This window comes from Paenibacillus sp. 1-8, from assembly GCF_056316205.1.
In genome coordinates this window covers 3,339,583-3,570,268 of record NZ_CM149995.1, presented here as the reverse complement: position 1 = coordinate 3,570,268, position 230,686 = coordinate 3,339,583, and the positions used below count along the sequence as shown (strand labels likewise).

Genomic DNA, 230,686 nt, shown 5'->3' with positions numbered 1-230,686 from the left:
AGCGGTGGCTTTGTCATTAGTGACGATGCCAACGGCGGAGTCAAGCGTCCGGTATCGACCTTGTCCGGCGGCGAGACGTTCCTGACCTCCTTGTCGCTTGCGCTCGCGCTGTCGGCCCAGATTCAATTGCGCGGCCAATACCCGCTGCAATTTTTCTTTCTGGATGAAGGCTTTGGAACGTTGGACCCTGAACTGCTGGACACCGTTATCACCTCGCTGGAAAAGCTGCATCACGATCAACTGTCAGTCGGCGTGATCAGCCATGTACCCGAGCTGCGGGCTCGTCTGCCGCGCAAGCTAGTCGTTCTTCCCGCAGAGCAGGCCGGAGGCGGCTCCCGCGTGGTTATGGAAACATTTTGAAGCAACGTGACACAGATCACAGATACAGTTTCAAAGTATTGTTATAATACAGATAAGCCGACAAGTTATCATACAGCACCCCGGCGGACGTATGCTGTGGAAGGGAACTTCCCGTCATACGTCCGTTCAGAGGGGCTCTACCAAGAGCCTCCGGGGTGCTTCTTTTTTTGTTTGCAAGCCGGAATTCGCCCAATTTGATGTAACACATAGCCCATTTTTGAATAACATACGGTATACATGCAAGAGCCTAGGAGGAAACAACCATGGAAAAAAGCCTGACGAACGTAAAAGGGACAGCACCGGAAAAAACGGATGCCAAAACACTATGTCAACAGCATATGCACCGCTACGTATGCGTATGGGTGAAGGATGGAACGATGTATGACGGAATTGTGGAGCATGTGGATGATGAAAAAATATATTTGGCAGTTCCAATGGGCGAAGCGGAGAACGTAAATCTCCCTTATCCGCCTAACAATTGCGGCTGTGGCTCCCGTGCTTATGGCGGCTTTGCATCCTACCCACCATATCCGTACCCTGCTCCAGTACCAGGCTATGGCTATGGATATGGATATGGATTCCCGTATAGACGTCGGCGCTTTAACCGTCTGATTCTGCCGCTTGCTGCGCTGACCGCGATCAGCCTACTGCCTTATTATTAAACCCCATTTCTTTAATCGTCCTAGTATGTGTCCTCTAAGTCCTCTTCTAACCATCCATAGTCACTTTCTTAGATGTACAGCTACAGCACAAGCGGCTTACTGACGCATTCATACATCATGACATACTTAAGGCTGCTTCTTCCGCCAAGAAGAAACAGCCTCTTTTTTTACCTATGTCATTCCAAATCTAATCTCAACATGCGACCTACCTCATAACATGCTCTCCGCTATCTCGACAATCATTCTTTTCCAGCTCACTTCTCTATGAGCGACTACGTCTTAAGCGTGTCTGCACGAAGCGGTACTGTCTTTTTCCGGCCCAGATAATTGGTTCCGATCACCCCGGCTATAATCAGTAGTGAGCCAATCAGATGATACACTGTTATCTTTTCTCCAATAAACAAAGCCCCGGCTGCGATAGACACGATGGTCGACAGATTGGTAAATACGCTTATTTTTGACGCCTCTATTTTCGACAAAGCATAATTTGCAGTCAGTGAAGTGATAAGCGAGGCCACCACGCCAAGATATATAATGGACAGTACGAAGGTACCGTTGCTGGACAAGGATACAAATGTGCCCAGTGTCCCACTTTGAATATGGTTAGTGAGCGATATGACCAGAAATGTAATAAATCCGATACCCATCATAAAATAACTGAGTTCCGCCGGACTAAATTGCTTCGAAAGAGAGCGTGCCAAAACGCTGTATCCGGCAAACGCTACACACGTCAGGAAGAGCATGGAGAGCCCGCCCAAATTGGACAAGCTAAAGCTGCTTCCTTTCATGATAAAGATGAACACAACGCCGAAAACAGATAAAAAGATCGACAGCTTCTGTAAAAGGGTCGTTGTTTCTTTTAAAAATAGGGAAGCAATGATCATCGTTACAACGGGTGTGAAGGCATACATAATACCTCCCTCGGCGGAAGTTGCGTGCTGTAATCCAAATGCTTGTAGGGTGAAAAATCCCAACGGGTACATTAGAGCCAGCAGCAGTGCTTTAAATATGGGTTTGCCCCGATAAGACAGCTTGATCCACCCCAAGGCCACCGGAATGGACAGGACTATAAAAGAAGCTGCAAACCGATAGGTCAGCGTATCGATGGGATGAGCATACACTAACGCCATTTTAGTAAATAAAAACGAAAATCCAATAATTGCAGCATTCAGCACCGCAAAGAAATAAGCCAGTTTTAATCCTTTAGTTTGGGTGTCCATAAGTTGCCTACCTCTCTTTCATGCTTCGGGACCATGTTTGTGAACGTCCTCTCCGATGAACTAAAGGTACAACAATGGACGAGCCTGTGGGATATCAAATTATCATAACTGTATCGGTACAATTTTATAAAATGGGGCATCCTTATTATCCATAAAGCATGTTAATATCAACCGTATAAAGAAGTAGCAGAAATAGAAAATGAAATAAGCAGGCAGGAGGATCATTGTGAAAAAATATATTTCGATTCTATTGGATATAGAGCTTAAAATCCGTGAAGGGCAATACAGCTCGGGTCAAAAGCTGCCTTCTATCCGGGATGCTTCAGAATTGTACCAGTGCAGCAAAAGCACGATTTTGCGGGCATATGCCGAACTTGAAAAGAAGCACGCCATCTATTCCATTCCGCAAAGCGGATATTATGTGGTGGAGAACTCCGGAGATTTGCGTCATAGCCATAGCCATATTCAGGCCTCGATTGATTTTGCTTCGGCCTCCCCGGATTTAAACGTATTTCCGTATCTGGACTTTCAGCACTGTCTGAATCAGGCTATTGATACGTACAAATATCATTTGTTCACCTACGGAGATTCGCAAGGACTGGAGACATTGCGTCATACGCTCGTTTCTCACTTGGCCGATAATCAGGTATTTGCAAAAATGGAGCGGATTATCGTCACTTCTGGTGTTCAGCAGGCACTGGAAATCCTTGCAAAAATGCCGTTTCCAAACGGCAAAAAGACGGTTTTAGTGGAGCAGCCGAGCTACGATATTTATTTGCGTTTTCTGGAGGGAGAGAGTATACCCGTCAGCACCATCGCCAGAACAGCGGCAGGTATGGATTTGCAGGAATTGGAGAACCAATTTAAGAACGGGAGCATCAAGTTTTTTTATACCATGTCAAGATATCATAATCCACTGGGGACCTCCTACAACACAGAGGAACGCAAGGCTATAGCCGTATTAGCTGCCAAATACGATGTGTTCATCGTGGAGGATGATTACATGGCTGATTTGGGGATCGACCACCTGTTCGATCCTATATATGCGTACGATCAGACAGACCATGTTATTTATTTAAAAAGCTTCTCGAAAATCATTTTCCCAGGCTTGCGCTTAGGCGTGGTGGTTTTGCCTGAAATCCTGTTAAAGACGTTCAGCGCATACAAAAGATACGTCGACACCTCCATTTTATCTCAGGCCGCACTCGATATTTATATTAAAAATGGAATGTATGAACGCCACAAGCACACGATATGCAGCCTGTATGCGGAACGCATTCGCATTTTAAACCAGGCAGTAGATCGATATAATCAGGACGGGGTGATTGAAGTGTCGGCTGTAAGCTCGGGAGTGTATATGCAGTTGAAGCTACCCCGGACGGTGAACATAGAGCGTTTGGTACAGCGTCTTGCCGCGAGGAAGGTGCTGGTGGTATCCGGTAAAGGATTTTACTTATCTAATTATAAGGAACACGAAAAGTTTTTACGCATCAGTATTTCGCGTGCTCAGCCGGATCAAATTGATGAAGGGGTAAAAGCTATTATAGAGGAAGCGGGGAGAGGGAACTGGTATTAAGCCCCTTTTTCCGTTATGATACATATAGAAACATAGGTATAACAAACCATAACTGTATATGTTCAATTCGGTTGTGGGGAAATACATAACTTTGAATGCCGAGAGCATGGGTTCTGCACTTTTGAACCTGATGATCGGCTCACTGCCAAAGGAGGGTTTTGAATGGACGATCTGTTTTTGAAAATTGTGGATGGAACCATCCCCAGCAAAAAAGTGCTGGAAACCGACAATGTGCTCGCATTTCATGACATCCAGCCTGCGGCGCCAGTACACGTGCTCATTATTCCGAAGAAATATATTCCTTCAATGAATGCTGTGACAGAGGAGGATCTGCCTTTGATTGCGGAGATTCATCGTGTTGCGGTTGAGGTGGCGAAAAAACTGGGTATCGCTGAATCCGGTTACCGGTTGATTAACAACTGTGGTCCGGATAGCGGGCAAGCGGTTGGACATCTGCATTATCATCTGCTGGGCGGTGCCCCATTGGGTGCTTTGACAGGTATTTCGGACTCACATTCTTAAAAATGACAGTGCTTGTCTTTCAGTAATACGGCGTGAATGGAGAAATATGTACCCTTTATTTATTCATTTTTTCTTATAGGTTGACACCCGGTTTCCGTTTCACCTATAATAAAATTTGATGAACCGTGTTATTGCTCTTGGACGGTCTGGTCGGAGGGAGGGAAAACTGGTGTCTGAAACTAAAGTTCGCAAAAACGAGACAATTGATGCTGCACTTCGTCGCTTTAAACGTTCCATTGCTAAGGATGGCGTATTGGCTGAGGTGAAGAAACGCAAGCATTATGAAAAGCCAAGCGTAAAGCGCAAGAAAAAGTCCGAGGCTGCTCGTAAGAGAAAGTTCTAGGAGGATCTAAGCAATCATGAATTTGAGCGAACGATTGAACGAAGATATGAAGCAAGCAATGAAGAGTAAGGACAAGTTCAAACTCTCCACCATTCGAATGGTTCGTTCTACGATTAAAAATCTTGAAATAGATTTGAAACGGGATTTGAACGACAACGAAGTGCTTGATATTCTGAGTCGTGAGATCAAACAGCGAAAAGATGCCCTCCATGAATTTGAAAAAGCCGGTCGTGATGAACTTGCGACAAGCACTAAAGCAGAAATAGAGATCATCGCTCAGTACCTTCCCGAACAACTTTCTGAAGAAGAAATTAAAGTTATTGTACAGCAGACCATCCAGGAAACCGGTGCTTCTTCAAAAGCCGAGATGGGGAAAGTAATGGCGGCCTTGATGCCTAAGGTAAAAGGCCGCGCTGACGGTAAGCTCGTGAACCAAGCGGTTCAGCAATTTCTGCAATAAACCTGCGACAAACAGGAAAGCGCAACACCCTCTGTTTACAGAGGGTGTTATTTCTGTATCTGCCGCGTTTGTCCATAGGCTGTTAGTATAAGGAAGCTTTTTTGTAAGCGTTATCTATAACCATTTGAAACGCGATGTCCATCGGGTGCGTAAAGTACATGACAGCCATCAGGAGTAGCAACATACTCAAGAATTTCACAATAAATCCTGAAAACTGTATGGTATACCTGACAAAATTTGATATGCTGTAACATAGAAAGATCGAAAGGGGGGAGAGTAATGCATAGAGAACATCACCACTCCAGCCGCAAAATGATCTTTTGGACCATGTGGATCATGATATCCGTTTTGCTGTTGCCGTTATTCCATTCGGGATCAGCGGCGGCCGCTGTGAAAGGCGGTGCTGTGTTCGTTATACCGGTGGATCAGGAAATTGAACAGGGACTGGGCAGCTTTATGGAACGCGGCTTTACAGAAGCGGCGGAGTCCAAAGCGGGCCTCATTGTGCTGGATATTAATACGCCAGGCGGACGGGTAGACACAGCGGAAAAGCTGGGCAAGCTGATTAAAGACAGCACGATTCCGACGGTTGCCTATGTAAGAGGCGAAGCGGCCTCTGCGGGAAGCTATATTGCGTTAAGTGCAGACAAAATCGTCATGGAGCCGGGCAGCATTATTGGAGCAGCAGCGCTGGTGGATGGCAGTGGGCAGGCTATCACCGACCCGAAAACGGTGGCTTGGTGGAAGAGCAGCATGGCAGCTGCTGCAGAATCCGGCGGACGTAACCCGGATATTGCGAGAGGTATGGTAGACTCCAAAATTTCTGTAGCTATACCGGAGCTGAACTTTAATAAAGAAAAAGGTCAGATCATTTCTTTAACCAGTGAGGAAGCACTTAAGCTGGGTTATGCGGATCACATCGCCTCTTCAGAACAAGAAGTTATCCAGTGGATGGGCTATAGCACGGATGATGTATTTCACGTGGAGCGGACATGGGCTGAAAAAGCAGCCGAGATATTGACCAACCCGATTGTGCAGACCTTGCTTTTATTTATCGGTATCGCGGGGGTTGTCATTGAACTACTCGTACCTGGCTTTGGAGTGCCAGGAATTTTAGGTGTGCTCGGATTTGGTTTGTACTTTTTCGGCAATTATATTGCTGGCTTTGCAGGTTCCGAGACGTGGCTGTTGTTTATCATCGGTCTGGCATTGCTTATACTTGAAATGTTCATTCCAAGCTTTGGTATTCTGGGTATTTTGGGTTCCATCAGTCTTGTCGCCGGAGTTGTTCGCGCGGCCTACAACTTGCAGCATGCCTTTATTTCTTTGGGTATAGCCTTTGCTGCTGCTGTTGCTGTGGTGGCGATCATTGCGGTCATATTCAAGGACCGAGGGATATGGAACCGTTTTATACTTAAAGAAAGCTTGACGGCTGACCAGGGCTTTTCTTCGGTGGTAAACCGGGAAGTGCTATTGGGTCAGCGAGGTGTGAGTCTGACACCGCTTCGTCCAGCAGGAACCGTGCTTATCGCTGACGAACGTGTAGACGTCGTGACGAACGGCGAGTTTATCGCTACGGATATGCCCATTATCGTATCCAAAGTAGAAGGTGGACGCATTGTGGTCAAGCCGGACACCAGCGTCTGAAACGCGAAAACAACGAAGAATTAGATTAATGGAGGATGATGCGAGTGTTCGAATCGGGTATTGTCAGCGTTTTGCTGATTGCCGTTGTAGTGATTATTGTGTTAAGCGTATTTTTTAGTTTTTTCCCGGTGATGCTGTGGATTTCAGCATTGGCGTCAGGGGTGCGGATTAGCATCATTACACTGGTAGCTATGCGGTTACGGCGTGTAACGCCAAGCCGGATTGTGAATCCGTTGATTAAGGCAACCAAGGCTGGTCTGGGCTTAAACATCAACCAGCTGGAAAGTCATTTTCTGGCGGGTGGTAATGTAGACCGAGTGATCAATGCGCTGATTGCTGCGCAGCGTGCCAACATTCCGCTTGAATTTGAACGCGCTGCTGCGATAGACCTTGCGGGTCGGGATGTTCTGCAAGCGGTCCAAATGAGCGTTAATCCGCGTGTCATTGAGACGCCTACTGTCGCTGCGGTAGCCAAGGATGGTATCGAAGTGAAGGTTAAGGCTCGTGTTACAGTACGTGCCAACATTGATCGACTCGTCGGGGGTGCAGGAGAAGAAACGATTATTGCGCGGGTCGGTGAAGGGATCGTTACGACTGTCGGCTCCAGTAATTCGCATAAGGACGTGCTGGAGAACCCGGATTCCATTTCCAGGACGGTGCTGTCCAAAGGTCTGGATGCCGGAACGGCGTTTGAAATCTTGTCCATTGATATTGCGGACGTTGATGTAGGCAAGAATATTGGTGCCTTCCTGCAAACCGAGCAGGCGGAAGCTGATAAACGGATTGCGCAGGCAAAAGCGGAAGAACGCCGTGCAATGGCCGTGGCGCAGGAGCAGGAAATGAAGGCACGTGTCGTAGAGATGAGAGCGCGTGTGGTTGAATCCGAATCCGAAGTGCCTCTGGCGATGGCTGAGGCACTGCGTGGTGGAAAACTCGGCGTTATGGACTATATGAATTTGAAAAACATTGAGGCAGATACGCAAATGCGCGGTTCCTTGGGCAAACCGAATGAAAACTCGGGAAATGACAACAAAAACCGGGATTAACAACGGGATATAGCCGGTGAATTACGGCAGCAAGGCGGTGAGTTATGAACTTTATCAGCTGGATTTTTGAGCATTTGTATATCCTGATTGTGATCGGCTTTGCGTTGGTGTCTTTTTTGGGCAAAAGCATGAAAAGCACAGAGAGAAAAGCGCCGCCGGGAAAGGGTATGCCTACGTTTGGTGGCGACCACGGCTCTCGCGGCCCTTCGTCACCATCCGGACCTTCCTCCATGGAACACAGACAGGAACGGCGCCAGCCGCAAAGGCAGGATACTGCTGGAGAATTGCAGCGTCAGTTTCCTGATGAACGGCGTGTAGTTATGGAAGCTCGTCGCATGGAAGAACAAATGAATGATTGGACGGAAACAGAGCAGCAGACAAATCGGGATTCCCTAGATAACGGTTCGACTCTGGAGGACCGAATCCGGGCCATGGAAGAAGAGCGTAGATCGGTTTTAGCCCGTCTTGATCGCATATCCAATGCAAGAGAGTCGGGAGAGATTACAGATGCCCCTGAGGGAGCTTCGCAGGAGCGTAGTACAGTAACTGCGGCTGACCTGCGCAGAGGTGTGATTTGGGCAGAAATATTGGGTCCTCCGCGTTCCAAGCGTTATATGGGTGGAGGAAGACGTTAAAAAGACAAGAGCTGTTATCGTTTTATTTGAGCAGTTTGCATGAATGGTTTAGTCCGCCCCGGCTTTAGCTGGTGGCGGACTATTTTTTTGCTAATACATAGGCCAGTCCAGAATAGAAATCAGTTTAGCAGAAAATACTATTATGAACTGACATAAGATGTCACAAACCCGGTAGTAGCAATGGTTTCTTACGTCATTTGTAAGTAAAAAATCTGTCATTGTGTCTAGTTTAATACTGAACTTTCGAAAAAAATACAGAGGCAAAATGATCAAATGTAAGAATATGAATGGAACTTTCCGAAAACGGTTTTCCTTTTTTCGTTTTTATATATAATGTTCTCAAAGATAGTGTTTCTGAAAATTTACTCCAAATTTAGAGAAAATAAACGTAATTTCGAGATGAGATGACCCAGATATAAAAGTATATATTACATGTCTAAGGAGATGGGATGGATGAATAATAGCTTGTTCAGAAAAAAGAGCATTGATCAGTTACTTGCTGCAACGCGGGGTGAAAAAGCACTTAAAAAAGAGCTTGGTGCCTTTGATTTAACCATGCTTGGGATTGGAGCCATTATCGGAACAGGGATTTTTGTTTTGACAGGTACAGGAGCGATTACGGCTGGTCCAGGCATGGTTATCTCTTTTGTGATTGCAGGGCTTGCCTGTTTATTCGCAGCATTGGCTTATGCCGAGTTTGCATCCACCGTTCCAGTGTCCGGTTCTGTCTACACTTTTACATATGTCACGATGGGGGAGCTACTGGCCTTTATTATCGGATGGGATTTAATTTTGGAATACATGCTGACTGCCAGTGCGGTTTCCGCAGGCTGGTCGGGGTACTTTGTGTCATTCCTGAATGGACTCGGCATTCATATTCCACTTGAATTAACTGCTGCACCAGGCGCTTTAAAGGACCAGCCCACCTATTTTAATCTTCCAGCTTTTCTGATTTTGATGGGTATTACGTTATTGCTTTATTTTGGAATCCGAAAATCCAAACGAATTAATAATATTATGGTTATTGTAAAAATTATTGTGATTTTATTGTTTATCATCGTTGCTATTAAATATGTGAAGCCAGATCATTGGACACCGTTTTTGCCATTTGGGTTTAGTGGAGTGTTTGGGGCCGCGGCACTTGTGTTTTTTGCCTTTATTGGTTTCGATGCCGTTTCATCTGCCGCAGAAGAAACTAAAAGTCCAGCTCGTGATTTACCGCGGGGTATCATTTTCTCGCTTGTTATTTGTACGCTTTTATATGTCATTGTTAGCGGGATTATGACAGGGATTGTACCGTTTATGGATTTTGAAGGTGTTTCTCATCCGGTGTCACTTGTCTTGCAGGTTGCAGGTCAGAACTGGGTTGCGGGGATTGTGGATGTGGGGGCCATTTTAGGGATGACCACAGTTATGCTGGTCATGCTCTATGGCCAAACCCGTATTATGTTTGCTATGTCGCGTGATGGTCTGGTACCAAAAGTATTGTCCAAGGTTCATCCTAAATACAAAACTCCATATATTAACACATTGTTTTTTGGTACATTATCTGCATTTATGGGCGGGTTGATTCCACTGGATGAATTGGCGAGTATGGTGAACATCGGCACTCTTTCAGCCTTTATACTGATTTCTGTCGCTGTGATTGTGATGCGAAGAACACAGCCGGATCTGCCCAGAGCCTTCCGATGTCCGGGTGTTCCGTATATTCCGATTTTGGCTATTATTTCGTGTGGGGCGCTCATCCTGAATTTACATAGCCAAACGTTTATCCGTTTTCTGATTTGGCTCGTTATAGGTCTGGCCGTTTATTTTCTATATTCCAGAAAAAACTCTCTTTTGAATCATGATTCCGAAAAATAACAGAACGGCTCTATAAAATCAGGAAAAGACAATCTCGTTTCGATGCTTGAATCGGGGTTGTCTTTTTCATTTTTCATTTTGCAAGTATCCAGACTCTTGCTATGCAAAATCAGGGCTACGATGAATTGTTAGTTTCGTTTCATAAATATGGCGGCTGGATCATAAAGTGTACAGTACAGATATCTGTGGCGCCGGTGTAATGACGCCCATATCTAAGCGGCATCGGCATTGGTTAAAAAACATCGTAGCTGCCATGAAAATGACTATGATCCACCGGATGGTAATAACAGGAGACGAAAATCAGCAGCGTAGCTACCATAAAAACAATTATTAGCCGTTGGATGGCATCGACACAAGAGGAAAAATCAGCAGCGTAGCTGCCATAAAAGCAATTATTAGCCATTGGATAACAATTGTTTTTATGACAGGAAAGGAGATTCCCTCGTATGAGCCGGATGAGCCGCAAACTGCGAAAGTGGGCCAGTGAGACGCTGGAACTTCCGCAGGACATTCTATTTGACCTGCCGCGGTTAACTCTCATTGGCAGCCGCCAGCTTTATGTGGAGAATCACCGGGGCGTCGTGGACTTCACGCCGGATCGGCTAGTACTTGCGCTGGCGCAAGGCAGGTTGCGGGTGACGGGGCGTGGGCTTGTCATCACATCTATTATGCCTGATCAGGTCAGTGTGGAAGGACACATTACGGATATCCAATTGGAAGGAACGGAGGAAGGCTCATGAAACATCCTGCTTTAACTAAGCTGCGTGGCACGGTTACCCTTGCCGTCAAGGGCGAGAGCGTGGAAGCGTTCATTAATCTGCTCACGGAGCATCAAATACCTGTTTGGAACGTGCGGCCGATGGGTACAAGACATGCAGAAATGAACCTTCTGCTGCCGCACGTCTTCCTGCTGCGTCCGCTTCTGAGAAGGACAGGCTGTAAAATGCATATTTTAAAACGCCAAGGGATTCCCTTTATCGCTGCGCGGCTGGCCAAACGTAAATTTTTTCTGGTTGGACTGGCTGTATTCTGGGTAGGCCTGTTCCTGATGTCCTCGCTCATCTGGGACGTTGAAGTAAAGGGAAATGACAAGCTCACAACGGAAGCTGTACTCAAAGCTGCCCGTCAGGAGGGGCTGTATCCGTTTCAATGGAACTTCCGTGTTTCCAGTCAGGACAAGCTTTCGCGTGCACTCATGCAGAAGCTCCCTGAGGCATCCTGGATCGGTGTGGAGAAGCAGGGCACCTCAGTAACGATTCAGGTCGTTGAAGCCTCACAGCCTGTCCCTGCGCCGCTCTACAGCCCGCGTCACCTCATCAGCAATGCAGATGCGGTAGTCACTGAAATTTTTGCCGAGCAGGGTCGTCCTGTCGTGCATAAAAATACACGTGTCAAAAAAGGAGCCATACTTATCTCGGGAACGCTCGGGGATGAGGAAAATCAGCAGCAGGTCGTAGCCAAGGGGGAGATTAAGGGCCTCGTGTGGCATGAGTACGAAATTAGCAGTCCGACGGTGCGACGCAGCAGCACATATACTGGAAACAGTCACGACCGCCTGTATCTGGTGCTGGGCAACCACGCGGTGCAGTTATGGGGATATGGAAAAATCCCTTATTCTGCGCATAAAACCACAGTTGAGCATGACCCGCTGACGTGGCGCTCCTTCCGTCTTCCCGTCGGTTGGATGACCGAAAGCGTGAGGGAGACAAAGATACATGAGGATAAGCTTACGGAAACAGAAGCTCAAAATAGAGGAATAGAAGGGGCACGAGCCGATATTTTAGCCAAATACGGCAAAGGAACGAAAATAATGAGCCAAAAAATTTTGCATGAGAAGAGAGAGAATGGTAAAGTTTATATGAAAGTGCTTTTTGAAGTGGAACAGAATATTGCGGAAGAACTTCCGCTAGTTCATAACCAAGGAGAATGAGGCTATTTGGCAGAACAACAACGCAGCATACAAATTGCATTGAACAATGCGGGAGAAGGACAGGCGCTGTTCGGCCCGCAGGATTCCTTTTTAAAATTGATTGAAGCGGCTGTTCCCGCAAAAATGGATTCCCGTGAGGCGGAAATCAATATTTTTGGTAACGTCCATGAGGTGGAAGTGCTCGAACAATTGTTCGATGTACTGCTCCAGTTAATTCGTAATGGGTATATCCTGACCGAAAGAGACGTCCATTATGCGATTGAGTTGGCAAAAGATTTACGCGCCGATCAATTGCTTGATCTGTTCAAGGGAGAGATCACGACCACCTTCCGGGGCAAGCCGATCCGTGTCAAAACGATTGGACAAAAGCACTATGTAACCACGATAAAAAAACGCGATATCGTATTTGGGATTGGCCCGGCGGGTACAGGTAAAACGTATTTGGCTGTGGTGCTGGCGGTAACTGCCCTGAAGGAAGGCTCGGTCAAGCGAATTGTATTGACCCGTCCTGCGGTGGAAGCAGGCGAGAATCTGGGCTTTTTGCCAGGGGATTTGCAGGAAAAGGTTGATCCGTATCTGCGCCCGTTGTATGACGCGTTGTACGATGTTATGGGACCGGAGCAGACAGCAAAGGCACTGGAGCGCGGGTTGATTGAAATTGCGCCGCTGGCCTACATGCGGGGACGGACGCTGGACGATTCGTTCATTATTTTGGATGAAGCGCAAAACACCACGCCGGAGCAAATGAAAATGTTTTTGACCCGACTGGGCTTTGGCTCCAAAATGGTCATCACCGGTGATGTTACGCAAATTGATTTGCCTCGTGGCAAAAAATCCGGTCTGATTGAAGCGAATGCGATTTTACAGGGGATTGAGGAAATAGGCTTCGTGCATTTTGCACAAGAGGATGTTGTCCGTCATTCTCTGGTTCAGAAAATCATCGTGGCTTACGACCAGGTTGCCGAAAATCAGGGATAAGCCTTCATATCACGAATGTGGAGCTATCAGAAGTATGAAAATAAGCAGCGTAGCTGTCTTGAAAAAGATGATGGAGAGGGATTGTTTTAGATGACCTCGAAGGAATTGTCTAAGGGCAAAACGTTCCAGCATAGAATGAGTGGATGGAAGTATAGCGTGGCGACACGCTATCTTCTGTTTTTATTTTTAGTGGTTCTTTTTTACGTAGGTTTTGCATCCAAGCTGCTTCCCGAGCGCTATGACATTCGAGTAAACCAGCCGAGTGAAAAGGAAATTGTGGCTCCTATGCAGCTTCCCAACAGCAAAGCGACGTTAAAGGCTCAGGAAGAGTCTGCCGAACGGGTACAGCCCATGTATACGATTGTACCGATTCGCAACGATAACCTGATTACGGGTATTCTAGACCGAATTGAACGGCTCAATCAGGACGATCAGGTTTCCAGATCCGATAAAATTTCCATTTACAAGGATGAAATTCCTCAGCGTGCGCGGGAATTTGTGCAAAATTTTGTGAACAATAGCCGTAACGCGGATGCTTACCCGGAAAAGCTGTTGGATGAAGTACTGCAAAAAACAAAAGAGCAAACCTATCGGATTCCAGAGGAAACCTTTATCAAAATTCCGCGTCTCACGTCCGAGGATATTGCCGAGATGCGGCCGGTAGCGCGTGAAATCGTGACCGGATTGATGAACGATCAGATTACGGACGCACAAACAGCCCGGGCCAAGGTGGCCGAGCGGGTCAGTACGAGTACGCTTACCAAGCGCACCTCTCGTGAAGTTGTTCAGGAGCTTGCAAGGCTTGTGATTACGGCCAACAAGTTTTATGATGATACAGCTACGAAGGATGCCAGGGTACAGGCTCGTGAAGATACACCAACAGTCTATATCAAACAGGGTGAAGTGCTCGTCAAGAAAGGCGAGATTATTACCCAGGAAATTTATACCTTACTGGATGAGAACGAGCTTCTAAAGGACAAGATCAACTATTGGCCGCAATTTGGCCTGTTGATGCTGTCTGCGATGCTGGCCTTGGGTCTGTTTATGTATATTCGCCAATTCCAATCACGAACGCGACGTTTCAAGTATAACAATGCACAATTGCTTATGCTGGTGTTGATTTTTGTAATCACGGTGGGCGCAATGATGTTAACCGCCATATTGCAGGACAGTGAACGGTCTTATCTCGGCTATCTGGCGCCTATCGCGCTTGGAGCCATGCTCGTAACGCTGTTGCTCGATATGTCGCTGGCGTTCGTTTGTGCCGTTATATTCAGTATATTGGCAAGTGTTATTTTGAATGTCCGACAAGGACAAATTTTTGATTTTAACTTCGGCTTTTTTGCCCTTGTGGTTTGTCTTGCGGCGATTTTTTCAACGCATCGAGCCAGTCAGCGTTCCACGCTGTTCAAGGGAGCGATTATGGTATGCCTGTTCGGCTCTATGTCCGTCTTTACTCTGGCGCTGATCGACCAGGGCAACTGGACTCAGACAACGACGCTCTATGCGGTAGCTTTTGCTTTTGCAGGCGGTTTAATTACAGCGATACTTGTGATTGGGCTTATGCCATTTTTTGAGTCTACCTTTGGCATTTTGTCAACGCTGAAACTGGTTGAGCTGTCTAACCCGAATCATCCGCTACTGCGCAAGCTGCTTACGGAGACACCGGGTACGTATCACCATAGTGTAATGGTAGGTAATCTGTCAGAGGCTGCGGCGGAAGCTATAGGTGCTAACGGCTTGTTGTGCAGGGTTGGTTCGTATTATCATGACATTGGTAAAACAAAGCGCCCTTCGTACTTCATTGAAAATCAGAATGGCATGGACAATCCGCATGATACAATAGAGCCAAAGCTGAGTAAGTCCATCATTATTGCCCATGCCCGTGACGGTGTGGAAATGCAATTGGATTACAAGCTGCCAAAGCTGATTCGTGATATTGCCGAGCAGCATCACGGAACGACATTTTTGCACTATTTTTATCACAAGGCGCTACGTGAGGCGGAGGAGCAGGGCGTAGAGCCGGATTTTACCGAGGATGATTTTCGTTATCCTGGGCCAAAAGCCCAGTCCAAGGAGGCTGCTGTAGTCGGGATTGCCGATAGTGTGGAAGCGGCAGTTCGTTCCCTGCGGAAACCGACGGTGGATCAGGTGGAGTCGATGATTGAAAAAATTATCAAAAGTCGTCTGGATGATCACCAGTTCAACGATTGTGAGCTAACGATGCGGGAGCTTGATATTGTGGCTCAAACTCTTAAAGAAACCGTGATGGGAACTTTCCATTCCCGGATTGAATATCCCGAAGAAAGACCAAAGCCTGAGAATGGGAAAGCATAACATAATAGGCTTGTGTATGAAGTGCGGCTGGAGCATTAGAATTAAAGGAGCGGTTGGCATGAGCCTTCAATTAGCTTGGAATAATGAACAAAACGATATGGTAATCCACGAATCCTTGATTGGTTTGCTGAACACTCTATTGGAGGAAGCAGGCAAGGTGGAAGGGGTGACGGACGGTGAGGTGGCCCTCACCTTCGTGAATGACGAGCAAATCCATGAACTGAACAGGGATTATCGCGGAATCGATCGTCCAACCGATGTGCTGTCATTTGCCATGAAGGAAACACTGGATGAAGAGCTAGAAATTATCTATGAGCTGGATGACGAAGGACCGCTGGACGATGTGCCGGATGTGCTGGGGGATATTATTATTTCCGTGCAGACAGCGCAAGCTCAGAGCGAAGAATACGGACATTCGATTGAGCGTGAAATCGGTTTTTTGTTTGTTCACGGCTTCTTGCATTTACTGGGCTATGATCATCAGGATGAGGCCAGTGAGGCTGAAATGATGGGCAAGCAAGAAGCAGTACTGGCTCAAGTGGGGTTGACACGGTAATGAGACGTCAGCCTTGGAGAATGACCTTTCGTTATGCCGCAGAAGGCGTGATATATGCTCTGCGCACGCAAATAAATATGCGGATACATGTGGTCATGGCGTTTCTCGTCATTGCAGCAGGCTTAAGCCTGCGCATCTCCCGGCTTGACTGGTTATTCGTCTCTATGGCGATTGCCATGGTAATCGTAGCCGAGCTGATCAATACCGCTGTTGAAGCGGCGATAGATTTAATCTCGCCTGATATCCATCCGCTGGCCAAAGCGGCTAAAGACACCGCCGCCGGAGCTGTGCTCCTGGCAGCGGTTTTTGCTGTAATTATTGGTATATTTGTGTTTTACAGGCCGTTGTTGACCTTGATTAGTCAGCTTTTTTAATGGAAAAACCAAAATAAAAATAGGCGCTTAATCGCGCTGGAGGAAACGAAATGGCTAAGAAACACTTTAAATCAGGCTTTGTTGCGATTGTCGGGAGACCCAATGTAGGAAAATCAACTCTGATGAACCATGTCATCGGCCAGAAAATCGCCATCATGTCGGACAAGCCCCAAACTACACGTAATAAAATACATGGGGTATTCACTACAGAGGACACGCAAATTGTATTTTTGGACACACCAGGCATTCATAAGCGCCAGTCTAAACTGGGCGACTACATGAATCAGACAGCCTTTAATACGTTGGGCGAAGTTGAGGCTGTACTTTTCCTTATTGATGCCTCTGAAGGATTAGGCGGAGGCGACCGTTTTATTGCCGAACAGCTTAAACAAGTAAAAACGCCAGTTATCTTGGTGTTGAATAAAATTGATCGCATTGAGCCGGAAGCGTTGTTGCCCCTGATTGAGCAGTATCGCAAGTTGTACGACTTTGCAGAAATCGTGCCGATCTCGGCCAAAATGGGCAACAATGTGAACCGTCTGCTGGAGCAGGTACAGAAATACTTGCCTGAAGGCCCGCAATATTACCCGGATGACCAAATTACCGATCATCCGGAGCAGTTCGTCATTTCCGAGCTGGTACGGGAAAAGATTTTGCATATGACACGTGAGGAAGTACCCCATTCTATTGCAGTTATGATTGAAGACATGAAAGTGCAGGATAATGGTGTAGTGCATATTATGGCAGTCATTTTTGTGGAACGGGATTCTCAGAAGGGTATCATTATCGGTAAGCAGGGAGCTATGCTCAAGGAAGTGGGAAAACAGGCACGTATAGATATCCAAAACCTGCTAGGCTCTAAAATTTTCCTGGAACTGTGGGTAAAGGTCAAAAAAGACTGGCGTAACCAGGATCGTGTACTGCGCGACCTCGGCTTCCACCGCGACGCTTAAAAGCATGTTATATTTCACACTTTAGTTTCCTTAAGGGATCTTAAAATGGAGTTTTAAATTAGTTGAAACCAGGTATGTTTAGTCTTTTAAGCACCAAAAAAGCCGTTCCGACTACCCATTCACTACCACAGGCAGGAAGTAAAGTTTCTTTGTCTTGGGTAATTCTAAGCGTCGCGTCTTTGCAGCGCTTAACTCTTGCTCTTCCCTTACCCTCATTTCCAGCATTGAAAAAATGAATGCTTTAAAAAAGGTTGTGTAACTGTATGCACGCTGTAGCGGAGCGAAGGATTTGAATCTGAAGAAGCGCCAGCGTTCGCCTTTACCCCTGAATTTAACCCTTTTCATGTTTCAAATACAAATAAATTCAGGGGTAACAGCGATCGAAAGATCAAATCATTCGCGGAGCGTCTCAGCACCGCCTACAGCAACACACTTTTTTTAAACGCAATCCATTTATTTCATCGCATACTTCCCCCCTCCTCGCATCATCCTAATTTTGAGATGCAAACGTCATTTCCGAAGAAAGGATGAATACGATTGCGAGATTTTTCGTGGAAGTATTTTGCGAAGACTGGGGATGTCGGTGCGTATCTGTTATACAGGGAGAGCGCCGTGACACGGGAGCAAGACACAGATGAAGGAGAGTCGGACGAGCATGAAGAAGCCCGTGAATAGTGCAAGCCACTGGCTTCTTCGCGAATGTTTGGGGGAAGAGGCATGCTTTACAGGGTGGAAGGAATCGTCATCCGCAGCATGGATTACGGTGAGGGGAACAAAATTATTACGCTTTGCACCGAAAGCGGCGGTAAGACAGGCGTGCTGGTCAGAGGAGCCAAGAAGCCCAAAAGCCGTCATGCCGCTTTAACGCAGCCGTTTACGTATGGTGAATTTGTATTTTTTCGAAATACCGGCTTAGGCACGCTGAATGCTGGTGAAATTATCCAATCCCACCATACACTGCGCGAGGATATTACCAAGGCGGCTTACGCCTCATATGCCTGTGAATTGCTTGACCGGGTACTACATGATGAGGAAACGGGCACCTTTTGGTTTAAGCAGCTTAAAGCATGTCTGGAAGCGCTGGAGAGCGGAAAAGATCCGGTGATCGTCATGAGCATTTATGAATTTAAAATATTGCAGGCGGCCGGATATGCTCCCCAGCTTGATGCCTGTATTTCCAGCGGACAGCAGTTTGCTGATGAAGATATGTTTATCAGTCCGAGGCTGGGCGGGGTCTTGTGTCGAAGTTACAAGCATTTTGATCCTGCTGCATTGAGTGTGACACCGCGTACGTTGAAGCTGTTACGTTTGTTCGCAAGAATGGATCTAAACCGGCTCGGCAACATTGATGTGAAGGACTCGACCAAGCTGGAAATCAAACATGTCATGCGCCAGTTCATGGACATGCAGCTGGAGGTCAAGCTGAAATCCCGTAATTTTCTGGATCAGCTCGACAAATATGATATGTGAAACATCTTGCTCCCTTGACTGTGCTGCTGAAAACGTGTAATATCCTACTATATATCTCCTTCTGGAGCAGAGGCATTGAACGAGAAAGTAGCGGAGTTTATTCTCTAGAGTAAGCGAGTCGGGGACGGTGTGAGCCTGGCGGGAAATCTTCGTGAACAAGGCACTCGGGAGCATCTGAATGGACACGGAAAAGAGGATTACAGTCTGGCTGGTGATGAAGGACTGCAATCAAGTAGGGTGGAACCGCGGGAGTCAGCTCTCGTCCCTACGTCTGTACAGGCGTAGAGGCGGGGGCTTTTTGCTGTCTCTGGCGAGGCTTGTTGGAAGTTGGCAGCCCTGTACATAGAAGCTTTACGAAGAATGATCACCACCATTTGAGGTAATTTGGAAGGGAAGGGTGTACCATGAATTTTCAGCAGATGATTTTCACACTGCAACAATTTTGGGCTGAGCACAACTGTATTATTGTACAGCCGTATGACACGGAAAAAGGGGCAGGCACAATGAACCCGATGACGTATTTACGTTCGATTGGACCTGAGCCGTGGAACGTAGCTTATGTTGAGCCATCCCGCCGTCCCGCAGATGGTCGTTATGGGGAGAACCCGAACCGTCTGTATCAGCATCACCAGTTTCAGGTTGTTTTGAAGCCATCGCCTGATAACATTCAGGAATTGTATCTGGAGAGCCTGAGCCGCCTTGGTATTAATCCTCTGGAACATGATATTCGCTTTGTTGAAGACAACTGGGAAGCGCCAACGCTGGGAGCATGGGGATTAGGTTGGGAAGTATGGCTGGACGGTATGGAAATTACCCAATTCACGTATTTTCAGCAAGTGGGCGGTATCGATGCCAGTCCGGTTGCGGTTGAAATCACGTATGGTATGGAGCGTCTTGCGTCCTACATTCAGGACAAGGAGAACGTATTCGATCTTGAGTGGGTTAATGGCATCACGTATGGAGATGTTTTCCACCAGCCTGAATTTGAGCATTCTAAATATACGTTTGAAGTATCTGATGTCAAAATGCTTTTTACCCTGTTTAATATGTATGAAGAAGAAGCGAATAAAGCCATGGCGCAGCATCTTGTATTTCCAGCCTACGATTATGTATTGAAATGCTCTCATGCGTTCAACTTGTTGGATGCCCGTGGTGCAATCAGTGTAACGGAACGAACCGGATTTATTATGCGTGTACGGAATTTGGCCCGTCAGGTGGCTGCAACTTATCTGGAGGAACGCGAGAAGCTGGGCTTCCCGTTGTTGAAGAAAGGAGGTGCGGCACATGTCTAAGGATTTGCTGTTTGAAATCGGTTTGGAAGAAGTGCCCGCCCGTTTTATTCCTGCTGCGATTCAGCAGTTAAAGGAGCGTATGACGGCATGGTTGGACAGCTCACGTATTGCTCATGGTGATGTAGAAGCTTATGCTACTCCTCGTCGTCTGGCAGTGCTGGTTAAGGAAGTAGCCGAAAAGCAGGAAGATATTAACGAAGAAGTCAAAGGTCCTTCCCGCAAAATCGCACTTGACGAAGCCGGTAATTGGAGCAAGGCTGCTCTCGGCTTTGCCCGTAGCCAAGGTGTTGATCCTGAACAGTTTACGTTCAAGGAGCTTGGAGGCGTGGATTATATTTACGCGACCAAGAGCAGTATAGGTGTACCGACAGCGGAAGTGCTGTCCGAAGGCCTGTTGCACATTTTGCATGCCATGACCTTCCCTAAATTTATGCGTTGGGCCAGCTATGACTTTAAGTTTGTTCGTCCAATTCGCTGGTTGGTCGCCTTGTTTGGGAATGATATTGTTAACCTGGAAATTGCCGGGGTTCAATCCGGGAATGTGACAAGAGGACATCGTTTTCTCGGGCAGGATACTATTGTAGAAAGTCCGGCAGACTATGTTGAGGCGCTTCGTAAACAGCATGTCATTGTGGATATTGCGGAACGCCAGTCCATTATCGTGAAGCAGATTGAAGCGTTGGCAGCCGAAAAAGACTGGACGATCGCGGTTAAGGATGATCTGCTGGAAGAAGTGCTGTATCTGGTCGAAACGCCGACGGTACTGTTCGGAGGTTTTGATCCTTCGTTCCTCAACATTCCGAAGGATGTGCTGATTACTTCCATGCGTGAGCATCAACGCTATTTCCCGGTTCTGGATCGTGTGGGAGAGCTGCTGCCATACTTTGTTACGGTACGTAACGGAGGGAGTCAATCACTGGATGTTATCGCCAAAGGGAACGAAAAAGTATTGCGCGCACGGCTGTCTGATGCCAAATTCTTTTATGAGGAAGATCAGAGATTGGAAATCAAGGATGCGCTCTCCAAGCTGGAAAGTATCGTTTTCCACGAGGAATTGGGTACGGTTGGAGACAAGGTACGGCGGATTCGCCGCATTGCCGATGCTTTAGCTGAAAAGCTGCGGGTTTCCCCGGATACACAGGAGTCGGTTAGCCGGGCGGCGGATATTTGTAAATTCGACCTGGTAACGCAAATGGTATATGAGTTTCCGGAGCTGCAAGGGGTTATGGGTGAGGACTATGCCCGTAAGGCTGGAGAGAAGGAAGAAGTGGCGAGAGCGGTATTTGAGCATTATCAGCCGCGTTTTGCCGGAGAAACGGTTCCTTCTACGAACGCAGGGGCTATTGTCAGCATCGCTGATAAAATGGATACCATCACTGGCTGCTTCTCCATCGGTATTATTCCGACAGGCTCGCAGGACCCTTATGCGCTACGTCGCCAGGCCGCGGGTATTGTGCAGATTTTGCTGGATCGTAATCTTTCAGCAACTTTGTCTGATGTGTTCAATATTGCGCTTGACGTACACGACAACCTTGGAAATATGAAACGTTCTGCCGATGAAATTCGCAAAGAGTTACATGAATTCTTCGGTTTGCGGGTGAAAAAGCTGTTGTCCGAGACGCTTCGTTATGACGTCGTTGACGCTGTGCTTGCCGCTGGATTTGATGATGTTGCTTCTGTCGTTAATCGCGGAGCTGCTCTGATGAATGCGGTACAAACGGGAGATGCCTTTAAAGCAACGGTAGAGTCGTTTAACCGTGTAGGCAATTTGGCTGCAAAAGCTGTTCATGCATCAGTTAATACGGGTGAATTTACGGAACAGGGTGAAAAAGCGCTCTATGAAGCATGGTACGGCGTTTATGAATCTTATCTTACAGCATTGCAGGAAGGCGATGCCACGCGAGCTTTAGCACTTGCCTCGTCCATTACTCCTGCGATCACAGCGTTCTTTGATTCCGTAATGGTTATGGCTGAGGATGATGCGATTCGTAATAATCGTCTGGCATTGCTGGCCGCCATTGATACAGAGCTGAAGCGTTTTGCTGATTTTTCCAAGCTCGTGGGCTAATCGTAGCTGTAATAGTATGAACAACTTGAAAAAATGGGTATAAATATACGGAACGGTGTAAGAGTGATCTTGCAGCCGTTCCGTATTTTACTCGAATCCGGATGGAGATGGGGGATGCTTGTGGGAATATCCGGAGGTTTATCGGATGTGCGGATCGTTGTCGACGGTGACGCTTGTCCTGTCAAAAGCGAAATTGCGGATACAGCTTCCCGTTTTCAAGTTCAGGTTATTATGGTATCTTCGTATGATCATCTTATCCAGGGCAGCGGAGGCGTGACCATCGTAAAAGTAGACCGTAGCGACCAAAGCGCTGATCTCTATATTGCTAATCATATCCGTCGGGGAGACATTGTAACCACCAACGATTACGGTCTTGCGGCACTTGCTTTGGCTAAAGGCTGTGAGGTTATGTCATTTCGCGGAGCGATGTATCGAAACGATTCGATTGATTTTATGCTCGACCGCCGTCACACTTCTGCCAAGGAAAGGAAAAAAGGACGTTATGGAAAAGGTCCTAAACCGTTTACAACAGAGGATCGTGAAGTTTTTCAACATAAACTGACAAAACTTTTACTCTGCTTGCAGGAGAATGAATAACGGTATCGAATTATATTTACGTGCTAAAGAGATGAAGGTGGTTAACTTGAGTGCTGGACAAGGCAACATACCGGACGATATCATTGAGTCGGTTTTACAGCATCATGATATCGTAGATACGGTAAGCAAGTACGTGCATTTGACCAAGCAGGGGAAGTATATGAAAGGGCTCTGTCCTTTTCATTCCGAAAAAACCCCTTCATTCACCGTGACACCGGATCGTCAGATTTTTTACTGCTACGGCTGCGGCGCGGGAGGCAATGCCATCAAATTTATGATGGAAATCGAAGGACTATCCTTTCCCGAAGCTGTCAGAACAATGGCGGAAGAAAGTCATATCCCTCTCGGCGAATGGCAGGGACGTGAGTCAACGCATCAGCATCCTGAGTTGGACAGGTTGTTGCAAGCGTACGAGCTAACATCTAAGATGTACCATTTTCTCCTTAAAAATACGGAGCATGGCAAACCGGCTATGGAGTATTTGCGGTCACGGGGATTTACTGACAAGATCATTGATCAATTTCAAATTGGCTATGCCCCTAACCGATGGGATACGATCGTCCAGTTTCTGGAGAAGCGTTCTTTCGATCCTGTTGAGATGGAAAAGGGCGGGCTTATTTCTCCCCGACATGAGGGGGATGGGTATGTGGATCGGTTCAGGGATCGCATTATGTTTCCCATTTGGAATCGAAATGGCAAAGTAATTGCCTTTGCGGGCCGTATACTGGGTGAAGGACAGCCCAAGTATTTGAATTCACCCGAAACCAAGCTGTTCAACAAGAGTCGGACCCTGTACAATCTCCACCATGCCAAGAATTCGATTCGAAAGCTTCGCCAGAGTGTTCTTTTTGAAGGATACGGTGATGTCATCTCGGCTTGGGAAGCAGGTGTGCAGAACGGGGTGGCCGCTATGGGCACAGCTTTGACGGAGCATCATGCCACAATGCTAAAGGGACTGTGCGACGAGGTCATTATTTGCTATGATGGTGACCGGGCAGGACAAGCTGCTGCGCTCAAAAATTTTCCGTTGCTGGAAAATGCGGGACTTCACGTTAAGGTAGCGCTGGTCAGCGACGGTATGGACCCGGATGATTTTATCCGGCAATACGGCGGGGAAAGGTTTCAGCGCCAAATTATCGAAAGTGCCGTTTCAACGGTGAAATTTAAGCTTATATATCTGAAAAAAAACCATATACTGCAAGAGGAAGAAGGAAGAATCGCGTATTCCCGCGAAGCATTAAATGTCATTGCACCTCTGTCATCCCCGACCGAGCGGGAAGTGTATTTGCGCGAAGTATCAGCCGAAGTCAAGGTGGATTTTGAAACCTTAAAGCAAGAATGCAATTTATTCCGACAGTCCCTGCAAAAAAAACAGGACTTTGGGGATAATAACGAAAATCGGTGGAATAATGGTAGGCATAAAAACGGGCAGATTGCAAAACCAAATGTCATGCCAGCTTATCATGTGGCGGAACGTAGATTACTCCACTGGATGATGCAGGATGCAGAAACTGCAAAATATGTGGAGAAGCATCTGGGGGATGCCTTTAATATTGAGGATCATGCAGCAATTGCTGCTTATCTATACGCCTATTATGCACAAGGTAAATTACCGGATACGAGCCGATTTATTTCTTCTCTTCAAGACGACCGTCTGGAGAAAACCGTAAGCTCGATTATGATGATGGATGCTCCAGATGTATCGCCACACGTATTGGACGATTGTATTCAGCAGGTGTGCAAATTTCCATTGCAGAAGCAACTGGATTTGAAGAGAGAAGAAATGAGAGCCGCGGAGCGTTCTGGTGATGCTTTGCGCGCAGCACAAATTGTAATTGAGATTATAGCCCTAGAGAGACAATGAACACACAGAGGTCGGATGTTTCTAGGGAGGAGGGAGTCGAAAGATGGCGAATGATCAGCATACTGAACTGGAGACGGAACTGACACTGGATCAGGTTAAAGATCAATTGATTGAGTTGGGTAAAAAAAGTTCCTCTCTGAACTACAAAGATATCATGGAAAAACTATCGTCGTTTGATCAGGACCCCGAGCAAATGGATGAGTTTTATGAGCAACTGGGTGACTTGGGGATTGAGGTAGTAAATGACAACGACGAAGAAGTTACCAGATTGCGTCCAAACGACGACCCGGAAAACAACGACGGGGATGACTTTAACTACGATGACGATCTGAGCCTGCCTCCCGGTATTAAAATCAATGATCCGGTCCGGATGTACCTGAAAGAAATCGGCCGTGTACCGCTTCTTTCCGCTGATGATGAGGTGGAGCTGGCGAAACGGATCAACAACGGTGATGAAGAAGCCAAACGTCGACTCGCAGAGGCGAATTTGCGTCTGGTTGTAAGTATTGCCAAGCGTTATGTTGGCCGTGGAATGCTTTTCCTGGATCTGATTCAGGAAGGTAACATGGGTCTGATTAAGGCAGTAGAAAAATTTGATTACGAAAAAGGATTTAAATTCAGCACGTATGCGACCTGGTGGATTCGTCAGGCCATTACGCGTGCCATAGCCGATCAGGCGAGAACGATTCGTATTCCCGTGCATATGGTGGAAACGATCAACAAGTTGATTCGCGTATCGCGTCAACTGTTGCAAGAGCTGGGGCGTGAACCTACGCCGGAAGAAGTGGCTGCGGAGATGGAGCTGAGCGTGGAGAAAGTACGGGAAATTATGAAAATTGCCCAAGAACCGGTTTCATTGGAAACGCCAATTGGTGAAGAAGATGATTCACATTTGGGGGATTTCATTGAGGACCAGGAAGCGCTGGCGCCTGCGGATGCGGCTGCCTATGAACTTCTGAAGGAACAGCTTGAGGATGTGCTGGATACGTTGACCGAACGGGAAGAGAACGTCTTGCGTCTCCGTTTTGGTTTGGACGACGGTAGAACCAGAACCCTTGAGGAAGTGGGTAAAGTATTCGGTGTTACACGCGAACGTATTCGTCAGATTGAGGCTAAAGCGCTGCGTAAGCTGCGCCATCCAAGCCGCAGTAAGCGACTGAAGGATTTCCTCGAATAGAAGCGTAACATTGCGGACCTTCTGCGGCTTGGAGCGCGCAGAAGGTCTTTTTTTATCCCATGGCAGCCTTGGTGGAGGGGAAAAGCTTGGACCAGGAGAAAAAACGGGCAATACTGTTGCATGAAATTGAACATTGGCGGCGAAGTCGGCTGCTCCCTGAGCAATATTGTGATTTTTTGTCTAACCTCTATCGAGAGGACGAAAATCCGTCACAGAGCCAAAGCCACAGTAGCACCGGGCTGCTTACATATCTTAGAACCGGGCATGGAATCGCCTGGCTTCTTGGTTTTGTCATTATTTCCTGCATTTGTTTGATCGGTTTTTATTTTACCGCTTTTCCGTTGGCAATGCAAATATTCTCGGCATGTGCAGTAACCGGGATCTGCTATGGAGTAGCTGCAGTTTGGCGTTCTTCAGAAAAGAGCATGAGCGCTATGCTGAGTATCTTGGGCAGTGTGATTATGCTGGGTTCAGGGGTGTGGATTATTCAGCTCCACCAGGGTGAACCTAAATTTTGGGTTGTGGTTCTTGTCGGTCTGTGCGGGCTGGTATGGTGCCTTGTAGGCTTAACCCTGCGTATCACTTTGCTTCACTACTGTGGCTTTATTGCACTGCTTTTGGTATATGCAGTTCTTATTGGCCGTTACTGGCCTGCGGCTTCTCACGTGATGCTGGAGGGATTTTGGATTTTGCATGTAGCATTGCTGGTATGGTTAAGCTGGTGGGTACATCGCCGCTTTTCACGTCTGGCTTCGGTCTACTTTGCTATCGGAATGACATTGGTTTTCATGCCTGAAGCAGACATGATCGTGCTGCGTCATCAATCATCGGGAGATGTTGTATTGTACGGCTTATTGAAGTTGGCTGTTGTTGTAGGAATTTTATTTTGGACTCGAAAAAAATGGATTACGTGGGTGACGTCATGAAGCTTTCTCAACGATTACAATATATTATGGAACAACTCCCTGTCGGGAGTAGATTAGCGGATATTGGCTCTGACCACGGGCTGCTCCCTGTGGCCGCGGTGCGTAGCGGCCTCGTAACCCAGGCTGTGGCAGGCGAAGTCAATGATGGGCCGTTGCGTGCGGCTCAAAAGCAGGTCGCTGAAGCGGGTCTTACTGATCGCATAACCGTTAGAAAAGGCGACGGCTTGGCCGTAATTACAGCCGATGAGGTTGATGTTATTACGATAGCAGGCATGGGCGGTGCCTTGATTGCTTCCATTTTGGAGCAGGGGAAAGATAAGTTGGATTCAGTAAAGCGGCTTGTTTTACAACCAAACGTAGGCGAGGATATTTTGCGCCGATGGCTGATCGAGCATCAATGGGTATTGACAGGCGAGCATATCATGGAAGAAGATGGGAAAATATATGAAGTTTTGACGGCTATACCCCTGTCGGATAGCTCTGTGAAGCAGGATGAGCTATACCGACCGTTAGCCCTTTCCGGCAGCTCGCTAGTATTGACGCAGGAGTGGCTGGAACAGCTTGGACCGTTGCTGATCAGAGAGCCCAATGAAGTCTTTTTCCGTAAATGGAAGCTGGAAATTCATAAGCTCCAGAACGTGCTTGCACAGTTGGCGCGGTCAGAGCAGGAATCGGCGCAGCAAAAGCAGGAGCAATTACGTAAGCAAATTGAACAGCTAAAGGAGGTACTTGCATGTTTGCCAAAGGACAAACGGTAATTAGCTATATGGAACAGCTGGCTCCAAAATATTTGGCAGTTCCGGACGATAGAATCGGGCTTCAGCTTGGCAGCCTGCAAAAGGAGATCAAAAACATACTGGTAGCTCTGGATGTCAATGATGAGGTTGTGGAAGAGGCGATCCGTGTAAAGGCCGACCTGATTATTGCCCACCATGCTATCATATTCCGTCCACTCAAAGCATTGAATACGGATCAGCCCGCAGGCAGATTGTATGAAAAGCTGATCAAGAACGATATTGCCGTCTACATCAGTCACACGAATCTGGATACGGCAGAGGACGGTATGAATGACTGGATGGCCGAAGCTTTGGGCATTCAAAGTGAAGGTACGCTGGAGGATGTCCACACGGAGCAATTGTTCAAGCTCGTCGTTTTCGTACCGAAAACACATCATCAACGGGTGTTGGATGCCATACTGGGTGCGGGAGCCGGACATATCGGCAATTACAGCCATTGCAGCTTTAACATTGATGGCTATGGAACTTTTGTGCCAGGTGAAGGCACACAGCCGTTTTTGGGTGAGCCGGGTAAAATGGAACGCAGCGAAGAGGTGCGCATAGAGACGGTTGTACCACAGGGTGTGCGCAACAAAGTTGTTCAGGCGATGCTCAAAGCTCATCCTTATGAAGAGGTGGCCTATGACCTGTACCATATGGATTTGCAGGGCCGCACATTTGGCCTGGGACGGGTGGGCAAGCTCAAGGAAGCCCGCACGTTACGCGAGTTTGTCAATGATGTGAAAGAAGGCTTCAACGTAGAGCATGTACGTGTAGTAGGCGATCTGGACCGTACAATCAAAAAAGCAGCCGTACTCGGAGGCTCTGGCAGCCGTTATGTGAACAAGTCGATTTTTAAAGGGGCTGACGTATTAGTAACGGGTGATATCGACTATCACACGGCTCAGGATGCCCTTATGGCTGGCATTGCCATCATTGACCCTGGTCATAACGCAGAGAAGATTATGAAGCCTAAAACCGCAGAATGGATGCGCAAACGGCTGGAAGAAGGCCGATACTCTACGGAAGTACATATATCCCAGGTGAATACCGAGCCTTTTCAATTTTTGTAAAAGCTTAACTTCTATGAGAAGATGAAAGTGTTTTATTACTTTTAGTCATAGGGGAGAGGTTGTATGCTGCTGAGTCTGCAATCCATGCCTATCCGGGGATGGTTGCTGTTGTTACTTCCCGTCATAACAGCAAACTTACCAGGATGATGAACTGTTTCTGAATGAAGGCATGCCTGATTTTAGTAAGCTTGATATTCCGTTATACGTGGGTCGTTCTACTTATTTTGTGGCAGATGATACGTTACAAAAGAAGGTATACCCGTTTTATTTGAACAAATAAAGGAAGCTTTCTAATTTACAATATTTTTAGGGTTGTGTCGAGCGTGCGTTCCCTGTATACTATGTAATGTTGTTCGGAAAGTTTAACAGACAATCGCTGGCGGTGTGAACCGCGAGAGGAAAGTCCGGGCTCCATAGGGCAGGATGCTGGATAACGTCCAGTCAGCGCGAGTTGAAGGATAGTGCCACAGAAATGGACCGCCGATGGCCGCTTGCGGCACAGGCAAGGATGGAACCGAGGTGTAAGAGACCCCGAGGAACGCTGGTGACTTCGTTCCTGGTAAACCCCATCTGGAGCAAGACCTAATGGGACACAGCTTCTTCGCGAAGCGGCCTTAGCCCGAGGCGTGTCTAGGTTGGTCGCTGGAGCCGGATAGCAATATTCGGCCTAGATAGATGATTGTCGCTTGTAGTGGGAGGGTAGTTCCCGTCTGAACCACGAATAGCACAGAACCCGGCTTACGGAAAACTTTCCACACTGCAACACCTTAAAATGTATGATGTTAACCTTTTAAATGACTGTTTGTATGGAAAACTTGGAATCCAAATGTATTTAATGAATTATAAAAAAGGTCAAGCCATATTCCTTTGGGAATCAGGCTTGACCTTTTTTTGTATACCTTATTTTACGCAGCGTATGTGTATGTTTAGGTCTATTTCATTCTGTTTTTTTCTACTCATTCCCTCTACCGTAAAAACGTCCGGGGATGAGGCACGTAGTCAGCGTAGCGGAGCATTTGAATCCGGAGAAGCGCAGCGTTTGCCTGGAAGCCTTCCATAGAAAAGCTCGCATCGTAAGCATAATCTGCCCCCCCGGATTCCGACCTTTGTCGGAACTTATATGATAAGAATCCGAGGGCAACAGCGATCGTAAGATCAAATGATTCCCGAAGCGTTCTCGCGTGGGTGCCTGAAAACCTTCATCAGCGCACGCTTTTTTCCAATCTTTCCTCCGTATACTTCTTCAACGCCCGATCCAACCGGTCAACCGCTTCAGGAAGCAGTGAAGGATCAGTATGCGTAAAGTTGATCCGCATATGGTTGCTGCCGCTCAGATCAGCATAAAATACTTGTCCTGGCACAAATGCGACCCCTTCCTGAATGGCCAGTTCCAGCAAGCGATCGGAACGGAAACCTTCGGGTAAAGTGACCCACATAAACATGCCGCCAAGTGCATCATTCCACGTAATACCTTCCCATTGACGTTCTTTCATCAGTGTTGTGAGGCGTAGCATACGAGAGTGATATTCGCTGGATACGGTACGAATATGCCCATCCAAATCAAAAAAGTCCAAGAGCTCATTTAAAGCACGTTGATCGATACTACTGGAGTGTAGATCAGCAGATTGTTTGGCCTTCGAGACTCTATTGACAATCGCTTGATCAGCAACCAGCCATCCAGAACGAACACCAGGAGCAACGGTTTTGGAGAACGTAGAGGTGTACATGACATGACTGTCTCCACCTTGCTGCTGGTCAATGGATAAAAGGGTAGGGAAGTTAAGGTTTTCATCAAATTTGAGACGTCCGTAAGGATCATCCTCAAAAATCAAAGTTCCGTATTTACGGCATAGCTCAACAACGCCTACTCTGCGTTCCATGCTCCATACACTCCCCGATGGGTTGGAGAAAGTTGGGATGACATACACGAATTTAGGCTGATATTCCTTGAGCTTGGCTTCAAGATCATCTAATTGCATACCGTTGGAGTCTGTATTTACACTTACAATGTTGGCGCCATAGGACTTAAACACCTGAAGAGCTGCCAAATAAGTAGGAGACTCCACTAATACAGTATTCTGCGGATCAATCAGCACACGCGAAACCAGATCGATAGTCTGCTGTGAGCCTGTCGTCATGATGATGTTATCTCTGGTGACGGAGATGCCTTGGGATGCCATCATGGTTGTAAGGCGTTCCCGTAGAGGAATGTATCCATCGGTTAGACCGTATTGAAGCGCGGTAGTACCGCCGAGACGGAATACCCGCTCATAGGCTTTAGCAACAGCTTCAATGGGAAAAAAGGCGTCGGCCGGAAGACCGCCTGCTAGGGATAACACTTCTGTTCCCTGTGTCAGCTTCAAAATGTCCCTAACGATGGACGAGCCCTGAGTACGAGCCATACCCGAAAATTTGTATTCCAATCCAATCATCTCCTGTGTTCTATACTGTACTATGAAATTTATTGTATTATAACAATAATGAAGTATAACAGTAAACGTCTGAATATTACAGTTGATTGGTCTAATGGAAAGCAGAAAAAACCACCCCTCATCCACATGTGCATAAGAATCACCAAAGCAAAGTTACCCACAATTCTACATGAAGCTTTCTTACAAAACCTAACACGTTATCGCATAGACGATAATATGGCTTTGGAAATTCTAGCAGCTATGAAAAAACATAATAAACAAGCTGATCCGCCAAACATCGGACAGCTTTTGAGCACACCAAAAACGTGTCTAGATCGCCCTTCGCAGCGATCCAGACACGTCTCTCTTTTACCCTGATATGCTATAAGTGACTACTATCATGTTTTTTTCAAATAGAGACTGGTTATATTTTAGGATGCATGTTCAAACTGACTGTTGTATAGATCGGCATAGAAGCCGCCTTTAGCCAGCAATTCCTCATGGTTACCCGTTTCCATAATGTCACCGTCCTTCATGACGAGAATCAGATCGGCATTCTTGATCGTCGAGAGGCGGTGGGCAATCACAAAGGAGGTTTTCCCTACAGTCAGCTGGTCCATCGCTTGTTGAATCAGCAATTCCGTACGCGTATCGACCGAGCTTGTGGCCTCATCCAGAATGAGCATGGGTGCATCTTCAATCATGGCTCTTGCAATGGTAATCAATTGCTTTTGGCCAGCAGAGAGACTGGCTTTGTCGTCCAGCACCGTATCATAGCCCTGCGGCAGTGTTTTAAGGAAGCTGTGCAGCCCCACCGCTCTAGATGCAGCTTCCACCTGTTCATCAGTAACATGCTCTTTGGAAAAGACGATATTCTCACGGATCGTTCCTTCAAACAGCCAGGTATCCTGCAGCACCATACAGAATAATTGATGAATATTCTCACGTGTTAATTGGCTGATCGGGGTTCCGTCAATATAGATTTCCCCGCCGCTCAGCTCATAGAACCGCATGAGCAAATTCACGAGCGTCGTCTTACCGGCGCCTGTCGGACCAACAATGGCAATTTTCTGACCGGCTTCAGCTTTCATGGAGAAGTCTTTGATAATCATACGGTCTTCGTTATAACCGAAACGGACATGTTTGAATTCGACATTCCCTTTGGCGTTGTCCAGCTTCTTGGTCTTGTCGCTCTCATCCGCCAATTCTTCTTCACCTAGAAATTCGAATACACGTTCACTGGCGGCAGCCGCCGATTGCAGATTGGTTGCGGCCTGTGCCAGCTGTGACAAGGGTTGTGTAAACAGACGAATATACACCATGAAGGCCACAATGGTTCCGATCGTTATAGCATGTTGGTTCACCAGCAAAGCGCCCACGACACAGACCGCGACATAACCGAAATTCCCGATGAACATCATGACCGGCATCATCAGGCCAGACATGAACTGGGATTTCCATGCATTTGTATATAAGCGGCTGTTAATGCCATGGAACACTTCCTTGGCTGCTTTTTCTCCGTTATATACCTTGACTACGTTATGACCGGCATAGGTTTCTTCGATATGACCGTTGATCTGGCCAAGCTCCGCTTGCTGTGCTACAAAATATTTCTGTGAATGCTTCATAATCACGGTCATCAGGGAAAAACCGATCAGCGTAGCTACAATCCCGGTAACGGTCATAATCCAGTTCGTATACAGCATCATAATCAAGGCGCCTACGAAGGTTGCCAGCGCGCTGACAAGCGTGCCGAGACTGTTGTTTAACGTTTGTCCGATGGTATCGACATCGTTGGTCACACGGCTGAGCACATTACCGTAGCTCGTAGCGTCAAAATACTTCAAAGGCATATGATTGATTTTTCGGGACAGCTCTGTCCGCATCTTCTTTGTAAGACGCTGTGACACGGTCGCCGTAATGAAGCCTTGGAAATAGTTAAAGATAAGGCCAAGACCATACAAAAGCGCCAAAACAAGAACGATTTTCTGGACAGCACTCACATCAACCCCTGTTACGATTCCTTCCTGGATCAGGTTGGCAATATCGCTGAGCTTCCCCGGACCAATCACGTTGAAGGCGGAACCGACCAGGGCCAGCACCATAGAGAGTATAATCATGGGCACATAGGCTTTGCTGTAGGATAAGAGCTGGCTGATGGTCTTTTTAAAATTATTCGCTTTTTCACCAGCACCCATGCCCCCTGCGGGACCACCACCCATGGGACCTCGCTGTTTCATTTTCATGCTCTGGTTGCCTTCGGTGTGTTCATTCTTATCCATGTACGAGTTCCTCCTTTGAAAGCTGCGAATAAGCGATCTCCTGATAGGTGCTGCAGTTCGCCATCAGCTCATCATGTGTGCCGCTCCCTACAATCTCACCCTGTTCCAGTACGATAATTTGGTCAGCGTCCTTAATGGTGCCTATGCGCTGAGCAACAATGAGTGTCGTAGCATGGTCGGTTTCTTTTTTGAGAGCCGAGCGCAGAATTCGGTCTGTTTTGTAGTCCAGTGCTGAAAAGGAATCATCGAAGATATAAATCTCCGGCTGACGGTAGATGGCACGCGCAATGGACAGACGCTGCTTTTGGCCGCCTGATACGTTCGTTCCACCTTGTGAAATCCGTCCCTGATACTGACCGTCCATTTTTTCGACAAATTCCGTGCCTTGGGCAATCCCTACGGCTGCCTGGATGAGTTTCTCCGAAGCCTCTGCTCTTCCGTTATCGCCGTACGAAACGTTGGATGCCACTGTACCGCTGAAAAGCACGGCTTTCTGAGGGACATACCCGATTTTGTTATGAAGTGCATGCTGGTTATAGTTTTTGACATTGACACCATTTACGAGCACTTCTCCCTCGGTCACATCATAGAAACGGGGAATCAGATTGATTACGCTGGTTTTACCGCTGCCAGTCGCGCCGATGAAGGCAACTGTCTCACCCCGTTTCGCCGTAAAGCTAATATCGCGGAGCACGGGCTCCTCGGCGTCCGGATATTTGAAGCTGACATTACGAAATTCCACCTGTCCCATAACGCCTTTTTCTCCAGCCGTCTCATGCCCGTTCATGATGCTGGATTGGGTGTTCAATACCTCCATGATCCGTTTGGCAGAAATCGAAGCGCGAGGCATCAGGAAGAAAATCATACTAACCATCATAAAGGCCATGACCACCTGCATCGCATAAGAGGAGAATACGACCATATTGGAGAACAGCGCAATGCGGTCCGGCACGGCCGCCCCGTTAATCAGGTAAGCGCCGATGCAATAGATAGAGACACTCAGACCCGACATAATAAAGGTCATACCCGGGCCAATCATTGCCATTAACCGGTTCGCAAACAGGTTTGTATTCGTCAATTCGATGTTGGCCTGCTCAAACTTTTCCTCCTGATACTGATCTGCATTATAAGCGCGCACCACCCGAAGTCCAGTCAAATGCTCACGTGTTACCCTGTTCAGATTATCGGTGAGACGCTGGATTCGCTGGAAACTGGGGAGAGCGAAAATAACAATAACACTTAGCATCAGGATCAAAACAGCCACGGCCGCTCCTGTAGAGGCGGTCCACTGCCAGTTTTTATCCGCAATCTTCACAATAGCCCACACGGCCAAAATCGGTGCCTTGACGATCACCTGCAGTCCCAACGCAACGATCGTTTGAATCTGGGTAACATCGTTCGTGGTGCGGGTGATGAGGCTTGCCGTCGAAAAGCTGTTCATCTCTTCCATTGAAAAGGACAAGGTCTTATCAAACACCATTGCACGCAGACGCATGGCCAGCCCTGCCGCCACCTTCGCCGCGAAATAGCCAACAATAATAGATGCAATCATACTGCCGACTGCACACAACAGCATGTAACTGCCGGGAATCAGCAGTTCCAACATAGGCGTTCCTTCCCTTTGCAGCTTGGTCGTAATTTCCGCCATATAATCAGGCAGCTTCAGATCAAGCCAAACCTGCACAACGATGAAAGCCAGGCTGCAAAGCACGAGCATCCATTCATTTTTCTTGAGATATTTGAATATCTTTAGCATTCTGTTGCTCTCCTTTTATCTGAAAATCTTAGGTGTTTGGTGCAATTTGATGCACCCTGCATGCGACCTGCTTAGGAATTCAACTTTTAGAGACAATAAGCTTAATGAGTCGGATAAATTCTTTGGCATCCTGTTCGTCCAGCTTGCGAAGAATGCTCTCGGTCCATGCGATTCCTTCATTATACTTATCAATCATAAATTGCTTGCCTGCATCCGTAATGAATACAATCACCTTACGTTTGTCGGTGACATCGGTATTGCGTACGACCAGACCTTTCTTCTCCAGGCTCTTCAGCGCCGTTGCTACCCTTCCTGTACTGACGGACAAGTATTCGCTCAAGTGGCCCGAGGTAACCCCGCCCTTATTGGAATTCAGACAGATGAGAATCCCCATTTCACCACGTGAGTAGTGTCCTCGCTCCTCTAATGACGGTTTGTGCTTTTTGACAATATACTCGAATAGTTCTGTCGCTGATGTCTTATAATCCAATGGTCACAACACCTTCTAGCTTTTATCTTATACTATAAGATAATAATGATGCCCGGATAAAAAGTCAATTCGAGAAAATATGGAATACAAGAAGCATCCATGACCATCTTCACGGGAATACATTGAATACACAGCTTCAATCATATGCCAGCAATGATGCGACAGAAAATCTGAATGTCTGTCTGGATGCAAAGGTGGATTTTATCATCAAGCGCAACCAGCGTCGCTAGCCGCCCGAAACCTGGCTGTCTATCGCCAAACAAGACGGAATGTGCTGCGAGGAACGCGACGGCAAATACGTTTATCCTCCAAAGATCCCGACCTGAGGATGGTTTTAATGTATGGATAAAGCTTCCGCCTGCTGTTGATATCGCAGAGCTGGGACGATTAGCTGATCGTGAAGGCATATCCTTTTTACCAGGAGGGGTATGTTATGCAGGTGGTATGGAAAGTAATCATATTCGTATTTCCTTTTCATACACGGCCAAGGATACACTCGAAGCAGGATTGCGCAAGTTATGCCGTTTGCTGGGAGAACTGCTTGACCGCTCGGTCATCATGGAACGAAGGCCTATTTTGTAAGGATATTTGCAATAGGGGGTAAACATCCAATCACAGGGAGCCCCTTCGTAATATGCTGTACTAATTCACCGAAAGGAGTTGCACATTATGAGTCATTGCCCTAACGAACCGATCGTGTGCCCGCCGATCCAATTTGTAAATCATCAATTTTATCCGCAAGTTGTTCCCGTTGTTCATCCGATTGAGATTATCAATCAAGCGCATATTATACCTGTACCCCACCATGTATTTCCAGTGGTTGTAAAGGACCCAGGTGACCCTTGCTGTCATACCCGCAGTCATACTCGCAGTAATGGCAAGCGTCAGGTACGAAGCAGTTCTAAGCGCTAAGAGATTACAAAAAAAGCAGCCATGGAGCGTACCATGGCTGCTTTTTGCCCAAACGGAATCTTTTTACGTTTCGAGCATCTTCAAGAGAGATTTTAACTTGTCACCCAAATGCTGTGGATAGAACTGCAAAGGAACATACGGACGTTGAGCTGCTTTCAACGCCTTATATACATCGATTTGGCCATATCCGAAATATTTGTCATGCCCTGGTGTACCCAAATCAATCACGCTGTTTCTCATCAAATCCATGACCTCTTTGTTCGTCAGGTCGGGGTTGATGGAGCGGACGAGGGCCGCGAGCGCTGATACATGCGGACTGGCCATCGAAGTGCCTGAGAGGGCAGCGTATTGGTTCCCCGGATACGTGCTTGCTATGCTTGCGCCGGGGGCCATAACATCAACATAATCTCCGTAGTTGGAAAAGGAGGCACGGTGCATAGACGCGTCTGTGGCAGATACGGCAAATACTTCAGGATAGGCAGCGGGATAGCCGGGCCGTTCCGTATTATCATTTCCCGTGGCCGCGACTAATACAACATCCTTGTCATAGGCATATTTAATCGCATCGTGCAAAAATTCAGCTTGCGCATAATTGCCGAGGCTCAAATTAATGACCTTGGCTCCATGGTCTGCGGCCCATATAATGCCCTCTGCCACGGAATAAGTGGTACCGGACCCGGATTGATCGAGTACCTTGACAGGCATGACCTTGTTATACCATGTCATGCCGGCAACTCCCTCTCCGTTGTTCACGAGCGCGGATATGATGCCGGCAACATGCGTTCCGTGACCAACGTCATCGTAAGGTTTTTCTTTCGGGCTAACTACGTTGTGTCCCGGGAGGATTTGGCCCTTCAAATCAGGATGGTCCATATCCACTCCCGTATCCACGACGGCTACGACGACATTTGTGCTGCCTTTGGATAATGCCCAGCCCCGGTTGGTTTCGGTGGCTGGCAGATTCCACTGATAGCGGGAAAAGAGCAGGTCATTTGGAATAGAGACATCCGACGCTTTTACGGTTTTTTTTTCATTCGTCAGATACATGTAGTGAGGTTCTGCATATACCGGGTTCCACTTCTGCGAGAAATATTGCTTTAGCTCTTTGAAGTTCATGTTATCCGAATGAAACACATACGTATAACCGAGCTTTCGGCCTGGCTCACAGTTCAAATCTGCTGCGATCTCGCGCAATTGCCGTTGATCAGGATTGTGGCGGAAGCGAACGACAATTTCATTTTCAAAATAATGGCTCGCATTTTCATTGTCATGACCCGTCTTGACGGTAATATCATGCAGTGTGTCGGGATGTACCGATTCGATTTTGTAGCTGCCTTCCTTCGGATAGGGGATCAGGCGCAGGTTTTTGCGCTGATGCTTTTCCACGTCACGAAGCACTTGCTGGCTGACCAGCGCGGCAACGCCGTTTGTTCCGTCAGTCGCTGGCTCTGCCATAACAAAATATTTTTGACCCTCGAACTGAAAGGCTGCGGATTCGTAAGATTTGTTTTGCAGGACGGAACGGCGAGCCGCTGCCAGACTGTTTTTGACTTGAGTGTTATTAAGCAGACGGGATTGTGTCTTTCTGCCTGTGTAGGTTGTGCTCTTCCCGTCGCGTGTATTGATCCACTGTAGCGTGTGAAGATGACTGTGAGATTGCTGAAACTTGCGGGCAAAATGTTTTTTCTGATCAATGGTTTTACCATTCAGTTCACGCATTACGTATTCAATATCCTGTCTGGCGTCCATGCGAGTGATGGTGTCTGTAGCGGACAAGTCCAAAGCCAACATTCCTTTTTTGAGCTGCTGTTCCTGATGTGGCACCATTTTTGCCGTATATTCGGGCTGGGGTGTGTGGCGGTGATCTCGGGAAGGCAGCATCAGGGTGATGACAAGCACCCCGGCGGCTGCTCCGATCAGGGGTTTTAACCATTTTTGCCGAGACATGGGACCGTCCTCCTTGGGAGTTTATGAATTTATGGTTATCGTGAGAAGGTTGGCATGTTTTTATACCTTTCAATCCTTATTTGTGGTAGGATAAATACTGAAAATTACAGCTCTTTCGGTTAGAAGGATCTATTTTCGGGTAACCAATTGATGAACAAGCAACAAATAAGGGGGAGCTGCATTGATGTCAGCAGTCAACGTACAAAAATTATGTGAGTCGGCGCAGGAGAAACTGAAGTCTGCCGTGGAACGGGTGGAAGCATTCCTTAATGAGCATGCACTGCCGGAGCTGGCTATGGATCGCAGTGAGGAGTCCGTACTCTTTTACAAAGGCTTTTTGTCAGATCTCCGCCATGTCCTTGTTTTTTCCGAAGTATCTTATGAAAAGCTCGGTGTGGCTTTGCGCCGTGCCAACTTTGACGTCGATTTTGCGGAAAAGGCATTGTATAACGTTTACCATGACTGCGTGAACAGCTTTTTTTATCCCAAAAATGAATCTTACGCAGAGGACGGTCGCTACGCTTATACGGGACAAGATGCTATACGCTTCCGTAAAACGCCAGTGAATCCCGCCCGCGAAGTGATCATGGACATTACGAAAAATTTTGAAGAATTGCGCGATGATCTTGCTTATTATGAAAGTGATTATTTGACCCAGCGCCGGATGCAGACTCGTCGTACACATGCATAAGTATCTAGCCCGTTGATTTTTTTAATTAAAAACAAAAACAAATGAGACAAGCAAGCCGTTTCCTGTTTGCTTCCTGCCAGTGTGGAGGAGGTGCCGGAAACGGCTTTTTTCGTATGTCACCAACTGCCATATACCGTGGGCGCATAGGTGAACGATACCGGGGGGACAATGAATTCGAGGTGATGATCATGAGCCAAGAGGCCAAGCCAATAGTCAAATGCAGCGTAGCCAATTGTCATTATTGGGGAGAAAACAACTTGTGCAAGGCAGATTTGATCATGATAGAAATTGACAGTCATGCCGGGAAAAAATTTGATGAAGAATATGCGGGCGAAAGCTTCAGCTCAGTCGAACGTGACCAGGCTGCAACTTCTGCAGCAACCTGTTGTCACACCTTTAAACCAAAGTCTCTGTAACAATCCATCCCGCGAATCATTACGTAATTGGAGGTGCAGTGTATTATGGAAGATCATGAAACTGATAAGCATCGAGACGAAGAGAATTTTAGCCGCAAGCGTGTGGATTATCCCCGTCGTATTCATGAACGCTCTGCCAAGCGTCGCAACCATCAAGAGGAATATGCGGCTGAGGTAGCTCCCGGCTCACCAGCCGTGACTCGGCATGAGGACAAGGATGAGCAGCATGTCATAAGCAAAAGTGGACGTATCTCAGGCTATATCGGTCTAGCCGCAGGTATTGCCGCACTGTTTATGTGGTCTATTGTGCTGGGGCCTATTGCTGCAGTGTTGGGTTTTTTTGCTTATGTAAATGGGAACAAAACAACAGGTATTTGGTCGATCGGGCTGGGTGCGCTGGCGACATTAAGCTACTTTGCTTTTATTCCGTTTGTACGTTGATTCCATAAAGGCACGAAAAACCGGGTAATCGCTTGCCTGTCCAAGTAGAAATGATTAAAGCGATCTGTCTGCATCAAGTCAGTACCATGAAGCTCCGCTGTCATTTCGACAGATACGGAGCTTTTTTTCGTTAAAAAGTATGGCAGTACATAACAAAACGTTGTATCATAAGCAGTAATGATAGGCTGTTTGGGATATAACAACTAAAGAAAGTTGGGAATACCACATGCAAATAGATCCGCGCGTGTCCAAATCCATAATCGATACGCAGTTGTTGAATAATATAAGTGCTACAGCACAAACGGGAACAACGGATGCTTTTTCCGGATTGCTCGAGCAGGCAGGCCAGTTGGAGACAGATGATGCTGCAGCTCGTGTCAATTCAGGGGACGTTACAAGGGATGAAAATGGTTTGCTCTGGCTCCAATTGGGACCATCGAGAGGGACAGCTTCGCCATTGGCGGTATATCCTGCTTCCAGCACAGCAACCGATGGGCCAACCAAACCTACGGCTTATGATGATCTAATTAACGAGGCCAGCAATAAATACGGGGTTCCGGTGTCGCTGATTAAAGCGGTCATTGATACGGAATCTTCGTTTAACCCGCTGGTCACTTCTTCAGCCGGAGCCAAAGGCCTTATGCAGCTTATGGATGCTACGGCCCAAGGGTTGGGCGTGAGCGATGCGTATGACCCTGCACAAAATATTGATGCCGGAGTTCGTTATTTGTCTTACCAGATCAAACGTTTTAACGGACAGGAAAATATGGCCTTGGCAGCTTATAATGCGGGGCCCGGACGGGTACAGCGACTGGGCGTGAATAGTGACGAGCAGTTGATGGCTGTGCTGGACAAGCTTCCGTTAGAAACGCAAAAGTATATTACCAAAATTCAGAACGCACGTGAAAAATATACGATTTAAGCCCTGTAGCTTATAAAGAAAAACAAAATTTTAATCAGACAGGTCCGCAGGCAGGATCAATATGGGGAAAGGGTGTCACTGTGTAATGCAGTGGCCTTTCCCTGTTTTGGTCTTTTTTTGTTGTAGAGGCTGCAGGGTAGAAAGGGGAGTTCCATGAAATATTTTGATTATGCAGCGACAACTCCGCCTTTTGAAGAGGTGATTACGACGATTGCAGAGGTGATGAGACGCCACTATGGCAACCCGTCCTCAATGCATCGGTACGGGGAAGATGCGGATAAGCTGCTTAAGCGTTCCCGGGAGGTTTGTGCTACAGCTTTGGGCGTACATCCGGCGGAGATTGTGTTCACATCCGGGGCAACGGAAAGCAATAATCTCGCTATTAAGGGAGTGGCCTTGCAGTATCAGGTCAGAGGCAAGCATATCGTTACAGTATCAACGGAGCATCCGTCTGTGTATGAGGCTTGCAAACAGTTGGCAGAAGTGGGCTTTGAGGTCACATTTTTGCCCGTTGATGCGGAAGGGCATGTCAGTGCAGAGCAGGTTTGTGCAGCTATCCGCAAAGACACGATTTTAGTCAGCATTATGCATGTCAATAATGAGACGGGAAGAGTGCAGCCGCTACATGATATCGGAGCCGCGTTGAAGGAACAGTTCCCGCGTGTACTGTTCCATGTTGATGGTGTGCAGGGTTATGGAAAGCTTCCGGTGGATATCCGGGGCTGGAAGGCTGATCTGTACAGCCTGTCCGCACATAAGCTGCGAGGTCCCAAAGGAGCCGGACTGCTTGTGGTTCGGGAAGGTGTGAAGCTTTTCCCACTGCTTAGCGGAGGCTCTCAGGAGCAGGGATTTCGTGCAGGTACGGAAAATGTTCCGCTGCTTATCGGTATGTCCAAGGCGGTCCGACTGGCAGGAGAGCGGCAAGCAGAGGCGGCGCAGCGTATGACTGCGTGGAGAGATCGGGTAGCCACGGAAGTGAAGACGATCCCTCAATTGCGACTGAATAGCGGGGAGGAAGCGCCGCACATTGTCCATTTTTCGTATCTGGGTATGAAGGCTGAGGTGCTGCTGCATACGCTGGAGCAACTGGGCGTAGCGGTATCCACCAAATCGGCTTGTTCCTCCAAATTGGCCGAGCCTAGCCGGGTTTTGCTGGCCATGGGTCGCAATGAGGCGGAGGCGTCCGGTGGCATTCGGATCAGCTTCGGCGATGAACATACAGAACAGGATATTGACGAGCTTATTCTCGCGCTCCGCCAGGCTGTGGCGCAATTGGAATCCCTTGAAAGGTGGAAACGTTAAAATGCACTATGATATGCTGTTGCTTCGCTTTGGCGAATTTACATTGAAAGGGAAAAACCGCGCCCGTTTTGAAAAGGCGGTACTGAATCACGTAAAACTGTTGCTCAAGCCGTTTCCCGGCGCTTCTTTGCGTAAGGAATTTGGACGGATTTATGTAGTTCTCGGAGGAGAGCCTTATGAGCAGATCATTCAGGTGCTACAAAAAGTCTTTGGTATCACCACCATCAGTCCTGTTAAAATGGCTCCTGTTGAGCTTGACACGATTATTGAGACCTCTGTAGCCTTGATGCGTGAGTTGAACCCAACAGAAGGAACGACTTTCAAGGTAAATGCTCGCAGGGTGTGGAAAGGATTTGCTCATTCCTCTCATGAGATGAATCATTTGATTGGTTCGCCGGTACTGCGCGAGTTTCCAGTGTTAAAGGTCGATGTGCGCCAACCGGATATCGAGCTACGGGTGGAAGTCAGAGAGCAGGCGGCTTATATATTTAGCGATATTATTACGGCTGTAGGAGGCTATCCGTTAGGTACAAACGGCAAAGCAATGCTGCTGCTCTCGGGCGGAATCGACAGTCCGGTAGCGGGATGGTCCTCCATGCGCAGAGGATTGGAAATCGAATGCGTTCATTTTTACAGCTATCCATTTACGAGTGAGCGTGCGAAAGAAAAGGTTATTGACCTGGCAAGGGTATTGGCGGGTTACGCGGGACGCATCAAGATTCATCTTGTACCTTTTACGGAGGTGCAGACGGCTTTTACACGTACCGGACAGGATAATCTAATGATCACGCTGATGAGACGGTCTATGCTGCGTATTGCGACGATGCTGGCGGAGCGTGAAGGGGCGCTGGCGCTTGTAACGGGGGACAGTCTCGGCCAAGTAGCCAGCCAAACTTTATCAAGCATGAATGTGATTGGGCGTTCGACGGAATTACCGTTGCTGCGTCCTCTCGTGATGATGGATAAACAGGAAATTACGGAAATAGCCAAGCAAATCGGCACATACGATCTATCTATCCTGCCGTATGAGGATTGCTGCACGTTGTTTGTTCCCAAATCCCCAACGACCAATCCCAATTTATGGGTTGTTCAAAAGATCGAAGCCTCTATTCGGGATTTAAATACGTTGATTGAGCAGGCCGTGGCTACAACGGAGACTGTTGTTCTTGAGGCAGATGGAGCTATAGAGGGACGTAAAGAGGAAGTTGTGCAAGAGGATTGGTTTTAAAATCTTTTAAGATGCTACGTTTAGCGGTATACAAAAAGGCAGATCCATCGACTATTGTCGGGTCTGCCTTTTTTTAGATTAGAGATAAGATATACGAGGTTTTTCTTAGGAATTATTTCAAAACAGCTTTTTTTCGGCTGGATATGGCTCTGCGGTTTTGAAGATAGCCTGTGAGCAAAATACCAACCATCACTGTGGCAATGAACAGGACACGCAGCGCGGGGTGTGCGGTAAAGTATGGCTCCAGTTTGCGTTCCTCGGTAATCATATTGGAGGCGGTATAGCCAAGCACAGCCGAGCCCAGATAGATGATCCAGGGGAATTTGTTAATAAGCTTGATGAAAAGAGTGCTTCCCCATACGACAATCGGCACGCTGATCAGCAGACCGAGTACCACCAGTATCAAATGCTGCTGTGCAGCGCCTGCGACGGCGATTACATTGTCCAGTCCCATGGCTGCATCAGCTATAACGATGGTGCGTATAGCGCCCCATAAACTCGTACCGGCTTTGACTTCGGCGTGCTCCTCCTGATCTACCAGCAGCTTGTATGCAATCCAGATCAGCATTATTCCTCCGACGAGTAGCAGCCATGGCACTTGAAGCAGCCAAAGCACGACAATCGTGGCGGCTATACGAATGAGTAGAGCACCTCCGGTACCGTACAGTATCGCTTTTTTTTGCGTTTCGGGCGGTAGCTTTCGGGCGGCAAGCCCAATGACAATAGCGTTATCTCCTGCAAGCAGAAGGTCAATAAATATCACATTAAGCAGTAGCCAAAAAAACTGAAATCCGGACATGTCAATCGTTCTCATCTCCCTGATTAAACAACCTAAGTTCAGTATGCTCTGTTTATGATTAATACCCGTTTTCCGGAAATACGATTCATTATATTGCTGTTTGCTAATCATTTCAAGGATTATGCTCACCAAATCAGGTGTTGATTTTTAATAAATTATGGATATGTCTAATAAAATTATTAGATTCCTCAGTGTACAAGCATACCCTCGTCCTATTTCGCATACAAGTAGGATGGGGGTGTTTGTACACATGGAGCATATCATTTTGCTATTGAAAATATTAATGATCAATTTGGTGTTAAGCGGTGATAATGCGGTTGTTATAGCCATGGCGAGCAAAAACTTGCCTGCAAGACAGCGGAGCCAAGCAATATGGTGGGGGGCGCTCGGCGCAGTTGCCCTGCGCTGTGTGTTGACTTTTGCAGCTGTTATTTTGCTAGGCATACCCTTCATTCAGGCAGCAGGTGGTCTGCTCTTGTTATGGATTGCGTTTAAGCTGCTTTATGAGAATAACGATAATGTGGGGGTAAGAGCAGAAACGACTATATGGATGGCTATACAAGTGATTCTGGTAGCGGATTTTGTGATGAGTCTGGATAACGTATTGGCTATTGCAGCACTTGCAAATGGGGACATTGCGATCATTGTTATCGGTATTGCGATTAGCATTCCAATTGTGGTGTGGGGAAGCAATGTTATTGCAGTCTGGCTGCACCGTTTCCCTGTACTTGTTCTACTCGGATCTGCAATACTGGCCTTCACGGCAGGTGAAATGCTACTGCGTGATCCCAAACTGGGAGCATGGTTAGCCAGGTCTGGGGAAGTTTTACATTCATGGTTACCGGGATTACTGGCCACCATAGCTGTAATAGCAGGATTATATCAGCAGTTGCGAGCCCGCCGCATTTGAACGTAGTTTTTTTGGAAAACATCGGCTAAACTATACATAGGGTTTTTGCAAATGCCGGGGAATCTACTCGTTTTTTGTAAAAGCACTATAAAATCCAGCAAATAAAGGAGACCACGATGAATTCCGGAAAAGAGCGTATGATCGGATTGGGCATCATTGCCGTAGGACTGATTATTTTGTTGGGAAAACTGGGGGTCTTCTCCTTTTTGGGACAATACTTCTGGCCCTTGCTGATTTTAATACCTGGTATTATATTGCATGCGATGTACATGATGCGTAAGGTTTCTCCCATTATGCTGTTGCCGGCCGGGATTTTGTCGGTGTACGGTTTTTTATTTTTTCTCTGTAATACATGGGGCTGGCATCTGATGGCCTATCTATGGCCTTTGTTACTGCTGGGTGTGGCGGTTGGATTATGGGAATATGCTATTAATGATATAACTCTGCCTCGCACTGTATATACAGGGAGCATGATTTTGGGACTAGTTTCGGTACTTCTACTGATTATTAGCATGTTGAGGACCGGAATTATTTATGTGGTTGCAGTTGTATTGATCGGTGCAGGGATATGGCTGATGGTTAACAATCGTACCAAACGTAAATGGTGAAACGACAAGCAGTGCAAATTTATGGCGGTAAATTACGGAACAGCCAATAATGTCTTGCTTTATGACATATTTCAACTATAATATAATGGATATGATAAGAGCGTCGGAATGTTTTCTGACGCTTATTTTAAGGTTTTCACGCGAATCGGAGAGAGAAGCTGCCTGCACAAAGCCTGAAATATACAGAGGGCTGGCAGGGAGCGGGCCTGAAGAACGATTGTTAGCCTTGGATAAGCATTACTTTCAGGATAGAGACACTATTTTGATATACGGAAAGGATATGGATACAAACCATGCATGCAAGAGAGAACATTCGCAATATTGCTATTATTGCCCACGTCGACCACGGCAAAACGACGCTTGTCGACAAGCTTCTTCAACAGTCCGGAACATTTAGAGACCACGAGGCTGTTCAGGAGCGCGCCATGGACTCCAACGATCTGGAGCGTGAACGCGGTATTACGATTTTGGCTAAAAATACAGCTATTACGTACAAAGATTACCTGATCAACATTGTGGATACACCGGGACACGCCGACTTTGGCGGCGAAGTGGAACGGATTATGAAAATGGTTGACGGTGTTTTGCTCGTCGTTGATGCTTACGAAGGTTGTATGCCGCAGACTAAATTCGTACTGCGTAAAGCGTTGGAGCAAAACCTGACGCCAATCGTTGTTGTTAACAAAATTGACCGTCCGGCAGCTCGTCCGGCCGAAGTTATTGATGAAGTACTTGATCTGTTCATCGAGTTGGGTGCGAATGATGAGCAGTTGGAATTCCCTGTTGTTTATGCTTCAGCGCTGAACGGAACATCCAGTCTGGATGCCGAAAAGCAAGACGATAACATGCAGGCATTGTACGAAACCGTTGTGGATCACATCCCCGCTCCAACGGAGAAAGTAGATGAGCCTCTTCAATTCCTCGTAACACTGATGGACTATAACGAATATCTTGGCCGCATTGCAGTGGGTCGTGTAAACCGTGGTATTATCAAGCAGGGACAAGCGGTTACGGTTATGCTGCGTGACGGCAGCAGCAAATCAGCGCGTATTGAGAAGCTGTTCGGCTTCCAAGGTCTGAAACGGATCGAAACCGATCAAGCGGGCGCTGGTGACATTGTGGCTATTGCAGGGATCAAGGATATTAACATTGGCGAAACGATTGCTGATCCAAATCATCCTGAAGCTTTACCTGTACTGAAGATTGATGAGCCAACGCTGCAAATGACCTTCCTGGTTAATAACAGCCCATTTGCAGGTCGCGAAGGTAAATGGATCACATCCCGTAAACTGCGCGAGCGTCTTCTGAAAGAACTTGAAACGGATGTCAGCTTGCGTGTTGATGAAACCGACAGCCCGGACGCATTTATCGTATCCGGACGTGGTGAGTTGCATCTGGGTATCCTGATTGAAAACATGCGTCGTGAAGGTTATGAGTTGCAAGTGTCCAAACCGGAAGTAATCGTGAAGGAAATTGATGGCAAGAAAATGGAGCCTATCGAACGTCTTCTCATTGATATTCCTGAAGAAAGCATGGGCGCAGTTATGGAAAGTCTGGGCTCCCGTAAAGCTGAAATGGTAAACATGATTAACAACGGCACCGGACAGGTTCGTTTGGAATTCCTGATTCCTGCACGTGGTCTGATTGGTTACACTACGAACTTCCTGACTTTGACTCGTGGTTATGGCGTAATGAACCATGCGTTTGACAGCTATGGTCCATTTGTTGGCGGTCAAGTTGGTGGACGTCATCAAGGCGTACTCATTTCAACGGAAAATGGAAGCACTACATTCTATGGAATGATGGGTGTAGAGGATCGCGGTATTCTGTTCCTGGAGCCGGGTACTGAGATTTATGAAGGTATGGTCGTCGGAGAGCATACACGTGATAACGACATCGTTGTTAACATTTGTAAAGAGAAGCAATTGACGAACGTTCGCTCTGCAACAAAAGACGATACTGTTAAACTTAAAACGCCTCGTATCTTCTCTTTGGAACAGGCGCTCGAATATTTGAATGATGATGAGTATTGTGAAATTACACCTAATGCCATTCGTTTGCGCAAAAAGATTTTGAACAAAAGTGAGCGCGAGCGTGCAGAAAAACAACGTAAAACAGCACAAGCAAATTCGTAATTGATGGATTGGTTTTGGCCACAGCGGCGACGCCCGGCAACGGGATGCGCCGCTGTATCTGTTTTAGGATTGTAAACTTGGAGAAAGCTTTATTTCTCAAAACGCAGGAAAAGGTGTTGAAGCATGAGTAATCTTTCTAACGGATTGCCTCCCCGGACACAAAGCGGGAAAAAATCCGCCAAACCGAAAAAAACGAAAAAGAAAAAAAGCTTTTTCAGATCGTTTATGAAGTTTGTTCTGTTTCTGCTCATTATAGGTTTCTTGGCGGCCGGCGGTTACGCCTACTATCTATACAATCAGGTAGAGGATGTTTTGGATACGGGGATTAATAAAGAGGTGCCAAAAACACAATTGGCCGAGGCCAAGCCTTTGACCATTTTGTTGCTTGGAACGGATTACCGCCCTGATCATCCAACATATTTGTCGGACGTTATTATGGTAGCTACACTGAATCCGAATACCAAGTCATCTACAATCGTGTCGTTGCCGAGGGATACGCGGCTAGAACTGGATGGTTATAAACCTCGTAAGCTGAATGAGTACTATCCGGTGTTCAAGGCCAGAGAGAAAGAGTCTGGTGAAGTCGCTGAAGAGCAAATGAAGAAGATGATCGGCAAATATTTGAACATTGACATCGATTATGTGACGGTTATTAACTTCCAGGGCTTCAGAGATGTTGTGGATAATTTGGGTGGCGTAGATGTGACGGTCGACAAAAATATGTGTTACCGTGACAGTGCAGATGGTACTAACATTAACTTGAAGGCAGGAGCACAACATTTGGACGGTGATCAGGCCCTTGATTTTGTTCGTTACCGTAAATCAAACTGTCGTCCGAGAACAGATGAATCTGATGATTTTGATCGCAACCGTCGACAAAATCAGGTACTTCATTCCTTGATTGACCAAATGCAGTCCTTCAGTGCTCTAAGCAAATTTAGTGCAATTATTAAATCCGTTGATAAGAATATGATGACGGATATTGAGTCTCAGCAAATGAAAAATCTCGTACAGACCTATTGGAATATTTCCAAGCAAAATGTGAATTACAAACCGGTAGCGGGAACGTGGCGCAGTCCTTATGTCTATATTGATGAGCAGCAGCTTGATCTGGCCAAACAAGCGCTGCAAGAGGAATTATCCAAAAAGGCGAGCGACAATAATACTGCCTCTTCTTCCAATTCTTGAGTTTGTATCTTACTTCCCTCTTATGTTATACTCGCAGCGAGTAAAAGCTCTTATATGGCATAAGGGGGTTGAGGTATGTCTGAATGGGTAGCACGCAAAGTATATGGTTTTGACATTCATACCCGTTTGCTGTCTAATATCGTTTGTTTTTTTGGTAATGAAATGAATGGAATAAGTAAGGTCCAGTGAGTAATCACTGGGCCTTTTGTGTCTGATCCTAAGGTGTACAGGCTCTAACGGCTTTAATTACCTACCAATTTTTCGTTGTTTAACGCTGTCTCTGGGGTCTTTTTTCAGGGAATCAGCAAGTATTGGGTACCCGGTGAATAGGTATAGGTATGAAACACGAGATTGTCCACGCCGCTTTGGAGGGGATCTAAATGAAGAAAATTTTTGTGCTGGATACGAATGTGCTACTGCATGATCCGAAAGCCATCTTTACCTTCAAAGAACATGAAGTGGTTATTCCAGCTGTTGTTCTGGAAGAAATCGACTCCAAAAAACGCAACGCGGATGAGATTGGACGGAATGCCCGCAATGTATCGCGATTGCTGGATGGATTGAGGGAAGTAGGGCATCTGCACAGTGGTGTTCCGCTTCCGCAAGGTGGGAGGCTCAAGGTTGAATTAAATCACCGGAGCTTTTTGAAAGTTCAGGAGATGTTCGGGGAGGTTTCGAACGATAACCGAATTTTGGCGGTCGCCTTGAATTATCATTTGGAGGAGAAGGAGCTGCCTGAACCGCGTTCGGTCGTGCTGGTCAGTAAAGATGTGCTGGTGAGAATCAAGGCAGATGTGTTAGGACTGCTGACCGAAGACTATTTATCCGACAGAACCGGTGATCTGAGTGAGCTATATCCCGGGTACTCGGCAATTCAGGTGCATCCGTCCATCATAGATGAGTTTTATTCCAATCGTTTTTTACCTATCAAACCACTGGAGCTGTCTTATACGCTATATCCTCATGAATTTGTTATTCTAAAGGATGAAATGGGAACTGGAAAATCGGCTTTGCTGAAAGTGAACCAGGAGGCAGACCGATTGGAGCCTCTGTATTTAAGCAATGAACCGGTGTGGGGGATCAGTGCGCGTAATGCCCAACAGCGGATGGCGCTGGAGCTTTTGCTTAATGATGATATCCCGTTGGTGACGATTACCGGAAAAGCAGGTACAGGCAAAACGTTGCTGGCGCTCGCTGCGGGTCTGCTCAAGGTAGAGGATGAACATCGCTTCAAGAAGCTGCTGATCGCCCGTCCTGTCGTGCCTATGGGCAAGGATATCGGTTATTTACCGGGAGAAAAGGAAGAAAAGCTTCGCCCGTGGATGCAACCGATCTACGACAATTTGGAATATTTGTTTGATGCCAAAAAATCAGGCGATATCGATAAAATTTTGATGGGCTTGGGCAGCATTCAGGTGGAGGCGCTCACTTATATTCGCGGGCGCTCAATACCGGGACAATTTATTATTGTTGATGAGGCACAGAATTTGTCCCGACATGAGATCAAAACAATCGTATCTCGTGTAGGTGAGGGAAGTAAAATTATTTTGATGGGAGACCCGGAGCAAATTGACCACCCTTACCTGGATGCCGCCAGTAACGGGCTGACGTATGTGGTAGAACGCTTCAAGCAAGAAGGGATTAGCGGACATATTATGCTGGAAAAAGGAGAGCGCTCCAAGCTGGCGCAGTTGGCAGCTGATCTGCTGTAGAAGCTCATATCACTATTTATTATCAGGATATTTATATACTGCACAGTATTTTGTCGCAAATAAGAAGACCTCGGGAACATCCCCGGGGTCTCTTATTTTTGTCCATGTATTATTTATGATAGCTATACAAGGTGAAAAAGGCTTAATTCAGGCTCAGTTCTAGCTTAACCTCAAGTGCCCCCGCTATGGTGCGTACCTCTGTGGCCTTGACATAAGAAATGAGCTGCTGCGGATAGAAGCCCAGATCAAAATCCTTTTCCAGCTTGTTACGGGTCGTATCTGGCAACTCCAGCCCGTTAAAGACGAGCCGATCCACATGGAACAAAATCGCATTTTGCGGTTCTTTCTCAACCGTATAGTGTCCCTCTACCCTCAATTTCATGGTCCCCTGTTGACCTTCTACAACAATACGATCCTGCCCGAAGGAAAAGTTGAAGTGATTAAATAATTCATTTTCTGATTTCAGAAAACGGTTAAAATCTTCCTCGCGTATGCTTATCGTAATGACTTTGCCGTTTGTAATCATGGCTCCTTGCTGTTGTTGAATAAAATGAGGCAAATCCTGCATCGCTTGAGCCAGCGCTTTAAAATGCTTGTTCACCTCGTAGACGCCTACATTCTCCCAATAAGCTGTCATTTCGCTGATCAGCTTTCGTAGCGTATCCGGGTCCTTGCTGGTGCTAACACCGGCATTTACACGCTCCTGAAGCAAAACAATGCGCTTACGTTGTTCCAATAAGTTTGTTTTGACCGTTTTCAAATCCGATGAGGCCCGTGTTACCTGTTCTTCCGTTTTTCGCATATTCCGATAATTGGACTCGTATTCCTGAAGCACATCCTGATCGTGGCTAATCAGCAACAAGTAGTAATCGTACAGGGAGAGAAGCTGTTTAAGACTTTTAGCTCCCAGCACTACACTGAGCAGCTTGTCCCTTTCGCCCATATAATAGGAGCGCAGCACGGAACTCGCACGTTTCCTTTGCCTGGTCATCTGCTCCTGCTGGGTGGCGAGATTGCTCCGCAGTTCCTGTTGACGTTGTAAAAGTATCTGTTGTTCCTGACTGATCCGCTCAATTTCATGGTCAATCTCGACGATTGACAGACTATCCTGCAAAATCCGGTTTGGCTCTTCTGAAGGAGCGGCCAGAACAGGACGTGCAGACATGGTGGTTAGTATCAAAATGATCGTTAGCAGAGTACAACTTATCATTTTTAGAGTGGGTCTGTTCATTGGTTTTCCCCTTTTATGTATTCCCTAAAAAAGTCTAACAGTAATATATATGTTCCTTTCTTATTCTTTAACCATTCATTTATTGTACAGCACCCAGAGGGTGCTTGAAACCCGAAACTATATTTGTCCACGTATGAGTTCTTATAGAAATGGAAATACAATTTAGTATCAAATAGATTCTATGAACTCTACGAGAGGCATAGAAATGAATAAACAGCTTTTATACCCTATTCAAATACCGGTAAGACCGGTTCATGAAGACGGTTATTTTAGGATGTTGTTAGGAGGGCTAGAGGCATGACTGCAATAAGACAAGATGCATGGAGTGTTGAAGATGATTTGATATTGGCGGAGGTGACGTTGCGTCATATCCGGGAAGGTGGAACACAGCTCGCTGCATTTGAAGAGGTTGGGCAAAAAATAGGAAGAACCTCCGCAGCATGCGGCTTCCGCTGGAACAGTTGCGTGCGCAAGCGTTATGATGAAGCCATCAGCATTGCTAAAGCGCAGCGTCAAAAACGCAGTTATATTCGCAAGCAGAGTCCGGTTGGTGTATCTCAGGTGGCGGCTTTTGCCACGCGCGATATGGCTGAAGGGGTATACAGAGCGGATGGAACGAGTGAGGATACGTTGTCCATCGACGCTGTGATCCGCTTTTTGCGTCAATGGAAGGGAACTGTACAGGAAACCAATCGACAGATTAAGATGCTGGAAAAAGATTTACGTGAAAAGGAAGAGGAATTAAATCAACTTCGCTCCATTAATGACCGGCTGTCCAAAGAGGTTAACGAGGTGCAAACCGACTATCGTGTTGTAAATGATGATTACAAAGCCCTGATTCAGATTATGGACCGGGCTCGGCGCTTGGCTTTAATCAACGAGGATGAGGAAGAGCTTAAATCCAGATTCAAAATGGACGCCAATGGGAATCTGGAGCGCATTGAGTAGCAAAATTACAGCAGCATATGCTAAATAGAACGTCAACTCGCGCTTTGCTGTAGTTGGCGTTTTTTGTATTTCTCTAGAGTGCATATGATATAGTAGAAAAAAAGATGGAAGCGAGACGATACATAGGTGATTGATATTATTGGAGCGGGTTCGCTCGGATTGTTGTTCGCTGGAAGGCTGGCGGCCTCAGGTACAAAAGTTAGGTTATGGACACGAACGCTTGAGCAGGCACGGATCATTGCTTGTGAAGGGATTACTGTACTTGAAAAAGAGGGACAGGGTGCTGTTCATGTGACTGGAGGAGACGAATTAAAGGCAGCGCCGTTGGCAGATTGGCAACGCTTGAATTCACAGGTTCCGGCACGGTGGATTTTGATAATGACCAAACAGGGGGCGATTGGGGAAGTGCTGGAGCAGATTAAATCTGCGGCTAATACAGAAAGCCATATCGGAATTATTTGCTTACAGAACGGAATCGGACATATAGAACGAATCAGACAAGCCTGTCCTGAAGCTACGGTATACCCTGCGGTAACGACCGAAGGAGCCAAGAGAATGGGAGTAGCATCCGTCGTACATGCCGGGATGGGGGCTACGGAAATTGGCTGTCCGGATGAACTGGAGGAAGTACAGGCGGGGAGTTTCAAACAATGTGTGCTAAATCGGCTGCTTGCAGCAGGATTTGACGTTTGCTTGTCGAAAGAAATCGAGAACGGTATATACCGCAAGTTGCTGATTAACGCCGTGATTAATCCACTGACAGCAATATGGCGAATCCCCAATGGAGAGCTGCTTTCTGATCCGGGTCGTATACAAATGATGCGCAAGCTATACGAAGAGGGCATTCAAGTGTACGAAGCCAATGGTATTCGGTGGGACAGCGCATGGTGGGATCAGATTATGAAGGTTTGCCGGGCAACGGCAGAGAATCAGTCGTCTATGCTGACCGATGTGCTTGCACATTCCATGACAGAGGTTGCTTCCATTAACGGACAGCTGGTGCAGATGGCAGAGCAAGCGGGGGTTACTGCATCAACCCATGCGGTATTATGGCAATTAATTGAGGGCATGCGGCTAAAAGAGAGGTGATCAGTTGAGTCTCATACAAGGTACCATCATCACATTTAGTATTCTTCCCTTTTTTCCGTTTCTGATCGTGTTTGCGGTTTGCCGCTACCTGCTTAAACTGGGGAAAAAGAAGTCATTGCTTATATCTATGGACATTACCACGGCTTTTCTGATACTATCCGTCGCGGCGCTCTTTAATGTCATTTTTGCATCCGGATTCGGTTTTTATTTGATATTACTGCTGCTACTTTTGGCGCTGGGTTTAATTGGAGGAGCCCAAAATCGAATAAAGGGTAAGGTCGATGGGAAAAGATTATGTAGAGCAGTGTGGAGATTAACTTTTATAGCCATGACATTAGCGTATATTCTATTAACTATTGTTGGCATTTTTAAAAATATATTCAATAACATGTGATATAACATGACATGAAAACCCGAAAAATTATGAATTAAGCATGTTTTTTTGAAAAAAAAGCTCAATTTCAAAAAATGTGATGTAGATTTTTTTGACCGCTGGTTGTATAATCTATAAACATATACCACTTTAGAACTAGGGGGAAAACGCTAGATGAAAAGGAAAAGCTTTTTAGTCCTTTTGACACTCGTTCTTGCAGTTGGCGCACTGCTCGCAGGTTGTGGCTCCAGCAAGAACGATAACAATGGCAAGGGCGCACAAGAAAACACCTCGACTACGCCGGCTCCGGCCGACAAACAGATTTTGCGCATTAATCTGGCATCCGAGCCGCCAACATTCGACCCGGCACAGGCTCAGGATAGTCAAACGAACACGGTTCTGAAAACTTTGTATGAAGGTCTCGTGCGTATGGGTCCTGATGGCAAAGAAATTCCTGGCGCAGCTGAATCTTGGAAAATTTCCGATGACGGCAAAACCTACACATTCAAACTTCGTGATAATGCAAAATGGAGCAATGGAGACCCGGTCAAAGCAAGTGACTTCGTATTTGCTTGGCAACGGGTATTGGATCCTTCCACGGCTCCAGCACCTCCATATGCTTACCAATTGTACTATATCAAAAATGCTGAGGGTTACAACCTGAGCACTTCGAAATCCTTTAAGGGCACTAAAATTACAGACTTCAAAGATGTAGGTGTCAAAGCAGTTGATGACCATACATTGCAAGTAGAGCTGGATCACCCAACTCCTTACTTCCTGGGCTTGACTTCTTTCTATACCTTCTACCCTGTAAACCCTTCTGTTAAGGGCAATGACAAGTGGGCGGTACAGAAAGACAAGATGATCACCAATGGACCTTACACTTTAACAACTTGGGACAGCGGTCAAAAGATCGAAGTGACCAAGAGTGAAAACTATTGGGGTAAAGACCAAATCAAGCTGAACAAAATTACGATGTCCCTTGTAAACAGCGGTGCAACAGAGCTGGCTTCTTACAGAAGTGGACAACTTGATTACGCTGGTTTGCCAAGCGGTGAAATTCCTACCGACCAAATTCCGGCTGTGAAAAAAGAATTGCCGAACGAATTTGAGGCTAAAGGGATTGCAAGTACGTATTACTATATATTTAATGTAACTGAAAAACCATTTAACAATGTTAAAATCCGTAAAGCGTTTGCGATGGCTATTCAACGCCAACCAATCGTTGAAAGAGTAACATTGGGCGGTCAAATTCCTGCATACGGCTTTGTACCTCCAGGTATCAAAGGAGTATCTCAAGAATTCCGTACTGAGCATAAAGATGATTACTTCAAAGAAGATTTCACTGAAGCGAAGAAATTGCTTCAAGAAGGTATGAAGGAAGAAGGCGTAACTACACTTCCTCCGGTAACCTTGCTGTATAACTCCAGTGAAAGTCACCAAAAGATTGCTTTGGCAGTCGCTGATATGTGGAAGAAAAACCTTGGTGTGGACATCAAAACCCAAAACCAAGAGTGGGGCGTATTTATTCAAACACGTAACAAGCTGAATTTCCAAATCGCTCGTGGTGGATGGTCTGCAGACTACAATGATCCAATGACATTCCTGGATATGTGGACAACAGGCAACACTAATAATAATTCTGGCTACGCTAATCCTGCCTACGATGCTTTGATTCAAGCAGCTAAGACAGAAACCGATCCAGCAAAACGCATGGAAGATTTCGCAAAAGCAGAGAAAATTCTGGTTCAAGACGATATGGTTATGCTTCCGATCTACTACTATTCAAATGTTTCTTTAACGAAACCGAATGTAAAAGGCATCGCGCTTGACTTTAGTGGAGCGATTGATTTCACAAGAGCGTATATTACACAGTAACTGAAGCTCAATTCTGAAGTTTGATAGTTACTTCGGGATATATATGTGGATACAACCATATATATCCCGTTTTTTTTTGTGTCATGGTCTTTTCCATTATCATGTAACCATGCAAATAGTAGGTTGGACATTCCAATTCTATTTCGATAAAATCGAATGGTGTCGAAAAAAATTTATGGGGGGTGTAAACGGGCAATGACGCGTTATTTGATCAGTAAATTTTTCTATATGCTGCTTTCTTTGTTCATTCTGATCTCTGCGACGTTTTTTCTCATGAAAGCAATTCCGGGTAACCCCTTCATGAGTGAAAAAGCGACTTCTCCTGAGATTCAAGCCCGGTTAATGGAGCAATATGGGCTGGATAAGCCTGTATATGTCCAATATTTTAAATACTTAGGTGATATTGCTTCAGGTGATTTTGGTATTTCCATGAAAAAGCTGAATCAAAGTGTAACTGACATTATTGGACAAACTTTTTCGGTATCGCTTAAATTGGGCTTTGTCGCCATAATTGTGTCGATTATTGTCGGACTTTTGTTAGGTATGCTAGCAGCTTTGTACCATCGCAGGCTTATTGACAACGTAGCGATGATTTTAGCAATTATGGGGATTGCGGTTCCCAGCTTTGTTTTAGCATCGTTGATTCAGTTCTACTTTGCTCAGGAGCTAGGCTGGTTTAATGTCATGGGCTTTGATGGTCCAATGGACTATGTCCTGCCTGTTGTAGCTTTATCCGCTTCGCCAATTGCGTTTATCGCTCGACTAACGCGCTCCAGCATGCTGGAAGTGCTTCATGCGGATTATATTAAGACTGCCAAGGCTAAAGGTTTGAAGCCTGTTACGGTAATGTTTAAACACGTTGTACGTAACGCCATTTTGCCGGTTGTTACCTATGTTGGGCCTATGACAGCAAATATCATTACCGGTTCCGTCGTTATTGAACGTATTTTCGGGATTGGTGGTATCGGTAAAGTGTTCGTAGACAGTATTACGACCCGTGACTATACCATGATTATGGGAGTTACTATTTTTTACGGCATTTTGCTAATGGTGGCACGTTTTATTACTGATATTGCATACGGTTTTATTGATCCACGGATTAAGCTGACCGGCGGGAAGGAGGGATAACTTTATGTCTGTGAAAGACAATGCTGTGAATTTGGAGAAGCTTCAGGTAAAACCGGAAGACTTTCAGAAAATCGGAGCGGATGAAAAGCAGTCTGAAGTTATTCAGCGCGAAAGCTTGTCCGCTTGGCGTGATGCTTGGGAACGGCTTCGTAAAAATAAACTGGCAATGACAAGCCTGAGCGTTCTGATTTTTATTGTACTTGCTTCGATAGTTGGTCCGATGCTTTCGCCATACGATGACCGCACGAATGATTTGTTGAGCACCAATCTTCCTCCTTCGGCGGAGCATTGGTTCGGAACAGATGATCTGGGGCGTGATATGTTTGTCCGTACATGGATGGGTGCCCGAATTTCCTTGACTATCGGTTTGGCAGCAGCAATGATTGACTTGCTGATTGGTGTAATTTATGGTGGAATTATGGGTTACTTTGGTGGCCGTGTAGATGAAATCATGAATAAATTTTCTGAAATTCTGTATTCCATTCCATATCTGCTTGTTACGATCCTGCTGCTGGTTGTTTTGGAGCCAAGTATCACGACGATTATTATTGCGCTCTGTGTGACCGGGTGGATTAACATGTCGTGGATTGTGCGTGGTGAAATGCTACAGCTGAAAAATCGGGAATTTGTGCTTGCTTCCCGTTCGATGGGCGCTGGTGCAGGCCGTCTGCTGTTCCGTCACCTGTTGCCTAACGCTGTGGGCCCGATTATCGTCACACTGACTTTGACGGTTCCAAGTGCTATTTTTTCCGAGGCTTTTCTGAGCTTCTTGGGATTAGGGGTACAGGCTCCTCAAGCTTCGCTGGGTTCAATGATTGAATCAGCATTGACAGGATGGATGTACTATCCATGGCGTATGCTTTTCCCGGCAGGTTTGATCAGTTTGATTATGCTTGCGTTCAACCTTTTTGGTGATGGATTGCGTGATGCGCTTGATCCGAAGCTGAAGAAATAGGAGGTGAGATCATGGTGAGTAGCAACAATTTAATTGAGGTTGAAGGTCTTAAAAAGTATTTTAATGTTGGCAAAAACCGTGTGCTCAAAGCGGTGGACAACCTGAATTTCTATATTCGCGAGGGTGAAACACTAGGTATGGTTGGTGAATCAGGTTGTGGTAAATCTACAGCGGGCCGTACCATTCTTCGCTTATACGAGCCTACAGCAGGTAGCGTGCGCTTTAACGGTACGGATATCTACAAATTATCACCAGGTAAAATGAAAGCTATGCGCCGTGATATGCAGATGATCTTCCAAGATCCGTATGCATCCTTGAACCCGCGTTTTACAGTTTCTGATATCATCGGTGAGGCATTGGATATTCATAATATGGCGGGTAGCCGTGCAGAACGTAAAAAACGGATTGAAGAGTTGCTGGATCTGGTTGGTTTGAACCCAGACCATGCAACCCGCTATCCGCATGAGTTTTCCGGTGGACAGCGTCAACGGATCGGTATTGCCCGCGCGCTGGCGGTTAATCCTAAATTCATTATTTGTGATGAGCCGATCTCGGCTCTTGACGTTTCTATTCAGGCTCAGGTTGTCAACTTATTAAAAGAGCTTCAAGAGCGTCTTGGTCTGACATACCTGTTCATTGCGCATGATCTCTCGATGGTCAAGCATATCAGTGACCGGGTAGCCGTAATGTATATGGGTAAAATGGTTGAGCTTGCAGAAAGCGCGGAGTTGTATGCAAACCCGATCCATCCTTATACGAAAATGCTTCTATCGGCGATTCCGATTCCCGATCCGGAAGTTGAAGCCAACAAAAAACGGATTATTATGCCCGGTGATCAAGCCGGCCCCATTCATACAAATGATGCGTCCGGCAATAAGTCAGGAGCCTATAACCTGGAAAATGCCAAGCTGATCGAAGTGTCCAAAGGACATTTTGTAGCTGAGCCTTACGCCTGATGTTGTTTTATGCACCAACCGCCGAGTATGCTCGGCGGTTTTTTTTGTGAGAAGCTTTGACGCGGACAAGGGCTTTCGGTACAATCAAGCAGTAAGGTTTTGGTGGAGACAGGAGGCAGACCCATGAGAATAATTCCGGAAGAGCTTCGCGGAGGGTCGGCTTTGGCAGAAGATTACATACAGGGTACAGGACGCGCACGCGATTTGTATGAATATGATGTTCTGCATGCCGATGCTTATGCCCAACGAGCGAAGCGACTGGATGAGACGGAGCATCTGCGATTAAACCGTAAGGATGTCGTAGCATGTCTCCGCATATACAATGAGCAATACAACGCACACGAGGCGGTTTATGCTTCATTGGATCGGCTGGAGCAACCAGACGCTCTGGTGGTAGCTGGCGGGCAGCAAAGCGGACTGTTCACAGGTCCGATGCTGGTCGTTTACAAAGCTACTACGATTATTAAGGCGGCCAGGGAAGCGGAGGAACGGCTGGGGCGTCCGGTTATTCCCGTTTTCTGGATTGCGGGTGAGGACCATGACTGGGATGAAGTCAATCATACCTATGTAATGGCGAATGACCCGCAAGCAGTCAAAATCAAGCTCAATAAGCAGCCGGAACGTCGTTCTTCGGTTAGTGCCATTAAGGTCGATGGCGCAGAGTGGAAGCAAGCCATGGCTGATATAGAGCAAAGCTTGCCCGACTCAGAGTATAAGGCTGATATTTTACGCATGATTGAGCATGGTTTTGATGACTCATACGGACTAAGTGAAAGCTTCGCCAAACTGCTGGGACTTCTTTTCGGTGCCTACGGATTAGTGCTGCTGGATTCTGCTGATCCTTCGTTGCGCAAGCTGGAGGCATCCGTTTTCCGTCGGTTGGTTCAGCACAATGATGAACTGGAGCAAGCTTACCGGGCGACTGCTGCACGGATTGTAGATTACGGCTATCATTTGCAAGCAGATGTACATGAAGGCGGCGCGAATCTCTTTTATATCCATGAAGAAGAACGCTTGCTGCTGTTCAAGCAAAATGGGCTGTTCACGGATCGCCGCGGTCAGGTGGCATTTACAGTCGAAGAACTGCTCGAAGAGACAGACAGGCACCCGGAACGTTTTAGTAACAATGTCCTAACCCGTCCTCTTATGCAGGACTCACTATTTCCGGTGCTGGCCTCTGTGCTGGGACTAGGAGAAATTGCCTACTGGGCGATTACACGGGATGCCTTCGGCGTGCTGGGGATGCAGATGCCATTACTGCTGCCACGGATGTCCTTTACATTGGTAGAGCCAGGTGTGGAAAAGCATATGTTGAAGTATGAATTGAGCTTTGGCGAAGTTAGAGACGGGCTTGAGGAACGGAAAAAGCAATGGATTGTCACCCACGATCAGCTTGGAATGCAGGAGCAGTTTGCCGGGGCCAAGGAAGCTTTTGTCCGTATATACGAACCGCTGATACAGCAGTCAGGCTTGATTGAAAAAGGTTTACTCCGGCTTGGAGAGACTAATCGCGAGAAGATTCTGGAACAGATTTCCTATCTGGAAGCAAAAGTTCAGGAAGCACTGTTCCGGCAAAATGAATCAGCGCTTCGTCAATGGGATCGTATCGAGTGGTCACTTTTTCCGTTCGAACAGCCGCAGGAACGGGTGTATACGATTTATCATTTTCTAAACCGTTACGGCCTTGGCCTGATCGATATGATTATGGATGTACCTACCGATCTGACGGGTACGCATCGTGTCATTTATGTATGATTTAGCATGCTAACAGCAACAACCAATATGAAGGAGGAATAAATATGACTTCCCAATCTTTGCAAAACAGCATCGTTCACGATATTAAATTGGCACCTGAGGGCCATCTGAAAATTGATTGGGTGGAAGCCCATATGCCGGTATTGAACCGTATACGTCAAGAGTTCGAGCAGGAGCAACCTTTTAAGGGTCTGAAGGTAACCATTTGTCTGCATCTGGAGGCCAAAACGGCCTATCTGGCTAAAGTAGTACAGGCGGGCGGGGCTGAGGTCACGATTACGGGTAGTAATCCGTTGTCCACACAGGATGATGTTTGTGCAGCATTGGTTGAAGATGGAGTTACGGTATTGGCTAAATACAATCCGGACCCGGCTGAGTTTAAAAGCTTGCAAATTAAGGCGCTGGAAACGAAGCCGGACCTTATTATTGATGACGGAGGCGACCTGGTTACTCTGTTGCAATCCGAACGACCTGATCTGATTTCTACCATCCGTGGTGGAGCTGAGGAAACGACAACCGGAATTATCCGCTTGAAGGCGCTCGAAAAAGAGGGTCAACTCCACTTCCCGATGGTGGCCGTTAACGATGCTTACTGCAAATATTTGTTCGACAATCGTTATGGTACCGGGCAGTCAGCATTCGACGGCATTATTCGCACAACCAACCTGGTTGTGGCAGGCAGCACGGTCGTCGTGGTGGGTTATGGCTGGTGTGGTAAAGGGGTAGCGATGCGTGCGAAAGGGCTGGGAGCCAAAGTGGTTGTAACCGAAGTTGATCCAATCAAGGCGGTAGAAGCGCATATGGATGGTTTCCATGTGTTGCCAATGGTGGAAGCAGCCAAGCTGGGCGACTTTTTCATTACGGTGACTGGCAACAAAGCCGTAATTACCGGAGAGCACTTTGATGTCATGAAGGACGGGGCTGTGCTGTGTAATGCGGGGCATTTTGATGTGGAGGTTAGTAAGCCTGAGCTTGCCAAACGTTCCGAATCCATTCGGACGGTGCGTCGCAACATTGAGGAGTACCGCTTCAAGGATGGACGTAAAATGTATTTACTGGCAGAAGGACGCCTCGTGAATTTGGCTGCGGCGGATGGTCATCCTGCGGAAATTATGGATACGACATTTGCACTTCAGGCGCTTGGCTTGAAATATGTGAACGATCGTTATAATGAGCTGGGCAAAGCTGTAATTAATGTACCTTATGAAATTGATGAGCAGGTAGCCCGCTTCAAGCTCGATAGCCTGGGAATCAAGATTGATTCTTTAACAGAAGACCAAAAGGTTTATCTGGATAGCTGGAATGCATAACTTGAGCATTGCCGGTCACGTTGGCCGGGTTCAAAGGTTTTAACGTGTAACACAGGTGTTTGTAAAGGTTGGCATGATGAATGAGACTAAGCCCTTTATTTTCATGTTGTTTCGAAACCTGATGAATATTGTCGGGAGTTCGTCTTCATGGAAAAAGGGGCTTTTTGGCGTGTTATGATACGTGGCAACAATAACAGACATCACCGTACAGATTTGTTGTTTATTACTTTTTGGAAATGTAAAGAAGGTCTTTGATTTTTTAAAGCGAATCTATTATGCTTAGGTGGTGGAAAGTGGGCCAAAGTGGGAGAATGGGGTAAGGGGTGACGAAACCAATGTTTATGGGGGAGTTCCAACATAGCATTGATGAGAAGGGTCGGCTTACTGTTCCGGCCAAGTTTCGTGAACTTCTCGGTGCCTCGTTCGTGGTTACCCGCGGGCTGGACCAATGCCTCTTCGTGTATCCCATGGATGAGTGGGCTGTCATGGAGAAAAAACTTAAAGCACTGCCTTTGATGAAGGCCGATGCGCGGGCGTTTACCCGGTTTTTTTTCTCGGGCGCGACTGAATGCGAATTGGACAAACAGGGCAGGGTAAATTTACCGGGGAATTTGTGCGAATACGCCAAGCTTACCAAAGAGTGCGTCGTATTGGGAGTGTCCACTCGGGTAGAGATTTGGAGCAAGCACACTTGGGAGCAATATTTCAGCCAATCAGAAGAAGCATTTAACGACATTGCTGAGAAATTGGTTGATTTCAACTTTGAATTGTAATTTAGGAGGTCAGCCGTTTGTTTCACCACATTACCGTACTCAAGGAAGAAGCAACACAGGCACTAAACATCAGGCAGGACGGGATCTATGTGGACTGCACGTTGGGAGGGGCAGGACACAGTTCCGTCATTGCGTCACAGCTTGGCCCTGAGGGAAGGCTGATTGCCTTTGATCAGGATGACTGGGCATTGAACAATGCACACGAGAAGCTGTCGGCCTACGAAGGAAAGATTTCATTGGTGAAATCCAACTTTCGCCACTTGCAGGACAGGCTGGCTGAACTGGGATTGCCCGAAAAAGACGGCGTCCCGCAGGTCCAGGGTATTTTGTTCGATCTGGGTGTGTCCTCGCCCCAGTTCGATGAGGGGGAACGGGGATTCAGCTACAATCATGATGCGCCGCTTGATATGCGGATGGATCAGAGTAGCTCGCTGACGGCTTACGAGATTGTCAATGAATGGTCGGAGGCAGAGATTGCGCGTATTTTGTTTCACTACGGAGAAGAAAAGTTTTCACGCCGGATCGCGAAGATTATGGTTGAACGCCGAAAAAACAAGCCTATTCACACCACAGGGGAACTTGTTGATATTATCAAAGAAGGAATTCCGGCTGCGGCACGCAGAACCGGGGGACATCCGGCCAAACGCAGCTTTCAGGCTTTGCGAATCGCTGTGAATGATGAGTTGGGTGCACTGGAAGATACTTTGCATCAGGCAGTAAAATGTCTGGCTCCAGGGGGCAGAATTTCGGTTATTACGTTCCATTCTCTGGAGGATCGGATATGCAAGCATATTTTCAAGGAGTATTTGGCGAAAAGCATCTATCCATCTGATTTGCCTGTTTTGGAGGACAAAATGATAGGGGATCTGAAGCTGGTGAATCGTAAGCCGATTGTGGCGTCAGAGCAGGAATTGGAGCTTAATCCACGGTCTCGGTCAGCCAAGCTGAGAGTTGCCGAAAAATTGTAAATTTAATGGAGAAGGAGAGGCGACATGGCTTATACACGCGGTAATTTGGCTGTAAAAGAAAGAGCCCGTCAGGAACAGGTTCAGCAACAACGGTATCGTGAAACCACTAAAGTCGTTACACGCCGTAGAGAGCTGCCGATTCGGGAAAAGCTGCTGTATCTTTTGACACTTGTAACGTGCATTGTCATTGCTGGTATGCTGATTGGCAGGTACGCGCACATTTATCAAATCAATTATTCGATTAATACAGCGAGCAAGGACATTTCCAAATTACAGACCAATATCGCCCAACTGAAGATTCAGAAGGAACGGCTGGAAAATCAGATTGTACCTACGGCAAAGGAACAGGGATATATCGAGCCGACTAGAGAGCCCATTCGTGTGGAAAAGCAGGCTGCCAATTAGTTAGTTAGGGCATAGCATTAAGCTATGCTCTGACGTACATTTTTTTGCAGAGAGGTTGAGCTATGGTCAAAAGAATAAAGCTTCGCACACTGCTGATAGGGGGATGTATTACCCTCTTTTTTCTTGTTCTGTTACTTAAGGTATTTTGGATTCAGGTCGTGAGCGGGGAATACTGGCATAATCAGGTAGTTACGCAGGTGGAAAGAGACCAGGTGATCCAGCCCAAGCGCGGAACGATTACGGATCGTAAAGGAAATGTACTGGCTACAGATGCCCCTGCCTATACGGTAGTGGTCAACCCAAGCATCATTCAGGAATATGATCTGGAAAACGAGGTCGTAGCCAAACTGCATCAGCTGCTCAAAACACCTGAGGACGAACTGAGAAAGCATCTTTCGGCCAAGGACAAAGGCGGTAACTATTTAAAAAACCGCGAGATCCGTAATGGAGGCTGGAAGGTAGATCCTGAGGTCAAGGTACAGGTGGATACGTTCAAAGAATATTTAAAGGATAAGTACAAAGTGATTGGAGCTGTGGACACGGTTCAGGAATCCAAACGCTATTATCCGGAAAATAAGCTGGCTTCTCATGTTCTTGGCTATTACCGGAAAGACGGTACAGCAGGCATGGGATTGGAAGCCTATTATAATAAAGAGCTCTCGGGCACGGCCGGAAAGCTACTTTATCAGCGGGATCTAAAGGGAGTTCCTCTTCAGGGATCGGAGAGCAATTATGAACCTGCACAAAATGGTAAGAATTTAAAGCTGACGATTGATGACACGATTCAGTATTATATAGAAGACGCTATGCAGGAAGCTATTGCAACATACAATCCGAAAACGATGACGGTTGTAGCGGCAGATCCCAAAACGATGGACGTTCTCGGTATGGCGAGTTATCCTAATTTTAATCCCAATACATACGGGAGCACATCGTCATTGGATTTTTTTCGCAATAATGCAACTCAGTCCATTTATGAGCCAGGCTCCACGTTTAAAATTGTAACCTTGGCTGCGGCAGTTCAGGAAAAGGTATTCAACCCAAATGAAACCTATCAGTCTGGTATGATCCGAGTTGGGGGATGGGATATTCGTGACGTGAGTCGAAATTGGGGAACGTTAACCTATCTTCAAGGGGTTAAGCGTTCAAGTAACGTCGGTTTCGTCCATCTGGGGCTGTATAAGCTGGGCGGCGAAAGGCTGAAGAAATATATCAACAACTTCGGATTTGGTGTGAAAACAGGTATTGATCTTCCGAGTGAGTCTAGCGGAGCCATTACGTTCCACACCCAATACAAATCCGAAGTCGCAACGGCTGCATATGGACACGGACGTGTTCAGGTAACGCCAATCCAGCAGGTAGCGGCTATCTCGGCCATTGCTAACGGTGGTAAGCTAATGCAACCTCATCTGGTGAAGGAAATTACGAACCCGGATACAGGGGAAGTACAGACGATTCAACCGAAGGAAGTCCGCCAGGTGATTTCGCAGGAATCGGCAATACAGACCAGCAGCTATCTGGAGCAGGTTGTGTCTGACCAAGAAATTGGAACCGGGCGTCTTGCTTATATTGACGGGTACCGTGTTGCTGGTAAAACAGGTACGGCGACGAAAGTCGTGGGCAAAGTGTATGACCATTCGAAGGATGTCGTGTCCTTTATCGGCTTTGCACCCGTGAATGATCCGAAAATAGCTGTTCTGATTGTTATGGACGAACCTAACAAATCAGTAGGCGGGGGTACGGCAGCAGCCCCTGTGTTCAAGAAAATCGTATCCCAGTCGCTGCAATACATGGGGGTTCCCAAAACGGGAGCCAAAGCGAATAATAAATCAGATAGTGCTGCTGTGAAAACGGTGAATTTGCCGACGGTGCCAAAATTAACCGGTCAGGTGAAGAAGGATGCACAAAACGCATTGCTCGAACAGGGGATTGCCTATGAAACGGTCGGCAAAGGCTCCAAAATTGTCCGTCAGTACCCGGAGGCAGGCGTTAAAATGAAGCCGGGACAACGCATTTATTTGCTGACCGAGGATAGTGCTAACATGACCATTCCCGACTTTACAGGTGTCTCGTTGCGTGACACGCTGCAAGTGTTGACGCTCATGAAGGTGGGCGTTCAGGTAAGCGGCGAAGGTTATGTTGTCTCGCAAAAGGCACAAATGGTGAGTGGCAAGCGAATCGTCAGTGTGACGCTCCAGCCAGCCAAAGAAACCGTGACCGGAGTAAAGCCGGAGGAAACACCGGACTCGACTACCGGCGTAGCAACTAACCAAACAGGCAGTACAGCAAAAACGAATACTGATACAAAAACCGATACCACTGCGAGTACAAGCTCAAACGGGGATACTTCCAAGGGTGGGGTCTCCGCTGTAGTCGATGAAAAAAGCGCGGCTGCGATTAAAGGCGAGGATAACTGATAGCTTGTTCTAACATCCGTTTTTTTGAATATTCATGAGGTAAGACATGTCATGAGTATTTGGAGGAACGGAGGGGAGCGCGTTTGAAGAAATCTAACGTGACCATGCGGCGCAGGCTGGTATGGGGGCTGCTGGGATTGTTTGTACTATTTGCAGCCTTATCGGTCCGGCTCGCCTATGTTCAATTGGGTAAAGGGGGCGAACTCTCGGCCAAGGCCGAGGAATCGTGGCGCCGAAATATACCTTTTGCCGCCAAACGCGGCGAAATTTTGGATCGGCAAGGTACGGCGCTGACCTATAATGTCACTTCGCCGACAGTCATGGCGATACCGGTACAGATCAAGGAGCCGGAAGAAACGGCGCGCAGGCTGGCGCCCTTGCTAGATATGAGCGAGGATAAAGTGCTCAAGCTGATTACCAAACGAACAGCAAGCCAAAAACTTCAGCCCGGCGGACGAAAAATTACGATGGAGAAAGCGCAGCAAATTCGTGATTTGAAGCTGCCGGGTATCGTTGTTGCTGAAGACAACAAACGTTATTATCCTTATGGCGATTTGGCGGCTCATATTCTCGGGTTTACGGGAATTGATAATCAGGGGTTGACGGGGGTAGAGAAAAAGAACAACAGCAAGCTTCGCGGTATTGACGGAAGCATTGCGTATCTATCCGATGCAGGCGGTCGCCTGATGCCCGGCTCTTCTGAGAAGTACGTTGAACCAAAGGATGGTCTGAACTTGCAACTGACCATTGATAAGTCTGTACAGTCTATCATGGAACGGGAGCTTGACCAGGCTATGGTCAAATTCCAGGCTAATTCCGCGCTGGCCATCGCAATGAACCCCAAGAATGGGGAAATATTGGGCATGGCCGGGCGACCAGGCTATGAGCCTGCACTATACAAACAATATACACCTGAAATTTACAATCGAAATCTGCCGATTTGGATGACATATGAGCCAGGCTCTACTTTTAAAATTATTACTTTGGCTGCTGCATTGGAAGAAAAGAAGGTCAATCTCAAAAATGATCGCTTTTTCGATCCGGGGTACATTGAAGTTGGCGGGGCTCGCCTGCGCTGCTGGAAAAAAGGCGGCCACGGCAGCCAGACCTTCCTTCAAGTCGTCGAAAACTCCTGTAATCCAGGCTTTGTGACACTGGGTCAGCGTCTAGGTAAGGAATCGCTGTTCAAGTATATTCGCAATTTTGGGTTCGGCAGCAAAACGGGCATTGACATGATTGGCGAGGGGAATGGTATTTTATTTAAGTTACCTCAGGTAGGACCGGTAGAGCTGGCGACAACTGCCTTTGGTCAGGGGGTATCTGTCACTCCGATTCAGCAGGTGACGGCTGTGTCGGCTGCGATCAATGGCGGCAATCTGTATAAACCTCACATTACCAAAGGCTGGATTCAACCAGAGACAGGCAAGGTGCTGGAAAAAGTAGAGCCTGAACTGGTGCGCAGAGTCGTTTCAGAGGATACCTCCCGGCAGGTGAGGGAAGCGCTGGAGAGCGTCGTTGCCAAAGGCACGGGCCGTCCTGCTTTTATTGAGGGTTACCGGGTGGGAGGCAAAACAGGCACAGCGCAAAAGGTGATCAACGGACGTTATTCATCCTCGGAGCATATTGTATCCTTTATCGGTTTTGCCCCGGCGGATGATCCGCAAATTGTCGTCTATACCGCTGTGGATAACCCGAAGGGCATTCAATTCGGCGGGGTAGTCGCTGCGCCAATCGTGCAAAATATTTTGCGGGATTCGTTGCTTGCTCTGAAAATACCACCTCGTACCGATCAGATTGCCAAGGAATACAAGTACGGGGAAAATCGAATTGATACGGTGCCGGATTTGGTAGGTGCCACTGTAGCTGATTTATACGAAGATATGAATATGAACTTTATGCTCGTAAAATCCGGGTCAGGCAAGACGGTTGTCAGTCAGGCACCGAAGCCAGGCTCCCGGCTGGAGCGGGGATCAACAATCCGTATATATATGGGGGATTGATAGGTTCTTTTTATACCCATACTAAGATTAACGAGAGAGCAATGGAGGAATGAAAGATGCAGCTTCAACAATTGGCTTCACTGCTGGCCGCCTCCCGCATTGTGGGGGACGATACAGTGGACTGCCGAGGAATCGGGGCGGATTCACGCCGGGTACAGCAGGGAGATTTATTTTTGTGTCTACCCGGTTTTACAGTTGACGGACACGATTATGCACAGCAGGCAGTTGCGTCCGGGGCGGCGGCTTTGGTTGTGGAACGGGAATTGAATGTACCTGTACCACAACTTATAGTCAAGGATGCCCGGTACGCAATGGCGGTTTTGGCTGATTATATGTTTGATTCACCGAGCCGTCGTATGCGCATGATTGGCATAACCGGAACGAATGGCAAAACAACTATAACTTATCTAATTGAAAAAATCTTGAACGATGCTGGAATGAACACTGGACTGATCGGAACGATTCAAATGCGTTACGGTGGTCAATCCTACCCTATGTCCGGTACCACACCCGAGGCGGTAGAGCTGCAACGCTATCTTGGAAATATGGCGGAGCAAGGGGTCCAATGCTGTGCGATGGAGGTATCTTCACATGCACTGGAGCAAGGGCGCGTGAAAGGAACTGATTTTCGCACCGCTATTTTTACGAACCTGACGCAGGATCATCTGGACTACCATAACACGATGGAGGAGTACCGTGCAGCCAAAGGATTGTTGTTTTCTCGCTTGGGAAATACCTTCTCGCGGGATGCGTCGGACAGTAAATATGCTGTTCTGAATGCGGATGACCCGGCCTCATCCTATTTTCAGGCCATAACAGCGGCTCAAGTGATTACATACGGCGTGGAAAAGAAGTCGGATGTGCAGGCATCCCATATCGCTGTAGGTGCCAAGGGAACATCCTTCCATGTCTCTACTTTTAAAGGAGATACCGATATTAAGCTGCGCATGGTGGGCAAGTTCAATGTGTATAACGCCTTGGCAGCCATTACAGCCGCTTTATTGGAAGGAGTATCTCTGGCTGATATCAAGCACAGCTTGGAGTCCATAGCAGGCGTAGACGGACGGGTAGAGCCTGTAGACGCAGGTCAGCCATTTGCAGTTATCGTGGACTATGCCCATACACCGGATGGACTGGAGAATGTGCTCCGCACCGTTAAGGAGTTTGCAGTTGGTAAAGTATGGTGTGTATTCGGGTGCGGTGGGGATCGGGATCGTACGAAACGTCCTTTGATGGGAAAAATTGCTGCTCAATACAGCGATCATGCTTTTATTACCTCGGATAATCCGCGGACAGAGGACCCGGAAGCCATTTTGAAAGACATCGAGCAAGGGCTGATTGACGAAGGTATACCCGCAGAACGCTACGAGCTGATCGTAGATCGTAGAGCTGCTATTCATAAAGCTGTTGAAATGGCAAGCCCTGACGATGTAGTATTGATTGCGGGAAAAGGTCATGAGACCTACCAGTTGATCGGAAAAACGGTGCATGAATTCGATGACCGCATCGTAGCCAAAGAAGCGATAAGGGGTTTATCCAAGTGATGAAAAGAACAATCGGTCAAATCGCCTCCATGAGCGGGGGAACGCTTCACATAGAGGCGGACGCCGAACGAATGGTTGAGGGAGTTTTTACAGATTCACGCAAGCCGCAGGCCCAAGGGCTGTTCGTTCCAATCACGGGTGAACGGTTTGACGGGCATGATTATGTGCAGCAGATTGTGAACGGAGAAGGATCGGCTGCTTTTTTATGGCAAAAGGATCACGGTACACCTCCCGCAGGGAATGCGATTGAAGTAGATGATACTTTGGCGGCCCTCCAGCGTCTTGCGGCCGCATATTTGCGGGAGACGGGTGTATCTGTCGTAGGGATTACTGGAAGTAACGGCAAAACGACGACAAAAGACATCATCAACGCGCTGCTGGGTACGACCTTTAAAGTACACAAAACCGAAGGAAATTATAACAACCATATCGGTCTGCCTTTAACCGTACTGTCCATGCCGCAGGATGTGGACATCCTCATTTTGGAGATGGGTATGAGTGGACGCGGGGAAATTCGCCTGCTGACTGATATTGCCGAGCCTGATGTAGCGGTCATTACGAACATTGGCGAATCGCATTTGCTCCAGCTCGGTTCCCGTGCAGAAATTGCACGTGCAAAGCTGGAAATCGTCAGCGGTCTCAAGCCGGGCGGCTTGCTGATTTACAATGGAGATGAACCGCTATTGCAGCAAGTGCTTGCGGAGCCTGAAACGGTTAAGCCTGACGGCTTGAAGCTGTTCACGTTCGGTATGTCTGCGGATAATGATGATTATCCAACTGGAATAACTACGGATGGAGAAGGCAGTTTGTTCACGACGGCCCAATCCGGCAAGGATGCTTTCCGGCTTCCGTTGCTTGGGCAGCACAATGTTGTGAACGGTTTGGCAGCACTGGCGGTAGCGCGTCATTTTGGAGTGGATGCAGACCATGTGCGCGAAGGACTGTCAGCTTTGAAATTGACAGGCATGCGTATTGAGGTTGTGAGCTGCACCAATGGGCTTACCGTGCTGAACGATGCTTATAATGCCAGTCCGGCTTCAATGAAAGCTGCAATTCAGACGTTATCCGGTTACGAAACGAAGGGACGTAAAATCGCCGTGCTTGGCGATATGCTGGAGCTGGGTCCCGAGGAAAAGCAATTCCATGAGGAAATTGGGCTTTTTGCAGCCAAACATGATGTAGACGTGCTATTCACCTACGGTGTGTTGGGCACGTCCATTGCGCATGGGGCGCAAGCGTCCATGCTGTCTGATGACGTACATGCTTATGAAGATAAGCAAAAGCTGACCCAAGACCTACAAGCTTACCTCCGTGCCGATGATATCGTGCTGGTAAAGGCATCCCGAGGGATGCGACTGGAAGAAATTGTGGATGCGCTGAAGAACGTTTCACTACAGAACTGATGTTGACGAGAGGGAGACTCCCATGGATATTCAATTATTACTGCTGACGATCGTCGTATCGTTTATACTGGCGGTCATTGCCGCTCCAATACTCATTCCGCTGCTGCGACGAATGAAATTCGGCCAGCAGGTCCGGGATGACGGGCCACAAAGCCATCTTAAAAAGACGGGGACGCCTACTATGGGTGGAATCGTTATTCTGGTGGCTTTTACGCTGACCTTTCTTAAGTTTTCGGCGATTAAAAATACGGATTTTTACGTCCTGCTGGTTGCTACGCTTGGTTTTGGGCTGATTGGTTTCCTGGACGACTATATCAAAATTGTATTCAAGCGTTCGCTTGGACTGACTGCCCGTCAAAAGCTATTCGGGCAATTGCTGTTCAGTGGGATCATGTGCTGGCTTCTGATTAGTAACGATCACAGCACTGCCATTGGCATTCCGGGAACTTCCTGGTCGTTTGATTGGAGTGGCTGGTTCTATTATCCGTTCATCGTCATTATGATGCTGGCGATCAGCAACGCCGTCAACTTCACAGATGGGCTGGACGGGCTGCTGTCCGGTACCAGTGCGATTGCCTTCGGTGCTTATGCCATCGTAGCTATTCAAGCAACCTCGCTTCCGGCTGCGGTTTGTTCAGCGGCCATGATTGGTGCTGTACTTGGCTTTCTTGTATACAATGCACATCCGGCCAAGGTATTTATGGGCGATACAGGCTCGCTGGGAATCGGAGGCGCTATAGGTGCCATCGCTATCGTCACCAAAAGCGAAATTTTGTTCATTATTATTGGTGGTGTATTTGTAATTGAAATGCTGTCCGTAGTTTTGCAAGTAGCTTCCTTTAAAACACGTGGCAAACGTATTTTCAAAATGAGCCCGATTCATCATCACTTCGAGCTGTCCGGCTGGTCCGAATGGCGCGTAGTTATTACATTCTGGGCTGTAGGACTGCTGCTGGCAGGACTCGGACTTTATCTCAACAAGGGGTTGTAGACAAATGAATCATCCAGACACATACCGAGATCAAGAGGTCGTTATTATAGGCCTGGCCAAAAGTGGCGTGCAAGTCGCCAAGGTACTGCACCAGGCCGGGGCCAAGCTGACAGTCAATGATAAAAAAGACAGGGAACAATGTCCCGAAGCTTCTGAATTAGAGGCTTTGGGAATTTCCGTTTTATGCGGCAGTCACCCGGAAGGGCTAATTCATCCGGGAGTGAAGCTGGTTGTCAAAAATCCGGGTATTCCTTATACGGCCCCGCCAGTGCAGAAAGCTGTCGAACTGGGCATTGAGGTCGTGACTGAGGTCGAGGTCGCTTATCATCTATGCAAAGCGCCGATGATCGGGATTACTGGCTCGAATGGGAAAACGACCACGACTACTTGGGTAGGTAAGCTGTTAGAGGCATCCGGCATGAAGCCGATCGTGGCTGGTAATATCGGTACGCCATTATGTGAGGCCGCTGTGGATGCCAGATCGGACGAGTGGATGGTGGTGGAGCTGAGCAGTTTTCAGTTAAAAGGAACAAAGGATTTCAAACCTGCTGTAGCCTGCTTGCTGAACGTGGCTGAAACCCATCTGGATTATCATGGTGATATGGAGGATTATGTTGCGGCCAAGGCGCGTCTGTTCGCCAATCAAACGGCGGCTGATACTGCGGTATTGAACTGGGATGATCCCGTTTGTCGGGAGCTTGTGCCCTATATCAAAGCGAAGCTGCTCCCGTTCTCGATGACGGAACGTTTGCAGGAAGGGTTGTTCGCTGACCCGCCATACATACCGGATGTGACGGATGACATCGAACGCAGTATCGTATATCGCGATGCGAGTGGTGTGGTGCATCCGATTATAGGCGTGGCTGAGATTGGTCTTCCGGGCCGCTTTAATGTGGAAAATGCCCTCGCTGCATGCGCGATTGCTATTGCCGCAGGATCGGAGCCGTCTAAATTGGCGGAACCGCTAAGCGCTTTTCGTGGAGTGGAGCATCGACTCGAATATGTTGGAGAACATGCCGGGGTAGCTTATTACAACAATTCTAAAGCAACCAATTCCAAAGCGACGATGATGGCGCTGTCTTCCTTCAAGCAACCTATTGTATTGATTGCCGGAGGATTGGACCGTGGTTCGGATTACGCAGAGCTCGTACCGTCCTTGCAGGAGGGCGTAAAGGCTGTTGTGCTGCTGGGTGAGACTCGGCACAAGCTGGCAGACCGGGCACGTCAGGCTGGAATAGAGCGTATCGAGGTCGTCGATAATGGGGAGGACGCCGCCGCTACGCTCGTGGAGGCTGTGAACAAGGCTGCTAAACTTGCTGAGCCGGGAGATGTTGTATTGCTCTCACCCGCATGCGCAAGCTGGGATATGTTCCAGTCCTATGAAGAGCGTGGACGTATTTTTAAAGAGGCGGCGCATAAATTGTAAGTAGGGGGGTTGGATAAGCCCCTACTTTTATGCAAGGGGTGGCCTCCTGATGAAGCAATCTCGTCCAGCGCCGGATATATGGCTTTTCGTCTGTATTTTGAGCTTGTTAGCCATCGGCATGGTTATGGTATACAGTGCGGGAGCCGTCCTCGCTTTTCACGAGTACGGGGACTCCTACTATTTTGTAAAGCGGCAATTGCTGTTCGCCGGGCTAGGTCTTGTGGCGATGTACTTCACTGCCCGAACAGACTATCGGATCTGGCAGAAGTATGCCAAGGTCGTACTGCTGATCTGTCTCGCGCTGCTGGTTGCCGTACTCATTCCCGGCATTGGTGTAGTCAGAGGCGGTGCCCGAAGCTGGCTCGGTATCAGCTCTTTTGGCATTCAGCCATCCGAGTTTATGAAGCTGGGCATGATTCTTTTTCTAGCCCGCTGGCTTAGCCGCCAGGATTATGATATTAACTCCTTTACGCGCGGCCTGTTGCCCCCGCTTGGACTCATGGGACTGGCCTTTGGCCTGATTATGCTCCAGCCCGATTTGGGCACAGGCACGGTGATGATGGGGGCGTCCATGCTGATCGTATTTACGGCAGGCGCACGTATGAAGCATCTGGGCCTGCTGGCATTAACGGGAGCGGCCGGATTTGCGGCCCTGATTGCGGCTGCGCCTTATCGGCTCCAGCGGATCACTGCGTTTCTGGACCCATGGTCCGATCCGCTTGGTGCAGGCTATCAGATTATTCAATCGCTGTACGCCATTGGACCTGGTGGGCTGGCAGGCTTGGGGCTCGGCATGAGCCGCCAGAAATACAGCTATGTTCCCGAGCCGCAGACGGACTTTATTTTTTCGATTTTGGCGGAGGAGCTTGGCTTTATCGGTGGAATGACGGTGCTGGCGCTCTTTCTGGTTCTCGTGTGGAGGGGAATGCGCGTCGCTATTACCATTCCGGATACTTACGGCAGTTTGCTCGCTGTGGGCATTGTGGGAATGGTTGCCCTACAGGTGGTCATTAACATAGGTGTCGTAATCGGCTTAATGCCGGTGACAGGAATAACACTGCCCTTAATCAGCTACGGAGGCTCTTCTCTGACGTTGATGCTAACAGCTCTGGGCATTTTACTGAATTTATCACGTTATGCGAGGTGAACGTTTATGCGCGTCGTGTTGAGCGGCGGCGGTACCGGAGGACACATTTATCCGGCGCTCGCCGTAGCCAGACAGTGCGAAGAGATTGATCCGGACGCTGAATTTTTATACATTGGCGGTCAGCGGGGACTGGAAAGCAAGCTGGTTCCCCAGGAAAAAATTCCGTTCGAGGCTATTGATATTACAGGATTTCGTCGCAGCTTGTCTGTGGAAAATATAAAAACGATTATGCGCTTTTTCAAAGGGGTCCGCAGATCCAAAGCATTATTGAAAAAATTCAAGCCTGATATCGTGATCGGCACGGGGGGTTATGTATGCGGCCCTGTCGTCTATGCAGCTTCCAAGTTGGGGATACCCAGCATTATTCATGAGCAAAACGCAATTCCGGGCCTGACCAATGCGTTTCTGAGCCGTTACGTGGATACGGTGGCCGTCAGCTTTGAGGGCTCGGAAGGAGCTTTCCCCAAAGCCAAAAATGTACTGTACACCGGGAATCCGCGCGCTACAACGGTTCGTCAGGCTAACCGGGACCGGGGCTTTGCTACCATCGGGGTTCCAATGAACAGCTCGGTCGTGCTCGTGGTCGGTGGCAGCAGGGGAGCAAAGGCCATCAATGATGCCATGATTGCAATGGCTCCGCAACTTTCGCAACTAAAGGACGTCCATTTTGTATATGTGACTGGTGAATCTTACTATGAGCAAACGTTGGACAGTATACGGAATCAGATCGGCTCACTACCCAATCATCTGCATGTGCTTCCCTATATTCACAATATGCCGGAGGTGCTAGCTTGTACCTCTTTAATCGTTAATCGCGCTGGCGCGTCCTTTTTGGCTGAAATCACATCGTTGGGTATTCCATCGATTTTGATTCCATCTCCCAATGTGACGAACAACCATCAGGAGGCCAATGCCCGTACACTTGAAAAGGCAGGGGCTTCGGTCATGATTGTGGAGAAGGACCTGAATGGTTCGTCCTTGTTTCAATCCATTGCGGGGATTATGGAGGATGAGGCATTGCGCAGCCGAATGGCTGAATCAGCATCTGCGCTTGGCAAGCCTGATTCAGCTGATATTTTAGTAAAAGAAATGGAGCGTCTTGCCCGTAAAAGTTAGACCGCAGCGCAGACTGGGCGGTTGTCACACACCGGATGGTATTGACATAAGATACCCTATACATTGTGACCATCACTCAGGCTGCCGGTTGTCAGGTGAGAGCCTTATAACCATGTGGGGCAAGCAACAAGGAGGTTTCAGTACAATGCAGCAATGGATGCCATTATTAGCGGAGCATGATATCGGAAAAGTGCTGGAGCATGAGCCGCTTTCCAAATATACGACGTGGAAGATTGGAGGTCCGGCGGATGCTCTTGTCATCCCGGATACCAAGGAGCAGCTAGCAACCTTACTGCGGCTGGCTGGCGAGCACGGAATCCCGTGGATGCAGTTGGGACGGGGCTCGAACATGCTCGTTTCCGATAAAGGAATCCGGGGCCTCGTGATCAAGCTGGGACCGGGATTTGATTATGTCCGTTTTGAAGATGAACGGATCGTCGCCGGTGGAGGCGTTTCACTAGTCAAACTGTGTGTCATGGCCAGCAAGCAGGGGCTATCCGGCCTCGAATTTGCGGGAGGTATCCCGGGATCGGTTGGCGGGGCTGTCTACATGAACGCCGGTGCCCATGGGTCTGATGTGTCACAAATATTCCAGTCCGCTGAGATTGTGCTGGATACAGGGGAATTGGCTGTGTATGATGCCGAACAAATGCATTTCAGCTATCGTCACTCTGTGCTGCACGAGCAGCGTGGAATGGTGACAGAGGCGGTGTTTCGGATGAAGCAGGGCGACCGCGAGGAAATTTCGGCGGCTCTTGCGGCCTTCAAAGATCGTCGCAGGCTGACTCAGCCGTTACAGCTGGCTTGTGCGGGAAGCGTGTTTCGCAATCCGCCAGGAGACTATGCGGCCCGACTTATTGAGGGCGCAGGCCTCAAGGGCTTAAAGGCGGGAGGCGCTGAGGTTTCCGTACAGCATGCCAATTTCATTGTAAATACCGGTCAAGCGACAGCAGAGGACGTGCTTACCCTAATGAAGCATATTCAAAGTACAATATCATCTCAAACCGGCATCAAGCTAGTTCCGGAGGTTTTCGTAGTGGGTGAGCGGTAAACTCGGAGGTGATACATTGAACAAATTGGTGATTGAGGGAGGCCGTCCCTTGTCAGGCACCATACGTATCCATGGGGCAAAAAACGCGGCACTGCCTATTCTTGCGGCAAGCTTGCTTGCTCAAGGTAAGGTAGAAATTCGGAATGTGCCTCATCTATTAGACATTAAGGTCATGCTGCACATCCTTGAGAGACTTGGCTGTACATGCCGACATGAAGAGGAAACGGTACACGTGGATACGTCGTCCGTCCGAACGTTCCAGATTCCGGAAGATTTAATGAAGCAGATGCGCTCGTCTATCTTTCTGATGGGACCGCTGCTCGCCAGATATGGAGAAGTCTCCATTTACCAGCCGGGAGGCTGTGCCATAGGCGAGCGCAAAATTGATCTTCACTTGGAGGGCCTGAAGGCTCTTGGAGCGGAGATCGAGGAAAAAGAAGAACAAATTACGTTCCGGGCCCGCAAGCTGACTGGAACGGATATCCATCTGGATTTCCCGAGCGTGGGAGCCACCGAAAATATTATGATGGCCGCTGCGTTGGCCGAAGGACGAACGACGATTACCAATGCAGCGAGGGAACCTGAGATTCAGGATCTTCAAAACTTCCTGAATGCGATGGGGGCTCATATTATCGGAGCGGGGACGGATACGATTACGATTACAGGAGTCAACTCCTTGAATCCTTGTACGTATGAGGTTATTCCCGACCGCATCGTAGCTGGGACCGTTATGATTGCGGCTGCAGCCACGCGTGGAAGTGTGTCGTTGACGCACTGTAATCCCTCACATTTGTCCGCTTTGATTCACGTCCTCAGGCGGGCTGGTGTTCAAATCGGCATCTTGAATGATATAATGACCGTAAGCTGCATGAGCCGCCCCAAAGCGGTGGAGAGGATTGTTACCTCCCCTTACCCGTCTTTTCCGACGGACTTGCAGTCTCAAGTCATGGTTCTGCTTTCTCTGGCAGATGGCTTCAGTGTGATGAAAGAGACGGTCTTCGAAAGCCGATTCAAACATGTGGATGAATTGAATGTGATGGGTGCTGATATTACGGTTGATGCGAATGCCGCCTTTATTCGGGGAGTTCCCCGTCTGTACGGGGCCACGGTAGAGGCTACCGATCTACGCGCAGGGGCTGCGCTGGTTATAGCGGGTCTGGCAGCTCAAGGACTTACCATTGTCGAGCAGGTACACCATATTGACAGAGGGTATGACCGGATCGATCGTCTTTTCCAGGGACTGGGTGCCCGAATGAGCCGTCAGTCTCCGGTGCCGGAGCAACTGGATTTCGTAAATTAATGCCTGTAATGTCCCTCCGTTAGCGGAGGGACCAAAGGCTTTTGTGGAGAGAAGCTATGCCAAACGCTCAAATACCTATTCTTAAACAGAACAGAATGAAGAAAAGAACAAGTCGGAAGATTGCCATCCTGCTCATTTTGTTGTTTATCGTACTGCTTGCTGTTCTCTTTTTCCGTTCCTCGTTAAGCCGGGTTTCTGAAATCCGTTTTGATGGTAATGTATTTTCGACTCGGGAACAGTTGCTTAATCGAAGTGGTCTGGCTATCGGCGATCAGTATTTCGGAGTCAGTTCTTCGGGTATTTCCAATAAGCTGCGAGAGATTCAGTCGATTCAACAAGTAACAGTGGACAAGCAGTTTCCAGGAGTTATTGCTGTTCATATTAAAGAGTATGCTACGGTTGCTTACGAGTTGCAGAGTGATGGGAGTCTGCGGGCCATTCTTGCGAATGGGACAAGCGTAGGCGTGGGCAACAGCGGAATTGCGGTTGAGAAGCCCATTTTGACCAAATGGAAATCGGATGATCCCTACAAAGCAAAGCTGTGTGATGCGTTATCTCGGATTCCGGGGGAATGGACAGCCGACATTTCGGAAATCATTCCCGCGCCGATCCCTTCTTTTCCGGACCGCATAAAAATGTATACACGCTCTCAATTTGAGGTCATTACGACGGTTTCTCTGCTGAGCTCTAAAATCAGCTATTTGAATCAGGTGCTGGAAACAGAAGAGCCCGGTTTGGTCACCATGCTGGAGGCAGACTCCTACGTTCCGTTCAAACAGGACACGAGCGAAGAGGGCCAAGAAAAAGATACTACTCAGTGATGTGAAAAAATGCTAGAATTGATTTTATGGGTAATAGACTTGCCTCCTTCTTTTTTCTTCAAATTTTTATGTGACTGCAACCATAAATTGGCTTCTAAAAAATTTGTAGAAAAAAGAGGGAAAGCATGGAGTATGTTGAATATGTACAGAGTGTGTTCAAAGAACGAAATTCATTTTGGAGTCAGGAGGTGCCACAGACTTGAGCAACAATGACATCATTGTTAGTTTGGACATCGGTACATCCAAAGTTCGGGCTATTATTGGGGAAATGAACAATGGAACCTTTAATATTATTGGAGTTGGATCTGCCGACTCGGAAGGGATTCGCAAAGGTGCAATTGTAGACATCGATCAAACCGTGCAATCAATCCGTAACGCCGTGGATCACGCAGAGCGCATGGTTGGTATTCAAATAACAGAAGTGTATGTGGGGATTTCAGGCAACCATATTGGCCTGCAAAATAGTCATGGCGTTGTAGCCGTGTCCAACGAGGACCGTGAAATCGGTGAGGAGGACATTGAGCGTGTGCTCAAGGCAGCTGAAGTTATTGCAGTACCACCAGAGAGAGAAATTATAGACGTGGTAGCCAAGCAGTATGTCGTGGATGGCCTTGAAGGTATTCAAGACCCTCGCGGTATGATCGGAGTTCGTCTGGAAGTAGAAGCTACGATTGTTACGGGAGGCAAGACGCCGATACATAATCTGTTGCGCTGTGTTGAGAAAGGCGGCTTGAGGATCAAAGATTTGGTGCTGCTGCCTCTGGGTGCTGGACAATTGTCACTTTCGAAGGATGAGAAGGTGATGGGTTCGGTGCTGGTGGATATTGGTGCAGGCTCTACAAATGTTGCTATTTTCCAGGAAGGAACGATTGTTGCTACATCTACACTTCCCATCGGTGGAGAATTTGTAACCAATGACATTGCCTACGGACTGAGAACCCTTACCGATCAAGCCGAAAAAGTAAAGCTTAAATACGGCTGCGCTTGGTATGATGATGCGGCAGCCGATGTGGTCTTTAAAGTGACCCGTATCGGCAGTAATGTCGATAAGGAATTCAATCAGCAGGACTTGGCTGCCATTATTGAGCCGAGGGTGCAGGAAATTTTTCAACTCATTCAGGCGGAAGTTAAGCGCTTGGGTTACACAGAGCTTCCGGGGGGTTATATACTTACCGGAGGCACCGTCTCCATGCCTGGTGTACTTCAGGTGGCACAAAGCGAACTGGCCGCTTCTGTAAGGATTGCCGTACCAGACTTTATCGGTGTAAGGGATCCGGGTTACACAAGCGGAGTCGGCATCTTGCATAATGCTATTCGCTACTATCGCGGAAGATCGACCAGCGTTAGCAGCAGCAGCGGTGGAAGTTCCAAGAAGCCGACCAACCGAACCAAGAGCAGTCCGGCTGCGGAAGGCGAGCAAAAGCAGGGGTTGATTGAACGCTTAAAAAACATGTTCAGTGAGTTTATATAACGTTCATTGCTAATTATGCCAATCATGGACGGGCCATCCATGCACATTGAGGGGGAGATGGAATAGTATGTTGGAATTTGATTTTGAAATGGAGAGCTTGGCTCAAATTAAAGTGATCGGCGTCGGAGGCGGCGGCAGCAATGCGGTTAACCGAATGATCGAAAATGGTGTTCAGGGTGTGGAGTTTATCACCGTCAACACAGATGCTCAGGCGCTTCATTTAGCGAAGTCTGAGCATAAGCTTCAAATTGGTGATAAGCTGACTCGCGGCTTGGGTGCCGGAGCTAATCCGGATGTGGGTAAAAAAGCGGCTGAGGAGTCGCGTGAACTCATTATGAACACACTCAAAGGTGCGGATATGGTATTCGTGACGGCGGGAATGGGTGGCGGTACAGGTACTGGAGCAGCTCCTGTCATTGCTGAAATTGCCAAGGAATGCGGCGCGCTGACTGTAGGCGTTGTAACACGACCATTCACCTTTGAAGGGCGTAAGCGCTCCAATCAAGCCGAGCTGGGCATTGAGGGATTAAAAGAAAAGGTAGACACCTTGATCGTAATCCCGAATGATCGACTGCTTGAAATTGTGGATAAAAAGACCCCAATGCTGGAAGCATTTCGCGAAGCGGACAATGTTCTTCGTCAGGCGGTACAAGGTATTTCTGATTTGATCGCTGTACCGGGTCTGATCAACCTTGACTTTGCTGACGTAAAAACGATCATGACGGAGCGTGGCTCCGCCTTGATGGGGATTGGCGAAGCAACTGGCGAGAATCGGGCGGCTGAAGCAGCACGCAAGGCTATCATGAGTCCGTTGTTGGAAACATCCATTGAAGGCGCACGGGGTGTGATTATGAACATCACTGGCGGCAACAATCTGTCTTTGTACGAAGTGAATGAAGCAGCTGAAATTGTAACCTCGGCTTCCGATCCGGAGGTCAACATGATTTTCGGTGCCATCATTGACGAAGAGTTGAAAGAAGAGATTAAGGTTACCGTCATTGCCACTGGCTTTGAAGGTAAACCAAGCCAACCGGCACCGGGGCGTAAACCGGCAGCCAACCCGGCGGCTCCTGAATCGGCGGAAAAGGGTTCTCCTAACTTGCGTCCGTTCGGCAACACTCAGAGCAGTGATCAGCTCGATATTCCGACATTTTTGCGTAACCGTTCACGCAATAATAACAACGATAACTAGATTGAAATCAGATAGCCCGTATTCTCCTTGGAGATACGGGCTTCTTTCTATTTTTTGCATCTCATATTCGATTCATTAGCCGATTCCAATGTAAGAACTCCATTTTTAACATTTCCTGTGCTTCTCCCCTTTCCGACAAAATTAGTCGGTCACCGTCCCCATCGTTAGACAGACTTTGAACAGCATGACTACTATACTTAAGCCTATCCTGCAAACGCTGGGCGGGTGAATCTTTGGTTGTTTACATCGACTTAATTTTTTTGGCCAATTTGTTCATTGATGCTGTACTGCTGATGGCTACCGCGTGGATGAGAAAAATTCGTCCGGTGTGGTGGCGACTGCTTGCTTCGGCTGTCATCGGTGCGATGTACGTGGTCATGATGTTTGTGCCGGAGCTGTCCTTTTTATTTACATTCCTGATTAAGCTGGCATTATCGGTCATTATGCTGTTGGTGGCTTTTGGGTTTGGCAGCATGCAAAAGTACCTTCGTACGATGGGTGCTTTTTATATGATCAATTTTGTAGCAGCGGGAGGAATTCTGGGGATGCATTATTTACTCCAGAGTACGGGGGAATTGTTTAATGGCATCTGGTACACGACTTCAGGTGGAATGTCCTTTGAGCTGAAAATTGCATTCTGGTTTATTTTATGCACGTTTGGCGGAGTGATGCTTTTCTTTCGTATTGTGCAATCTTCAAAGCAGCGCGCGGAAAGGATGAGTGGATTTCTGGGTGAGGTGCAGGTATGGATCGGGCAGGATCATATTGAGTGTACAGGCTTGTTGGATACGGGTAACCAACTTCATGATCCTTTGACCCGGACACCCGTGATGGTCATGGAGGCTGCCTTGTGGAAGGCATATTTACCCTCTTCCTGGCTCCAAAAGCTATCTGAGGGAAATGCGGATCAACTGGTGATGGAGTTGGGAGACGAATCGTTCAACTGGCAGGATCGAGTTCGTCTCGTTCCCTATCGTGGCATTAATCGTAACCATTCCTTCATGCTCGCACTCAAGCCAGATCGCGTAGAGGTGGTGATGAATGGGGCTCGCTATGTGCATCATCGGGTGTTGATCGGCTTGGATGGGGGGACGTTGTCGGCAGAGGGAAAATATCGCGCAATCATTCATCCGGATGTGACAGCACACGCGGAGGGGGCTGCTGAGCCGGACCAGAAGCAGGAAGCACGCTTTGAAGCGCAGGACGATGGTCGTGGACACACGATCAGGTCTGAAGGCAATCAGGCTATGGCTGTAACGGACGAAGGGACGCAGCGAGATTTTGCACCATTTTCAGAAGGGGGAGAATGACATGCGGGAACAGATGAAATTTAAGATGAAAATCAGATTGACTTTACAGTTGCAATATTATCGTATTTTATTTTTATTTGGGTTGAAAAGTGAAGAGATTTATTATATTGGCGGCAGCGAGGCGCTCCCCCCGCCGCTGACGAGGGATGAGGAAGAGTATTTGCTTGGAAAGCTCTCTTCCGGAGATGCTGCAGTACGGTCCATGTTGATTGAACGGAATTTGCGGCTGGTGGTATACATTGCGCGTAAGTTTGAGAACACAGGAATCAACATTGAGGATCTCGTATCCATAGGGGCGATAGGACTTATCAAGGCAGTTAACACCTTTGATCCCGAGAAAAAAATCAAGCTCGCTACCTATGCTTCCCGGTGCATCGAAAATGAAATTTTAATGTATTTGCGCCGAAATAGTAAAACGAGAACTGAAGTTTCTTTTGACGAGCCTTTGAATATTGATTGGGACGGGAACGAGTTGCTGCTTTCCGACGTGATGGGAACGGAAAATGATACCATTTACCGCAATATCGAGGAACAGGTTGACCGCAAATTATTGCATAAGGCGCTGGATAAGCTGACGGATCGGGAACGTCTGATTATGGAGCTGCGTTTTGGCTTGCAGGACGGGGAAGAGAAGACACAGAAGGATGTTGCTGACCTGTTAGGTATCTCGCAATCCTATATTTCGCGTCTGGAAAAACGTATTATTAAGCGCTTACGGAAAGAATTTAACAAAATGGTATGACGTTTGGGTATATTAGGAAGCGATGGAAACGGCGAATAAAAAAACACCCTCAGGAGATAATGTACATTAATGTTGCTCCTTGGGAGGTAAGACAAGATGACCCGAAACAAAGTGGAAATTTGCGGTGTGGATACCGCCAAACTGCCAGTGCTAACCAATGCGGAAATGCGCGAGCTGTTCACATCACTTCAGCAAAATAATGAACGATCAGCCAGAGAAAAATTGGTTAACGGCAATTTACGGCTCGTCCTAAGTGTGATTCAACGCTTTAACAATCGGGGAGAGTTTGTTGACGATTTGTTTCAGGTAGGATGCATCGGCCTGATGAAGGCGATTGATAATTTTGACCTTTCGCAAAACGTGAAGTTTTCCACTTATGCGGTGCCGATGATTATCGGTGAGATACGCCGGTATTTGCGGGACAACAATCCGATCCGTGTATCCCGTTCGCTGCGAGATATTGCATATAAGGCGCTTCAGGTGCGGGATAGTCTGACAAATCTAAATTCGCGGGAACCGACGATTTTTGAAATTTCTGAGGCGCTGAACGTGCCTAAGGAAGATGTTGTGTTCGCATTAGATGCGATTCAGGACCCGGTTTCGCTGTTCGAGCCGATATATCACGACGGGGGCGACCCAATCTATGTGATGGATCAGATCAGTGATGACAGAAATAAGGACGTCTCATGGATTGAGGAAATCGCTCTGCGGGAAGCGATGCATCGCCTGGGCCAGCGTGAAAAGATGATATTGTCCATGCGTTTTTATGAAGGAAAGACGCAGATGGAGGTTGCCGACGAAATCGGTATCTCTCAAGCCCAGGTTTCGAGATTAGAGAAGTCGGCCATACAGCAAATGCAAAAGCACGTGAAGTCGTAGTCTTAAGGGAAGAGAAGCTTGGAAGGCATACCGACAAAAACGATCCTGCGTGGATCGTTTTTGCGTTTACAGGACATTTTTTGGGTTCTCCCTCTCATATAGTGAAATAAAGGATGTGATACGTGTGAGTGCACCGGAAACGTCGGTAAGGGCCATGAAAATTTCCGAGTTTCAAACAAAGGATGTCATTAACATTGTAGATGGGCGACGATTGGGTCAAATTAGTGATTTGGAGATTGATGTACGACAGGGCAAAATCGAGGCCATTGTTGTCCCTGGCAGCAGCCGTTTTATGGGCTGGTTTGGAGGGGGAAGCGAACTGGTCATTCCCTGGCGCAATATTGTTAAAATTGGCTCGGATGTGGTACTTGTTCGATTGGAGGGATTGCATGAGTCGCAGGGTGATGGTGAGGAAAAATTATATATTGAGCGTCAGGAACGAAATGATCGACGGGGATTTTGAGCAGTGATTTTGAGCTGTAGGAATATGTGCATTTGACAGCTATGTGAAGACACGGCGGCGGCTTTTTGGTACACTGGGCAGTAGAGGTGAAAACGAATGGAACCGTTTGTAGTGAATACCGGAGCAACGGGTGTCGCGTCAACGACAGATGGCGCGCATCCCTTGCCAGAGTTGTTATATATTCAATCCTGGGAGAAACAGGTTCGTGGATTGACAGCAGGTTTTACCGGACGCCATGGCGGCGTCAGTGAAGTGCCTTACGAAAGTCTGAATTGTGCGTTTCATGTAGGGGATGACCCGGAGAAAGTTATTCGCAATCGGCAGCTTATTGCGGAGCAGCTCGGATTTGTGCCTGAAGCCTGGACCTGTGGAGAGCAGGTACACGGTAATCACGTTGCTGTTGTAAAAGCTGCTGACCGCGGGCGCGGCTTTGTGGATCGTGCATCCGCTTTTCAGGATACAGACGGACTGTTGACCAATGTACCAGGCATTTTACTGACATCCTTTTATGCGGATTGCGTGCCGTTATATTTTTGTGATCCGGTGCGGCGTGTGATTGGGCTAGCACATGCGGGCTGGAAAGGAACGGTTGCCGAGATTGCGCTGAAAATGGTGCAAACGATGCAGACCGAATATGGATCGCAGCCGTCCGATTTGCTTGCAGCCATTGGCCCTTCCATTGGTACAAAGTCATACGAGGTGGATGAGCATGTGATGAGCCAAATTCGGGTTTTGGAGCATGGTTGCCCGGGTAATGATAAATGGGAAGGCACTGTCTATTTCCCGTTAGGCGGCGGAAAAACGCTCCTTGACTTGAAACAATGCAATCGACACATTATGATGAAAGCAGGAATATTGCCGAGCCGTATCGAATGTACTACCTTATGCACGAGTAGCCGCAGCGATTTGTTTTTTTCGTATCGCAAGGAAGGCGGCGTCACAGGGAGAATGGCGAGCTGGATTGGTCTGGAAGAGAGGTGAGTCCTCCCGTGTCTTTGGAGGAACGAATTAAAGAAGTGAACGCCCGTGTGGAAGCGGCATGTGCCCGCAGCGGACGTTCGCGTGAAGAAGTAAATGTGATCGCTGTCACGAAATATGTTTCGGCAGCGGCGATGGCTTTTGTATTGGACAGTGGCTTGGAGCATGTTGGCGAAAATCGCTGGCAGGATGCTGCGGATAAATGGAGCAAGCTGGGTGATCGGGGAACATGGCATTTTATCGGTCATCTGCAAACGAATAAGGTTAAAGATGTCATTGGAAAATTTGAATTTATACATTCGCTTGACCGGCTGTCACTGGCTCAGGAATTGGACAAGAAGGCGGCTGCTCTTGAACTGAGGGTCAAAGCTTTTGTGCAAGTTAACATTTCTGGGGAAACTTCTAAATATGGTCTTTCTCCTGAGGCGGTGGCCCCTTTTTTGAAACAAATTCGTGAGCTTGAGCATGTGGACGTGATTGGCTTGATGACGATGGCTCCCCATGAGGAAGACCCGGAGAATACCCGGCCTGTATTTCGGGGGCTACGTGAATTGCGTGATGCGATAAATGGACAAGCTTTAACAAGAGAACCTATTGTTCACTTATCGATGGGCATGTCTAATGATTTTGAGGTGGCGGTTGAAGAAGGAGCGACCTGGTTACGGCTTGGTTCTGTACTGGTCGGACGAGAGGAGGATTTCCATTGGGCGTAATGAATAAGTTCATGAACTTCCTGGGACTTCAGGAAGAAGAGGAAGTTGTAGAGCGAGAGGTTATGAATACGCCGGAAGATCAAGAAATTGAAACCCCAAGCTTTGATAAACGTAAGAACCAGAAGGGCAATAATGTTGTCAGCATCCATTCACAGAAAAATGTGAAAGTTGTCCTGTATGAGCCGCGTTCTTATGATGAAGCACAGGAAATTGCCGACCATATTCGTTCCCATCGTACCGTCGTGGTCAATTTGCAACGCATCCGCAAGGATCAGGCGCTGCGAATTATTGATTTTTTAAGTGGTACTGTATATGCGTTGGGCGGAGGCATCTCCAAGGTGGGCAATAATATTTTCCTGTGTACACCGGATACGGTTGAAATTCAAGGCTCCATTACGGAAATACTAGCTGACACTGAACAAGAACTTAACAGAATGAGGTGAGCTTTTCTTGATCGAGGTAATCGGTTGGCTATTTCAGATTTATTCTTACATGATCATTGCATATGTCCTGATGTCGTGGCTTCCTAATGCAAGAGAGAGTGTGATCGGTGATTTACTTGCCAAGTTTGTGGAGCCGTATTTGTCTCCTTTTCGCAGATTTATACCGCCAATCTTCGGGATGATTGATATTTCACCCATTGTTGCGCTGATTGCTCTGCGTTTTGCGTCGTATGGTTTGATGTCCTTAATTAGGAATTTCGTCTAGGAGGACTTATGCGAACTGAGATTTATGAGCATTTTCACCCGGATGAACGGGATTATGTAGATCGCGCTTCCGAATGGATCAGTCATGCGGGGGCTTACCATGAGCAAAAGCTGACTGATTTTTTGGACCCGCGTCAACTGTACATATTGGAGACGCTTGCTTCGAAGGAAGACAAGGTCACGATTAGGGTAGATGGCGGTTATGAGGCATCGGAACGAAAGCGGGCGCTAATAGCGCCCGATTATTCGTATGTGGACGGAGAGAATATGGGTATTCAGGTTCTTTCCGTCACGTCCGATGATCATAAAATTAACACGTTGGAGCACGGGGATTATTTGGGTGCAATATTAGGACTTGGAATCAAGCGTGGAAAAATAGGGGATATTCATGTGCTGGACGACGGGTGCCATGTATTGGTGGCTTCTGAGATCAGCGATTTTATTACGATGCATTTACAACAGGTTCATCGTGTTCATGTATGGACAGAGCTGTTGCCTCCAGAAAATCTGAGAACGAAGGACGTTACATTGGAGCCGTTGGACCTGACGGTGGCTTCTTTGCGTCTGGATGGCATTACCAGTGATGTGTACAAGCTCAGCCGGAGCAAGATTTTAACTCCGATCCGCGCCGGACGTTGCCGGGTGAATTGGAAGGTGGAGGAGAATCCATCCACTTTACTCAAGGCAGGGGACGTTATTTCCGTGCAGGGATTTGGGCGTTTCAAAGTGCTGGAAACAGATGGAATGACAAAAAAGGGAAGATTCCGTGTCAAAATTGGCAAGTTTATATAGCTGGAGGCAGGAATCACGAGCTTTCTGTCGAAAGAATTAAGCTATAGCAAAGAACTGGAACGATTTTGCTCTGTACAGTTTTCACAAAACGGGGTATGATGACCGATAGATGATAGTGAGCGTCGTGACGCGGTAAATGTTTTTTTGTCAATCTTATAGGAGGTGGACGGCATGCCATTAACGCCATTGGATATACATAACAAGGAATTTGCCCGCCGGCTTCGCGGTTATGACGAAGATCAGGTCAATGAATTTTTGGATCAGGTGATCAAGGATTACGAGGGCGTTATCCGTGAAAATAAAGAACTGAGTACACAGCTTTTGAATGTTCAGGAAAAGCTCGATCATTTTTCGACCATTGAGGATACGCTGAGCAAGACGATTATCGTGGCGCAAGAAGCGGCTGATGAAGTCCGTAATAACGCCAAGAAAGAATCGCAGCTCATCGTGAGGGAAGCGGAAAAAAATGCGGACCGTATTGTGAATGAAGCGTTGTCCAAATCCCGCAAAATTGCGCTGGAGGTCGAGGAACTGAAGAAGCAGGCTTCGATTTACCGGGCACGTTTTCGTACATTGGTGGAGGCGCAACTTGACTTGCTAAGTCAGGACGGATGGGAAGCGCTTGAAAATCGTGAACGCGAAGTGCTGGAGCGCGAGCGTGAAATGAAAGAGATTTATTAATCGTCATCCCGAACAGCAATTTCTAGTCCTTGTCAGGGTTGACTTTTACCTTTAAACAGGCTATAACTGTAAATACTATACTGAATATCACGTTATCCATTGTGGGTAATGAGTCGTTATTCAGGCAGCGAAGCTGCTGATTTAATATCCCGATGAATTTAACATTTGGAATTCGTTGATGGGAACGAGTACGTCATGATTTTGTCCCTCAGAGAGTTGGCCTTTTTCCGGTGCAAGCCAACGTTCAGAACATGACCGAAGATCCTCCCTGAGAAGTGAGCTGAAGCGCTTGGATTTTATCCGGTGTGTGTAAGCATTCACCGTTCGCCATACGTTATAATGGCGCCCTGCTGTAGTTGAGTAGGGCTCGGAGAGCCGTAACAGAACCAGTCTTTTTGAGATGGTCTGTTTACGGAATCAGGGTGGTAACGCGAGCACAGTCTCGTCCCTTACAGGGACGGGGCTTTTTTGTTGCTTTTTTTCAGAGAATGCTACACCAACCAATGATGATCAGAGAGGGAGTATGACATTATGAACAGAGTGGATGTCAAAGAAAAGGCACGGTCCCGCGACCTGCGCATTCTGACCAAATGGAAGCAGGAGGACACATTCCGTAAAACGATCACACATCGTGAGGATAAGCCAAACTTTGTATTTTATGAAGGCCCGCCAACAGCTAATGGTAAACCGCATATCGGTCACGTGCTGGGCCGTGTAATTAAGGATTTTGTCGGCCGTTACCAGACGATGAAGGGATATCGTGTCGTACGTAAGGCGGGTTGGGATACCCACGGTCTGCCGGTAGAATTGGGTGTACAGAAGCAATTGGGCATTTCCCATAAGTCTGAAATCGAAGAGTATGGTGTGGAAAAGTTCATCAAAAAATGTAAAGCCAGCGTATTTGAGTATGAGCAGCAATGGCGTGATCTGACCGAAGCTATCGGCTATTGGACAGACCTCGATAATCCATACATCACGCTGGATAATAACTATATCGAGAGTGTGTGGAACATTCTGGCGACGATTCACGAAAAGGGTCTGCTGTATCGCGGTCATCGCGTAAGTCCGTATTGTCCGAGTTGTCAAACTACGCTGAGTTCCCATGAAGTGGCACAGGGCTACAAAGACGTAAAAGACCTGAGCGCCACGGCCAAATTTAAGCTGCATAGCAGTGGTGAATATGTGTTGGCCTGGACGACAACACCTTGGACCCTGCCGAGTCACGTGGCACTTGCCGTCAATCCTGATCTAGAATACGCTCGTGTAAAACAGGAAGACGGTGTATACATCGTTGCCAAAAATCTCGTCGAAGACGTGATTAAAGGCGATCATGAAGTGGTTGGCACGCTGCCAGGTTCGGAACTGGTAGGTCAAACGTATACTCCGCCATTTACTTATTTCCAAGTCGAGAAGGGCAATCAGATTCTGGGTGCGAAGTTCGTAACGGACTCCAGCGGTACAGGTATCGTTCATATGGCTCCTGCGCATGGTGAAGATGATTACCGGGTATGTCGTGAAAATGGCGTTGGATTCATCAATGTGGTGGATCTTCAAGGTAACTACGTCGAGGAAATCACTGATTTTGCAGGCCGTTTTGTGAAGGACTGTGATGTGGATATTGTTAAAATGCTGTCGGAAAAAGGCTTGCTTTACAGTAAGGAAAAATACGAGCATAGCTATCCGTTCTGCTGGCGTTGTGACTCCCCGCTATTGTACTACGCCATGGACAGCTGGTTTATCAAAACAACCGCCATCAAGGATCAACTGATTGCCAACAATAACGAAATCGAATGGTATCCGGGTCATATACGCGAAGGACGCTTCGGCAAGTTTTTGGAGGAATTGGTGGACTGGAACATCAGCCGTGATCGCTATTGGGGCACACCGCTGAATATCTGGGTTTGTGAAGAAACCGGAGAGCAGTTCGCTCCGCATAGTATTGCTGAACTGCGGGAACGTGCGATTGGCGACGTACCAGCGGACTTTGAGCTGCATAAACCATATGTAGATGAAATCAAGGTTCGCAGTACATGCGGTAAATACGAAATGACCCGTACACCGGAAGTGATCGACGTATGGTTCGACAGCGGCTCCATGCCTTTTGCCCAACATCATTATCCGTTTGAAAATAATGAAACATTCGAGCAGCAATTCCCGGCAGACATGATCTGTGAAGGTATTGACCAGACTCGTGGCTGGTTCTACAGCTTGCTTGCGATTTCGACCATGCTGACAGGGAAAGCTCCTTATAAAGCAGTTATGGCGACAGGCCACGTACTGGATGAGCAGGGACAGAAAATGTCCAAATCCAAGGGAAATGCTATTAATCCGTGGGAAGTGATTGACGAGTACGGTACAGATGCTTTCCGGTGGGCATTGTTGTCCGATAGTGCACCGTGGAATAGCAAACGTTTTTCCAAAGGTATTGTAGGCGAAGCCAAATCGAAGCTGGTAGATACGCTCGTAAATACACATGCTTTCCTGACCTTGTATGCGGATATCGACGGTTTTGATCCGGCACAGCATCCGTTCAAGCCATCAGCACACAAGCTGGATCGCTGGATTTTGTCCCGCCTCAACAGCTTGATTCTGGTGGTGGACAAAGCGCTGGCTGTGAACGACTTCCTGAACTCCTCCAAAGCGATTGAGTCGTTCGTGGATGAACTGAGCAACTGGTATATCCGCCGTTCGCGCGACCGATTCTGGGGCAATGGCCTTACAGAAGATAAATTGGATGCGTACCGCACACTGACTGAGGTGTTATTGACGACAGCGAAGCTGCTTGCGCCGTTCACACCGATGCTGGCTGAGGATATTTACCTGAACCTGAGCAACGGGGAAAGCGTTCATCTGGATGATTATCCGACTGCCAATGAAGACCTGATTGATCTGGAGCTGGAACGTGACATGGAGACGGCTCGCCGCGTAGTAGAACTGGCGCGCAACGTCCGTAACGAAACGGGACTGAAAACGCGTCAGCCGTTGTCTGAATTGATTTTGTCCATGGATCAGGATTTTGAGCTGAGTGGTTATGAGGAAATCATCAAGGATGAGATCAATGTGAAACATATTCATGTTGAAACGGACGACAGTGGCTTTGTAGACTTCACACTGAAGCTGAATTTGAAGGTAGCGGGCAAGAAATACGGCAAAAATGTCGGCTTCCTGCAAAACTTTTTCAAAGGAATGTCTGCGGAGGACACTCGTTCGGTTGTAGAAAAAGGAGTGCTGAACGTGGCTTCTCCAGAAGGGGAAGAGTTACAGGTTACAGCCGAGGAATTGCTGGTGGAGAAAAAAGCGAAGGAAGGCTTTGCTTCCGCTTCCGGCTACGGTTTAACAGTAGCGTTGAACACGGACATTACGCCTGAGCTGGAGCAAGAGGGTTGGGTACGTGAGGTTGTTCGTGCGGTGCAGGACTACCGTAAAAAGCTGGATCTGCCAATTGAAAAGCATGTCGCACTGACGCTGGATGTAGATAGTGAGTTGCGTCAGGCGATCGAAAACTTCGATTCGGTGTTGCGTGAGAACGTATTGGTAACCACGGTGACATTTGGCCAAGCCGAGCCTGTGGAACGCGTTGAAGTGAACGGTAAAACCATCGGCGTGCATATTGGGGAATAATTACAAGACCCCTGTCCCATAATACAATAACAGGCAGCATATAAAAACGAGCCTAAGCATTGGAAACGGATGGATGATCTCCGTTACTTGCTTCGGCTCGTTTGCTGCTTTTAGGGCAGCGGGGGAAGGGGGATTGTGCATGACAGCACGATCAAGGCGCAGACAGGGGAGAAGCCGCCAAGGCATGAATAGAGGAAGTACGGGGGTTGTAGCAACAGATCAAAGTACAGTAGGTAATCAGGCTGACCAACTAAGCCGTGTGGAAAAGCTGGTGCGTTCCGTGGCACAGCAGTTGGAACGCACCCGCATTGCTGACTATGCCCTGTTGCTTAACAAGCCTTGGCGACTGCTCTGGCTAAACTTAATATCAGGTCTATCCCGGGGGCTTGGCATCGCGCTTGGTTTTACTTTTTTCGCGGCGACCATTATTTATGTGTTGCAAGTGCTGGGAGCCCTGAATTTGCCGATCATCGGTGATTATATTGCTGATATTGTACGGATTGTGCAACGACAACTGGAGCTAAACACCTACTAGGTACTTGTTTACCTGTTAGGATTTCGTTTAACTATTCGTCTTCGTTCGTATCCGGCTCCAGCTCCAGCAGACCTTCGCCCTCGCCATCATCCAGATAACGCTGATAAATGGAGCTGCGGACAACAGATACATTTTTTCCATATATGTCTGTAGCTACAAAGCTTTCGTAGGGCTCCACGAAGCCCATATTATCATCGTTGGCCTCAATTTCCATATCGTCGTAGCGGTGGATTTCGCGACTTTCAGCCATAGCTGGTGTGTTAGATGTTCCCCAGCTTTCAACGATTTGCCAGGCATCTTCACCATCAAAGCCATTTTGATCATCACGCTCATCGAGGCTTGTTCTGCCGAATGCAGGAGCCAGAAATTCTTCTTCGACCGGGCGTCGATTAGATACTTCCGTTTCAGGGCTGTATTCTTTACAGTAAATGGTATAGGGAACAGCCAGCAGACGCTCATAAGGAATCGGTTTGCCGCTAGCTGCACAAATGCCATAGGTTCCCTTATCCATTGCCAGCAAGGCTGATTCGATACGTTCTAATTGAAATTCGTCATGCTCCAACAGGGAAATGTCCTTGGCTCGCTCATACGTTTCGGTAGCCAAATCGCCCGGATGATTATCAATAGGGGAAAGCTCGCCAGTCTGATCGCGTTGGGAATCACTAAGTCCATAATGATCGTTGTCCTGCAAACGATGCTCAATCTCTTTTTTACGTTCCAGCAGTTCGTTACGCAATCCCTGCAATTGTTGCTCCGTCAATGGGGACATGGAATCCTCTCCTTATTCTAGGTTAAACCTGCGCGTGCGCTATGTCGGTTATGCTCCTTGTAGTTTGCACCGGGAAGACCTCTTTTACATAGGAAATTCTGATCAAATGCGCTGGAGTTGATTTCATTCGTAATCCAGTACCGATAGCTCGCGGGATTCGTGGACGATCTGAGAAGGCTTATGCTACAATAAATGGGATCGACAACGGATATAAGCAGATCGGAGTGACGAAGGACTGTGATTTATTTTGGTATTGCGCTAATTATTTTTTTGATTGATCAGGGAGTGAAATATTTGGTGGCTACGCGTATGGAATTGTACGAGCAAATACCAGTCATCGGCAATTTCTTTTTAATCACCTCCCATCGTAATCGTGGAGCCGCTTTTGGGATTTTGGAAGGCCAACGTTGGCTGTTTATCGTGATTACAATTGTAGTGGTGATCGGTATCATATGGTATTTACGGAAGACGGTTAAGGCCAGGCAGAAATTGCTTCCAATTGCATTAAGTTTGGTACTTGGAGGCGCGGTCGGTAACTTTCTGGATCGGGCTATTTCAGGAGAAGTGGTTGATTTTGCTCAATTCAATTTTGGAAGCTATACGTTTCCGATTTTTAATGTGGCAGACTCGGCGATTGTCATCGGTGTAGCACTAATTATTTTGGATACATTGCTGGAATCGCGTCGGAACAAAGATAATGGCAGTGATAGCATTGAAGGGAAGTCATAGCATGAAAGAAGTAAACGAAAACGGCGAAGCAACAGGTCTGTCTTATGAGGACGAACTTGAGGGTGAATCCCTGGAATGGACAGCGGAATCAGGGGATGCCAAAACGCGTATAGACAAATATATCGCCGAAGAAATGAAGGATGTGTCCCGTTCCCAGATTCAACTGTGGATCGGGAACGGTCGGGTGCTGGTGAACGGCACAGCGATCAAGGCGAATTACAAGCTGGCTGAAGGTGATCGAATTTCATTATCCGTACCTGAGCCGGAGAGTGTAGATATTGTACCGGAAAATATTCCGCTGGATGTTGTTTACGAGGATTCGGACGTCATTGTCATTAACAAGCAACGTGGTCTGGTTGTACATCCTGCACCGGGACACTCTTCGGGAACACTAGTCAACGCGCTCATGTATCACTGTCATGATCTTTCCGGCATTAACGGAGAATTGCGTCCTGGTATCGTCCATCGTATTGATAAGGATACATCAGGACTGCTGATGGCGGCCAAAAATGATCAGGCTCACGCCTCGCTCGCAGCGCAACTCAAGGACCACAGTGTCACTCGCAAATATATAGCGCTGGTTCACGGTCATCTAAGTCATGATCAGGGAACGGTAGATGCTCCCATCGGGCGTGATTCGGGGGACCGCAAATTGTTCACTGTGACAGAGCGCAACAGCAAGCATGCAGTTACCCATTTTCTCGTGATTGAGCGTTTGGGGGATTACACCTTGCTGGAACTTCAACTGGAAACAGGGCGCACACATCAAATCCGTGTGCACATGAAATTTATTGGGCACCCGTTGGTCGGTGATCCGATGTATGGACGTAGCAAAGGGGTCCGAATGGACGGTCAGGCACTGCATGCCGCGGTATTGGGCTTTAAGCATCCCACCACTGGAGAGTACATGGAGTTCAGCAGACCGATTCCTCCCGATATGGAAGATGTATTGGCATCCTTACGCAGTCGGTAAACCATCACAAATTGCATTCGTATTCACAAACCTGAATAATGATTAAGCATAACCGCCTAATTGGCGGTTATTTTTGTTATTGGGAAAGGTATATGTAAAAACAACTATGGATAATTATACAACAAAGATGTATAATTATTTAAGTGCTTCCGGTGGCTCCGGTTGAACAGGTGTTGACACGTGATTTTCAATCTGTCATACTTCTTGTAGTTGCGATGAACTTTGTCCAAAAGATGGCTTGCCATCTTTCACTATGAGAAGCTGGATAAAGAAAATCCTGAATAGCACCTTTAAATCAGTCCCGTGAGGCTGGCAAGGTAACGTGAATGGATCACTGATCAGTGCATCCGCTGCGGCGGTATGTCTTCAGTGTATCCGAGAGATCGGAGAACGGTGGAAGACTGTTCATACGAGACTCCTTGCCAAACTTGGGCAAGGAGTCTTTTTTGTATCCGAACACGGGACCAGGTCTGAAGGGAACATAACCTGAGGAGGCTGGAAGCATGAGTAATGAAACGCATGTACTGATGGATGAAATTGCGATTCGCCGGGCTTTGACACGGATTGCACATGAAATTTTGGAGAAAAACAAAGGTATTGACAATTGTGTGCTGGTAGGCATTCGAACGCGAGGGGTTCATCTGGCGCAGCGTCTCGCTGCAAAAATCGCTGAAATTGAGGGCGCTCCAATTCCATGGGGGGAGCTGGATGTCACAGCTTACCGCGATGACCGGGGGAACAATGCCGAAGCCAAGGGAAATGGAAAAGAGCTTTTGATGAATCCCGCTGACGTATCGGTTCATGATAAGAAAGTCATTCTCTTCGACGATGTGCTGTACACAGGCCGTACCATTCGCGCGGCGATGGACGCATTGATGCACTGCGGACGACCGCAAATGATCCAGCTGGCGGTGCTGGCAGATCGCGGACACCGTGAGCTTCCGATTCGTCCGGATTACATCGGCAAGAATATCCCAACCTCCAAATCCGAGGAAATCGTAGTTGCGCTTCAGGAGACGGACGGTAAGGACGAAGTGACGATCAATCAGAACCGGGGGGAACAGGCATGATTACAACAACCAGTCAACTTAGAGAACGCAGCCTGCTCGGATTAAAAGAACTTAGCCGAAATGAAATCGAGTCCATTCTGGATCGCGCTCATTATTGGGAATCACAGCCGCAAAAGCTGGTTCCAGTGATGCAATCACGCTTTGCGGCCAACATGTTTTTTGAAAACAGCACCCGCACCCGCTTTTCTTTTGAAATGGCGGAAAAACGCTTAGGCGCTCAGGTTTTGAACTTTTCCGCTGCGGCCTCCAGTGTAGAAAAAGGGGAATCCATCTACGACACGGTGCGCACGCTTGAATCCATGGGCATCGACGCAGGAGTCATTCGGCTAAAGCCAGCCGGAGTGCTGCAGGAGCTTGCTGAGAAGGTCAGTGTCCCACTGGTAAACGCTGGTGATGGCAACAACGAGCATCCAACGCAGGCGTTGCTGGACCTATACACGATGCGCAAGACTTTCGGCGAGCTAAAAGGCTTGCGAGTATCCATCATTGGAGACATTCTGCACAGCCGTGTGGCTCGCTCGAATCTGTGGGCCTTACAAAAATTTGGAGCCCAGGTTAGCTTCTGCGCGCCGGATAATATGCAGGCATCTGATCTTGCGGCGCACGCGCCTTATGTACCGATGCAAGAGGCATTGCAGGCAGACGTAGTTATGATGCTTCGGGTACAGTTGGAACGACACGCCGAAGGAATGCTGCGCTCAGCGGATGAGTATCGCGAGCAGTACGGCTTGACAGAGCAAAGAGCAGCCAATCTTAAACCCGGAACGATCATTATGCATCCGGCTCCAGTAAACCGGAATGTGGAAATCGACAGTGCAGTCGTGGAAAGCGAACAATCACGGATTTTCCCGCAGATGGCAAACGGGGTTCCAATCCGCATGGCGGTTATGGAACGGGCAATGAAGCTGTAGAAACTGTCAGCAGGATCGCGGAATTAGCATTGGTAACGGTTAAAGCAAAGCATAACAAGCAGCGGCTAAAGTTGCAGAAAACCTGAGCGGAGGAACCTTTTACATGAACCAATTAATTATGAATGCAAACGTATTGAACGAACAGGGCGAAGCTGAACTGAAATCTATTCTGATCGCGGACGGAAAAATCCTAGCAATCGTAAATGCGGACGCTGGAGTTAGTCTACTCGTGGAAGAAGGGGCATCCGAGCAGGAGAGCCAAGTCGAAAAAATCGACGCCCAAGGCAAGCTGGTGATTCCCGGTTTAATCGACATGCATGTGCATCTGAGAGAACCTGGCTTTGAATATAAAGAAACGATTGAAACGGGCAGCCGCGCGGCGGTGAAAGGCGGATTTACGACGATTGCCTGCATGCCGAACACACGCCCGGTGACAGACAATGCGGATACGGTTCAGCTGGTACTGAAAAAGGGCCAGGACGCCGGGCTTGCCAAGGTACTTCCTTACGCAGCCATTACGAAAAACGAGTTGGGCCGCGAGCTGACGGACTTTGAAGCGCTCAAAGCAGCAGGCGCAATCGGCTTTACTGACGATGGTGTCGGGGTGCAAAGCGCGCAAATGATGAAGGACGCCATGGCGCGAGCCAAAGCGCTGGATATGCCGGTTATTGCTCACTGTGAAGATAACACGCTTGTTGAAGGAGCAGCGGTGACAGACGGCGAATTTGCCAAGCGTCACGGACTTAAAGGCATTCCGAACGAATCCGAAGCGATTCACGTCGGACGGGACATTTTACTATCCGAGGCAACCGGGGCACACTATCATGTATGCCATGTCAGCACGGAGCAGTCTGTGCGGTTGATCCGCCACGCGAAATCTTTTGGCATCAAGGTAACGGCTGAGGTATGTCCACACCATCTGGTATTGTCGGATGAAGATATTCCGGGGCTGGATGCGAACTGGAAAATGAATCCTCCGCTGCGCTCCCCGCGTGATGTGCAGGCCTGCATCGAGGGACTGGAGGACGGTACGATCGACATCATCGTGACCGACCATGCGGCACACAGCGAAGAAGAGAAGGCAAAAGGCTTGGAACTAGCACCTTTCGGTATCGTTGGCTTTGAAACAGCTTTCCCGCTACTGTACACGAAATTTGTAGCTACCGGACAATGGACGCTGGACTTTCTGGTACGGCGCATGACGGCTGATCCGGCGCGTGTCTTCCGCCTCGATACAGGGCGCTTGGAAGAAGGAGCACCCGCCGACCTGACGATGATTGATCTGGAGCAGGAGCAGGCCGTTGATCCGCAAACATTCGCCAGCAAAGGACGCAACACTCCTTTTACAGGCTGGAAACTTAAAGGCTGGCCAGTGAAAACTTGGGTAGATGGCAGACTGGTATGGTCTGCTGACGAAGTGAAATAAATACAAACCACTAAAAAATAGAACCTTATAGCAGGAAATCATACAGAGGAGTGAGACGGGATGCAGGCAAGATTGTTGCTTCAGGACGGCACGCTGTTTACAGGCACAGCATTTGGTGCGGACGGTGAAAAAACAGGCGAGGTCGTTTTCAACACAGGGATTACAGGCTACCAGGAGGTACTGACCGATCCCTCTTATTGCGGACAAATCGTAACGATGACTTACCCGCTGATTGGCAATTACGGAATTACTCGTGATGACTTTGAATCAGTACGGCCTTATGTTCACGGCTTTGCTGTTCGACATTACGAGCCTGCGCCAAGCAACTGGCGTGCTCAATACAGCGTGGGCGATTTGCTGAAGGAATATGGCATCATTGGCATTAGCGACATCGACACCCGCATGCTTACCCGGATTATTCGCCATCACGGCACGATGAAGGGCATTTTGACGACAGGCAGTCAGCCTGTGGAAGAACTGAAAGAAATGATGGCTGACCTGACGATTGAAGAACTGCGTAATCAGGTTCCATTGACCTCTACACCTCATCCGTATAGCAGCCCTGGCAACGGGGAGCGGATCGTACTGATTGACTATGGCGCTAAGAGCGGTATCTTGCGCGAGCTGAATAAACGGGATTGTGATGTGGTTGTTGTTCCACATGATACAACGGCAGAGGAAATTCGCCGCTTGGACCCGGACGGAATTCAGTTGTCCAACGGCCCTGGAGATCCCAAAGACGTACCGCATGCCGTACGCACGGTGGCTGAACTGCTAGGGGAATATCCGATCTTCGGAATTTGCCTGGGACACCAGTTGTTTGCCTTAGCTTCGGGAGCGGATACGGAGAAACTGAAATTTGGTCATCGCGGCGGTAACCATCCGGTGAAGGAACTGGAGAGCGGACGCTGCTTCATTACTTCACAAAATCACGGCTACACGGTGAATGAGGGTTCGATCGAAGGAACCGAGCTTGAAGTGACGCATATTAATAACAATGATAAAACGATTGAAGGTCTTAAGCATACCAAGTATCCCGCGTTTTCGGTGCAATATCATCCGGAGGCTGCGCCTGGACCTTACGATAACGGCTACTTGTTTGACCGCTTTCTGGACATGATCCGTGAGCACAAAAGAAATCATCCAAAGCAACCGCGTCAGGCTGCTATCGCCGCCGCAGTGAGAGGAGAGCGCTAATATGCCGAAAAATACAGAACATAAAAAAATACTCGTAATTGGTTCCGGCCCTATCGTGATTGGTCAGGCTGCGGAATTCGACTACGCTGGTACACAAGCTTGTCAAGCGCTCAAAGAAGAAGGCGTCGAGGTAGTGCTGATCAACAGTAACCCGGCAACCATCATGACAGACACGAACATGGCGGACAAAGTATACATCGAGCCGATTACACTTGATTTTGTAACACAAATTATCCGACAAGAGCGTCCGGATGGCCTGCTTCCTACACTGGGAGGACAAACAGGACTGAATATGGCGGTGGAGCTGGCTCGTGCCGGAGTACTGGAGCGTGAAAACGTCAAGCTGCTGGGAACACAGCTGACTTCGATTGAAAAAGCCGAAGACCGTGACTTGTTCCGCGATTTGATGCGTGAGCTGGAACAGCCTGTACCTGAGAGCGTCATTGTTACAACGTTAGAGGAATCGCTGGATTTTGCTAACGAGATCGGTTATCCGATTATCGTCCGTCCGGCTTATACGCTGGGTGGAACAGGCGGCGGGATCTGTGTGAACGAAGAAGAACTGCGTGAGACGGTAAGCTCTGGCTTGCGTTACAGTCCAATTGGACAATGTCTGGTGGAAAAAAGCATCGCAGGCATGAAGGAAGTCGAGTATGAGGTCATGCGTGACGGCAATGATAACTGTATCGTTGTCTGCAACATGGAAAACTTTGATCCGGTCGGCGTACATACTGGCGACAGTATCGTTGTAGCGCCGAGTCAGACGCTGTCAGATCGAGAGTACCAGATGCTGCGCTCCGCTTCCCTGAAAATTATCCGCGCCCTCAATATTGAAGGCGGATGTAATGTGCAGTTTGCGCTTGATCCACACAGCTATCAATACTATGTCATTGAAGTAAATCCGCGGGTGAGTCGTTCCTCAGCGCTGGCTTCCAAGGCGACTGGATATCCGATTGCTAAAATGGCTGCCAAAATTGCACTGGGCTACACGCTGGATGAAATCGTGAACCCGGTAACGGGACAAACGTATGCTTGCTTTGAGCCTACTCTGGATTACATCGTGAGCAAAATACCACGCTGGCCGTTCGATAAATTCATTTCTGCCAACCGCAAGCTGGGCACGCAAATGAAAGCAACTGGCGAAGTGATGGCTATCGGACGCACGTTCGAAGAGTCCATCCACAAAGCGGTACGGTCGCTGGAAATCGGTGTACATCGTCTGCATCTTAAGGGGGCCGATCAACTGTCGGATGAGGTACTCACGGAGCGCCTGATTAAAGCAGATGATGAGCGCTTGTTCCTGGTAGCTGAGGCATTCCGTCGTGGCTGGGAGCAGCAGGAAATTCAGGATTTAACGAAAATTGACTGGTGGTTCCTTGACAAGGTAGAGGGCATCGTCAAGTTCGAGGCTAAAATGGCTGAAGAGTCCGAACTGACCTACGAAACACTCTATCAGGCCAAACGTAATGGCTTTACGGACCGCTCCATCGCCGAGGTTCGCAGTCTGGGCCAACCGGGTGGTAGCATGACAACCGAGCGCGAGGTACGTGAGTTTCGTCTGAGTCACGACCTGCGTCCTGTCTATAAAATGGTAGATACATGCGCAGCCGAGTTTGAAGCCACTACGCCGTACTATTACTCCTCTTATGAGGTGGAGAACGAAGTGATTCCATCTAATAAAGAGAAAGTCATCGTACTCGGCTCCGGGCCGATTCGGATCGGGCAAGGGATTGAATTTGATTATTCCACCGTGCATGCGGTATGGGCCATTCAAAAAGCAGGCTACGAAGCAGTAATTATCAATAACAACCCAGAAACGGTATCTACGGACTTTAACACATCCGACCGTCTCTACTTTGAGCCGCTTTTCTTCGAGGATGTTATGAATGTCATCGAGCAGGAAAAACCGATTGGTGTTATCGTCCAGTTCGGCGGTCAAACGGCCATTAATCTCGCAGCTCCGCTTAGTGCGGCAGGCGTGAAGATTTTGGGTACGAGTCTGGAAAGTATCGACGAAGCGGAAGATCGGAAAAAGTTTGAGCGGCTGCTGTCACGTCTGGCTATTGCACAGCCTAAAGGCAACACGGTCATCTCGGTAGATGAAGCGGTAGGAACTGCGCAGGCGCTGGGCTACCCGGTGCTGGTGCGTCCATCCTATGTCCTCGGCGGACGGGCGATGGAGATTGTATACTCCGATGCGGAATTGCTGCGCTACATGGAAGAAGCCGTTAAAATCAACCCTGAACATCCGGTGCTGATCGACCGTTACATGCTGGGCAAAGAAGTTGAGGTTGACGCTATCTGTGACGGCGATACGGTACTGGTGCCGGGCATTATGGAGCATGTGGAACGGGCTGGGGTTCACTCAGGTGACTCTATCGCGGTGTATCCGCCGCAGCACTTGTCCGACGAACTGAAGCAAAAAATCGTGGAAATCACGATCAGCATCGCCAAGGAATTGAAAACGATCGGTCTGGTGAACATCCAGTTCGTCATTCATCAAGACGAGGTGTATGTGATCGAGGTCAACCCGCGTTCTTCGCGGACGGTTCCTTTCCTGAGTAAAGTCACGAATATCCCGATGGCGAATCTGGCGACACAGGCCATTTTGGGCGGCAAGCTCAAGGATGCGGGCTATACAGAAGGGCTATGGCCTGAGAGTAATCATGTCTCGGTCAAGGTTCCGGTATTCTCTTTTGCCAAGCTGCGCCGTGTAGAGCCGACCCTGGGGCCAGAAATGAAATCGACGGGTGAAGTGATGGGACGCGACATTCAGTACGCCAAAGCGCTGTACAAAGGACTCGTAGGTGCTGGTATGAAAATCCCATCTACCGGAGCGATCATCATCACAGTGGCGGATAAGGACAAAGAAGAAGCAGTCGAGTTGATGCAGGGCTTTTACAGACTGGGCTACAAAATTATTGCAACAGGTGGAACGGCGGCTGCGCTGGAGCAGGCTAACATTCCAGTGAAGACGATCAACAAGCTGAGCGAGGGAACCCCGAACATCCTGGATATGATCCGCACAGGTGAAGCCAACTTCGTCTTCAATACGCTGACCAAGGGGAAAACGCCAGAGCGTGACGGATTCCGCATCCGCCGTGAAGCGGTTGAGAACGGCATCGTCTGCATGACCTCGCTGGATACCGTACGCGCTTTGCTGAGAATGCTGGAGACGATTAACTTTACATCCGAATCCATGCCGGTTCTGAGCCACTAACGCGATACGAATAGAGGATGAAAAATAAGTAGTAACAGGAAAGGACATTCATCAGCTTCGGCTGACGGATGTCCTTTATCACGGGCAAATATACCCGAATTGACGTGAAAAGGGGATGCAGGATGGTGAACGAAGCATTTCAGCAGATGGCAGGACGGTTGATGGTCGCGTTAGATTATCCAGATGCGCAGCAGGCGAAGCGGCTCATTCAACAGTTGGAGGGTATTCCCTGTTATATAAAAGTAGGCATGCAGCTGTTTTATAGTGCAGGGCCAGCTTTTGTAGAGCAGCTAAAGTCGAGAGGATACTCCGTATTTTTGGATTTGAAAATGCATGATATCCCCAACACTGTACGGGGAGGTGCGGAGAGCATCACCCGCCTGGGTGTGGATATGTTTAACGTACACGCTGCCGGAGGGCGAAATATGATGGCAGCCGCCAAGGCTGGGGCCGAAGCCGCTGTTTTGGCAGACAGTTCACTTGCCATGCCGCTCATTATAGCAGTTACACAGTTGACCAGTACGGACCAGACAACCATGAATAAGGAGATAGGCATTCCCGGTACAGTACAGGATGTGGTCGTTCGATACGCACAACTGACTCGTGAGGCGGGATTGGACGGAGTAGTGGCATCCCCATTGGAAGTGCCTGCGATCCGCGCTGTATGCGGGCCGGACTTCAAGACGATTACCCCCGGTATACGTCCGGCAGGCAGCGCTACAGGTGACCAGTCACGTGTAGTGACACCCGGACAAGCCATCGCCCAAGGCAGTAGCTACATCGTCGTTGGACGGCCCATCACGGCCGTAGCAGACCCACGTGCCGCAGCGGAACACATTATTGAGGAGATGATCCAAGTATGACTACATTAAATAATATACCCGAGCAAATTGCATCCCATCTGTTACGTATTCAGGCGGTAGCGCTGCGTCCGCAGCAGCCTTTTACATGGACATCCGGCATTAAATCGCCTATCTACTGTGACAATCGCTTGACCATGTCCTACCCGGAGGTGCGCGAGCTGATTGCTGATTCGTTCGCTGCTGTAATCCGTGAGCAATACCCTGAAACCGAAGTCATTGCAGGCACGGCTACAGCGGGGATTCCTCATGCTGCCTGGGTGGCGCAAAAGCTTAATCTGCCAATGGCATATGTAAGAGACAAAGCCAAAGGACACGGCAAAGAGAACCAAATCGAAGGTCGGATCAGTGAGGGACAAAAGGTTATTGTTATCGAGGATCTCATCTCGACTGGCGGCAGCTCCATCAAAGCAGCACAGGCCGTAGAGCAAGCAGGCGCCCAACCGTTAGCTGTACTCGCTATTTTTAGCTACCAGCTGGATAAAGCGACTCAAGCCTTTGCAGAAGCAGGTGTGAAGCTGCAAAGCTTGTCCAACTACACGGCCCTGATGGACGTTGCCTTGCGTGAAGGAACGATTCAGGAGGAAGAGATGGAGCTGCTGCGTTCCTGGCGTCAGGACCCGGCCTCCTTTGGCAAATAAGGCTTAGCATATTGAGTGCAACGGGGCCATTTATTAAAGCGACGCATACTCGTTGCCAACCGTTGTAGATTGTTATAACTCAGGCTGTGTAAATCGAATTCGATCCGGTTACACTAACTCCTACCATCATGTGAAAAGAGGGAGTTCGGATGTATTGGATTTACTACGGCAGACTGTACACGACCAAATTTCAGGCAGGATGTCTGGCAAAAAGGCTGGAGCACGACGGCTGGATGTACGGCTACAACGATCCCCGCGCAGTGGAGGTGTACCGCTCGCGCAAAGGGCGTTATGGCGTCCGATTTATTCCTTAAATTCATAAAAAAATAGAAGAATTTTCGAAACACTATTGACGAAACACAAGAAAATGTTGTATATTAATTAACGCCGCTGTTTTATGTAAATGTAGCGTGAATATACAGATTTTTTTGAGGGCCCTTAGCTCAGTTGGTTAGAGCGGTCGGCTCATAACCGATTGGTCGGGGGTTCGAGTCCCTCAGGGCCCATTCCCTCAAACAACCCTTGCCTAGCAAGGGTTGTTTTTTGTTTGTAGATATAAAGGGAAATAGTAAAGCAACATTAAGTGCAATGAAGAGTTCCCTATGGAAAAATATAGAGGGCTCTTCAGGGTTTCGTTGTTAAAATTGCCGATATGAGTTCTTTTCTAAATATCAGAAAGAAGCACTGCCCCCTATTATGGCAGTGCTTCTTCTCTATGTTTACGAAACTGCTTAAAGCGCCTAAAAAACTCATCAGCAAGTCATCATTTTCATGCTAATTGTTAACTTCACGTTCCGAAGTCACTCTTATTACATACTTAGGACACCTTAATGGTATATACCATTCTTAATTTACCGGTAGCGCCGTAGATTTCAACTCTTCCACTTGTTGCAGAGTAGGTTTGTAGCAAGCCTGAAGTGGAGACGGTCAGATTTCCACTAACTACTTTATAAATATCTCCTGGGTAATTAGACAACGCATAGGCGTAATTTCTCGGCAACTTAGCAGTTCTGTAGTATACTCCGTTAACTTCTACAATGGGAGTAATTTCAGGAGAAGGACCCACGCTCAGAAGACGGAAGTTGCTGGTTTGAACATGACTATATGTATTACTTTCTGCTGCAGATGCGCTAGGGACGATAATACTACCAATAAGTCCCAATGACAACGCCGTTGTTAATAACATTTTTTTAGCATTCATATAAAACTCCTCCTAATTCATTATTCTAACGCCCAAAATATACCATGTTAATTTATCAATTTCATTACATTCGACAAATGTTGTCAAAATAATACAATCAAATCATGCTAAAGACCTATGAAATTATAAAAAAATTAAAACATATAAAATATGCCAAGAAGAATTCACACAAAGGAAGAGAAAGAGCTAGGTGGGATTTCTTCTGTAGTTACTATGAATTTAACTCTATATAAAAAGTTCCTCCGAGAAAACTCGAAGGAACTTTATCATTAGTTCTTTTGAATTGTAGATACAGTCAACATAATGGCGAGGGTTGTACCGCCGCCCACATTCTGAAAAGAATAAGATAACGAGGGTACTCCTCTTAGAGTAACACGATCACCGTCAAGAATGTCTCCGGTAGATCCCATATATATGCCGATGATGGAGTTTCCATTGTCATCCATAATATGCACATTAGCAATGGTTCCAATGTCTGTTTCCTCTTCTTGTACCTGAACTACCTGTCCACTTACCTTCACCATTTTATTCAAATAAGGTGTAATGTTTTTAAACAGATGGCGTGTTGTAATTTTTGAATCCACAGCAGCTTTAGCGGCATTTTTTGTTGCAGGTGTTACAGCCGGGAACAACTCATGATGCTCGACAATGTATTGATAAGTTTTTTCATCAAGGCTTTCATTTTCAACCAGATTAGGAATGATATTAGACATGGCATCCGCTGTTTTCGTATTTTGTGTTACCGAAGAAGCAGGGGCGTTTGCTTGAGAAACAGCATCTATTTTCAGAGAGTTTACCATCTGATCGACCGTTTCTTTACCAATGCTATAATATGAATCTTTGGAAAGAGACAAGGACACAGTGTAAAGCTTTTGATTCTGTGGAACAATGTATTGTGTCAGCACCACAGCTACTCCAGATTGGGGCTGAGTGTACTCAACCTCCAAAATTCCTGCGGTATTATTAAAATTTGGACTACTTTCATATCCCTTGGTTTTAAAATCTTTCATGTTGGTGGTATCTTGTTTGTAATATGCAACTGCAGAGTCCGCTGCTACTTTGGCCGTTGTAACCCCGTCCTGAACAGTAATGTTGATATTGTCGGCAAACTGAACCTTGGGGGCTGGATCAACAAAAGAAGCTTTAATAGTAGGTTGGTTGTAATTGCTGACATCATATTCGTTCCAGGTTGAAGGATAATCGAATGAAAACCCCTCCCCGTTATAGGTTTTAAATTGAAGAGAGTCGGCTGCTGTAGTTACTACGGGAGTACTCGTTTCCTTTGATTCGGCAGTACTGGTGGTAGCGACATCTGAATTTGAATTTCCTTGACCACACGCAGATAACGCTAATGAAAGTAAAAGAATAGGAAAAATTTTTTTGGACATATGTAGTGTAACCTCTTTGTGTGCCCCATCGGTTGGGGGATTTGCTTATTTCATCTCGTATAACAATATTATCGGTTTAATTGCTGGATTATGTAATACCTTGTCAGTTCCTTACCCTTCCAGTAACTCTCTAGCCCCGTTCATGACTAAAGGTATCGTTTGTTCTACGAATGCTTCTGCACTCAGTTGTCTTCCCTCGTGGTTCCAGCTATAAGCTGCCTCATAAATCCCCCAGCTTATCATAATGGCGGCTGTGCTTTTTAACTGTTCATTCCGGCTGGCAAGTCTCTGATCTTCAACCGGCAGGGAAAATAAAATAGCTTGAATCTGCTGCTTAATTTGAACTTCCAATACAGTGCCCAGCGACTGGTAACTTTTCTGGCAAAGCGTGCTCAGGTCCTTATGAAAATCACACAAAGCCAGGAAGATACACTGTATCGTTACGGCATTTAACAAGGTTCGCCCGCTGATTCTGTCTGCTATGGAGGTCATTAGTGTTCCCGTGATAGTAGCTTCGAGGATTTCATATTTATCAGTAAAATGCGCATAAAAGGTCGCTCTATTTAGCGTCTTTGAGCAATTGGCGCGTTCTTTTTACCCGGGGATCATCTTCGTTTTTCTGTATTTTCATGTCCCATAACCTCATGATGAAAATAACAATATCGAAGAACTAAAAAAGGTACAAGGAAAACGGAGTAGGCGGAATGGTGCTGTACAAGCAAAGCGGTGGCGATGGGAAGCATCATCCGTCTGCGGAGCGGTACTATAGTAACTTTTAAGTTCAGCTTATATGCATTTTATCGGGATGCATCATGTAAAGCTTTTACATCATGATAACATAGCAATGCAACATATGTTGTTTAAGCGACTATAGTTACATCATATGAGCCGGGAATAAACAATAAAAAACGGACATCGGAGTATTCAGCCCCAAGTCCGTTCTTCATCCTTTCATCTTCTTGTTCTATGTGTGTCAGTTTACAAGATGGTGTAAATGCTTTTCACCGCTGTCTTGATTCGTTCCTTCCATGCGCATGAGCTGCTTTAAGGCGTGCAATTCCGTACATTTGCTAATTGCCTCAGCGACCAACTTGGCGACCTGACGCGCTCCTTCATCAGAAAAATGAGTATTATCTGTTACGCCAGCGGGGTAATTCGGATGTGCTTTTTCAGGCAAATACATAAATAGCTGCTTGGACCCTTCTTCTCCCATGGCCCGATAAAGCTGCTGAGAAGCTTTAAAAATATCGAGCAGCGGTGTCCGGGTTTCCTCCGCTACTCGCTTCATTGCTGCGGGATAGGCTCCCACAGCAAGCGGATCAGGTTCTCCATCTGTAGTAAAGCGGCGGCGGCTTACAGAGGTCAACAGCACTGGAATTCCACCACGCTCCCGAGCAGACTCGATACATTGAATTAAGTTTTGACGATAGTCCCCGTCAGGATCGGTATAGCGGGTGGGATCTTCTTTTTTCTCATCGTTGTGTCCGAATTGAATAAACAGATAATCACCGGCTCGAAAATCCTTTTCAATATGAGCCAATCGACCTTCCGCTATAAAAGATTTGGTGCTTCGTCCATTAACCGCACGATTGTCCACTTGAACAGACGAGTCAAAATAACTCTGCAAGTGTTCGCCCCAGCCTGTCATCGGTTTTTCGGTAGCTCCTTTTTGGGCTGCGGTGGAGTCGCCAGCGATAAACAGCCTAGATGTTATCCGCTGTCCTTCCGTAACATAGCTATGCTTTTGGAGCCACTTTTCCGCAAGAGCGAGCCATTGCTGGCACTCGCGGTTATCTTCAGCCAGTCCCAAGCCGTGTCGCCCTTCCTCAAATACATGCAGCTCAAATGGAATGCCTTCTCTGGATAATGCGGAAGCCAGCAACAAGCTGTTTTCGACCGGAACGGTGGCGTCATTGGCCGTTGTCCAAATAAAAGTTGGAGGGGTCTGTGAAGTCACTTGTTGATCGGATGAAAAGGCGTGAAGCTGCTCCTGTGTCGGCTGTTCACCTAAAAAATGAGTGCGGCTTCCAATATGCGTATAAGCATCATGAAACGTAATCACGGGGTATCCCAACAGCAGAAGATCCGGTTTTTCCGCCCCTCTGGTGGCGACGATGGAGGCCAAGTGCCCGCCTGCTGAAAATCCAGCCAGACCGACCTGATCCTTAATCACTTGCCAGTCCTTAGGCGTTTGACGAATCCACCTCAGGGCATATTCCACATCCTCCAACAAGGAATCGACCTCAAAGTCTCCGACTTGATAATGCAGCACACCTGCATGGATACCTAAATCATTCAACCACCGAGCTATTGGTTCTCCCTCATGTGGGGCCAAGTGCTCGTAGCCACCGCCGGGCAGTACCAATATAAAAGGGCGAGCTTCATGGGCCGCTGCTGGATAGAGGGAGAGAAAGGAAGTGTCTGCTGGAAATTCTTCTTTTACAATCTGTTCTTTATGACTAACAACGTGTAACATAAGGTACCTCCAAATTCCTTTTTTAAATTCTGCAAGCTAATCCAGATGAACATAAAATGTGATGGGACGGACGTAATGGTATTTAACATTTCTGCTTGAAGAGTGGGCTTAAACTCCAGGTTTGTTTTTTAAATAAATGCACACGTGAAAAAAATGATTTAAACCTTGTTATGAAAGCGCTATAATTTTGGTGTGATGCAAAGAACCAAAGGGGGAGCGCAATGAAAAAAGGCAGGATATTCTACACCATTTTTATTACGATTCTGGTTTTGGGAATAGGGTTGGTGGCCAGCTTCGGCAGCTACATCTATTTTACAACAATTAGCTCGGTTGTGGAAAGGGTTTCCAACAGTAAACAAAGCTACATGACGCAGATCAAAAACAGTCTGGAGCAGAAAATCCAAACGATTGAATATGCTTTTAATACGTATAGTACGACCAGTTCATTTGATGAAGTCGTAAAACATCCTATTACAGAAAAAGATTTTGTAGCGTATCAGAATGTGAATTCGCAACTCAATTATATTGCTACGATGGGATTAGAAGGAACGGAATATTCACTGATTAGCCTGGATCAGAATTGGAAAATTTCCAATGGAAGCCTGTCCTATTTGACGAAAACAGAACGGGAGAAGCTATTTAAAACCTATATCGATCATCAGGATCAGGGGCTATTCTGGATTAAAACAGATAAGGGAATCCGCTTTGTAAATACTTTGCCTGTATTCTCCAAAAAGAAGCAAGCCATTGCGCTGTCGGATATTTCGTTACAAACGTTAAATCGTACAATTCAAGCAGAGGATCACATGGCCGTTTTTATTCTGAATAAACAAGGCGATTTAATGTACGAAACAGAACCCGTTGAACAATTATTGACCACCCAGCAGCTTCAGCACATTTCAGAGGCTACGGCTACACCTGACAATTCAGGCATGTTGACACTGGAAAAAACGAAGCAGCAGCCTGCTCAGCAAGTCATTTATGCCAAGTCTGCTTATAACAACTGGACGTATTTAACGATATTAGATAAAAAGGAGATTTCGAATGCATTCCAAACGACCAAATTCGGGATCATCACGATGGTACTTGTACTTACGTTCTTGATTGTGGTGGTGGCGTATATCATAGCCGTCTATTTTACAAAGCCATTCCAGCAAATTAAACGCAGCCTGCCTAAAAATCCTAATTTTTCGTTCAAAAATGAGCCTTCCAAAAATGAAATTGACTGGATTATTGATTCCATTGACAGCATTGTAACGGAAAAGGAAAGCCTGGAAAGCCTCATTCAGTCCGAAATGCCACAGCTTGAAACCCAATTGATCCTTAACCTGTTTCGCAGGCGTATTTCAACAGAGGAATTGGCACGAAAAATGCCACGTTTGGGCTATCCGCAACTGGAGAACCAAATGTATATTACCCTGTTGATTCAACTGGATAATCTGGGAGATCGGGAGCCCTCGGATAAGGACGTTTTACTGCTGGCTATTAACAAAATCGTAGAAGAAACCATTCCAGAGCAGCAGCGAATGCTTCCCATCATTTTGAACGATGACATCCAGGCGACCATTTTAATGTTTACAGGAAAGAATGAACAGGAAATAAACAAGCAAGTGCTGGATGATGCCACCCTTTTGATTCGAACCGTAAAAGAGTATTTGAATGTATCCATCAGTATCGGCATTAGTAAATCGTATGACAATTTGATAGAAAGCAAGGAAGCCTGTGAGATGAGTAAGCAAGCCTTGCACCACCGTTTAAATTTAGGCAAAGAATCCATTATATTTTATGAAGACATTTCCACAGTCATTTCAGGCCCGGTGCTGCTTCATTATCCGACGGAAATGGAATCACAGCTGTTTGACGCCATTCGAATAGGAGATGAAGAGCAAGTACGTCTAACCGTACATTCCTTATTGGGAGAAATAATGACAAAAAACAATCATTCCATGAACTTTGAGGTGCTGTTGGTGCGGTTTGTGAATAACCTTATTCAATTAGAGCAGCTGCTAGGGATCGAAGTGCTGCTGACGCAGAACAATCATGCGTTGTACCATCGGTTGCTGGACATTCGTAATCCGGAAGAGATCGAGCGTATGCTGGTGGAGCAAGTCATTTCCCCTATGGTAAAAAGCATGAAGGAGAAGACAAACCAGCAATTCCGCTGTCTCTCCGAGAAAATTGCCGCCATGATCCGGGCTGAATATGACCAGGAATTGTCACTGGAGCTCATTGGGGACCGTCTTCATTACAATCCCAATTATTTAAGCAGTATTTTCAAAAAAGAATACGGTACGACGTTCAGCGAATATCTAATGGGCTACCGGCTGCAAATGGGCAAAAAGTGGCTCATTGAGACGGATATGACGATTAAAGAAATCGCCGAGCGATTGCAATATCATAATCCGCAGAACTTTATCCGCTCGTTTCGGAAGAAGGAGCAGGTCACGCCCGGAGCATACCGTAAGATGAAGCAAGCGAATTAAATTGAACTTCACTAGCAATCAAGGGGCAGTTTATCCTTTTACCGCCCCTAATAATGCTCCTTTGACAAAGTGTTTTTGCACAAATGGATACACGATTAGCATAGGAACGGTTGCAACCACAATGACCGCCATCTTAATCGTCTGCGCAGGTGGGATGACATCCACAGAGGTTCCTTCTGCCTGCATACCACTGGAAACGATTACAATTTGGCGAAGCAAGACCTGAATAGGCCATTTGGCGGAATCATTAATATAGAGAATGGCATGCATATACGTATTCCAGTAGGCCACCGCGTAGAAAAGTGAAATGGTTGCAATTGAAGGCATCGCTAACGGAAGCATAATTTTAAAGAAGATGCCAAAATCGTTGCACCCATCCATCTTGGCCGATTCCTCCAGATCATCCGGTAGCGCCTGAAAAAAGTTACGCATGATAATCAGGTTAAATGCATTAATGGCCACGGGAAGGATCAAAGACCAATACGAATTGATAAGCCCCATGCTTTTTACCACCAGGAAAGTCGGAATCATTCCCCCGCTAAACAACATGGAAAACACGACAATGAAGTTAATCGTATTTCGGCCAAGTAGATATCTTCGGGATAATCCATACGCCATAAAAGCCGTAAAGATCATACTCACCACGGTACCGACGACAGTCACTCCGACCGAAACCCCTAGTCCTCTGAAAATCGTTGGGGTCGACAGGATATACCGATATGCATCCAGGGAAAAGGTGACAGGGAACAAAATGAATTTTTTGGCTACCACTTCTTGGGTTGAGGCAAAAGAGCTGGCGATGATATTCAGAAAAGGCAAGAGACAAGTGAGGGCAATGAGAATTAATAATGTACTGTTTACGATGGTAAAAATACGACTGCCCAGCGATTCTTTTTTTAGTGATTTTTGCGCCAAGTGTTTGACCTCCTCGTAATCGTTTACATGTAAACTGTATCAAGAGGGCGGAATTCCGTATATAATCAAATCTTGAGGTGTTCTCCTAAGCGTGGAAAAAAGAGGGTAATCATTAAGTTGTGTAGTAATCATTAGGTAAGGTGAAAAGCCGGAAAATAGGCGGTATATAAGGTTTTGAAAACGCTATTATTTGATGATTATATGCGTAACGCAAAAAATCACGTACTCTTGAAAACGTATACAGGAACGTTTGAAGGAGGTCGAGCTAATGAAAGTTTCAAGTGTCCCCGCACCGAACATGAAACCGAATATGAAAAAGAAAAAGAACAACAGAACGACGGAAAATCTTTTACGTATGCAAAAACATAAGTTGCTGTATCTGATGGTTTTACCCGGGCTGGTGTACTTCATTATTTTTAAGTATTTCCCTATGGGCGGCTTGGTCATTGCGTTTCAGGATTATCAAGCCTTTCTAGGAATCACGGGCAGCCCGTGGGTAGGAATGAAGCATTTCATTCGTTTATTTACCGAGCCCACGTTTTTCATGCTATTACGTAACACCCTGGTTTTGTTTGCGCTCAACATTGTGATCTTCTTTCCATTACCGATCATTTTGGCATTGATGCTGAATGAGGTCAGGAAGCGTGTTTTTAAAAATATCATCCAAACGATTATCTACATCCCGCACTTTATGTCATGGGTCATTATTGTTTCGATTTCTTATGTATTTTTAACCGTAGACGGTGGGGTACTGAATGAAATGATTGCTGCGCTAGGCGGTGAGAAGATCAGCTTCTTAACTTCCCCGGAATGGTTGCGTACCGTTTATATGGGGCAAGTGATCTGGAAGGAACTCGGCTGGTCCACCATCATTTATCTATCAGCGATTACAGTCGTGGATACGCAACTGTATGAGGCAGCAGAAATGGATGGTGCCGGACGTCTCCGAAAAACATGGCATGTTACCTTGCCTGCGATTCGCCCAGTCATTATTACGTTGTTAATTTTGAAAATCGGTAGCACGCTGGATTTGGGCTTTGAGCATATGTATCTGCTATTGAACTCATTAAACCGCGAGGTTGCTGAAATCTTTGATACCTACATTTATACAGCGGGCTTAAAGAATGGACAGTTGAGTTTTAGTACGACGGTAGGACTTTTTAAAGGCGTGGTGGGATTAATCCTGATCATGGGCTCCAATCGACTGGCCAAGAAACTTGGTGAAGACGGCGTTTACTAATGACGACGGGAAGGATGCGGAATGGTACGGTTTGTAGAAAACATGAACAAATGGTGTATGCGCCTGCTCCGGCTGGTTTACCTTAATTTGCTGTGGACGGTTGCGACGATCCTGGGCTTGGGATTTATAGGCGTGGGACCTGCAACTGTCGCTATGCTCAGTATTTTAAGGCAATGGATTCGGGGGAATGAGGAGGTCGCCATTTTCTCCACGTTTGTACGTTACTTTAGAGAAAGCTTTAAAGAAGCGGCGATCATTGGAGCGATTTACAGCCTCGTGGGCTACGTGCTCTATGTGGATATCGTCAATGTCTCGTCCTGGTATGTTCGCGTAGTGACGCTTATTGGTGCCTTTTTGTATCTCATCTCGTTGGCGTACATTTTCCCGTTACTGGCTCATTATGATTGGAAAGGGATCAAGCTGAAAATCAGAATGTCCGTGGTGATTGGGTTTTCGTATTTGCAATATACACTTGTTCTTTTTATTGCGATTGTCGCGCTTTTTACATTGATTCTAGGCTTGTACCCAGGAATTCTGACTTTTGCCGGAGCCAGTATTATCGGTTATCTCGTGATGTGGATGACGCATCAGGTGTTTAGCAAAATAGAGCGAGAGGTTCTGGTGAAAGAGGAAGATATGGCATGAATATACGATCAGAAAAGGAGCAAACACAATGAAAAAAGGGATATCGAGCCTTCTAGCCGTACTTATGGTCATGAGTGTTTTTTTAGCAGCCTGTGGTGAAAAAGGAGCAGGAGATCAAGCCAACCAAACGTATGATCCGAATTCAAAGCTGGAATTAACCTGGTTAAATGTATTGCACACAGCCTCTCCACCTACAGACACGATTAAGAACAAAATTGAAAAATACACGAATTCCAAGATTACGTTCAACTGGGTTCCTGATGCATCGAAAGAAGAGAGAATCACTACAGCGCTGGCGTCCGGTGAATTGGCGGATATCGTGACTCTTACGATGATGACAAATTCTTCAGTTCGAAGTTCATTGAAATCAGGTCTATTCTGGGATGTAGGGAGCTATCTGGACGATTATGACAATTTAAAAAAGATACCTCCCGAAGTTAGAAATGCAGCCTCCATCGAGGGAGTCCTGTATGGAGTTCCCTTCCAGAAAAATTTGGCACGAGCAGGCTTGGTTATTCGCAAAGATTGGCTGGATCGTTTAGGACTTAAAGTACCTACGACCTTGGATGAGCTTTACGAAGTTGCGAGAGCGTTTACAGAAGATGATCCAGACGGTAATGGCAAAAAGGATACGACAGGCTTTGGCGACAGATCTGATCTGCGCTACAGCAGCTTTAAAACCTTAAGCTCTTATTTTGGCACACCTAATGGCTGGAAAGTAGATGAGAATGGCAAGTTTACGCCGGAATTTGATACACCTCAATATTTGGAAACGTTAAAGTATTCCAATAAATTATATAAGAACGGGTATATATCGAAGGATTTCGCCGTAACCGCTAAAACTGATCAGCAGCAGCAATTTGCTCAAGGGAAAACCGGAATTTATACGGGAATGGTGGATATCACAAACTTGAGAAATCTGTCACAAGGCTTGCAAAAGGGGCTTGAGCTGGTGCCTGTAAACAAAATCTCCAATGGAGACGGTAAATATCACATTTGGTCCGAGGGCAGCGGAGTTGGCGGTTTGCTGGCATTTCCTAAATCCGAGGTGAAGACGGAAGCTCAATTGAAAAGATTACTTCAATTCGTCAATGATTTGATTGATGAAGAAGTATTTATGGACATGACAGGTGGTATCAAGGGAACTCATTATGACATTGATAATAAAGGAGCTTTCAGAATTATTAACACCGATTTGTGGCAAGCAGATGTACAGCCGTTTGCAAGCTCCAGACCGAGTGAAGTAACTTACACGTTAAAAGATGCCAACCCTGAAAAGGAACTAGCCAATCAATTAATCAAGGAAAATAGCGAATTTGCCGTTTTGGACCCAACCGTTCCTCTGGATTCTGTAACTGCCAATGAAAAAGGAACTGAACTCGAAAAAATTATTACCGATGCTACGTTCAAATTTATTATGGGTGAGACCGATGAAGCCGGATTTAAAGCTGCGGTAGAAAACTGGAAAAATTCCGGTGGATCACAGATTATTACTGAATACGAAGAAGCGTATAAGAAATCGAAAAAATAAGGATATAGATGTAGGTTGAACATCAGTGTACATGAAGTGCCACTACGCAGGCGGATGGTGCTTACCATCGCTGTTGCCCCCATATTTCTCGAACAATTTATTTAATGTAAAAATCCGGGGGCAAAGGCGACCGCTGATGCTTGTTCAGCACCATTCCGCCTACTCCGTTTTCCAGTGTATTTTTAAGTTCAACCTATAAATCATTTTCGTATCCACAAAATATGAAAGACAGGAGAGAACAAGATGCAAGTGTATAACATTGTAGATTATGGAGCAATTGAGGATGGTAAGACATTAGCAACAGGAGCGATTACGACTGCGATTGAAGCGGCCAGCAATGCCGGGGGAGGAACGGTTTTTGTTCCCTCGGGTACGTATCTGACAGGGGCTATCTTTTTAAAAAGTAACATTGAACTGCATGTAAGCCCCGGTGCAGTTCTTTCCTTTAGTTCCGCTCCGGAGGATTATCCTGTGGTGGAGTCCAGATGGGAAGGCGTTCAGCGGGAAGTACGTGCTTCGTGCATTTACGGGCAGAACCTCGAAAATATTTCAATTACAGGCAGCGGTACTCTGGATGGAAATGGTCAGCCGTGGTGGGAAAAGCATCGGAATCATCCGGAGCAGTTGCAGTACCCCAGACCGAAATTAATCAGCTTTGATCGTTGTCAGCGGGTCACCATTAAAGATGTTATGTTGAAAAATTCCCCAAGTTGGACTGTAAATCCCATCGCTTGCTACAACGTCACGATTGACAATGTGTCCATTCTTAACCCGGCGGATTCCCCCAATACGGACGGCATTAATCCCGAATCCTGTTCCAATGTTCGTATTAGCAACTGCAATATTGATGTGGGCGATGATTGTATTGCGATCAAAGCGGGGACTGAGGATACACAGGAACGGATTCCCTGCGAAAATATTACGATTACCAACTGCACGATGGTGCATGGACATGGCGGTGTTGTACTGGGCAGCGAAATGAGCGGAGATATCCGTAATGTCACGATCAGCAATTGTGTGTTCAAGCAAACGGATCGGGGCATCCGCCTGAAATCAAGACGGGGACGCGGCGGAATCATCGAGGATATCCGCGTTAGCAATATTGTGATGGAAGATGTGATTTGTCCATTTATTCTGAACCTCTATTATTTCTGCGGACCTCGGGGCAAAGACAAATATGTCTGGGACAAAAATCCATATCCAATTACCGATGAAACGCCTTGCTTTAGACGGATTCATTTTTCCGATATCACGGCACGACAGGTTCATGCGGCTGCTGGATTCTTATACGGACTTGCAGAACAATATATTGCTGAAATTACATTTTCCAATATTGATATTTCCATGGCGAAGAATGCAATTCCCGGCCGTCCTGCCATGATGTCAGGGATCGAGGATATGAACAACCGTGGTTTTTATTTAGGCAATGTGAGAGATATCCGTTTTCAACAGGTGACCATTGAGAATCATGAAGGTCCTGCTTTTTATATTGAAAACGGGGAAGGCGTTGAAGTCAACCGTTGTCATTCGAAGAACACAAACCAACCTGAAAAGCTGATTGAACAAGTAACGATACAACCTTCTGAACAAAATATTTTTAATTGAGGATTTTGCAAAAATCCAATAAGCGGCTTTCAATGAACAATATATAGATCGAAAGGGTCTAGTTCGTCTATATATTGCACTAGGGAGCGACTGGAATCGAATTTTGCAAAATCCTGATTTAGGAGGGGCATGGAAGGAGGGGAAACGTGGATAAGCTGCAAGCATTATTGGGAGACCTTCCGGCAGATCGACCCGTTACAGCCACCCTGCTAAAGCAAGAGGAGCAAGAGGGATACCAACTGGAATCTCTCTTGCTGGACATCAACGGAATCGAGCCTGTGCCAGCTTATGTAGCCACACCATTACAAGGAAACGGTCCGTTTCCAGTGGTCATTTTTAACCATTCGCATGGAGGCAATTATACGAACGGGCGCAAGGAACTGATCCATAGCAGCTCTTACTTGCAGCAGCCCTCGTTTGCTAAAACCCTGACAGACATGGGCTATTGCGCTTGTTGTATTGACATGTGGGGCTTTAATGAACGTGGGGGCAAAACCGAAAGTGAGCTGGTAAAGGAAATGCTCTGGCAGGGCCAAGTGCTGTGGGGTATGATGTTGTACGATAACCGTCGTCTGGTGGATTATATGTGTGAGCGTGAGGACATTGATGCTACCCGCATCGCAACGATTGGCATGTCGATGGGGGGCCTGATGGCGTGGTGGCTGGCAGCGTTAGATGAGCGGATACAGGTCACGATTGATATTTGCGGACAGGTAGATGCCCATACGCTGATCGCCAAAAGGGGTCTGGATCACCATGGCTTCTATTCCTACGTCCCTGGCTTGTTAAAGCATTTTACTACGCTGGATATTCAAAAGCGGATTGTTCCCCGTCCACGAATGAGCATAACAGGCCAAAATGACCGAATGTGTCCTATTGAAGGAGTTGAGCATTTAGCGAAGGGACTGCTGGAAGCTTACCAGGAAGCAGGTCACCCTGAGCATTGGCAGCCTGTGATTGCAGGTGGCGGGCATATGGAGACTTTGGAAATGCGAATGGCGTGGCAATCATTTTTAGCCGAGCATCTGTAAATTCAATGAAAGGATTGGGGCAACCATGCTGGTAGGGAAAGAATCCTTTTGTGATTTCCATACGATTCAGGAGGCGATTGCTACATTGGAGCAGTCGTCTTCCAATGAAATGGAAACGCTGTATATTTTATCGGGTACCTATGAGGAAGAGGTGCGGATTTACCGTTCGTATCTTCATATCATAGGCATCGGACAGGTAGACATTCGAATGCATCGGTATGCCAGGGAGCGGGATGAGGCAGGTGAGGAAATAGGAACCTTTGCGACTCCCACTTTATTTTTAGGCGGCAGTCATTTGATCCTGGAAAATCTTATCATTTCCAACACGGCTGGACAGGGAGAAGCCATTGGGCAGGCTGTTGCGGTGTATGCTCATTGTGATGAAACGGTTTTTAGAAACTGTACCTTTCGCGGGCATCAGGATACGTTATTTACAGGCCCCCTGCCTCCGGCACCGAAAGAACGGCTGAAGTTTGGTGGCATCCATTTGAAAGAGCATCATGCGCACTATCGCCAGCTCTATCAGCATTGCTACATCGAGGGCACGGTCGATTTCATTTTTGGCGGGGCGACAGCTTATTTTGAACATTGCGAAATTCGCAGTTTGCGCCATCATGAGAACCAAACGAGCTATGTCACAGCCGCCTCTACTCCCCAGGGACAAGCGTATGGCTATGTGTTCAACCAATGTTACTTAACCGCAGAGCCTGATATTACTCCGGTATTTTTGGGGCGGCCGTGGCGTGAGTATGCCAAGACTGTATTTGTGAATTGTAAAATGGGCGAACATATTGATCCACGGGGCTGGGACAATTGGGACGATGCTGCAAATGAGAAAACCGTTTGTTATCAGGAGTATGGTGTATCCGAGGTTGCCTCGTTGTGTAGGCAGCGTGTTCCGTGGGCGGGTTGTTTTGAAGCAGGAGCAGAAGCGTGGAGCAAGGAGCAGGTTTTTGGTGGAGACGCTTTTTGGAAGCAAGGAGGAGTCATTTCTCATGATGATCCAAAATCCCATATTAAAAGGCTTTAATCCCGATCCGTGTATTGTACGAGTCGAGGATACTTACTATATTGTCGTGTCATCGTTTGAGTGGCTACCGGGAGTACGGGTGTATCAGTCCAAAGATTTGGCCCATTGGGAGCATTGTACGGATATTTTAACGGATCAGGTTGATTTAAAAGGAAACCCGAAAAATTGCAGCATTTGGGCGCCGCAGCTTAGCTACGCGGATAACCTTTTTTATCTGCTCTATACGGATGTGAAGAGCACCAGACGCCCGTTCAAGGATGTTCATAATTTTGTGATGACGGCGCCTGCGATCCAAGGACCGTGGTCAGACCCGGTTTATCTTAACAGTAGTGGATTCGATCCGTCTTTATTTCATGACGAGGACGGACGTAAATGGCTATTGAATGCATTGTGGGATTACCGCATGTTGGACAGCAATAAATCTTCAGGTATTGTCATGCAGGAATACGATAGCAGGCAGCAACAACTTATTGGTGAGCCTGTGAAAATTTTTGATTGCACGCCTTTGAAAAAGACAGAAGCCCCCCATATCTACAAGCAAAACGGATATTACTACCTTATTACAGCGGAAGGTGGAACGGGTACGGGACATGCGGTTACCGTAGCCCGTTCGCAGCAGCTATCCGGGCCGTATGAAGTGGACCCACATAACCCGATGCTTACGTCACGCGATCGTCCTGACTTCCCTTTACAATGTGCAGGACATGGCAGTCTTGTGCAGACGCCAGATGGCGATTGGTATATGGCTCATTTATGTACACGTCCGTTGGAAGGGAAATATGCCATTTTAGGGCGAGAAACGGCCTTGCAGCACGTGTACTGGAATGATGAAGGCTGGTTGCGTTTAACGGCAGGGGGCCATACGCCGCAATTAGAAGTACCTGCACCTATCGGAACCCCTTTCACGGCAGGGCAGAAGCACAGTTTTGTATTCGAAGACTTTTTCGAGGGACCCGTTTTAAATAAAACGTGGAACACATTGCGTATATTGGCGGATGATCGTTGGTGCTCACTGAGCCAGCGTCCGGGCTATCTCCGAATTCTGGCTGGAGAATCCATTCAAAGCCTCTTTCAGCATCATGTGCTTGCCATCCGGCAAACCGATCATCATTTTCGGGTAGAAACGGCGTTGGAATATCAACCTGTAAGCTATTTGCAAATGGCGGGGCTCCTGCTGTATCTAAATGATGAAAATTATCTGTATGCCTATGTCAGTTATGAAGAGGGACAAGGAAAAGTGCTGCGCATGATGCGATGTGAAGCTGATACATTCACGCTAGTTCCCCATGTGATTACGCTTGAGGAGGATTTTCCTGTACATTTGGCTGTAGAAGTCCATGTAACCCAAGGACAGTTTTATTACCATCTCGGAAATGAACCCGCCTGGACTCCGATTTTTGAAAGGCAAAATATCAGCTTTTTATCAGGTGGATTTACAGGAAATTTTGTAGGGATTGCCGCCCACGACATGCAACAATTTCAAGGTAGCTACGCTGATTTTAGCCACTTTCTGTATCATGGACAAGATCATCTCTCCTCTTAAAACAACAATATAACGATTGTGTTGTCTATCTAACATTTTGTACTTTTTGATGATTGCAGCAGGCGGGCCGCCGCTATAACATATAAGTGCAACACATGTTGTTTAAGCAACCGCAGTCATCCGTGGTAACCAGGTGTTATTTTTTATCAAGGTATTTTCTTCAAGCCCCTTTGCTTTGAAGCAAGGGCTTTTGGATTTTTTTCATGATATGAGCTGAACGAAAGATATACATGAAAAACGGAGTAGGCGGAATAGTGCTCCACAAGCAGCCACAGCGATGGGAAGACCATCTGCCTGCGAGTGGCGCGTTATGTACATTTTATAGTAAAATCATCGGAATAAGCGAAGAGGGGGAATAATCCATGAATCCCGTGTTACATCATTACATTGCAGGACTTGAATTTTCCGGGGATCTTTTTTTGGACGTAGAGAAGCTCTTTAACAAACATAACGCTGAAGCTACGTGGGTGCATTGTACGAGGGTAGCCCATGAAGCCAAAGCACTGGCTCTACAATTTCATGCTGATCCGGTCATAGCTGAACGAGCGGGGTGGCTGCACGATATAGGTACTATCATTCCCAATGAAGATAAAGTGGCTGTAGCACAGGCATTACATATCCCCATTTTAGAAGAAGAATTAGCATTTCCGTATATCCTGCACCAAAAGCTGTCCAGAGAGATGACTATTCAGATTTTTGGACGAACGGATGCGGTGCTGCTGGATGCGATTGAATGTCATACCACGCTGCGGAAGTCCATGAGTCTGCTGGATAAGATTTTATTTATAGGAGATAAATTGTCATGGGATCAGGCACACGCTGCGCCTTTTCTACAAGAGATACGCAAGAGTGTAAACAATCATTTGTTAGATGAAGCTATTATGATTTATTTTAACCATGTGTGGAGCAATAAAGAGAAAATGAAGGTTGTGCATCCCTGGTTATTAGCAGCCAGACAGTCTTTATTAAAAGAGCCCGAAGGAGCCGTCACCGATTTATTCGAGTAAGCTCAAGCGCCTTCAAGGGTGCTTTTTTCATGGCTTTTGAGCTTCATCTTTTCACGTTATAGCCTCGCAAAACCTCTAAAAAAACAGAGGCCGCTTTCGTTTCAAATACCTCAGAAGGAGTCAGAAAAGAGAACTTCCGAACGACCGGGAAGCCGCTTATATCCAACACTTTTAAAGTGCCCAAGGTGAGTTCCTTTTGAATCGTCCACTGTGACAGCAAAGAAATGCCCAAGCCTGCTTCTACAGACTCTTTAATAATCTGGTTGCTGCCAAAATTCATAATATGAGCAGGGACAAACTGGAATCGTGCAAACATCTTTTCCGCCGCTTCCCGGGTTCCAGAGCCTTCTTCGCGCAGAATCCATATATCCTCTTGCAACTCAGTTAAACTCACTTGAGATTTATCAGCCAAACGGTGATGATGTGGAACGACGATATACATTTCATCCTCTGCAAACGGTTCAATATACAAATGGTCATGTTGAAATTGTCCTTCAATAATCCCCACATCCAGCTGATTACTAATCACCAATCTTTCGATTTCCTGAGTGTTGCCGATGCTAATGGAGGGCTGAATGAGCGGATATTGACTTCTCATTTGGGCAATCACATGCGGCAGTACATACTCTCCGTATGTGTAGCTTGCGCCAATGGATAGATTGCCTTTTGCCGTATTCATCAGTTCGTCCACCAAATACTGCATTCGAGTATGGAGACGGATAATTTCCTGGGCATGGTGATATACAATTTCACCGGCTTTGGTTAAACGCACATATTTATTACTTCGCTCCAGAAGCCGGGCTCCTACGGTACGCTCCAGCGTTTGAATGTATTGACTTACGGCAGGCTGGGTCATGTGTAACTCTTCGGCAGCTCGTGTGAAGTTTTGTTTCTCCGCGACCATAATAAATACGATTAAAGATTGATCCAAAGCGAACTCCTCCATTTTTATCATATCTGTTTGCTTATGGATACCATTATAATGATTTATTTTTCTTATGGCAAAATACATATTAAGCTTTATGAAGATAGAACTGGAGGTATTCGCCATGAGCAATCACATAAAGCACATGAAATTATCATTAAGTTCCGGTTTACCACAAAAGCGTTCCCCGCACTCTAACCGAAATCGCTTTATCCAGCGTATCTTAGGCATTGGACTGACCATGATATTTGCATTCATGGGGTATGGTCTGAACGAAATACCTGGCTTTCATTATGTAGGCCCTTTGGCTTGCGCCATGTTTCTCGCTGTCTTATACCGACAGCTATGGGGATATCCCGAAGCTTTACGCTCAGGGGTTGAGTTTTCGGCTAAAAAATTGCTGCGAGGGGCTATCGTATTGTACGGGCTAAAGCTCAATATGGATGTTGTCATTCATCATGGTATGGGCTTGCTCCTGCGTGATGTGGGCACCGTCGTATTTTCCATCCTGTTTACGATGTGGCTGGCCAAGCGCTTTAAGGCAGATGCTTCGCTCTCGCTTCTTCTCGGTATCGGGACAGGTGTCTGCGGTGCGGCTGCGATTGCGGCTGTTTCTCCCCTGTTGAAATCCAAGGATGAGGACACGGCTATTGGAGTAGGGCTCATTGCTTTGGTCGGAACCGTATTTGCCATTTTGTTTACTGTGCTTCGACCTTGGCTTCCTTTGACGGATATGCAATATGGAATATGGTCAGGCATCAGTTTGCATGAAATTGCACATGTGGCTTTAGCTGCTGAGCCTGCCGGACAGGATGCTCTCGCGATTGGCTTGCTAGCCAAATTAGGCCGTGTCTTTTTGCTAATACCGCTTAGCTTTATGATCATGTACTGGATGAAGCGAACCGGGAAGATCCACTCGGATGCGAAAATGGAGATCCCCTGGTTTCTCATTGGGTTTGTCATCACAAGTTTGATTGGCAGCTATGTTTTTGGAAAATATATCATTGTTCCCGTGGGTCTGATGAATGGACTTTCTCATATCACCACATTTATGCTAACGATGGCAATGGTAGGCATGGGACTGAACGTGAGCTTTAAGGCCCTGCGGGAAAAAGCGGTGCTTCCTTTACTGGTGCTGTCCATCACCTCGGTCATTCTTGCAGGCTTAACATTTTTAACAGTGTGAATGAAGATACAAAAGAAGTCTCTGCTCGCTATGTAGCCGGCAGAGACTTTTTAGTGCTGCTCATGATAAGATTAAGATATGTGATGACTTATCCGTAACTTTTACATATAATTTGCGTCTATCAAAATGGCGGGTTCTGAGATACTAGGCTGCAAGATTTTCATAAGTGAAAATTTATAGAATGGTAGGGTACATAATGAAGAAAATTTGTTTTTTGGCTTTTTTATTTCTGTTTTTATGGGGATTTCCAGGGGAAACTCACGCTACGTCTTCAAGTTCACATATTGAGCTGAATGGTAAAGATTTAAGTGCTGGGAAGGGAATTCAGACCCAGGAAGTCAAAGGCAACATATTAGTTCCTCTTCGTCTCATTGTGGAGGAATTAGGTTATCGTGTGGATTGGAAGGCCAAGACGGGCACCGTAACTATCCAGGATCGAGATCATCACCTCAGTCTTCAGGTAAATCAAACTATAGCCTCTGTCGATGGTCATCAAATGGGGTTGATGGTAGCTCCATTACTTAGAGATGGAACAACTTATGTTCCTCTTCGTTTTGTATCTGAACAGACTGGGCTTAATGTGACATGGAACAGCAAGCTAAAAACGGTGTTTCTGACTTCCCCGCCTGACTCAAGCGGAAGTAGCGGGTCTTCCCATGGAAGCTCCGATTCTGGTACTCAGGCTATAACTAATACTGTAACTGATGCAGAAGAGAGTACACATGCCACGATAGACCAAATCAGCTTCATGAATCATCAATTGGCAATTACGGTGAATGGAAAAGTAAGTCCTAAAGTCACTACGTTGACCCATGCAGACCGCATCGTTGTAGACATACCTAGTTCTAGGTTCTCCGATGAGTTCCAAGCATCTCTACCTTTGGACAATACGAGACAAGGGGCTTTCCCTGTAGCAGATGATCAGGATGTTTCACAAGTAAGATACTCTTTATTTAGCACAAGTCCCGCGGCGGTACGTATTGTGGTTGACCTGAATAGTAGCCAACCTTTCCATGTGCTAAATGCGGGTGACGGCAAGATTGTCATAGCGCTGGATCAGAAATCAGATGACACAGTGGGGCTAACATCTACCGCGCCTGTTACAGCTACTATAGCCCCTGATACGATCGTACCTGAGCCTGTCATCTCTTCCGACGGACATGCTCAAGGAATCGATGTCTCCCACTATAATGGAACTATAGATTGGCAACAGGTTGCGGCCGCAGGCAAGACATTTGCTTTCATCAAGGCTACAGAGGGGACAACATATCAAGACAATCAATTTTTAGCTAATGTTCAGGGAGCGAGGGATGCCAGCATACTGGTCGGCGCTTATCACTTTTTGAACGCGACAACTACGGATGGTGCTCGTCAGGAAGCAGCTAATTTTGCCAGAGCTTTAGAATCAGCTGGAGGCAGGCTGGACCTGCCGCCAGTGTTGGATTATGAAAATAACCCAAAAGGTCTTTCTCCTGCGCAAATTAGTGAAGTGGCTCATGCATTTTTGGATGAAACGGAGAAGCTTACCGGACGTCTGCCGATCGTGTACACGGGAAATGTTTTTGCTTCCAAGTTTGATCCTACATTTTCTATGTATAAACTGTGGGTAGCCAGATACAGCACGACTCAAAAGCCGACAGCAGTTCCAGCCTGGGATAATTGGTGGGCCTGGCAGTACAGTAGCACAGGCAGTGTTCCGGGTATCCGTGGTAATGTGGATTTGGATGAATTCAATGGAACGATAGATGAACTCCGTTCTTCGCTGGCCGGAGATACTGAATAGCAGAAACCTGTGACAATAGTAAATCCTCGCGAATCCGGTATAGGATCGGCGAGGATTTTTAGCGTCTAATCGTCTAGTTGGGCATAATCCATACGATTTCGCAGATCCGGACAAAGAATTTCTTTCCGTACACATCCAAAATGACATGATCAGGTTTACAGTCCACTACACATCCGTCAATTCTGCCGCGTGTGGTCTCCAGTACAACATATTTGCCAATGACCGATTTTAATGTTTCTACCACATATGGGTCTACAGGGTGTACCACGATGTGATGAGGGGGATGGTGGTGATGGGGAAAAGGCTGATTCGTACTGTAATTGAGCGCTTGATTCGAATTCAATTGCTTCACTCCTTCAGGATTAATTGTGATATCTTATGCTCCTGCCCAGAAAGAGTGTAGGCGAATGCCCAGTCGATGGAAAGAATCATTTCCATTGCCGTTAAGCCCGGTCCATTGGACACCTCTATACATAAGCTATGATGTACCTTGAAATGAAGGAGGAACTTATCCATGGGTGAATGCGAAAGAGGTTGTGGCGGTCAAGTTGGAGGCTACGGAGGTTGGACATCGACAGGGGCTATCCTGGTACTGTTCATTCTGCTGGTCATCATCACCAAGTCGTTATGGATCTAAATTGAAATGAGCGTATTAAATCCCTCACCGGTGTATAGCTGGTGGGGGATTTAAGCGTTTTAAGGGATTCAAGTGACTTGCTTGTATAGTAAAACACCCCAAATAGCAGCTGCCAACTCCTGACGGATGAGTGTCAGGGGTTGCAGCTGTCATAAGAGGTGTTATAGTTTGGTAGACAACAGGGCTTGACGGGTGCAGTGGACTTAAATTAAAGCAATCGCCAACAGGGTGAACAGGCTCAAGGTTAAGATTTGATTACCATATCCATATCCATAACCAGGATAAAAAGCAGACGTCTGAACACGCCCGTTTGATTCTCTTTTTAAGTACACGTTATTGCGATCCACCTTCACGATGGTTCCTTCGTGCTGTTGTCCGTCCATAGTCAAAACACGTACTCTTTTGTTCATACAGCCCAAGCAGTTGTAATAAGCATCCATTCAATCACCCCCTCTTGTACATTCGCATTTTATGAGAGGGATGATGTAACGGTAACGGCTAATATACAGGGAGAGGGCATTCCTACGGATTTATGATCTTATCAGGGTTAGGTCCATTCATGATAAGGGTTAAAGGCGAAGCCGGGATATCCGTCTGTAGGGGCATAGGTTCTTTCCGGGGCGGCCTGCTGGTGCGGGGGAGTATCGGCAAGTCTTACATGTATTCCCGGTTTTTTGGCCTGCTGTTGCTTGCAGTCATTCGGCGGACCGATAATCACAGGCTTTTTGATAGGAGCGAGCGCTTCCTGAATCTTATTCTCATTCAGGCAGTAGGTATGAGCCAGAATATTGCCTGGCGTTAACCGCAATATGTCGGAGCCGAGAATGAATTCGGGCATGGGGGCATTAAAAACCGCTAACAAATGAGTATCATCCATTGTAGCGACCTCGTAGTGCCACCATCCCTGGGGAACATTAACCACTTGACCAGGTGTGATCGGAAAATGCCGCAACTCGCGGGTGAACGGGTTAATCAGTGACACGGTCAATGCCCCAGAGATGCAGTATACCAGCTCTGTGGCATTTTGGTGGTAGTGAGGCTCTATGACGTTGGCTGTGCTCAGGCGAATATCCAGCAGCGATGTATTTACTAACGTATTCAATTGCTGGACCGAAAGCTCGTTAATGGAGTTTTGAGCATCCTTTTGAAACAAAACATTGTCTTTTAAATCATAAGTAAATTGTGCGGAGGGAGAGGTGTAATCCATATATGAATCCACGCGTCGTTCCTGCCTTTCTGCTATTCAAAATTTGATGATCGTACAGCTACCCTATGCATCCGCCCAATGTTGTGTGCAAGGGATGGTTTCCAACTTACAGGAAATCCATTACAATATAAGGGGGTATAGGGAACCAAAATCCAAGTACAGGAGGATAAAAGCAGATGCAGATGGTATCGACCTTTGAGGTGATACAGTTACTTATTATCATCGTATATTTAGCGATCATTGCGGCATGCATTTGGGGATTTGTTTTATTTGTAAAGTTGGCACACCGGGGGATTCAGGTGATGGATATATACATAGTTGAGAAACGTAATTCGAATAAGAAGACGACAGATTCCTTTCCCGGTGGAACTAGAGAAGAAAAATAGCGAAAAAAGTCACGTTTTCAAGTGGTGTCTAAACATGATCAATTGCTCCTAGTACGCGTCGGTCCGTTACGGCTGGCGTTTATTTGTATTCGCAGTTATAGGACCAGAGCCGGATGATACGTAAATGCGGCTTGTGGTATACTGCAACGGACGTGTGAGAGCATCTTTGTCCGATTCCGTATGTAACAACGCGTCATTTCCGCAGCTAGGCATAAGCTATAGCAGAAGAAACATCATCGGATAAACGCCCCTGAGTTGTACAGGCCGGAATGGTTGTACCGGACAGAACAAGAAAGAGGAGGTTGTCTGGAATATGAAAAAATTATCTATGTTGGTCCTGTCCTGCGCATGTATGCTGGGCGCTGTGTTGTCGGTTACGCCAGGACAAGTACAAGCGCAATCGTCAGCGCTGACGAAAGGGGCTCAGAGTGAGCAGGTGCTGAAGCTTCAACAGCAGCTTCATTCGCTCGGTTATTTCAAAGCCGGTTTTACCGGATATTACGGCTCTCTGACCAGTAAAGCGGTTGCCCGTTTCCAACGGGACTATGGTCTTACACCCGACGGTGTAGCCGGAGCAGCAACGCAAGCCAAGCTGGATTCCTTTGGGAAGGTGCGTTTAACAGCTTTGGAGCAGCTTGCCCGGATTATTTATGCCGAGGCACGCGGGGAATCTTTTCAAGGGCAGGTAGCCGTGGGCGCGGTCGTATTAAACCGTGTGCAGTCCAATGAATTTCCGAGCTCAATTCCGGACGTTATTTTGCAGCCAGGACAGTTCACCGCTGTACAGGATGGTCAATACCGCCTGAAACCGAACAAGACCGCGTATCGTGCGGCAAGACAGGCTCTTAATGGTGTTGATCCGACGAACGGTTCCCTGTTTTATTACAATCCGGCCATTGCCACAGCCAAGTGGAGCAAGAGTCGCCCGGCTGTCATTTCTCTTGGCCGCCACACGTTTACAAATTAATCAGCATATGAACACGTAACTTGTCAGCTGCCAGTTGCTTCCTGTAGTCAGGAGGAGTGGCGGCTTTTTTTCACATTCACAAATTTGTAATATATTAGTGGGGATTTATCTATTTTAATATTAAAATTTCTACATATTTTTCCGATAATCTTAATAGACAAAAATAAGAAATCAAAGGAGTCTTACTGAAATGAGTCAAAATCCTTACAGTATCGAAGTGAATCAAACCATTAAAACGGTACATATGGCGGTGAATGGTGTGTTCAGCCAGGCTGAATATGATAGCTTTATCAAGGAATATGTATCCAAGACTTCCTCCATTCAGGCATCCAGCTATACGCTCAAAGTAGACTGTACCCAAATGGCACTGCTGGACCCGGGAGAAGTAGAAAAACTGAAAGGTTCTTTTGTACGGTATAAAGAAACCGGGTTTGCCAAAGTGATTTTTGGGATCAGCCTTCAACAAACGATTATTAAAATGCAGCTCGGTCGTGTAGCACGTGAAGCGGGTTTAAACAACGTAGATATCGTCGTACAGTAATGTTCTGAAGCGGTGACAAACAGCGAGATGAATGTGTAAGGGGGAACCTGCTGATGAGTCATATTAAAATTAAGGCATTGGGTGTGTATTATCCGTCCCATTCGGTGGACAACGAATATTATATCCGTCATTTTGATGAACAGGGCAAAGATATTCGTCGGTTCATGGAGCATATGGGTAGGAAAAAGCGTTACATTATTGATAGCCCGCATGAGAACGGTTTGACGATGGGGATCGCAGCTGCCAAGAAAGCGCTGGATCAAGCTCAAATGACAGGCCGTGATGTGGACATGATCGTGTTTTCCAGCCAAGTCCCGGAGTCGCTGTTCCCTATGAATGCCCTGTTTGTTCATCAAGCAATCGAGGCCAGACATGACGTGGTTGTCATGGATTCTAACGCGAACTGTGCAGGCATGACAGTGGCAGTCGATCAAGCCAGCCGATCTATGCTGTCTAATCCTGATGCGCGCACTGCACTTATCATCGGTTCAGACTATAATTCACTTGTTTCTGGTCCCGAGGATGAAATTACTTATGCGAACTATGGGGATGCCGCTTGTGCAGTTATTTTGGAGCGTACGGAAGAGGATACTGGCTTTATTGATTCTATGTATTTTACGGACCCAGTCAATATAGATAAAATTTTGTACCCGGCTCAGGGATTAGCGGCAACACTCCAAGCAGATGCCCCCGGAAAATATATTCAGTGGCTTCCGTTCGACGCCAATATGGCATTGCCCCCCACATTTGATCTGCTTGAGCGAATTTTGAAGAAGAACGGATTGGCGCCTCAGGATGTACGGGCTTATTGTCTGTCGCAGTTTTCGCTGGCGAATGTGCTGAAAATACAGGATCATTTGGAGCTGGAGGATGCCCAAATGATCTATGTAGGTGATCGTTACGGTTATACAGGCACCAGTAGCCCGTTCATTGCCTTGTATGAAGGCATTGAATCCGGTCGCATCCGGCGCGGTGATTATGTGCTGTTCTGGACGATTGGAGCTGGATATCAGTTGGTTGCTATGCTGTTTAAATATTAAGGAATATGAAAAAGACCTTGCGGCCGCAGGGTCTTTTTGCGCATGATGCCAAGTCAAATGTAATGAAAGATTATTTTTCGAAGAGAGAGTTTAAGGTTATTTGTTTGTGTTTTGTCCGATTGTTTTGTAAAGTTTATACATTGAAATCCTGAGGAGGGCTTGGATTGCGGACGTTTAATAGCATGATCGCTGGAGTACAAAATGGGACAACACAAAACAGGAGATGAAGGGTCATGAAAATCGAAAATTTATTTTACGGGGATCGGATTAAACTGGCCGCTGTCAGGGGAGAAGATGCGGAAACGATGTTCAAATGGGGAGAGGATGCGGAGTATCTGCGAAATGTGGATACGGATTTGGCACTCCCTTATACGCTGAAGCAAATGGAATCGGAAGGCTCACCCAGTTCGAACGAGGTCTATTTCCGGTTGAGAACGTTGGCAGATGATGTCCTGATCGGATTTGTTGCCATTCACGGGATTGAGTGGAATAATCGGATCGGTCAGTTGGCGGTTGGCATAGGCAATGCGGAATATCGTGGGAAGGGCTATGGGGCCGAAGCGGTGCGCCTCATTCTTCGTTATGCCTTTTACGAATTAAATTTGAATCGGGTCGGTCTGGATGTTATTGAGTATAATGAACAGGCCATTCGAACCTATGAAAAGGCGGGTTTCCAGCATGAGGGCAGGGTTCGTTCTGCTGTTCTTCGTGATGGTAATAGCTACGACCGTATTATGATGGGGATATTATATTCCGAGTGGAATGAAAGCGTTAAAGTTTGATGATACACAATTTGTTCATAAAATATTCCATAACCAGCCTTTTAACAGGATCAAAAGAGGTTTATAGTTAAGATGTCACGTACTGAAATACATCGTTTTTTCGGTATGAGTCAAAACTGAGGAGGAATTTACATGACAAACGTTGTAAGGTCCGTTACTTCACCCAAGAAATTTATTTCTGGCCAGAATCTGCTCTCGTCGTTAAATGACTACATTAAGGATTATGGCGATAAAGCCTTTATTATTTGTGATGAGTTTATACTCGAAAAGGCGCAAAAGGAGGCTGGCGCTTCTATTGAAGCGGCTGGCAATCAGGCGATTTTCGAGAAATTCCAATATGAATGTACTAAAGAAGAAATTGAGCGTAACCGGGAATTGGTGCGCAAGCATGGCGCTAACATCATTATAGGGATCGGCGGCGGTAAAACGCTGGATACCGCTAAGGCAACGGCTTATTATGAAAAGCTGCCTGTCGTTATTTTCCCGACGATTGCTTCTACGGATGCCCCTTGTACTGCCCTCGCGGTCATCTACAAGAAAGACGGCTCCTTTGATGAGTATTTGTTCCTGCCAACCAATCCCGACGTTGTACTGGCGGATACGGGCATTCTGGCAGCGGCGCCTGCACGTTTCTTCGCAGCCGGGATTGGCGATGCGCTGGCTACTTATTTTGAAGCGCGGGCTTGTTATCAGTCTAACGGGGACAACCTGGTACTGAACAAGCCTTCCACCACAGGGCTGGGACTGGCCCGTCTCTGTTATGATACGTTGCTGGAAAATGCCGTGAAGGCCAAGCTTGCGGTGGATCGTAAAGTATATACTCGCGCGGTGGAGGATACCATTGAAGCGACAATTTATCTGAGTGGTGTTGGTGCGGAATCAGGTGGGTTGGCAGCAGCGCATGCGATTCATAATGGCATGACGGCTGTACCTTCACTGCATAAAGCACAGCATGGCGAGAAGGTCACATTCGGCTTGCTAACTCAGCTTGTGCTGGAAAATGCGCCGAAAGAAGAACTGGATACTGTCATCAAACTGGTTAAGGACGTAGGTCTTCCTTTGACGCTTCGTGATCTGGGTGTTGAGGAATTTGTCGAGGCTGAATGGCGTCAAGTGGCTGAAACTGCCTGTGCATCGAATGATACGATGGTCAATATGCCGTTTCCGGTCAGTCCTGCTGACGTGTACAACGCCATCATTGCGGCGAATGCGATTGCAGAATCCTATCAGGGATAGTTTTTTCCTCTTAAGAACGAAAATATTTTTTACCAAACGGGTCTGTCCTATTACGGGCAGGCCCGTTTGGTTTCAGCGCGGACTTATTTCATATCTTATTCTAACCGATATACATGTAACAGATGTAATTAGGAATGGTTACAGCAGGAGGAGATTTGATGTTGGTACATGGTAAAACTCGAAGAGGCAGCTTGTACATCCATATGTCCAGCGGTTTTCACAAAATTGGAGATTATCGGGAAGAATACTCAGTAGCACCGGGAGATCGACTGATGTCGAGACTGACCAAGCGAATCTATACCATTGTATCTGTGCATCTCGGTGAAGAGGCGTACGCCGATATTGATCTGGAAGAAGTGATTAGAAATAGTTAAAGCGCTTGGCTTGGTTAGACCTAAAAAAGCTTCAATTTCACTCATAGAGCGAAGTTGAAGCTTTTTTGTTATTTTAGCGCAGGGTCTCGTTGAGAAGGTCCCGTGTGATAATATTATTTTGATTCATGAATGTTCTGATCGTTGATTGCGAATTGGTTGCGGATAGCTCCTTTCCCCATGTCATGGCATAGGCCCAGGCGGGTTGATTTTTTAATAGATTGGAGCTCGGCAAAATATTACTTTCCCCAATTCCGATTGGCTTTCCTTGTGCAAGCTTAAGCAGTCCGGTGTAATATGAGGCTTTGTAATCATTGTTGTAAATATCAGCTGCGAGAATATCCACTCTGTTTATACCCGGAAAAGTTCGACTGTACGGTGTGCTGTATGCGTTCGGTGCATTCGGACTCCATACCCATAACAGATTATTCAGATGGTGAACATTAACGAAGCGGTCATACATCACATTCCAGAGCTGGACGTAATTTTGTTTGTTTCCCCACCAGAACCAGTTGCCGTTCATTTCATGATAGGGTCTCCACAGAACAGGTACATCTGCGTCCCGCAACGTTTTGAGGGAAAGTGCGACCTCATCAATATCTGCAATCAGTTGTCGATATTGCGGGGTACCCGGCGTGATGTAGCGATTAAATTCAGCCTGACTGAGCTTGGTTTGCACGTTTTTCCACGTTTTGGGTTTACCTGGTAACGCTTGATGAAAGGTAATAGCTACAATTCCGCTGGACTGGCTCCACTGAATAGCACTGTCCACAACACGCTGACGCTGCTCTTGTAAGGCTGCATGGGACTGATTGGCTAGTCCTCCAAACTCATAGCCATGGAGTCCTGCATATTGTCCGCTGATTTGTTGTAACTTGTTGTTTTGTTCATCCGGTGCCTCTAAATAATCATGCTGCCCGGAGATTAGCGTACCCTCCGGCACATTGGAAAGGTAGGTAAGTAGTTGCCTGGCTTTGGCAGATGCCTGGGAATTAACAGGCGGAGCGGCATCAGCTATAATGAACGATTGCTGAGAGACACTGAATAGTAAAACAAGTAGTAGCAGTAGCACCCTTTGTAACCAAAAGCGTATTGAGTGAGATTTCATGGCGCTCCTCCTTTGATGACATCATGATGAAATTACATTTTTTCTTTGCGTTTTCTCAGTTGGTTACCTGCGCTAATGAGGATTATTAGCAAACAGAAGTAGACTAATCGGTTCAATTCCTGTGAATACATCCAGTCTTTTACCAGAAGGAAGCCGAAAATCAACGTAAGCAAGCCCATGGTAAGAACCATTTTGGTGTGCGCTGGACGGCTGCTGCGTTTGGAAATCCAGTGTATGATGCCTAGAACGATGGCTGCCTGAAGTAAAAACATGCCCATTAACATTAAAGTAACTAGAAAGATTGGGGACATCGGTATCCTCCTCCTAAATTACAATCAGATTATGCAGGTTGTAACCGGGATGCGGATCATGGATGTGAATTCAATACAGATGGATAGTTGTACTCTCGTTACGATCATGATTAAGTTGACTAAATTATACCATAACTACCGTCCTGCAATAAAAGGTGTCAAAATACCTACTCTGCCTTGATTCACCATCATACGCTATATTCAGTGAAATATTGACACATAGTTGTACACTTCATAAATATGCAGGTGCAGTGGGAAATATACAGTAAGCATGAGTATAAAATCAATGCGAAATCAGTGGAAAAGTTTGGTATCATTAAGGTGTATTGATAAGGAGGTCATTTACATGAATGAAGATAACCGACCGTTTTCTAGCCCTGTAGATGCTGAAGGAGCCAAAGCGAATTTTGATGCGAACCAGCGGAAGCTTCACTCTGAGGGAGCCTCTGGTTTATGGCGTCAGGTCAGCAATCTGCTTATTCTGGTTGGCGTGATTGCGTTGATTATTATTTTAGGTCGATTGCTCTAAGGATGGCATCTGTGAAATAAAGCCGAGAAGATTATCAGAATAGGGATGTGAAATGGTGTTAAAGGCAGCGTTACTTTTTATTTTGGCTGGCATAGCTGAAATTGGGGGAGGGTATCTGATCTGGCAGTGGCTGCGTGAAGGGAAGACATGGTATGTCGGACTTTGCGGCGGGGTGGTTTTGGCTGTCTACGGAGTCATTGCAACTTTTCAGGTTTTCTCCTCTTTTGGGCGTGTGTATGCAGCATATGGAGGTGTCTTTATTGTCCTTTCCATTGCATGGGGATGGTGGATTGATAAAAAGACACCTGATTTGTACGATATCGTGGGTGGATTGATTTGTTTGGTCGGGATAGCAGTAATACTTTTTCCCCGGACTGGATGATAGGACAAAAAGCCCTTTTTTATTTTTTTGAAAAACATGACTATTGATCTACATAAATGAGCTTCATATTCCGAAATAGAACTTAAGGAGGGGGTTCTATGAACTGGAATCAAATGAAGCTTAGATTGAAATTTGGCCATGCTGCACCGAAGAGTGAAGGGAATTTCTCAGTGGGCATCGTGTGGGGAATCCTGATTAGTATGGTGCTTTGGGTTTCAATTATTGGCTGGTTTATGCTTATTTTCAAGTGATCACTAGAAATCACGGTTTATAAGATTGCTTGGTTCAATGTTGTTGTTTGAGTAACCCATGCCTTATGACCCATGCTTTAATCTGTAAAATCGTTACGCAGCTTGTTCAAGCCACGGCCCACAGCTTCTTCAATCATATCTGTAGCAGCAGGAGTATCGGCATCGAGGTCAGGGATACGATTAAAACCTGGCTCACGCTGATCTAACGACTGTTCAGGTTCGACCTGATCGACGGTACGATTCTTTTCTTGCCAAATGTTTTCTTTCATAATACATCACACGCTCCTTTATGAGTGCAAGCATACTGTATGCTTTATATAAGTATTAACGCTCAAGGCGGCTAAAGCGGCTATAATAATAAAGCCGGGGAGGAAGTTGCTCCCGCCCGGCACTTCCCAAACGACTAGCGATGCTCAATCAGATCAATCGCTCCCAGAACAACATGAGCCAGTCCGAAACCGAGAATGCCTGTAGCCGCAAGCTTGTACTTACTGCTCAGCAACACAGCGCCTGAAGCCGATACTACCGTTCCAAGAACAGCTGGAATCATACCTTCACGCATTCGTAACACCCCTTCTGGTAGTTTGGAAAGACGTTTATTAGTGTAATTCAAATGCGTCCAAGTTATGCAGAAAAGAATTTTTATTATTTTAGAAAAAAATACTTTACAACTTGATGAAATTGTCGTATTATATGTTGGTGCCCATTAAAAAGGTATTTACATAACGAGAACCAGTTTGTACATAAGCTGGATGTTTCTCCGTTACTTGTAAGAGAAGTAAGTATGAAAATAGCGTTCCTAAATTTATGCCGGGGTGGCGGAATTGGCAGACGCACAGGACTTAAAATCCTGCGGTAGGTGACTACCGTACCGGTTCGATCCCGGTCCTCGGCATTCAGAAAAGCACCTGAGATCCCTTGATACATAAGGGATCTTTTGTTTTTGTATGGGATTTTTAGGATCGCCAAAATCAAGAAGAATGAGCGTCGTTTTTGCCGTTGGGGACGGATTGGGGACGGATTCTCGGATCGAACTTATCAAGGTGCGAAGCGGTCTTGCGGCTGAGCCTTTTTGTTACGTGGGCATACGTATCGCTGGTGACTTGTGATGTAGCATGTCTCAGTCGATGTTGAATCTCTTTAATAGATGCTCCTTGCTCTAATAAGTACGTTGCATTCGTATGCCGCAGGCCGTGCAGGGTTACATATCGAAACCCGTTTTTCTCACACCAATCTTTCCACCGTTGTGTCGGTGTAGTATGGTAGTAAGGCTTGCCGTAGCCGGAATGGAATACGAAATTGCGATCGCCACCTTGCCACTTGTCCATCAGTTTCATTTTTAGCTTCCGGCACGCTTTGATGTGAGCGGCCAACTCTTCCATATACCACAGAGGCATGTCCACATAGTCGTTTGATGCTTCGTTCTTAGTGTCCGTTATGTCGGCCTGACCGTCTTCGGTGTTTGATATACTCTCGTCAATCCGCAGCCTACAATTCACAAAGTCGCAGTCATCAATTTCAAGTGCAATTAACTCTCCGCGTCTAAAACCTCCGATAATTGCCGCAAGAAAATACATACGCCATACCGATTTAGTTTCGAGTAGCGCATCAATTACAGCTGTCGCTTCATCTTCTTCGTAGTAATTTTTCCGATCCTTTCGCACCTTCTTATTCTCTTTGCTAATCTGAGGTCGCTTGACACCATCCATTGGGTTTGTTTTTATAACGGTCCATTCAACAGACCGTTTAAAAATGTTCATCGTAACATCATATGCATATTGCACCGTCCGAGACGATAGTTGGTCTTTGCCTCCTCGTTTGTCGACGCGAGCGCCTGGTTTTCGTAGATCAGTAAACAGTTTAACCAATTCCATCGTCGTTATCTCATCAAGTAGTTTGTGTCCAATCTTCGGTAATACGTGATTGTTGATTTTCGAACAATGTGATTTTAGAGTGGTGCCGTTTTTATATTCAATCACAGCATGTTTTGGTTTCCATTCATTTTCGTAAAAGTCCTTGAAAGTCATTTTTGATGGCGCGATATAATTTCCACTTAATACTTCTCGTTTGAAATCCGCCAATTGATCATCCAGATATTCTCTTAATTTTTTCGGGGCTTCCGATAATTTTGCACATTTTACAGACAGTTTCATTAATGCCGGCTCTTCAATTGTGATAGATGTACGTGGTCGGTTGCGGGTGCCGTCAGCATTTAGGCCGAGGTCTACTGTCAACCGCCAAGTATTTTCTCCTCGTTTTTCTATACTTCCTTTAGCCATAGTGAAACTCCTTTCCTAATTTCATCCTGATTCTAACGACCTATATAAGTAAAATCACCTCCTTAACGGGAATGTATGTTCTGTTTTTGGGCATGGAAATACTAACATCATTCCATAATGACCTACTGGATAAATAATTTATGTAGTTCGAGAGGAATTCCGCATCTCAAATAATAATGTGAAATGGATTCGTCGATATATTGATCTATTCCATGTGTAAGTAGCTTCAAAGCGAATATATTGGCTTGTTTCTCATATTTTCCGGTGTTAAAAAATGCATTCTGATCAAGCCGAAATCTGTTTAAACCTGGATGTAGTTGGTCATGAGCAAGTTCATGAGCACAGACCATGCGTTGCCAATTCTCATCCAGGTCATTGTGTATCACTATACATCTCCTTCTCATTTTTCTGTAATACATCCCCTTGGTTGATCGGCCCAAATCTGCATGATAAATAATGATATTCAGGCCATAGGCTGCACCTACTCGTCTTTTTTCTTACGGCCATAGGTCTTTTTGTTTTTGGCTTTTATGTCCCAGAACATAGCCTCCATGACTCGCTTTATTCTTTCTTTGTCATCATTTGAGATTGGTACTCCATCAAACATTATCGGTCCGTCTTCCTCCAACATTGTCTTAAAATCTCGAATATCCTTGGGGGAAGCCCAATCAGGCACTGAACTCAACGAGGAATTAACTGGAATTTCATCCGCATTAGTCATTTCATAGTAGCTATGCTTTTCCAATAATTCAGAAAGGGAAATACCCAATTCATCTGAAATAAGAGAGGCAGTTCCTACGCTCATCGGTCTACCTCCTAACTCATATTGTTCCAGATCATCAATTTCAAGGGCTAAAGATTTTGCAAGTTTCTCTAAACTTACACCTTTTTCTTCCCGTTCCTTTTTTAATATCCATCCAATGCCATAAAAATCTCCTCTGCCTACCAGTTCGTCAATGGATAAGCGGAAGTAATTTGCGACTTTTTCTATTTTGTCGATTGAAGGAGAACTCTTTTCCCAGTTGTATATAGATCCTCTTCCAAAACCCAATTCCTTCTCCAATTTTGGAATAGATATACCTTTCGTTACGCAAGCCGACTTTATATTTTCGACTATGGACACGATCACAACACTCCTTCATAAATGACTGTATAAATACGAAATAAATGTTGACCATTCGTAAATAATCAGTTAATATTGAGACAAAGCTTGATTATTGGCAAAAAAGACAACAAAAAAACAGAGGGTATATAACCCATATTTAAAAAAATCGTTCCCCAACGATTGAATTTGATGTTGCCTTCTTTAAAGATATTAGTTTATTTTCAGTCGAATGTCAATAATTAAGCTGATTATTCAACAAACAATTAGAAAGGAGAGAAAGCCAATTTGACCAATTACACTGAATTCGGCATAGAAGCAAGAAAAATCATGCTTCAAAGGAATATTAAGATGATTCATATTGCAAAAGAATTAGGGGTGTCCTCGACCTATGTATCAGAAATCTTTAAGGGAACCCGCGAAGGAAAGAAACAAAAGCCTATAATTGCTGAAATACTGGGCATCGAAATTGAGGTGACAGAATGAATGTAATTGAAGCTATTGATTACAGGAATCAACGAGTGTTAACAACGTCGCAACTAGCTGAGTCGTATAGAACTGATACTCGTCGGATTTCAGAAAACTATAATCGTAATAAAGATCGTTACATTGAGAGCAAGCATTTCATTGGACTTGCAGGGCAGGAGAAACGTGAATTTTTGAACCATACGCAAATTGACGATGGTTCAAAAAACGCTGCTATTCTTTACCTATGGACTGAAAAAGGTGCATGGATGCATGCAAAGTCACTTAATACAGATAAAGCCTGGGAAGCTTATGAAATGTTGGTCGATGAATATTACCGAGTGAATGAAATGGCTATCAATGTTCCTCGTTCTCTGCCGGAAGCATTGAGACTCGCTGCTGATCTAGCAGAAAAGAACGAAGCACTTCAACTACAGAATGCACAAAAGGAACAAATTATTCATGAATTAAAGCCTAAAGCAACTTACTACGATCTGGTTCTGCAAACCAATTCTGTAGTGGCAATTTCAAAAAATGCAAAAGACTACGGATTAAGCGCCAGATCATTAAACGAGATTCTGCATGATGAGGGTATTCAGTTTAAGCAAGGCGGCTGCTGGCTGTTATATCAGAAATTTGCGGATAAAGGATATACACAAAGTAAAACTCAACTCATTGATGAAACGCGGAGTAAAATGCATACCTATTGGACGCAAAAAGGAAGATTGTTTATTTATGAGCTACTTAAACAAAAGAATATTCTTCCAGTTATAGAACGAGAGGGTGCAATGGTATGACGGCTATTGAACAAGCGATCAATGAAATTGTTGCTGTTCAAGTTGCCGCAGCTGAAAAGCGGTTAATGGAAAGATTGAATATAGCTACAGATAAAAGATTAAATGTGGAACAAGCTGCCAAATATCTTGGTATCTCGGAGAAGTTGCTCTACAACATGTGTAAAAAGAAACAAATTCCGCATAGGAGATTCGGAACTAGGATTGTGTTCAGCTCCGCAGCTTTAGATGCCTGGGGAAGGGAACAGGATAAAGTTAATTATCGGACTTAGAAAGGAGAACAAAACTAAATGACTACACCCAATATTGAACAACTGAATAAACGACTGCCTGATTTAAAGAATGTAAGCACGAATGATTTGATCAATGAACTGGCAACCAGACCAGGGATTGAAAAGATATCCGTTGGATTATATCGACACTTTGAACTTAAAAGAAAATATCATAAAGAACGTTTGTCTGATGAGGATATCTATGTAGAAGCAAAGGAGGTTCTTGTTGTGCTACCCAATCTGAAAAAAGAAGATTCATTAGGAACTGTGGAGAGATTTTGGCAAGAGCGATCTGAGCTTATCGAAAGGTCCCAAAGACAGAGCTAAAGGAGGCGTGAACCTTGTCTTTTTATCATCATCCTGTAAAGAGGGAGAATTTTTTGACTCGTGTCACGGTATCGCGATATTCCATCAACCAATCGACAAAGTTAGGAACTGCATCAAAGACGGTCGAAAGCCAATTAGTTATTGAATTGGATTTTCATAGTAATGATTTTAGTCCCGCAAAATTCGAAGAGTTCATGAGTAAGTTCCAGAACTTTTTGAATGAAAGCTATGAATAGCCTTTAGAAAGGAGACTTAACTTGCAAATTGACATTAACAAAATAAAAGTCAGTGACCGCATTCGCAAAGATTTCGGCGGTATTGAAGAACTAGCCCAGGATATAGAACAAAACGGACTCATTAATCCTATAGTAGTAACACCGGATTATCAGTTGATAGCTGGAGAACGGCGATTGAGAGCGCATCAGTTCCTAGGTCGCTCAGAAGTAACGGTAAGAGTCATGGAGATTAGTGATGTTGAACACCAGCTTCGCTTGGAGATTTCGGAAAACGAACACCGTAAAGAGTTCACGTTTTCTGAACGAGTGGAATGGGGACGGAGGCTTGAAGAGGTCGAACGCTTGAAGGCCAAAGAGCGCATGGCTGGAGGTACGGAAAATTTTCCTGACCAACCTACCGGACAAGTTCGGGATATTGTAGCGGATCAAGCAGGATTTGGTTCCGGTCGGCAGTATGATAAAGCAAAATTTATCGCTGAAAATGCCACACCTGAGATTATCCAGCAGCTTGATGAAGGATTAATCAGTACCCATAAAGCTTTTGTTGAAACCAAAGCTCGTCTGGAAGCTGCTGTTCGCGAAGCCGAAGAGAGGGCCGAACAAGCAGAACAAGAAAAGCTTGCCTTGCAACGTCAGTATAAGGATGCTGTCCCAGTTGATCAAGTAGACGAGGCTGTAGCTGCTGCGGTAGAGCGCCATGAAGAAGAAACGAACGTGTTTATCCGGCAGAAGGAAAAAGAGGCTGAGGTCCAGCTTAAACAACGCGATGAATACTGGAAAAACAAAATCAATGAAGATTTGAAAAAAGAACGTTTAAAAGTTGAACAATTGAAGAGTGGCTACCAGAGAGCTAAAGAAGAGCTGGAGGCTCTCAAGCTTCAACAGCCTGATGATTTTAGCGATCAGCAGGCCGCAGCACAAATGAAGAAGCTCCGATTCGAGGCAGATAGCAACACAATTCAGGTAAGCATCCATGTGAAGCAATTTCTACAAAAGGTTGGAATTACTTCGTTCATGTTGGGTGCGATTGGGAGTGCAAGTAGTTCTGAAAAGAAACGGCTGTCTGAAGGTTTGGACATGTTAGAAGCCTTTGTCGAACAGATTCGTCCAGCCGTTAACGGCAGAAAGGTGGTAGATGCAAATGTCATTGATTAATCATAACCAGCAGCCGGATTACTTGGCGGTTGTAGAAAAGCAACTTCAACTCACAGAGGCCCAAGGCGTGGCTATTCGAGGCTTGTGGGATGGAATGAAGCAAATGCAAGTAGACGTTGCTGAAAAGGTCGAGGAAGTCCAGATGATGGTCCAAGAGGTTCGAGACAGCGTTACACTGACGGATGCTGAATGCTATCAGTTACAGGATGCAGTAAGAATCAGGTCCATTACTCTCGCAAAAGATCGTTACAAGGAGACAGATGGAAAATTTAATGAAACGGTCGGAAAATATCGCCGCATGATTTGGAGTAAGCTGAAAGTTTTGTTCTCGGTTGCAAAGTACAGTCACATCCGGCGCATAGATTTTGATGATTCCATTTACTTTGTCAAAGAGTTTCGTCCAGAAGACTATATCTAAAGGAGTGATCGGCTATGACTCTTCCAGAAATGGCTCGTATCTGGTTTAGTAATCCGTTACAGCATGCCATTATCGTCCGCAACATCCGGCGAAGAAAGAAGGCATTATGAGTATTTTCGTAATACCAGTAGTAACCGATGAAGGAGAAAAATTCACCATCAATAAAGAAGCCGAAAGCCTGATATTTGCTACCTTGGAAATTTATCGAGTTTTGAACAGTTTACACGTAGTAGATATGGAACTTCTGGAGCCGCAACTAACTGATAAGGACAAAGGTAAGCTTGCGCTTCAACGTGAAAAAGATCTTACAGAGCAGAAGTTACAAGCCTTGCATAAAACCCAATATGCGGTTTTGAATGGTCCATGGAGTGCTGCGGTAAGCAGGCAGAAAATGAAGCCATTAAATGAGCAAGCAAGGCAACTAAAGGCTAAAATATCCGAACTTGAAGCGGAGATATGGAGCTGAGAGAGTTGGACAAGCGAAAAGAATGTAGGGTGTTGAGAGCGCGATTGCGGGAACTATACGAGGACAGAATTGACGCTGCTAACTATGGATTACCGTATGACGAGATTCATGCTCAAATAGATTTGCTTACTGCACAGTTGAGTGAGCTGGAGCAATCTATAGATAAGAACGAAGAATATGAAGGCCTAGAGGCTCCTAAGCCATCGGGATACAAAATATCAGGGAAAGGAATAGGGATATGCATGCATTGCGGAAGAGAGGTTTTTTGCAGGACAAAAGTTTCCCGATCCAAAAGAAGAAGGACTTTTCTGTAATTACTACTGCCGTAATCGCAATAGAAAAATCAGAGAAGCCCTGACAAACAATCGTGCTACCAACACGATCATTTAACAAACAATTCAACGGCAGTATATCACGTAATCGAAAAAATGAAAATAGGAGTGAACAAATATGAATTTGAATAATATGGTAAACGAAGCTTTGGCAAACATTCATAGTGAGGGGTTAATTGAACAAATCGTCCGAAATAAGCTCGAAAAAACAATCGAATCCATTGTGGATGATATTTTCAGTAGCTATGGAGATTTTGGAAAACAGTTAAAAGAACATGTGAAACAACATTTTTCTATCAATCTCGGTGCGTTGGATTTACCGTCTTATAACACATTGATTACGCAAGTTATTAAAGAAAAACTGGATGAAATTACTCATGTACAGGGTGTGGAAAAGTTAAAGGAACAAATGGATAGAATGCTTTCTGATGTAAAGCCAGAGTATAAACTATCAGAACTTATTAACGGCTGGAAAGAAAGTGGAAACGAAGATAACGAATATGACGATAGTGATGAGTTCTCTCTTCATATAGACAAGGACTATAGCACATGGATTTACCTTGATCCAGAACCGGATAAGGGTAAGTATCAATGCAAATATGGAATGCTTGTTCGCGATGATGGTACATTATTCTGTCTGAAAATAGATGATCGTGAAATTAAATCAAAAGATATGATGTACGGCTTGCATGGAATCGCAGAGGATTTATTCAAGATTTATGCTCATGGTTCTAAGTTAGTCATTGATGAGGATGAAATAGACCTCTATTACGAAAATAGCGATTGCTAATTTTAGAGCGGAGTGATCCGGTTTGGAACTTGAACCTTATTTTAAAGACATTGATAGATTAAAAGAGTTGGCAAGTGAGTTGTCGGAGGATAATCCGGCAGCTCTCCTTAAAAAAATAGAACTGCTTACACAATGTCACGAACTAACTGGAGAAGTATCAGGGGAATGCGACAGGCAATATAAACTGATACATGTTCAAAGGGATATAGAGTATGCAAAAGCCTATATAAATGCATCAAGACCTAAGAAAGAACGGGCGGAACTTGACACGATAGAGATACGAATGATTGAAGCAGAGGCGTATGGGAGGTCTATGAAGTACAGAAATGAATTTTCAAGCCTCAGAGAAACTATTCATGCACTCAAATTGAAAATGAAGGTCAATTTTGCAGATGGATCAGTCAGGGGGAGATATGGTTGACCAAGTTTACAGTACAGTTAGGTGAAGAAAATGGCTGAAATTAAATGGATCAAGCTCAGTACAGGTATGTTTGATGATGAAAAAATAAAGATCATCGAAGACATGCCCGAGGCTGACACGATCATTGTTATATGGCTCAAGCTAATGACTATGACTGGTAGAGCCAACATGGGCGGCTACATCATGCTGACCGAAACCATTCCATATACAGAGGATATGTTGATTTCGGTGATCAAAAGGCCACTACCGGTTATAAAAATGGCCCTATCCATCTTTGAAAGATTCGGGATGCTGGAAGTGTCTGAACAAGGAGCCTTCTTTCTGCCTAATTGGGAGAAGCATCAGAATGTAGATGGAATGGATAAGGTCAGGGAACAAACTAAAAAGAGGGTTCGAAATTACCGGAACAAGCAAAAGCAGCTTGATTCAGGTGAAAATGATCCTCAGGTTACAGGAAACGCTACAAGTAACGTTACAGTAACGGGCAGTAACGAAACAGATAAAGAATTAGATTTAGAACTAGAACTAGAACTAGAAAAAGAAGGTAGTTGTTGTTTAACGCCTGAGGATGAATTCAATTCCAAAGATGAGGGGATACCGTCTTCCCGGCAAGGTACCGTTCCTGCCACTTCTGAAACAGATGCCGACTCTGGACAGGATGAAATATCATCAACGGACATTGATTATCGCAACGCGGTTGCCAACAAGTACCTTCAGCGCAGGGGAAGGGGGCTTGAAATATCGATGGCTGACGATCTCACCATTTCTGAGCTGCAAGCAGCCGGAATACCACTGACAACAGCGCTAGATGGTGTAGATCAAGCCTTTGATAACTTCAAACCCCAATATAAGCGACATGAAATTGGGAGCATGCGTTACTGTGCCAAAGTAATCTATGCATTACATGAGACACAATTAACATCAGTCAGACAAACAGGGACAGTAGAACTGAAGCCAGATGAAGTGGAGTTTACTCAGCCGGATTCACAGTATACCGAAGCTGATTTACAAAAAATGCTTGCTGAACTAAGGCAAAAGCAGGGAGGTTAACGGCATGGAGAGCTTTCAGCAAGAATTAAAGGCGTTGATACCAGCTCGTTTTTTCGAACGACAAGCTGAAGTAATCCGGCGCATCGATAACCATCCTGAAGTGCAACGCCTGCGGCGGAAGTACCCTGATCGGACAGCAGACTTAACCAGTCCACGGAACTATAGGGACATATCACAGCATCTAGCCTATTGCGATGCTTGCAGTGTATGTCCAGGATTAAAAGACTGCCAGAACGCTCACAAGGGGCATAGAAGTGTCGAGGAGCCTAACCCCGACAACAGCAGCGAGTTAGCATTCAGGTTCAAAAAATGTGAACTCCTGAAGGCTTACGAAAGGCAGCAGGGCATAGGTCAGAGGATCAAGAGTCATTTCATACCATCACACATTTTGGAAGCGACCTTTGATGATATCGAACCAGATCCGCAGAGATTAAGCGCGATCACCGCTGCTGTTAAGTTCTGTAGCACGTTTGTTCCGGGCAAGACAACAGAGGGACTATACCTTTATGGCCCTATGGGAGTTGGCAAAAGCCGGATAGCTGGGGCGATTGCCCAAGAGCTTGCTAAATGTGATGTGGAGGTCCTTATGGTCTATGTGCCGGACTTTTTATTGGAAGTTAAAGACGCTATCGGTTCTAAGACTGAGACCGTAGAACGCAAGCTTGATGCTCTCAGAACGGCTCCTGTACTCATACTTGATGATATCGGAGCTGAGACACTAACCGTTTGGACAAGGGATGAAGTGATAGGTCCTATCCTTCAACGGAGAATGGAACGTTTCCCGACGATTTACACATCCAATTTGACTATGAACGAGCTAAGGCAGCATCTGGCTAACCCCAAAGATAGCAGGGGAGTCCAAGACGATAAAAAGGCAGCTCGAATAATTGAACGGATTGAACCATTTGTAAAAGTCCTACCTGTAGGTGGTAGAAATAGACGGAGGGGATAGTGTGAGTGTGTGTAGAACATGTGGTGGTAGCAGGGTGGCGTACCAGTTTCGTGGCTCAATGATGGTGATGGGGCCATGCCCGGAATGCAACCCAAATGCTAGAAAGGACAGTTCGAAGGAGGAGGTCAGACCTTATGAATATAGTAGTGGACAGCGCATTACTAGCTGAAGCTTTAGAGGACGCAAGTAAAGCTATTTCAGCCAAAAGCATCATGCCAATACTTGGTTGCTTTTTAATCGAAGCCAATCAAGAGGGCTTAACTGTGACTGGCACTGACGATAGGGCAACGATACAGTCGTATGTTTTCGACGAGCATGTTCAAATCGAACGGAGTGGAAAGGTAGTTCTGCCTGAATTGTTTTTGAAAATGCTCAAGAAATTAAGTGGTGACGTTCGGATTGAGTCTAAAGATGGTATGAATGTGATTATCACGTCCCGGAATAAAGAAATCGAAATGGCAGGATTGGACCCCGAGGAATTTCCTCTGCCCCCTTCAATAAATGACAATGAATACATTGAAATTACTGGGAAAGATCTAAAGGGATTATTCAAAAAGGCTATCTTTGCGGCAGACATTGATGGTAAAGGCATGCCTATACTAACTGGAGCAAATGTCTACCTAAAGACCGGGAAAATAGGAATGGAAGCAACCAATAGGTATCGCCTTTCAAAAACGGAAAAGGAAATTGAATCGGGGGATTTTGGTAGTGCTGTGATCGAAGCAAGAGGTCTGGTTGAACTTCAGAAGATCATTACAGATAAGGACGATGTTCAATTTGGCTTTTCAAAGGGGAAGGATGATCAGGTAGTCTATGCCTTTGCTCGCACAGAGAGATTCACTTTTTACTCTCGTGTTTTGGAGGGCGAGTATCCAGACATACACCAGATGGTTATTGTTCCTGATAGTGGTACGAGGATAGAGATAAATAAACAAGAATTTTTGGAATCTGTTGAACTTATCTACACTCTGGCAAAAGAAGAGAAAAATAATATGGTTAGGCTTGATATAACTGAGAAAGAAATAAATATTCGCGGAAAAGGAAAGCAAACGGGTAAGGCGAGCGAAAGTATTGTTCCTATTAAGTTTACGGGACAGGATCTAACCATTTCCTTGAATTCTAAGTATGCTATGGATGCTTTAAAAGCTTTGGATGGGGAAAAAGTCACTTTGGTTTTCACAGGCAAAATGAAGTCTATTTTCATTCTCAGCAGCGAAGATGATCAAAGCGTCCATGTGGTTCAGCCATACAGGACGGTAGATTAAATGAGCAAATATAATGCCAGTAAAGTAATCGTCACAGATGATGGAACACTTTTCACAGTGGCTGAGATAGAGGAATACAACCTTGATGTGACCGGGATCAGCTTCGATAGCCGCATGGAAGGAGAATATTATATAGAGTTGCTTAGGCAGATGCGGTATGGCGAGATTAAGGACTTTAGCTGCCAGCCCAAGTTTACTTTGCAGGAAAAGCCAAAGGTGACGTATATAGCAGATTTTCTTGTTGTTGATCTGGATGGAAGCGAACGAGTAGTTGACATAAAAGGAGCGGAAACGTCTACTTTTAGAGTTAAATTTAAGCTATTTCAGGGGAAATACCCGACTATGCATATTGAATTACTTACAAAATGTCGTGGGGAATTTGTTCCGTTACAGCAAGTTAAAAAGGAAAGATCGGCTCGGAAACGGGCTGCGAATAAACTACTCAAACGTGCAGAGGGGAAGATGAAACATGCCAGAACTGACCGGAATGAAAGTGAAATTTACCGTAATCAAAAATGAGGATGCTGAGAAATATCTTGATGATCGGGATAAAAGTGAGTTGTCCCGCATCCTGTGGAAGATTCAAGAGTTGCGACATCTGAACGGAAAACCAGCTTTGAACACCTATCTTGTAGTGAACACCGATGAAAAGTATGCCGTGGACATTATGAGGATAATGCAAGCCAATAACCATTGGGGGCCAGTAAGTGACTCTAATCAGGCGGAGATGCAGTATGAAGGAGATACGCTTATTCTGCCGGGAACGGAGGAGGTGATTAAATGAAGCACTCTCAGAATGCAATTGAACGTCCAGAGGTAACACAGCGGATCATAGAATTGCTGGACAAGCAAAATGAGAAAGGCCTTAAGAAGTATGGAACCACCATAGACCAGGTATCCGATCAATCATATGACTGGAAACTCATGGCCTTGGAAGAGGCAACTGATTTGATTCAGTACCTCCAGAAAGAGGTTATGCGGCTCGAAAGGCTTCTTAATCCGATCTAAGCGGGAAACAAAAAGGAGCATAGAGGTTATTTCTCCTCTTGCTCCGTTTCATCAACATATTCTATTAAATCATTGACTGATTCCAAACCCAACGCCTTGTATATCTTGTTTAAGTTTTCTGGTGACCACTGCTTAGCCTTATTGTTCACCATGTCACTTATAGTATTTGGTCTAATGCCCGTTTGAATATGTAATTTATACATAGTCCAGTCAGGTTTAGATTCAAGTATCTGATCTAATTTTAAACGAAACATAGCAGCCACCTCTCTTACATTAACTTATCAAAAATAGTTAAACGAATCAAGATTATAATTTTCTTGACTACTAACGAAAATCGTTATATATTAAACCTATCGAAAATAGTTTAACTAAAATAGATAATAAATTGGAGTGAATTATCATTGAGAAAGACATATGTAAGAGTGGTGTTTGGGGATTTCGACTTTTATTACTGGTATCAGGAACTAATGCTGATGAGCATTTGGATAAAAGAGTTAAAGGTTCGTCTGAGCGAACGGAAACAGGCCATTAAGCTCAGAGCGTTCACCGGGATCATCCGGTGAGGTTGGCATGAGCCAAATAAGATCAGGAAAATTTTCCTGAACGTAATGGAGGTAGAATGTTATGAAAAATCACAGTATGGTAGCGGTCTTACGGAGAGAATTGGAAAAATCTCTTCCTGCAACTTTAACCCCTGAGCAAATAACATTGTTGGATCAAGCTGAGAAGCTTTTCGGACAAGCATATCAGGCAGGATACAAGGCAGCTCAACTCTTTGGCGGCGATGAATGGAATAACAACGCCTGCTTAGGCTATGCAATCCTTGGAGCAAAGAAGTTGAACTATACCGAGGACGACACCAAAAAGCTTGTCCGCTCAATTTACACAGAGTTCGACTTCAAGAGCATTGAAGAAGCCAGAACGGTTTATAACAATTCTCCTTATTGAGGAGTTTACACAACATTATAATGTAACGAGCAACATTGTACCGGAACTGAAAAAATGCAGGAGGGGATGAGTTGTGACGGAGCAAGAAGCAGATGAGTTCACCACGGCATTATCCGAACGTTACGCGGAGATACAGAAAAATAATTCTTATAACAACGAATTAATAAATATTTGGAATAATGCTATTGGTACTCTACCACCCGAAATAAAGCATGGCTTTGAAGAAAAATATAATCGCCTTACAAGGGAGAGTAGTTCGTGAAAAAGCTCGACTTGAACAAGCTTGATGAAGAGCCTATCGAAGTGCAGCAAGCCGTAGCGTTCTATGCTTCTCATACGATAAACGAAGTGCGTGTAACAACGGAAGAAAGGTATAAACATTATTCTGTTTTAGAGGAAGTAGGATTGCTTGAACCTCTAAAATCCGTAGTGGAGCCGTAACGGATTAGGTACAAAATATAAGCGTAGGCACAGGAAATAAGAAACTAAATTGTCGGAAAGGTGGCGAGGGGAATGTCCCATCAAACATTTTGGAAGCCCGAGAAAAAGGTGAAGCAAAAGAAGGCTTACAGCAGCCTCGGACAGCGGAAAAAGGATAAGAAACCAGTTCCGGAATGGAAGAAGGACATCCTCTCTCACCACCAGTCACGACGACCTAACACCAAGGAGCGCGGTGAATTCCCGAAGGATGTAATTTCGGAGTTGATTGCCGATTCAAACGGGATCTGCGAATGTTGCAAAACTGCCGAAGCCACGACTACTCATCACGTTTATCCGCGTGGAAGAAAAGGGCGAGGAGTCAAGACAAACGGATTGCGGCTCTGCTGGCCTTGCCATGATCGGATACAAACAAATGAGGAACTGCTGCAATTCTGGATTTCAGCTTTCCGAGACAAATACGGAGATCATTTTTGGTTTGATGAACAAGATTGGGAAGAGTATAACCGCAAACAGGCGGCGAGGAAGCGCATAGAAGCCGAGAAAAAGGAACATCTGGAATCTATTAAGCCAGTGATGGAACTGCTTACTACAGCGGCAGGTAGATCTTTGAAGGTTAAGGAAGTGCGCTTGCTGGAAGCTATGGATGGAAAACAGATTTGTGTTTTTGAAAACATGCTAAATGATATTTTAGGAGCTTCAGCTAAACAGCAAGTGCCTTTTGGATATGGGTATTTTGATGATTGATAACAGATAGCAGAGCTTATAGGAAGATAACCAAAAGCCCACATGCTAAAAAGAAGGAGCCTATGAGTATAGATACAGAGCCTCTAAATTTCATGTCATCAATGTAAGCGTCGCTTGGTTCTGAGTCACCTTTTATCTTCCACGCTTCGCTTGCACGCCATCCCCAAGTGGGATTTCGTTTACTTAAAATACCAAGTGCGAAAAAAATAATTGCAAAAAGAATAAGCATGAATCCCATTTGATCAGCCCCTTTAAGCAAATTATACCAAAAATTAACGATTTGAACAAAGCGTAAGTCAAGCCCCCAAGGGCAGAGAGGACATAACCCTATATGAAAACTGGATATGACAAAGAGTTTATTTACGACGATAAAATACATCCCCTTATGGCTGAAGTCATCAAGATATGCAAAGCCGAGGGAATACCGCTTATCGCTCAGTTTTATATACAGTCAGAGGATGCTCACCCGGATGGAGAGGCGTTATATGTTACGACGAACCTTTACGTTGAAGGCAATACACCTGCCCATATGAAAAAAATGGCGAGTATCGCGAGAAACGGAATTTAGGCCCCATAGGGGACAAGAAGGAGGGGCAGCATGACTCCTAAACGCAAAGGATGCTTCCGGGATAAGGAATGTACGTGTGAATGCGGCAATAAACACGAGTTATACAGCGGTGTAGGGTACAGGACCCTTGTTTGCGAAGCCCATTCTAACGGAAGTGTAGGCGGAGGTTATTACATCCACACGGTGGCGTGCAATAAATGTGGCGCAACCAGTGAACTTGTACTTTAGATAGATCATTTAGGAGGCTTTAGCCCTCCATAAGGGGGAGAGACACAATGCATCCCCTATACCAAAGGAGAGATATACCATGTGGCAAATAAGAAAATACGATATGAAGCATTTTTGGGACGAAAACTATGAGTTGATGGAGCTTATAAAGAAGGTTCCCGAAGAACCCGAGCCAGACTGTATTCTTGAGATTGATGGAAAAAATTATCGTTGGTGTGCTGTCAGTCACAAAGAAAGGGTTTATGGAGTGAAGGAAATCACCTTGAATCAAGATCCAGAAGAAGAAGCATATGGAGATTTCAAATGTCCTTATTGTGGATCTGTTGACGATGATGCTTGGGAACGTCCGGACGATGGCACTGTTGAGTGTGGTTCTTGCGGATCGAAGATTGAATATGAGAGAAATGTGGAGGGCACATATAGAGTTACACCTGTGAAGATGGCAAAGGTCGTAACTCTTTAACACATGGGAGAGGCATAACAGCCTCTTACCCTATACCAAACAATTCAGAAGGAGTGAATGAAGCATGAGTAAAACAATTTTGACTGAAAAGGGTTTTCAAAAAATTCAAAAGGAAATCGACCACATTAAAACGATTAGGATTCCCGATATAGAAAAACGATTAGAAGTGGCAGAACAAGTTGGCGATGAGGAAGCAATTAAAAGCATCAATGAAGAACGTAATTTTTATACTCAGCGCATCCCTTACTTGGAAAATATGCAGGCTACCGCCAAAGTAGTCAAGCCCGAATTCGGAACCTACGCAGCTCATCAACCAGGTTACGAAAGGTTTAAGCAACAAGGCGTACTGGATGATTATGTTTACCAGTCGCTAGTCCACATGGGACATGCATCCCACCAACTATCATGGGCGCTTACGGTGCTCGATCATACAGATGTACCGAAGGAGCTACGGGAAGAAATCAGACAGGTTGTAGCCGCTATACCGAAGCTTCAAGAGCAACTAAGAGCGTACCGAAAGTAATTTCAGCCTCTTACCCTATACCCTACTGCCGCTGCATATCTGCTTCAAAATCCTCTACGATGCCACGTGCGGTGTCTGGAAGCAAGCCACGTACGTTCGTCAAGTAGAAATACATGTGGTCGAAAATCGTTTCATAAGTTCTCATTTCTGCTGCATGGGATTCATCCGATTTAATGTATTCCATGTGGTCCTTGGCAAGCATGCTGGTTTCAACTCTCATAATGCACCTCCAAAGTTTTACTAGAATTACAACATGATATACAGCATTTGTAAATGTTAGATATTTTGCAAGGGTTACCCCCCTATAAGGAGAGTGAATGGATAAATGAAACTTGATAAAGAGCTGAACATTACCGGATATGCACGGAACCAAGCCAAATCAGCGAGCCACACCATTGCAGACCTGCTGAGTCGGATTGATCTGGCATCAGGTATGGTACGCGACGATCTGCTTGAGCCAGAAAAGTACACTAATTTTGTTCTTAACGCTAAGAAGGAAATTAAAGATAGCGTGTCTATTATCTACAGCTATCTACATTTGCAGGATGTCGAAGGTCATTACGATCAGGCATTTGTACAGGCTTCCCAAGGAGGGAACAACTCAGTGGGATAATACACCTCAAACGCCGCGTCGAACGGTTTTATCTGGACGAAGATGGCGAACTGGTTTTTGCACTCTACGAGGATATAGATGGATACGTGCATTACAGATACTGCTCGTTTGATGCGGATAAATACACAATGTTATCGGTTCTGTTTTACAAAAATTTCGTTAGGGAGGAAGAACAGTCATGAGTGAACGGACAATTAATTTTCCGGATGGTTTAGAACCTATGTCAGAAGAAGATTTGCAAACTATTTGGAACAAAGCCGACGATGCTCGGGGTGATCAAGCTCATATGAGTAATGATGTGTTTGATTTAGTTAACGCTCTTGAAGCTGCCTATACGCAAATTGACTCACTCCAGCAGCAGGTAAAGGAACTAGAAGCGGGTAACAAGGCCGCCTGTGAGTCGCGTGAGATTGCAGTTAGAAACGCACGTGAGACATGTATAACCAGCAATCAACATTACGCTATGGCGTTTGAACTCCGCGAGCAGCTTGCAGAGAGGGACCGGACAATAGCCCGGCTCACTGGCGATCTGGAAGCTGCGGAGCTGGCTATAGCCTCTTACCGGGCAGAATTAGGGGAGTAACCCACCAATACAAGTCTGGCTCTCCAGCACATTGCCAGAGAGCCATAGGGTGGAGTATTAATCGAGCTTCACTGCCGACACTACTGCATGTTGAAAATCTGAATTGTCATCATGCAGGAATAAGAGGTCATCCGCCAGCTCCTCGCCCGGCAGTTGGCACTCAACTGACCAGACAGTCCAGCCCTTTGTTACAAAATTATAAAAAAATCCATCTTTATTTTCGATACCGTAGACTTTCATTTTCTCACCTCGCAGCAAGTCTAAAGCGAGGGAGATGGTTAGTCAATAGTTAAAAACCAACAATACAATACGCTCCTGCACTCTGACGGAGCGTTGGAAGGATGATAGATATGATACCAAATTATTATATGATGTGGCACGATCTGCGCGAGGAAATTAACCGTCTTGAAGCAGAGGGGATTGAGGATAACAATCTGGATTTGGGAGACTTGCAGCGGATCATGGACGAACTTGAAATGGACCATAGGGATTAAGCCTATACAGGGTACAGGGTGTCGGTTACACGGCACCCGATCATATCGTGTGAGTGAACGGATTGATAGAAAGGAGCAGGGATATGGAATTAATAGAATTCACTGACGGATCGAGTACAACGGAATTTGTAGGTAAGAAAAGCGCCTTTAAAGATGCTGCTGATTTCTTGGAACAATGCAAACGGGAATGGGATTGGAAATTTGATAAATTAGATTTTGAAATCAAAAATGAGCATGTCCAAGACGGAGCATACTGTCGATATTACCCCAAAATGCCAGAAGATTACTCGCATTTGCGCTTAGAAAGCGGGTATACATTTTGCGAACGGGGTCGTGGCGCATTTGAGGTTTATTTCATACCATTTCGTGATCTATATGAGAAATATACGTATGGGGAGGAACAATAATGACAGATAAACCACGCTTAATAGATGCAGATAAGCTAATCAAGTGGATTGTGCACAATCCAGACTCAGACGGTTTTTTGGAAGGATCATCGTGCGTAAACTCATTCAATAGTTTAACTGATGCAATATCATCAGGGTTGTTTGATCCAGACCCACCACAGCATCCAGATATACAGGTAGGTGAACTTAACTGGGCGGAGGTTTCCAGAGGTTTGTACAATGATTTTGTCGCAGCACAATCCCTTATACAACAAAAGGATGCAGAGATAGCCAATCTACGAATTGCAATTGAAAAAGCTATAGCTGAATGCGAGCTTCATGAAGAGCCAGGAGTCGCAGGAGAGTGTATGTGGCAAATACTCTATACGCACGGAACAGGAGATAAGCTATGAAAGAATGGTGCTTAGAACATCCGTGGATGACTTTTTTCATAATCATTGCCTTACTGGAGGTGATTGGAGAATGGAAAAAACATACGCCTTAACCACTATATTAGCTGCTGTACTGTTGTTTGTGGGTGTAGTCAGTATAGACAGGTATATGATTATAGAAAAGGTAGATCCAAGCGAGGCGAGCATAAAATATGTCAGATAATAACGATGAAAAAAGTAAGCACTTATGAGAAAAGTGCTTACTTTAAGGTTGACTTTATTTTCTGTAAATTAAGCCTTGATATATTGGGTATACTTCATCCTTGCCTTTTTTAATCCATTTATGTAAATAAATATCTCCTGCATAGTCTCCTTGTCTGTAAAATATTGAAGTTGGAACCATCCATTTCATAGACTCTTTGACCGTTGCGCCTCTGATGCCCCGTACCATTTTTGCGTTTTCTTTGGGAGTATATGATCTCTCAGAAGAAATATTTGCTGAAGTTTTGGCTTGTTCTGCAAAACCTAAAGACGGTACAGACAATGCCCCAAGAAGAACTGCGCCAGCAGCCAAAGCGATAATAGATTTTTTCAAAAGTAAAGCCTCCTTAGTTTGTTTATCTTCGTGTGCAAACTATGGTGTAAGGTTATTATAGTGTTTCTATTTACATTTATCTACCAGAAATAACGATTTCACTAAATTATCACATTATATAAAGGAATGATAAATGATGAATGATAATCAAATGTGTATAGTAAATAGTCTTGAAGATGAGTCTTCTGATACGCAAAAGATAATCCAAGTAAACTTTTTTTCGGACATTGAGCAGGAAGATATTCGAAAAACAAAGTGGCTTCTCAGTAAGTATGTCGATATGATTGACGTGATCAAAAACTATGAGTTTGCTCTCCAGCAGATTGAAAACGGAATGTCTGCGTATGAGTTGCTTTCCGCCGAGGGGGCAATTGCAAAACGGGAGTCAGGTCAGGAGTTAACGGCAGATGTAACAGCCAATGCTGTAATACTAAAGGACAAACGGCATACAAATTATAAATTCTATCAATTCATCACTAATAATATCCGTTTCGCCATAAATAATATGAGAGATCCGCATGAGGGACTTGCTGCCAAGCTGCTGTTCATAGACGGTAAAAAATATCTCAAGGCCCAGCAGTATATGGAGAAGGGATACAGAAAAGATGTGCCTGGTATCTCAGCTACGACATTTGCAGATAAACGACGACGAGCGATTGTAAATATAGCAAACAGTCTTAAAATTAATCGGACTTTGGATTTTGTGATTATTGACTATGGACGGGGACGAAACAAGGAAGGCGAAATTGGACTTAGGATGCCAGAAGTAAATTAGACCGTAAGGGCTTAAGCCTTTGCGGTCTTTATTTGTTGTTAGTGCAAGGTAAATCCGTAGTAGGTACGGAGTAGAAAGGATTTACACTTTATTCAGGAACAAATCAAACCCATTTTAGGAGGAACACAAATTATGTCTACACAACCACGTTTCGCATTTCTCAGCTCTGACGGTATTCTACACTTGCACGATGAAGCACATGCAGCCCAGCACGGTAAGCACGTACAAACATCCTTAACGGATGATGAGAGCGGCTTTCCGGTTGTTGAGGGCCAAGGCGTTGTTTACTATGCCGACGAGGACAAAGCTTACATCAAGGGCAACAAGTCGGACGGTAAACTCATTGCCACACCGTCAGTGCTCAAGCAGCTTGCGGCAGAGCTGAAGTAGGTAATTCAACAGTTCACCTGAAAGAAGGCGGCGACCAACTGAAGGGTAGCGACCGTCTATAGTGGGAACCACACCGCTCCGGGCATGGCGGATTATCGGTAGCCGCATGCTATAAATTACCGATCATTAGATAAGAGCAGCGTAAATTCGTTGCTCTTTTTAATTATTATATAAAATTCCGCATCCTTAATGTCGATACAATCGTAAGGAACAATATAGGAGATGAATTTGAATGAAGGAAGAGTTAAAAGTAAATCTATTTGTTTATGTTTTAATACCGGTAGTATTATCATCAGTTATTTGGTTCCCCTTAGTTATTAAATATTGGATTTGGACAGAAATGAAAAATGAATATCATATTCAAGAGGGCTACTGGGAATTCATCGGACGAAATTGGTATAAAAGGCCTAGTAGTATCTCTTGGGATTATCAAAAAGAATACGAAGAAAGACAAGAGAAAGCTGCAGAATAGCGGCTTTTTTATTTTGTTCAGGAAACTTTTCCTTAGCTTTAGATACATATAGTCACAATAAATCGTAGTAAATACGTAATAGAGTAATGATATATTGTATCCATAAAATAACGTAAATTCGAGGTCGCTGAAAAGCGGCCTTTTTGCATTGGAGGAAAGTGATATGACAATCAAATCGACAAGGCGACCTCCGCCAATCCCAGTCAGATCCTCACGTCAACCTAGTAAGTGCTACGGATGTGTTTGGGGGAATTGGACTGGGACCAAACAGACTTGCATGCTGCCATCCTGTGTTCGCACAAATCCGAGAGGAGACAAGCGTCATGAACTTCGTTCAGCCAATCCGCGATTCTAAAAAGCTGGAGGCCATTAAGCAGTACCTGAAGGAGAAGAATGAACGAGACTACATTTTGTTTTTGGTTGGAATTAACACAGGATTGCGGATATCGGACATATTGCCCTTGAAAGTCAACTCCGTCAAGGGAAGCCACATTGTAATTACTGAAAAGAAAACGAAGAAAAGAAAGAACATCCCCATTAGAAAAAACCTTCGTAAAGAACTGGATGCATATATATCCGGTAAATTGGATAGTGATTATTTATTCCCGAGTCGAAACAAAAAGAGAAGATCCGAGGTTGTGCCGATCAGTAGCAGCATGGCTTACAAAATGTTAAATGGTGTAGCACGGAATTTTGGTTTAAAAGAAATCGGCACCCATTCCATGAGAAAGACTTTCGGATACTATTTTTACAACGAAACCAAGGACATAGCGTTACTAATGGATCTGTTCAATCACACCGAGCAGAAGGTGACTTTACGCTATGTAGGCATCCTTCAAGATACTTTAGACGATGTTTTGAAGGATTTTGAGTTGTAGCAGTTCTCTACAATCGGGTAACCGTGAATTCAAAACGGGGAAAGAACAACAAAACAAATAGCATCAAGCACTTTCAGTGTTTTACGAGTTACCGAGAATACGTATTATAGTGAACTAGATTTACATTTTATAGCTGGTTAAGGCTGGTAGTGCCAAGGTATGTGGCGTACAACCGCTCAAACTCATTCGTAACGTTTGACTATTACTGACCTTGAATAGGAATTCCAACTCAATTGCATGAAAGTGGTGATAATTTTGTGAGCAGGAAACAGAATCCGAATCGGAAGAAAGCGTTCAAAATCTGGAAAGATAGCGGCGGGGCGATGAAACCGAAAGAGATTGCAGAAAAGCTAGGCGTCACGCCCGAATCGGTTCGAAAATGGAAGTCGCTTGATCAATGGGAAGGGAAGATGGCTAACAGTAAACCTGGCGCTCCGCGTGGAAATCAGAATGCTAAGGGAAATAGGGGAGGCAAGGGCGGGCCTCAAGGGAATCAGAAAGCTGTAACACATGGATTGTTCCGCAAATTTGAGCCGCAAGATGCTGAATACCTTGAACTTATTGATATAGTGCAGCAAATGGACCCGATAGATATGATCTGGCATAACATCACCCAGGGATTCCGTAAAATCATTTGGGCGCAGCGTATCTTCTTCATCAAAGACAAAGAGGATATGACCAAAGAGTTGAAAAGAGAGAAACCAGGTGAGTATGGAGACGAATACGAATGGGAAATTCAATTTGCTTGGGATAAATACGCTAGTTTTATCAAGGCAGAGGCTACGGTCATGCGTGAGATCAGGGGAGCTATCAAACAATTCCTTGATATTGCACCACAGGAAGATGAGCGCCGATTGAAGTTGGATCAGATGCAGGCCAAAGTTGACAAAACCCGCCTTGAAATTGAGAAATTGAAGAACGGTGATGGAGATACAGAGGATGATCTGATAGAAGATTGGGTAAAGGCGGTGGAGTCTGGTGAATAAAGAGTCTCCGCAAACGAAACGCCGCTTTGTTGCATTCAAAAAGAGAATTCCTGAGTACCGGAAAAATCCGGTACTATTTTGTGTTGAAATGTTAAAATTCACCCCGGACGAATGGCAATCTGAAGTTCTGATGGACGTTGCTGGTACTCCCCGTGTTTCAGTGCGATCAGGCCAGGGAGTTGGGAAAACAGGTTTGGAGGCAGCGACAACATTATGGTTTCTCTCTTGCTTCCCATTTCCGAAAGTTATATGCACAGCTCCGACACGTCAGCAGCTTCATGATGTCCTTTGGGCTGAGATTAGTAAGTGGCAAGAGAAAAGCCCAGTACTCAAAAAGATACTTAAGTGGACAAAGACTAAGATTTATATGCGAAATTACGAGGAACGATGGTTTGCTACAGCCCGGACAGCTACCAAGCCCGAGAACATGCAGGGTTTCCATGAAGACTACATGCTTTTCATTGTGGACGAAGCTTCAGGGGTTGAGGATCGGATCATGGAAGCGATCCTGGGTACACTCTCAGGCGAATTCAACAAGTTGCTCATGTGTGGAAACCCGACTCGGACCAGTGGTGTGTTTTATGATTCTCACAACAGGGACCGGGCAGATTACAACACGCACAAAGTTTCCTGTCTTAACAGTCCTCGGACAAGTAAAGAGAACATAGCTATGCTTGAACGTAAATATGGTAAGGGATCTGATGTATGGAGAGTCCGGGTTGAAGGTGAATTCCCACGGGGGGAATCAGATACATTTATCGCACTTGAAGCTGCTGAATTTGCTAAAGATGAAGTTAAAATTGAACCTTATGGAACAAAGCTATTTGTCGGCGTTGACGTTGCTCGTTTTGGGGACGATGAGACAACCATGTACGCACGTATGGGCGGAAAGGTGATAAAGACTCACTTCCACCACAAGCAGGACACTATGACAACTACAGGCTGGGTATTGCGCCTGGTTGATGATGTAAAGGGCGAACGATCAGAAGTGGATGAAGTTGAGATTCGTATAGATGATAGTGGGATAGGTGGAGCTGTAACAGATAGATTGAACGAAATTAATGAGGAGAAAAGATTGGGTTACGCCATCATTCCAGTTAACAACGGATCAGCAGCCGAAGATGGTCATTATGGTAATCTAGGGGCTGAACAGTGGGGGCATATCAAGGAAATGCTTGAGTCTAACATGAGTAATTATGTTCTCGGCAAGCCGGGAGATTTGCAGTTGCCAGATGATGAGAAACTGATAACACAGCTTACATCAAGGAAATGGCGTATGGGGAGTAATGGGAGGATTTTCCTGGAGCGCAAAGAGGATATGAAAAAGCGTGGACTACAATCTCCAGATAGGGCGGATGGTTTTGTACTTGCGTTTGCGAATATTAAAACTGAATACGGATTTACATTTGGTTAATTTCGAACAACAAGCTACACAATCGTTATCGAAAATAGTAATATAAATTAGGATATTAAATAAGAATGGTGTGATTGCGGTGATAGACAACCTTCATGATTTTAGAAAGGCAATTGTACGCTTTAGTAGTAGTGTTAAATTTAGATCACCTGGAGAAAATTCATCTAACGAGGAATTAGTAGATGCCCAAATTATATCTTTTCCGTTTAGAGACGATTTGCACTGTTCACAATGTGGTGATATTCGGAAAAATGAAATTAGCCCTCTATATCTAGATGAAGGTTTCAATGAACATGATTTTGAACAATTAAGATTAAGAAATAAACGGGTGGGTAATTACGATAAGGACAAACATATAAACGAGGTATATAGGAGGTTGTCACCTTCTTTTTGGGAAAGCAAATGTCTGCAATGTAGTTCTATAAGTCATATTGTAATTCACAATGGGCCACGGGGTCAGGAACTTCTAATTTTGCCGAGTAGTTTTGGCGGATTAAGCACTCCTAATACTCCAAAGAATGTTTCATTTTACCTTGACCAAGCTAATAGATCGCATATTTTAGGTGCAAATAGTGCCGCTATGGCGATGTATCGTGCTGCGATCGAACATATTCTCGTAGGGCAAGGATATGAGAGAAGAATGTTGGGGAATAAAATACAGGATTTGATAAAGGATGTCGAAAGTAGCTCAGCTCCTTCCTGGGCTTATGAAGTTGATACTGAGTTTCTGCAATATATAAAAAAACTAGGAGACTCTGCAATCCACGCAAATGACGGTAAAGTCGAGCAACAGATTCATTTGGATAATGAATTAATTAAGAGTGTAAAAGCTGTAATTTCATTTCTTTTGTTTTCAATATATGAAGCAAGTCATAAAAAACAAATTTTACTTGATAGTCTTAAAACTACTATGAATAAAATAGAAGAAAGATAAGAAGCGTAAATTCCGTAGTAACACCGTAATAACTCAATGATATTATTTAGACATAGAAATATGAACGAATGCTGGAGGCAGGAAAAATTTCCTGACCTCTTTTTGTTGCGTCAGAAAGGAGGTAAAGACTTGGGTGTAAGACAGTGGCTGATAGATTGGTTAGCAGCAGGAAGACCAAAGAACGAACCTGATCGACAGACGGAAAGTTATCCGTTTCCGTTCGGTATCATGATGAGTAAGGGGGGCAACCAACCAGCGCCGAAGCGAACGCCGACCAATTTACGGACTCTATCGGAATCCCCAATTCCGCGTCGAGCAATTAACGTCATAAAGAACGGGATTACAAAACTGAACTGGTCCGTAGCTGCTATCGACGAAAACGATACGGAAAGATATCGCGAGATATGCAAACTTATTGAAAGATCATTACTAAAGCCGAATCCCGGTGACTCCTTTCGTTCCTGGATTGAGCAAATGGTCGAAGATATGCTTGTGTGTAGTGCGGGTTCATCGGAAGTATTGAAAGCTGGCGATCCTCTTAGGCCGTTCAGGATGTATCCGGTGGACTCTTTCTCTGTCGACCTTTACCCGGACTGGGATGGAAAAGACAATTCATGGCGTTATGCACAACGGGTTAATGGACAATATGTTCACTTAACATCTTCCGACCTGATGTATATTCGAATGAATCCAAGAACAAATACTCCTTTTGGGCTATCACCACTCGAAACGGTTTGGGAATCGGTGCAAAGCTTCATTTCAGCTCATCGTTCTGCTGGGAAGCAGGCTTCAAACACGGCAATAAGGAAGTTGATTAATCTCGGAAAGAACACTGATACCAAGGCGGTTGCGGCTTTTCGTGCATATTGGGAGAATGAAGTAATAGGACGTGGGTTGAACCCGATTATCGGGGGAGAGAACCCAAGTGTACTTGATCTAGGGGCTACGGATGATAAGGCGTTGTTTATTGAGTGGCAGAGATTCTTGATTGAAATCGTGGCTATCGCGTTTGATATTTCACCGAAGAAGCTTGGACAAACGAAAGATGTAAACCGTAGCACCGCTGACAGTGAGGACGACGACACGAATGAAACGATCAAGTCTATCGCTGAAAACGTTGTGGAGCATATTAACAATCACATCATCGACGGTATTTTTAAGCTGGGCGGCGTAATTGAATTTAAGTTCCACTACGCTACTTCACTGAAGGATCAAAAACTTAGGGCTGACATTGACGCGATTTACCTTGATCGGAGAACTGTTACACCTGATGAAGTACGTGATGGACTCGCACGCAAGGCACTACCTAATAAGCATGGTGAAGTGCTATTGCAGTCAGGAAAAACATCAACCGTTGATTTAAATAAAACGCAGGAAGAGATACAGGCGGAGAAGGACAAATTGTTAAGCAAGCTTCCTGAAGATGATCCGCCAAACAATAAGGACAAAACAGAAAACGATGAATCTGACACCGCTGAATAGTAGGTGTTATTATTTTGCCCTGAGAGGCGGTGAGGACGTGTTTACAAGATTTGTTTGCAGTGTTGTGAGACTGACATATCCAAGGTCAGTGCCGACACCGAGAAACCGGGCGGAGCGCAGACAACAGAAGTATCACGGAGGGGAGGTGAGAATCTAAATGCTTAAAACGTTGAAAATGAGCAACCAGCGGATGAGAGTTCAGGACTTCAAGTTATCCGAAGAAGGAGGACATCCGAACAAGGTTCCTTTCAAATGTGCTCTTTTCGCAGTTGACCAACCTAGTGATGGCTCACCTCATGGGGCTGGTGGGAAATGTATTCGTATTTCATCAAGTGTTTGCGACCAATATCTTCAAACCTTCGTAGGCATGGCCTTGAATATTGACTACGCCAACGGTATGGCAGACCATGATCCGCGCTTTAAAGTCGCTGTGATTGATAAAGCTTACCGTTCGCTTGATGGGTATGCATGGATTGATGGATACATTTACGCAAAGGATTTTCCTGATGTGGTTGCGACTATTCGTTACTATAATGGTCTGGCGGCTGAGCACAACTGGAGCGAGTATCAGTTTGGCGCATCACTCGAAATGGAAGCTGCTGTACAGGATGCAACGGATATAGAGGATGTATTGGACGTAATTGAGTTTTGTGGCACAGGGGCAGCTATCCTGTTCGCGGATGCCGCTGCTTATAAAACAACGAGCTTTGCTGCTCGTAATACGAAAAAGAACAAGGAGGATGTTGAAATGACACCAGAACAGATTAAAGCGATGGAAGATTCTATGAAGGCGCTGCAAGAGGGAATGACAGCTATTACAGCCAGCGTACAAAGCGTGGTGACGGAAGTAGGATCTATTAAAACCGATATCACCACCATGAAGGCTACAAGCGAAGAAGCCGAACAAAAGACTGCTGAAGAACAAGCCGCTGCCGACCTGAAGGCTGCTCAAGATAAAGCAGATGCTTTAGAAAAAGAATTGAAAGAGTTGAAAGCGGCGGGTGCGACTCCACCAGAACCGGAACGCAAAACATTCAGTGCCTCTGCATTATTGTCCAAGTATGGCAGTAATACCAATCTTACAGCCGGAGCGGAAGTGAATGATTACAAAACCTTCTGTGCTTCCGTCGATGCTCTTAATCTTCCGTCGTCTGAATCATTCAAACTTAAAATGCAGGCAAAAGCACAATTTGCCGAGAAGGAGAGTGTGTAATACATGAATAACCGTGTTGGAGTAGCACAATTCGTTGAGGTTGCTGCGGCAACTCAATTTCAGGGACCAGGTGCAATTATCACAGACGATTTTCAGAAGGAAATCACCGACGTATTGCGTCGCACCTCCATTTTGGACGGGCGTTTAAATTATGTTCCCGCTACAGGAGATATCTCCACTTACTACGAACAAAATACCGTGAATGGCGGTGCATTTATTGATCCGCGTAATCCATCGTCAACCGCAACAAGCAACCAACGTACACCACATGGTGTAAAGATTAAGGCTCTTACAAATGGAGTGAATTTTGGACATTATGACGTAACACTAGGACAACAACAAAACAATTTCCCTGAATTGAAAGCCAAAGATTTGAACGACATGTTGAACGCTATCGGACTTACGCATGGTAGAGCGCTTTGGAGAGGGAATGACACTGGCTTGGCAGTACCGACAACTTTACAATATGTTGGGCTTGCGAGTCAGATTACGAACACATTCACGGTTGGGGCTACAGCTTCAATTGTATCTGCAATCCGAGCGAAGGTGGCTGCAATGGTAGCGAGTGAATTGTACGAACTTATGCCAACAGCTATTTATATCCATCCTATCGCGCACCACTATTTGGAAGAAGAAGAACGGCTTGCCGCAAACAATGAAACGCAAATCAGCAACCTCAAGAAAACGACCGTTGCCGGTTTAGAAGTATTGGCTATTATGACGGCTGCTGGTTTATTGCCTATCATTCCAGAGCCGTTTATTCCATCGGCAGTGAATGCGACAACTGCATCAAATTCAGACTACGGGATCGCAATCGTAACTGAGCCAATGATCGAATATCACTATGTTGGCGAAAAGGGAATCTACCTTTTCCAATTGGGGACAACATCAAACCTGCAAGAGCAGTATGTCGGGATCAAATATGGCGCTCCGGTAGCAAAAGGTCCAAGCTACGCGCATGCATACGGCACGATTGAACGCCCAACTATCACAGCGGTATCCTAATAAATTTTTAAGTCGAAGAGGCGGTTGGTATAACCGTCTCTTTTCATATAGAGAGGAGATGATTCAGTTGGCGAAATCGAATTTGGACAAGCTGAAAGATGCTATTGCTGAAAGCACAGCATTGTTAGCGCAGGCTGAGATTGGTGAAAACGGAGGACAATACCCTCAACAATCGGCAGATGCATTCAAGGAAGCCGTTGCAGCGGCAGAGGTATTGGCTGGCACTGAAGGCGCAGAGCCGAGCCAGTTCGACGCTCAAACAACAGTGCTGAATGATTCGCGTAGTTCTTTTCTGGCTACAAGGATTCCGGCAGTCCGAAAAGTTACGCTTCGTGGTACACCGAGCCAGCGCAAGGGCGCTCACACGATTCATTTTAAAAACGGGGTCGTTAACTTCGTGGATGGCGAAGCACAGTTACCGGATGAACTGGCAGACGAGCTTGCTGATGCTGGCTACGTAGAATGAGTCAGTATCTTGAATTAACGGATAGTGATTTTGCCCCTATAGGAATTAAACTAACTTTGCCGCTGATAACACGAGCATCTGCCATAATCGACGGACGGTGTAGGCGTGAGATTGGAGTCAAATCTTATACTGAACGGATACCTCTTACAGACCAGCAGCGAGGCCACTTGTCCTATTATCCTGTTGTAGAAGTAAAGGAAGTAAAGGGGAGGCCGAAGCAGGGATTGATCGGCAATTTCTTTGGTCCGCCAGGATTCGAAACAATTACTGATACCAGCACCATTGATATCGACAAGGATATTGGTACCGTCTGGTGCGGTTATTCTCCTTTCGGTTCAGCGTATGCTGAGCTAGAAGTGACGTATACCAGCGGTTGGGAGACGATACCTGATAAGGTCAAGGTGGCATGCGGGTTGATCATAGGACAGTTAGCCGGGAACCAGAACACCAATGTCAAGTCGAAGAAGGACTTTGACTATAGCATTGAATACTTCGGCAACAGCATGATTACACCAGAAATTGCCGATCTTCTGTCAGAGTTTGAACATAGGTCATTTAGGTAGGTGATGAAAGTTGTTCTATGAGTTCTCACACCGCCATACGCCGTGTGTGGTGGACGGAAACGAAGATGTAGTGATTCTATCAAGAGAAACCAAAGCGACGACTGTAATGGGCAAAGAATACGTCTATAACGGTGTTTTCTCGCCTGAATCACTCATTAATCGTGGTTCTATGGTGCAGACAGAGGACACGTTTCTCGTCCTAACCTTAAGGAAAACGGTAGATCAGGACAACTACTGTTCTTTGGTTAAAACGAATGCTGTGGTAGAGGTGCAGAGATACCAGCAAACATACGATGCAAACGATAATCCGGTGGGCGATGCTGAATTTACATCTGTCGCTGCTGATGTTGTTTGCTATGCACAGTATGTCACAGCACAATTGCGACGACAGGAGCCGGGCTTGCTGCCAAATACCGTCTTTGTTTTGCAGTTACAGACGAATGTTGATATAAAGCGGCCCGAGGAGACGAGTACAGCTGTTCCTGACCGGATTGTGCTGAGCGAAAAAACATATCGGGTAGATGTAGTCGATAGGACTAAATATCCTAATCTATTACATGTGCAACTTTCTGAGGATCGGATATGATTACGGGCTATGATGCAGCGCGGGCAACTAAAGATCTGGAGAATAAACTTGCAGTTGAAATTACTGGGCTAACGAAACTGGTCATGCTGACAGCTAAAAGCGGTATTCGGTACTATCCAGCAGTACGGGATCATTTGGAGATGCATATGTTTGTTCTGGCTAATCAAATGATTTCAGGCGACATTACCGCTGATTACTGGCAGGCGTGGCTTGAACAATTCGGTAAAGGCTCCAAGATGGCAGACAACAGCCAAAACCCCGGCCTAATAACCTATATGAACTCAGAGGCGTGGAACCGTCTGAGATCCAAAGGTGACCGTATCATAGTAGGTCGTTCCCGTGGAAAGTACCGGGCAATCGACGGCACGATAAAGGATTCGGGCGGGGGCTATGCTGGAGTGGACTTGGAGGAACTGGCGGAACGCGGTGACATTGATCCCTCATTTAGGGCTACGCCGCCAACCTATTTCCTGCGTATTGCAATCCAGTCCAACCGAAAACGGATTTTGGAGGGTATCAGCCGAGTAATCACGGAATTTCCTTATCACAGATATTTCAAGGAGGTGAAGGAGTGAGGTGAGCCTACGGTTAATTGACGCTGTTCAGAGTGCTTTAAAGGCAGATACAGAGCTTATGTCGATGCTGAAACTTACTCCTGCAGCGCCGTCTGCCGAGGTCGTGAAGCGATTTACTAAAGGCATGGAGCCTGAGATAACTGTTAGCAAGGATACAGTGCCACATATCTGCCAATACGTCATGCCAGGTCGATATGCGGCTAATCCGTTAGTCTTTGAAGGCAAGTTCTGCATCGATATTTACGGGAAAACAGCTTATGAAGCAAAGCTCTTATTTGAAAGAGTATTCAAAACCTTACATGAGAAAAGGTTGTTTGCTCAGGAATTTATGTCATACCTTTGTGTGTTGGCTTATGACGCAGATTTTGCTACCGGAATACAAGGTGCAAAAGGCTACAAAGCGATTTTTGATGTGGATTATCTCAGGATGAATTGAGGTGAGAAAAATGGCTGAGGAAGCAGTCCAGCAACCAGCGCAAGCACCGATTGATATCGAAAAACCACTATCGGAGCTAGAAAAATTGATTTCGGAGAAGATCAACCTTGCTAAAAAGCTGGGTATCATGGGGGATTTGGAGCCGATTCAGGGATACAGTGACACCGACGAATATCGGCGTATCGGTGAAATTGATAAGCGTTTATGGGAACTGGTCAAATAACATGATCGGTTCTTTTTGTGTTCACATATAAGGAGGATGAGACTATATGCAACCTTTAGTATTTGATGGCGTGGGGTCAGCGCAGGTCTATGAAGAAGGCGGAAGGCTCAAGTTTCTTGATGATAAAATCACTAAAGTAACTTTGCAATTGCAGTTTGATTGGGACAAAGTAATGGGCGGCGATAGTGGGTATGCATTCCACTATACTGCTAAGGATTTAGGGGATAAAGCTTCTATGGAGGTTCCTCGCTACTCTGATATTTTGGCTGAATTGTCTCAAGGGGCTGAATCAGAAAAAGGCACGGTGCAATTCGATGAAGTAGAGCAAGGTTTTTTTAATGCTACTGATGGCTATAAATTAAAAGCACCCACGAAGTATAACGGAACTTTTGTCGCTAAGAGTGACCGGGTTTACTTAAAAGACACTGACACAGGAGAACTCGTTGAACTGACTCGTGTTGCGTCTACTCCAACAGCAGAACAGTACGTAATTACAGCTGATGGGAAAATTACATCTGATGTTGCAAACGAAGGGAAGTTAATTACCGTTACGTTCAAATGGTCAAAAGATAATGCCACAAGAAGCAGTTTAAGTGGTAAACGCCGTCCGAAACCTTTTAAACTGGTGCATCGCTTTTCATTAACCGATGATCGGAACGGCAAAGAAGTCCCTTGCCAGCTTACTATTTGGAAGGCTCTCGGGGGTGGGACTTTGGACGTGTCCCAAGAACGCAAAAAGCCAACCACCAATACATTGGCGCTGGAGATTATGGAGCCGGATATCACGCCAGAGAATCCTAATGGATATGCTGTAGAAATCATTTTCGGTATCTAATTAATTACTAACCCAACCCTCTACCACTAAAGGTAGGGGGTTACATACATTGAGGAGGAAATTTAATGAGTACAGATAAACAATTGGACAAAACGCTTAATATCGGAACGGAAATTACGCTTGGTAAAGGAATCGTAAAGCACGTTAAAATCGGAACTATTGCTCTGATCCGTCAGGTGCGGCAGCTCATGAGTGGAAATGAGTATAAGTTCTCTTTTTCAATTGGACGTGAAAAATGGGATGCCACAGAAGATCAAGCCGAGGTCGATTGGCCTAAGGTTGAGGCGTTGCATAAAGAAACCTTTAATCTTGTACTGGTAGAAGGACTGACGGAGGAAGAATACGAGAATGTAGACGAAGAGGGCATTAAGGAGTTGGACGGCCTCTTAGAACGATTTCTATAAGGAGTCGTTTCCACCTGATGAAGATTATGAGCCTGACGACGAAGAAGACCAAGAGGTTCCTGAGGATGATCGGGAAACAGACTGGATAGAACTTTGGGCTTTATGCGTGAGTAATGGTATTTCTGATTCAGAATGGCCTAACATGACTATTCCGAAGATCAGAGCGCTGATGAAGGCCAAGAATAGGAATCGTGAATTCGAAATTATCCTACATGGCGGAAAAGTCGAGAACAAAAAACCGAAGAAGGTCAAGTCATTGTCTGATCTTGGATTCTTCCATAAATAAAGTAGAGGTCTCCTGCATGATAGCGGAGACCTCTTTTTCTGTATGTACAGAAATAATTACGTTCAGGAAACTTTTCCTGAGCAATTGAGAGGTGAAAATAGTGGCAGACTTAAATAAGGATGTAGTAGGCGCACGAATAAATCTGGACACCAGCAAGATACTTCCAGCATTCAAGGTTATCGACAATGGAGCAAGAGCCAATGCCGAATCGTTTAAAATACTGAATGCTGAATTAGGTACAAGCGAAAAGAACTATAAGTCTCTCGCCAGTAGCGCGGATAAGTTTGCTCTATCAGCGGAGGAAAGAAGGAAGAAGATTCTTGCTGAATCCGAAGCTCTTGTTAAGCAGCGTACTGCACAGGCAGAATTAAATACCGCTCGGAAGAATCAACTGGATCAGGCAAATAAGATAACCGACGAGAAGCTTAGAGCACAGCAGGCCATTGTAAAAAAGCGTGAGGATGCAATTGAGCAGCAGGAACGAGAGCATCTAAAACGGATGGAAGCCCTTCAAAATAAGGCGACATCAACCGGACAGAAAGCCGCTAAAGTTTCAGGGGCAGGAACGGATGATAAGACGCGTGAACGTGTCCTCATGCAAGAACAGGCTATCCGTATGAAGTTGCAGCAATTGGCTGACAAGGAAGCGCAGCAGGCAAGGAAGAACGCTCAAGATTATGAAAAATTTTGGCTGAACGCATTACGTGCCAGAGAGCAAAAAGAGGCGCAAGTACGAGAGAAGGTGCTTCAGGAAGAACAGAAGATCCGTCGTTCACTGAGCCAGACCGAAGCGCAGATGAAGCAAACCTTCAGTACAACTCCTAATTGGATGAGTCGAGTAGGAGATATGGCTACGCATGCGCTTGTATTCAACACAATGTATGCAGCCATGCACAAAGTGCAGGAAGCACTAAAAGAAGGATTGGTTGGGATAGAATCCAACATGGCGGGTTATATCCAAACAAATGAACATTACTTTTTAGAATATAACGAAGGCACTAAAGAAATGGTTATGAATACCGAAAAGCTTCATGACCAAACAACCAAATTTATTCGAACGGCTCATGATCTTGGCTCGGAAATCATGGATGTTACCGAATCAGCACGTCTGTGGGGCCGGATGTATAAGGACGCAGGTGTTGTTCAGGAAATGGTGCGTAAGTCTACAATGCTCTCGACTGTCGATTTGGTTTCTCTTGAAGGTGCGACTAAATCAATGGAGTCCACTTTTGCTCAATATGGCGTGCAGATTAAAGACAGCAATGATGCAATGGTGCTCGGTGGTCGTGTACTGGACAGTTGGAGTAAAGTAGCGCATGACACAATGGCACCGGCACGAGACTTGGGTGCGGCATTTGAGCGCACAGGTAAGATTGCGGCAGAAACAGGCGTAAGCTTCGACTTTATGAACGGCTTGATTTCAGCAGGTGTTCGTAACACGGCTCTCAGCGGGGAAAACTTAGGGAACATGTGGAAGACAGTCCTGGGTACGATTCGGACCGACAAGGCTGTTGGAGAAATTGAGCGCTTAGGCGTTGCAACCAAGGAAGTCGTTAACGGACAGGAACAGTGGAGACGAGCAGAAGATATCTTGCTGGACCTATCGACGAAAGTCATTGATAAGAATTATGACCTTACAAAGTCTTATGCCGATATCTCACGCGGTGTATATCAATACGCTAAATTAGCAGCTTCTCTGAATGCCGGGGATATTTTGCTTGGTACAGCAGCATCCATCGGATCTACAGGGTCCACAATGGAGTATCTGAAAGTCCAAATGGATACCATTCAGCGTAAAGCAGCTCAAACCAAAGCTTCGTTGTTAGAAATATTCAACAATGCCGGTGATGATGGTTTGAGAAGAACGATCAAGGATGTACTGGACGCTATAGACCAATTACTTATCGGACTCACAAAAGTCCCTTCTGGAGTGTTTGAGGGAACGGCGGCTATCGGTGGGCTACTACTTGCTTATAAAGCGCTCAGTGGTCCGATCATGAACGTGATTGCTGCTGTGAAAGTGTTAACGACCGCAAAGGCTGCGGAAACCGTTGCTATTGGTGCTAACACGATGGCGAATAATGTTAATATTGTGTCTTCTCAAGGAGCGATCCTTTCAACGGTTCAGAGGGTAGCTGCTATAGAAGGAGCTACAGTAGCACAGGGAGCTTTAACGGTGGCTACCGAAGGCGCTACAGTTGCTACAAAATCATTATCTGTTGCTCAAGCGACAGCAACCGTGACGACAGCGGCAGCAACGGCAGGATTGAGCTTACTTGTTGGTGCAATTGCTCTGGTTGCAATGAATAGTGGTAAAGAAGAAAAGGCTGCTCGCGATAGAATTCAGAACTTAAAAGATGAAGATTCGGCATCTCAACAGATGGTTAGCCAATATCAAAGACAGATCGAATTAGTACCTAAATTGGCCAATGCACATCGTTCTCTCGAACAATCTCTAAAGCTCAGCAGCGGTTCGACAGAAAAACAAACCCAAGTAAAAAAGCAACTTGAAGAAGTATCTAAAGCACTGGTTATCACTCTCGGAAAAGAAGGAGCCAAACAACTTGAGGCGGCTGGTTACACGGATGAAGCTGTGCAGGTACAAGTAAATTCTCTAAATAAACTCATTGAAAAGCAGAACGAAGCTCGGAAGAATGTTCTTCGAGACCAACAATCTGATCTACTTGAGCAGCAACGGCAAAAGGTAGAGGAGATAACTGAAGCTACCAAAGAACTCCAACGAGTTAGAGGGATTATTAATGATAAATCCGTTAATTGGTTAGGGGTAGGCGAATTTAAAGAAGATGCAGCAGATCTTGAAGAAAAAATTAAATCGTTAGAACAAGAAAACAATGAGCTTACTTTATCTGTAACAGAAGTAGGCGTGGCTTTAAGTCAAGCATCCATTGAAACTGATCAATTTGCAGGGAAAAACGGAACTGCTGCTGAAAGTGCCAAGGCTCAGGAAGAAGCTCTTGCTGATTTAAGAGAGCAAATTCAGGGGAACGGTACTGCTGTATCAGAAGCCAATAATCTTCTTAATGACCTAACCAAAGGGCAGTCTTTAAATGCTTCTGCTGCCGCAGACTTGATACTTAAATACCCTGAACTTGCAACGGCGATTTACAAAACAGCAGAAGGTTGGCAATTCGAAGAAAAAGCCATCGAATCACTTCGCAAACAAAAAATTCAAAAGGCTATAGATGATCTTAATTCAGAAAAATCTTCTACTTTAAGTGCCAAACTAGCGGCTGATGATCGCTTGAAGATATATAGAATAGAAGCGGACGCAATAAAGAGTTTGGCAGAATTGAAAGCTAGACTCAACGGCGTAGCATCAAGAAGGGCTGAAGAAGTTTTAAAAAATAATAATGTAGTCAACAGCGGAGATGATCTTAAGTATTTTAAAAAATCGTTTCAGGATCAAATTAAAAATGATAAAGAACAACAAGACAAAGCGCTGATTGATGAGATTTATAAAGATTATTATCCAGAAATGAAAAGTTACGATGATAGGATTAAAGCTTTGAAGGGGCTATATAATGATCCTAAATTTGGTGTGAGTTCTTCTGGTTCAAAAAAATCGAAGGGGAGCGGAGGCAAAAAAGGCAAGAGTGATGCAGAACGTGCAGCTGAAAAAGCAGCTAAGGACGCATCTGCGGCACGAAAAGATAGTTATGATAACGATCTTGATAACTTTAAGTACATCGCTGAACGAAATGAATGGTCTATAGACCAGCAGATAGCCGGATACAAACGATTGGGACAGCGGCATAAGCAATTCCTAACAGAAGACAAGGATGCCCTAAAGCAGTGGGGTAGAGACATACAGAAATTGAATGACTCTCGCTATGAAGAAGATGTTGCCAACCTTGAAAAGAAAAACGAACGCATGCGGCAGGCTAACAAGCAAGAAATCGAAATGACCAAATCTTCTCTTGATTTCTATACCAAAGAACAAAATAAAGCCTATCTGCTGCCAGCAAACCGGAGAGAAATCCAAAAGCAAATTTACGATCTTGCCGTCAAGTACAATGAGCTTCGATATCAAAACAGTGAAAAATGGATTGATAAAGAGACTTCCAAAATGGAAATGGCAGGACAAGGCCAAATTGCTATTTTAAAAATGGAATACGATGCTTATATCCGTATGAGTAAGGCTAAAGATCGTACCGCCGAACAGAGTTTTGAATTACAACAGAAAATCTATGAGAAGCGCAAGGCATTGGAAGATGAATTCCTATCCGATTTTCAGAAACGTATTAATTACCAAAAAAGCATGGAAGCCATTTCCGTTTCCGATCAGCTCAATGCATGGACAAAAATGCAGGCTCTTTATAAAGAGGGATCAGAACAGCGGATGGAAATAGATGTACAGGTTCACGACCTGAAAAAGCAACTCCTTGAGGATCAGAAAAAGGTTGCTGCTGAAGCCGCTAAAAAGGAGAAGGAGGCACTCGAAAAGACTCGGGATGAGGAAGTCAAACGGATTGAAGCGGAACGGGATGCTTTCGTCGAAGCTCAGGACGCTAAGATTAAGGCTATAGACGACTTGCTTGCCAAGATGCAGACAGCTAACGAAGACGAGGATTATGAACGTGCAACGGCGGAAAAACAAGCACGCCTTGCCCTGTTACAATCTGCTGTCGGTCCCGAAGGTATTGCCGAACGAAAACAGACTGAAAAAGATATTGAAGATATGCAACGGGAACATAACCGGACGCTTGCTAAGCGCGGACTGGAGGATCAGAAAAAGAAGCTCCAGGATGAAAAAACAGAGAGGGAAAAAGACTACAATGACCAAATTGAAGCGGCAAAGCAACATTATGATGAACTCACAAGCAAGTTCGATGAGTATTCGGATGGTGTTGAATCTAAGGCGGAAGATCTAAAAAATACGCAAATTTCAAAAGAATCTGAAAAGAACACTGAAATCTTACGTCAGTTGGATCAATTCATCTTAGACTATCAGATGAAAATGGCTGAAATAAATGCTACTTCATTGTCTGCATCCTTGGATACAGGTTCCTCAATCTCTGAAAAGGACAGTGACTTGGCGCGATATAATTCCAACATTGATAAATGGTACTCGGCAGGCACTGCTGAGAAGGGCAAGCTGCACGAAGAAAATGCTGCTCTGCGGAATAAGTATGGCATTAAGAAGGACACTGGCAAGCTTCAAAAATTCCATTCTGGCGGGATCGTCCAGGGGGACCGGGGCGCAGAGGTTCCGGTAATCGCAAGAGCTGGCGAGATGTATCTGAACGATCAACAGCAAAATAATCTTTTCAACCTCATAAGTTTCAAAATGCCGAAGCTCAATTTCTCCATGCCGGACTTTTCAATGCCAATGGCTTCTGGTGGTTCAAATCCGCAGCAAATTAGCAACCAGTTCGTAATAAAAACAGGCGATACTTATATTGAAGACGAATCCGCAGCAAAGGTGTTCTGGAGCGAACGGGACAACTTTGTACGGAGGCTGCAAGCGAGGGGAGGTAAGTCTTAATGATCGACGCTACGGCAGATGGCAAGTCCTTTAAATCCATTGGATTAGGGCTTAAAACTCACAATATACCTGTGTTACCGCCGACAAAGGACCATAGCCTTGAGATAGCTGAGAGGGATGGAGAGTTGGATTTTGGTAGCACTTATGGAGCGCGGACAATCAATCTCGAATGCGTTCTAACGGCTGATGACACAACCCTTGATTACCATAGGAGAGTCGCCCAAGTGGCGGCTCTTTTTAATGCCAAAAAAGGGGATATCGTATTCACATTTTCCGACCTGCCGGGAAGGAGATACATCGGTAGATATGCTGGCACGCTGGATATCGAAAAGATACTTTGGGATGGAGAGTTAACCATACCTATCAAGATGGGCGAACATCCATTTCCCGAATCGGAAGAGAACATTAAAGAGGTTATTATCACTCAATCACCGCAAACAGTATCGGTTATTTCCACAGGAGATGAAAGAGCCAGTCCTGTTATCGTCCTGACCAACATCGGCAATAACAACATACGGAATTTCCGTATAGCAAATGAGTATCAAGTAGAATAGGAGGTCTTTATATTGGCAGACATATTACTAAGTAAGTCGAACTGGTGGAAAACAGCCTGTATTAACGCAGCTTTACGCGGAGTGAATTTTGCATCGCCTCAGACGCTTTACATCGCTCTTTACACTTCCGGCCCTACGGATGCAGATACAGGGCAGGAGGTAAGTGGTGGGGGTTATGCTCGACGGCCTGTAACGTTTTCCGAACCTGTTATCGCAGACCGCAGGGCGGTTACATCCAGTACAGCAGACGTATCTTTCCCGATTGCCTCAGCGGATTGGGGGCTGGTGACTCATATCGGCATCCGCACGGCGGCAACTGGAGGAAATTTGGTTTACCACGGTGCTGTCAAGACACCTAGAACCGTCCAGACGAATGACACATTACGGTTTCTTGCTGGACAAATTAAGATCGACGAAGGGTAGGCGTAAAACATGGAAAAAATGTATCCACCAATTGTAAATTCACCGAAGACGGAGCTTGCAGAACTGATCACGGACACGCAAACGGAAATTGCCGTGGCGAACGCTTCTGTACTTTTACAGGGTGAAGGAATTGCAGTTATAGGTAATGGGGATGTAGCAGAAACGATTACGTATACAAGCGTGGAGGACAACGTGCTGAAAGGCTGTGTACGCGGATTTGAGGGAGTAGCGAGGGCGTGGCCTGTTGGCACAAGAGTTGCACGCAACTTCACGGCTGCGGACTTTCGGGCGGTCCAGAATAACATTATGTCACACGAAACTAAACTATCGGATATAACCAGTCCTCCAAGAGCAGAGTATGCAAGTAACGCAGATAAGGCCATAGCGTCCAGTACCTGGACGTCACCAGCTTGGAATATAAAAAAAGCTGACACTGATAATTTTGTCGGATCTTCAGATAATGAATTGGTAACTATCCATAAATCAGGATTGTATTTAATCCAAGCAACAGTTGGGATCTCTGCGTTTAATGGAGGAATTAGAAACGTAAAGATATTAAAAAATGGAACGGAAGATATGGCTTACAATAGCGGATCGCCTGGATCGGCATATTCAAGCCGAAATAATGTCAGCTCCATATCTTTTTTCAATGCTGGTGAATACTTCAAAATTCAGGCCTTCCAAGATACTGGTGGAGATTTAACGATAATGAGTGCGTTGTGTAAACTACAAATTGTCAGACTTTCGCCGCCTTGAAGGGATGAATCCTACCAATCACGGTTGTATACGCCCACTCAAATCCAAAAAATGAATGGTAAGTACTTCATCGTAGATTGCTACCATCACCGCGTCATTTATAGTGACGATTTGGGTATCCCGGTTAGCAAGTGGAGTACTGTTGATTTTGAGTTTGCAGGGTGTCATTCAATCGCGAGCGATGGAGAAGTTTATGTTGTCGATAATACCGGATACCATGAAGTAATTGTTCTGGATACTGATTTGAAGTTCAAACAAAGATTCAGCCAAGTAGGATACAGGCCGCATAAAACAATATACGATCCTGTTACGCAGGCGTTTTACGTGATTGCTGCACCAACAGTTTTCTGTTTCAAGAAGTCTAATGGATCTTTGTATTTAGCCTATCAAAAGACATTACCAAGTTTGATTAACAGCTATGTACGATCTATCCAAATTATAGACGGGGCAATGTATTTTGTTACGGGTTCAAATAAAATCGTGGTCACCAATTATGTGAATGAATCTTTTGATGTTATAAGAGAGATTGCAGTTCCGAATGAACTTTCGGGTATGAATGATATATCCAAAATAGATGACTATTATTATCTTTCGTCCACTCAAAATAGCACAGGTGCCATTGTACCTAAGTGCATAAGGATAAAGGACTTGGATCAATTAGTTTCACATCAGTACGAAGACTTATACAACGTATTGGGTTTTGCTGGCACGCCCTATTTCTTGGAGGTATTCGACGGCAAAATCTTTATAACGGAGATCGGTGATGTATCACGCATAATATCTTTTACAACTGATAGTCTTATTTACAAAACTCACTTTTCTTTTATTGGCGCCAACGACGCAGACATCAAGAGGAGTGAAATGTATGCAAAATGATACGTTATACGCCGAAAGGGTGAGGGGTAATGTTCGGGGGCGCGTTTAATGAATTATCATTCAATGCAGGTGCAGCAGAGGGGAATATAATAGACCTTTCTGTTCATCTGCAAGGGGATAGTCGAATGTACTCACGGAAGATAGAGATAGATGGGGCTGAGAGTGATAACGCTTTTAACCTTATGTCCTTCAACACATCCGAACCAGGTACGATAACAGAATATATTTTGGAGTTTAATTTGGATATGACTGCCGCAGTTTCTTTATCTGGTAATGGTCGAGCGCAAACTGATTTTGTACGTGAATACGCACTAGAGGCTGTGTCGATGTCTGGCGAGGGACGTATGCCTGATTTACAGTATATCCGGGAAAGATTCGCAGAAGTTGTACCTATGTCCGGGGAAGGAAGGATATCGGCAGAGTTGTCGAAATTCCATACCGACTACATTGAGTTCACGGATATGTTCAGGCCGGGAGAGGTAATTGTCATTGACTCAGGAAAATTCAAAATAACGAGAAATGGTCAGAACGTTTCCTATCTATATAACGGAGACTTTTTCGACTTGAATCTTGGGAATAATAATCTGACTTGGACGGACCCAGAGACAGGCCGGACGGTGCTGTGTCGTATTACACATAGAGATAAATTTTTGTATTGAGGTGACTTATGGCGAATCCAACCTTGCAAGTATTCGATAAAAACATGAGACGCGTTGGAACACTGGTTGATAGCTATGATATCCAGCGGCGGCGTAGGATCAACAGCGATTATGAATTAACCTTCATGGTCCCAATGACCTCAGAGGATTACCGTGAAAAAATAGCAATCAAAGGCCACGTTCGAGATGAGCGTGGTCAATTTTATGTTATCCAGTCTCGTAGCCGATCTCGCGAGGGAAGGAAACTGACGGCCAATATTTATTGTAATCATGTTATGTTCAAGCTCAATGATTACAAGTTTCCATATGCGTCTTATATCGCAGAAGCCTATGGTATCCATATCAATCAACTCACAGAGCTGATTACGGCTGCTACGGCTGGAAGATTCAAGTTCGTGATCCACGATACTTTCGACTTGCACGATGTAAAAGATTTCGGGCGCGGGACGTGCCTTGAAGCACTCAATAAAATCATTCAGATGTATGAGTGCGAAGTAGAGCCGGACAATTTCGTTATCAACCTGAGGAAGAAGATCGGGGCCGACAACGGATTACAGTACCGGCTTAAAAAGAACATCGTATCGAGTTCCTTCAAAGATAAAGGCGAGTCGCTTGTGACACGTATGTTTGCTCAGATGAAGGATGGACGGACATTCATTGGTATGGATGCGTCCAAACTGACCGATGAGGAACGGAGCTTGCTATCCGGCGTACCGGGAACCATTGTAAACGGAAAGTTGGCAGTGAACTATCTGATATCGCCATACGCACAATATTGGGCCAGTGAATCAGTGCCGTTTTACGATGGAGAAATAATAGAGCAGGATATTGAAGAACCTGAGGAACTGCTTAAAGCTACTCGTAAGGCTCTCAGGGAGCAGGAAAATGTAACGCTAGAAGTTACCGTATCTACGGCTGACCTATTCAAAATTGACAATACAGAGCCAAAACCACATTTAGGTGACACAGTAATGTGCATTGATCCGGCTATGGATATGAACAAACTCAAAGCCCGGATCACAGAGCTTACAGAGTATCCATATAGCCGAGACAAACACAGTGAGCCTACAATATCTAATGTCAACTTACGGGACTATGCGGATATTATCAGTGACCTGGAGCGGAACAAGAATATTATTAATAATTTGTTTTCCAATGGTAAGATTCGGACGGAAGTTTTTGAATCTTTCGCAAAGCAGGCTGTAATTGATATTGACAACTCAAAGACTGAAATCAAGTACGATCAGCGTGGCGTAATTCTACAGGATAAAACCAATGCTCAGAATCAAGTTATTATGACTTCAAACGGGGTTGTCTTAACAACGGACGGAGGAAAAACAGCAAGGACGGCTATTACAGCACGCGGGGTTGTTGCTGAGCAAATTGTCGGGCAGCTTGGTAACTTTGTATCCTTAGTAATCGGTAGTGGTAATAATGTTACCAAAATAAATACGAACGGAATCAGTGCCGGGAATGACGATTATACCATTGCACCATTCCGTGTAGATATGCAGGGTAATGTCGTGGCTCGTTCAATTAAATTGACCGGACAGATAGACAACTCAGAAATGAATGCTTCAGATATTAGAGCCAGTACAGTTAATGCAAGTACAATACGAGGTAGCAAGTTAATCGGTAACGAGATCGAGGGCGGTATCATTACAGGAGCCTTATTCAGGACGGCTAAAGATGGGCGTCGGATTGAAATAAACTCTACTGGTCTTACTGCTTATAACTCATCTGGTGGAGAAGCTATTTCTTTAGGACAATATAATGATGGTGGAGCTTTGTTATTTATGGATAATGGGTCACCAAGAGGAGCGATTTTTGGTGATTCAGAAGGCTTTCACTTGGGGAACATGGCTGGTGTATATATCAAATCAACGGACGACATGGTTTATTTTGATGGTGAAGTAGATTTCAGTAACGCTACTGTCAGCGGATTAAAGATTGGAGCTTTAGAAGGTCTTCAGAACAAATTAACAAGCCTACAAAATCAAATCGGAGAAATTAATGGTGATCTTTTTAACGGTTTGATTATTAATGCTACTTTTGATCCGAGTACTAGAAATTTAAAGCTATTTAGTCAAGGGAGAACCGTAGTCACTGTCAATATTCCAGCAGGAGGAAGTTCAAGCAGTTCGTCAACTTAATGATTATTGTATAATTTTTGAACCAACGCCAAAATGATTTAGGTTCAGTAGTTCGTAACATTGTGTTTACTGCACCTTCTGCCGATGGTAATATTAGGACATATATACTATTCAGGAGGTACGGTTCATGAAAAAATGGTCTTATTTACTTAGTGGTGTGTTGATCGGTGCGGTTGTTGCTACGGCTGGTAGCTCATTTGCAGATCAAGTTAAATCTTTAGTCGGAGAAAAGGTAGCAGGGGAATATGCGGTCAAGGTCAATGGTAATTCGCTTGTCGAAAATGCCATCGTGGTTGATGGAAAGGCGCATGTACCTTTGAGAGCTGTAACCGACTCCTTAGGAGCGAATTTAAAAGTGGACGGGAAAACAATTCAAATCGAATCGTCGAATACTTCTTCTTCAAAACAAACAAATACTGAAGTGAAAACTTCTTCAGGTAAATACCAAGGATGGCCTGCTTCCAAACTGGAAGAGAGAAAGTCTGAGCTTGATAAATTTGTAACCGATACAGAAAAAGACAAAGGAAACATGGAGAAGTCTCTTGAGATTTCCTCAAAGAAGACAGGATCTACTTCAGATAAATTTGCAGAAATTAGAGAAAATAATATTGAAGAAACAAAGAAAAATATACAAGAAGCTGAAACTAATATAGCTAAATACAAAACTGAATTAGAAGAAATAAATAAGGCTATATCTTCACTTAAATAAAATCCGTAGTGTCACAGCATTATACGTAAAATAAAATAGAGATATAGAAAAACCTCTCCAAGCATAGGAGAGGTTTTTACTCTTTAATAAAGGTGGAGAACAGAGTATGGTTACATTTTATACAGTGGTGACAATATTCTCATTCGGTTTTGGAAGCGGCCTGCTATATGCGTATTTGAAAGTGCGTAAGCTATTCAAAAAAACGGGGTGGAGAAGATGAAAAGGAATGTTGGGATGATCATCGCAACATTGGCTTCTGCAACTTCAATATTATCTCTCGTAGAATTTCATTTTATTGGATTCCTTTTGCTAGTTTTCTTGTCACTGTCGATTTATTCTCATGTCGAATTCAACGATGAGGTCGATATTTTAGGTCATACAATAGACCGTATGAGAGAAGATCTTAATTATTTGTAATTCTCACTTTACGCTTTATCTTACCATGTGTTGTCTGGATTTCGACATTCAATGATTTTTGGTCAAGTGGAATAATTAAATTTTTGAATTCTATAATAGCACCAGGTGTCACTATAATTCCGACTTCATGAAAATTATCGATCCGTTCAGCGCTGCTATAACCGTGGAACTCAAATGAAGAGTTATGTGAAATGCTTTTTATTGTAGTCGCTCTTAGAGACTTATTGTACAGCGTTAACTCAATTGAAAAGCAGTTTTCTGATTCTTCATTAATTGGATTATCGTTCTCATCAAATATTGTAATGGGAAATTTGAATGGTGAAATATTGGAGGTGATCTTTAAAGGTCTGTGGTCTTGATAAAATCTCCATACAGTAAAAATGAATGCGATTATACCCATGACGGAAGATATGTAAAAGTAAATTTCTTTGAAAATGATAAACACCTCTCACTTTTTGTTAAAACTTGATATTCGACACTTTTGTCGAATTTCCCTCTTAAATATCCGTAGTGGTTAAGCAATAAATACCAAATACAATACAAGTATGAAAGCCTCTGATAACTCAGGGGCTTATTTTACGTTTTGAGGAGGTGATGAAACCCGTGGCAAAGATAAAATCTACATTAGATATTCAATTGGATCTAACCAGACCGGTTGAAGAATTGACTGAGGTCATTTCTGCTGTAATTGCTTCACAGCCAGCACGGAGGAAAGAAATTCTTGAAGGGTTGGATTTAGCTGTAGGAAATGCAATAGCTGAGATTCAGGCTCAAGAGGAAAAAGATCAGAAAACAGACGATGATAGCTCAGGAAAAGTTTCCTGAACGGAGAAATGAGGGAGAAGGATGCAAGATCCGCAAGTTGAAACTTTGCAGCGTATCACAAGGGTAGAAACTAAAATCGACAACATTGAAGAGAAGCTTGATTCAGCGATTAATGTCCGAGACATGGCTATCTCAGCAGCGCAATCCGCGAAATCAGCTCACCACAGGCTGGACAAGATCGAGGACGGGCAAAAATGGCTGTGGCGTACTATTAGCGGCACTATTATTACAGCCGTAATTGCAGCGTTATTCGCGTTATTGAAAACATCGGGGGTGTAATCTTGTTTAATCCAAATAAATATACGATTGAGCGGCGCTACATAAACAAGCGCCAGAATGTAAGACCGGGTACTCGCCTCACAAGCGGGAATCCGGTCTTTTTAGTTGCACATGATACAGGTAATCCGGGAGCGTCAGCGGATAACCACTTCACCTATTTCAATGGGCTGGTAGACCGTTCCGCTTCAGCACAGACGTTCATTGACGACAAAAAGATACTGGAGATTATTCCGACAGGCACCGGACCCGATCCAGCGGAAAAGGCGTGGCACGTCTTGTACAACATTAAGCTGGATAACGAGTTGTATGGTGACGACGCGAACGATATTGCCCTCGGGGTAGAATTGTGCTTCGGCGGCAAGATCAACACGCTGGAGGCTTACAAACGCTTTGTATGGTATCTGGCCTACTGCTGCAACAAATGGGGCATTAACCCACGCACACACATACCAAGCCATAAGCAGCTTGATCCTGCCCGTAAGAGGGACGTAGACCAAGCTCTAGTGACGGTCAGCAAGACACTCAAGGATTTGGTGCGGGACGTTGAGGCAGAGCTTAAAGGTGCTTCCGTGGCCCCTGAGGTGCAGGACTTTACGCCGTTGCCTGCATTCGTCGTCCAGTCGCTTATAGATAATTACATTTCACCAGCTTGGTTCGCAAGCCAAAAGGCAGGCGATCAGGAGGGGAAGACGCATTTTCATAATCTGGCCAACAATCTCCGGGCGGCTGCTGCTCTGAACGAAAAGGGCCTACCGCTTCCTGGAGCTGTGAAGTTGTTTAAATCGAACGCACAAGAAATCATTTTCCGCTGGCTCCAACCAGCTTGGTTCAAGGCTAAACAAGCAGGCGATAAGGAACAAATGCAACATTTCAACAATCTGGCTAATTATCTTAGGAAAGCTGCTGGGATCCCAGCACAATAATAAGGGGGAATTATCATGCAAACAATTATCGAAACTGTACAACCATATGTAAGTACCGTCGCTACAGCGGCTATAGGTGTACTCACAACCATCGTGTTAACTGGATTGAACAATGTTAAGGTAAAAGTAAATACATGGCTAGAGGCACGTACAACGGCGGCTCAACGGGAAGTAATCCATAAGATTGCTGGAGAGGGATTCGCTTTTGCTCAGACAGCTTTCAAGCAGGCTGGGGGTGAACGAAAGCTTCAGGAGGCTTTACAGTATGCTTCACTTACTCTTACCAGTCAAGGTATCGTAGTATCCCAAGTAGAGTTAAGGTCTGCAATTGAGAAGGCATATCTGGAGTATAAGGCTAAGACGAAGGCTGTAGCCCTTACTGATTCACAGCCATCAGAGGATGTAGCGCAGGCGGCTGCAAAAGAGGCTATGGCTGGTTTGGCAGCTAAGGTAAACGAACTGTTGGCACAGGCTACCGCAGAAGCGGGACCCGTCAATCCTGTTCAGGTGCAGTCTGAACCTGAGTCTATTCAGGTACCAACAGAAGCAACACAAACGCCCGCTACAGCTGAATAAACTATAAGTAAATGCCCTACTGGCTTCGGCTGGTGGGGATTTTTTTTGTTTTCTTGGTTGTTAAGTAGGGCATTAATTTAACTATATATGCAGTACAGATGTAGGATGGAAACTGGAGGGGGAAGGATTTTTATCTTGAATAGGAACATTTGTTCCTGTATAATAATAGTATAACATTAGGAAACAAATTATTTGAAGTTGATATATTCTGGGTCTTATGGGATAATTATTTGGGTAAATAATCCTATTTGACTGGGGTAATAGTAATGTTAAATATCTATTCATTTCTATGGAATCTACTTTTTTGGGGCAAAACTTATATATTTAGGCCATTAGCATTGTTTTTCGTATTTTTTCACGATTTTGTTAATTGGGTTATAAAAAAAGTTTTTTCTATTCCTACACTCGCGATATTTCTTTTACCAATAATATATATAATATTGTTGGGTTTCGCTCAGGGAATGCATCTAAACGGGATATTAGATATTTTTCATAGTTTTTATACAGTTTTGAACTTTTCTCCTGGTTTGAGTACAGATATTGCTGTAATTAAAACTTTGACTTCTGTTGTTGCATTTGCTATTCCTTTGAGCTTGACATTTTTTTATTTTAGTTACAAAGAACAAAAAGCGCTGGCTATTAGTAATGCTTCTTTTTCTTATGCTTCTGCCCTCGCATTTGTCTTTACTTGTATCATGGCTGTAGCTTTCGGAACTCATTTATCAGTGGCTCTTAAAACTAAATCGTCGATGCCAATCGAAAAGTTAGACGCATACTTTTCAGGCACTATTGGCGTATGGCTCATTTTTTGTTTTATGGCTTTTCGACAAGGCATTATAGTTGTAAAGTTGCATATTTCAAATCTACATGTTAAATCTCAAACAGATTATTCAATTAAACAAATAAAAGAAAATTTACATTGTATTAAATACTCATTTGCCAAATTTCAAAAAAAGATGTACTTCAACAGACTATATGATAATGTGGAGACGCTTTATCAATTAATGTTTTTGTCAATTGATAAAAGTACTTCTACATATTATGATTACTGTGTTAAAAATTGGAACAAAATATTAAGTGACATACATGAGAAGCCTGAAAATCAGAAGTATATAAGTGGACCGAGCTTAACTAAGGGAGATGATCTTTATTTAAATTTGTACAAATGCATTTTAAATAACCAGACTAATCTTTTGATAAAGTTGATAAAATCGCATAGGTTCGAGGATGCTAATATCGCTTTTGAAATGTTAGAGAAGCTCGAGTCAAAAAAATCAGCGTATTATACTGCTTTGCACGAGATTGCTATTTTGAGTTTTAAGCTTGATATATTGGACACTATTTTAATCAGATTGAATAATATAATGGAAACGTATAGACATAAAAACGACAGTGTCAATGATGTCAATATTATTTTTAAACAGCTATTAATTATAGCCATAGAAAATAATGATGTTAAATCCTTGTCAAGAATTGTTTATTCCATGTTAAAAAATTTTAAAACTGAGGACATAAGATTGAAAAATGGGAGAATTCCTATTCCTTTTATGGCAACCCCTGAACAAAACATTCAACAAAATGATTGTATTATTTACATGTTATTTCAGGCTTTAGTAAAAACAATTGAACTTTCCCATTATAGCTGTACTGGATTTTTAATAAAGTTTATGGTCACGAACTTTAAAGGAGATATTATTAAAAGGGTTTATAGTATTGTAATTGATAATTTAATAACTAACAAAAAACAAGAAAGCCCTTATCTTAAAAATAATGTTATTTCTAATGTGGCTGTATCCTTTAATTTCAATTCCACTACAATAAGATATTGTTTTGAAAAGATGTCTTTATTATTATACTGCCAACAAAAATTTGTTTTAAGAAAAGGTATACTAATTAATTTTAATAATACCGTGGAGCCGGTAATAAAGATCTCAGGTATTAAATTTGAAGTAGATTATCTTGTTGAGAAGATTAAAAAGGCTGGAGACAAGTATGGATTATTATTTTTTAGTTCAAAGTTTGTTGATGAGGCAGGAATTGAAAAGGACTTTTTGGAAATTATAAGTGATGATTTGAAGAAAGAGAAGGAGAGATACAAAGAATTTAAACCTAATTCTAAGGAACGAAAAAGAGTACGTAAAGCTAGATGAAAAGTGAAGAATAATTTACTTTCTCAATAACGTATGTTTTAATACACTATAGAAGGGGTGAAAAAAATGGCTAAAATTTTTGATGTTGCAGATTTTTTTATTCAAAAATCACACAGTATAGATATGCCAATCACTCATTTGAAACTTCAAAAACTTTGCTATTATGCTCAAGCTTGGAGTTTGGTATTGAACAATAATAAAAGATTGTTTAATGGTGAATTTCAGGCTTGGGTTCATGGACCAGTTAATCCCGAACTATTTAGGAAATATAAAGATTACGGTTGGGATCCAATTGATTGCACATACAATGAACCAGCTTTAGATAAAAGCGAAAAACGTATCATGACTGAGGTATGGGGTGTATATGGGTCATATGATGCGAAGTTTCTCGAAGCATTAACGCATAATGAAGAACCATGGAAGGAAGCAAGAAAGGGACTTCCTGATGACGCTTATTCAAAACAAACCATAAATGAGGATACGATGAGAAGATATTATAGCGATGTGCTGAAGAAGTCGTGATCTAAAAAGTAAAGTATTTATTACGGCCTGTAACACAAAAATAGTGTCATTGAGTATGAAGACATCCTACTGGCATAAGTTAGTAGGATGTTTCTATGTTTGAAGGGATTACCACACAATTCAGCGAATACCTATCCTGAGGTGAACAGCATGAACCATACATATTATCTTTACAAAATCATCCACACTAATTATACTTTATAACAACGCATACGGAAGCACCGTTGTGCAATCCGAAAGAATAAGTAAAGGAACTGCTGTATTAAAGTCGGCAGCTCCTTTTTTTATTTCCGCAAGAATTTTAATAATAATTCAGAAAATGAAGACAATAAATTACGTGTTCTCAAGAAAACAAAAAAATCAAAGGGGGTAAATTAAATGGATCATGAATATCAACATTCTTGGTCTTGTGAAAAACCAAGTTCCGAAAGCCATGCTTGGTCATATAAACAAGCGTGTGATGCTTGCCAGAGTGAAATTGAAGTGCGTCATGGGGTTGACTACAAAATAACTGATATAGTTTTTGAAGACCTGGGAAGAACGACTCAAACGAATACGACTTGGGATGGTAAACGAACATGGAAATGCACACACACCGTAAAAGCTCTCTACAATATTGTTCCAAGAGGTCGTGATTTTGCATCTTTCGAGGTGATTGAAGACTCGCTTAAAATTACTTACAGAATGAAAAATGTTAACTTTGGTTTGCGCACGTGAGAGTTAGTTCAAAATATGCTTAAATCCGAAAGTATCGGTGACACCCTACTGGCTAAGCTGGTGGGGTGTTTTTACGTTAAGGGGGAGAATGATGAAAGGTAAACTTATTAACGCAATAGCAGCAATTATTTTAGTAGCGGGGGTATTGTGGTGGTTCAGCGAACACGGACAAAGCTCGCCTTTGCCTGCCCCGAAACCTGTTGAAACGTCAAACATACCAACATCGAGCAATCCAGGCGAAACGTTCAAACTGGAGTTTCCCTCAGCAAAGTACCCGGAAACAGCACAGCACATCAAGGAGGCCATAGCAGCCGGGGAGTCGTCAGTATGCACGATTGACCGCGACGGAGCTGATAGCAATCGGGATGCATCTTTACGGGGCATACCCACACGTAAGGGCAAGGATCGAGACGAATGGCCTATGGCGATGTGTGCCGAGGGTGGAGAGGGTGCAGACATAAAGTACATATCACCGAAGGATAACCGTGGAGCCGGATCATGGGTGGGTCATAAGCTGGACGACTATCCGGACGGGACCCGAGTTGAATTTATAGTGAAATGATGTACAGACATATGCTATATTAGATGTAACAGTAACACACCAGTGTATTTAAATTTTTAGTTCTACTTTTACGACTGTATAACCATAACAAAGGATCTAAAAAGCTCTGCCGACCAATTAAGGTTAGCAGAGTTTTTTTCGTTGCAGGAATTACTACATAATTCACCGAATACCTATTCTAAGGTGATCAGCATGAACCATACATATAAAGTGTTAAAGTCGGATATCGAATTGTTTGCAGCTGCATTAAGCCAGGTAAGAGTATATGTGGTGCAGCCGTTGGGAGAGGATTTGATATCGGTTATAGACTATGGTGGCACTATAGAAAAGTTTTCGCCTGAGTCGGTTAAGATTGCCGGAGCGTATTACGTACGGAATCAGTTTGAATTTAGAGTAGATGTGAAAAAGGACTCCGCTGGTATGTAACCAGTATGGAGTCCTTTGTTGTTTATTATTTAGTTGAATACTCGCTTACTTCAAACGTAAGGATTTTATTGAATATTACATAGTCTTTACGGTTGCTGAATGGGCCTTTATTGTTATCATGCTTATTGATGGCATATGAAGCCGATCCAGTTCCGGCCTGCTTGCTTTCGTACCAGGAGATAAAGTCATTGACCTCTTTCATGCTTAGGTCGAATTCTTTTTCCAAACCAGTATCCATTGTTACAACTAAGATTGCACGGTCACCAGTAGGTTGCTCTGGTTTGCTGGGATCAGTAGGTTGGGTTGGTTCTGGAGTAGGCTCAACAGGATTGCTAGGACTTAGTGGGCCGTCAGTGTCAATACTATATATTGATAAGTACTCTTTTGTATTGTTAATAAATTCTACAGAGTGCTTACCATTATCTAAATTAAGTTTCTCAAATTTGATTCTTTTTGTACCATCATCCGGGCCATATAGTGATATTTTTTCAACGAATTTTCCATCAATAAATACATCAACGTCTTTTGAGAAAGACCACCATGTTGTGGAAATAAGTCGGAATTTTGTCCCAGTAAAATTAAACTTTAGAATAGCACCTTCCTTTTGCCATTGAGATGCGTATGTGGATACTCCAATGTTAAACGCCCATTTCCCTCCTAAATATGTAATATACTCTGAATCATATTTATGACGTGTCCATCCAGATTCGGGTTCGTTCAGTGCGTCACCAACAGATGCAGCCATAACTGTGTTGTGATTAAGGCTAGTAAAGAAAAGCAATCCTAGTAAAAAGGAAATTAATAATTTCTTGAACATATTCATTTTTTCCTCCTAATGGTTTAATGACATTAATGGTACATCTAGCGAAAAAACATGTCTAAACATTTATGTCTATATATTCAAAATAAAGTTTAATAGTGGATTTAAATTTTTACTCTCTCTAGTTCACCAAAACTAAAAGATCTTTTTTTGTTTTGCGACAAGCTATGCGATACTTCGACATGACCCTCCAATTAGTATAGAGAAGATTTAAAACTATGGAGGTGTCATATGATAACAGGAATCGCAAAAGGATTTATTGTATTCTTACTGGCAGCTATCTTTTCCGTACAAGGTGTCTATGCTGAACCGGCAGCAATCGACCACCAAGCAGCAGCTGGGTATACGTTGGAGTTCCCAAGCTCCGCTATCCAGAAACAGGGGCACATATCAAAGATGCAATAGCAGCCGGACATTCTGCGGTATGTACAATTGATCGGGATGGAGCCGAGGAAAACAGGAAAGAGTCTTTAAAAGGTATTCCGACTAAAAAGGGATATGACCGTGACGAGTGGCCAATGGCAATGTGTGCTGAAGGTGGCGCAGGTGCAGATATCCGATACATAACCCCTAGTGATAACAGGGGAGCAGGATCATGGGTAAGTCATCAGTTAGATAAGTATGCTAATGGAACTAAGGTGAGGTTTATTGTTAAATAGTAAAAAGCTCTGCTAACCTTAATTTGGTTGGCAGAGCTTTTTCTGTTTTTCAGAAGCAATTTTTGATTAATGTTTTATATATTTTTTCATCAACCTCAATAAGGCTACGCTTTCCATCTTTAAACTGTAGGGCAATCGTATGAACCCCTATTTGTTTAGCGGAAAGACCGGCAAGCAATCCTACTGGGCCAAGCAAGAAACCTCCAACTAAGCCTCTACCTACTGCGCTGGCTGCGCTCTTTGTATGCGTTTCGTCCATAATTTCATATTTTTCAATCGTTTCCTTATCCAAATTAAAGGATGAAAAAAGACCTGTAGATAACATTACTATTCCGAAAGCCTGCGAAATTAATTTACCGTTGTAATCTCCCGCAATCACACGATTTTTAGCACCCATCTTGCTCCCACCCCTACATAAGTAAATATTTGTATTTAGTCTATCAGACCTAGGAATATTTTTCTAGTACAAAAGTTTTAGAAGCGGCAAATAAAAACTCTTGTACAGAACGTGTGTTCGTAATATAATCTGTACATTACACAACAGGAGGCTACATACATGTCTAAAAAATTAGAAGGTAACGGCTTATGGGAAAGCAGCCGGATTATCATACCGGAACATAAGGAGGCTTATTTAAAGCTTATGAAAGATCGCCAGCGCCGGGGTAAACCAGAACTCGACGACCAAGAGATGCGATTGATTGAGCAGGCTCTAATAGACTCTTATAACTTGCGCCAGCCTGTCAGCGTGACTGTTTTTAGCCCGTTTGATGATATATTGATGGATGGTGTGGTTTCGTCTATTAACACCAGTAGAAGGGAAGTAAAGCTGTCTCGTGGGGAAGATGATTTTAGCTGGGTTAAGCTGGAGGATATAGTTTCGACAAACTGAAAATAATTACCTCACATAATACATAAATACTTCCATATAACTTGGTAATTGGATTGCCTCTAACAAGTAACAAATATAGAATTAAAGGATATTTGTTACCATTTATGTGAAGGGGATATGTGTTATGTGGGAGCCTATTAGGTTCTTGCTTTTTTCAACTGCGGAGGCTATGGCAGCTTTTTTCTTAATGACTGCCATGTTCAGATTAAAAGGGATTGACTATGCTTGGCAAGCTCTATTTATAAGCTTGTTAATGAATCTCCAGAGTTACGTACTTAGAGAGGAAATGTCATTGTCATTTCTAGCGCCTGTTATAAACATCTTGTTATTCTCTTTCTTGTTAGCTACAGTCGTAAAGGTACCAATAATATGGTCGAGCATAATATCTATATCAGGCATTTTTTTGTACGGTATGGTACAGGCTATACTACTTGCTTCACTATTTAAAGGAGTTGAAACTGCGCAACTACCGAACACTGACGAAGGGGGTTTACTACAGGCGATAACAAGTGCTTTGGTGTTTTTAATATCGTGGTTCCTTTATAGATTTCGTATTGGATTTACGTTTGACTTCGAGCGGTTGCGTCTAAAGTGGGAACATACTATAGTAGCTTTCCTTGTTCTCATGTCTCTTGCTGCCGCAGCTTTCGTTATGTATGCGGCTGATCTTGTTCTAATAATTCTATATTTCGCTCTGGCGGCTGGGATGTTTTTATATTATGCACTAAAAAAAGAAAGGGAAGAGGGCTGATCGGATGATTGAGCCATTGGCATTGCGGTTGGCACAGCACATCAAAAGCGTAGTACCAGACCATCCAGCCTCTGTTGCAGTTTTAAAGCATGCACTGGCTGTACTCCTTAATATGTTCTTTATTATCGTCTTTACAGTTGTCGTTGCTTTATTTACGGGCAAGGTGAGAGAGGTCGTTTCATTAATGGCCGCATTTGCGTTTTTACGGCAGATGACAGGCGGAGTACATCTTAAAAGTGGTATGGGTTGCGTAGTGGTTTCTGTACTGTTATTCACTGTTTTGTCATATGTGGAGTTTAATCATGTATGGACAACAAGGGCCACAATCGTCAGTATGTTACTCATCCTTTTGTATGCGCCCGCAGGGATCGAGAACCAAACGCGCATACCCCCACGATACTTTCCGTTATTGAAAGTGGCTGCACTTATTGTCGTTGGCTGCAACTTTTGGTTTGTTAATCCCGTTACAGCCGTAGGGTTCTTAGCACAGTGTCTGTTGTTAATTCATCTAAGGAGGTGACACACCATGAAAAAAAATACGGGAAAGATAATGGGATTAAGAAGAAGTACCTACTATGCTTTCGCTACCTGTTTGTCCTCTGTTGCGATACTGACAGTTATGGTTGCGAGTTTAGTATTTGTGTACAACCCAAGCCCGCCTGAAGAGCTAATGAAATAAGCTGGAGCTGACTTTGTATGAACGAAATTACTGAAGGTTTAATTTCTGTCACTAAAGAAATAGAAGGCGGCATAACAAGCATCTTGATCAAGGATATCTTTTTTGGTATGTATAGCGGAGCGATAGACCGTATTATTATTCACACGCAATACAAAACGTATTACTTACATTCAAGTCTTGTTTATTGGGCTAATACGTTAAACAATAGTGGTTACAATTTTATTAAAGCGGATCGTTATTATTTGATTAACGTGGACAATATTACTAGATTGAATGTTAAAAAAAGATGTGTATACTTCGATGTAGGACTTGATGGAGAAACAAAAAAATGTTTTCTTGCATATCACAAATTTGAAACCGTCCGTGAAAACTTGTTGTGTTTGAATTCAAATATTTTATTGACATAAAGAGCCATAGTTGAAGGGCTCTTTTTTTGTCGAAATGTATAATGTAATTTAAATAAAATCATGTGTTATTTTGTCGAAAAAGCCAACTATATTCGACAAAATTCGTAGGATGAATTTATGTTGCCAAAACGCCTAATATTGGGATTTAATAGTAGTATGGTTATGGCAAACTAATATTTGTAGGATTATTGGTATAATCATCTTGTGGTCTTTAAATATAAGTAAACAGGAGGGGATAGCGAAGTGCTTGTCCGATAAACACATGCCATAAAAAAGAGCGAAAGGGCGTGGGAGATAAGCAATTTAAGGAAGAGGTGCAACTATGGATTAGCCATAGTTTTCCCCGAGGGAGAGCCGACAGGCAGGCTCACTCATAGATCAGTTCGTATAGCTCCTCGACCTGACAGTCAAGAGCAAATGCAATATTGAACATTACATCAGCTGACATTTTATCTCTATTGTTGGCCCAATTTGAGATCAATTGTTCGCTGTACCCTGTTCGTTTAGCAAGATCGACTTGCTTCATACGACGTTCTTTGAGTAAGATTTTTAGTCGGCATCTCCCACGGGAGACACGCAAATTAAATCAATCTCCTTAAGGATTTTGAAAAATGTTCTCAACGATTATAACATTGCACATATTAGCAGTAAACCATGACCTTATATACAAAATGAATGATATGAAGGAAGTGCATATATGAAAAAGTATCAAATTGATATACCATGGGATGTTGAGAAGGAAAATGCCGAAATATTTGTAAAATCCATGGCAATTGCTTTTGATATGGAATTGCCAGCAGAAGTTGAGGCGGAGTCCCCCTCATCTGTGTATCACTTTTTAATTTCAGAATAGTTATCACGATTCACAATAAACTGTCAGTGGGGCAGTACCAACACATATAATAGAAGATAATACCCGCAAACCTATGATCGGCGGATGTTGATTTTGCATTTACTAGAAGGCAAAAAGAGCAGTAAGGAATTAATCCTTCTGCTCTTTTTATTGGGGACAAATTGGGGACGAACTGTAGTGTTTTGTATAGAATACAGTCCAAATGAGAACATATACGAACATATAAAAGCCTTGATAATACTGGATTTCGAAACTGTATGCCGTTACAGTATATTAAAAACTCATGACTTAAAATCCTGCGGTAGGTGACTACCGTACCGGTTCGATCCCGGTCCTCGGCATCCTTGATTTAAAAGGGTTTTTTCCGAAAAACCTTGGTTTTTGAAACAGCTTGGGAGAGAACTTTTTATTGAGTTCTCTCCTGCAGTTCTCTCCTTTTTCCAAGGAGGGAACGAGGAGAAGATCGCATGACTCTCATGAAATATTGAGGGCAATGCGATCTTTTTTATTAAAAGATCAGAACAGTGCTCATCGTTGATGCTGAAGATACTTTGGAACTGTATTCCAAGTGAGAATAAATGTTGGCTGTAGTAGAATAGTTGCTGTGTCCCAACCATTCTTGGATTTCTTTCATGCTAATCCCATTGGCGAGTAAGAGGCTTGCGTAACTATGACGAAGATCGTGGTATCGGATTCGACGTAGGCCATGTTTTTTAAGAGTTATAGTAAAGTTCTGTGTAATATAACCGGGTGACGGATTGTCAAGCCAAGTGCGACAGTTCTTCTGAAAAGGATTCGTGAGCAGTCTTCCAGCCCAAACATTTTCGTGGTCTGTGGTTGATGAGATAGAGGGCATTCTCCAAATCTTCATCCGTGATATGAGCAAAATCCGTCCCTTTGGGAAAGAACTCTCGCAGCAAGCCATTGGCATTCTCATTTGAGCCCCGCTGCCAGGACGAGTAAGGATCAGCAAAGTAGACCTGAACTCCATGCGTAGCTTCCAGGCTGAGATAACAAGCAAACTCCTTGCCTCGGTCAGCGGTAGCGGTCTGGAAGGCTCCGGTAGGTACTGGGAAGCGGCTACGCCAAAGGCAATCTCCATCGATAGCGCCGTGCGGTCAGGCATCTTGATCGCGGTATACAGACGCGTTTTGCGTTCAATGAACACTGACCTAATCTATCACATCAGCGGTGGTGGCCAGAGTTCTTGGATTGCTACAGCATAAACAAAGGAAGGAGCCATAATGGCTCCTTTAGTGTCGGTTTACTCAAGCATGTTTCAGCAAATATACCCGCGCTTCATAAGGCCGAAGTTCCATTGAAATAATTTCCGTGAGCGGATCTACGTCGTAGTTGGAGATCAGCAGCTTTTGTTCTTGGAAATCGATGCCAGCAGGAAGCATGAATGTTGTCGGTTTACCGAAGAAGTTCAATACCACGAGCAATTGCTCTTCTCCTAGCCTGCGCAGATAGGCATAGACCTGTTCATGATCTTCCGCCAAAATCATATAGCTTCCATATACGATAATTTCATGCTGGCCGCGCAGCTCAATAAGCTTTTTATAATAATGGAAAATGGAATCAGGATCTTTCAAGGCTTGCTCCACGTTGATATCACGGTAGTTAGGGTTAACGGCCAGCCAAGGTGTGCCAGTAGTGAATCCGGCCTGTAGCTCCGCACTCCATTGCATTGGGGTGCGTCCATTGTCCCGGCCTTTAATATAAATGGAGTTCATAATGGATTCCTCCGAATGCTCGTCAGCCAGATACTCCTTGTACATATTTAGAATCTCAATATCCTTGTAATCACTGATGGAGCCGAACTTTACATTTGTCATGCCAATTTCTTCACCCTGGTAGATGTATGGTGTACCCTGGAGCGTATGCAGCAGGGTAGCCAGCATTTTGGCCGACTCTTTGGGGTAATTGATATCATCGCCGAAGCGGGATAGCATCCGCGGTTGGTCGTGGTTGTTCAGGTACAGGCTGTTCCAGCCTTTGCCATGGAGAGCGGTCTGCCATTTGGAGATAATGGACTTTATGTCCGCCAGCTTCCACGGACGCACATCCCATTTGCCCCCCGGTCCTGAATCAACCTCCATCAGTTCGAAATGGAAGACCATGTTGAGCTCGTTACGGTCCTCGGCGACGTACAGTGAAGCTTCTTCAGGAGTCACGCCAATGGCCTCACCCACGGTCATGATGTCGTATTTCGACAACACCTCACGGTTCATCTCCTGAAGATATTCATGCACATGTGGCCCGTTTACAAAATATTTTCCGCCAAAATGATAAGCGGGGCGGACGCTGCTGCTTTCTTGCGCAACACTGGGTAATTCCGGAACTTTTGAGATTAGATTAATTACATCCATGCGGAATCCGTCGATTCCTTTGTCCAGCCACCAGGTCATCATGTCGTAAATTTCCCGGCGCAACTGCGGATGGTCCCAGTTCAGATCTGGCTGCTTCTTGGAGAAGAGGTGAAGAAAATATTCCCTGGTTTGCTCATCATATTCCCACGCCGGGCCGCTGAAGAAGGAACCCCAGTCATTCGGCTCCAGCCCGTTTTGGCCCGGACGCCAGATATAATAATCCCGGTAAGGATTATCCGCTGATTTGCGCGATTCCGCGAACCAGGCGTGCTCATCTGAGGAATGGTTGACTACTAGATCCATAATCAGTTTCATACCACGGGTATGAAGTCCGTCAAGTAGTTCCTCCCAGTCTGAGAGGGTGCCGAAATCATCCATGATACTCTGGTAATTACTGATATCGTAGCCGTTGTCGTCATTGGGAGACTGATATACCGGACACAGCCACACCACATGAACCCCAAGCATTTTCAAATAATCAAGTTTTGAGATAATCCCTTGGAGATCTCCGATCCCATCGCCGTTGCTGTCCTTGAAACTGCGGGGATAGATCTGATACACTACGCTTTCTTTCCACCATTTTTTATCCATTAGTTTAATCTCCTGTCTCTATATAGATGTGTTATTTAATGGATCCTTGGGTAAGGCCGCCAATAATCCATTTTTGGGCAAACAAGTAGATGATGATCATTGGGGACAACGCCAGCAGGTACGAGGCAAAAGCCAGGTTGAAATCCGTGCTGAATTGGCCCTGGAAGACATACTGCACAAGAGGCAGGGTGTAGGAATCCTGGTTACCGAGCATAACCAGCGGCAGCATGAAATCATTCCAGGTGGACAAGCACGATAAGATGCCGATGGTAGCACTGACCGGGGCAAGCAGCGGAAAGATAATTTTCCAGAAGGTTCCCCAGGTCGAGGCTCCGTCCACGGTCGCTGCTTCCTCCAGTTCATAAGGTATAGAGCGGATATAACCGACATAGACAAAGACGTTGAAGGCTAAGCCATACACGATATACAGAATAATTAGCCCTGGAATGTTGTTCATGTGCAGGTCTGTGGTGACCTTGACTACAGGCAGCATAATAATCTGGAACGGGATGAACATAGCGCTAATAAAATAGAAGTAGAGCATTTTGAAGAAACGCTTATTCATATTCCGTGCAATGGCGTAGGCTACCATAGAGTTGGTCAGCAGGATGAATACTACGGCCGTCACTGTAATCGTGACGCTGTTCCCCAAGGCATTGAAGAAATTAGTCGCTTTAACGGCATTGGCGAAGTTCTCGAAATGCAGGCCGGTCGGCAGTGCAAAGATGGATCGGGCCATCTCCTCAGGATTCTTAAGCGCGATGGCAATAGTCAAGTACAGTGGAAACAGGATCAGCAGAGAGCCGAGAGCGATAATAATCGTCACAGGCCAGTTGGTTGATTTTTTGATCATAGGTCCATCTCTCGTTTCTGCAGAAATTTAAGCTGAAGGGCGGAGATGACGACGATCACGATAAAATAAATCACGGCGTTTGCCGACTGATAGGCAAATTCTCCCCCCTGGAACCCCCCGGTGTAGATTAACAGTGCAATGGATTGCGTGGCGCGCCCCGGCCCACCGCCGGTTAAGGCAATAATCTGATCGAAGACCATCAGGCCGCCCTTCATTGCGAGCACCATATTAATGGTGAAGAAGGAAGCCAGCAGCGGAAAAGTAATGCTCCAGAATTCTCTCCAGCGGCTTGCGCCGTCCAGATTGGAAGCCTCATAAAGATCCTGCGGAATAGTCTGCAAACCGGCCAGATACAGAATGGTGTTGTAAGCGACCCCTTGCCAGACGGCGACAATAACGATCCCGATCCAGGCCCAGTCGTCATTGCCGAGAATGTTCTGCGAGAGGAATTCGCTGCCCAGCTTCTCGCCCCAAATAGGAACGACATTAGAGAACAGGTAGTTGAAAATAAAGCCGACAATCAGCACGCTGAGAATGTTGGGAAGGAAATACACGCCTCGGAAAAAGTTCTTGGCTCTGATTCGGGCGTTCAGTCCCAGCGCAATCATCAGACTGATTACATTGATGAGAATCGTTGTAACAATTGCATATTTGAAGGTGAAAAGGTAGGAATTCAGCACATTCTCATCCTTAAAAATGTTGATGAAATTCTTGAATCCTACATAATCGAAGCTGTCACTGAAGCCGTCCCAGTTCGTGAACGCGTAATAAATGCCCTGCAGTGCCGGAAAGGTGTGAAAGGCAAAGAACAGGAGCAGTGCCGGTATAGTCATCAAGTAAAAGGCAACTCGGCGTTTGGACATTATTTAATCCTCCTTGGACAAGCGAAGAAGAAGGGAAGAGCTGCCCCCTTTTCTCGCTGTTTTCTAGTTTTAAGGGTTATTTCCGGTCAGCAACCTTATCCCACTCCGTATCCAGTTGCTTCAGGTAGGCGTCGATGTCTTTCTTCTGCAGGAAACCTTGGATAATGGTGTCCACCTTCATGGCACCAGGGGTATAATGGTCAGCGAAGTCTGCCAGATTGCCTGAGGTAAAGGCTTCTTTGAAGCCATCCATGGTCGGATCGTCTTGGGTTACGCCCTGCACTGCCGGGAAGGCTTTCTGTTCGGTGATATATTGGCTCACATTCTCAGGCTGGAGCAGGAACTCCACGAATTTCTTGGCCTCATCCTTATGCTTGCTGCTCTTGGAGATGGTCAACAGCGTATCCACACCGGAGATGACTTTGTTCTTCGCCGCATCATTCGTGGCCGGGAACGGGAAGACGCCCAGTTCAATCGCCGGATTGGCCTTTACAATTTCCGGAATGGCCCAGACCCCTTGCAGGTACATCGCGGATTCGCCTTTGGCGAATGCGGTGTTGCCGTCATTGTAGTCTTTGCCGAAAATATCCTTCTGAGCAAATTCCGACAGCTTCAGCTGCTTCTCGGCGATCTCGCGGAAGCTGTCGGCGAATTTCACACTGCCTTCGGTCCGCTGTTTGAAGTAATCTGTGCCGAGAATACTTGGCTCCAGGGAATTGAACGGAGTCAGTGCCGTCCAGGAATCTTTCAGTGTCAGGTAGAAGGCGTTCTTACCGCTGTCTTTGAACTTCTGGGCAACGGCAATGAATTCATCCCAAGTCGTCGGCACCGTAACACCGGCTTTTGAGAACATCGCTTTATTGTAAATGACGCCGCTGGCATTGGCGGAGAATGGAATCCCGTTCAGTTCGCTGGAGCCAGTCAGGTCATTCAGCATCTTGACATAAGCGGGCTGGATACTGTCTACGAGCGGATCGCCGGTGAAGTCCTCGAACAGTCCGCTGGCGGATAGGGTTTTGAAGGTGTCGGTAGCACCCAGGCCAACGACATCGGGAATGTCTTTCTTGGCGGCGCGGGTCTTCAGTACAGTTTCAGCATCTGGCGGATTGATCTGCGAGACCACGATGTTCGGGTTGGCTTCGTTAAATTTGGCGACCAGTTTATCGAACGTGGTCTTGGCTTCCGTCTTGTTCTGGAAGAATTCAATCTTGACCTTCTCGCCGGAGGTGGTGCCGGAATTGCCTGCAGCGGCATCATTGTTTACTGCATTGTTTCCGCAAGCACTGAGTAGAGAGGCGGTCAGCAGGCCGACAGTTATGAGTTTAAGTGCATTTTTCATTGATTAATCCCCCTGATTATTATTTTTAATATGACGTAAACGTTTACGTAAATGGGTAAAAAAAATAATTTTAATTAGAAGCTCCTCTTCCTCGTCCGAGCCAAACGACGCTGGAATTAAACGTTTACCTAATCACAAATTATGATATTTTATTTTCCCATTACGTTGAATAATCATTGCGTAAACGCTTACTTTAGAATCTATCTGTTTTTTTTTCTTTTGTCAATGCTTATTTATTTTTCTACCTCAAAAACATTTAAACTATCCTGAAGTTGGCTAGATAATGTATTCAGTGTATGGGACAAAGCGACAAGACCTCCCCCAATATGTTCCTGTCGTTGACAAAGCAACTCACCTGCTCGGTAGTAGCCGAGGTCTCCTGCGCTATAGCACTGACATTGTCCATAGTTTCAAGCAGTGTTTGCTGATAGAGCGCGAAACTTTCAATAGATTGTGATACTGCGTTCAGCTTGTTCCTAAATCCCTCGGTGCTTGCTTTGACAGAAGCAAAAATACCGCTTGTCTCCCATGCCGCCTGCATTTGCTGATCATATAACGGGTAGGTCTCAGAGAATTCCTTTCGCATCTTTCACTAGCTCACTAACGGGTATTGCTTCAGCGAGTATCCAATTATTCAGTTTTAGTTGATCTATACGCGATGATCATTTTCTCTCCGTTTATATTCTTGCTCTCGAAGCTCCTGTCTCCTTGCCAAGGATAGCCCCGACATCAATTGAATTACTGCCATCCTCCTCACTTTTACCGATGAGAAATTCTCCTTTCGAGGTTAATAATTGAAGTTCGCCATGGTCTAAATCCATTGCTTTCAACTGGTCCTCAAGAACGGCAGAATCAATATCTACAACCACAATATACCGGGATCCCGCTTCAGCCATACTGCCCAGCGAACGAACCAATTGAATGCTTAATTGCGATGTTTCATCCTCCTGTGAGGGAATCCATAAGCTCGTATTCTCAGTTTCCAAAAAATCATACATCTGATTAGAGAGCTTCTTGCTGATACTGTCTTCGGTTACTGCATAATCATAGGTTGCTTCATTGTACCTGGATAGCTCAATCATTGATGCTTGCAGCTCTGGGTCATAAAACAACTGCGTAGCCAGAGTTTCATACTGTCCTAGTCTAATATCTCAGAGGTCTGTAAAATCATTTGTCTGTTGGTTGCTGCGGCATTATTGCTGATAGTTTCTTTGGCCTTGTTATAGGACAAGACCCCCAGTAAGGAGATAAGAAGTACAACCGTCGCTCCAAATACCAGCACTAGCTTAGCCACTATCGAACTTCGAATATCCCACCCCTTTGCAATATTTAGTAAACGTTTACTGATTTATTCTAATCATTTTTCTTTCACTTGTCTTCAGTTTTTAATTTCAGTTGACAAAGCGGATTTCAAGACGTATATTTTCGGTAAGCGTTTACGTTAATTTTTGCAATCTTCATATGCCAGAACCGAAAACGTTAATTCACTGTTAACCGACAGGTAGGAGATCACATGAACCCCACAATTAAAGACGTGGCCCAGAAGGCGAATGTATCCATTGCCACAGTCTCCCGTGTTCTGCATAATTTAGGCGGGTACTCGGACAAAACGAAGCAAAAAGTAGACCAGACCATTAAGGAGCTTGGCTACCAGCCGAACGCAATTGCCCGCGGACTGATCAACAAGCGTACCCAAACGATCGGCGTGATGTTTCCCGATGTTTCGAGCGCCTTCTCTTCCGATCTACTTCACGGAATCGACGAATTCGCCCATGACCGCAATTACAGCGTGATGGTCTGCAATACCGATCAAGACGGCAAACGCACTCTGAAGTATTTGCAATTGCTGCGCGAGAAGCAGGTTGATGGAATTATTTTCTCCAGTGAGGTGCTCAAGAAAGAGTATTATGACGTACTGGAGAACATGAAAGTCCCGGTGGTGCTAGTCTCTTCCCAAACGGATTTCGCCAATGTGCCTTATGTAAAGGTGGATGACTATCAGGCTTCCTATGACGCTGTCGTGTATCTGATCAGCAAAGGCCACCGTAAAATCGCCATGATCAGCGGAACCAAGGGTGACCCCATCGCCGGTACTCCAAGAGTCGAGGGATACCGCAAAGCTCTGGAAGCGCACGGCATTTCTTTTGACAGCCGTTACCTCGTTTATGGAGACTTCTTATATGAAAGCGGCGGCAGAGCTATGGAAGTACTACTGCGGAAAGCACCGGAGGTTACTGCTGTCTTCGCTGCTAGTGACGAGATGGCAATTGGAGCACTTTCGACAGTCACGAAGCATGGAATGAATGTACCTGAGGACATTTCTATCATGGGATACGACGATCTTAGGCTGGCCCAGATGGTTACACCTCCATTGACTACGGTTCGCCAGCCGCTGTATGACATTGGAAAGGTCGCTTCCGAGAAGCTGATCTACATGATTGAATCGGGAAAAACCGCGAAAAGTCAAATCTTCAACCACTCCATTGTGGAAAGACAAACGGTAAGAACACTTACCTGAGTTTTTCCATCAATTTTACGTAAACGTTTAACCTAAAGCATACCCCAATTGGGAGAGCAGAGTCTGATCTTCACCTATTTCAACCCGGGGGGGCAAAACGACCCGTTCGGTTTATATTGAAGGCGTACGTGCCAAGGATTCACTTGGCAAAGATCTGAAAATTGCATTAGACGGCACAGAGAGCAGTGATAAGTACAGCGGAGACGGATATGTGATTATTCCATACATGGAGTCAGGAACCCATACCGTTACGTTGAGTATGGAAGAGGATGATATTTCCGGAACGATCCGACTACGCGGTGTAACGGCTGGCTATTTTAATGAGCCGTCCGTACGGCTGATGGATGCCGGTCTGGCATCCATGGGGGCAACCATATTGAGTTGGATACAGCCGAGCAGCAATCGGAAGGCCCCAACATGCTTGCCCATGAATACTATCCGAACCGTAGCAAAAAAATGTTGGAATCCACCAAGGAGTCCATGAAGGAATACTACAAATTTAATGCTGCATATGAAAACCTGTTGTTCGGCAGCAAGGCCGATTCATCCGCTGTTGTGTCCGTAGAAGCAGACGGCGGCAAATTGGCAACAAGCAAAGACGGAACTGAGAATACGCTCTGGACAACTGTAAGAAAAAATGACTCGAATACAGGCTTTGAACGATATGATGTACTACATTTGATCAACCTGCTAAACAATGACGACAACTGGAGAAATGCAGCAAATGAGCCAGCTACCCTCCATTCTTTGAAAGTGTCATACGATATCGGTATCACGGAGAAAGAAGCGCCGAATCTGAAAGTCTATGCCGCTACTCTGACGCTGAACATGGTCTGTCACAAGAACTGGATTATACCTGGGATGGTGACATATTGCGGATTGAACTGCCATCACTGCAGTATTGGACAATGATTTATATCGACAAAGCGCCAAAGACGATAGCGGTTCAGCCAATCTTCAATGACGACGCATCTAACCCCCAAAGCCCGTCGCCGACTGCAAGCGCAACTCCGACACCGGCAGCGACCGCAGCCCCCGGATCAACGGGAATAACTGCAGGGACGTCGGCTACGCCCACACCTGAAGTGGCGGAACGAGGTGCACTCGTCTTGCAGGCGAAGGACTTAAGCGGAGTGGTTGATGGGAAAATCACAATCGCGGTCAATGAGGAAAAATACAATCGGATATTAATTCAGGTCGCTGTTGCGGAAGGATTACAGGCAGAGAACCTGCAGCTTCAAGGAAATAACTTCACACTGTATTTCACGCATGACAATATTCCTTAGCTTCTTGAGGAGAACAAAGGAAAATTAACAGCTGAGTCACAAATTTCAACAAGATCGAGCCAAAGGATGCTTTGCTTCCGGGTGTAAAGCCTTGGTTTCCGGCAGGTTCGACCTATGAATTTGAATTTGGAGTAACGACGGCAGATAAAGGAATATCCAGATTGGATTCCTTTAGAAGGCCAGTACAGCTTACCTTAAAGTTTGGAGAACTTGGTGAACAAGGCTGCCGGTCTGATGAAAGGATATACCGATGGAACCTTTGTACCTGAATACAATGCTACCCGGGCAGAAGCGGCACAAACCATAGCGCAATTGATTAAGTAAAGTAGCAAATGATTTGACGGCAGCCGGGCATAGAACTGCTATCTTTGAAGGATAGTATTTTGTTGCCTGGCTATTTTTTAATACCTGTAATCTGGCGATGTTGATCTTCAACAAATTAGAGGTACGAGGGGATGATAAGAATGAGACTGGGAGATATCAGAATTAGGCTTGCAGCCATTATGGCGAGCGTGTTGGTAGTAGCTAGTGCGGGAACATCATCAAGTTATTTGTCTGCAGCCAGTACAGGCAAAATGGTATTTGATGTAACCACGGATAAATCCATGTACAGTCCAGGGGCAACGGTGGAGCTTAGAATTGATATGAAAAACAGAACGGGTCTCGATATCGCAGGCGGCAAAGTGGAGGTAAGAGCGAAACATCTCGAGAACGAGGTGGGCTCTGCTCTGATTAAGACGTATGATCTTAAGAATAATGCTGATCTAATGTTGACCACGGATTGGAAAGCGCCTTCAACAGATTATCAAGGCTATTTAATTGTAGTAGACATTAAGGATGCTGCCGGCAAAATACTTGATTCAGACGCGGTAGGCGTAGATGTATCTTCTACATGGGTGAAGTTCCCGCGTTATGGATATGTTTGGGATTTCGGACAGAATACGAATACGGCTGAGAGAATTGATAAGCTCAAAAATTACCATATCAATGCACTTCAATACTATGATTGGCAGTATCGCCATCACAAGCCTTTGGCAGACAACCTAGATGTATGGAATGATTGGTCGGGACGTATGATCTATGGCGATACTGTACGAAATTATATCTCCCAAGCCAAAGCCGCCAACATGGTCAATATGGAGTACAACATGATTTATGGTGCTACGACAGGGTACGACAAAGATGGCGTTCAGCAGGATTGGGCGCTTTATTACGCAGATGACAACACCAGCGGAAAAGGACAGTTTAGCTTTAAAATGGCGGATTCTTCTCCGACAGGTGTAACTCATTTGTATTTCTTCAATCCGGCTAATACAGGATGGCAGAACTATATTTTCAATCAAGAGAACAAAGTGCTCAAAGCCTTTAATTTCGATGGCTGGCATGGGGACACCGTAGGCGAATGGGGGAAAATGAAAACATCCGATAATCAAACGCTATATGTAAAAGATACGTATACTGGCTTTCTGAACGCTGCAAAAAATGCCATTGGAAACAAGTATCTGGTTTTCAATCCTGTAGGCGGCCAGGGTATAGAGAATGTGAACAAAAGCAATGTGGATGTATTGTATACCGAAATCTGGCCGTGGGATCATGATAGTGAGGGGGTTCAGTATGACAGTTATAATTCCTTGAAAAGGGAAATCGAACAGTCCAGAAAAGAAAGCGGAGGCAAATCCTTGATCGTTCCGGCTTATATGGAATACGATTATGGCAAGACAAACCCCGGCAAAGCTTTCAACACATCGGCAGTACTATTAACGGAGGCTGCTGTATATGCGGCTGGGGGATCACGCATGGAGCTTGGAGATAACGGGAATATGTTAAGCAATGAGTATTTCCCGGCGCAGAATTTATATATGAATGACGATCTGAAGAATCGCACACATAGACTTTATGATTTCATAGTGGCCTACGAAAACCTGCTTCGTGATGGTCAGACGGAGACCGCCAATCGAATTGAGTTGCCTGCTTATGCCAGCAGTTCCAATGGAGAAGCCAATAAAGTATGGGCCTACGGCAAGAAAGACAGCAAGTATGAGATCATTCAAATGATCAATCTGCTAGGTGTGAGCAAAAATGATTGGAGAGCGAATGACGGGACAAAGGAAACACCGACTAAAATTGGCAGCCATGAAGTGAAGTATTATTATTCAAATGATGTAAATTCAGTCTGGCTGGCTTCGCCAGATTCGAGTGATGGAAGAACACAGAAACTATCCTTTACAAAAGGCAGCGATGGCAATGGCAAGTTTGTTAAAATTACCGTGCCATCCCTTGAATACTGGAACATGATCTATATGAGTAGTGAAAACAGCGGTGGGGGAAACGAAGAACCTCCAGTGCAAGGAAAGATCGTTAATGGAAATTTCGAAAATGGAGAGAACGGTTGGACATTTGAAGGAACAGCTGCACATGGTGTGGATTCAACTGACGCTTATGTTGGTGGTAAATATTGGATATGGAATGCAGATAGCTATTCAGGAAAAGTATCACAAACTGTGAGCGGACTGAATAACGGGACTTACACGGTTACTGCGATGGTTAAGCAGAATAACGGCTCTCCTACACTAAGCAGACTGGAATTGACCGGTTATGGAGGAAGCTCAGTCTATACACCGATCCCTCACAGCAATAGCTATAGTAAAATTAGTGGAACTGTGAGTGTAACGAACGGAAAGATAAATATTGCCTTTTATCAGGCGGCCGCGGGGAATACAAATCTACAAATCGATAATGTGGAAATTCTGGCAGGAGGCGAAACTCCCACACCAACACAGGTGGGTTTGGTAAACGGAGGTTTTGAGGAAGGCACCCTGAATGGATGGAAACGACTGGTTCCAATGCAGGTGTGGACACCACTGATGCTGCTGATTCAGGCAAGTATAAGGCATACTTCTGGGGAAGTCAGGGCTATCAGCAGAAAATAGAGCAGGACATTATTGGGTTGGAAAACGGTAGCTATACCGTAACAGCAAGGGTTAAACAGAATACCGGAACGCCTTCCATCAGCAGAATGGAACTTTCCAACTATTGTGGAAATATGGTGTATACCAACATCAGCCACAGCAGTACCTATTCCCAGATTTCGGGCCAAGTGAATGTAACTAATGGAAAAATAAACATTGCTTTTTATCAAGCAGCAGAAGCTAATACGAACTTACAAATCGATGATGTGAGGATTGTGAAGAATTAGCGATAATCTAGAAAAACAAAGTGATTATGAGAATAAGTTTGTTTTTGTAAGAGGCTAGTCGAGATGTGGAAAACCCCGCTTCATTTGGTAAGGGAAGATCGTCGAGATCACTATACCAGTGAAGAGGTGTTTTTTCATAATAAAGTAATTTTTTTTATAACTTCAAACCGAAATCCAGCGGTGAGTGAGTTTTCGCTTTAATAGTTACTTAGTGTCTTGAGACGAGTCATATAAAGTTTTTCTACTTAAATTACGTAGATAAAAAATAATTGATTGAGATTGGATAGGCTACACTTAGTTGGACAAGAAAAATGAGGGCTTGTAGAATGAACCTATCATCCTAAAGAGTGGATCTCTGCAATGCCAAAGCAACGACGTACTTTTACAGCAGAGTTCAAGAAGCAAATGGTGCAATTATACGAGAACGGGAAGTCCAGAGCAGATCTGGTGTAGGAATATGGCCTCACAGCTCGGCTCTGGATCGCTGGATTAAGCAAGTTCAGACAACGGGCTCCTTCAAGGAGAAGGACAATCGTTCACCTGAAGAGAATGAGTTGATGGTTTTACGCAAAGAAAACCAACGCCTCCAAATGGAGGTCGATATTTTAAAGCATATAAACCCCATAAAGCCGTTTGTAACGAAACGGCTATCGCCAATATACTGAACCGCAAGTTCAGCCAAACGGAAGCTAAACGCTTTGTGGTCAGTGATTTCACCTATGTGAAAGTCCGGAACCAGTGGCACTATATTTGCGTGCTGGTCGATCTGTTAAATCGAGAGATTATCGGCCATAGTGCAGGTCCCAGTAAGGACGCAGCACTGGTTTCCCGCGCCTTTGCGACGGTGAAAGGTGATCTGTGTCAGATTCAGTGGTTTCACACAGACCGGGGAAGTGAGTTCAAAAATCAAAAAATGGATGAGATATTTGAACACCTTCAACATTGGGCGATCGCTCAGTATGAAAGGCTGTCCTTACGATAATGCCGTGGCGGAGTCCACCTTTAACGTCATGAAAACGGAGTTCGTCAATCAGATGAACTTCCTAATAGGATGAGCAATACTCTCACCAATCTTCATGTCCCGTTGGATCACAGGCTATGATGAAAATGTAATCATAGTCTGATCTTTTTGTATGATTGAGCAATATCAGTAATATCAAGACTATCTAAGTATGTTACCGACCTATAAAATAAAAGTAGAAGAGTCTTCATCATGGAATAGGAGATGACAATACATGAAACCCTGTGAACCTCTGATCATTTCAAATGGAAGCGGATACAATTTTACGCTGGTTCAAGAAAAAAGCCGAATCGGCAATCCCTGGCTGGGTTGAACTGCGAGAGCGGTGTCTGCGAATTATGAAACAATTGCCTGAAGATGAATGTCGCAGGCTGTATAGTCAGCTTCTTGTGCAGATTGAATTGCATCTGAGTGGCTCCCGTGGGCTGACTGACATCTGCATCGCTTATGGGTTATTTCTTGAAGAGGATTATCCACGAGCATTTATACAAGCTTCGCATGCAGTTTGGAGCTACCAGATGGGTAAAGAAGCGCTCTTGCTCGCAGGAACTGGAAGAGGGGAGCATTTCTACCGAGCGGATTGGTTGACCAATCTCGATAACACCATTTCTCATGCGGCACACGGTGCGGAGATTTCTCCGGATTCAGGGAGATAGTCCCGATATGTTCCTGTGGTACAACAATATGTAATGCCGGAAACAGAGAAACATATCTATCTGGAGAATACGCATCGCAAGCCGCTACACGATGATGAATTGGCACGCTGCTTGGAGAAGGTGCTGGTGCTGTATTAGAGGAATCGGTCCCAGTAAAAGAGCCTTCCGATCCATCAAGATGGATTGGAAGGCTTTTTGTAACTTAACCCATGTTTTATTTAGCTTCTGCCTATCTCATGATGCAACTTTCAAGCTACCATCACCTGCTGACCTCTAAACAATTTTTTCCTTCCATCCATACCGTTTCTTGAGTTTCGGGTCTACTCATATCTTCTTGCAGAAAACCCGTGCTCCTTGGCACCCCACGAAACGACGAAGGCAAGAAGCATAAGGATAAGCAACGTCCACGGAAAAGAGTGAACCCCAAGCGTCTCTAAAAGAATTCCGCCCAGCAAGCCGCCCCCGCCAATGGCCAGATTCCAAGCGGTTACAAGCATAGACTGAGCTACATCTGCGCTCTCGCCCGCCGCTTCGGCCAATGCGGTCTGTAATAAGGTAGCGGCACCGCCGAAGGTCAGTCCCCACAGGGCAACACTTAAATACACGATGGCAGGTTGGTGACTTCCGATTCCTAGTGCCACAGCAGTTACAGCAAAGCCAAGGGTACTCATGAGTACCAATAGACGCAGCCAGCGGTCGATCAATGCACCGATCAATCCAATTCCGGCAACCGAAGTTATCCCGAAAATAAGCAGTACCACATCCGTTCGGGAGGCCAGTCCAGCCTGACTTAAATAAGGAGCGATATAGGTGTACAGAATATTATGCGCCAGCACCCAAACCAAAACGACAAGTAAAATGGGACGAACACCGGCAATCGTGAAAACCTTACTCAGCGGGAGTCGCTGGTGGGTAGTCTGTCCCGGAAAATCTGGAAGTTTCCATAGTACCCAGACGACTAAGACTACCGCAAGAAAGGACATGGTACCAAAAACCGTTCTCCAGCCAACAAGCGCACCGAGGAACGTTCCTAATGGAACGCCGAGGGCAAGAGCCAGCGGGGTTCCTGCCATGGCGACAGCCATGGCGCGCCCTTTTAATGCATCCGGCACCATTCGCCGGGCATAGCCAGCAAGCATCCCCCATAACACACCAGCGGATACGCCTGCAAGGAAACGGGCAGCCAGCGTCAAGATATAGTAAGAAGACAGTGCCGTAATGGTGTTAAACATGAGAAAGCCAATGATACAGAGCAATAATAAAGGCCGTCGTCGCCAGCCCCGTGTTGCGGCAGTCAACGGGATTGCGGCAGCGAGCGAACCGAGAGCATACAACGTGACCAATTGGCCAGCCAAAGCTTCCGATATTCCCAGTCCTTTGCTGATTTGTGGTAATAGACCAGCGGGAAGCGTTTCGGTGAGAATACAAATAAATCCGGTCATAGCAAGCGCCAGCAACCCGCCCCATGGAAGCCCTTTAGATGAAGCTGTATCTCTGGTAGTTTGTTCGGTAAAATTCAGATTTGCATTCATATTCCAATCCCCTTCTAATCAAGCATTACATCTGCTCATAAGGAGCAGGAGTTGTTTTTTATCATAAGGTATGTTTTGATATAACTGAAATACTATTATTTCATAGAGGGAATAACCGTATGGTTATAATAGGTGTATGTCTGTGAATATGAATCATCTTGAAGTGTTTATGAAGGTTGCGGAGAAAATGAATATGACGGAGGCTGCCAAAGCACTGTTTATTTCTCAGCCTGCGGTTAGCAAGGCTTTGATCCAATTTGAAAATACTTTGCAGGTAAAATTGTTTATTCGCGACAAGCAGAATGGACTCGTACTGACCGAAGTGGGAAAAGAAATGCTAAGTTTGGCCAGACAAATGAAGGAGATCGAACATAAAATGGTTCAGCTTGCGTGTCAGGAGAATAAGCTTTTGCGCGGTAAAGTAAAAATAGGCTCCTTCCCGGCGGCCTCTACGAACTTGCTTCCGGAAGCGATCTGCTTATTCCGCTCCAAATATCCCGAAGTCACCATTGAACTGATGGAAGGAAACTCGAACCAAATTAAACAATGGGTGGAGGATCGCACTGTCGAGATTGGAATAGTAGCTTCTCCATTCGATCATTATGACGTCCGCATTCTTGAACACGATTCCATGGTTGCCATCATACCGGAGAATCATCCATTGCAAGCAGAACACAAGGTTTCTCTGGAACAGAACAGGAACGACCTTATCTTCTGTAAAGGAGGACATGAATCTGCTGTATTAAACACCTTGCATGAGCAGCAAATTCCTTTCCAGGAGAGTCTCACGGTCCAAACGGCTGAAACGTTAGTCCACATGGTCCAAAAAAAGCTGGGCATCGGCATTATATCGAAGTTTACGCTTTCCTCGGTGTCCCATTCACTAATCGTTAAAGAGATTATTCCCCGGATTACGCGGGATATCGGAATTATCGCGCATTCCTTTGATGAAGCGACCCCGGCAGCACGTGAGTTTGTAAAAGCGTTGGGTCAGTTATATCGTTCGAGTGAGTAACTTAATAAAAGGGCCTTTGTAAAAGTAAAAGTAAGATATTTCTCTCTGGTAGCGTCATCCATCTTTGGTTTGTATGCTTCATACATTTTAAGATTAAAAGTGATTTGCTCTGGATCGGACCAAAAGCCTGTGCCGAGCCCACCGAGATAGACCGAACCCATGGCCGACAGCTCGGCACATGTGAATCGGGTCACAAGGTTGACCAGAATATCGGCCTGAAATTTCATCAGCCAATTGTTGGAGGAAGCCCCGCCGTCCGTGCGCAGGCCGACCAACTCAATCCCGGACTGTTTCTCAGGACAATGTAACGGTTATTGATATGCATAATTTTGAGGGGATGTCATCGTGATTGGTGTGAAAGATAAGAATTGAGCATTCCGCAATCTTCATCCGAATCTCTGTTAGATCGCTTGCAACCTTTCCATCCTGAACTACGTCAAAGAGATTGTTAATGGCCAGGCGGCCTAATTCAACTACAAGGTGGAACTTACATGAATATGAGAAAAAGCGCATTCGCAGCCATGACCACAGTTTTGCTTCTTTCCTTCTCTTTTGGAGGTCAAATGTTTGCGGCGGGCAATCAGTTCAAGGATTTGGACAGCATAAGCGGCAAAGACAAAATCATTTCCCTTCAAAATCAGGGTTTGCTCAAAGGGGTCTCTGATACGCAGTTTCTCCCCGCCTCTAGAGTGACTGCTGCCCAAGGCATTCAGTTGATCTCCGGCGGATTTCAGCTCAGTTTGGCTGCTATTGATTTTAATAAGGCGCCACAGGCCAGCGGACTGTTCTCCCATGTTAAGGATACAGCATGGTATGCCGAAGCCTTTATCAACGCGCATTATAATGGCGTGGAGATTCCCAAAGATATCGATCCTTCAAAAACTCTGACCAAGGAAGAGTTCACCCATATGCTGATTCAGGGCATGGAAAAAGCGGGCAGCCTGCCGATGATCAAAATTGCACCTGCAACGATTGCCGATGATAGCAAGTTGGAGCCTTCCTATCAAGGCAGCATTCAGCGTTCGCTTGTATATAAGGTCAATAACTTGGATGCCAGCGGAAAGTTTAATCCAAAAAGCGAGATTACACGTGCGGAAGCAGCCATTATGTTGTATAACGCGCTAGAGTATCTGAACGCTCATAAGGCTTAATCCAATGTTCTGAGCCAATCCCTTGATTGTTACGAGGTACCGTGCGGATTTGGGTTTACAGTTACTTGACACGATTATCTTTAATGCTATAATAAGGAAATCGAATTTAGATCCAATGGTAGCTGATTATCGTATGGTTTCTATCCTGGTCCTTCGGCATGTAACACAGGTAACGAATAAATAAGCTGGCTCCGGATGAGGGAGACCAGCTTATTTTTTTGTGAATAAAGCGCCTAAACATTTCGGGACCCATATATCGAGAGGAGACGGGAGTTATGTTTGGTAATGATTGGGATGAAGTTTTACGGGAAGAGGTAGAAAAGCCTTATTTCAATGAATTGAGGTATACATTAGCACGTGAATACAAGATACATAAAGTCTACCCTCCAAAGGAAGATTTGTTTTCCGCACTTAAATTAACACCATATCATCTTACCAAAGCGGTTATATTGGGGCAGGACCCCTATCATGGAGAGGGACAAGCCCACGGCTTGAGCTTTTCCGTAAGACCAGGTGTGCGTACACCGCCGTCTCTGCAAAATATATATAAAGAGTTGCGCGATGATCTCGGCACCCCCATTCCCAATCAGGGCTACCTTGTTCCTTGGGCAGAGCAGGGAGTGCTGCTGCTGAACAATGTGCTGACCGTGCGTGAAGGACAACCGCAATCTCATCAGGGAATAGGCTGGGAACGTTTCACAGATGCCGTCATTGAAGCCATTAATGAGCGTGAGCAGCCGGCAGTATTTATTTTGTGGGGGAGCCATGCTCAGAAAAAAGCTAGCTTTGTGAATACCAGTAAGCATTTGGTGCTGAAATCCGTCCATCCGAGTCCATTGGCGGCTCACAGAGGTTTTTTCGGCAGCAAGCCTTTTTCGCGCACCAATGCATTTTTGATTGAGCATGGAATGGAACCGATTTGGTGGGAGATTCCTAACCGCTAGCACTGGAGGTGAGGACATGCGTCAATGGAAGGGACGTCAGGTCATTTTATATCACGGCAACAACGGTCATACCCAAAAGGTGCGCGGCACGATTGAAAAATGGGATGACACGCACAAGTGCGTTATTTTAGGCCCGAAGATGTTGTCTATTCCTTTTGAAAATATTACGTATATTTCGATGCTCCCTCCCGGGCGTGAGCGCAAAAGCCGTCATCCGGCGAAGCTAAATTCTATCGGTTATGTGATGAGCGTTCCATTGCAGTTTGATAATGCCATTCTTTTTCAATCGGCAGTGACCGTTTGGAAAGAAGACCAGTTGATTGCCTTCAACGCAAAATTGACCAGTCACACGGATTACGATGTTGTTTTGGATGATGGACAAATCTTGTCCAAGGAAGGTCATCAGTTCGTGGTCAGGTCGCTACGCGGAGAACTTTAACTGTTATAATCCGCCTTTTTTTCTTCCTAAGGGTTCAAATCAAGTAGCTGTTTACCGATAAAGTAATGGGATTGTTAATTATATCCTATTTATAGAACTGAAACTAAGGGAGAGAAACGAATGAAACGTATGAGCAAACGGAGTACCTTCTTACTTGCTGTGCTGATGTTTTTATTTGCAACATTGCCAGCGGGTTTGATCCAAGCGGAGGGGAGCACGACCTCCACGGTACAGTGGGACAGTCAAAATTCGACTACATTGAATCTGGGTGGAAGCCCCGCTCAATTAAAAGTGTGGTCATTGACAGAAAAGGGCAAAGAAGATGTTACACAAAAGGCAGAATGGATCTCTGGGGATTCAAGCATTTTAAAGGTAGATAAGGGACTCATTACTCCTGTGTCAAAAGGGCAGATTAAGGTTGTTGCCACATATGAACAGCAAACGGTAAGCACAACGATTACGGTTAAATCGCCTTACAGCAAGCTGCAAATAGATCCATCCGGTCCCATCAATTTGGTGGTTAGCGGAGATTCGAAGCAATTGACTGTCCAAGGTACGCTTACGGCGGGCGGTACAGATAAAATATCCGGTGTGGAATGGACATCCACGAATCCGTCCGTGGCTACAGTGGAAGATGGTCTGGTTCGTCCTCTTGCCAAGGGCATGACTTACATTAAAGCAAGCAAAGATGAACTCAAAGCACAAACGATCGTGTATGTACGATCCTCTTCCCAGGCATTGATATTGAGTCCATCCGCTTCCCAATCGGTCTTCCTGGGTAGTTCACCAATTCAGGTCAATGCGACTGATGTGAACCTTACCGGAGGTAAAGCTGATGTTACCAGCACTGCAGAATGGACTTCCTCCAATCCGCTGGTTGCCACAGTGGAGCAAGGAAAAATTAGCCCATTGGACGCAGGAAATTCGGTAATTACAGTGTCCTATCACGGTTTGAGCAAGACCTTGAAGGTCAACGTATTGTCGACCATTGAAAAGCTGGTATCAAGCAAAGGAAGCTTATCTCTCGAAACAGGAAGCAAAACGGCTCTTCCGAGCATATCTGCTTACTTGGTCAATGGAGCCAAAAAAGCAGTACAATCCGATGTAAAATGGAGCCTAAGCAATGAAAGTGTCGTCAAAATTGCAAACGGTAAGCTGATTGCAGTGAACCCGGGTAGCGCGACACTGACAGCTACATTGGGTGCCATTAAGCTGGATATCCCGGTAACTGTACAATACAAAGTTCTCAAGCTGACCGCCTCCGAGAAAAAGTATGTGCTCGTAGCAGGACAAGAAGTGAGTGTTCCCACGGTAAAAGCACAAATGGCTGGTGGTGGAACGCTCGATGTTACCAATCAAGTAAGCTGGGCGGCTACTACTGCTGCAGTTACAGTAGGAAATGGCAAGGTAAAAGCAGTAAGCGGGGGTAACTCCGGAATCAAGGCTATGTATTTGAATAAATATGTGAAAGTGCCTGTCATCGTGGAAGGAACTATTTCTACGTTAACGCCAAGCTTCTCAAGCGCTGAGATGAATTTGAAAGGGAGTCAATCCGTCAAGGTCATCGGTGTATATACAGATGGTAAAAAAGTTACGCTCAGCAACAAAGTGAAATGGACAACTTCCAATGCTTCCGTGGCGATTGTAAAAGGCTCAGCCATCAAAGCGGTTGGGATTGGAACAGCGACGATTACGGGCACATACCAGGATAAGTCGTTTAATATTGAGGTCAAAGTTACACCTAAGCTGCTCAAGCTGGTATTGAGTAACAAGAACTTGAAGCTTCCTAACGGTTCCTCTCAAGTGCTGAGCGTGAATGCGGTTTATGACACAGGCACAATTGCCAACGTGACAAGTTCAGCGGCATGGACTTCCTCCAAGCCTTCTATCGTACAGGTTAGCGGAGGCCAGGTGAAAGCATTGGCTTACGGAAATTCAAGTATTAAAGTGGTTTATAACGGTAAGACGGTAGCTACCTCTGTCAGAGTGTTAAAATAATCTTCATATATTGCATATATCACTTATGCAAAAATAACCCCCGGTCCATGTCCATGACCGGGGGTTATTTTTCAACTTATTCTACGCCGTCCTGATAATGGTTCTTCCAGTGCTTGTCGCCTTTGTGAGAGAGATCTTCAACCGTCTTTTCCAGCGTTGCCACCAGCTGAGCTTTAATCTCGGAAATGGTATCTCGAAACAGTCTTTCTTCCGTGCCGTTAATTTTTTCACCATACAAAGCCTGAGCGGCTATAAATTGACGATGTTGCTCAACAAAATTGTCAATTGAATGCAGCGCATGCTCCACGTATTGTGAAATGCTGTGATGCTCGCTAGGCAGTTGCAATTTTAACTCCTGTACTCTGTTTAATAATGCCATGATGATCACCTCGTACGTTTTATTATGTCAATAATTATACATCATTTTCGGAAAACTTTCATTAAATATTGATTAAAATGTGATTTTTTTTATGTCATAATTGCATTTTCAATGGTATTAGCCCTTTTTCAGGAATGATTCCAATGTATCTTCAGATTATTATGTTTTAATATAAGATATTTATAATTAAGATATATGCGGTGCTGCGACAACAGTCTTTCTGACATGTTATAATAGGGAAAAGCCCAGTCGGAAAGGTTGTCAGTACGGTATGAAGCTTTTTAAAGGCTTATTTTGGGGAATTTTGATCAGTCTTCTTCTGTGGTGTGCCTTCTTCGGGCTTGTCCGCTGGATATCTCATTGAGTCGGGTTACAGAAAAATAAAGTTTGGGAATTTCCTTGGTTGAAGGTTATTCACCGAAATAGCTTGAAGGGAAGAGACAGATTGAAGAAAAAGTTGTTAAGTTTTTTAACCATAGTGATACTGGCTGCGGGTGTGTACTGGTTTGAAGGAGGCGATCTCCATACAAAAAAGACAGGAGAGAACCAGCCTTCCTCGGCCCAAGTTACACTGCAATTTCCGTCAGGACGTTATCCTGAAACAGCACACCATATCAAGGAAGCGATACGGGCAGGGAAATCGACGGTATGCACAATTGATCGTGAAGGCGCTGATCAAAACCGCAAGCAATCGCTCGCAGGTATTCCGACCCGTAAAGGGTATGATCGTGATGAATGGCCAATGGCTATGTGTACAGAAGGTGGCAAAGGCGCAAATGTCAAATACATAGCTCCTAAGGATAATCGGGGGGCAGGGTCATGGGTAAGTCACCAATTGGATGAGTATAAGGATGGAACGCGTGTGCAATTTGTCGTGAAGTAGTCATGGATTCGAATCCGGGTGTGTGTATCTTAAAATTAATTTTTTTTGCCTGTTTCCTTTTTGGCCTTAATCAACGCCAGAAAAGCAAAAAAATCACCAAGTGTATTGAAGCCGGCACCCAAAATGGCCAAGTCTTCAGCGGATAGTTGATTTAACCACTCCATTTGCTTAGCATCGAACATATTATCACCGCCAACCATTGATAATGTATAGTATGTACTGACGGTGACGAAGGTCAGGGCTCAGGCATACCATTTAAGTATGCCTGTTTTATGTGCAGAGGATGTGTAGAACTCATGTTTAAATTTAATTTTTATACTAAAATTCTCTCCATCGTTATCGTATTGCTTATACCTGTGCTAATCCTGTATGTTTATTCTAATCAGACAACGACAGGAGTGTTACGTAAGGAGCTGAATCAGTCTAATTATAACCAGTTGACTTTTTTTCAAAATCAGGTGAATACGAATATTGAAATGATTTCCTCCTGGCCGCATCTGCTGATTCATGACCCTGATGTAGCCAGTTTTCAAGCGATTTTTTTAAAGGACAAGGTTCTCAATTTGGATGGCATTAACCTTGTCAAACGGATCCAAACCAAGCTCGGACTTCAGGAAAGCTCATCTAATTGGAGAACCGGTCTGAGTATTTATTCACCTTCGCTCGGACGTGTTGTATCAGAAGAAGGAGCCGATTTTTATGATCAGAAAGAATTAAAGCAAATGATTAAAAACGGCTGGCAGGTATCTAAAAAAAAGATGTACGGGAAGGATCAGTTTATATTTTCATTGTATACATTATCCCCGTTTTCTTCACTTGGTAATCCGGAAACCGCTAACACGATTATTAAGGTCGAATTTGACAGCAGCAATATTCAGGACATGCTTGACCGCTTCAAAGGCGATGGACGGAAGGAACCTTTTTATTATAAAAAAGGTGTAGGAGTAATCTATAATCGTACTGCGAATGAAGAGCTGTCAGGCAGGCTGATTACGAAACTGGAGAAGATGGGACTGCATGAAGTTGATAATCTGACCGTGAAAGTTGGAGAAGAGAGTTACCTTGTTCACGCCGTTCTTTCACAAACGATGGGCTGGTATTTGATAGACTACATGCCTTTGTCCGATATGATGTCTCCGATTTACACATCTAATCGACTATTTTATATAACCGTAGTTGGCTTGCTGCTGGTAGGCTTCATTGGTGCTTATCTGCTTCATTCACAGGTGCAAGTGCCGATTCTTCAGCTTGTGCGGGCATTTCGGAGATTAAAGGATGGGGACTATGCTGTTCGATTGAGTCCGAAGGGGAGTCATGAATTTGCTTTCCTATCTCGTCAATTTAATTTGATGGTCGGACAGATCCAGGAGCTGTTTGAAAAGGTTTATGTTGAGAAGCTACATGTGAAGGAAGCGCGTCTAAAGCAGCTCCAGTCACAAATCAATCCACACTTTTTCTATAATTGTTTTTCTTTTATTACAAGTATGGCGAAGCTGCGTAATCATGAGGCGGTCGTGGCAATGGCTCATAATTTGTCCAAGTATTATCGATATACGACAAGACAGGAACGGGATTTGGTACCTTTATCAGAGGAAATCGAGTTTGTTCATTATTATTTGAAAATTCAGCAGATGCGTATGCCACGGCTAACGTTTTCAATTCATGTTTCTTCACAGGCTAACAGTCTGCTGATTCCGTTGCTTGTAGTGCAACCACTAGTAGAAAATGCGGTGCTGCATGGGATAGAACCTCAAGCAGAGGATGGTATAATCCGCATTACAACGGAACAGATCGGCCCATATATGTGCTTGTTTGTGGATGATAATGGACTCGGTTTGGGCAGGGAGGCTATAATGTCTCTGAGATTAGCACTTGACAAGCCGGTAGAAGAGGAAGGCGGCTACGGATTATGGAATGTGCATCAACGAATGCGATTACATTTTGGGGAAGACGCCGGACTGGACTTCTCATTGTCACCTTTGGGAGGACTGCGTGCGGTTTTAAAATGGCCGCTGTTAACAGAAGAAGAGCAGGCGAATAGCCTGATCAAACCTTCGTCAAATTCGAATATGGTTAAAATGGAGGGCCCTGATGGTTCAGATATTACTGGTAGATGATGAGAGCTATGTAACAGAAAGCCTGGCGGCTACGATTCCGTGGGAGGCGCTGGGCATTGAGAGGGTTCATCAAGCCGCTTCCGCATTAGCAGCAGTGGATGTGCTGGAAGCGTATGATATTGATATTCTGGTTACGGATATTCGTATGCCTGGCATGACAGGGCTGGAGTTGATTGTTGAGGTAAATGAACGATGGCCGCATATCCGATGTTTGCTACTAACAGGCTATGCCGATTTTGAATATGCTAAAAAGGCACTTCAGCTTAAGGCTTTTGATTATATTTTAAAACCGGTGGATGATGAGGAGTTTATGAAATGTGTATCCGCTGCCATCGATTCGCTAAAGGAAGAATGGGAAGCTTTTAACAAGATTCATCAATTACAGTATAATCGCAGGACAGATTTTGGTGTGCTGCGCACCCACTTAATGCACGACTTGGTACTTGGACGTGATTTGTCTGTACAGATGATAGAGGACAAGTTATCCCAGTACGAAATCATGTTACGCACGGGACATCCTGCTGGTATGCTACTTATTCAGCTAGGCAAGCATTTTTCTGATATGGATTATCATTCTGTATCCTTAATCGAGTATGCGATTGGAAATATTGCTGAAGAAGTGTTCGCACCCGATTTTCATGTTTGGCACTGTAAAGCGCCACATGATTGCTTAATTGTATTAATAGAAGAAAATTGGAATAACAATCGGGAAAAGTATAGTATGCATCATGAAGAAGAATCAGATTATGCCCCAGAACAGCATGATATGAAGCGAATAACAGAAATTAGTATGAACGAGCATAGTAGTATTTTGCGGGCGACTATCGAAACCTTTCGAAAAAATGTGAGCAATTACTTGAAAGGGGAAATTTACGTCACGGTAACTGGTTGGTTTATGTTCCCAGAGGAGCTGCCTAAGGCATATCAGACAGCGATAAGATCCTTATACTGGAACCATCAGGAGGAGACAGATACACTGCTATTCATAAAAGAAGAGACAGAACAGCCACACAGCTCAGTTAAGTCGCTGGAGGGGCTTTATATGCATCCTACGCTTACTCATCTGCTAGAGTCCAGGCAATGGGAAGAGGCCGAAGCGAAAGTGAGCCGTGTATTTGGAAAAATGGAAGAGGTGGGATATACACGCGAGCATTTATATGAGCTGTTTATTTCGGTGACGAGCGCCTTTATGTATACAGCGCACAAACAAGGACGTTTCATTACACAGATGGATCAAGTAGGCTTCGATCCGTTACATGCGCAGAAAATGGTTCAATCGTTCTCCAACCTTAAGGAATGGATTTTTTCCATGATGAACAAGCTGAAATCGGAATGGTCGGCAAGTGAGCAAAGTGCCAAAAGCTACGTGGTCAAGCAGGTTCAGGAACTCATCTCCCAGGATAAAGGTCAGGAGCTGTCTGTGAAGACGATTGCCGATCAGGTTTATCTACATCCAGTCTATCTGTCTAAAATTTATAAAGCTGAAACCGGAGAAGGTCTGGGTGACTATATCATCCGAATGAGAATGGAGCGGGCTCTTTATTTACTCAAGTATTCCAACAAAAAAATATACGAAATTACAACCGAACTGGGCTATCAGAATCCCCAATATTTCAGTAAAATGTTCAAAAAGCATTACGGAATGACTCCGCATGAATTTCGGGAGCAGTAAAGATGGGACCAATAAAGAAGGAATTAGTAAAGATCAGTTGGGAAAGGTGCAGAAATATTTATTTTGTGACATAGGCTACGTAGAAAAGCCCTCTTATAATAAAAGAGTAGAAAATGATTTTTGAGGGGGAACAATATGCGAGTCCATTCGAAAAAAAAGCTATTGTCGTTGCTCGCCGCAACTATGGTATTAGGAGTAGGTCTTGTCGGCTGCTCAGGAGCGGGGAATAATGAAAATGCAAACAGCGAAGCAAAAACTGAAAACGTATACAAAGAAAAATACAATCCGGAAGTCACAATTTCCACGGTATGGGGCGTAGATCCCGCCTTAAAATTTAAAAATGGCGAATCTATCGAAAATAACGTTGCGACAAAATGGGCTAAGGAGAAATTTGGTATTAATATAAAATCACTCTGGTCTGTCACGGATACGAATGGTTCATTTGCCACCAAGCTGCGTTTGGCTATGTCCTCCGGTCAGGAGATGCCGGACGTCGTTGTACTGGGGACAGAGAGTGAACAGCTGGCACAGGATATGATCGATTCGGGCATGTTTGCGGAAGCGGGTCCATTGTTCGATAAGTACGCTTCAGATTCCTGGAAGCAAGCGATGAATCAGGATGTGAGCGTATGGAATCAGTATAGCCGGGATGGCAAAAAAATGGGTATTCCTGTACTTGATTTTGCTTATAACCACGATTATATATTGTGGGTGCGACAAGATTGGCTGGACAAGCTGGGCATGAAGGCCCCTCATACGATGGACGAGCTGGAAAAAGTGATGGATGCCTTTAAAAATAAAAACCCAGACGGACTGTCTCCAGACAAGGTTATTCCGCTCAGCATCGGTTTCAAAACGTCTATGAACACTTGGATGGGTGACCCGTCCTGGATTTTCGGGGCGTACGGTACACTCCCGCAACAGTGGAATAAAGGCACGAACGGCAGTCTGGAATATGGCTCTGTACAGCCTGGTATGAAGCCGGGGCTGCAAAAGCTGAGTGAGTGGCTGAAAAAGGGATATATCCCCAAGGAAGCAGCATTGTGGGATGAAATTAAAACGTCAGAGCCTGCAATTGCAGGAACAGCAGGTCTCATACCGGGTCCATACTGGATGAGCGGCTGGCCTCTTTATGATACAGTCAAAAATACGCCGAGCGCCGTATGGAAGCCGATCAAGATTCCAGTGGGGCCTGATAACAAAACCATGCGCCATGGGACTCAATACACCAATGGTGTCGTACTGATCAATAAGCAAATGCAGCATCCAGAAGCTTTTTTCACCTATCAAAATTACTTGTTTGATCACTATGCAAATTCTCAACCAGATGGGGATTTGTCGAATGGGCTGTTTAAGGGCTACGACTATGATTTGGATGCGAACGGAAAGCTGTTGCCTAACGACAAAATACCAGGGGGTTATGTAAACTCTATTCGTTATTTGCTGGTTCGTGATGGTGCACGTGTACCTGATGCCCAAATGAAGGCTTTGTTAAGCTTGGCTAACGGCAAAAAAGCGGAAACCCGTCTGGAGAAGGATGTATTGATTAACTACGGAAAAGGTACTCCTGCGGCTGCCAAGGTGTTGATGGAACAGAAGGACATCTCCATGAAGGATCAGTTCACGGGCCCTACTACGCCAACTATGAAGGCCAAAAAGGACTATCTGGATAAGATTGAAAACCAGACCTTCAATGAAATTATTTATGGCAAACAGCCAATTTCGGCTTTTGATACCTTCGTGCAGACGTGGAAGAATGCCGGAGGCGAACAAATTACAAAAGAAGTGAACGAATGGTATAAGAGCGCTGAAAAGTAAAAACGATTGATGTTGTGAAATGGATTAGGCGGGCTGTCCCAAGGTGGACAGCCTTTTTACTACAGCTTCACCAGAATTAATTGGAAATGAATGCGCTATTATTATGTGTGCGAGATAAAGTTTCATTCGTATGGCGAGCTTAAAAAATGATTGCTTTTGTGCCATGTATGTTGGTTTTTTGAACTGTCGGGACAGCGAAAAGGCTTTTATAATTGAAGTATAACATGAGAGTTACAGGAGGAACTGCAATGAGAAGTCTGCAACGTACGTGGCCGTTTCATATCATGCTGCTGCCAGCCATCATTTTCTTAATTGTATTCAGCTACATTCCGATGGGCGGCATTGTGATGGCCTTTCAAAATTACAAGCCTTGGCTCGGCATAACCGGTTCCGAGTGGGTTGGACTGGATAATTTCCGCTATTTGTTTCAACGAGAGGACAGTCTTCAGGTCGTCTGGAATACGCTTATTATTGCGGTGTTAAAGATGTTTTTCAATCTGCTGATTCCGTTTGTTTTTGCCATACTGCTGAATGAAATCCGCAAGGTTGGACTTCAGCGTTCCATTCAGACACTGGTTTATCTGCCACACTTTCTCTCGTGGGTAATCTTGGGCGGAATCCTGATTGATCTGTTGGCTACAGATGGCTTTATGAACCGTATTCTCGGGAGCTTTGGAATCCAGCCCATCTTTTTTCTGGGGGATAATAACTGGTTTCGTTTTACTGTCATTGTATCGGATATATGGAAGGAGTTTGGCTACAACACCATCGTTTTTCTCGCCGCACTGGCGGGCATTAATCCTTCGTTGTACGAGGCATCCGAGATGGATGGGGCGAGCCGCTGGAGACAGACGCTACACATCACTATACCTTCGCTGATTCCGATGGTAGTGGTTGTCGGTACGCTTGCGCTTGGTAATGTTTTGAACGCCGGCTTTGACCAGATTTTCAACCTTTACAACCCGCTAGTATACCAAAAAGGTGATATTATTGACACCTTCGTCTACCGGACGGCGTTAATTAATGGAGAAATGGGCTTTGCCACCGCCATTGGATTGTTCAAATCCGTTATCAGTATGATTCTCATTCTGATATCTTATCGACTTGCTTACAAATGGGCAGGTTACCGCATATTTTGATTCCATTAGGCTGAAAGAGGGAGAGTCATGTATCATAAAACAACGCCATACCGCATCTTCAATGTGTTTAATATTTGTTTACTCGTGATTTTGTCCATCATGTGCATCGTTCCACTGATTCATGTGCTGGCGGTATCATTTAGTGCTAAATCAGCAGCAGATGCCAATCTGGTTGGACTGTGGCCGGTTCAATTTTCATTAGAAGCCTATAAGAAGACGATGAATAACCCCATTTTTCTGCACTCCATTTGGGTTTCTGTCTGTCGGACTATACTGGGAACTGGATTGACGCTTCTTATTACCTTTTTAGCTGCTTATCCACTTTCAAAAGAAACGTCTGTGTTCCGTAGCCGAAACGTTTATTCATGGCTGTTCGTATTCAGTATGATTTTTAACGGTGGTCTGGTTCCATTCTATATGGTTATTCAAAAGATTCATCTAATGGACAGCTTTTGGGTTCTTGTTTTGCCGGGAGCGGTCAATACATTTCTTGTCATTCTCATGTTGAACTTTTTTAGAGGAATTCCCAAAGAGATGGAGGAGGCGGCTCTGATCGACGGAGCAGGACACTTTCGGACATTGTTTAGTATTTTTTTACCGATATCCATGCCATCTATTGCGACGATTGCGCTGTTTAGTATGGTATTTCATTGGAACTCATGGTTTGACGGTCTGCTCTATTTGAGCAATGCAAAGGATTATCCACTGGCGACATTCCTGCAAACCGTAATTATTCAGAAGGACATGAGTTCCATGAGCATGAGTCCCAAAGAGATGGAATTACTTTCTCAAACGACGGTTAATGCAGCGCAAATTTTCATTGGTGCAGCGCCAATCCTCATTGTGTATCCATTTTTACAAAAGTATTTTGTTAAAGGTATGACGCTCGGCTCTGTCAAGGAGTAAACCATTATTGATGACGAAGGAGATGAATTTAATTGACTTATCAAAATATAACCAAATATCCTCCCATTAGCAGTCGCGTTCCGCATATGCTGCATGGAGCGGATTATAATCCGGAGCAATGGCAGCATTATCCTGAGGTGTTGAACGAGGATATTCGGCTGATGAAGCTGGCCAAATGTAATGTGATGTCTGTAGGTATTTTTTCATGGGTGGCATTGGAGCCTGAGGAAGGTATATTTACGTTTGAATGGCTGGACCGTATCCTGGATTCGTTTGCCGAGAACGGAATATATGCGTTTTTAGCTACTCCTAGTGGAGCTAGACCGGCCTGGATGTCACAAAAATATCCAGAGGTGCTACGTGTGGAGGCTAACCGTGTCCGCAACCTGCACGGAGTCCGCCATAACCACTGCTTTACGTCGCCTGTATACCGGGAAAAAGTAGGCATCATGAATACAAAGCTGGCCGAGCGCTATGCGAATCATCCGGCTGTCATTGGTTGGCATATTTCCAATGAATTTGGTGGGGATTGCCACTGTGATTATTGTCAGGAGGCATTTCGTACCTGGGTGAAGGATAAATACGGCACGCTGGATAAGCTTAATCACGCATGGTGGACGACCTTTTGGAGTCATACGGTTACGGATTGGAGCCAAATCGAGTCTCCGGCACCTCACGGTGAAACACAGGTCCATGCCATGAATTTGGACTGGAGGCGGTTTGTGACCGATCAGACCGCAGATTTTATCAAACATGAGATTGTGCCGCTCAAGGCTGCAAATCCAGCAATTCCGGTCACAACCAATTTAATGGAGTTTTTTGAAGGATTGAATTACTGGAAGTTTGCTGATCTGCTCGATGTTATATCCTGGGATAGCTATCCGACGTGGCATGACCGTGAGGGAGATGATAGCCGTCAGGCTGCGAAAGTGGCTATGATGCACGATATTATCCGCTCAATCAAGGGGGGCAAGCCTTGGATGCTGATGGAGAGTACGCCAAGCTTGACGAATTGGCAGGAGATTAGCAAGCTGAAGCGGCCGGGAATGCATCTTCTATCGTCTTTACAGGCTGTGGCACATGGGTCAGATACAGTCCAGTATTTCCAGTGGCGGAAAAGCCGCGGTTCGAGTGAAAAATTGCATGGTGCAGTCGTCGATCATGTGGGGCATGAGCATACTCGGGTGTTCGGGGATGTGACAGATGTGGGCAACGCGCTGGAGAAGCTGGAGGAAGTTATCGGCACATCTGTACCAGCAGAGGCGGCAGTCATTTTCGACTGGGAGAACCGCTGGGGAGTCAACGATTCACAGGGGCCGCGAAACAAAGGCGTGAAATATGAGGAGACCGCCCAGGCGCATTATTTGGCACTATGGGAGCAGGGCGTACCTGTAGATGTCATTCATATGGATGCTGATTTCTCCAAATATAAACTCGTAGTGGCTCCGATGCTGTATATGGTCCGCAGCGGTGTGGGCGAACGAATCCAGCAGTTTGTTGAAAACGGTGGCATTTTCGTAGCAACCTATTGGTCTGGTATCGTGGATGAACATGATTTGTGCTTCCTTGGAGGCTTTCCGGGGCCGCTTCGTGAGACGCTTGGGATCTGGTCCGAAGAGCTTGACGGGTTGCATGATCACGACCGTAATCATATTATACCAGTTGAAGGCAATGAGCTGGATCTGCAAGGTGAGTATGAAGCTGTAGAATTGTGTGATCTCATTCATACGGAGGGTGCAGAGGTACTGGCTCTGTACGGTTCAGACTTTTATGCAGGACGCCCGGCCTTGACGGTAAACCGCTTGGGACAGGGAAAGGCTTATTACATCGCTTCACGCAACACCGCACCATTCCACAGCCATTTTTACAAAAGCCTGATTGATGGCGCAGGAATTAGTAAAGCACTCGATGTGCAGTTGCCGCATGGAGTGAATACGGCGATTCGTACCGATGGAGTTCATGATTATATTTTTATACTGAATTTCACGCATGAGCCGCAAGAAATTACGCTGGATGGACGAACTTATGCAGATATGCTCGAAAATCATGTGATAGAAGACAGCAAGGTTCAATTGGGTGCTTATGCTGTTAAGGTTCTAAAGACAGAGCGGATTATAAATAGAAAATGATATAAAGTGTGATCGCTGTCGTTTTTCCGAGTGAGGGAACTGGCAGATTTGTCAGAGGCAATGAGGAGTATACAATTCAGATTGGGGATGACTTATGAAAACAAGTAACCGAACTATGGTATTTGCGATGTTGATCTTGTTATCCAGCTTTTTGTATCCATTTGGCTCTGTGGGAGGTGGTGCGGCTTCGGCCGCCCCTGCTTTTGCCAAAGGAGCAGATATTAGCTGGGTGGCAGGAATGGAAGCACAGGGGATGACATGGAAGGATAAAAAAGGGGTTCGCCGGGATGTGTTGCAAATTTTGCGGGACGACTATCAGATCAATTCGGTGCGCATCCGCGTATGGGTAAACCCTGACATGAAGGATTATGCAAGCGGATACATGAATGCTGAAAAGGCAGCAGAACTGGCGCAACGAGCTAAAAAATTGGGCATGAGTGTCATGCTGACGCTGCATTATAGCGATTCCTGGGCAGATCCCGGACAGCAGAACAAACCTTATGAGTGGCGTAATTTCACATTTACACAACTTATGGATGCAGTCTGGTCCCATACGGTTTATGTTATGAACACGATGAAAAGCAAGGGGGTAACACCGGACTGGGTGCAGATCGGCAATGAGACGAACAACGGAATGCTCTGGGATGACGGCAAAGCCTCGGTGAATATGAAAAACTATGCGTGGCTCGTCAATACGGGGAATAACGCTGTAAAATCGGTAAGCAGCAGTACCAAGACGATCGTACATTTAGCTAACGGGGATAACGGTTCCGTGTTGAACTGGAATATCGGCGGGCTGATTGATAATGGAGCTCAGTTTGACCTCATCGGTCTGTCTCTGTATCCGTCTTCTTCTGACTGGAAGGGCAAGGTGGATCAGACGATTACCAATGCCAATAACTTGATTGCAAAATACGGCAAAGGTATTGTCATCAGTGAAATCGGAATGGATTATAATGAACCTGCAACTTCCAAGGCATTTATTGCCGATATCAAAACGAAGGTTCGGAACATCGGGGGAGGCAAAGGCACAGGGGTATTTTATTGGGAGCCGGCTGCAACTCCAGGTTACAATCAGGGCTATAACAAAGGTGCTTGGCAGGCTGACGGTAAGCCAACCTCAGCTTTGGAAGGATTTATAAATTAAGAAGTATGTAAGAGTATATCAAAGAACCTCTAGTTCGCATTCTATGCAGACTAGAGGTTCTTTATTGTTATCTAGGTTTACTTGGAAGTTATAAAATTAGGCTTCCCGGTTCACCTTGAAGAACGAAATGAGCTCTTCCAGCTCCCCGGACATCAATGTAAGCTTGTCAGAAGCCTGGACAATAGAAACCATAGACTCAGCCTGTTCCCCAATGGTTTGTTGAATTTGTTTGCTGCTGTCGACTGTTTTGCTAACTGTCGAAGATAACTCGTCAGAGGTAGCTGACATTTCCTGCGTGCTGGCCGAGATCTGCTCCGTTGCGCTGGATACCTCCTGAATTTGTGACGATACTTTATTAGCCGCATTTAAAATTTCAGAGAACATTTCGCCTGTCTGCTTTGTAACTTCCAGCCCGATGTGAACTTCTTTTGTACCTAGACTCATATCTTTTACGGTTTGTTTAATTTCCTTTTGAATTTCCTCAATAAGCTCTGCAATTTGTTTGGCGGACTCTTGAGATTGTTCAGCCAAATTACGCACTTCTCCCGCTACTACTGCAAAACCCTTGCCTTCTTCACCGACTCTGGCGGCTTCAATAGAAGCGTTCAGTGCAAGCAGGTTCGTTTGGCTAGCAATGCCTGTAATGATGCTTACGATATTACTGATTTCGTTAGATCGGTTTTGTAGCGCATTAACGGAATCAACTGTACTTTCTATTGTAGTGGAGATAGAATCCATTTGAGTGGATAGCTTTTGGGCTACCTGATTGCCTTCAACCGAACGTTTTTCCATGGAATAAGCTTGATCTGCTACGGATGAGGAACTTTCGGCAATGGTTTGGATAACCGTAGACATTTCGTTCATAGCCCTGGAGCTTTCAAGTGCTGCGTGATCCTGAGCTTCAAGTCCCTGGGTTATTTCCTGAATATTGCTGTTAATGA

At 45.4% G+C, this 230,686-nt stretch carries 244 protein-coding genes, 2 tRNA genes, 1 other RNA gene, 4 pseudogenes and 1 other annotated feature (2 of these 252 running past the window's edge); of the genes and pseudogenes, 206 read left to right on the top strand and 45 right to left on the bottom strand.

Translation table 11 applies throughout. The annotated features are described in order from the left end of the window. Positions 1-360, top strand: partial view of an AAA family ATPase gene (locus tag AC0WRU_RS16385; RefSeq protein ID WP_476125566.1) — the 3' portion only. 3,039 nt of this gene lie to the left of the window's left edge; 360 of the gene's 3,399 nt are visible here — the last part of the coding sequence; its start codon lies beyond the left edge, outside the window; it ends in the stop codon at positions 358-360. 263 nt (positions 361-623) lie between these two features. Then, positions 624-1,022, top strand: coding sequence for a hypothetical protein (locus AC0WRU_RS16380; RefSeq protein ID WP_476125565.1), 399 nt, complete (start codon positions 624-626; stop codon positions 1,020-1,022). A 272-nt stretch (positions 1,023-1,294) separates the two neighbouring features. Here AC0WRU_RS16380 and AC0WRU_RS16375 read toward each other — a convergent pair whose 3' ends face one another. Next, positions 1,295-2,242, bottom strand: a complete 948-nt coding sequence (locus AC0WRU_RS16375; RefSeq protein ID WP_476125564.1) for a DMT family transporter — start codon at positions 2,240-2,242, stop codon at positions 1,295-1,297. Positions 2,243-2,468: 226 nt separating this feature from the next. On the opposite strand from AC0WRU_RS16375, the gene AC0WRU_RS16370 reads away from it, so the two are divergent. The 28 genes and pseudogenes from AC0WRU_RS16370 to rnpB all read left to right on the top strand — a co-directional run bounded on the left by AC0WRU_RS16370 (position 2,469) and on the right by rnpB (position 29,461). Continuing rightward, positions 2,469-3,818 carry an aminotransferase-like domain-containing protein gene (locus AC0WRU_RS16370; RefSeq protein ID WP_476125563.1) on the top strand — a complete coding sequence of 450 codons (1,350 nt, stop codon included), beginning with the start codon at positions 2,469-2,471 and terminating at the stop codon, positions 3,816-3,818. Between the two features lie 162 nt (positions 3,819-3,980). Next, positions 3,981-4,340 (top strand): histidine triad nucleotide-binding protein, encoded by a 360-nt coding sequence (locus AC0WRU_RS16365; RefSeq protein WP_014282498.1) that lies wholly within the window; start codon positions 3,981-3,983, stop codon positions 4,338-4,340. A gap of 169 nt (positions 4,341-4,509) precedes the next feature. After that, entirely contained in the window at positions 4,510-4,683 is a 174-nt protein-coding gene (gene rpsU / locus AC0WRU_RS16360; protein WP_005547957.1) for a 30S ribosomal protein S21, read from the top strand. Positions 4,684-4,699: 16 nt separating this feature from the next. Continuing rightward, entirely contained in the window at positions 4,700-5,143 is a 444-nt protein-coding gene (locus tag AC0WRU_RS16355; protein ID WP_025683274.1) for a GatB/YqeY domain-containing protein, read from the top strand. 279 nt (positions 5,144-5,422) lie between these two features. Next, the gene (locus AC0WRU_RS16350; RefSeq protein WP_476125562.1) at positions 5,423-6,790 is read left to right on the top strand and encodes an NfeD family protein; all 1,368 of its coding nucleotides are present in this window, start codon (positions 5,423-5,425) and stop codon (positions 6,788-6,790) included. 44 nt (positions 6,791-6,834) lie between these two features. Next, positions 6,835-7,836, top strand: a complete 1,002-nt coding sequence (floA, locus tag AC0WRU_RS16345) for a flotillin-like protein FloA (RefSeq protein WP_149093283.1) — start codon at positions 6,835-6,837, stop codon at positions 7,834-7,836. 44 nt (positions 7,837-7,880) lie between these two features. After that, positions 7,881-8,471: a hypothetical protein gene (locus AC0WRU_RS16340; protein ID WP_476125561.1), complete on the top strand. Its 591-nt coding sequence runs from the start codon at positions 7,881-7,883 to the stop codon at positions 8,469-8,471. A gap of 453 nt (positions 8,472-8,924) precedes the next feature. Beyond that, on the top strand, positions 8,925-10,334 hold the full coding sequence (locus AC0WRU_RS16335) for an amino acid permease (RefSeq protein WP_476125560.1): 1,410 nt from the start codon (positions 8,925-8,927) through the stop codon (positions 10,332-10,334). A gap of 446 nt (positions 10,335-10,780) precedes the next feature. Beyond that, positions 10,781-11,074 (top strand): sporulation protein YqfC, encoded by a 294-nt coding sequence (gene yqfC, locus AC0WRU_RS16330; RefSeq protein ID WP_476125559.1) that lies wholly within the window; start codon positions 10,781-10,783, stop codon positions 11,072-11,074. Then, positions 11,071-12,264, top strand: a complete 1,194-nt coding sequence (gene yqfD / locus AC0WRU_RS16325) for a sporulation protein YqfD (RefSeq protein ID WP_476125558.1) — start codon at positions 11,071-11,073, stop codon at positions 12,262-12,264. Before yqfC ends, yqfD begins: the two co-directional genes overlap by 4 nt. Before the next feature lie 6 nt (positions 12,265-12,270). Beyond that, entirely contained in the window at positions 12,271-13,242 is a 972-nt protein-coding gene (locus AC0WRU_RS16320) for a PhoH family protein (protein ID WP_476125557.1), read from the top strand. Between the two features lie 90 nt (positions 13,243-13,332). Continuing rightward, a complete protein-coding gene (locus tag AC0WRU_RS16315) occupies positions 13,333-15,579 on the top strand; it encodes an HD family phosphohydrolase (protein ID WP_476125556.1) in 2,247 nt (748 codons plus the stop codon). Positions 15,580-15,637: 58 nt separating this feature from the next. Then, positions 15,638-16,135, top strand: a complete 498-nt coding sequence (gene ybeY / locus AC0WRU_RS16310; protein ID WP_354452286.1) for an rRNA maturation RNase YbeY — start codon at positions 15,638-15,640, stop codon at positions 16,133-16,135. Next, positions 16,135-16,509, top strand: coding sequence for a diacylglycerol kinase family protein (locus tag AC0WRU_RS16305; protein WP_476125555.1), 375 nt, complete (start codon positions 16,135-16,137; stop codon positions 16,507-16,509). The genes ybeY and AC0WRU_RS16305 overlap by 1 nt, the downstream gene beginning before the upstream one ends. A 50-nt stretch (positions 16,510-16,559) precedes the next feature. Further along, positions 16,560-17,462, top strand: a complete 903-nt coding sequence (era, locus tag AC0WRU_RS16300) for a GTPase Era (protein ID WP_149093289.1) — start codon at positions 16,560-16,562, stop codon at positions 17,460-17,462. A gap of 537 nt (positions 17,463-17,999) precedes the next feature. After that, complete coding sequence (locus tag AC0WRU_RS16295) at positions 18,000-18,137, top strand: YqzL family protein (protein ID WP_081750702.1); 138 nt, start codon at positions 18,000-18,002, stop codon at positions 18,135-18,137. Positions 18,138-18,179: 42 nt separating this feature from the next. Then, positions 18,180-18,932: a DNA repair protein RecO gene (recO, locus tag AC0WRU_RS16290; protein ID WP_476125554.1), complete on the top strand. Its 753-nt coding sequence runs from the start codon at positions 18,180-18,182 to the stop codon at positions 18,930-18,932. A 129-nt stretch (positions 18,933-19,061) separates the two neighbouring features. Then, positions 19,062-19,217, top strand: coding sequence for a hypothetical protein (locus tag AC0WRU_RS16285; RefSeq protein WP_155985341.1), 156 nt, complete (start codon positions 19,062-19,064; stop codon positions 19,215-19,217). A 119-nt stretch (positions 19,218-19,336) separates the two neighbouring features. Beyond that, complete coding sequence (gene glyQ, locus AC0WRU_RS16280; RefSeq protein ID WP_476125553.1) at positions 19,337-20,224, top strand: glycine--tRNA ligase subunit alpha; 888 nt, start codon at positions 19,337-19,339, stop codon at positions 20,222-20,224. Then, positions 20,217-22,292 (top strand): glycine--tRNA ligase subunit beta, encoded by a 2,076-nt coding sequence (gene glyS, locus AC0WRU_RS16275; protein ID WP_476125552.1) that lies wholly within the window; start codon positions 20,217-20,219, stop codon positions 22,290-22,292. The genes glyQ and glyS overlap by 8 nt, the downstream gene beginning before the upstream one ends. Before the next feature lie 114 nt (positions 22,293-22,406). Next, positions 22,407-22,889 (top strand): YaiI/YqxD family protein, encoded by a 483-nt coding sequence (locus AC0WRU_RS16270; RefSeq protein ID WP_049827311.1) that lies wholly within the window; start codon positions 22,407-22,409, stop codon positions 22,887-22,889. Continuing rightward, entirely contained in the window at positions 22,882-24,753 is a 1,872-nt protein-coding gene (gene dnaG / locus AC0WRU_RS16265; RefSeq protein ID WP_476125551.1) for a DNA primase, read from the top strand. The genes AC0WRU_RS16270 and dnaG overlap by 8 nt, the downstream gene beginning before the upstream one ends. A 43-nt stretch (positions 24,754-24,796) precedes the next feature. After that, complete coding sequence (gene rpoD / locus AC0WRU_RS16260) at positions 24,797-25,930, top strand: RNA polymerase sigma factor RpoD (RefSeq protein WP_025683256.1); 1,134 nt, start codon at positions 24,797-24,799, stop codon at positions 25,928-25,930. Between the two features lie 86 nt (positions 25,931-26,016). Beyond that, positions 26,017-26,856, top strand: coding sequence for a hypothetical protein (locus AC0WRU_RS16255; RefSeq protein WP_476125550.1), 840 nt, complete (start codon positions 26,017-26,019; stop codon positions 26,854-26,856). After that, entirely contained in the window at positions 26,853-27,614 is a 762-nt protein-coding gene (locus AC0WRU_RS16250; RefSeq protein WP_476125549.1) for a tRNA (adenine(22)-N(1))-methyltransferase, read from the top strand. The genes AC0WRU_RS16255 and AC0WRU_RS16250 overlap by 4 nt, the downstream gene beginning before the upstream one ends. Continuing rightward, positions 27,590-28,705 carry a Nif3-like dinuclear metal center hexameric protein gene (locus AC0WRU_RS16245; protein ID WP_476125548.1) on the top strand — a complete coding sequence of 372 codons (1,116 nt, stop codon included), beginning with the start codon at positions 27,590-27,592 and terminating at the stop codon, positions 28,703-28,705. The genes AC0WRU_RS16250 and AC0WRU_RS16245 overlap by 25 nt, the downstream gene beginning before the upstream one ends. A gap of 127 nt (positions 28,706-28,832) precedes the next feature. Next, a pseudogene (locus AC0WRU_RS16240) lies at positions 28,833-28,985 on the top strand (flavin oxidoreductase); the annotation flags it as partial. Positions 28,986-29,062: 77 nt separating this feature from the next. Next, an RNA gene (gene rnpB / locus AC0WRU_RS16235) (RNase P RNA component class A) lies at positions 29,063-29,461 on the top strand. Positions 29,462-29,907: 446 nt separating this feature from the next. Here rnpB and AC0WRU_RS16230 read toward each other — a convergent pair. The 4 genes from AC0WRU_RS16230 to AC0WRU_RS16215 form a co-directional block, all read right to left on the bottom strand. Then, on the bottom strand, positions 29,908-31,128 hold the full coding sequence (locus AC0WRU_RS16230; protein ID WP_476125547.1) for an aminotransferase-like domain-containing protein: 1,221 nt from the start codon (positions 31,126-31,128) through the stop codon (positions 29,908-29,910). Positions 31,129-31,547: 419 nt separating this feature from the next. Next, positions 31,548-33,398: an ABC transporter ATP-binding protein gene (locus AC0WRU_RS16225; RefSeq protein ID WP_476125546.1), complete on the bottom strand. Its 1,851-nt coding sequence runs from the start codon at positions 33,396-33,398 to the stop codon at positions 31,548-31,550. Then, positions 33,391-35,154 (bottom strand): ABC transporter ATP-binding protein, encoded by a 1,764-nt coding sequence (locus AC0WRU_RS16220; protein WP_476125545.1) that lies wholly within the window; start codon positions 35,152-35,154, stop codon positions 33,391-33,393. Before AC0WRU_RS16220 ends, AC0WRU_RS16225 begins: the two co-directional genes overlap by 8 nt. A gap of 79 nt (positions 35,155-35,233) precedes the next feature. Continuing rightward, on the bottom strand, positions 35,234-35,644 hold the full coding sequence (locus AC0WRU_RS16215) for a MarR family winged helix-turn-helix transcriptional regulator (RefSeq protein WP_476125544.1): 411 nt from the start codon (positions 35,642-35,644) through the stop codon (positions 35,234-35,236). A gap of 444 nt (positions 35,645-36,088) precedes the next feature. Between AC0WRU_RS16215 and AC0WRU_RS16210 the strand changes: the two genes are divergently transcribed. Beyond that, on the top strand, positions 36,089-36,226 hold the full coding sequence (locus tag AC0WRU_RS16210; RefSeq protein WP_476125543.1) for a hypothetical protein: 138 nt from the start codon (positions 36,089-36,091) through the stop codon (positions 36,224-36,226). Between the two features lie 87 nt (positions 36,227-36,313). Continuing rightward, positions 36,314-36,556 carry a hypothetical protein gene (locus AC0WRU_RS16205; RefSeq protein ID WP_081750722.1) on the top strand — a complete coding sequence of 81 codons (243 nt, stop codon included), beginning with the start codon at positions 36,314-36,316 and terminating at the stop codon, positions 36,554-36,556. A gap of 63 nt (positions 36,557-36,619) precedes the next feature. Here the strand turns inward: AC0WRU_RS16205 and AC0WRU_RS16200 are convergent, their stop codons facing one another. Next, complete coding sequence (locus AC0WRU_RS16200; RefSeq protein WP_476125542.1) at positions 36,620-38,503, bottom strand: S8 family peptidase; 1,884 nt, start codon at positions 38,501-38,503, stop codon at positions 36,620-36,622. A 184-nt stretch (positions 38,504-38,687) separates the two neighbouring features. Between AC0WRU_RS16200 and AC0WRU_RS16195 the strand changes: the two genes are divergently transcribed. The 6 genes from AC0WRU_RS16195 to thiI all read left to right on the top strand — a co-directional run bounded on the left by AC0WRU_RS16195 (position 38,688) and on the right by thiI (position 43,503). Continuing rightward, positions 38,688-39,194: a YpuI family protein gene (locus AC0WRU_RS16195; protein WP_149093303.1), complete on the top strand. Its 507-nt coding sequence runs from the start codon at positions 38,688-38,690 to the stop codon at positions 39,192-39,194. A gap of 188 nt (positions 39,195-39,382) precedes the next feature. After that, positions 39,383-39,610 (top strand): DUF1540 domain-containing protein, encoded by a 228-nt coding sequence (locus tag AC0WRU_RS16190; RefSeq protein ID WP_149093304.1) that lies wholly within the window; start codon positions 39,383-39,385, stop codon positions 39,608-39,610. A 45-nt stretch (positions 39,611-39,655) separates the two neighbouring features. After that, complete coding sequence (locus tag AC0WRU_RS16185; RefSeq protein WP_476125541.1) at positions 39,656-40,051, top strand: hypothetical protein; 396 nt, start codon at positions 39,656-39,658, stop codon at positions 40,049-40,051. Between the two features lie 226 nt (positions 40,052-40,277). Then, positions 40,278-40,973 carry a lytic transglycosylase domain-containing protein gene (locus tag AC0WRU_RS16180; protein WP_476125540.1) on the top strand — a complete coding sequence of 232 codons (696 nt, stop codon included), beginning with the start codon at positions 40,278-40,280 and terminating at the stop codon, positions 40,971-40,973. Between the two features lie 153 nt (positions 40,974-41,126). Beyond that, complete coding sequence (locus AC0WRU_RS16175; protein ID WP_476125539.1) at positions 41,127-42,275, top strand: cysteine desulfurase family protein; 1,149 nt, start codon at positions 41,127-41,129, stop codon at positions 42,273-42,275. 1 nt (position 42,276) lies between these two features. After that, on the top strand, positions 42,277-43,503 hold the full coding sequence (thiI, locus tag AC0WRU_RS16170; protein WP_476125538.1) for a tRNA uracil 4-sulfurtransferase ThiI: 1,227 nt from the start codon (positions 42,277-42,279) through the stop codon (positions 43,501-43,503). A gap of 112 nt (positions 43,504-43,615) precedes the next feature. Here thiI and AC0WRU_RS16165 read toward each other — a convergent pair whose 3' ends face one another. Beyond that, positions 43,616-44,302: a TerC family protein gene (locus AC0WRU_RS16165; RefSeq protein WP_476125537.1), complete on the bottom strand. Its 687-nt coding sequence runs from the start codon at positions 44,300-44,302 to the stop codon at positions 43,616-43,618. Between the two features lie 250 nt (positions 44,303-44,552). On the opposite strand from AC0WRU_RS16165, the gene AC0WRU_RS16160 reads away from it, so the two are divergent. The 5 genes from AC0WRU_RS16160 (at position 44,553) to AC0WRU_RS16140 (ending at position 50,855) form a co-directional block, all read left to right on the top strand. Further along, positions 44,553-45,212, top strand: a complete 660-nt coding sequence (locus AC0WRU_RS16160; RefSeq protein WP_476125536.1) for a TerC family protein — start codon at positions 44,553-44,555, stop codon at positions 45,210-45,212. A 116-nt stretch (positions 45,213-45,328) separates the two neighbouring features. Beyond that, positions 45,329-45,820, top strand: coding sequence for a hypothetical protein (locus AC0WRU_RS16155; RefSeq protein WP_476125535.1), 492 nt, complete (start codon positions 45,329-45,331; stop codon positions 45,818-45,820). Positions 45,821-46,113: 293 nt separating this feature from the next. After that, on the top strand, positions 46,114-47,955 hold the full coding sequence (gene typA / locus AC0WRU_RS16150) for a translational GTPase TypA (RefSeq protein WP_354452262.1): 1,842 nt from the start codon (positions 46,114-46,116) through the stop codon (positions 47,953-47,955). A gap of 123 nt (positions 47,956-48,078) precedes the next feature. After that, on the top strand, positions 48,079-49,143 hold the full coding sequence (locus AC0WRU_RS16145; protein WP_476125534.1) for an LCP family protein: 1,065 nt from the start codon (positions 48,079-48,081) through the stop codon (positions 49,141-49,143). A 380-nt stretch (positions 49,144-49,523) separates the two neighbouring features. After that, positions 49,524-50,855 (top strand): PhoH family protein, encoded by a 1,332-nt coding sequence (locus AC0WRU_RS16140; RefSeq protein WP_025685750.1) that lies wholly within the window; start codon positions 49,524-49,526, stop codon positions 50,853-50,855. 142 nt (positions 50,856-50,997) lie between these two features. Here AC0WRU_RS16140 and AC0WRU_RS16135 read toward each other — a convergent pair whose 3' ends face one another. Then, complete coding sequence (locus tag AC0WRU_RS16135) at positions 50,998-52,086, bottom strand: coiled-coil domain-containing protein (RefSeq protein WP_476125533.1); 1,089 nt, start codon at positions 52,084-52,086, stop codon at positions 50,998-51,000. A gap of 297 nt (positions 52,087-52,383) precedes the next feature. Between AC0WRU_RS16135 and AC0WRU_RS16130 the strand changes: the two genes are divergently transcribed. From AC0WRU_RS16130 to AC0WRU_RS15950, 37 genes are all read left to right on the top strand, one after another. Further along, positions 52,384-53,034 (top strand): RsfA family transcriptional regulator, encoded by a 651-nt coding sequence (locus tag AC0WRU_RS16130; protein WP_025685748.1) that lies wholly within the window; start codon positions 52,384-52,386, stop codon positions 53,032-53,034. A 126-nt stretch (positions 53,035-53,160) separates the two neighbouring features. Then, positions 53,161-54,123 carry a ketopantoate reductase family protein gene (locus tag AC0WRU_RS16125; RefSeq protein WP_476125532.1) on the top strand — a complete coding sequence of 321 codons (963 nt, stop codon included), beginning with the start codon at positions 53,161-53,163 and terminating at the stop codon, positions 54,121-54,123. A 4-nt stretch (positions 54,124-54,127) separates the two neighbouring features. Next, positions 54,128-54,517 carry a DUF3397 family protein gene (locus tag AC0WRU_RS16120; RefSeq protein WP_476125531.1) on the top strand — a complete coding sequence of 130 codons (390 nt, stop codon included), beginning with the start codon at positions 54,128-54,130 and terminating at the stop codon, positions 54,515-54,517. Positions 54,518-54,670: 153 nt separating this feature from the next. Continuing rightward, the gene (locus AC0WRU_RS16115; protein WP_476125530.1) at positions 54,671-56,374 is read left to right on the top strand and encodes a peptide ABC transporter substrate-binding protein; all 1,704 of its coding nucleotides are present in this window, start codon (positions 54,671-54,673) and stop codon (positions 56,372-56,374) included. Between the two features lie 195 nt (positions 56,375-56,569). After that, the gene (locus AC0WRU_RS16110; protein WP_025685745.1) at positions 56,570-57,502 is read left to right on the top strand and encodes an ABC transporter permease; all 933 of its coding nucleotides are present in this window, start codon (positions 56,570-56,572) and stop codon (positions 57,500-57,502) included. A gap of 4 nt (positions 57,503-57,506) precedes the next feature. Next, positions 57,507-58,457, top strand: a complete 951-nt coding sequence (locus AC0WRU_RS16105; protein WP_476125529.1) for an ABC transporter permease — start codon at positions 57,507-57,509, stop codon at positions 58,455-58,457. Positions 58,458-58,468: 11 nt separating this feature from the next. Further along, the gene (locus AC0WRU_RS16100; protein ID WP_025685743.1) at positions 58,469-59,413 is read left to right on the top strand and encodes an ABC transporter ATP-binding protein; all 945 of its coding nucleotides are present in this window, start codon (positions 58,469-58,471) and stop codon (positions 59,411-59,413) included. 123 nt (positions 59,414-59,536) lie between these two features. Next, the gene (bshC, locus tag AC0WRU_RS16095) at positions 59,537-61,168 is read left to right on the top strand and encodes a bacillithiol biosynthesis cysteine-adding enzyme BshC (protein ID WP_476125528.1); all 1,632 of its coding nucleotides are present in this window, start codon (positions 59,537-59,539) and stop codon (positions 61,166-61,168) included. A gap of 44 nt (positions 61,169-61,212) precedes the next feature. After that, positions 61,213-62,478 carry an adenosylhomocysteinase gene (locus AC0WRU_RS16090; RefSeq protein WP_476125527.1) on the top strand — a complete coding sequence of 422 codons (1,266 nt, stop codon included), beginning with the start codon at positions 61,213-61,215 and terminating at the stop codon, positions 62,476-62,478. Between the two features lie 335 nt (positions 62,479-62,813). Next, a complete protein-coding gene (gene mraZ / locus AC0WRU_RS16085) occupies positions 62,814-63,251 on the top strand; it encodes a division/cell wall cluster transcriptional repressor MraZ (RefSeq protein ID WP_007431201.1) in 438 nt (145 codons plus the stop codon). Positions 63,252-63,268: 17 nt separating this feature from the next. After that, positions 63,269-64,219 (top strand): 16S rRNA (cytosine(1402)-N(4))-methyltransferase RsmH, encoded by a 951-nt coding sequence (gene rsmH / locus AC0WRU_RS16080; RefSeq protein ID WP_476125526.1) that lies wholly within the window; start codon positions 63,269-63,271, stop codon positions 64,217-64,219. Between the two features lie 24 nt (positions 64,220-64,243). Next, complete coding sequence (locus tag AC0WRU_RS16075; RefSeq protein WP_025685739.1) at positions 64,244-64,624, top strand: hypothetical protein; 381 nt, start codon at positions 64,244-64,246, stop codon at positions 64,622-64,624. Between the two features lie 62 nt (positions 64,625-64,686). Continuing rightward, positions 64,687-67,041 carry a penicillin-binding transpeptidase domain-containing protein gene (locus AC0WRU_RS16070; protein WP_476125525.1) on the top strand — a complete coding sequence of 785 codons (2,355 nt, stop codon included), beginning with the start codon at positions 64,687-64,689 and terminating at the stop codon, positions 67,039-67,041. 83 nt (positions 67,042-67,124) lie between these two features. After that, a complete protein-coding gene (locus tag AC0WRU_RS16065) occupies positions 67,125-69,041 on the top strand; it encodes a stage V sporulation protein D (protein ID WP_476125524.1) in 1,917 nt (638 codons plus the stop codon). 56 nt (positions 69,042-69,097) lie between these two features. Next, the gene (locus AC0WRU_RS16060) at positions 69,098-70,585 is read left to right on the top strand and encodes a UDP-N-acetylmuramoyl-L-alanyl-D-glutamate--2,6-diaminopimelate ligase (protein ID WP_476125523.1); all 1,488 of its coding nucleotides are present in this window, start codon (positions 69,098-69,100) and stop codon (positions 70,583-70,585) included. Next, entirely contained in the window at positions 70,585-71,988 is a 1,404-nt protein-coding gene (locus AC0WRU_RS16055) for a UDP-N-acetylmuramoyl-tripeptide--D-alanyl-D-alanine ligase (protein ID WP_476128659.1), read from the top strand. Before AC0WRU_RS16060 ends, AC0WRU_RS16055 begins: the two co-directional genes overlap by 1 nt. 22 nt (positions 71,989-72,010) lie before the next feature. Then, on the top strand, positions 72,011-72,979 hold the full coding sequence (mraY, locus tag AC0WRU_RS16050) for a phospho-N-acetylmuramoyl-pentapeptide-transferase (RefSeq protein ID WP_014282442.1): 969 nt from the start codon (positions 72,011-72,013) through the stop codon (positions 72,977-72,979). 4 nt (positions 72,980-72,983) lie between these two features. Then, a complete protein-coding gene (gene murD / locus AC0WRU_RS16045) occupies positions 72,984-74,405 on the top strand; it encodes a UDP-N-acetylmuramoyl-L-alanine--D-glutamate ligase (RefSeq protein ID WP_476125522.1) in 1,422 nt (473 codons plus the stop codon). A 49-nt stretch (positions 74,406-74,454) separates the two neighbouring features. Then, positions 74,455-75,552, top strand: a complete 1,098-nt coding sequence (spoVE, locus tag AC0WRU_RS16040) for a stage V sporulation protein E (RefSeq protein ID WP_476125521.1) — start codon at positions 74,455-74,457, stop codon at positions 75,550-75,552. 6 nt (positions 75,553-75,558) lie between these two features. Next, entirely contained in the window at positions 75,559-76,668 is a 1,110-nt protein-coding gene (gene murG / locus AC0WRU_RS16035; RefSeq protein WP_476125520.1) for an undecaprenyldiphospho-muramoylpentapeptide beta-N-acetylglucosaminyltransferase, read from the top strand. Positions 76,669-76,813: 145 nt separating this feature from the next. Then, entirely contained in the window at positions 76,814-77,719 is a 906-nt protein-coding gene (gene murB / locus AC0WRU_RS16030; RefSeq protein ID WP_476125519.1) for a UDP-N-acetylmuramate dehydrogenase, read from the top strand. After that, positions 77,709-79,019, top strand: coding sequence for a UDP-N-acetylglucosamine 1-carboxyvinyltransferase (murA, locus tag AC0WRU_RS16025; RefSeq protein WP_476125518.1), 1,311 nt, complete (start codon positions 77,709-77,711; stop codon positions 79,017-79,019). The genes murB and murA overlap by 11 nt, the downstream gene beginning before the upstream one ends. Positions 79,020-79,075: 56 nt before the next feature. Then, the gene (locus AC0WRU_RS16020) at positions 79,076-79,840 is read left to right on the top strand and encodes a cell division protein FtsQ/DivIB (RefSeq protein WP_476125517.1); all 765 of its coding nucleotides are present in this window, start codon (positions 79,076-79,078) and stop codon (positions 79,838-79,840) included. A gap of 199 nt (positions 79,841-80,039) precedes the next feature. After that, the gene (gene ftsA / locus AC0WRU_RS16015; protein WP_134913489.1) at positions 80,040-81,311 is read left to right on the top strand and encodes a cell division protein FtsA; all 1,272 of its coding nucleotides are present in this window, start codon (positions 80,040-80,042) and stop codon (positions 81,309-81,311) included. A gap of 67 nt (positions 81,312-81,378) precedes the next feature. Further along, positions 81,379-82,503: a cell division protein FtsZ gene (ftsZ, locus tag AC0WRU_RS16010; RefSeq protein WP_044649277.1), complete on the top strand. Its 1,125-nt coding sequence runs from the start codon at positions 81,379-81,381 to the stop codon at positions 82,501-82,503. 233 nt (positions 82,504-82,736) lie between these two features. Then, entirely contained in the window at positions 82,737-83,813 is a 1,077-nt protein-coding gene (spoIIGA, locus tag AC0WRU_RS16005; RefSeq protein WP_476125516.1) for a sigma-E processing peptidase SpoIIGA, read from the top strand. A 1-nt stretch (position 83,814) separates the two neighbouring features. Further along, on the top strand, positions 83,815-84,555 hold the full coding sequence (gene sigE / locus AC0WRU_RS16000; RefSeq protein ID WP_014282431.1) for an RNA polymerase sporulation sigma factor SigE: 741 nt from the start codon (positions 83,815-83,817) through the stop codon (positions 84,553-84,555). Between the two features lie 96 nt (positions 84,556-84,651). Then, a complete protein-coding gene (sigG, locus tag AC0WRU_RS15995; RefSeq protein ID WP_007431182.1) occupies positions 84,652-85,434 on the top strand; it encodes an RNA polymerase sporulation sigma factor SigG in 783 nt (260 codons plus the stop codon). 124 nt (positions 85,435-85,558) lie between these two features. Beyond that, complete coding sequence (locus AC0WRU_RS15990) at positions 85,559-85,897, top strand: YlmC/YmxH family sporulation protein (RefSeq protein ID WP_025684638.1); 339 nt, start codon at positions 85,559-85,561, stop codon at positions 85,895-85,897. Positions 85,898-85,993: 96 nt separating this feature from the next. After that, positions 85,994-86,878: a peptidoglycan editing factor PgeF gene (gene pgeF / locus AC0WRU_RS15985; RefSeq protein ID WP_476125515.1), complete on the top strand. Its 885-nt coding sequence runs from the start codon at positions 85,994-85,996 to the stop codon at positions 86,876-86,878. A gap of 8 nt (positions 86,879-86,886) precedes the next feature. After that, positions 86,887-87,588: a YggS family pyridoxal phosphate-dependent enzyme gene (locus tag AC0WRU_RS15980; RefSeq protein WP_476125514.1), complete on the top strand. Its 702-nt coding sequence runs from the start codon at positions 86,887-86,889 to the stop codon at positions 87,586-87,588. After that, positions 87,579-88,031, top strand: coding sequence for a cell division protein SepF (locus tag AC0WRU_RS15975; protein ID WP_025684635.1), 453 nt, complete (start codon positions 87,579-87,581; stop codon positions 88,029-88,031). Before AC0WRU_RS15980 ends, AC0WRU_RS15975 begins: the two co-directional genes overlap by 10 nt. 7 nt (positions 88,032-88,038) lie before the next feature. Then, on the top strand, positions 88,039-88,296 hold the full coding sequence (locus tag AC0WRU_RS15970) for a YggT family protein (protein ID WP_134913494.1): 258 nt from the start codon (positions 88,039-88,041) through the stop codon (positions 88,294-88,296). 8 nt (positions 88,297-88,304) lie between these two features. Further along, positions 88,305-89,087, top strand: a complete 783-nt coding sequence (locus tag AC0WRU_RS15965; protein WP_476125513.1) for a YlmH family RNA-binding protein — start codon at positions 88,305-88,307, stop codon at positions 89,085-89,087. Positions 89,088-89,258: 171 nt separating this feature from the next. Further along, on the top strand, positions 89,259-89,768 hold the full coding sequence (locus AC0WRU_RS15960; protein ID WP_476125512.1) for a DivIVA domain-containing protein: 510 nt from the start codon (positions 89,259-89,261) through the stop codon (positions 89,766-89,768). Positions 89,769-89,934: 166 nt separating this feature from the next. Continuing rightward, positions 89,935-90,221 (top strand) — a binding site (T-box leader). 78 nt (positions 90,222-90,299) lie between these two features. After that, a complete protein-coding gene (gene ileS / locus AC0WRU_RS15955) occupies positions 90,300-93,389 on the top strand; it encodes an isoleucine--tRNA ligase (RefSeq protein ID WP_476125511.1) in 3,090 nt (1,029 codons plus the stop codon). A 139-nt stretch (positions 93,390-93,528) separates the two neighbouring features. Beyond that, a complete protein-coding gene (locus AC0WRU_RS15950) occupies positions 93,529-93,924 on the top strand; it encodes a DUF5665 domain-containing protein (RefSeq protein WP_476125510.1) in 396 nt (131 codons plus the stop codon). Between the two features lie 31 nt (positions 93,925-93,955). Here AC0WRU_RS15950 and AC0WRU_RS15945 read toward each other — a convergent pair whose 3' ends face one another. Continuing rightward, on the bottom strand, positions 93,956-94,693 hold the full coding sequence (locus AC0WRU_RS15945) for a TraR/DksA C4-type zinc finger protein (protein WP_476125509.1): 738 nt from the start codon (positions 94,691-94,693) through the stop codon (positions 93,956-93,958). A gap of 237 nt (positions 94,694-94,930) precedes the next feature. Between AC0WRU_RS15945 and lspA the strand changes: the two genes are divergently transcribed. The 11 genes from lspA to AC0WRU_RS15890 all read left to right on the top strand — a co-directional run bounded on the left by lspA (position 94,931) and on the right by AC0WRU_RS15890 (position 106,226). Beyond that, a complete protein-coding gene (gene lspA, locus AC0WRU_RS15940) occupies positions 94,931-95,422 on the top strand; it encodes a signal peptidase II (protein WP_025684630.1) in 492 nt (163 codons plus the stop codon). A 1-nt stretch (position 95,423) separates the two neighbouring features. Next, positions 95,424-96,395, top strand: a complete 972-nt coding sequence (locus AC0WRU_RS15935) for an RluA family pseudouridine synthase (RefSeq protein ID WP_025684629.1) — start codon at positions 95,424-95,426, stop codon at positions 96,393-96,395. A 503-nt stretch (positions 96,396-96,898) separates the two neighbouring features. Beyond that, positions 96,899-97,465, top strand: coding sequence for a bifunctional pyr operon transcriptional regulator/uracil phosphoribosyltransferase PyrR (pyrR, locus tag AC0WRU_RS15930; protein ID WP_137063758.1), 567 nt, complete (start codon positions 96,899-96,901; stop codon positions 97,463-97,465). Then, positions 97,462-98,376, top strand: a complete 915-nt coding sequence (locus tag AC0WRU_RS15925; RefSeq protein ID WP_476125508.1) for an aspartate carbamoyltransferase catalytic subunit — start codon at positions 97,462-97,464, stop codon at positions 98,374-98,376. The genes pyrR and AC0WRU_RS15925 overlap by 4 nt, the downstream gene beginning before the upstream one ends. Before the next feature lie 103 nt (positions 98,377-98,479). Next, positions 98,480-99,802: a dihydroorotase gene (locus AC0WRU_RS15920; protein ID WP_476125507.1), complete on the top strand. Its 1,323-nt coding sequence runs from the start codon at positions 98,480-98,482 to the stop codon at positions 99,800-99,802. 60 nt (positions 99,803-99,862) lie between these two features. After that, positions 99,863-100,999 (top strand): glutamine-hydrolyzing carbamoyl-phosphate synthase small subunit, encoded by a 1,137-nt coding sequence (gene carA, locus AC0WRU_RS15915; RefSeq protein ID WP_476125506.1) that lies wholly within the window; start codon positions 99,863-99,865, stop codon positions 100,997-100,999. Between the two features lies 1 nt (position 101,000). Then, entirely contained in the window at positions 101,001-104,219 is a 3,219-nt protein-coding gene (gene carB / locus AC0WRU_RS15910) for a carbamoyl-phosphate synthase large subunit (protein ID WP_476125505.1), read from the top strand. Between the two features lie 68 nt (positions 104,220-104,287). After that, complete coding sequence (pyrF, locus tag AC0WRU_RS15905; RefSeq protein WP_476125504.1) at positions 104,288-105,082, top strand: orotidine-5'-phosphate decarboxylase; 795 nt, start codon at positions 104,288-104,290, stop codon at positions 105,080-105,082. Beyond that, a complete protein-coding gene (pyrE, locus tag AC0WRU_RS15900; protein ID WP_134913505.1) occupies positions 105,079-105,720 on the top strand; it encodes an orotate phosphoribosyltransferase in 642 nt (213 codons plus the stop codon). Before pyrF ends, pyrE begins: the two co-directional genes overlap by 4 nt. 149 nt (positions 105,721-105,869) lie before the next feature. Further along, positions 105,870-106,034 carry a hypothetical protein gene (locus AC0WRU_RS15895; RefSeq protein WP_014282411.1) on the top strand — a complete coding sequence of 55 codons (165 nt, stop codon included), beginning with the start codon at positions 105,870-105,872 and terminating at the stop codon, positions 106,032-106,034. Positions 106,035-106,152: 118 nt separating this feature from the next. Next, positions 106,153-106,226, top strand: a tRNA-Ile gene (locus tag AC0WRU_RS15890). Between the two features lie 311 nt (positions 106,227-106,537). Here the strand turns inward: AC0WRU_RS15890 and AC0WRU_RS15885 are convergent. The 4 genes from AC0WRU_RS15885 to AC0WRU_RS15870 all read right to left on the bottom strand — a co-directional run bounded on the left by AC0WRU_RS15885 (position 106,538) and on the right by AC0WRU_RS15870 (position 110,785). Continuing rightward, positions 106,538-106,921: a hypothetical protein gene (locus tag AC0WRU_RS15885; protein ID WP_476125503.1), complete on the bottom strand. Its 384-nt coding sequence runs from the start codon at positions 106,919-106,921 to the stop codon at positions 106,538-106,540. 269 nt (positions 106,922-107,190) lie between these two features. Next, the gene (locus AC0WRU_RS15880; protein WP_476125502.1) at positions 107,191-108,309 is read right to left on the bottom strand and encodes a PsbP-related protein; all 1,119 of its coding nucleotides are present in this window, start codon (positions 108,307-108,309) and stop codon (positions 107,191-107,193) included. 111 nt (positions 108,310-108,420) lie between these two features. Next, positions 108,421-108,801: a hypothetical protein gene (locus AC0WRU_RS15875; RefSeq protein WP_476125501.1), complete on the bottom strand. Its 381-nt coding sequence runs from the start codon at positions 108,799-108,801 to the stop codon at positions 108,421-108,423. Between the two features lie 481 nt (positions 108,802-109,282). After that, a complete protein-coding gene (locus AC0WRU_RS15870) occupies positions 109,283-110,785 on the bottom strand; it encodes a GDSL-type esterase/lipase family protein (RefSeq protein WP_476125500.1) in 1,503 nt (500 codons plus the stop codon). Between the two features lie 221 nt (positions 110,786-111,006). On the opposite strand from AC0WRU_RS15870, the gene AC0WRU_RS15865 reads away from it, so the two are divergent. After that, the gene (locus tag AC0WRU_RS15865; RefSeq protein WP_476125499.1) at positions 111,007-113,268 is read left to right on the top strand and encodes a helix-turn-helix domain-containing protein; all 2,262 of its coding nucleotides are present in this window, start codon (positions 111,007-111,009) and stop codon (positions 113,266-113,268) included. Positions 113,269-113,298: 30 nt separating this feature from the next. Here the strand turns inward: AC0WRU_RS15865 and AC0WRU_RS15860 are convergent, their stop codons facing one another. Continuing rightward, the gene (locus AC0WRU_RS15860; RefSeq protein WP_025684616.1) at positions 113,299-114,183 is read right to left on the bottom strand and encodes a carbohydrate ABC transporter permease; all 885 of its coding nucleotides are present in this window, start codon (positions 114,181-114,183) and stop codon (positions 113,299-113,301) included. A 268-nt stretch (positions 114,184-114,451) separates the two neighbouring features. Between AC0WRU_RS15860 and AC0WRU_RS15855 the strand changes: the two genes are divergently transcribed. The 8 genes from AC0WRU_RS15855 to yqeK all read left to right on the top strand — a co-directional run bounded on the left by AC0WRU_RS15855 (position 114,452) and on the right by yqeK (position 123,815). Continuing rightward, positions 114,452-115,423: an ABC transporter permease gene (locus tag AC0WRU_RS15855; RefSeq protein WP_476125498.1), complete on the top strand. Its 972-nt coding sequence runs from the start codon at positions 114,452-114,454 to the stop codon at positions 115,421-115,423. 21 nt (positions 115,424-115,444) lie between these two features. Then, entirely contained in the window at positions 115,445-116,068 is a 624-nt protein-coding gene (locus AC0WRU_RS15850; RefSeq protein ID WP_476125497.1) for a YesL family protein, read from the top strand. Between the two features lie 28 nt (positions 116,069-116,096). Next, positions 116,097-117,599 carry an extracellular solute-binding protein gene (locus tag AC0WRU_RS15845; protein ID WP_476125496.1) on the top strand — a complete coding sequence of 501 codons (1,503 nt, stop codon included), beginning with the start codon at positions 116,097-116,099 and terminating at the stop codon, positions 117,597-117,599. Between the two features lie 243 nt (positions 117,600-117,842). Then, on the top strand, positions 117,843-119,204 hold the full coding sequence (locus tag AC0WRU_RS15840; protein ID WP_476125495.1) for a glycoside hydrolase family 28 protein: 1,362 nt from the start codon (positions 117,843-117,845) through the stop codon (positions 119,202-119,204). Positions 119,205-119,350: 146 nt separating this feature from the next. Further along, positions 119,351-120,235: a dienelactone hydrolase family protein gene (locus AC0WRU_RS15835; RefSeq protein WP_476125494.1), complete on the top strand. Its 885-nt coding sequence runs from the start codon at positions 119,351-119,353 to the stop codon at positions 120,233-120,235. 25 nt (positions 120,236-120,260) lie between these two features. Continuing rightward, positions 120,261-121,265 carry a pectinesterase family protein gene (locus AC0WRU_RS15830; protein WP_476125493.1) on the top strand — a complete coding sequence of 335 codons (1,005 nt, stop codon included), beginning with the start codon at positions 120,261-120,263 and terminating at the stop codon, positions 121,263-121,265. Continuing rightward, positions 121,231-122,808 carry a glycoside hydrolase family 43 protein gene (locus AC0WRU_RS15825; RefSeq protein WP_476125492.1) on the top strand — a complete coding sequence of 526 codons (1,578 nt, stop codon included), beginning with the start codon at positions 121,231-121,233 and terminating at the stop codon, positions 122,806-122,808. Before AC0WRU_RS15830 ends, AC0WRU_RS15825 begins: the two co-directional genes overlap by 35 nt. 362 nt (positions 122,809-123,170) lie before the next feature. Further along, positions 123,171-123,815, top strand: a complete 645-nt coding sequence (yqeK, locus tag AC0WRU_RS15820) for a bis(5'-nucleosyl)-tetraphosphatase (symmetrical) YqeK (protein WP_476125491.1) — start codon at positions 123,171-123,173, stop codon at positions 123,813-123,815. 43 nt (positions 123,816-123,858) lie between these two features. On the opposite strand, the gene AC0WRU_RS15815 is transcribed toward yqeK, so the two are convergent. Further along, positions 123,859-124,746: a LysR family transcriptional regulator gene (locus tag AC0WRU_RS15815; protein WP_476125490.1), complete on the bottom strand. Its 888-nt coding sequence runs from the start codon at positions 124,744-124,746 to the stop codon at positions 123,859-123,861. Positions 124,747-124,864: 118 nt separating this feature from the next. Between AC0WRU_RS15815 and AC0WRU_RS15810 the strand changes: the two genes are divergently transcribed. Together AC0WRU_RS15810 and AC0WRU_RS15805 are read left to right on the top strand one after the other, a co-directional pair. After that, on the top strand, positions 124,865-125,926 hold the full coding sequence (locus tag AC0WRU_RS15810; RefSeq protein ID WP_476125489.1) for a YeiH family protein: 1,062 nt from the start codon (positions 124,865-124,867) through the stop codon (positions 125,924-125,926). 196 nt (positions 125,927-126,122) lie between these two features. Continuing rightward, entirely contained in the window at positions 126,123-127,709 is a 1,587-nt protein-coding gene (locus tag AC0WRU_RS15805) for a GH25 family lysozyme (RefSeq protein ID WP_476125488.1), read from the top strand. A 73-nt stretch (positions 127,710-127,782) separates the two neighbouring features. Here AC0WRU_RS15805 and AC0WRU_RS15800 read toward each other — a convergent pair whose 3' ends face one another. Continuing rightward, positions 127,783-128,052 (bottom strand): YuzF family protein, encoded by a 270-nt coding sequence (locus tag AC0WRU_RS15800; protein WP_476125487.1) that lies wholly within the window; start codon positions 128,050-128,052, stop codon positions 127,783-127,785. 171 nt (positions 128,053-128,223) lie between these two features. Between AC0WRU_RS15800 and AC0WRU_RS15795 the strand changes: the two genes are divergently transcribed. Further along, the gene (locus AC0WRU_RS15795; protein ID WP_014282395.1) at positions 128,224-128,346 is read left to right on the top strand and encodes a hypothetical protein; all 123 of its coding nucleotides are present in this window, start codon (positions 128,224-128,226) and stop codon (positions 128,344-128,346) included. A 203-nt stretch (positions 128,347-128,549) separates the two neighbouring features. Here the strand turns inward: AC0WRU_RS15795 and AC0WRU_RS15790 are convergent, their stop codons facing one another. Both AC0WRU_RS15790 and AC0WRU_RS15785 read right to left on the bottom strand, forming a co-directional pair. Next, positions 128,550-128,786, bottom strand: coding sequence for a hypothetical protein (locus tag AC0WRU_RS15790; RefSeq protein ID WP_476125486.1), 237 nt, complete (start codon positions 128,784-128,786; stop codon positions 128,550-128,552). 107 nt (positions 128,787-128,893) lie between these two features. Continuing rightward, positions 128,894-129,565, bottom strand: coding sequence for a cupin domain-containing protein (locus AC0WRU_RS15785; RefSeq protein ID WP_476125485.1), 672 nt, complete (start codon positions 129,563-129,565; stop codon positions 128,894-128,896). 164 nt (positions 129,566-129,729) lie between these two features. Between AC0WRU_RS15785 and AC0WRU_RS15780 the strand changes: the two genes are divergently transcribed. From AC0WRU_RS15780 to AC0WRU_RS15750, 7 genes are all read left to right on the top strand, one after another. Then, positions 129,730-129,939: a hypothetical protein gene (locus AC0WRU_RS15780; RefSeq protein ID WP_476125484.1), complete on the top strand. Its 210-nt coding sequence runs from the start codon at positions 129,730-129,732 to the stop codon at positions 129,937-129,939. Between the two features lie 313 nt (positions 129,940-130,252). Then, positions 130,253-130,906 carry a cell wall hydrolase gene (locus AC0WRU_RS15775; RefSeq protein ID WP_025685330.1) on the top strand — a complete coding sequence of 218 codons (654 nt, stop codon included), beginning with the start codon at positions 130,253-130,255 and terminating at the stop codon, positions 130,904-130,906. Between the two features lie 190 nt (positions 130,907-131,096). Then, positions 131,097-131,447, top strand: coding sequence for a hypothetical protein (locus AC0WRU_RS15770; RefSeq protein ID WP_476125483.1), 351 nt, complete (start codon positions 131,097-131,099; stop codon positions 131,445-131,447). A gap of 53 nt (positions 131,448-131,500) precedes the next feature. After that, the gene (locus AC0WRU_RS15765; RefSeq protein ID WP_476125482.1) at positions 131,501-132,487 is read left to right on the top strand and encodes a ketoacyl-ACP synthase III; all 987 of its coding nucleotides are present in this window, start codon (positions 131,501-131,503) and stop codon (positions 132,485-132,487) included. A 233-nt stretch (positions 132,488-132,720) separates the two neighbouring features. Further along, positions 132,721-133,269 carry a GNAT family N-acetyltransferase gene (locus AC0WRU_RS15760; RefSeq protein ID WP_476125481.1) on the top strand — a complete coding sequence of 183 codons (549 nt, stop codon included), beginning with the start codon at positions 132,721-132,723 and terminating at the stop codon, positions 133,267-133,269. Positions 133,270-133,401: 132 nt separating this feature from the next. Continuing rightward, positions 133,402-134,505, top strand: a complete 1,104-nt coding sequence (locus AC0WRU_RS15755; RefSeq protein WP_476125480.1) for a glycerol dehydrogenase — start codon at positions 133,402-133,404, stop codon at positions 134,503-134,505. 158 nt (positions 134,506-134,663) lie between these two features. Then, positions 134,664-134,879 carry a hypothetical protein gene (locus tag AC0WRU_RS15750; RefSeq protein ID WP_025685324.1) on the top strand — a complete coding sequence of 72 codons (216 nt, stop codon included), beginning with the start codon at positions 134,664-134,666 and terminating at the stop codon, positions 134,877-134,879. A 73-nt stretch (positions 134,880-134,952) separates the two neighbouring features. Here AC0WRU_RS15750 and AC0WRU_RS15745 read toward each other — a convergent pair whose 3' ends face one another. Together AC0WRU_RS15745 and AC0WRU_RS15740 are read right to left on the bottom strand one after the other, a co-directional pair. Next, positions 134,953-135,984, bottom strand: coding sequence for a glycosyl hydrolase (locus AC0WRU_RS15745; protein WP_476125479.1), 1,032 nt, complete (start codon positions 135,982-135,984; stop codon positions 134,953-134,955). A 32-nt stretch (positions 135,985-136,016) separates the two neighbouring features. Beyond that, positions 136,017-136,295 (bottom strand): hypothetical protein, encoded by a 279-nt coding sequence (locus AC0WRU_RS15740; protein WP_476125478.1) that lies wholly within the window; start codon positions 136,293-136,295, stop codon positions 136,017-136,019. 346 nt (positions 136,296-136,641) lie between these two features. On the opposite strand from AC0WRU_RS15740, the gene AC0WRU_RS15735 reads away from it, so the two are divergent. The 3 genes from AC0WRU_RS15735 to AC0WRU_RS15725 all read left to right on the top strand — a co-directional run bounded on the left by AC0WRU_RS15735 (position 136,642) and on the right by AC0WRU_RS15725 (position 137,457). Further along, the gene (locus AC0WRU_RS15735) at positions 136,642-136,824 is read left to right on the top strand and encodes a hypothetical protein (protein WP_025685321.1); all 183 of its coding nucleotides are present in this window, start codon (positions 136,642-136,644) and stop codon (positions 136,822-136,824) included. Positions 136,825-136,879: 55 nt separating this feature from the next. Further along, a complete protein-coding gene (locus AC0WRU_RS15730; RefSeq protein ID WP_025685320.1) occupies positions 136,880-137,206 on the top strand; it encodes a YnfA family protein in 327 nt (108 codons plus the stop codon). 98 nt (positions 137,207-137,304) lie between these two features. Then, on the top strand, positions 137,305-137,457 hold the full coding sequence (locus AC0WRU_RS15725; RefSeq protein WP_476125477.1) for a hypothetical protein: 153 nt from the start codon (positions 137,305-137,307) through the stop codon (positions 137,455-137,457). Positions 137,458-137,534: 77 nt separating this feature from the next. On the opposite strand, the gene AC0WRU_RS15720 is transcribed toward AC0WRU_RS15725, so the two are convergent. Then, positions 137,535-137,726, bottom strand: coding sequence for a hypothetical protein (locus AC0WRU_RS15720; RefSeq protein WP_025685319.1), 192 nt, complete (start codon positions 137,724-137,726; stop codon positions 137,535-137,537). A gap of 134 nt (positions 137,727-137,860) precedes the next feature. Continuing rightward, complete coding sequence (locus tag AC0WRU_RS15715) at positions 137,861-138,019, bottom strand: hypothetical protein (RefSeq protein WP_013311032.1); 159 nt, start codon at positions 138,017-138,019, stop codon at positions 137,861-137,863. Between the two features lie 247 nt (positions 138,020-138,266). Between AC0WRU_RS15715 and AC0WRU_RS15710 the strand changes: the two genes are divergently transcribed. Continuing rightward, positions 138,267-138,352: transfer RNA gene (locus tag AC0WRU_RS15710), tRNA-Leu, on the top strand. A 76-nt stretch (positions 138,353-138,428) separates the two neighbouring features. On the opposite strand, the gene AC0WRU_RS15705 is transcribed toward AC0WRU_RS15710, so the two are convergent. The 3 genes from AC0WRU_RS15705 to AC0WRU_RS15695 form a co-directional block, all read right to left on the bottom strand. After that, entirely contained in the window at positions 138,429-139,736 is a 1,308-nt protein-coding gene (locus tag AC0WRU_RS15705) for a tyrosine-type recombinase/integrase (RefSeq protein ID WP_476125476.1), read from the bottom strand. Positions 139,737-139,858: 122 nt separating this feature from the next. After that, entirely contained in the window at positions 139,859-140,191 is a 333-nt protein-coding gene (locus AC0WRU_RS15700) for an ImmA/IrrE family metallo-endopeptidase (RefSeq protein ID WP_476128658.1), read from the bottom strand. 26 nt (positions 140,192-140,217) lie between these two features. Then, positions 140,218-140,859, bottom strand: a complete 642-nt coding sequence (locus tag AC0WRU_RS15695; protein ID WP_025685317.1) for a helix-turn-helix transcriptional regulator — start codon at positions 140,857-140,859, stop codon at positions 140,218-140,220. A gap of 267 nt (positions 140,860-141,126) precedes the next feature. Here AC0WRU_RS15695 and AC0WRU_RS15690 point away from each other — a divergent pair, with 267 nt between their 5' ends. The 15 genes from AC0WRU_RS15690 to AC0WRU_RS15620 all read left to right on the top strand — a co-directional run bounded on the left by AC0WRU_RS15690 (position 141,127) and on the right by AC0WRU_RS15620 (position 150,789). Further along, the gene (locus AC0WRU_RS15690; protein WP_025685316.1) at positions 141,127-141,324 is read left to right on the top strand and encodes a helix-turn-helix domain-containing protein; all 198 of its coding nucleotides are present in this window, start codon (positions 141,127-141,129) and stop codon (positions 141,322-141,324) included. After that, complete coding sequence (locus AC0WRU_RS15685) at positions 141,321-142,100, top strand: phage antirepressor KilAC domain-containing protein (RefSeq protein ID WP_476125475.1); 780 nt, start codon at positions 141,321-141,323, stop codon at positions 142,098-142,100. The genes AC0WRU_RS15690 and AC0WRU_RS15685 overlap by 4 nt, the downstream gene beginning before the upstream one ends. Next, a complete protein-coding gene (locus AC0WRU_RS15680; RefSeq protein ID WP_025685315.1) occupies positions 142,097-142,369 on the top strand; it encodes a helix-turn-helix domain-containing protein in 273 nt (90 codons plus the stop codon). The genes AC0WRU_RS15685 and AC0WRU_RS15680 overlap by 4 nt, the downstream gene beginning before the upstream one ends. An 18-nt stretch (positions 142,370-142,387) precedes the next feature. Beyond that, positions 142,388-142,696: a hypothetical protein gene (locus AC0WRU_RS15675; protein ID WP_476125474.1), complete on the top strand. Its 309-nt coding sequence runs from the start codon at positions 142,388-142,390 to the stop codon at positions 142,694-142,696. A gap of 257 nt (positions 142,697-142,953) precedes the next feature. Then, complete coding sequence (locus AC0WRU_RS15670) at positions 142,954-144,087, top strand: ParB N-terminal domain-containing protein (RefSeq protein ID WP_476125473.1); 1,134 nt, start codon at positions 142,954-142,956, stop codon at positions 144,085-144,087. Beyond that, positions 144,074-144,505 (top strand): ORF6C domain-containing protein, encoded by a 432-nt coding sequence (locus tag AC0WRU_RS15665; RefSeq protein ID WP_476125472.1) that lies wholly within the window; start codon positions 144,074-144,076, stop codon positions 144,503-144,505. Before AC0WRU_RS15670 ends, AC0WRU_RS15665 begins: the two co-directional genes overlap by 14 nt. A gap of 106 nt (positions 144,506-144,611) precedes the next feature. Then, the gene (locus AC0WRU_RS15660; RefSeq protein WP_476125471.1) at positions 144,612-144,971 is read left to right on the top strand and encodes a hypothetical protein; all 360 of its coding nucleotides are present in this window, start codon (positions 144,612-144,614) and stop codon (positions 144,969-144,971) included. Between the two features lie 450 nt (positions 144,972-145,421). After that, positions 145,422-146,093 carry a hypothetical protein gene (locus tag AC0WRU_RS15655; RefSeq protein ID WP_476125470.1) on the top strand — a complete coding sequence of 224 codons (672 nt, stop codon included), beginning with the start codon at positions 145,422-145,424 and terminating at the stop codon, positions 146,091-146,093. Positions 146,094-146,115: 22 nt separating this feature from the next. Beyond that, the gene (locus AC0WRU_RS15650; RefSeq protein WP_476125469.1) at positions 146,116-146,514 is read left to right on the top strand and encodes a hypothetical protein; all 399 of its coding nucleotides are present in this window, start codon (positions 146,116-146,118) and stop codon (positions 146,512-146,514) included. A gap of 30 nt (positions 146,515-146,544) precedes the next feature. Then, complete coding sequence (locus AC0WRU_RS15645) at positions 146,545-147,564, top strand: phage replisome organizer N-terminal domain-containing protein (protein ID WP_476125468.1); 1,020 nt, start codon at positions 146,545-146,547, stop codon at positions 147,562-147,564. Between the two features lie 4 nt (positions 147,565-147,568). After that, a complete protein-coding gene (dnaI, locus tag AC0WRU_RS15640) occupies positions 147,569-148,516 on the top strand; it encodes a primosomal protein DnaI (RefSeq protein ID WP_476125467.1) in 948 nt (315 codons plus the stop codon). 134 nt (positions 148,517-148,650) lie between these two features. Then, on the top strand, positions 148,651-149,781 hold the full coding sequence (dnaN, locus tag AC0WRU_RS15635) for a DNA polymerase III subunit beta (protein WP_476125466.1): 1,131 nt from the start codon (positions 148,651-148,653) through the stop codon (positions 149,779-149,781). Further along, entirely contained in the window at positions 149,782-150,300 is a 519-nt protein-coding gene (locus AC0WRU_RS15630) for a DUF1064 domain-containing protein (protein ID WP_476125465.1), read from the top strand. Next, the gene (locus tag AC0WRU_RS15625; protein WP_476125464.1) at positions 150,251-150,565 is read left to right on the top strand and encodes a hypothetical protein; all 315 of its coding nucleotides are present in this window, start codon (positions 150,251-150,253) and stop codon (positions 150,563-150,565) included. The genes AC0WRU_RS15630 and AC0WRU_RS15625 overlap by 50 nt, the downstream gene beginning before the upstream one ends. After that, positions 150,562-150,789: a hypothetical protein gene (locus AC0WRU_RS15620; RefSeq protein ID WP_476125463.1), complete on the top strand. Its 228-nt coding sequence runs from the start codon at positions 150,562-150,564 to the stop codon at positions 150,787-150,789. The genes AC0WRU_RS15625 and AC0WRU_RS15620 overlap by 4 nt, the downstream gene beginning before the upstream one ends. A gap of 26 nt (positions 150,790-150,815) precedes the next feature. On the opposite strand, the gene AC0WRU_RS15615 is transcribed toward AC0WRU_RS15620, so the two are convergent. Further along, positions 150,816-151,043 carry a helix-turn-helix domain-containing protein gene (locus AC0WRU_RS15615; RefSeq protein ID WP_476125462.1) on the bottom strand — a complete coding sequence of 76 codons (228 nt, stop codon included), beginning with the start codon at positions 151,041-151,043 and terminating at the stop codon, positions 150,816-150,818. Between the two features lie 147 nt (positions 151,044-151,190). On the opposite strand from AC0WRU_RS15615, the gene AC0WRU_RS15610 reads away from it, so the two are divergent. From AC0WRU_RS15610 to AC0WRU_RS15590, 5 genes are all read left to right on the top strand, one after another. Further along, positions 151,191-151,352 (top strand): hypothetical protein, encoded by a 162-nt coding sequence (locus AC0WRU_RS15610; RefSeq protein ID WP_476125461.1) that lies wholly within the window; start codon positions 151,191-151,193, stop codon positions 151,350-151,352. A gap of 61 nt (positions 151,353-151,413) precedes the next feature. Continuing rightward, positions 151,414-151,737 (top strand): hypothetical protein, encoded by a 324-nt coding sequence (locus AC0WRU_RS15605; protein ID WP_476125460.1) that lies wholly within the window; start codon positions 151,414-151,416, stop codon positions 151,735-151,737. A 73-nt stretch (positions 151,738-151,810) separates the two neighbouring features. Further along, complete coding sequence (locus AC0WRU_RS15600) at positions 151,811-151,999, top strand: hypothetical protein (RefSeq protein ID WP_476125459.1); 189 nt, start codon at positions 151,811-151,813, stop codon at positions 151,997-151,999. Beyond that, on the top strand, positions 151,996-152,178 hold the full coding sequence (locus AC0WRU_RS15595; protein WP_476125458.1) for a hypothetical protein: 183 nt from the start codon (positions 151,996-151,998) through the stop codon (positions 152,176-152,178). Before AC0WRU_RS15600 ends, AC0WRU_RS15595 begins: the two co-directional genes overlap by 4 nt. A 72-nt stretch (positions 152,179-152,250) precedes the next feature. Beyond that, complete coding sequence (locus AC0WRU_RS15590) at positions 152,251-152,922, top strand: HNH endonuclease (protein ID WP_476125457.1); 672 nt, start codon at positions 152,251-152,253, stop codon at positions 152,920-152,922. A gap of 16 nt (positions 152,923-152,938) precedes the next feature. On the opposite strand, the gene AC0WRU_RS15585 is transcribed toward AC0WRU_RS15590, so the two are convergent. Next, on the bottom strand, positions 152,939-153,160 hold the full coding sequence (locus AC0WRU_RS15585) for a DUF6199 family natural product biosynthesis protein (RefSeq protein WP_025685294.1): 222 nt from the start codon (positions 153,158-153,160) through the stop codon (positions 152,939-152,941). A gap of 93 nt (positions 153,161-153,253) precedes the next feature. Here AC0WRU_RS15585 and AC0WRU_RS15580 point away from each other — a divergent pair, with 93 nt between their 5' ends. The 3 genes from AC0WRU_RS15580 to AC0WRU_RS15570 all read left to right on the top strand — a co-directional run bounded on the left by AC0WRU_RS15580 (position 153,254) and on the right by AC0WRU_RS15570 (position 154,704). Next, positions 153,254-153,490 carry a hypothetical protein gene (locus AC0WRU_RS15580; RefSeq protein WP_476125456.1) on the top strand — a complete coding sequence of 79 codons (237 nt, stop codon included), beginning with the start codon at positions 153,254-153,256 and terminating at the stop codon, positions 153,488-153,490. Positions 153,491-153,797: 307 nt separating this feature from the next. Then, positions 153,798-154,181, top strand: a complete 384-nt coding sequence (locus tag AC0WRU_RS15575) for a TFIIB-type zinc ribbon-containing protein (RefSeq protein ID WP_476125455.1) — start codon at positions 153,798-153,800, stop codon at positions 154,179-154,181. A 64-nt stretch (positions 154,182-154,245) separates the two neighbouring features. Beyond that, positions 154,246-154,704: a hypothetical protein gene (locus AC0WRU_RS15570; protein WP_476125454.1), complete on the top strand. Its 459-nt coding sequence runs from the start codon at positions 154,246-154,248 to the stop codon at positions 154,702-154,704. Positions 154,705-154,726: 22 nt separating this feature from the next. Here AC0WRU_RS15570 and AC0WRU_RS15565 read toward each other — a convergent pair whose 3' ends face one another. Next, the gene (locus AC0WRU_RS15565) at positions 154,727-154,924 is read right to left on the bottom strand and encodes a hypothetical protein (protein ID WP_476125453.1); all 198 of its coding nucleotides are present in this window, start codon (positions 154,922-154,924) and stop codon (positions 154,727-154,729) included. A 105-nt stretch (positions 154,925-155,029) separates the two neighbouring features. On the opposite strand from AC0WRU_RS15565, the gene AC0WRU_RS15560 reads away from it, so the two are divergent. Next, the gene (locus tag AC0WRU_RS15560) at positions 155,030-155,317 is read left to right on the top strand and encodes a hypothetical protein (RefSeq protein WP_476125452.1); all 288 of its coding nucleotides are present in this window, start codon (positions 155,030-155,032) and stop codon (positions 155,315-155,317) included. Positions 155,318-155,495: 178 nt separating this feature from the next. After that, on the top strand, positions 155,496-155,900 hold the full coding sequence (locus AC0WRU_RS15555) for a hypothetical protein (RefSeq protein WP_476125451.1): 405 nt from the start codon (positions 155,496-155,498) through the stop codon (positions 155,898-155,900). A 57-nt stretch (positions 155,901-155,957) separates the two neighbouring features. Here AC0WRU_RS15555 and AC0WRU_RS15550 read toward each other — a convergent pair whose 3' ends face one another. Then, complete coding sequence (locus AC0WRU_RS15550) at positions 155,958-156,140, bottom strand: hypothetical protein (RefSeq protein ID WP_476125450.1); 183 nt, start codon at positions 156,138-156,140, stop codon at positions 155,958-155,960. Between the two features lie 110 nt (positions 156,141-156,250). Between AC0WRU_RS15550 and AC0WRU_RS15545 the strand changes: the two genes are divergently transcribed. The 3 genes from AC0WRU_RS15545 to AC0WRU_RS15535 all read left to right on the top strand — a co-directional run bounded on the left by AC0WRU_RS15545 (position 156,251) and on the right by AC0WRU_RS15535 (position 157,193). After that, positions 156,251-156,394 (top strand): hypothetical protein, encoded by a 144-nt coding sequence (locus AC0WRU_RS15545; protein WP_476125449.1) that lies wholly within the window; start codon positions 156,251-156,253, stop codon positions 156,392-156,394. 83 nt (positions 156,395-156,477) lie between these two features. Further along, complete coding sequence (locus tag AC0WRU_RS15540; protein ID WP_476125448.1) at positions 156,478-156,801, top strand: hypothetical protein; 324 nt, start codon at positions 156,478-156,480, stop codon at positions 156,799-156,801. Next, complete coding sequence (locus AC0WRU_RS15535) at positions 156,801-157,193, top strand: hypothetical protein (protein WP_476125447.1); 393 nt, start codon at positions 156,801-156,803, stop codon at positions 157,191-157,193. Before AC0WRU_RS15540 ends, AC0WRU_RS15535 begins: the two co-directional genes overlap by 1 nt. A 256-nt stretch (positions 157,194-157,449) precedes the next feature. On the opposite strand, the gene AC0WRU_RS15530 is transcribed toward AC0WRU_RS15535, so the two are convergent. Beyond that, on the bottom strand, positions 157,450-157,767 hold the full coding sequence (locus AC0WRU_RS15530) for a hypothetical protein (protein ID WP_476125446.1): 318 nt from the start codon (positions 157,765-157,767) through the stop codon (positions 157,450-157,452). A 133-nt stretch (positions 157,768-157,900) separates the two neighbouring features. Between AC0WRU_RS15530 and AC0WRU_RS15525 the strand changes: the two genes are divergently transcribed. The 35 genes from AC0WRU_RS15525 to AC0WRU_RS15355 all read left to right on the top strand — a co-directional run bounded on the left by AC0WRU_RS15525 (position 157,901) and on the right by AC0WRU_RS15355 (position 190,723). After that, positions 157,901-158,542, top strand: a complete 642-nt coding sequence (locus AC0WRU_RS15525; protein WP_476125445.1) for a hypothetical protein — start codon at positions 157,901-157,903, stop codon at positions 158,540-158,542. A gap of 132 nt (positions 158,543-158,674) precedes the next feature. Next, the gene (locus AC0WRU_RS15520; RefSeq protein ID WP_476125444.1) at positions 158,675-158,932 is read left to right on the top strand and encodes a hypothetical protein; all 258 of its coding nucleotides are present in this window, start codon (positions 158,675-158,677) and stop codon (positions 158,930-158,932) included. A gap of 232 nt (positions 158,933-159,164) precedes the next feature. Next, positions 159,165-159,404 (top strand): hypothetical protein, encoded by a 240-nt coding sequence (locus tag AC0WRU_RS15515; RefSeq protein WP_476125443.1) that lies wholly within the window; start codon positions 159,165-159,167, stop codon positions 159,402-159,404. A 323-nt stretch (positions 159,405-159,727) separates the two neighbouring features. Beyond that, on the top strand, positions 159,728-160,282 hold the full coding sequence (locus AC0WRU_RS15510; RefSeq protein ID WP_476125442.1) for a site-specific integrase: 555 nt from the start codon (positions 159,728-159,730) through the stop codon (positions 160,280-160,282). 257 nt (positions 160,283-160,539) lie between these two features. Further along, entirely contained in the window at positions 160,540-161,268 is a 729-nt protein-coding gene (gene terS, locus AC0WRU_RS15505) for a phage terminase small subunit (RefSeq protein ID WP_476125441.1), read from the top strand. Beyond that, on the top strand, positions 161,258-162,682 hold the full coding sequence (locus AC0WRU_RS15500) for a DEAD/DEAH box helicase family protein (RefSeq protein ID WP_476128657.1): 1,425 nt from the start codon (positions 161,258-161,260) through the stop codon (positions 162,680-162,682). Before terS ends, AC0WRU_RS15500 begins: the two co-directional genes overlap by 11 nt. 79 nt (positions 162,683-162,761) lie before the next feature. Continuing rightward, entirely contained in the window at positions 162,762-163,616 is an 855-nt protein-coding gene (locus AC0WRU_RS15495) for a DUF4145 domain-containing protein (RefSeq protein WP_476125440.1), read from the top strand. A gap of 129 nt (positions 163,617-163,745) precedes the next feature. Then, a complete protein-coding gene (locus AC0WRU_RS15490; RefSeq protein WP_476125439.1) occupies positions 163,746-165,098 on the top strand; it encodes a phage portal protein in 1,353 nt (450 codons plus the stop codon). Between the two features lie 157 nt (positions 165,099-165,255). After that, positions 165,256-166,311 (top strand): 3-oxoacyl-ACP reductase, encoded by a 1,056-nt coding sequence (locus AC0WRU_RS15485; RefSeq protein ID WP_476125438.1) that lies wholly within the window; start codon positions 165,256-165,258, stop codon positions 166,309-166,311. A 3-nt stretch (positions 166,312-166,314) separates the two neighbouring features. Then, on the top strand, positions 166,315-167,316 hold the full coding sequence (locus AC0WRU_RS15480) for a hypothetical protein (RefSeq protein ID WP_476125437.1): 1,002 nt from the start codon (positions 166,315-166,317) through the stop codon (positions 167,314-167,316). Between the two features lie 67 nt (positions 167,317-167,383). After that, complete coding sequence (locus AC0WRU_RS15475) at positions 167,384-167,782, top strand: hypothetical protein (protein ID WP_476125436.1); 399 nt, start codon at positions 167,384-167,386, stop codon at positions 167,780-167,782. Positions 167,783-167,838: 56 nt separating this feature from the next. After that, positions 167,839-168,345, top strand: coding sequence for a hypothetical protein (locus tag AC0WRU_RS15470; protein ID WP_476125435.1), 507 nt, complete (start codon positions 167,839-167,841; stop codon positions 168,343-168,345). Between the two features lie 10 nt (positions 168,346-168,355). Then, positions 168,356-168,931, top strand: coding sequence for a hypothetical protein (locus AC0WRU_RS15465; protein ID WP_476125434.1), 576 nt, complete (start codon positions 168,356-168,358; stop codon positions 168,929-168,931). After that, entirely contained in the window at positions 168,928-169,506 is a 579-nt protein-coding gene (locus AC0WRU_RS15460) for a hypothetical protein (protein ID WP_476125433.1), read from the top strand. Before AC0WRU_RS15465 ends, AC0WRU_RS15460 begins: the two co-directional genes overlap by 4 nt. 1 nt (position 169,507) lies before the next feature. Then, on the top strand, positions 169,508-169,942 hold the full coding sequence (locus tag AC0WRU_RS15455) for a hypothetical protein (protein ID WP_025724063.1): 435 nt from the start codon (positions 169,508-169,510) through the stop codon (positions 169,940-169,942). A 1-nt stretch (position 169,943) separates the two neighbouring features. Beyond that, entirely contained in the window at positions 169,944-170,165 is a 222-nt protein-coding gene (locus AC0WRU_RS15450; protein ID WP_476125432.1) for a hypothetical protein, read from the top strand. Positions 170,166-170,211: 46 nt separating this feature from the next. Next, positions 170,212-171,000 carry a hypothetical protein gene (locus tag AC0WRU_RS15445; RefSeq protein WP_190296935.1) on the top strand — a complete coding sequence of 263 codons (789 nt, stop codon included), beginning with the start codon at positions 170,212-170,214 and terminating at the stop codon, positions 170,998-171,000. Between the two features lie 65 nt (positions 171,001-171,065). Then, positions 171,066-171,404, top strand: a complete 339-nt coding sequence (locus AC0WRU_RS15440) for a hypothetical protein (protein WP_476125431.1) — start codon at positions 171,066-171,068, stop codon at positions 171,402-171,404. A 386-nt stretch (positions 171,405-171,790) separates the two neighbouring features. Next, a complete protein-coding gene (locus tag AC0WRU_RS15435) occupies positions 171,791-177,196 on the top strand; it encodes a transglycosylase (protein WP_476125430.1) in 5,406 nt (1,801 codons plus the stop codon). Beyond that, a complete protein-coding gene (locus tag AC0WRU_RS15430) occupies positions 177,196-177,750 on the top strand; it encodes a phage tail domain-containing protein (RefSeq protein WP_476125429.1) in 555 nt (184 codons plus the stop codon). Before AC0WRU_RS15435 ends, AC0WRU_RS15430 begins: the two co-directional genes overlap by 1 nt. Positions 177,751-177,762: 12 nt before the next feature. Further along, on the top strand, positions 177,763-178,173 hold the full coding sequence (locus AC0WRU_RS15425) for a phage tail fiber protein (RefSeq protein ID WP_476125428.1): 411 nt from the start codon (positions 177,763-177,765) through the stop codon (positions 178,171-178,173). A gap of 9 nt (positions 178,174-178,182) precedes the next feature. Then, positions 178,183-178,929: a hypothetical protein gene (locus AC0WRU_RS15420; RefSeq protein ID WP_476125427.1), complete on the top strand. Its 747-nt coding sequence runs from the start codon at positions 178,183-178,185 to the stop codon at positions 178,927-178,929. Between the two features lie 51 nt (positions 178,930-178,980). Then, positions 178,981-179,805: a hypothetical protein gene (locus AC0WRU_RS15415; RefSeq protein ID WP_476125426.1), complete on the top strand. Its 825-nt coding sequence runs from the start codon at positions 178,981-178,983 to the stop codon at positions 179,803-179,805. Between the two features lie 125 nt (positions 179,806-179,930). Then, entirely contained in the window at positions 179,931-180,464 is a 534-nt protein-coding gene (locus AC0WRU_RS15410; RefSeq protein WP_476125425.1) for a phage distal tail protein, read from the top strand. 8 nt (positions 180,465-180,472) lie between these two features. After that, on the top strand, positions 180,473-182,617 hold the full coding sequence (locus AC0WRU_RS15405) for a phage tail spike protein (RefSeq protein WP_476125424.1): 2,145 nt from the start codon (positions 180,473-180,475) through the stop codon (positions 182,615-182,617). A 127-nt stretch (positions 182,618-182,744) separates the two neighbouring features. Beyond that, on the top strand, positions 182,745-183,326 hold the full coding sequence (locus tag AC0WRU_RS15400; protein WP_476125423.1) for a 2,' 3'-cyclic nucleotide 2'-phosphodiesterase: 582 nt from the start codon (positions 182,745-182,747) through the stop codon (positions 183,324-183,326). Positions 183,327-184,346: 1,020 nt separating this feature from the next. After that, positions 184,347-184,568 carry a hypothetical protein gene (locus AC0WRU_RS15395; RefSeq protein WP_476125422.1) on the top strand — a complete coding sequence of 74 codons (222 nt, stop codon included), beginning with the start codon at positions 184,347-184,349 and terminating at the stop codon, positions 184,566-184,568. Between the two features lie 21 nt (positions 184,569-184,589). Continuing rightward, the gene (locus AC0WRU_RS15390) at positions 184,590-184,847 is read left to right on the top strand and encodes a hemolysin XhlA family protein (RefSeq protein ID WP_476125421.1); all 258 of its coding nucleotides are present in this window, start codon (positions 184,590-184,592) and stop codon (positions 184,845-184,847) included. Positions 184,848-184,849: 2 nt separating this feature from the next. Further along, positions 184,850-185,770, top strand: coding sequence for a peptidoglycan recognition protein family protein (locus AC0WRU_RS15385; RefSeq protein WP_476125420.1), 921 nt, complete (start codon positions 184,850-184,852; stop codon positions 185,768-185,770). Between the two features lie 15 nt (positions 185,771-185,785). Continuing rightward, on the top strand, positions 185,786-186,346 hold the full coding sequence (locus tag AC0WRU_RS15380; protein ID WP_476125419.1) for a phage holin, LLH family: 561 nt from the start codon (positions 185,786-185,788) through the stop codon (positions 186,344-186,346). Between the two features lie 266 nt (positions 186,347-186,612). After that, complete coding sequence (locus tag AC0WRU_RS15375) at positions 186,613-188,496, top strand: hypothetical protein (protein ID WP_476125418.1); 1,884 nt, start codon at positions 186,613-186,615, stop codon at positions 188,494-188,496. A 66-nt stretch (positions 188,497-188,562) separates the two neighbouring features. Continuing rightward, entirely contained in the window at positions 188,563-189,018 is a 456-nt protein-coding gene (locus AC0WRU_RS15370; protein ID WP_476125417.1) for a Panacea domain-containing protein, read from the top strand. Between the two features lie 378 nt (positions 189,019-189,396). Then, on the top strand, positions 189,397-189,735 hold the full coding sequence (locus AC0WRU_RS15365; RefSeq protein WP_476125416.1) for a hypothetical protein: 339 nt from the start codon (positions 189,397-189,399) through the stop codon (positions 189,733-189,735). A gap of 88 nt (positions 189,736-189,823) precedes the next feature. Next, on the top strand, positions 189,824-190,297 hold the full coding sequence (locus AC0WRU_RS15360; RefSeq protein ID WP_476125415.1) for a NucA/NucB deoxyribonuclease domain-containing protein: 474 nt from the start codon (positions 189,824-189,826) through the stop codon (positions 190,295-190,297). A 192-nt stretch (positions 190,298-190,489) separates the two neighbouring features. Further along, a complete protein-coding gene (locus AC0WRU_RS15355; protein WP_476125414.1) occupies positions 190,490-190,723 on the top strand; it encodes a hypothetical protein in 234 nt (77 codons plus the stop codon). Between the two features lie 25 nt (positions 190,724-190,748). Here AC0WRU_RS15355 and AC0WRU_RS15350 read toward each other — a convergent pair whose 3' ends face one another. Then, positions 190,749-191,546 carry a hypothetical protein gene (locus AC0WRU_RS15350; protein WP_476125413.1) on the bottom strand — a complete coding sequence of 266 codons (798 nt, stop codon included), beginning with the start codon at positions 191,544-191,546 and terminating at the stop codon, positions 190,749-190,751. A gap of 228 nt (positions 191,547-191,774) precedes the next feature. On the opposite strand from AC0WRU_RS15350, the gene AC0WRU_RS15345 reads away from it, so the two are divergent. Both AC0WRU_RS15345 and AC0WRU_RS15340 read left to right on the top strand, forming a co-directional pair. Beyond that, positions 191,775-191,948 carry a hypothetical protein gene (locus AC0WRU_RS15345; RefSeq protein ID WP_476125412.1) on the top strand — a complete coding sequence of 58 codons (174 nt, stop codon included), beginning with the start codon at positions 191,775-191,777 and terminating at the stop codon, positions 191,946-191,948. Continuing rightward, positions 191,900-192,202, top strand: a pseudogene (locus AC0WRU_RS15340) (NucA/NucB deoxyribonuclease domain-containing protein); the annotation flags it as partial. The gene AC0WRU_RS15345 and the pseudogene AC0WRU_RS15340, both read left to right, overlap by 49 nt. A gap of 49 nt (positions 192,203-192,251) precedes the next feature. On the opposite strand, the gene AC0WRU_RS15335 reads toward AC0WRU_RS15340, so the two are convergent. Continuing rightward, entirely contained in the window at positions 192,252-192,599 is a 348-nt protein-coding gene (locus AC0WRU_RS15335; protein WP_476125411.1) for a hypothetical protein, read from the bottom strand. A 159-nt stretch (positions 192,600-192,758) separates the two neighbouring features. Between AC0WRU_RS15335 and AC0WRU_RS15330 the strand changes: the two genes are divergently transcribed. The 5 genes from AC0WRU_RS15330 (at position 192,759) to AC0WRU_RS15310 (ending at position 194,928) form a co-directional block, all read left to right on the top strand. Further along, positions 192,759-193,091: a YolD-like family protein gene (locus AC0WRU_RS15330; protein WP_476125410.1), complete on the top strand. Its 333-nt coding sequence runs from the start codon at positions 192,759-192,761 to the stop codon at positions 193,089-193,091. Positions 193,092-193,215: 124 nt separating this feature from the next. Then, entirely contained in the window at positions 193,216-193,842 is a 627-nt protein-coding gene (locus tag AC0WRU_RS15325) for a hypothetical protein (protein ID WP_476125409.1), read from the top strand. A gap of 4 nt (positions 193,843-193,846) precedes the next feature. Next, positions 193,847-194,362 carry an accessory gene regulator ArgB-like protein gene (locus tag AC0WRU_RS15320; RefSeq protein WP_476125408.1) on the top strand — a complete coding sequence of 172 codons (516 nt, stop codon included), beginning with the start codon at positions 193,847-193,849 and terminating at the stop codon, positions 194,360-194,362. Between the two features lie 6 nt (positions 194,363-194,368). Beyond that, positions 194,369-194,521 carry a cyclic lactone autoinducer peptide gene (locus tag AC0WRU_RS15315; RefSeq protein ID WP_476125407.1) on the top strand — a complete coding sequence of 51 codons (153 nt, stop codon included), beginning with the start codon at positions 194,369-194,371 and terminating at the stop codon, positions 194,519-194,521. Between the two features lie 17 nt (positions 194,522-194,538). Next, complete coding sequence (locus AC0WRU_RS15310; RefSeq protein ID WP_476125406.1) at positions 194,539-194,928, top strand: LytTR family transcriptional regulator DNA-binding domain-containing protein; 390 nt, start codon at positions 194,539-194,541, stop codon at positions 194,926-194,928. A 367-nt stretch (positions 194,929-195,295) separates the two neighbouring features. Here AC0WRU_RS15310 and AC0WRU_RS15305 read toward each other — a convergent pair whose 3' ends face one another. Further along, complete coding sequence (locus tag AC0WRU_RS15305; protein ID WP_476125405.1) at positions 195,296-195,508, bottom strand: helix-turn-helix domain-containing protein; 213 nt, start codon at positions 195,506-195,508, stop codon at positions 195,296-195,298. Between the two features lie 117 nt (positions 195,509-195,625). On the opposite strand from AC0WRU_RS15305, the gene AC0WRU_RS15300 reads away from it, so the two are divergent. After that, positions 195,626-195,781, top strand: a complete 156-nt coding sequence (locus AC0WRU_RS15300) for a hypothetical protein (protein WP_155985492.1) — start codon at positions 195,626-195,628, stop codon at positions 195,779-195,781. Positions 195,782-196,289: 508 nt separating this feature from the next. Here AC0WRU_RS15300 and AC0WRU_RS15295 read toward each other — a convergent pair. The 8 genes and pseudogenes from AC0WRU_RS15295 to AC0WRU_RS15260 all read right to left on the bottom strand — a co-directional run bounded on the left by AC0WRU_RS15295 (position 196,290) and on the right by AC0WRU_RS15260 (position 202,881). After that, positions 196,290-196,637, bottom strand: a complete 348-nt coding sequence (locus AC0WRU_RS15295) for a site-specific integrase (protein WP_476128656.1) — start codon at positions 196,635-196,637, stop codon at positions 196,290-196,292. Beyond that, positions 196,543-196,952, bottom strand: a pseudogene (locus tag AC0WRU_RS15290) (IS30 family transposase); the annotation flags it as partial. The pseudogene AC0WRU_RS15290 and the gene AC0WRU_RS15295, both read right to left, overlap by 95 nt. A gap of 97 nt (positions 196,953-197,049) precedes the next feature. Then, positions 197,050-198,744, bottom strand: coding sequence for a glycoside hydrolase family 13 protein (locus AC0WRU_RS15285; protein ID WP_476125404.1), 1,695 nt, complete (start codon positions 198,742-198,744; stop codon positions 197,050-197,052). A 31-nt stretch (positions 198,745-198,775) separates the two neighbouring features. After that, positions 198,776-199,597 carry a carbohydrate ABC transporter permease gene (locus AC0WRU_RS15280; protein WP_476125403.1) on the bottom strand — a complete coding sequence of 274 codons (822 nt, stop codon included), beginning with the start codon at positions 199,595-199,597 and terminating at the stop codon, positions 198,776-198,778. Beyond that, positions 199,594-200,460, bottom strand: coding sequence for a carbohydrate ABC transporter permease (locus tag AC0WRU_RS15275; RefSeq protein WP_476125402.1), 867 nt, complete (start codon positions 200,458-200,460; stop codon positions 199,594-199,596). The genes AC0WRU_RS15280 and AC0WRU_RS15275 overlap by 4 nt, the downstream gene beginning before the upstream one ends. Positions 200,461-200,536: 76 nt before the next feature. Further along, on the bottom strand, positions 200,537-201,799 hold the full coding sequence (locus tag AC0WRU_RS15270) for an ABC transporter substrate-binding protein (RefSeq protein WP_476125401.1): 1,263 nt from the start codon (positions 201,797-201,799) through the stop codon (positions 200,537-200,539). A 289-nt stretch (positions 201,800-202,088) separates the two neighbouring features. Further along, the gene (locus AC0WRU_RS15265) at positions 202,089-202,385 is read right to left on the bottom strand and encodes a hypothetical protein (RefSeq protein ID WP_476125400.1); all 297 of its coding nucleotides are present in this window, start codon (positions 202,383-202,385) and stop codon (positions 202,089-202,091) included. A 91-nt stretch (positions 202,386-202,476) separates the two neighbouring features. Beyond that, positions 202,477-202,881 (bottom strand): hypothetical protein, encoded by a 405-nt coding sequence (locus AC0WRU_RS15260; RefSeq protein ID WP_476125399.1) that lies wholly within the window; start codon positions 202,879-202,881, stop codon positions 202,477-202,479. Positions 202,882-203,312: 431 nt separating this feature from the next. Here AC0WRU_RS15260 and AC0WRU_RS15255 point away from each other — a divergent pair, with 431 nt between their 5' ends. The 8 genes and pseudogenes from AC0WRU_RS15255 to AC0WRU_RS15220 all read left to right on the top strand — a co-directional run bounded on the left by AC0WRU_RS15255 (position 203,313) and on the right by AC0WRU_RS15220 (position 210,476). Beyond that, positions 203,313-204,317 carry a LacI family DNA-binding transcriptional regulator gene (locus tag AC0WRU_RS15255; RefSeq protein WP_476125398.1) on the top strand — a complete coding sequence of 335 codons (1,005 nt, stop codon included), beginning with the start codon at positions 203,313-203,315 and terminating at the stop codon, positions 204,315-204,317. A gap of 417 nt (positions 204,318-204,734) precedes the next feature. Beyond that, positions 204,735-205,229 (top strand): glycoside hydrolase family 66 protein, encoded by a 495-nt coding sequence (locus tag AC0WRU_RS15250; protein ID WP_476125397.1) that lies wholly within the window; start codon positions 204,735-204,737, stop codon positions 205,227-205,229. Further along, positions 205,190-205,603, top strand: coding sequence for a hypothetical protein (locus AC0WRU_RS15245; protein ID WP_476125396.1), 414 nt, complete (start codon positions 205,190-205,192; stop codon positions 205,601-205,603). Before AC0WRU_RS15250 ends, AC0WRU_RS15245 begins: the two co-directional genes overlap by 40 nt. Positions 205,604-205,816: 213 nt before the next feature. After that, positions 205,817-205,927 (top strand): S-layer homology domain-containing protein, encoded by a 111-nt coding sequence (locus AC0WRU_RS15240; protein WP_476125395.1) that lies wholly within the window; start codon positions 205,817-205,819, stop codon positions 205,925-205,927. Positions 205,928-206,067: 140 nt separating this feature from the next. After that, entirely contained in the window at positions 206,068-208,533 is a 2,466-nt protein-coding gene (locus tag AC0WRU_RS15235; RefSeq protein WP_476125394.1) for a glycoside hydrolase family 66 protein, read from the top strand. Beyond that, on the top strand, positions 208,428-208,799 hold the full coding sequence (locus tag AC0WRU_RS15230; RefSeq protein ID WP_476128718.1) for a hypothetical protein: 372 nt from the start codon (positions 208,428-208,430) through the stop codon (positions 208,797-208,799). Before AC0WRU_RS15235 ends, AC0WRU_RS15230 begins: the two co-directional genes overlap by 106 nt. Before the next feature lie 613 nt (positions 208,800-209,412). Further along, positions 209,413-209,842: pseudogene (locus tag AC0WRU_RS15225) on the top strand (DDE-type integrase/transposase/recombinase); the annotation flags it as partial. 223 nt (positions 209,843-210,065) lie between these two features. After that, entirely contained in the window at positions 210,066-210,476 is a 411-nt protein-coding gene (locus AC0WRU_RS15220; RefSeq protein WP_476125393.1) for a hypothetical protein, read from the top strand. A gap of 320 nt (positions 210,477-210,796) precedes the next feature. On the opposite strand, the gene AC0WRU_RS15215 is transcribed toward AC0WRU_RS15220, so the two are convergent. Further along, positions 210,797-212,008, bottom strand: coding sequence for an MFS transporter (locus tag AC0WRU_RS15215; protein WP_476125392.1), 1,212 nt, complete (start codon positions 212,006-212,008; stop codon positions 210,797-210,799). A gap of 136 nt (positions 212,009-212,144) precedes the next feature. Here AC0WRU_RS15215 and AC0WRU_RS15210 point away from each other — a divergent pair, with 136 nt between their 5' ends. The 5 genes from AC0WRU_RS15210 (at position 212,145) to AC0WRU_RS15190 (ending at position 217,555) form a co-directional block, all read left to right on the top strand. After that, positions 212,145-213,023 carry a LysR family transcriptional regulator gene (locus AC0WRU_RS15210; RefSeq protein ID WP_025683431.1) on the top strand — a complete coding sequence of 293 codons (879 nt, stop codon included), beginning with the start codon at positions 212,145-212,147 and terminating at the stop codon, positions 213,021-213,023. 491 nt (positions 213,024-213,514) lie between these two features. Then, positions 213,515-214,174, top strand: a complete 660-nt coding sequence (locus AC0WRU_RS15205; protein ID WP_025683432.1) for an S-layer homology domain-containing protein — start codon at positions 213,515-213,517, stop codon at positions 214,172-214,174. A gap of 275 nt (positions 214,175-214,449) precedes the next feature. After that, positions 214,450-215,118: a uracil-DNA glycosylase gene (locus AC0WRU_RS15200; protein WP_476125391.1), complete on the top strand. Its 669-nt coding sequence runs from the start codon at positions 214,450-214,452 to the stop codon at positions 215,116-215,118. Positions 215,119-215,134: 16 nt separating this feature from the next. After that, positions 215,135-215,557: a YolD-like family protein gene (locus AC0WRU_RS15195; RefSeq protein WP_476125390.1), complete on the top strand. Its 423-nt coding sequence runs from the start codon at positions 215,135-215,137 to the stop codon at positions 215,555-215,557. 120 nt (positions 215,558-215,677) lie between these two features. Next, positions 215,678-217,555, top strand: coding sequence for an Ig-like domain-containing protein (locus tag AC0WRU_RS15190; protein ID WP_476125389.1), 1,878 nt, complete (start codon positions 215,678-215,680; stop codon positions 217,553-217,555). Between the two features lie 76 nt (positions 217,556-217,631). Here AC0WRU_RS15190 and AC0WRU_RS15185 read toward each other — a convergent pair whose 3' ends face one another. Beyond that, positions 217,632-217,934, bottom strand: a complete 303-nt coding sequence (locus AC0WRU_RS15185; protein WP_476125388.1) for a hypothetical protein — start codon at positions 217,932-217,934, stop codon at positions 217,632-217,634. A 445-nt stretch (positions 217,935-218,379) separates the two neighbouring features. On the opposite strand from AC0WRU_RS15185, the gene AC0WRU_RS15180 reads away from it, so the two are divergent. Then, the gene (locus AC0WRU_RS15180) at positions 218,380-218,817 is read left to right on the top strand and encodes a NucA/NucB deoxyribonuclease domain-containing protein (protein ID WP_476125387.1); all 438 of its coding nucleotides are present in this window, start codon (positions 218,380-218,382) and stop codon (positions 218,815-218,817) included. Between the two features lie 35 nt (positions 218,818-218,852). On the opposite strand, the gene AC0WRU_RS15175 is transcribed toward AC0WRU_RS15180, so the two are convergent. Beyond that, on the bottom strand, positions 218,853-218,999 hold the full coding sequence (locus AC0WRU_RS15175) for a hypothetical protein (RefSeq protein ID WP_209440971.1): 147 nt from the start codon (positions 218,997-218,999) through the stop codon (positions 218,853-218,855). Positions 219,000-219,113: 114 nt separating this feature from the next. Here AC0WRU_RS15175 and AC0WRU_RS15170 point away from each other — a divergent pair, with 114 nt between their 5' ends. The 7 genes from AC0WRU_RS15170 (at position 219,114) to AC0WRU_RS15140 (ending at position 229,745) form a co-directional block, all read left to right on the top strand. After that, positions 219,114-220,934: a sensor histidine kinase gene (locus AC0WRU_RS15170; protein ID WP_476125386.1), complete on the top strand. Its 1,821-nt coding sequence runs from the start codon at positions 219,114-219,116 to the stop codon at positions 220,932-220,934. Then, the gene (locus tag AC0WRU_RS15165) at positions 220,909-222,606 is read left to right on the top strand and encodes a response regulator transcription factor (protein WP_476125385.1); all 1,698 of its coding nucleotides are present in this window, start codon (positions 220,909-220,911) and stop codon (positions 222,604-222,606) included. The genes AC0WRU_RS15170 and AC0WRU_RS15165 overlap by 26 nt, the downstream gene beginning before the upstream one ends. A 135-nt stretch (positions 222,607-222,741) precedes the next feature. Beyond that, on the top strand, positions 222,742-224,424 hold the full coding sequence (locus AC0WRU_RS15160; protein WP_476125384.1) for a type 2 periplasmic-binding domain-containing protein: 1,683 nt from the start codon (positions 222,742-222,744) through the stop codon (positions 224,422-224,424). A gap of 248 nt (positions 224,425-224,672) precedes the next feature. Beyond that, complete coding sequence (locus AC0WRU_RS15155; RefSeq protein WP_025682784.1) at positions 224,673-225,563, top strand: ABC transporter permease; 891 nt, start codon at positions 224,673-224,675, stop codon at positions 225,561-225,563. A gap of 27 nt (positions 225,564-225,590) precedes the next feature. Next, a complete protein-coding gene (locus tag AC0WRU_RS15150) occupies positions 225,591-226,469 on the top strand; it encodes a carbohydrate ABC transporter permease (protein WP_025682783.1) in 879 nt (292 codons plus the stop codon). 32 nt (positions 226,470-226,501) lie between these two features. Further along, the gene (locus tag AC0WRU_RS15145; RefSeq protein WP_476125383.1) at positions 226,502-228,598 is read left to right on the top strand and encodes a beta-galactosidase; all 2,097 of its coding nucleotides are present in this window, start codon (positions 226,502-226,504) and stop codon (positions 228,596-228,598) included. A 94-nt stretch (positions 228,599-228,692) separates the two neighbouring features. Then, a complete protein-coding gene (locus tag AC0WRU_RS15140) occupies positions 228,693-229,745 on the top strand; it encodes a glycoside hydrolase family 53 protein (protein ID WP_476125382.1) in 1,053 nt (350 codons plus the stop codon). A 96-nt stretch (positions 229,746-229,841) separates the two neighbouring features. Here the strand turns inward: AC0WRU_RS15140 and AC0WRU_RS15135 are convergent, their stop codons facing one another. Further along, positions 229,842-230,686, bottom strand: partial view of a methyl-accepting chemotaxis protein gene (locus AC0WRU_RS15135; RefSeq protein WP_476125381.1) — the 3' portion only. The gene runs 919 nt beyond the window's last position; 845 of the gene's 1,764 nt are visible here — the last part of the coding sequence; its start codon lies off the right edge, out of view; it ends in the stop codon at positions 229,842-229,844.

Bases quoted from the DNA above. Each gene is read 5' to 3' on its own strand.
- AC0WRU_RS16160 (WP_476125536.1), top strand. From the start codon at position 44,553: ATGGAGCATATCATTTTGCTATTGAAAATATTAATGATCAATTTGGTG.
- typA (WP_354452262.1), top strand. From the start codon at position 46,114: ATGCATGCAAGAGAGAACATTCGCAATATTGCTATTATTGCCCACGTC.
- AC0WRU_RS16375 (WP_476125564.1), bottom strand. From the start codon at position 2,242: ATGGACACCCAAACTAAAGGATTAAAACTGGCTTATTTCTTTGCGGTG.
- AC0WRU_RS15260 (WP_476125399.1), bottom strand. From the start codon at position 202,881: ATGATTGAGCTATCCAGGTACAATGAAGCAACCTATGATTATGCAGTA.
- sigE (WP_014282431.1), top strand. From the start codon at position 83,815: ATGCGGGAACAGATGAAATTTAAGATGAAAATCAGATTGACTTTACAG.
- pyrE (WP_134913505.1), top strand. From the start codon at position 105,079: ATGACTACATTAAATAATATACCCGAGCAAATTGCATCCCATCTGTTA.
- recO (WP_476125554.1), top strand. From the start codon at position 18,180: ATGCTTTACAGGGTGGAAGGAATCGTCATCCGCAGCATGGATTACGGT.
- bshC (WP_476125528.1), top strand. From the start codon at position 59,537: ATGAGAATAATTCCGGAAGAGCTTCGCGGAGGGTCGGCTTTGGCAGAA.
- pyrR (WP_137063758.1), top strand. From the start codon at position 96,899: ATGAGTAATGAAACGCATGTACTGATGGATGAAATTGCGATTCGCCGG.
- AC0WRU_RS16250 (WP_476125549.1), top strand. From the start codon at position 26,853: ATGAAGCTTTCTCAACGATTACAATATATTATGGAACAACTCCCTGTC.
- AC0WRU_RS15315 (WP_476125407.1), top strand. From the start codon at position 194,369: ATGAAAAAAAATACGGGAAAGATAATGGGATTAAGAAGAAGTACCTAC.
- AC0WRU_RS15415 (WP_476125426.1), top strand. From the start codon at position 178,981: ATGAATGGTAAGTACTTCATCGTAGATTGCTACCATCACCGCGTCATT.
- AC0WRU_RS15375 (WP_476125418.1), top strand. From the start codon at position 186,613: ATGTTAAATATCTATTCATTTCTATGGAATCTACTTTTTTGGGGCAAA.
- AC0WRU_RS15300 (WP_155985492.1), top strand. From the start codon at position 195,626: ATGAAAAAGTATCAAATTGATATACCATGGGATGTTGAGAAGGAAAAT.
- AC0WRU_RS15745 (WP_476125479.1), bottom strand. From the start codon at position 135,984: ATGAAATCTCACTCAATACGCTTTTGGTTACAAAGGGTGCTACTGCTA.
- AC0WRU_RS16200 (WP_476125542.1), bottom strand. From the start codon at position 38,503: ATGTCTCGGCAAAAATGGTTAAAACCCCTGATCGGAGCAGCCGCCGGG.
- AC0WRU_RS15165 (WP_476125385.1), top strand. From the start codon at position 220,909: ATGGTTCAGATATTACTGGTAGATGATGAGAGCTATGTAACAGAAAGC.
- AC0WRU_RS15770 (WP_476125483.1), top strand. From the start codon at position 131,097: ATGAGTCAAAATCCTTACAGTATCGAAGTGAATCAAACCATTAAAACG.
- AC0WRU_RS15615 (WP_476125462.1), bottom strand. From the start codon at position 151,043: ATGTTTCGTTTAAAATTAGATCAGATACTTGAATCTAAACCTGACTGG.
- AC0WRU_RS16365 (WP_014282498.1), top strand. From the start codon at position 3,981: ATGGACGATCTGTTTTTGAAAATTGTGGATGGAACCATCCCCAGCAAA.
- AC0WRU_RS15960 (WP_476125512.1), top strand. From the start codon at position 89,259: ATGCCATTAACGCCATTGGATATACATAACAAGGAATTTGCCCGCCGG.
- AC0WRU_RS16020 (WP_476125517.1), top strand. From the start codon at position 79,076: ATGCCAAACGCTCAAATACCTATTCTTAAACAGAACAGAATGAAGAAA.
- AC0WRU_RS15150 (WP_025682783.1), top strand. From the start codon at position 225,591: ATGTATCATAAAACAACGCCATACCGCATCTTCAATGTGTTTAATATT.
- AC0WRU_RS15895 (WP_014282411.1), top strand. From the start codon at position 105,870: ATGTATTGGATTTACTACGGCAGACTGTACACGACCAAATTTCAGGCA.
- AC0WRU_RS16100 (WP_025685743.1), top strand. From the start codon at position 58,469: ATGGTGAGTAGCAACAATTTAATTGAGGTTGAAGGTCTTAAAAAGTAT.
- AC0WRU_RS16335 (WP_476125560.1), top strand. From the start codon at position 8,925: ATGAATAATAGCTTGTTCAGAAAAAAGAGCATTGATCAGTTACTTGCT.
- AC0WRU_RS15440 (WP_476125431.1), top strand. From the start codon at position 171,066: ATGAGTACAGATAAACAATTGGACAAAACGCTTAATATCGGAACGGAA.
- AC0WRU_RS15320 (WP_476125408.1), top strand. From the start codon at position 193,847: ATGATTGAGCCATTGGCATTGCGGTTGGCACAGCACATCAAAAGCGTA.
- AC0WRU_RS15605 (WP_476125460.1), top strand. From the start codon at position 151,414: ATGAAAAATCACAGTATGGTAGCGGTCTTACGGAGAGAATTGGAAAAA.
- AC0WRU_RS15525 (WP_476125445.1), top strand. From the start codon at position 157,901: ATGATGAATGATAATCAAATGTGTATAGTAAATAGTCTTGAAGATGAG.
- ileS (WP_476125511.1), top strand. From the start codon at position 90,300: ATGAACAGAGTGGATGTCAAAGAAAAGGCACGGTCCCGCGACCTGCGC.
- AC0WRU_RS15140 (WP_476125382.1), top strand. From the start codon at position 228,693: ATGAAAACAAGTAACCGAACTATGGTATTTGCGATGTTGATCTTGTTA.
- ftsZ (WP_044649277.1), top strand. From the start codon at position 81,379: ATGTTGGAATTTGATTTTGAAATGGAGAGCTTGGCTCAAATTAAAGTG.
- AC0WRU_RS15925 (WP_476125508.1), top strand. From the start codon at position 97,462: ATGATTACAACAACCAGTCAACTTAGAGAACGCAGCCTGCTCGGATTA.
- AC0WRU_RS15920 (WP_476125507.1), top strand. From the start codon at position 98,480: ATGAACCAATTAATTATGAATGCAAACGTATTGAACGAACAGGGCGAA.
- AC0WRU_RS15265 (WP_476125400.1), bottom strand. From the start codon at position 202,385: ATGCGAAAGGAATTCTCTGAGACCTACCCGTTATATGATCAGCAAATG.
- thiI (WP_476125538.1), top strand. From the start codon at position 42,277: ATGCACTATGATATGCTGTTGCTTCGCTTTGGCGAATTTACATTGAAA.
- carB (WP_476125505.1), top strand. From the start codon at position 101,001: ATGCCGAAAAATACAGAACATAAAAAAATACTCGTAATTGGTTCCGGC.
- AC0WRU_RS15275 (WP_476125402.1), bottom strand. From the start codon at position 200,460: ATGTCCAAACGCCGAGTTGCCTTTTACTTGATGACTATACCGGCACTG.
- AC0WRU_RS15590 (WP_476125457.1), top strand. From the start codon at position 152,251: ATGTCCCATCAAACATTTTGGAAGCCCGAGAAAAAGGTGAAGCAAAAG.
- AC0WRU_RS15460 (WP_476125433.1), top strand. From the start codon at position 168,928: ATGATTACGGGCTATGATGCAGCGCGGGCAACTAAAGATCTGGAGAAT.
- AC0WRU_RS15935 (WP_025684629.1), top strand. From the start codon at position 95,424: ATGAAAGAAGTAAACGAAAACGGCGAAGCAACAGGTCTGTCTTATGAG.
- AC0WRU_RS15775 (WP_025685330.1), top strand. From the start codon at position 130,253: ATGAAAAAATTATCTATGTTGGTCCTGTCCTGCGCATGTATGCTGGGC.
- AC0WRU_RS16055 (WP_476128659.1), top strand. From the start codon at position 70,585: ATGAAAAGAACAATCGGTCAAATCGCCTCCATGAGCGGGGGAACGCTT.
- AC0WRU_RS15945 (WP_476125509.1), bottom strand. From the start codon at position 94,693: ATGTCCCCATTGACGGAGCAACAATTGCAGGGATTGCGTAACGAACTG.
- AC0WRU_RS15865 (WP_476125499.1), top strand. From the start codon at position 111,007: ATGAAAAAAGGCAGGATATTCTACACCATTTTTATTACGATTCTGGTT.
- yqeK (WP_476125491.1), top strand. From the start codon at position 123,171: ATGAATCCCGTGTTACATCATTACATTGCAGGACTTGAATTTTCCGGG.
- AC0WRU_RS15555 (WP_476125451.1), top strand. From the start codon at position 155,496: ATGAGTGAACGGACAATTAATTTTCCGGATGGTTTAGAACCTATGTCA.
- AC0WRU_RS15235 (WP_476125394.1), top strand. From the start codon at position 206,068: ATGAGACTGGGAGATATCAGAATTAGGCTTGCAGCCATTATGGCGAGC.
- AC0WRU_RS16070 (WP_476125525.1), top strand. From the start codon at position 64,687: ATGGTCAAAAGAATAAAGCTTCGCACACTGCTGATAGGGGGATGTATT.
- AC0WRU_RS15400 (WP_476125423.1), top strand. From the start codon at position 182,745: ATGAAAAAATGGTCTTATTTACTTAGTGGTGTGTTGATCGGTGCGGTT.
- AC0WRU_RS15875 (WP_476125501.1), bottom strand. From the start codon at position 108,801: ATGACCTCCATAGCAGACAGAATCAGCGGGCGAACCTTGTTAAATGCC.
- AC0WRU_RS16190 (WP_149093304.1), top strand. From the start codon at position 39,383: ATGAGCCAAGAGGCCAAGCCAATAGTCAAATGCAGCGTAGCCAATTGT.
- AC0WRU_RS16220 (WP_476125545.1), bottom strand. From the start codon at position 35,154: ATGCTAAAGATATTCAAATATCTCAAGAAAAATGAATGGATGCTCGTG.
- AC0WRU_RS15420 (WP_476125427.1), top strand. From the start codon at position 178,183: ATGGAAAAAATGTATCCACCAATTGTAAATTCACCGAAGACGGAGCTT.
- AC0WRU_RS15445 (WP_190296935.1), top strand. From the start codon at position 170,212: ATGCAACCTTTAGTATTTGATGGCGTGGGGTCAGCGCAGGTCTATGAA.
- AC0WRU_RS16140 (WP_025685750.1), top strand. From the start codon at position 49,524: ATGAAGAAAATTTTTGTGCTGGATACGAATGTGCTACTGCATGATCCG.
- AC0WRU_RS15725 (WP_476125477.1), top strand. From the start codon at position 137,305: ATGAACTGGAATCAAATGAAGCTTAGATTGAAATTTGGCCATGCTGCA.
- carA (WP_476125506.1), top strand. From the start codon at position 99,863: ATGCAGGCAAGATTGTTGCTTCAGGACGGCACGCTGTTTACAGGCACA.
- AC0WRU_RS15295 (WP_476128656.1), bottom strand. From the start codon at position 196,637: ATGCCCTCTATCTCATCAACCACAGACCACGAAAATGTTTGGGCTGGA.
- AC0WRU_RS16340 (WP_476125561.1), top strand. From the start codon at position 7,881: ATGAACTTTATCAGCTGGATTTTTGAGCATTTGTATATCCTGATTGTG.
- pgeF (WP_476125515.1), top strand. From the start codon at position 85,994: ATGGAACCGTTTGTAGTGAATACCGGAGCAACGGGTGTCGCGTCAACG.
- AC0WRU_RS15850 (WP_476125497.1), top strand. From the start codon at position 115,445: ATGGTACGGTTTGTAGAAAACATGAACAAATGGTGTATGCGCCTGCTC.
- AC0WRU_RS15200 (WP_476125391.1), top strand. From the start codon at position 214,450: ATGTTTGGTAATGATTGGGATGAAGTTTTACGGGAAGAGGTAGAAAAG.
- AC0WRU_RS15370 (WP_476125417.1), top strand. From the start codon at position 188,563: ATGGCTAAAATTTTTGATGTTGCAGATTTTTTTATTCAAAAATCACAC.
- AC0WRU_RS16305 (WP_476125555.1), top strand. From the start codon at position 16,135: ATGAGACGTCAGCCTTGGAGAATGACCTTTCGTTATGCCGCAGAAGGC.
- AC0WRU_RS15575 (WP_476125455.1), top strand. From the start codon at position 153,798: ATGTGGCAAATAAGAAAATACGATATGAAGCATTTTTGGGACGAAAAC.
- AC0WRU_RS15685 (WP_476125475.1), top strand. From the start codon at position 141,321: ATGAATGTAATTGAAGCTATTGATTACAGGAATCAACGAGTGTTAACA.
- AC0WRU_RS16315 (WP_476125556.1), top strand. From the start codon at position 13,333: ATGACCTCGAAGGAATTGTCTAAGGGCAAAACGTTCCAGCATAGAATG.
- AC0WRU_RS15485 (WP_476125438.1), top strand. From the start codon at position 165,256: ATGCTTAAAACGTTGAAAATGAGCAACCAGCGGATGAGAGTTCAGGAC.
- AC0WRU_RS16105 (WP_476125529.1), top strand. From the start codon at position 57,507: ATGTCTGTGAAAGACAATGCTGTGAATTTGGAGAAGCTTCAGGTAAAA.
- mraZ (WP_007431201.1), top strand. From the start codon at position 62,814: ATGTTTATGGGGGAGTTCCAACATAGCATTGATGAGAAGGGTCGGCTT.
- AC0WRU_RS15790 (WP_476125486.1), bottom strand. From the start codon at position 128,786: ATGGATGCTTATTACAACTGCTTGGGCTGTATGAACAAAAGAGTACGT.
- AC0WRU_RS15195 (WP_476125390.1), top strand. From the start codon at position 215,135: ATGCGTCAATGGAAGGGACGTCAGGTCATTTTATATCACGGCAACAAC.
- AC0WRU_RS15570 (WP_476125454.1), top strand. From the start codon at position 154,246: ATGAGTAAAACAATTTTGACTGAAAAGGGTTTTCAAAAAATTCAAAAG.
- AC0WRU_RS15220 (WP_476125393.1), top strand. From the start codon at position 210,066: ATGGAAGCGGATACAATTTTACGCTGGTTCAAGAAAAAAGCCGAATCG.
- dnaG (WP_476125551.1), top strand. From the start codon at position 22,882: ATGAATAACGGTATCGAATTATATTTACGTGCTAAAGAGATGAAGGTG.
- yqfD (WP_476125558.1), top strand. From the start codon at position 11,071: ATGAAACATCCTGCTTTAACTAAGCTGCGTGGCACGGTTACCCTTGCC.
- glyQ (WP_476125553.1), top strand. From the start codon at position 19,337: ATGAATTTTCAGCAGATGATTTTCACACTGCAACAATTTTGGGCTGAG.
- AC0WRU_RS15335 (WP_476125411.1), bottom strand. From the start codon at position 192,599: ATGGGTGCTAAAAATCGTGTGATTGCGGGAGATTACAACGGTAAATTA.
- AC0WRU_RS16180 (WP_476125540.1), top strand. From the start codon at position 40,278: ATGCAAATAGATCCGCGCGTGTCCAAATCCATAATCGATACGCAGTTG.
- AC0WRU_RS15380 (WP_476125419.1), top strand. From the start codon at position 185,786: ATGCAAACAATTATCGAAACTGTACAACCATATGTAAGTACCGTCGCT.
- AC0WRU_RS15660 (WP_476125471.1), top strand. From the start codon at position 144,612: ATGAGTATTTTCGTAATACCAGTAGTAACCGATGAAGGAGAAAAATTC.
- AC0WRU_RS15825 (WP_476125492.1), top strand. From the start codon at position 121,231: ATGATGATCCAAAATCCCATATTAAAAGGCTTTAATCCCGATCCGTGT.
- AC0WRU_RS15680 (WP_025685315.1), top strand. From the start codon at position 142,097: ATGACGGCTATTGAACAAGCGATCAATGAAATTGTTGCTGTTCAAGTT.
- AC0WRU_RS15155 (WP_025682784.1), top strand. From the start codon at position 224,673: ATGAGAAGTCTGCAACGTACGTGGCCGTTTCATATCATGCTGCTGCCA.
- AC0WRU_RS15855 (WP_476125498.1), top strand. From the start codon at position 114,452: ATGAAAGTTTCAAGTGTCCCCGCACCGAACATGAAACCGAATATGAAA.
- AC0WRU_RS15430 (WP_476125429.1), top strand. From the start codon at position 177,196: ATGATCGACGCTACGGCAGATGGCAAGTCCTTTAAATCCATTGGATTA.
- AC0WRU_RS15840 (WP_476125495.1), top strand. From the start codon at position 117,843: ATGCAAGTGTATAACATTGTAGATTATGGAGCAATTGAGGATGGTAAG.
- AC0WRU_RS15585 (WP_025685294.1), bottom strand. From the start codon at position 153,160: ATGGGATTCATGCTTATTCTTTTTGCAATTATTTTTTTCGCACTTGGT.
- AC0WRU_RS15480 (WP_476125437.1), top strand. From the start codon at position 166,315: ATGAATAACCGTGTTGGAGTAGCACAATTCGTTGAGGTTGCTGCGGCA.
- AC0WRU_RS15520 (WP_476125444.1), top strand. From the start codon at position 158,675: ATGTCTACACAACCACGTTTCGCATTTCTCAGCTCTGACGGTATTCTA.
- ybeY (WP_354452286.1), top strand. From the start codon at position 15,638: ATGAGCCTTCAATTAGCTTGGAATAATGAACAAAACGATATGGTAATC.
- AC0WRU_RS16355 (WP_025683274.1), top strand. From the start codon at position 4,700: ATGAATTTGAGCGAACGATTGAACGAAGATATGAAGCAAGCAATGAAG.
- AC0WRU_RS15365 (WP_476125416.1), top strand. From the start codon at position 189,397: ATGGATCATGAATATCAACATTCTTGGTCTTGTGAAAAACCAAGTTCC.
- AC0WRU_RS15360 (WP_476125415.1), top strand. From the start codon at position 189,824: ATGATGAAAGGTAAACTTATTAACGCAATAGCAGCAATTATTTTAGTA.
- AC0WRU_RS15210 (WP_025683431.1), top strand. From the start codon at position 212,145: ATGTCTGTGAATATGAATCATCTTGAAGTGTTTATGAAGGTTGCGGAG.
- AC0WRU_RS15870 (WP_476125500.1), bottom strand. From the start codon at position 110,785: ATGTTACACGTTGTTAGTCATAAAGAACAGATTGTAAAAGAAGAATTT.
- AC0WRU_RS15675 (WP_476125474.1), top strand. From the start codon at position 142,388: ATGACTACACCCAATATTGAACAACTGAATAAACGACTGCCTGATTTA.
- AC0WRU_RS15715 (WP_013311032.1), bottom strand. From the start codon at position 138,019: ATGCGTGAAGGTATGATTCCAGCTGTTCTTGGAACGGTAGTATCGGCT.
- AC0WRU_RS15535 (WP_476125447.1), top strand. From the start codon at position 156,801: ATGACAGATAAACCACGCTTAATAGATGCAGATAAGCTAATCAAGTGG.
- AC0WRU_RS15950 (WP_476125510.1), top strand. From the start codon at position 93,529: ATGACAGCACGATCAAGGCGCAGACAGGGGAGAAGCCGCCAAGGCATG.
- AC0WRU_RS16090 (WP_476125527.1), top strand. From the start codon at position 61,213: ATGACTTCCCAATCTTTGCAAAACAGCATCGTTCACGATATTAAATTG.
- AC0WRU_RS15330 (WP_476125410.1), top strand. From the start codon at position 192,759: ATGTCTAAAAAATTAGAAGGTAACGGCTTATGGGAAAGCAGCCGGATT.
- AC0WRU_RS15160 (WP_476125384.1), top strand. From the start codon at position 222,742: ATGCGAGTCCATTCGAAAAAAAAGCTATTGTCGTTGCTCGCCGCAACT.
- AC0WRU_RS15625 (WP_476125464.1), top strand. From the start codon at position 150,251: ATGCCAGAACTGACCGGAATGAAAGTGAAATTTACCGTAATCAAAAAT.
- AC0WRU_RS15515 (WP_476125443.1), top strand. From the start codon at position 159,165: ATGAAGGAAGAGTTAAAAGTAAATCTATTTGTTTATGTTTTAATACCG.
- AC0WRU_RS15780 (WP_476125484.1), top strand. From the start codon at position 129,730: ATGCAGATGGTATCGACCTTTGAGGTGATACAGTTACTTATTATCATC.
- era (WP_149093289.1), top strand. From the start codon at position 16,560: ATGGCTAAGAAACACTTTAAATCAGGCTTTGTTGCGATTGTCGGGAGA.
- AC0WRU_RS15720 (WP_025685319.1), bottom strand. From the start codon at position 137,726: ATGAAAGAAAACATTTGGCAAGAAAAGAATCGTACCGTCGATCAGGTC.
- AC0WRU_RS16245 (WP_476125548.1), top strand. From the start codon at position 27,590: ATGTTTGCCAAAGGACAAACGGTAATTAGCTATATGGAACAGCTGGCT.
- sigG (WP_007431182.1), top strand. From the start codon at position 84,652: ATGACCCGAAACAAAGTGGAAATTTGCGGTGTGGATACCGCCAAACTG.
- dnaI (WP_476125467.1), top strand. From the start codon at position 147,569: ATGGAGAGCTTTCAGCAAGAATTAAAGGCGTTGATACCAGCTCGTTTT.
- AC0WRU_RS15705 (WP_476125476.1), bottom strand. From the start codon at position 139,736: ATGGCTAAAGGAAGTATAGAAAAACGAGGAGAAAATACTTGGCGGTTG.
- AC0WRU_RS15405 (WP_476125424.1), top strand. From the start codon at position 180,473: ATGGCGAATCCAACCTTGCAAGTATTCGATAAAAACATGAGACGCGTT.
- AC0WRU_RS15885 (WP_476125503.1), bottom strand. From the start codon at position 106,921: ATGAATGCTAAAAAAATGTTATTAACAACGGCGTTGTCATTGGGACTT.
- AC0WRU_RS15620 (WP_476125463.1), top strand. From the start codon at position 150,562: ATGAAGCACTCTCAGAATGCAATTGAACGTCCAGAGGTAACACAGCGG.
- AC0WRU_RS15550 (WP_476125450.1), bottom strand. From the start codon at position 156,140: ATGAAAGTCTACGGTATCGAAAATAAAGATGGATTTTTTTATAATTTT.
- AC0WRU_RS15325 (WP_476125409.1), top strand. From the start codon at position 193,216: ATGTGGGAGCCTATTAGGTTCTTGCTTTTTTCAACTGCGGAGGCTATG.
- murB (WP_476125519.1), top strand. From the start codon at position 76,814: ATGCAGCAATGGATGCCATTATTAGCGGAGCATGATATCGGAAAAGTG.
- AC0WRU_RS15175 (WP_209440971.1), bottom strand. From the start codon at position 218,999: ATGTTCGATGCTAAGCAAATGGAGTGGTTAAATCAACTATCCGCTGAA.
- AC0WRU_RS15580 (WP_476125456.1), top strand. From the start codon at position 153,254: ATGAAAACTGGATATGACAAAGAGTTTATTTACGACGATAAAATACAT.
- AC0WRU_RS16380 (WP_476125565.1), top strand. From the start codon at position 624: ATGGAAAAAAGCCTGACGAACGTAAAAGGGACAGCACCGGAAAAAACG.
- AC0WRU_RS16135 (WP_476125533.1), bottom strand. From the start codon at position 52,086: ATGAACAGACCCACTCTAAAAATGATAAGTTGTACTCTGCTAACGATC.
- AC0WRU_RS16350 (WP_476125562.1), top strand. From the start codon at position 5,423: ATGCATAGAGAACATCACCACTCCAGCCGCAAAATGATCTTTTGGACC.
- AC0WRU_RS16195 (WP_149093303.1), top strand. From the start codon at position 38,688: ATGTCAGCAGTCAACGTACAAAAATTATGTGAGTCGGCGCAGGAGAAA.
- AC0WRU_RS15810 (WP_476125489.1), top strand. From the start codon at position 124,865: ATGAGCAATCACATAAAGCACATGAAATTATCATTAAGTTCCGGTTTA.
- glyS (WP_476125552.1), top strand. From the start codon at position 20,217: ATGTCTAAGGATTTGCTGTTTGAAATCGGTTTGGAAGAAGTGCCCGCC.
- AC0WRU_RS15880 (WP_476125502.1), bottom strand. From the start codon at position 108,309: ATGTCCAAAAAAATTTTTCCTATTCTTTTACTTTCATTAGCGTTATCT.
- AC0WRU_RS16110 (WP_025685745.1), top strand. From the start codon at position 56,570: ATGACGCGTTATTTGATCAGTAAATTTTTCTATATGCTGCTTTCTTTG.
- AC0WRU_RS15645 (WP_476125468.1), top strand. From the start codon at position 146,545: ATGGCTGAAATTAAATGGATCAAGCTCAGTACAGGTATGTTTGATGAT.
- AC0WRU_RS15255 (WP_476125398.1), top strand. From the start codon at position 203,313: ATGAACCCCACAATTAAAGACGTGGCCCAGAAGGCGAATGTATCCATT.
- AC0WRU_RS15630 (WP_476125465.1), top strand. From the start codon at position 149,782: ATGAGCAAATATAATGCCAGTAAAGTAATCGTCACAGATGATGGAACA.
- AC0WRU_RS15230 (WP_476128718.1), top strand. From the start codon at position 208,428: ATGGAAACGACTGGTTCCAATGCAGGTGTGGACACCACTGATGCTGCT.
- AC0WRU_RS15830 (WP_476125493.1), top strand. From the start codon at position 120,261: ATGCTGGTAGGGAAAGAATCCTTTTGTGATTTCCATACGATTCAGGAG.
- AC0WRU_RS15410 (WP_476125425.1), top strand. From the start codon at position 179,931: ATGTACTCACGGAAGATAGAGATAGATGGGGCTGAGAGTGATAACGCT.
- AC0WRU_RS15510 (WP_476125442.1), top strand. From the start codon at position 159,728: ATGAACTTCGTTCAGCCAATCCGCGATTCTAAAAAGCTGGAGGCCATT.
- AC0WRU_RS16270 (WP_049827311.1), top strand. From the start codon at position 22,407: ATGCTTGTGGGAATATCCGGAGGTTTATCGGATGTGCGGATCGTTGTC.
- AC0WRU_RS15205 (WP_025683432.1), top strand. From the start codon at position 213,515: ATGAATATGAGAAAAAGCGCATTCGCAGCCATGACCACAGTTTTGCTT.
- AC0WRU_RS15215 (WP_476125392.1), bottom strand. From the start codon at position 212,008: ATGAATGCAAATCTGAATTTTACCGAACAAACTACCAGAGATACAGCT.
- AC0WRU_RS15750 (WP_025685324.1), top strand. From the start codon at position 134,664: ATGTTGGTACATGGTAAAACTCGAAGAGGCAGCTTGTACATCCATATG.
- AC0WRU_RS15310 (WP_476125406.1), top strand. From the start codon at position 194,539: ATGAACGAAATTACTGAAGGTTTAATTTCTGTCACTAAAGAAATAGAA.
- AC0WRU_RS15805 (WP_476125488.1), top strand. From the start codon at position 126,123: ATGAAGAAAATTTGTTTTTTGGCTTTTTTATTTCTGTTTTTATGGGGA.
- AC0WRU_RS15250 (WP_476125397.1), top strand. From the start codon at position 204,735: ATGCTTGCCCATGAATACTATCCGAACCGTAGCAAAAAAATGTTGGAA.
- AC0WRU_RS15845 (WP_476125496.1), top strand. From the start codon at position 116,097: ATGAAAAAAGGGATATCGAGCCTTCTAGCCGTACTTATGGTCATGAGT.
- AC0WRU_RS16175 (WP_476125539.1), top strand. From the start codon at position 41,127: ATGAAATATTTTGATTATGCAGCGACAACTCCGCCTTTTGAAGAGGTG.
- AC0WRU_RS15560 (WP_476125452.1), top strand. From the start codon at position 155,030: ATGAAACTTGATAAAGAGCTGAACATTACCGGATATGCACGGAACCAA.
- AC0WRU_RS15565 (WP_476125453.1), bottom strand. From the start codon at position 154,924: ATGAGAGTTGAAACCAGCATGCTTGCCAAGGACCACATGGAATACATT.
- AC0WRU_RS15350 (WP_476125413.1), bottom strand. From the start codon at position 191,546: ATGAATATGTTCAAGAAATTATTAATTTCCTTTTTACTAGGATTGCTT.
- AC0WRU_RS15655 (WP_476125470.1), top strand. From the start codon at position 145,422: ATGAATTTGAATAATATGGTAAACGAAGCTTTGGCAAACATTCATAGT.
- pyrF (WP_476125504.1), top strand. From the start codon at position 104,288: ATGTCCTTTATCACGGGCAAATATACCCGAATTGACGTGAAAAGGGGA.
- AC0WRU_RS16060 (WP_476125523.1), top strand. From the start codon at position 69,098: ATGCAGCTTCAACAATTGGCTTCACTGCTGGCCGCCTCCCGCATTGTG.
- AC0WRU_RS16115 (WP_476125530.1), top strand. From the start codon at position 54,671: ATGAAAAGGAAAAGCTTTTTAGTCCTTTTGACACTCGTTCTTGCAGTT.
- murG (WP_476125520.1), top strand. From the start codon at position 75,559: ATGCGCGTCGTGTTGAGCGGCGGCGGTACCGGAGGACACATTTATCCG.
- AC0WRU_RS15740 (WP_476125478.1), bottom strand. From the start codon at position 136,295: ATGTCCCCAATCTTTCTAGTTACTTTAATGTTAATGGGCATGTTTTTA.
- AC0WRU_RS16205 (WP_081750722.1), top strand. From the start codon at position 36,314: ATGAGTCATTGCCCTAACGAACCGATCGTGTGCCCGCCGATCCAATTT.
- AC0WRU_RS15190 (WP_476125389.1), top strand. From the start codon at position 215,678: ATGAAACGTATGAGCAAACGGAGTACCTTCTTACTTGCTGTGCTGATG.
- murD (WP_476125522.1), top strand. From the start codon at position 72,984: ATGAATCATCCAGACACATACCGAGATCAAGAGGTCGTTATTATAGGC.
- AC0WRU_RS15665 (WP_476125472.1), top strand. From the start codon at position 144,074: ATGTCATTGATTAATCATAACCAGCAGCCGGATTACTTGGCGGTTGTA.
- AC0WRU_RS15545 (WP_476125449.1), top strand. From the start codon at position 156,251: ATGATACCAAATTATTATATGATGTGGCACGATCTGCGCGAGGAAATT.
- AC0WRU_RS16225 (WP_476125546.1), bottom strand. From the start codon at position 33,398: ATGGATAAGAATGAACACACCGAAGGCAACCAGAGCATGAAAATGAAA.
- AC0WRU_RS15965 (WP_476125513.1), top strand. From the start codon at position 88,305: ATGCGAACTGAGATTTATGAGCATTTTCACCCGGATGAACGGGATTAT.
- AC0WRU_RS15765 (WP_476125482.1), top strand. From the start codon at position 131,501: ATGAGTCATATTAAAATTAAGGCATTGGGTGTGTATTATCCGTCCCAT.
- AC0WRU_RS15270 (WP_476125401.1), bottom strand. From the start codon at position 201,799: ATGAAAAATGCACTTAAACTCATAACTGTCGGCCTGCTGACCGCCTCT.
- AC0WRU_RS15755 (WP_476125480.1), top strand. From the start codon at position 133,402: ATGACAAACGTTGTAAGGTCCGTTACTTCACCCAAGAAATTTATTTCT.
- AC0WRU_RS15345 (WP_476125412.1), top strand. From the start codon at position 191,775: ATGATAACAGGAATCGCAAAAGGATTTATTGTATTCTTACTGGCAGCT.
- AC0WRU_RS15390 (WP_476125421.1), top strand. From the start codon at position 184,590: ATGCAAGATCCGCAAGTTGAAACTTTGCAGCGTATCACAAGGGTAGAA.
- AC0WRU_RS15760 (WP_476125481.1), top strand. From the start codon at position 132,721: ATGAAAATCGAAAATTTATTTTACGGGGATCGGATTAAACTGGCCGCT.
- rpoD (WP_025683256.1), top strand. From the start codon at position 24,797: ATGGCGAATGATCAGCATACTGAACTGGAGACGGAACTGACACTGGAT.
- AC0WRU_RS16075 (WP_025685739.1), top strand. From the start codon at position 64,244: ATGGCTTATACACGCGGTAATTTGGCTGTAAAAGAAAGAGCCCGTCAG.
- yqfC (WP_476125559.1), top strand. From the start codon at position 10,781: ATGAGCCGGATGAGCCGCAAACTGCGAAAGTGGGCCAGTGAGACGCTG.
- AC0WRU_RS15170 (WP_476125386.1), top strand. From the start codon at position 219,114: ATGTTTAAATTTAATTTTTATACTAAAATTCTCTCCATCGTTATCGTA.
- AC0WRU_RS16165 (WP_476125537.1), bottom strand. From the start codon at position 44,302: ATGTCCGGATTTCAGTTTTTTTGGCTACTGCTTAATGTGATATTTATT.
- AC0WRU_RS15280 (WP_476125403.1), bottom strand. From the start codon at position 199,597: ATGATCAAAAAATCAACCAACTGGCCTGTGACGATTATTATCGCTCTC.
- AC0WRU_RS15185 (WP_476125388.1), bottom strand. From the start codon at position 217,934: ATGGCATTATTAAACAGAGTACAGGAGTTAAAATTGCAACTGCCTAGC.
- spoVE (WP_476125521.1), top strand. From the start codon at position 74,455: ATGAAGCAATCTCGTCCAGCGCCGGATATATGGCTTTTCGTCTGTATT.
- AC0WRU_RS16210 (WP_476125543.1), top strand. From the start codon at position 36,089: ATGGAAAGTAATCATATTCGTATTTCCTTTTCATACACGGCCAAGGAT.
- AC0WRU_RS16185 (WP_476125541.1), top strand. From the start codon at position 39,656: ATGGAAGATCATGAAACTGATAAGCATCGAGACGAAGAGAATTTTAGC.
- AC0WRU_RS16155 (WP_476125535.1), top strand. From the start codon at position 45,329: ATGAATTCCGGAAAAGAGCGTATGATCGGATTGGGCATCATTGCCGTA.
- AC0WRU_RS15735 (WP_025685321.1), top strand. From the start codon at position 136,642: ATGAATGAAGATAACCGACCGTTTTCTAGCCCTGTAGATGCTGAAGGA.
- dnaN (WP_476125466.1), top strand. From the start codon at position 148,651: ATGAATATAGTAGTGGACAGCGCATTACTAGCTGAAGCTTTAGAGGAC.
- AC0WRU_RS16130 (WP_025685748.1), top strand. From the start codon at position 52,384: ATGACTGCAATAAGACAAGATGCATGGAGTGTTGAAGATGATTTGATA.
- AC0WRU_RS16145 (WP_476125534.1), top strand. From the start codon at position 48,079: ATGAGTAATCTTTCTAACGGATTGCCTCCCCGGACACAAAGCGGGAAA.
- AC0WRU_RS15540 (WP_476125448.1), top strand. From the start codon at position 156,478: ATGGAATTAATAGAATTCACTGACGGATCGAGTACAACGGAATTTGTA.
- mraY (WP_014282442.1), top strand. From the start codon at position 72,011: ATGGATATTCAATTATTACTGCTGACGATCGTCGTATCGTTTATACTG.
- AC0WRU_RS15795 (WP_014282395.1), top strand. From the start codon at position 128,224: ATGGGTGAATGCGAAAGAGGTTGTGGCGGTCAAGTTGGAGGCTACGGA.
- AC0WRU_RS15355 (WP_476125414.1), top strand. From the start codon at position 190,490: ATGAACCATACATATAAAGTGTTAAAGTCGGATATCGAATTGTTTGCA.
- AC0WRU_RS15285 (WP_476125404.1), bottom strand. From the start codon at position 198,744: ATGGATAAAAAATGGTGGAAAGAAAGCGTAGTGTATCAGATCTATCCC.